This window comes from Mycobacterium sp. (assembly GCF_965230835.1).
Taxonomy (GTDB): Bacteria; Actinomycetota; Actinomycetes; order Mycobacteriales; family Mycobacteriaceae; genus Mycobacterium.
On record NZ_CBDDLW010000002.1, the window covers coordinates 2,537,002 to 2,766,845 of the forward strand.

205 protein-coding genes, 7 tRNA genes, 1 other RNA gene and 15 pseudogenes (2 of these 228 only partly in view) are annotated in these 229,844 nt (G+C 62.9%); 138 read left to right on the forward strand and 90 right to left on the reverse strand.

Going from position 1 to position 229,844, the window contains the following annotated elements:
- Positions 1–440 carry the 5' portion of a TetR/AcrR family transcriptional regulator gene (locus tag ACO07W_RS11990; protein WP_421843434.1) on the reverse strand. Its footprint begins 250 nt before the window's first position, so 440 of the gene's 690 nt are visible here — the first part of the coding sequence; it begins with the start codon at positions 438–440; the stop codon falls past the left edge of the window.
- 93 nt (positions 441–533) lie between these two features.
- Here ACO07W_RS11990 and ACO07W_RS11995 point away from each other — a divergent pair, with 93 nt between their 5' ends.
- Complete coding sequence (locus ACO07W_RS11995; protein WP_421843436.1) at positions 534–1,088, forward strand: pyridoxamine 5'-phosphate oxidase family protein; 555 nt, start codon at positions 534–536, stop codon at positions 1,086–1,088.
- Positions 1,089–1,244: 156 nt separating this feature from the next.
- Here the strand turns inward: ACO07W_RS11995 and ACO07W_RS12000 are convergent, their stop codons facing one another.
- The 6 genes from ACO07W_RS12000 to ACO07W_RS12025 are packed head-to-tail and all read right to left on the reverse strand — an operon-like array spanning position 1,245 to position 7,202.
- Entirely contained in the window at positions 1,245–1,982 is a 738-nt protein-coding gene (locus tag ACO07W_RS12000; RefSeq protein ID WP_421843438.1) for a hypothetical protein, read from the reverse strand.
- 48 nt (positions 1,983–2,030) lie between these two features.
- Positions 2,031–2,861, reverse strand: coding sequence for an ABC transporter permease (locus ACO07W_RS12005; RefSeq protein ID WP_421843440.1), 831 nt, complete (start codon positions 2,859–2,861; stop codon positions 2,031–2,033).
- Positions 2,858–3,778, reverse strand: coding sequence for a glycosyltransferase (locus ACO07W_RS12010; RefSeq protein WP_421843442.1), 921 nt, complete (start codon positions 3,776–3,778; stop codon positions 2,858–2,860). The genes ACO07W_RS12005 and ACO07W_RS12010 overlap by 4 nt, the downstream gene beginning before the upstream one ends.
- A 10-nt stretch (positions 3,779–3,788) precedes the next feature.
- Complete coding sequence (locus tag ACO07W_RS12015; protein WP_421843444.1) at positions 3,789–4,610, reverse strand: ABC transporter ATP-binding protein; 822 nt, start codon at positions 4,608–4,610, stop codon at positions 3,789–3,791.
- A 6-nt stretch (positions 4,611–4,616) separates the two neighbouring features.
- Positions 4,617–5,150 carry a bacterial proteasome activator family protein gene (locus tag ACO07W_RS12020; RefSeq protein WP_421843446.1) on the reverse strand — a complete coding sequence of 178 codons (534 nt, stop codon included), beginning with the start codon at positions 5,148–5,150 and terminating at the stop codon, positions 4,617–4,619.
- Positions 5,151–5,165: 15 nt separating this feature from the next.
- Positions 5,166–7,202 (reverse strand): DUF6541 family protein, encoded by a 2,037-nt coding sequence (locus tag ACO07W_RS12025; RefSeq protein ID WP_421843448.1) that lies wholly within the window; start codon positions 7,200–7,202, stop codon positions 5,166–5,168.
- A gap of 128 nt (positions 7,203–7,330) precedes the next feature.
- On the opposite strand from ACO07W_RS12025, the gene ACO07W_RS12030 reads away from it, so the two are divergent.
- Positions 7,331–8,527, forward strand: coding sequence for a cysteine desulfurase-like protein (locus tag ACO07W_RS12030; protein WP_421843450.1), 1,197 nt, complete (start codon positions 7,331–7,333; stop codon positions 8,525–8,527).
- 25 nt (positions 8,528–8,552) lie between these two features.
- Here ACO07W_RS12030 and ACO07W_RS12035 read toward each other — a convergent pair whose 3' ends face one another.
- Positions 8,553–9,539 carry an NAD(P)H-quinone oxidoreductase gene (locus ACO07W_RS12035; protein ID WP_421843452.1) on the reverse strand — a complete coding sequence of 329 codons (987 nt, stop codon included), beginning with the start codon at positions 9,537–9,539 and terminating at the stop codon, positions 8,553–8,555.
- Positions 9,540–9,609: 70 nt separating this feature from the next.
- Between ACO07W_RS12035 and ACO07W_RS12040 the strand changes: the two genes are divergently transcribed.
- Positions 9,610–9,696 (forward strand) — tRNA-Ser (locus ACO07W_RS12040).
- Between the two features lie 28 nt (positions 9,697–9,724).
- Here ACO07W_RS12040 and lipE read toward each other — a convergent pair.
- On the reverse strand, positions 9,725–10,960 hold the full coding sequence (gene lipE, locus ACO07W_RS12045) for a lipase LipE (RefSeq protein ID WP_421843454.1): 1,236 nt from the start codon (positions 10,958–10,960) through the stop codon (positions 9,725–9,727).
- Between the two features lie 235 nt (positions 10,961–11,195).
- Between lipE and ACO07W_RS12050 the strand changes: the two genes are divergently transcribed.
- Together ACO07W_RS12050 and ACO07W_RS12055 are read left to right on the forward strand one after the other, a co-directional pair.
- The gene (locus tag ACO07W_RS12050) at positions 11,196–11,912 is read left to right on the forward strand and encodes a DUF4389 domain-containing protein (protein WP_421843456.1); all 717 of its coding nucleotides are present in this window, start codon (positions 11,196–11,198) and stop codon (positions 11,910–11,912) included.
- A 46-nt stretch (positions 11,913–11,958) separates the two neighbouring features.
- The gene (locus ACO07W_RS12055) at positions 11,959–12,354 is read left to right on the forward strand and encodes a hypothetical protein (RefSeq protein ID WP_421843458.1); all 396 of its coding nucleotides are present in this window, start codon (positions 11,959–11,961) and stop codon (positions 12,352–12,354) included.
- A gap of 3 nt (positions 12,355–12,357) precedes the next feature.
- On the opposite strand, the gene ACO07W_RS12060 is transcribed toward ACO07W_RS12055, so the two are convergent.
- Both ACO07W_RS12060 and ACO07W_RS12065 read right to left on the reverse strand, forming a co-directional pair.
- Positions 12,358–13,182, reverse strand: coding sequence for a crotonase/enoyl-CoA hydratase family protein (locus tag ACO07W_RS12060; protein WP_421843460.1), 825 nt, complete (start codon positions 13,180–13,182; stop codon positions 12,358–12,360).
- 222 nt (positions 13,183–13,404) lie between these two features.
- Positions 13,405–14,490 carry a pyridoxal phosphate-dependent aminotransferase gene (locus ACO07W_RS12065; RefSeq protein WP_421843462.1) on the reverse strand — a complete coding sequence of 362 codons (1,086 nt, stop codon included), beginning with the start codon at positions 14,488–14,490 and terminating at the stop codon, positions 13,405–13,407.
- Positions 14,491–14,578: 88 nt separating this feature from the next.
- Here ACO07W_RS12065 and ACO07W_RS12070 point away from each other — a divergent pair.
- Positions 14,579–14,670: transfer RNA gene (locus ACO07W_RS12070), tRNA-Ser, on the forward strand.
- Positions 14,671–14,690: 20 nt separating this feature from the next.
- A tRNA-Arg gene (locus ACO07W_RS12075) sits at positions 14,691–14,763 on the forward strand.
- Positions 14,764–14,835: 72 nt separating this feature from the next.
- Here the strand turns inward: ACO07W_RS12075 and ACO07W_RS12080 are convergent.
- Positions 14,836–15,306: pseudogene (locus ACO07W_RS12080) on the reverse strand (tyrosine-type recombinase/integrase); the annotation flags it as partial.
- A gap of 52 nt (positions 15,307–15,358) precedes the next feature.
- Here ACO07W_RS12080 and ACO07W_RS12085 point away from each other — a divergent pair.
- A complete protein-coding gene (locus tag ACO07W_RS12085; RefSeq protein ID WP_421843464.1) occupies positions 15,359–15,661 on the forward strand; it encodes a hypothetical protein in 303 nt (100 codons plus the stop codon).
- A 936-nt stretch (positions 15,662–16,597) separates the two neighbouring features.
- Here ACO07W_RS12085 and ACO07W_RS12090 read toward each other — a convergent pair.
- The gene (locus ACO07W_RS12090; RefSeq protein ID WP_421845748.1) at positions 16,598–17,824 is read right to left on the reverse strand and encodes an IS110 family transposase; all 1,227 of its coding nucleotides are present in this window, start codon (positions 17,822–17,824) and stop codon (positions 16,598–16,600) included.
- Positions 17,825–18,567: 743 nt separating this feature from the next.
- Positions 18,568–18,813, reverse strand: coding sequence for a hypothetical protein (locus ACO07W_RS12095; protein WP_421843466.1), 246 nt, complete (start codon positions 18,811–18,813; stop codon positions 18,568–18,570).
- A gap of 310 nt (positions 18,814–19,123) precedes the next feature.
- Between ACO07W_RS12095 and ACO07W_RS12100 the strand changes: the two genes are divergently transcribed.
- Entirely contained in the window at positions 19,124–19,333 is a 210-nt protein-coding gene (locus tag ACO07W_RS12100; protein WP_421843467.1) for a hypothetical protein, read from the forward strand.
- Positions 19,334–19,360: 27 nt separating this feature from the next.
- Here the strand turns inward: ACO07W_RS12100 and ACO07W_RS12105 are convergent, their stop codons facing one another.
- Positions 19,361–19,738 carry a nuclear transport factor 2 family protein gene (locus tag ACO07W_RS12105; protein WP_421843468.1) on the reverse strand — a complete coding sequence of 126 codons (378 nt, stop codon included), beginning with the start codon at positions 19,736–19,738 and terminating at the stop codon, positions 19,361–19,363.
- A 107-nt stretch (positions 19,739–19,845) separates the two neighbouring features.
- Between ACO07W_RS12105 and ACO07W_RS12110 the strand changes: the two genes are divergently transcribed.
- Positions 19,846–20,688: an acetoacetate decarboxylase family protein gene (locus ACO07W_RS12110; protein WP_421843470.1), complete on the forward strand. Its 843-nt coding sequence runs from the start codon at positions 19,846–19,848 to the stop codon at positions 20,686–20,688.
- Between the two features lie 169 nt (positions 20,689–20,857).
- On the opposite strand, the gene ACO07W_RS12115 is transcribed toward ACO07W_RS12110, so the two are convergent.
- Both ACO07W_RS12115 and ACO07W_RS12120 read right to left on the reverse strand, forming a co-directional pair.
- Complete coding sequence (locus ACO07W_RS12115; protein WP_421843472.1) at positions 20,858–21,613, reverse strand: enoyl-CoA hydratase/isomerase family protein; 756 nt, start codon at positions 21,611–21,613, stop codon at positions 20,858–20,860.
- Between the two features lie 393 nt (positions 21,614–22,006).
- Positions 22,007–22,597, reverse strand: a pseudogene (locus ACO07W_RS12120) (TetR/AcrR family transcriptional regulator); the annotation flags it as partial.
- A gap of 517 nt (positions 22,598–23,114) precedes the next feature.
- Between ACO07W_RS12120 and ACO07W_RS12125 the strand changes: the two are divergent.
- Positions 23,115–24,371, forward strand: coding sequence for a cytochrome P450 (locus ACO07W_RS12125; RefSeq protein ID WP_421843474.1), 1,257 nt, complete (start codon positions 23,115–23,117; stop codon positions 24,369–24,371).
- Positions 24,372–24,542: 171 nt separating this feature from the next.
- Positions 24,543–24,788 (forward strand): annotated as a pseudogene (locus ACO07W_RS12130) (SDR family NAD(P)-dependent oxidoreductase); the annotation flags it as partial.
- Positions 24,789–24,986: 198 nt separating this feature from the next.
- On the opposite strand, the gene ACO07W_RS12135 reads toward ACO07W_RS12130, so the two are convergent.
- Positions 24,987–25,985 carry a phosphotransferase family protein gene (locus tag ACO07W_RS12135; protein ID WP_421845953.1) on the reverse strand — a complete coding sequence of 333 codons (999 nt, stop codon included), beginning with the start codon at positions 25,983–25,985 and terminating at the stop codon, positions 24,987–24,989.
- A 186-nt stretch (positions 25,986–26,171) separates the two neighbouring features.
- On the opposite strand from ACO07W_RS12135, the gene ACO07W_RS12140 reads away from it, so the two are divergent.
- From ACO07W_RS12140 to ACO07W_RS12170, 7 genes are all read left to right on the forward strand, one after another.
- Entirely contained in the window at positions 26,172–27,116 is a 945-nt protein-coding gene (locus tag ACO07W_RS12140; RefSeq protein WP_421843476.1) for a class I SAM-dependent methyltransferase, read from the forward strand.
- 60 nt (positions 27,117–27,176) lie between these two features.
- Positions 27,177–27,347, forward strand: a complete 171-nt coding sequence (locus ACO07W_RS12145) for a hypothetical protein (protein ID WP_421843478.1) — start codon at positions 27,177–27,179, stop codon at positions 27,345–27,347.
- A complete protein-coding gene (locus tag ACO07W_RS12150; protein ID WP_421843480.1) occupies positions 27,331–27,534 on the forward strand; it encodes a hypothetical protein in 204 nt (67 codons plus the stop codon). Before ACO07W_RS12145 ends, ACO07W_RS12150 begins: the two co-directional genes overlap by 17 nt.
- A 309-nt stretch (positions 27,535–27,843) precedes the next feature.
- Positions 27,844–28,479 (forward strand): hypothetical protein, encoded by a 636-nt coding sequence (locus ACO07W_RS12155; RefSeq protein WP_421843482.1) that lies wholly within the window; start codon positions 27,844–27,846, stop codon positions 28,477–28,479.
- Positions 28,480–28,493: 14 nt separating this feature from the next.
- Complete coding sequence (locus ACO07W_RS12160; protein WP_421843484.1) at positions 28,494–28,817, forward strand: hypothetical protein; 324 nt, start codon at positions 28,494–28,496, stop codon at positions 28,815–28,817.
- 317 nt (positions 28,818–29,134) lie between these two features.
- Positions 29,135–29,839, forward strand: a complete 705-nt coding sequence (locus tag ACO07W_RS12165) for a response regulator transcription factor (RefSeq protein ID WP_421845954.1) — start codon at positions 29,135–29,137, stop codon at positions 29,837–29,839.
- Entirely contained in the window at positions 29,817–31,334 is a 1,518-nt protein-coding gene (locus ACO07W_RS12170; protein WP_421843486.1) for a sensor histidine kinase, read from the forward strand. Before ACO07W_RS12165 ends, ACO07W_RS12170 begins: the two co-directional genes overlap by 23 nt.
- A gap of 88 nt (positions 31,335–31,422) precedes the next feature.
- Here the strand turns inward: ACO07W_RS12170 and ACO07W_RS12175 are convergent, their stop codons facing one another.
- The gene (locus tag ACO07W_RS12175) at positions 31,423–31,908 is read right to left on the reverse strand and encodes a lipoprotein LpqH (RefSeq protein ID WP_421843488.1); all 486 of its coding nucleotides are present in this window, start codon (positions 31,906–31,908) and stop codon (positions 31,423–31,425) included.
- Positions 31,909–32,085: 177 nt separating this feature from the next.
- On the opposite strand from ACO07W_RS12175, the gene ACO07W_RS12180 reads away from it, so the two are divergent.
- The gene (locus ACO07W_RS12180; protein WP_421845955.1) at positions 32,086–33,978 is read left to right on the forward strand and encodes an alkyl/aryl-sulfatase; all 1,893 of its coding nucleotides are present in this window, start codon (positions 32,086–32,088) and stop codon (positions 33,976–33,978) included.
- A 59-nt stretch (positions 33,979–34,037) separates the two neighbouring features.
- On the opposite strand, the gene ACO07W_RS12185 is transcribed toward ACO07W_RS12180, so the two are convergent.
- Both ACO07W_RS12185 and ACO07W_RS12190 read right to left on the reverse strand, forming a co-directional pair.
- Positions 34,038–35,339 (reverse strand): acyl-CoA dehydrogenase family protein, encoded by a 1,302-nt coding sequence (locus tag ACO07W_RS12185; RefSeq protein ID WP_421843490.1) that lies wholly within the window; start codon positions 35,337–35,339, stop codon positions 34,038–34,040.
- A 17-nt stretch (positions 35,340–35,356) separates the two neighbouring features.
- Positions 35,357–36,121 carry an SDR family NAD(P)-dependent oxidoreductase gene (locus ACO07W_RS12190; protein WP_421843492.1) on the reverse strand — a complete coding sequence of 255 codons (765 nt, stop codon included), beginning with the start codon at positions 36,119–36,121 and terminating at the stop codon, positions 35,357–35,359.
- Positions 36,122–36,216: 95 nt separating this feature from the next.
- Here ACO07W_RS12190 and ACO07W_RS12195 point away from each other — a divergent pair, with 95 nt between their 5' ends.
- The 3 genes from ACO07W_RS12195 to ACO07W_RS12205 all read left to right on the forward strand — a co-directional run bounded on the left by ACO07W_RS12195 (position 36,217) and on the right by ACO07W_RS12205 (position 38,239).
- Positions 36,217–36,348, forward strand: coding sequence for a hypothetical protein (locus tag ACO07W_RS12195; protein WP_421843494.1), 132 nt, complete (start codon positions 36,217–36,219; stop codon positions 36,346–36,348).
- Positions 36,349–36,507: 159 nt separating this feature from the next.
- Positions 36,508–37,116, forward strand: a complete 609-nt coding sequence (locus ACO07W_RS12200; RefSeq protein ID WP_421845956.1) for a histidine phosphatase family protein — start codon at positions 36,508–36,510, stop codon at positions 37,114–37,116.
- 67 nt (positions 37,117–37,183) lie between these two features.
- Positions 37,184–38,239: a phosphotransferase family protein gene (locus ACO07W_RS12205; RefSeq protein WP_421843496.1), complete on the forward strand. Its 1,056-nt coding sequence runs from the start codon at positions 37,184–37,186 to the stop codon at positions 38,237–38,239.
- Positions 38,240–38,267: 28 nt separating this feature from the next.
- Here ACO07W_RS12205 and ACO07W_RS12210 read toward each other — a convergent pair whose 3' ends face one another.
- On the reverse strand, positions 38,268–38,603 hold the full coding sequence (locus ACO07W_RS12210) for a LapA family protein (protein WP_421843498.1): 336 nt from the start codon (positions 38,601–38,603) through the stop codon (positions 38,268–38,270).
- 279 nt (positions 38,604–38,882) lie between these two features.
- On the opposite strand from ACO07W_RS12210, the gene ACO07W_RS12215 reads away from it, so the two are divergent.
- Complete coding sequence (locus tag ACO07W_RS12215) at positions 38,883–39,482, forward strand: putative glycolipid-binding domain-containing protein (protein ID WP_421843500.1); 600 nt, start codon at positions 38,883–38,885, stop codon at positions 39,480–39,482.
- On the opposite strand, the gene ACO07W_RS12220 is transcribed toward ACO07W_RS12215, so the two are convergent.
- Entirely contained in the window at positions 39,445–40,389 is a 945-nt protein-coding gene (locus tag ACO07W_RS12220; RefSeq protein WP_421845957.1) for a prephenate dehydrogenase, read from the reverse strand. The genes ACO07W_RS12215 and ACO07W_RS12220 overlap by 38 nt on opposite strands.
- A gap of 165 nt (positions 40,390–40,554) precedes the next feature.
- Between ACO07W_RS12220 and ACO07W_RS12225 the strand changes: the two genes are divergently transcribed.
- The 3 genes from ACO07W_RS12225 (at position 40,555) to ACO07W_RS12235 (ending at position 41,651) form a co-directional block, all read left to right on the forward strand.
- The gene (locus tag ACO07W_RS12225; protein ID WP_421843502.1) at positions 40,555–41,076 is read left to right on the forward strand and encodes a tRNA adenosine deaminase-associated protein; all 522 of its coding nucleotides are present in this window, start codon (positions 40,555–40,557) and stop codon (positions 41,074–41,076) included.
- Positions 41,073–41,531 (forward strand): nucleoside deaminase, encoded by a 459-nt coding sequence (locus ACO07W_RS12230; protein ID WP_421843504.1) that lies wholly within the window; start codon positions 41,073–41,075, stop codon positions 41,529–41,531. The genes ACO07W_RS12225 and ACO07W_RS12230 overlap by 4 nt, the downstream gene beginning before the upstream one ends.
- A 29-nt stretch (positions 41,532–41,560) precedes the next feature.
- Positions 41,561–41,651: transfer RNA gene (locus ACO07W_RS12235), tRNA-Ser, on the forward strand.
- A 508-nt stretch (positions 41,652–42,159) separates the two neighbouring features.
- Here the strand turns inward: ACO07W_RS12235 and ACO07W_RS12240 are convergent.
- Both ACO07W_RS12240 and ACO07W_RS12245 read right to left on the reverse strand, forming a co-directional pair.
- Positions 42,160–43,044: a hypothetical protein gene (locus ACO07W_RS12240; RefSeq protein WP_421843506.1), complete on the reverse strand. Its 885-nt coding sequence runs from the start codon at positions 43,042–43,044 to the stop codon at positions 42,160–42,162.
- Between the two features lie 902 nt (positions 43,045–43,946).
- Positions 43,947–44,330: a hypothetical protein gene (locus ACO07W_RS12245; RefSeq protein WP_421843508.1), complete on the reverse strand. Its 384-nt coding sequence runs from the start codon at positions 44,328–44,330 to the stop codon at positions 43,947–43,949.
- A gap of 471 nt (positions 44,331–44,801) precedes the next feature.
- Here ACO07W_RS12245 and ACO07W_RS12250 point away from each other — a divergent pair, with 471 nt between their 5' ends.
- Positions 44,802–45,200, forward strand: a complete 399-nt coding sequence (locus ACO07W_RS12250) for a DUF2237 family protein (RefSeq protein ID WP_421845958.1) — start codon at positions 44,802–44,804, stop codon at positions 45,198–45,200.
- Between the two features lie 10 nt (positions 45,201–45,210).
- Here ACO07W_RS12250 and ACO07W_RS12255 read toward each other — a convergent pair whose 3' ends face one another.
- Positions 45,211–46,542 (reverse strand): M1 family metallopeptidase, encoded by a 1,332-nt coding sequence (locus ACO07W_RS12255; protein WP_421843510.1) that lies wholly within the window; start codon positions 46,540–46,542, stop codon positions 45,211–45,213.
- A complete protein-coding gene (locus tag ACO07W_RS12260; protein ID WP_421843512.1) occupies positions 46,539–50,465 on the reverse strand; it encodes a Pls/PosA family non-ribosomal peptide synthetase in 3,927 nt (1,308 codons plus the stop codon). The genes ACO07W_RS12255 and ACO07W_RS12260 overlap by 4 nt, the downstream gene beginning before the upstream one ends.
- A 374-nt stretch (positions 50,466–50,839) precedes the next feature.
- Here ACO07W_RS12260 and ACO07W_RS12265 point away from each other — a divergent pair, with 374 nt between their 5' ends.
- From ACO07W_RS12265 to ACO07W_RS12280, 4 genes are all read left to right on the forward strand, one after another.
- Entirely contained in the window at positions 50,840–52,198 is a 1,359-nt protein-coding gene (locus ACO07W_RS12265) for a WS/DGAT/MGAT family O-acyltransferase (protein ID WP_421843514.1), read from the forward strand.
- Positions 52,199–52,214: 16 nt separating this feature from the next.
- A complete protein-coding gene (locus tag ACO07W_RS12270; protein WP_421843516.1) occupies positions 52,215–52,697 on the forward strand; it encodes an NUDIX domain-containing protein in 483 nt (160 codons plus the stop codon).
- Positions 52,698–52,717: 20 nt separating this feature from the next.
- Positions 52,718–53,623, forward strand: a complete 906-nt coding sequence (locus ACO07W_RS12275) for a haloalkane dehalogenase (protein ID WP_421843518.1) — start codon at positions 52,718–52,720, stop codon at positions 53,621–53,623.
- A gap of 61 nt (positions 53,624–53,684) precedes the next feature.
- A complete protein-coding gene (locus ACO07W_RS12280; RefSeq protein WP_421843520.1) occupies positions 53,685–54,926 on the forward strand; it encodes a cytochrome P450 in 1,242 nt (413 codons plus the stop codon).
- Between the two features lie 190 nt (positions 54,927–55,116).
- On the opposite strand, the gene ACO07W_RS12285 is transcribed toward ACO07W_RS12280, so the two are convergent.
- Positions 55,117–56,196: an ATP-dependent DNA ligase gene (locus tag ACO07W_RS12285; RefSeq protein ID WP_421845959.1), complete on the reverse strand. Its 1,080-nt coding sequence runs from the start codon at positions 56,194–56,196 to the stop codon at positions 55,117–55,119.
- Between the two features lie 35 nt (positions 56,197–56,231).
- Positions 56,232–57,419: an RNA-guided endonuclease InsQ/TnpB family protein gene (locus ACO07W_RS12290; protein WP_421841682.1), complete on the reverse strand. Its 1,188-nt coding sequence runs from the start codon at positions 57,417–57,419 to the stop codon at positions 56,232–56,234.
- 253 nt (positions 57,420–57,672) lie between these two features.
- Here ACO07W_RS12290 and ACO07W_RS12295 point away from each other — a divergent pair, with 253 nt between their 5' ends.
- From ACO07W_RS12295 to ACO07W_RS12315, 5 genes are all read left to right on the forward strand, one after another.
- The gene (locus tag ACO07W_RS12295) at positions 57,673–59,127 is read left to right on the forward strand and encodes an IS110 family transposase (RefSeq protein WP_421842726.1); all 1,455 of its coding nucleotides are present in this window, start codon (positions 57,673–57,675) and stop codon (positions 59,125–59,127) included.
- Between the two features lie 27 nt (positions 59,128–59,154).
- Entirely contained in the window at positions 59,155–61,164 is a 2,010-nt protein-coding gene (locus tag ACO07W_RS12300) for a hypothetical protein (RefSeq protein ID WP_421842728.1), read from the forward strand.
- Between the two features lie 395 nt (positions 61,165–61,559).
- Positions 61,560–62,600, forward strand: a complete 1,041-nt coding sequence (locus ACO07W_RS12305; RefSeq protein WP_421843522.1) for a DNA polymerase domain-containing protein — start codon at positions 61,560–61,562, stop codon at positions 62,598–62,600.
- Between the two features lie 444 nt (positions 62,601–63,044).
- A complete protein-coding gene (locus tag ACO07W_RS12310; protein ID WP_421843524.1) occupies positions 63,045–64,178 on the forward strand; it encodes a PPE family protein in 1,134 nt (377 codons plus the stop codon).
- A gap of 201 nt (positions 64,179–64,379) precedes the next feature.
- Entirely contained in the window at positions 64,380–66,278 is a 1,899-nt protein-coding gene (locus tag ACO07W_RS12315; protein WP_421843526.1) for a PE family protein, read from the forward strand.
- Between the two features lie 283 nt (positions 66,279–66,561).
- Here the strand turns inward: ACO07W_RS12315 and ACO07W_RS12320 are convergent, their stop codons facing one another.
- From ACO07W_RS12320 to ACO07W_RS12330, 3 genes are all read right to left on the reverse strand, one after another.
- Positions 66,562–67,722 carry a zinc-binding dehydrogenase gene (locus tag ACO07W_RS12320; RefSeq protein WP_421843528.1) on the reverse strand — a complete coding sequence of 387 codons (1,161 nt, stop codon included), beginning with the start codon at positions 67,720–67,722 and terminating at the stop codon, positions 66,562–66,564.
- A gap of 172 nt (positions 67,723–67,894) precedes the next feature.
- Complete coding sequence (locus tag ACO07W_RS12325; protein ID WP_421843530.1) at positions 67,895–68,356, reverse strand: hypothetical protein; 462 nt, start codon at positions 68,354–68,356, stop codon at positions 67,895–67,897.
- The gene (locus ACO07W_RS12330) at positions 68,353–68,664 is read right to left on the reverse strand and encodes a hypothetical protein (protein WP_421843532.1); all 312 of its coding nucleotides are present in this window, start codon (positions 68,662–68,664) and stop codon (positions 68,353–68,355) included. Before ACO07W_RS12330 ends, ACO07W_RS12325 begins: the two co-directional genes overlap by 4 nt.
- A gap of 266 nt (positions 68,665–68,930) precedes the next feature.
- Between ACO07W_RS12330 and ACO07W_RS12335 the strand changes: the two genes are divergently transcribed.
- Positions 68,931–69,317: a PPOX class F420-dependent oxidoreductase gene (locus tag ACO07W_RS12335; protein ID WP_421843534.1), complete on the forward strand. Its 387-nt coding sequence runs from the start codon at positions 68,931–68,933 to the stop codon at positions 69,315–69,317.
- A 259-nt stretch (positions 69,318–69,576) separates the two neighbouring features.
- Here the strand turns inward: ACO07W_RS12335 and ACO07W_RS12340 are convergent, their stop codons facing one another.
- From ACO07W_RS12340 to ACO07W_RS12350, 3 genes are all read right to left on the reverse strand, one after another.
- The gene (locus tag ACO07W_RS12340; protein ID WP_421843536.1) at positions 69,577–71,085 is read right to left on the reverse strand and encodes a SulP family inorganic anion transporter; all 1,509 of its coding nucleotides are present in this window, start codon (positions 71,083–71,085) and stop codon (positions 69,577–69,579) included.
- 886 nt (positions 71,086–71,971) lie between these two features.
- Positions 71,972–72,949 carry an SDR family NAD(P)-dependent oxidoreductase gene (locus tag ACO07W_RS12345; RefSeq protein WP_421843538.1) on the reverse strand — a complete coding sequence of 326 codons (978 nt, stop codon included), beginning with the start codon at positions 72,947–72,949 and terminating at the stop codon, positions 71,972–71,974.
- A gap of 59 nt (positions 72,950–73,008) precedes the next feature.
- Positions 73,009–73,707 (reverse strand): cutinase family protein, encoded by a 699-nt coding sequence (locus tag ACO07W_RS12350; protein WP_421843540.1) that lies wholly within the window; start codon positions 73,705–73,707, stop codon positions 73,009–73,011.
- A gap of 116 nt (positions 73,708–73,823) precedes the next feature.
- Here ACO07W_RS12350 and ACO07W_RS12355 point away from each other — a divergent pair, with 116 nt between their 5' ends.
- On the forward strand, positions 73,824–73,988 hold the full coding sequence (locus tag ACO07W_RS12355; protein WP_421843542.1) for a hypothetical protein: 165 nt from the start codon (positions 73,824–73,826) through the stop codon (positions 73,986–73,988).
- Between the two features lie 39 nt (positions 73,989–74,027).
- Here the strand turns inward: ACO07W_RS12355 and ACO07W_RS12360 are convergent, their stop codons facing one another.
- Positions 74,028–74,852: a hypothetical protein gene (locus ACO07W_RS12360; protein ID WP_421843544.1), complete on the reverse strand. Its 825-nt coding sequence runs from the start codon at positions 74,850–74,852 to the stop codon at positions 74,028–74,030.
- 93 nt (positions 74,853–74,945) lie between these two features.
- Positions 74,946–75,031 (reverse strand) — tRNA-Ser (locus ACO07W_RS12365).
- A gap of 78 nt (positions 75,032–75,109) precedes the next feature.
- Here ACO07W_RS12365 and ffs point away from each other — a divergent pair.
- The 3 genes from ffs to ACO07W_RS12380 all read left to right on the forward strand — a co-directional run bounded on the left by ffs (position 75,110) and on the right by ACO07W_RS12380 (position 78,503).
- An RNA gene (gene ffs, locus ACO07W_RS12370) (signal recognition particle sRNA small type) lies at positions 75,110–75,204 on the forward strand.
- 91 nt (positions 75,205–75,295) lie between these two features.
- Positions 75,296–76,573: an aminotransferase class I/II-fold pyridoxal phosphate-dependent enzyme gene (locus tag ACO07W_RS12375; RefSeq protein ID WP_421843546.1), complete on the forward strand. Its 1,278-nt coding sequence runs from the start codon at positions 75,296–75,298 to the stop codon at positions 76,571–76,573.
- Positions 76,574–76,709: 136 nt separating this feature from the next.
- Complete coding sequence (locus ACO07W_RS12380; protein WP_421843548.1) at positions 76,710–78,503, forward strand: DNA polymerase III subunits gamma/tau; 1,794 nt, start codon at positions 76,710–76,712, stop codon at positions 78,501–78,503.
- 6 nt (positions 78,504–78,509) lie between these two features.
- On the opposite strand, the gene ACO07W_RS12385 is transcribed toward ACO07W_RS12380, so the two are convergent.
- Positions 78,510–79,817: a class I SAM-dependent methyltransferase gene (locus tag ACO07W_RS12385; protein ID WP_421843550.1), complete on the reverse strand. Its 1,308-nt coding sequence runs from the start codon at positions 79,815–79,817 to the stop codon at positions 78,510–78,512.
- On the reverse strand, positions 79,814–81,250 hold the full coding sequence (locus ACO07W_RS12390) for an FAD-binding oxidoreductase (protein WP_421843552.1): 1,437 nt from the start codon (positions 81,248–81,250) through the stop codon (positions 79,814–79,816). The genes ACO07W_RS12385 and ACO07W_RS12390 overlap by 4 nt, the downstream gene beginning before the upstream one ends.
- Positions 81,251–81,318: 68 nt before the next feature.
- On the opposite strand from ACO07W_RS12390, the gene ACO07W_RS12395 reads away from it, so the two are divergent.
- Positions 81,319–81,756, forward strand: coding sequence for an SRPBCC family protein (locus ACO07W_RS12395; RefSeq protein ID WP_421843554.1), 438 nt, complete (start codon positions 81,319–81,321; stop codon positions 81,754–81,756).
- Here the strand turns inward: ACO07W_RS12395 and ACO07W_RS12400 are convergent.
- Positions 81,753–82,514, reverse strand: coding sequence for an Rv3717 family N-acetylmuramoyl-L-alanine amidase (locus ACO07W_RS12400; protein ID WP_421843556.1), 762 nt, complete (start codon positions 82,512–82,514; stop codon positions 81,753–81,755). The two genes, ACO07W_RS12395 and ACO07W_RS12400, sit on opposite strands and share 4 nt — an antisense overlap.
- A 98-nt stretch (positions 82,515–82,612) precedes the next feature.
- On the opposite strand from ACO07W_RS12400, the gene ACO07W_RS12405 reads away from it, so the two are divergent.
- The gene (locus tag ACO07W_RS12405) at positions 82,613–83,011 is read left to right on the forward strand and encodes a YbaB/EbfC family nucleoid-associated protein (RefSeq protein WP_421843558.1); all 399 of its coding nucleotides are present in this window, start codon (positions 82,613–82,615) and stop codon (positions 83,009–83,011) included.
- A 12-nt stretch (positions 83,012–83,023) separates the two neighbouring features.
- Complete coding sequence (gene recR, locus ACO07W_RS12410) at positions 83,024–83,635, forward strand: recombination mediator RecR (protein ID WP_421843560.1); 612 nt, start codon at positions 83,024–83,026, stop codon at positions 83,633–83,635.
- A gap of 69 nt (positions 83,636–83,704) precedes the next feature.
- Here recR and ACO07W_RS12415 read toward each other — a convergent pair whose 3' ends face one another.
- The gene (locus ACO07W_RS12415; RefSeq protein WP_421843562.1) at positions 83,705–84,412 is read right to left on the reverse strand and encodes a type 1 glutamine amidotransferase; all 708 of its coding nucleotides are present in this window, start codon (positions 84,410–84,412) and stop codon (positions 83,705–83,707) included.
- Complete coding sequence (locus tag ACO07W_RS12420) at positions 84,405–85,643, reverse strand: MurT ligase domain-containing protein (RefSeq protein ID WP_421843564.1); 1,239 nt, start codon at positions 85,641–85,643, stop codon at positions 84,405–84,407. Before ACO07W_RS12420 ends, ACO07W_RS12415 begins: the two co-directional genes overlap by 8 nt.
- Before the next feature lie 130 nt (positions 85,644–85,773).
- Here ACO07W_RS12420 and ACO07W_RS12425 point away from each other — a divergent pair, with 130 nt between their 5' ends.
- Positions 85,774–86,763 (forward strand): DEDDh family exonuclease, encoded by a 990-nt coding sequence (locus ACO07W_RS12425; protein ID WP_421843566.1) that lies wholly within the window; start codon positions 85,774–85,776, stop codon positions 86,761–86,763.
- Positions 86,764–86,776: 13 nt separating this feature from the next.
- Here ACO07W_RS12425 and leuA read toward each other — a convergent pair whose 3' ends face one another.
- Positions 86,777–88,645: a 2-isopropylmalate synthase gene (gene leuA, locus ACO07W_RS12430; RefSeq protein ID WP_421843568.1), complete on the reverse strand. Its 1,869-nt coding sequence runs from the start codon at positions 88,643–88,645 to the stop codon at positions 86,777–86,779.
- 318 nt (positions 88,646–88,963) lie between these two features.
- On the opposite strand from leuA, the gene ACO07W_RS12435 reads away from it, so the two are divergent.
- From ACO07W_RS12435 to egtE, 8 genes and pseudogenes are all read left to right on the forward strand, one after another.
- Positions 88,964–90,229, forward strand: coding sequence for an aspartate kinase (locus ACO07W_RS12435; protein WP_421843570.1), 1,266 nt, complete (start codon positions 88,964–88,966; stop codon positions 90,227–90,229).
- 1 nt (position 90,230) lies between these two features.
- The gene (locus tag ACO07W_RS12440) at positions 90,231–91,286 is read left to right on the forward strand and encodes an aspartate-semialdehyde dehydrogenase (RefSeq protein WP_421843572.1); all 1,056 of its coding nucleotides are present in this window, start codon (positions 90,231–90,233) and stop codon (positions 91,284–91,286) included.
- A 167-nt stretch (positions 91,287–91,453) separates the two neighbouring features.
- Positions 91,454–91,774: a hypothetical protein gene (locus tag ACO07W_RS12445; RefSeq protein ID WP_421845960.1), complete on the forward strand. Its 321-nt coding sequence runs from the start codon at positions 91,454–91,456 to the stop codon at positions 91,772–91,774.
- 878 nt (positions 91,775–92,652) lie between these two features.
- A complete protein-coding gene (egtA, locus tag ACO07W_RS12450; RefSeq protein WP_421843574.1) occupies positions 92,653–93,930 on the forward strand; it encodes an ergothioneine biosynthesis glutamate--cysteine ligase EgtA in 1,278 nt (425 codons plus the stop codon).
- Positions 93,927–95,234: an ergothioneine biosynthesis protein EgtB gene (gene egtB, locus ACO07W_RS12455; RefSeq protein WP_421843576.1), complete on the forward strand. Its 1,308-nt coding sequence runs from the start codon at positions 93,927–93,929 to the stop codon at positions 95,232–95,234. Before egtA ends, egtB begins: the two co-directional genes overlap by 4 nt.
- A pseudogene (egtC, locus tag ACO07W_RS12460) lies at positions 95,234–95,942 on the forward strand (ergothioneine biosynthesis protein EgtC). Before egtB ends, egtC begins: the two are co-directional and overlap by 1 nt.
- Positions 95,942–96,907, forward strand: coding sequence for an L-histidine N(alpha)-methyltransferase (gene egtD, locus ACO07W_RS12465; RefSeq protein ID WP_421843578.1), 966 nt, complete (start codon positions 95,942–95,944; stop codon positions 96,905–96,907). The pseudogene egtC and the gene egtD overlap by 1 nt, the downstream one beginning before the upstream one ends.
- Positions 96,904–98,049 (forward strand): ergothioneine biosynthesis PLP-dependent enzyme EgtE, encoded by a 1,146-nt coding sequence (egtE, locus tag ACO07W_RS12470; RefSeq protein ID WP_421843580.1) that lies wholly within the window; start codon positions 96,904–96,906, stop codon positions 98,047–98,049. Before egtD ends, egtE begins: the two co-directional genes overlap by 4 nt.
- Before the next feature lie 40 nt (positions 98,050–98,089).
- Here egtE and ACO07W_RS12475 read toward each other — a convergent pair whose 3' ends face one another.
- Both ACO07W_RS12475 and ACO07W_RS12480 read right to left on the reverse strand, forming a co-directional pair.
- Positions 98,090–98,773 carry a class I SAM-dependent methyltransferase gene (locus ACO07W_RS12475; RefSeq protein ID WP_421843582.1) on the reverse strand — a complete coding sequence of 228 codons (684 nt, stop codon included), beginning with the start codon at positions 98,771–98,773 and terminating at the stop codon, positions 98,090–98,092.
- Positions 98,774–98,854: 81 nt separating this feature from the next.
- Positions 98,855–99,691: an NAD(P)-dependent alcohol dehydrogenase gene (locus ACO07W_RS12480; RefSeq protein ID WP_421843584.1), complete on the reverse strand. Its 837-nt coding sequence runs from the start codon at positions 99,689–99,691 to the stop codon at positions 98,855–98,857.
- A gap of 135 nt (positions 99,692–99,826) precedes the next feature.
- Here ACO07W_RS12480 and ACO07W_RS12485 point away from each other — a divergent pair, with 135 nt between their 5' ends.
- Positions 99,827–101,101, forward strand: a complete 1,275-nt coding sequence (locus ACO07W_RS12485; protein WP_421840071.1) for an IS256 family transposase — start codon at positions 99,827–99,829, stop codon at positions 101,099–101,101.
- 42 nt (positions 101,102–101,143) lie between these two features.
- On the opposite strand, the gene ACO07W_RS12490 is transcribed toward ACO07W_RS12485, so the two are convergent.
- The 3 genes from ACO07W_RS12490 to ACO07W_RS12500 form a co-directional block, all read right to left on the reverse strand.
- Positions 101,144–101,290, reverse strand: a complete 147-nt coding sequence (locus tag ACO07W_RS12490; protein WP_421843586.1) for a hypothetical protein — start codon at positions 101,288–101,290, stop codon at positions 101,144–101,146.
- A gap of 125 nt (positions 101,291–101,415) precedes the next feature.
- Positions 101,416–102,906, reverse strand: a complete 1,491-nt coding sequence (locus ACO07W_RS12495; RefSeq protein ID WP_421843588.1) for a glutamate--cysteine ligase — start codon at positions 102,904–102,906, stop codon at positions 101,416–101,418.
- Positions 102,907–103,056: 150 nt separating this feature from the next.
- Positions 103,057–103,968 (reverse strand): class I SAM-dependent methyltransferase, encoded by a 912-nt coding sequence (locus ACO07W_RS12500; RefSeq protein ID WP_421845961.1) that lies wholly within the window; start codon positions 103,966–103,968, stop codon positions 103,057–103,059.
- 264 nt (positions 103,969–104,232) lie between these two features.
- Here ACO07W_RS12500 and glpK point away from each other — a divergent pair, with 264 nt between their 5' ends.
- The gene (gene glpK, locus ACO07W_RS12505) at positions 104,233–105,750 is read left to right on the forward strand and encodes a glycerol kinase GlpK (protein ID WP_421843590.1); all 1,518 of its coding nucleotides are present in this window, start codon (positions 104,233–104,235) and stop codon (positions 105,748–105,750) included.
- 136 nt (positions 105,751–105,886) lie between these two features.
- Here the strand turns inward: glpK and ACO07W_RS12510 are convergent, their stop codons facing one another.
- A complete protein-coding gene (locus ACO07W_RS12510) occupies positions 105,887–106,756 on the reverse strand; it encodes an RDD family protein (RefSeq protein WP_421843592.1) in 870 nt (289 codons plus the stop codon).
- A 192-nt stretch (positions 106,757–106,948) separates the two neighbouring features.
- Between ACO07W_RS12510 and ACO07W_RS12515 the strand changes: the two genes are divergently transcribed.
- Positions 106,949–107,941 (forward strand): stage II sporulation protein M, encoded by a 993-nt coding sequence (locus ACO07W_RS12515; protein WP_421845962.1) that lies wholly within the window; start codon positions 106,949–106,951, stop codon positions 107,939–107,941.
- Positions 107,942–108,026: 85 nt separating this feature from the next.
- Here ACO07W_RS12515 and ACO07W_RS12520 read toward each other — a convergent pair whose 3' ends face one another.
- The 5 genes from ACO07W_RS12520 to ACO07W_RS12540 are packed head-to-tail and all read right to left on the reverse strand — an operon-like array spanning position 108,027 to position 113,511.
- Positions 108,027–109,349 carry a DUF58 domain-containing protein gene (locus tag ACO07W_RS12520; protein ID WP_421843594.1) on the reverse strand — a complete coding sequence of 441 codons (1,323 nt, stop codon included), beginning with the start codon at positions 109,347–109,349 and terminating at the stop codon, positions 108,027–108,029.
- Positions 109,349–110,326, reverse strand: a complete 978-nt coding sequence (locus ACO07W_RS12525; RefSeq protein WP_421843596.1) for an AAA family ATPase — start codon at positions 110,324–110,326, stop codon at positions 109,349–109,351. The genes ACO07W_RS12520 and ACO07W_RS12525 overlap by 1 nt, the downstream gene beginning before the upstream one ends.
- Positions 110,323–111,447, reverse strand: coding sequence for a DUF4350 domain-containing protein (locus tag ACO07W_RS12530; RefSeq protein ID WP_421843598.1), 1,125 nt, complete (start codon positions 111,445–111,447; stop codon positions 110,323–110,325). Before ACO07W_RS12530 ends, ACO07W_RS12525 begins: the two co-directional genes overlap by 4 nt.
- Positions 111,444–112,097: a DUF4129 domain-containing protein gene (locus ACO07W_RS12535; RefSeq protein ID WP_421843600.1), complete on the reverse strand. Its 654-nt coding sequence runs from the start codon at positions 112,095–112,097 to the stop codon at positions 111,444–111,446. Before ACO07W_RS12535 ends, ACO07W_RS12530 begins: the two co-directional genes overlap by 4 nt.
- Before the next feature lie 13 nt (positions 112,098–112,110).
- Positions 112,111–113,511: a hypothetical protein gene (locus ACO07W_RS12540; RefSeq protein ID WP_421845963.1), complete on the reverse strand. Its 1,401-nt coding sequence runs from the start codon at positions 113,509–113,511 to the stop codon at positions 112,111–112,113.
- A gap of 33 nt (positions 113,512–113,544) precedes the next feature.
- Between ACO07W_RS12540 and ACO07W_RS12545 the strand changes: the two are divergent.
- Positions 113,545–113,643 (forward strand): annotated as a pseudogene (locus ACO07W_RS12545) (GatB/YqeY domain-containing protein); the annotation flags it as partial.
- Between the two features lie 34 nt (positions 113,644–113,677).
- Here the strand turns inward: ACO07W_RS12545 and ACO07W_RS12550 are convergent.
- Positions 113,678–114,952, reverse strand: a complete 1,275-nt coding sequence (locus tag ACO07W_RS12550; protein WP_421840071.1) for an IS256 family transposase — start codon at positions 114,950–114,952, stop codon at positions 113,678–113,680.
- Between the two features lie 123 nt (positions 114,953–115,075).
- Between ACO07W_RS12550 and ACO07W_RS12555 the strand changes: the two are divergent.
- Positions 115,076–115,471 (forward strand): annotated as a pseudogene (locus tag ACO07W_RS12555) (GatB/YqeY domain-containing protein); the annotation flags it as partial.
- 227 nt (positions 115,472–115,698) lie between these two features.
- Complete coding sequence (locus ACO07W_RS12560) at positions 115,699–115,902, forward strand: hypothetical protein (protein ID WP_421843602.1); 204 nt, start codon at positions 115,699–115,701, stop codon at positions 115,900–115,902.
- Positions 115,903–116,178: 276 nt separating this feature from the next.
- On the opposite strand, the gene ACO07W_RS12565 is transcribed toward ACO07W_RS12560, so the two are convergent.
- On the reverse strand, positions 116,179–118,065 hold the full coding sequence (locus ACO07W_RS12565) for a PPE family protein (RefSeq protein ID WP_421845964.1): 1,887 nt from the start codon (positions 118,063–118,065) through the stop codon (positions 116,179–116,181).
- Between the two features lie 165 nt (positions 118,066–118,230).
- Between ACO07W_RS12565 and ACO07W_RS12570 the strand changes: the two genes are divergently transcribed.
- Entirely contained in the window at positions 118,231–119,505 is a 1,275-nt protein-coding gene (locus tag ACO07W_RS12570; protein WP_421840071.1) for an IS256 family transposase, read from the forward strand.
- A 658-nt stretch (positions 119,506–120,163) separates the two neighbouring features.
- On the opposite strand, the gene ACO07W_RS12575 is transcribed toward ACO07W_RS12570, so the two are convergent.
- Entirely contained in the window at positions 120,164–120,754 is a 591-nt protein-coding gene (locus tag ACO07W_RS12575; RefSeq protein ID WP_421843604.1) for a DJ-1/PfpI family protein, read from the reverse strand.
- Positions 120,755–121,112: 358 nt separating this feature from the next.
- On the opposite strand from ACO07W_RS12575, the gene ACO07W_RS12580 reads away from it, so the two are divergent.
- Positions 121,113–121,643: a GNAT family N-acetyltransferase gene (locus ACO07W_RS12580; RefSeq protein ID WP_421843606.1), complete on the forward strand. Its 531-nt coding sequence runs from the start codon at positions 121,113–121,115 to the stop codon at positions 121,641–121,643.
- Positions 121,644–121,777: 134 nt separating this feature from the next.
- Here ACO07W_RS12580 and ACO07W_RS12585 read toward each other — a convergent pair.
- From ACO07W_RS12585 to ponA2, 4 genes are all read right to left on the reverse strand, one after another.
- Positions 121,778–121,851, reverse strand: a tRNA-Pro gene (locus tag ACO07W_RS12585).
- Between the two features lie 61 nt (positions 121,852–121,912).
- On the reverse strand, positions 121,913–123,019 hold the full coding sequence (locus ACO07W_RS12590) for a PLP-dependent cysteine synthase family protein (protein ID WP_421843608.1): 1,107 nt from the start codon (positions 123,017–123,019) through the stop codon (positions 121,913–121,915).
- Positions 123,016–123,975 carry a metallophosphoesterase gene (locus ACO07W_RS12595; RefSeq protein WP_421843610.1) on the reverse strand — a complete coding sequence of 320 codons (960 nt, stop codon included), beginning with the start codon at positions 123,973–123,975 and terminating at the stop codon, positions 123,016–123,018. The genes ACO07W_RS12590 and ACO07W_RS12595 overlap by 4 nt, the downstream gene beginning before the upstream one ends.
- A gap of 66 nt (positions 123,976–124,041) precedes the next feature.
- Positions 124,042–126,468, reverse strand: coding sequence for a transglycosylase/D,D-transpeptidase PonA2 (gene ponA2 / locus ACO07W_RS12600; RefSeq protein ID WP_421843612.1), 2,427 nt, complete (start codon positions 126,466–126,468; stop codon positions 124,042–124,044).
- A gap of 376 nt (positions 126,469–126,844) precedes the next feature.
- Here ponA2 and ACO07W_RS12605 point away from each other — a divergent pair, with 376 nt between their 5' ends.
- Positions 126,845–127,201 carry a WhiB family transcriptional regulator gene (locus ACO07W_RS12605; protein WP_421843614.1) on the forward strand — a complete coding sequence of 119 codons (357 nt, stop codon included), beginning with the start codon at positions 126,845–126,847 and terminating at the stop codon, positions 127,199–127,201.
- 146 nt (positions 127,202–127,347) lie between these two features.
- Here the strand turns inward: ACO07W_RS12605 and ACO07W_RS12610 are convergent, their stop codons facing one another.
- On the reverse strand, positions 127,348–128,508 hold the full coding sequence (locus tag ACO07W_RS12610; protein WP_421843616.1) for an ArsA family ATPase: 1,161 nt from the start codon (positions 128,506–128,508) through the stop codon (positions 127,348–127,350).
- Complete coding sequence (locus ACO07W_RS12615) at positions 128,505–129,527, reverse strand: ArsA-related P-loop ATPase (protein ID WP_421845965.1); 1,023 nt, start codon at positions 129,525–129,527, stop codon at positions 128,505–128,507. The genes ACO07W_RS12610 and ACO07W_RS12615 overlap by 4 nt, the downstream gene beginning before the upstream one ends.
- Positions 129,528–129,646: 119 nt before the next feature.
- Between ACO07W_RS12615 and ACO07W_RS12620 the strand changes: the two genes are divergently transcribed.
- From ACO07W_RS12620 to ACO07W_RS12640, 5 genes and pseudogenes are all read left to right on the forward strand, one after another.
- Positions 129,647–129,808: a hypothetical protein gene (locus tag ACO07W_RS12620; protein WP_421843618.1), complete on the forward strand. Its 162-nt coding sequence runs from the start codon at positions 129,647–129,649 to the stop codon at positions 129,806–129,808.
- Positions 129,809–129,821: 13 nt separating this feature from the next.
- Complete coding sequence (locus ACO07W_RS12625; protein ID WP_421843620.1) at positions 129,822–130,289, forward strand: RidA family protein; 468 nt, start codon at positions 129,822–129,824, stop codon at positions 130,287–130,289.
- 5 nt (positions 130,290–130,294) lie between these two features.
- A pseudogene (locus ACO07W_RS12630) lies at positions 130,295–130,642 on the forward strand (MBL fold metallo-hydrolase); the annotation flags it as partial.
- A gap of 122 nt (positions 130,643–130,764) precedes the next feature.
- A pseudogene (locus ACO07W_RS12635) lies at positions 130,765–132,039 on the forward strand (IS256 family transposase).
- A gap of 61 nt (positions 132,040–132,100) precedes the next feature.
- Positions 132,101–132,550: pseudogene (locus ACO07W_RS12640) on the forward strand (MBL fold metallo-hydrolase); the annotation flags it as partial.
- 21 nt (positions 132,551–132,571) lie between these two features.
- Here the strand turns inward: ACO07W_RS12640 and crp are convergent.
- On the reverse strand, positions 132,572–133,246 hold the full coding sequence (crp, locus tag ACO07W_RS12645; protein ID WP_421843622.1) for a cAMP-activated global transcriptional regulator CRP: 675 nt from the start codon (positions 133,244–133,246) through the stop codon (positions 132,572–132,574).
- 124 nt (positions 133,247–133,370) lie between these two features.
- Complete coding sequence (locus ACO07W_RS12650) at positions 133,371–133,766, reverse strand: hypothetical protein (RefSeq protein ID WP_421843624.1); 396 nt, start codon at positions 133,764–133,766, stop codon at positions 133,371–133,373.
- Positions 133,767–133,855: 89 nt separating this feature from the next.
- On the opposite strand from ACO07W_RS12650, the gene nth reads away from it, so the two are divergent.
- The 4 genes from nth (at position 133,856) to marP (ending at position 137,398) form a co-directional block, all read left to right on the forward strand.
- A complete protein-coding gene (gene nth, locus ACO07W_RS12655; RefSeq protein WP_421845966.1) occupies positions 133,856–134,608 on the forward strand; it encodes an endonuclease III in 753 nt (250 codons plus the stop codon).
- A 110-nt stretch (positions 134,609–134,718) separates the two neighbouring features.
- Positions 134,719–135,360 carry a TlpA family protein disulfide reductase gene (locus ACO07W_RS12660; protein WP_421843626.1) on the forward strand — a complete coding sequence of 214 codons (642 nt, stop codon included), beginning with the start codon at positions 134,719–134,721 and terminating at the stop codon, positions 135,358–135,360.
- A gap of 77 nt (positions 135,361–135,437) precedes the next feature.
- The gene (locus ACO07W_RS12665) at positions 135,438–136,199 is read left to right on the forward strand and encodes an NUDIX hydrolase (protein ID WP_421843628.1); all 762 of its coding nucleotides are present in this window, start codon (positions 135,438–135,440) and stop codon (positions 136,197–136,199) included.
- A 5-nt stretch (positions 136,200–136,204) separates the two neighbouring features.
- Positions 136,205–137,398, forward strand: a complete 1,194-nt coding sequence (gene marP / locus ACO07W_RS12670; protein ID WP_421845967.1) for an acid resistance serine protease MarP — start codon at positions 136,205–136,207, stop codon at positions 137,396–137,398.
- Here the strand turns inward: marP and ACO07W_RS12675 are convergent.
- Together ACO07W_RS12675 and ACO07W_RS12680 are read right to left on the reverse strand one after the other, a co-directional pair.
- Complete coding sequence (locus ACO07W_RS12675) at positions 137,391–138,380, reverse strand: alpha/beta fold hydrolase (protein ID WP_421843630.1); 990 nt, start codon at positions 138,378–138,380, stop codon at positions 137,391–137,393. The two genes, marP and ACO07W_RS12675, sit on opposite strands and share 8 nt — an antisense overlap.
- Positions 138,381–138,902 carry a phage holin family protein gene (locus tag ACO07W_RS12680; RefSeq protein WP_421843632.1) on the reverse strand — a complete coding sequence of 174 codons (522 nt, stop codon included), beginning with the start codon at positions 138,900–138,902 and terminating at the stop codon, positions 138,381–138,383. It abuts the gene before it with no gap.
- A gap of 224 nt (positions 138,903–139,126) precedes the next feature.
- Between ACO07W_RS12680 and ACO07W_RS12685 the strand changes: the two genes are divergently transcribed.
- Positions 139,127–139,822: a serine protease gene (locus ACO07W_RS12685; protein ID WP_421845968.1), complete on the forward strand. Its 696-nt coding sequence runs from the start codon at positions 139,127–139,129 to the stop codon at positions 139,820–139,822.
- A 52-nt stretch (positions 139,823–139,874) separates the two neighbouring features.
- Here the strand turns inward: ACO07W_RS12685 and acs are convergent, their stop codons facing one another.
- Positions 139,875–141,839 carry an acetate--CoA ligase gene (gene acs / locus ACO07W_RS12690; RefSeq protein ID WP_421843634.1) on the reverse strand — a complete coding sequence of 655 codons (1,965 nt, stop codon included), beginning with the start codon at positions 141,837–141,839 and terminating at the stop codon, positions 139,875–139,877.
- A gap of 164 nt (positions 141,840–142,003) precedes the next feature.
- Between acs and ACO07W_RS12695 the strand changes: the two genes are divergently transcribed.
- The 5 genes from ACO07W_RS12695 to ACO07W_RS12715 are packed head-to-tail and all read left to right on the forward strand — an operon-like array spanning position 142,004 to position 147,935.
- A complete protein-coding gene (locus ACO07W_RS12695; RefSeq protein WP_421843636.1) occupies positions 142,004–143,647 on the forward strand; it encodes a peptide ABC transporter substrate-binding protein in 1,644 nt (547 codons plus the stop codon).
- Position 143,648: 1 nt separating this feature from the next.
- Entirely contained in the window at positions 143,649–144,575 is a 927-nt protein-coding gene (locus tag ACO07W_RS12700; protein WP_421843638.1) for an ABC transporter permease, read from the forward strand.
- Positions 144,568–145,431, forward strand: a complete 864-nt coding sequence (locus tag ACO07W_RS12705) for an ABC transporter permease (RefSeq protein WP_421843640.1) — start codon at positions 144,568–144,570, stop codon at positions 145,429–145,431. Before ACO07W_RS12700 ends, ACO07W_RS12705 begins: the two co-directional genes overlap by 8 nt.
- A 48-nt stretch (positions 145,432–145,479) precedes the next feature.
- On the forward strand, positions 145,480–147,153 hold the full coding sequence (locus tag ACO07W_RS12710; protein WP_421843642.1) for a dipeptide ABC transporter ATP-binding protein: 1,674 nt from the start codon (positions 145,480–145,482) through the stop codon (positions 147,151–147,153).
- A gap of 11 nt (positions 147,154–147,164) precedes the next feature.
- Positions 147,165–147,935, forward strand: a complete 771-nt coding sequence (locus ACO07W_RS12715) for an oxidoreductase (RefSeq protein ID WP_421843644.1) — start codon at positions 147,165–147,167, stop codon at positions 147,933–147,935.
- 488 nt (positions 147,936–148,423) lie between these two features.
- On the opposite strand, the gene ACO07W_RS12720 is transcribed toward ACO07W_RS12715, so the two are convergent.
- Entirely contained in the window at positions 148,424–149,281 is an 858-nt protein-coding gene (locus ACO07W_RS12720; RefSeq protein ID WP_421843646.1) for an HAD-IB family hydrolase, read from the reverse strand.
- Positions 149,282–149,771: 490 nt separating this feature from the next.
- Here ACO07W_RS12720 and ssd point away from each other — a divergent pair, with 490 nt between their 5' ends.
- The 8 genes and pseudogenes from ssd to ACO07W_RS12760 all read left to right on the forward strand — a co-directional run bounded on the left by ssd (position 149,772) and on the right by ACO07W_RS12760 (position 156,810).
- The gene (gene ssd / locus ACO07W_RS12725; RefSeq protein WP_421845969.1) at positions 149,772–150,833 is read left to right on the forward strand and encodes a septum site-determining protein Ssd; all 1,062 of its coding nucleotides are present in this window, start codon (positions 149,772–149,774) and stop codon (positions 150,831–150,833) included.
- Positions 150,830–151,996, forward strand: coding sequence for a TadA family conjugal transfer-associated ATPase (locus ACO07W_RS12730; protein WP_421843648.1), 1,167 nt, complete (start codon positions 150,830–150,832; stop codon positions 151,994–151,996). Before ssd ends, ACO07W_RS12730 begins: the two co-directional genes overlap by 4 nt.
- Positions 151,993–152,796 carry a type II secretion system F family protein gene (locus tag ACO07W_RS12735; RefSeq protein ID WP_421843650.1) on the forward strand — a complete coding sequence of 268 codons (804 nt, stop codon included), beginning with the start codon at positions 151,993–151,995 and terminating at the stop codon, positions 152,794–152,796. Before ACO07W_RS12730 ends, ACO07W_RS12735 begins: the two co-directional genes overlap by 4 nt.
- Positions 152,797–152,868: 72 nt before the next feature.
- The gene (locus tag ACO07W_RS12740) at positions 152,869–153,471 is read left to right on the forward strand and encodes a type II secretion system F family protein (protein ID WP_421843652.1); all 603 of its coding nucleotides are present in this window, start codon (positions 152,869–152,871) and stop codon (positions 153,469–153,471) included.
- 139 nt (positions 153,472–153,610) lie between these two features.
- Positions 153,611–153,757, forward strand: a complete 147-nt coding sequence (locus tag ACO07W_RS12745; RefSeq protein ID WP_421843654.1) for a hypothetical protein — start codon at positions 153,611–153,613, stop codon at positions 153,755–153,757.
- On the forward strand, positions 153,754–154,938 hold the full coding sequence (locus tag ACO07W_RS12750) for a recombinase family protein (protein WP_421843656.1): 1,185 nt from the start codon (positions 153,754–153,756) through the stop codon (positions 154,936–154,938). The genes ACO07W_RS12745 and ACO07W_RS12750 overlap by 4 nt, the downstream gene beginning before the upstream one ends.
- Before the next feature lie 102 nt (positions 154,939–155,040).
- Positions 155,041–156,315 (forward strand): annotated as a pseudogene (locus tag ACO07W_RS12755) (IS256 family transposase).
- Positions 156,316–156,606: 291 nt separating this feature from the next.
- Positions 156,607–156,810, forward strand: coding sequence for a hypothetical protein (locus ACO07W_RS12760; RefSeq protein ID WP_421843658.1), 204 nt, complete (start codon positions 156,607–156,609; stop codon positions 156,808–156,810).
- A gap of 522 nt (positions 156,811–157,332) precedes the next feature.
- Here the strand turns inward: ACO07W_RS12760 and ACO07W_RS12765 are convergent.
- Both ACO07W_RS12765 and ACO07W_RS12770 read right to left on the reverse strand, forming a co-directional pair.
- On the reverse strand, positions 157,333–158,049 hold the full coding sequence (locus ACO07W_RS12765) for a hypothetical protein (protein WP_421843660.1): 717 nt from the start codon (positions 158,047–158,049) through the stop codon (positions 157,333–157,335).
- Between the two features lie 22 nt (positions 158,050–158,071).
- On the reverse strand, positions 158,072–158,572 hold the full coding sequence (locus ACO07W_RS12770; RefSeq protein ID WP_421843662.1) for a hypothetical protein: 501 nt from the start codon (positions 158,570–158,572) through the stop codon (positions 158,072–158,074).
- A 169-nt stretch (positions 158,573–158,741) separates the two neighbouring features.
- Here ACO07W_RS12770 and ACO07W_RS12775 point away from each other — a divergent pair, with 169 nt between their 5' ends.
- A complete protein-coding gene (locus ACO07W_RS12775; protein WP_421843664.1) occupies positions 158,742–159,026 on the forward strand; it encodes a hypothetical protein in 285 nt (94 codons plus the stop codon).
- 247 nt (positions 159,027–159,273) lie between these two features.
- On the opposite strand, the gene istB is transcribed toward ACO07W_RS12775, so the two are convergent.
- Complete coding sequence (gene istB / locus ACO07W_RS12780; protein WP_421839995.1) at positions 159,274–160,065, reverse strand: IS21-like element helper ATPase IstB; 792 nt, start codon at positions 160,063–160,065, stop codon at positions 159,274–159,276.
- Complete coding sequence (gene istA / locus ACO07W_RS12785) at positions 160,065–161,300, reverse strand: IS21 family transposase (protein WP_421839994.1); 1,236 nt, start codon at positions 161,298–161,300, stop codon at positions 160,065–160,067. Before istA ends, istB begins: the two co-directional genes overlap by 1 nt.
- A 281-nt stretch (positions 161,301–161,581) precedes the next feature.
- Here istA and ACO07W_RS12790 point away from each other — a divergent pair.
- Positions 161,582–162,079 (forward strand): annotated as a pseudogene (locus ACO07W_RS12790) (bifunctional DNA primase/polymerase); the annotation flags it as partial.
- A 216-nt stretch (positions 162,080–162,295) separates the two neighbouring features.
- Here ACO07W_RS12790 and ACO07W_RS12795 read toward each other — a convergent pair.
- The gene (locus ACO07W_RS12795) at positions 162,296–162,535 is read right to left on the reverse strand and encodes a hypothetical protein (protein ID WP_421846179.1); all 240 of its coding nucleotides are present in this window, start codon (positions 162,533–162,535) and stop codon (positions 162,296–162,298) included.
- A 36-nt stretch (positions 162,536–162,571) separates the two neighbouring features.
- Here ACO07W_RS12795 and ACO07W_RS12800 point away from each other — a divergent pair.
- Positions 162,572–162,829: pseudogene (locus tag ACO07W_RS12800) on the forward strand (AAA family ATPase); the annotation flags it as partial.
- 53 nt (positions 162,830–162,882) lie between these two features.
- Here the strand turns inward: ACO07W_RS12800 and ACO07W_RS12805 are convergent.
- A complete protein-coding gene (locus tag ACO07W_RS12805; RefSeq protein ID WP_421840071.1) occupies positions 162,883–164,157 on the reverse strand; it encodes an IS256 family transposase in 1,275 nt (424 codons plus the stop codon).
- Positions 164,158–164,251: 94 nt separating this feature from the next.
- Between ACO07W_RS12805 and ACO07W_RS12810 the strand changes: the two genes are divergently transcribed.
- From ACO07W_RS12810 to ACO07W_RS12820, 3 genes are all read left to right on the forward strand, one after another.
- Positions 164,252–165,061: an AAA family ATPase gene (locus ACO07W_RS12810; RefSeq protein ID WP_421843666.1), complete on the forward strand. Its 810-nt coding sequence runs from the start codon at positions 164,252–164,254 to the stop codon at positions 165,059–165,061.
- Positions 165,062–165,193: 132 nt separating this feature from the next.
- On the forward strand, positions 165,194–165,607 hold the full coding sequence (locus tag ACO07W_RS12815; protein WP_421843668.1) for a hypothetical protein: 414 nt from the start codon (positions 165,194–165,196) through the stop codon (positions 165,605–165,607).
- Between the two features lie 102 nt (positions 165,608–165,709).
- On the forward strand, positions 165,710–166,984 hold the full coding sequence (locus ACO07W_RS12820) for an IS256 family transposase (RefSeq protein ID WP_421840071.1): 1,275 nt from the start codon (positions 165,710–165,712) through the stop codon (positions 166,982–166,984).
- A gap of 850 nt (positions 166,985–167,834) precedes the next feature.
- Here the strand turns inward: ACO07W_RS12820 and ACO07W_RS12825 are convergent.
- Positions 167,835–169,063, reverse strand: a protein-coding gene (locus ACO07W_RS12825) for an IS3 family transposase (RefSeq protein WP_421840068.1) whose coding sequence is annotated in 2 segments (ribosomal slippage) — positions 167,835–168,748 and positions 168,748–169,063 — 1,230 coding nt in all. Because the reading frame shifts where the segments join, the coding sequence is not laid out codon by codon here.
- A gap of 130 nt (positions 169,064–169,193) precedes the next feature.
- On the opposite strand from ACO07W_RS12825, the gene ACO07W_RS12830 reads away from it, so the two are divergent.
- On the forward strand, positions 169,194–169,952 hold the full coding sequence (locus ACO07W_RS12830; RefSeq protein WP_421843670.1) for a hypothetical protein: 759 nt from the start codon (positions 169,194–169,196) through the stop codon (positions 169,950–169,952).
- Here ACO07W_RS12830 and ACO07W_RS12835 read toward each other — a convergent pair.
- On the reverse strand, positions 169,911–170,219 hold the full coding sequence (locus ACO07W_RS12835; RefSeq protein ID WP_421843672.1) for a hypothetical protein: 309 nt from the start codon (positions 170,217–170,219) through the stop codon (positions 169,911–169,913). The two genes, ACO07W_RS12830 and ACO07W_RS12835, sit on opposite strands and share 42 nt — an antisense overlap.
- 84 nt (positions 170,220–170,303) lie before the next feature.
- Between ACO07W_RS12835 and ACO07W_RS12840 the strand changes: the two genes are divergently transcribed.
- Positions 170,304–170,702 (forward strand): transposase, encoded by a 399-nt coding sequence (locus tag ACO07W_RS12840; protein ID WP_421843674.1) that lies wholly within the window; start codon positions 170,304–170,306, stop codon positions 170,700–170,702.
- Between the two features lie 996 nt (positions 170,703–171,698).
- Here ACO07W_RS12840 and ACO07W_RS12845 read toward each other — a convergent pair.
- The gene (locus tag ACO07W_RS12845) at positions 171,699–172,973 is read right to left on the reverse strand and encodes an IS256 family transposase (RefSeq protein WP_421840071.1); all 1,275 of its coding nucleotides are present in this window, start codon (positions 172,971–172,973) and stop codon (positions 171,699–171,701) included.
- A 257-nt stretch (positions 172,974–173,230) separates the two neighbouring features.
- Between ACO07W_RS12845 and ACO07W_RS12850 the strand changes: the two genes are divergently transcribed.
- From ACO07W_RS12850 to ACO07W_RS12905, 12 genes and pseudogenes are all read left to right on the forward strand, one after another.
- Positions 173,231–174,457: an IS110 family transposase gene (locus ACO07W_RS12850; protein ID WP_421845748.1), complete on the forward strand. Its 1,227-nt coding sequence runs from the start codon at positions 173,231–173,233 to the stop codon at positions 174,455–174,457.
- 348 nt (positions 174,458–174,805) lie between these two features.
- The gene (locus ACO07W_RS12855; RefSeq protein WP_421840071.1) at positions 174,806–176,080 is read left to right on the forward strand and encodes an IS256 family transposase; all 1,275 of its coding nucleotides are present in this window, start codon (positions 174,806–174,808) and stop codon (positions 176,078–176,080) included.
- A gap of 791 nt (positions 176,081–176,871) precedes the next feature.
- Positions 176,872–177,774: a pentapeptide repeat-containing protein gene (locus ACO07W_RS12860; protein ID WP_421843676.1), complete on the forward strand. Its 903-nt coding sequence runs from the start codon at positions 176,872–176,874 to the stop codon at positions 177,772–177,774.
- Positions 177,771–177,875 (forward strand): annotated as a pseudogene (locus ACO07W_RS12865) (hypothetical protein); the annotation flags it as partial. The gene ACO07W_RS12860 and the pseudogene ACO07W_RS12865, both read left to right, overlap by 4 nt.
- A 171-nt stretch (positions 177,876–178,046) precedes the next feature.
- Positions 178,047–178,451, forward strand: a complete 405-nt coding sequence (locus tag ACO07W_RS12870; RefSeq protein WP_421846180.1) for a hypothetical protein — start codon at positions 178,047–178,049, stop codon at positions 178,449–178,451.
- A gap of 379 nt (positions 178,452–178,830) precedes the next feature.
- Positions 178,831–178,956, forward strand: a pseudogene (locus ACO07W_RS12875) (DUF4244 domain-containing protein); the annotation flags it as partial.
- Positions 178,957–179,018: 62 nt separating this feature from the next.
- Complete coding sequence (locus ACO07W_RS12880; RefSeq protein ID WP_421843678.1) at positions 179,019–179,279, forward strand: TadE family type IV pilus minor pilin; 261 nt, start codon at positions 179,019–179,021, stop codon at positions 179,277–179,279.
- Positions 179,280–179,304: 25 nt separating this feature from the next.
- A complete protein-coding gene (locus ACO07W_RS12885; protein WP_421843680.1) occupies positions 179,305–179,607 on the forward strand; it encodes an Rv3654c family TadE-like protein in 303 nt (100 codons plus the stop codon).
- Positions 179,608–179,711: 104 nt separating this feature from the next.
- Complete coding sequence (locus ACO07W_RS12890; protein WP_421843682.1) at positions 179,712–180,497, forward strand: prolipoprotein diacylglyceryl transferase; 786 nt, start codon at positions 179,712–179,714, stop codon at positions 180,495–180,497.
- Positions 180,494–180,904 carry a hypothetical protein gene (locus ACO07W_RS12895; protein WP_421843684.1) on the forward strand — a complete coding sequence of 137 codons (411 nt, stop codon included), beginning with the start codon at positions 180,494–180,496 and terminating at the stop codon, positions 180,902–180,904. Before ACO07W_RS12890 ends, ACO07W_RS12895 begins: the two co-directional genes overlap by 4 nt.
- 5 nt (positions 180,905–180,909) lie before the next feature.
- Positions 180,910–182,448, forward strand: coding sequence for a radical SAM protein (locus ACO07W_RS12900; protein ID WP_421843686.1), 1,539 nt, complete (start codon positions 180,910–180,912; stop codon positions 182,446–182,448).
- Positions 182,449–182,655: 207 nt separating this feature from the next.
- Positions 182,656–183,102 (forward strand): DMT family transporter, encoded by a 447-nt coding sequence (locus ACO07W_RS12905; RefSeq protein ID WP_421843688.1) that lies wholly within the window; start codon positions 182,656–182,658, stop codon positions 183,100–183,102.
- 19 nt (positions 183,103–183,121) lie between these two features.
- Here ACO07W_RS12905 and ACO07W_RS12910 read toward each other — a convergent pair whose 3' ends face one another.
- Positions 183,122–184,159 (reverse strand): PAS domain-containing protein, encoded by a 1,038-nt coding sequence (locus ACO07W_RS12910; RefSeq protein ID WP_421843690.1) that lies wholly within the window; start codon positions 184,157–184,159, stop codon positions 183,122–183,124.
- A 163-nt stretch (positions 184,160–184,322) separates the two neighbouring features.
- Positions 184,323–186,637, reverse strand: a pseudogene (locus ACO07W_RS12915) (DEAD/DEAH box helicase).
- A 249-nt stretch (positions 186,638–186,886) separates the two neighbouring features.
- Between ACO07W_RS12915 and cspA the strand changes: the two are divergent.
- From cspA to topA, 3 genes are all read left to right on the forward strand, one after another.
- Entirely contained in the window at positions 186,887–187,090 is a 204-nt protein-coding gene (cspA, locus tag ACO07W_RS12920; RefSeq protein WP_007772268.1) for a cold shock protein CspA, read from the forward strand.
- Between the two features lie 201 nt (positions 187,091–187,291).
- A complete protein-coding gene (locus ACO07W_RS12925) occupies positions 187,292–187,870 on the forward strand; it encodes a hypothetical protein (protein ID WP_421843695.1) in 579 nt (192 codons plus the stop codon).
- 193 nt (positions 187,871–188,063) lie between these two features.
- Positions 188,064–190,874, forward strand: coding sequence for a type I DNA topoisomerase (gene topA / locus ACO07W_RS12930; protein WP_421843697.1), 2,811 nt, complete (start codon positions 188,064–188,066; stop codon positions 190,872–190,874).
- 37 nt (positions 190,875–190,911) lie between these two features.
- Here the strand turns inward: topA and ACO07W_RS12935 are convergent, their stop codons facing one another.
- Positions 190,912–192,495: an adenylate/guanylate cyclase domain-containing protein gene (locus ACO07W_RS12935; protein ID WP_421843699.1), complete on the reverse strand. Its 1,584-nt coding sequence runs from the start codon at positions 192,493–192,495 to the stop codon at positions 190,912–190,914.
- A 165-nt stretch (positions 192,496–192,660) separates the two neighbouring features.
- On the opposite strand from ACO07W_RS12935, the gene ACO07W_RS12940 reads away from it, so the two are divergent.
- Positions 192,661–193,869 (forward strand): DNA polymerase III subunit delta', encoded by a 1,209-nt coding sequence (locus ACO07W_RS12940; protein ID WP_421843701.1) that lies wholly within the window; start codon positions 192,661–192,663, stop codon positions 193,867–193,869.
- A 72-nt stretch (positions 193,870–193,941) separates the two neighbouring features.
- Positions 193,942–194,017: transfer RNA gene (locus ACO07W_RS12945), tRNA-Thr, on the forward strand.
- 90 nt (positions 194,018–194,107) lie between these two features.
- Here ACO07W_RS12945 and ACO07W_RS12950 read toward each other — a convergent pair.
- Positions 194,108–195,904, reverse strand: a complete 1,797-nt coding sequence (locus ACO07W_RS12950; protein ID WP_421843703.1) for a hypothetical protein — start codon at positions 195,902–195,904, stop codon at positions 194,108–194,110.
- Between the two features lie 32 nt (positions 195,905–195,936).
- Here ACO07W_RS12950 and ACO07W_RS12955 point away from each other — a divergent pair, with 32 nt between their 5' ends.
- Entirely contained in the window at positions 195,937–196,881 is a 945-nt protein-coding gene (locus ACO07W_RS12955) for an NAD-dependent epimerase/dehydratase family protein (RefSeq protein ID WP_421843705.1), read from the forward strand.
- A 63-nt stretch (positions 196,882–196,944) separates the two neighbouring features.
- On the opposite strand, the gene ACO07W_RS12960 is transcribed toward ACO07W_RS12955, so the two are convergent.
- The 3 genes from ACO07W_RS12960 to ACO07W_RS12970 are packed head-to-tail and all read right to left on the reverse strand — an operon-like array spanning position 196,945 to position 199,227.
- Positions 196,945–197,286, reverse strand: coding sequence for a DUF2304 domain-containing protein (locus ACO07W_RS12960; RefSeq protein WP_421843707.1), 342 nt, complete (start codon positions 197,284–197,286; stop codon positions 196,945–196,947).
- Complete coding sequence (locus ACO07W_RS12965; RefSeq protein ID WP_421843709.1) at positions 197,283–197,984, reverse strand: glycosyltransferase family 2 protein; 702 nt, start codon at positions 197,982–197,984, stop codon at positions 197,283–197,285. Before ACO07W_RS12965 ends, ACO07W_RS12960 begins: the two co-directional genes overlap by 4 nt.
- A gap of 13 nt (positions 197,985–197,997) precedes the next feature.
- On the reverse strand, positions 197,998–199,227 hold the full coding sequence (locus ACO07W_RS12970) for a lipopolysaccharide biosynthesis protein (protein ID WP_421845970.1): 1,230 nt from the start codon (positions 199,225–199,227) through the stop codon (positions 197,998–198,000).
- A gap of 394 nt (positions 199,228–199,621) precedes the next feature.
- Between ACO07W_RS12970 and ACO07W_RS12975 the strand changes: the two genes are divergently transcribed.
- Complete coding sequence (locus ACO07W_RS12975; protein WP_421843711.1) at positions 199,622–200,728, forward strand: DUF475 domain-containing protein; 1,107 nt, start codon at positions 199,622–199,624, stop codon at positions 200,726–200,728.
- Positions 200,729–200,781: 53 nt separating this feature from the next.
- On the opposite strand, the gene ACO07W_RS12980 is transcribed toward ACO07W_RS12975, so the two are convergent.
- Positions 200,782–201,270: an inorganic diphosphatase gene (locus ACO07W_RS12980; protein WP_421843713.1), complete on the reverse strand. Its 489-nt coding sequence runs from the start codon at positions 201,268–201,270 to the stop codon at positions 200,782–200,784.
- Between the two features lie 161 nt (positions 201,271–201,431).
- Between ACO07W_RS12980 and dacB the strand changes: the two genes are divergently transcribed.
- The 4 genes from dacB to hpt are packed head-to-tail and all read left to right on the forward strand — an operon-like array spanning position 201,432 to position 205,481.
- Positions 201,432–202,817, forward strand: coding sequence for a D-alanyl-D-alanine carboxypeptidase/D-alanyl-D-alanine endopeptidase (gene dacB, locus ACO07W_RS12985; protein WP_421843715.1), 1,386 nt, complete (start codon positions 201,432–201,434; stop codon positions 202,815–202,817).
- Entirely contained in the window at positions 202,814–203,875 is a 1,062-nt protein-coding gene (locus tag ACO07W_RS12990; RefSeq protein WP_421843717.1) for a zinc-dependent metalloprotease, read from the forward strand. The genes dacB and ACO07W_RS12990 overlap by 4 nt, the downstream gene beginning before the upstream one ends.
- Positions 203,854–204,840, forward strand: coding sequence for a tRNA lysidine(34) synthetase TilS (gene tilS, locus ACO07W_RS12995; RefSeq protein WP_421843719.1), 987 nt, complete (start codon positions 203,854–203,856; stop codon positions 204,838–204,840). Before ACO07W_RS12990 ends, tilS begins: the two co-directional genes overlap by 22 nt.
- Positions 204,837–205,481 carry a hypoxanthine phosphoribosyltransferase gene (hpt, locus tag ACO07W_RS13000; protein ID WP_421843721.1) on the forward strand — a complete coding sequence of 215 codons (645 nt, stop codon included), beginning with the start codon at positions 204,837–204,839 and terminating at the stop codon, positions 205,479–205,481. Before tilS ends, hpt begins: the two co-directional genes overlap by 4 nt.
- Positions 205,482–205,493: 12 nt before the next feature.
- Here the strand turns inward: hpt and ACO07W_RS13005 are convergent, their stop codons facing one another.
- Positions 205,494–206,237 carry an SIMPL domain-containing protein gene (locus tag ACO07W_RS13005; RefSeq protein WP_421843723.1) on the reverse strand — a complete coding sequence of 248 codons (744 nt, stop codon included), beginning with the start codon at positions 206,235–206,237 and terminating at the stop codon, positions 205,494–205,496.
- A 545-nt stretch (positions 206,238–206,782) separates the two neighbouring features.
- On the opposite strand from ACO07W_RS13005, the gene ACO07W_RS13010 reads away from it, so the two are divergent.
- From ACO07W_RS13010 to ACO07W_RS13025, 4 genes are all read left to right on the forward strand, one after another.
- Positions 206,783–207,082 carry a PE family protein gene (locus ACO07W_RS13010; RefSeq protein ID WP_421843725.1) on the forward strand — a complete coding sequence of 100 codons (300 nt, stop codon included), beginning with the start codon at positions 206,783–206,785 and terminating at the stop codon, positions 207,080–207,082.
- A gap of 9 nt (positions 207,083–207,091) precedes the next feature.
- Positions 207,092–208,357 carry a PPE family protein gene (locus tag ACO07W_RS13015; protein ID WP_421845971.1) on the forward strand — a complete coding sequence of 422 codons (1,266 nt, stop codon included), beginning with the start codon at positions 207,092–207,094 and terminating at the stop codon, positions 208,355–208,357.
- A 373-nt stretch (positions 208,358–208,730) separates the two neighbouring features.
- Positions 208,731–208,868: a hypothetical protein gene (locus ACO07W_RS13020; protein ID WP_421843727.1), complete on the forward strand. Its 138-nt coding sequence runs from the start codon at positions 208,731–208,733 to the stop codon at positions 208,866–208,868.
- A 38-nt stretch (positions 208,869–208,906) separates the two neighbouring features.
- Positions 208,907–209,215, forward strand: coding sequence for a helix-turn-helix domain-containing protein (locus tag ACO07W_RS13025; protein ID WP_421845972.1), 309 nt, complete (start codon positions 208,907–208,909; stop codon positions 209,213–209,215).
- 335 nt (positions 209,216–209,550) lie between these two features.
- On the opposite strand, the gene ACO07W_RS13030 is transcribed toward ACO07W_RS13025, so the two are convergent.
- Both ACO07W_RS13030 and ACO07W_RS13035 read right to left on the reverse strand, forming a co-directional pair.
- Positions 209,551–210,738 carry an LLM class flavin-dependent oxidoreductase gene (locus ACO07W_RS13030; protein WP_421843729.1) on the reverse strand — a complete coding sequence of 396 codons (1,188 nt, stop codon included), beginning with the start codon at positions 210,736–210,738 and terminating at the stop codon, positions 209,551–209,553.
- Positions 210,739–210,740: 2 nt separating this feature from the next.
- Positions 210,741–211,712 carry an alpha/beta fold hydrolase gene (locus tag ACO07W_RS13035; protein WP_421843731.1) on the reverse strand — a complete coding sequence of 324 codons (972 nt, stop codon included), beginning with the start codon at positions 211,710–211,712 and terminating at the stop codon, positions 210,741–210,743.
- Between the two features lie 321 nt (positions 211,713–212,033).
- Here ACO07W_RS13035 and ftsH point away from each other — a divergent pair, with 321 nt between their 5' ends.
- From ftsH to ACO07W_RS13120, 17 genes are all read left to right on the forward strand, one after another.
- Positions 212,034–214,316: an ATP-dependent zinc metalloprotease FtsH gene (ftsH, locus tag ACO07W_RS13040; RefSeq protein ID WP_421843733.1), complete on the forward strand. Its 2,283-nt coding sequence runs from the start codon at positions 212,034–212,036 to the stop codon at positions 214,314–214,316.
- 14 nt (positions 214,317–214,330) lie between these two features.
- Positions 214,331–214,951 (forward strand): GTP cyclohydrolase I FolE, encoded by a 621-nt coding sequence (gene folE, locus ACO07W_RS13045; RefSeq protein ID WP_421843735.1) that lies wholly within the window; start codon positions 214,331–214,333, stop codon positions 214,949–214,951.
- Entirely contained in the window at positions 214,948–215,790 is an 843-nt protein-coding gene (gene folP, locus ACO07W_RS13050) for a dihydropteroate synthase (protein WP_421843737.1), read from the forward strand. The genes folE and folP overlap by 4 nt, the downstream gene beginning before the upstream one ends.
- The gene (folB, locus tag ACO07W_RS13055; protein ID WP_421843739.1) at positions 215,783–216,184 is read left to right on the forward strand and encodes a dihydroneopterin aldolase; all 402 of its coding nucleotides are present in this window, start codon (positions 215,783–215,785) and stop codon (positions 216,182–216,184) included. Before folP ends, folB begins: the two co-directional genes overlap by 8 nt.
- On the forward strand, positions 216,181–216,792 hold the full coding sequence (gene folK / locus ACO07W_RS13060; protein ID WP_421843741.1) for a 2-amino-4-hydroxy-6-hydroxymethyldihydropteridine diphosphokinase: 612 nt from the start codon (positions 216,181–216,183) through the stop codon (positions 216,790–216,792). The genes folB and folK overlap by 4 nt, the downstream gene beginning before the upstream one ends.
- A complete protein-coding gene (locus ACO07W_RS13065; RefSeq protein ID WP_421843743.1) occupies positions 216,770–217,246 on the forward strand; it encodes a DUF3180 domain-containing protein in 477 nt (158 codons plus the stop codon). The genes folK and ACO07W_RS13065 overlap by 23 nt, the downstream gene beginning before the upstream one ends.
- Before the next feature lie 159 nt (positions 217,247–217,405).
- Entirely contained in the window at positions 217,406–218,902 is a 1,497-nt protein-coding gene (locus tag ACO07W_RS13070) for a DUF6779 domain-containing protein (RefSeq protein WP_421843745.1), read from the forward strand.
- A gap of 99 nt (positions 218,903–219,001) precedes the next feature.
- Positions 219,002–219,913: a Rossmann-like and DUF2520 domain-containing protein gene (locus ACO07W_RS13075; RefSeq protein WP_421843747.1), complete on the forward strand. Its 912-nt coding sequence runs from the start codon at positions 219,002–219,004 to the stop codon at positions 219,911–219,913.
- Positions 219,910–220,878 carry a pantoate--beta-alanine ligase gene (panC, locus tag ACO07W_RS13080; RefSeq protein ID WP_421843749.1) on the forward strand — a complete coding sequence of 323 codons (969 nt, stop codon included), beginning with the start codon at positions 219,910–219,912 and terminating at the stop codon, positions 220,876–220,878. Before ACO07W_RS13075 ends, panC begins: the two co-directional genes overlap by 4 nt.
- The gene (gene panD, locus ACO07W_RS13085) at positions 220,878–221,297 is read left to right on the forward strand and encodes an aspartate 1-decarboxylase (RefSeq protein WP_421843751.1); all 420 of its coding nucleotides are present in this window, start codon (positions 220,878–220,880) and stop codon (positions 221,295–221,297) included. Before panC ends, panD begins: the two co-directional genes overlap by 1 nt.
- Positions 221,298–221,299: 2 nt before the next feature.
- A complete protein-coding gene (locus ACO07W_RS13090; RefSeq protein WP_421843753.1) occupies positions 221,300–222,124 on the forward strand; it encodes a type III pantothenate kinase in 825 nt (274 codons plus the stop codon).
- A gap of 163 nt (positions 222,125–222,287) precedes the next feature.
- Positions 222,288–223,790: a lysine--tRNA ligase gene (gene lysS, locus ACO07W_RS13095; protein WP_421843755.1), complete on the forward strand. Its 1,503-nt coding sequence runs from the start codon at positions 222,288–222,290 to the stop codon at positions 223,788–223,790.
- A 103-nt stretch (positions 223,791–223,893) separates the two neighbouring features.
- The gene (gene lsr2, locus ACO07W_RS13100; protein ID WP_421843757.1) at positions 223,894–224,232 is read left to right on the forward strand and encodes a histone-like nucleoid-structuring protein Lsr2; all 339 of its coding nucleotides are present in this window, start codon (positions 223,894–223,896) and stop codon (positions 224,230–224,232) included.
- 300 nt (positions 224,233–224,532) lie between these two features.
- Positions 224,533–227,079, forward strand: a complete 2,547-nt coding sequence (gene clpC1, locus ACO07W_RS13105) for an ATP-dependent protease ATP-binding subunit ClpC (RefSeq protein ID WP_421843759.1) — start codon at positions 224,533–224,535, stop codon at positions 227,077–227,079.
- A gap of 182 nt (positions 227,080–227,261) precedes the next feature.
- Entirely contained in the window at positions 227,262–227,471 is a 210-nt protein-coding gene (locus ACO07W_RS13110; protein ID WP_421843761.1) for a CbtB domain-containing protein, read from the forward strand.
- A gap of 9 nt (positions 227,472–227,480) precedes the next feature.
- Complete coding sequence (locus ACO07W_RS13115) at positions 227,481–228,272, forward strand: CbtA family protein (protein ID WP_421843763.1); 792 nt, start codon at positions 227,481–227,483, stop codon at positions 228,270–228,272.
- A gap of 18 nt (positions 228,273–228,290) precedes the next feature.
- Positions 228,291–228,872 (forward strand): histidine phosphatase family protein, encoded by a 582-nt coding sequence (locus ACO07W_RS13120; protein ID WP_421843765.1) that lies wholly within the window; start codon positions 228,291–228,293, stop codon positions 228,870–228,872.
- 1 nt (position 228,873) lies between these two features.
- Here the strand turns inward: ACO07W_RS13120 and ACO07W_RS13125 are convergent, their stop codons facing one another.
- A protein-coding gene (locus tag ACO07W_RS13125; protein WP_421845973.1) for a Cpe/LpqF family protein crosses the window boundary here: on the reverse strand, positions 228,874–229,844 show its 3' portion. Its footprint extends 340 nt past the window's final position; the window shows 971 of its 1,311 coding nt (coding positions 341–1,311); its start codon lies off the right edge, out of view — the gene reads right to left on this strand; the stop codon is at positions 228,874–228,876.

The window sequence follows — 229,844 nt, forward strand, 5'->3', positions numbered from 1 at the left end:
GGCTGTAGTCCGCTGGCCAGTAGACGGGCGATGACGCGTTCACGGAGAGCCATTGCGTTGGGGCCGATTGGGACCTGTCCAACGAGTAGTGGTGCCGCGTTTTGGTGCCGGCTCAAGGCGTCAAACATCGCCTGGGCGGCTGTCTGGCATGCCTGCCGCCAATCGGTCGCGTTGAGTTCATTGGTGTCCAGGTCGATGACACCGAATATGTGATCGATGATGTGGCTGATCAATGCCGCTCGGTTAGGGAAGTGGCGATACAAGGTGGCGGTACCGGAATCTAGGCGTTGGGCAAGTCGTCGCATCGACAAGGCTGCGACGCCTTCCTCGTCCACGATCTGCAGCGCCGTCGCGACGATTCGATTCAACGGAATTGCCGGACGACCTGGCGTGCGCCGCGCATCGGGCTCATCGCCGCCACGAGAGCGTGCCGGAGTCATTGAGTAAGTATGGCCGTGGTTGACACCAACTATAGATAACGGCAACACTGTATCCAATATAAGTAGGGGTCGCCAGCCGTAAAGGAGACCACGATGTTGCTTCCGCTCGCCTCGGAGCCATTCACCGCTCCCACCGACCGCGACATGCTCCCCTCGGAGCGGCGCGAATTCGTGCGCACTCACCGCACATGCATCTACGGCTACCGCCGACCCCACGACGGACCCGCGATGTCGATCGTCTACTACATACCAACCGACAATGACGAGCTACTGGTGTCGACGATGGCTGGGCGCGGCAAGGCGCGTGTGGTTCAGCGTGACGGGAAAGTCAGCCTGTGCGTCCTCGATGAACGCTGGCCCTTCGCCTATCTGCAGGTGTACGCCGACGCAACTCTCGAAAACGATCGTGAGCTGGTAATCGACGTCATGATGGCCGTCGCCGGTCGCATGTCAGGACAACCGCTACCCGCGGCGGCACGTTCAACTGTCGCAGCCATGGCTGCTGCAGAGGACAGAGTCGTCGTTAGGTGTCGCCCCTACGCCACGTTCGCCCAACCGCCAAGGCACCTCCATCGCAACGATCAGCCACAGCAGATCACTCACTGGGTATCGGGCACAGTGTCGTGGGACGCCAGCGACGCGCCGTGACCTGCTGACGAAGAAGGGAGCGCTAGCCGTCGATTGCTCGGCGATCCGGCGATCCGGCGATCCGGCGAAACGTGTGGCGGTTGGTGTGCCGTCGACTTCGGGAGCAGAATCGGCTCGACTGGACTCCCGAACTGCGTGGTTGGGGCGCCGATCGTTCTACTCGGTCGTTACCTGCAGGTCGGTGAGTCGCAGCGAAACCAGTGTTGGGGCAGGCAATGGGTGGTTGCCGGGGCCCCGTGGCCGGACCTGCCGGCGAGTCGCGAACAGGAGCCCGCCAGCGTGAACGTGGTCGGTGCACAAGTGAGCGGCTCGCGCCCAACGACCGACTACCTCGGCGACGTAGTCGTGGCGGCGCAACCGGCCAACGGCATCGAAGTAGAAGCTCTGGCGGGGCGAGTGCGTGGGGATGCCCGGTGGGAAGCTCACGTCCAAGCGCCGCCATGTCTCGCCGGCATGTTGCCAGCTGGGGCCTTGGAAGATCTCGACGTTTTCGCGAGTCAACAGGTACGGAATCGTAAGGTAGTTCCACATCGCGTACCCGGCGAAGTAGACAGAATACAACGGATCCCAACGCAGGTTGCGGCGCAGGCCCGAGCGGCCGAAGAATGCGGGCCGTGGGTCGGCGCGCGAGCTAAGGACCTCGCCGTCGCGACCTTCGATCCTTGCTGCCCCTGCGTCGAAGACCCCTTGCTCACCGTCTCGCGGGAAAGGATCGAAGACTGCGCGGGCTTCGCGAACCTGCACGGTGAGGTTGTAGTCGGCGAAGCGATTTCCCGGAACCCGGGTTCGGAGTAACAGCCCGTCCGTGCGTACCCGCGCGTGGATGGTCTGCGCTGCCTGCCATCGTTGGAGCCCGCCGTGGGCCTCAAGCACCTCGTCGAGCAGTTCGTTCACAGGACTCACTTTGGTGCGGCCCAACGGGCAGGTCAAGCCTTCGGCGGGCTACACCCAATACGGCACCCGAGCGCGGTACTGGCGCATCGCGAAGGCGGCGAGCGCCCAACCCACGGCGGTCAATGCCAGCACGACCGCCCAGTGTCGGAGCTCCTGATGGGCGCCCAGCAGGGGCGCCCGCACGATATCAAGGTAGTGCAGCAACGGGTTTAGCTCGACGATCTTCGACCATTGGCCGGCGCCCTGCCGTCGCAGGGTGTCGTCGTTCCAGATGATGGGCGTCATGAAGAACAACAACTGAACCACCGCAACGAGCAGCGGACCAATATCGCGATAGCGCGTCGACAGGATGCCGAAACACAGTGACACCCAAACACAATTGAGGAAGATCAGTGTAAGGGCGGGAACAACCGACAGATCGGCCAATGACCACGACTTGGGAAAGATGATCGCGATGACGATATAGATCACGATGTTGTGGGCGAAGATGATGATCTGCCGCCATACCAGGCGGTAAACATGCACGCTCAATGGTGCTGGCAACTGTTTGATCAGGCCTTCATTTGAGACGAAGACCTCTGCTCCGTCCAAGATGGCGGCATTGATCAGATTCCAGACAATCAACCCCAATGTGACGTAGGGGAGATGTTGCGACAGTTCGAGGCGGAACAACTTGGAATACAACCCGCCCATCGCGACAGCGGAGGTTCCCGTCGCGATGGTGATCCAGAACGGCCCGAGCACCGAGCGCCGGTACCGCTGCTTGATGTCCTGCCAGCCCAGGTGCAGCCACAGTTCATGGCGAGCGAAGCCGTCGACTAGGTCGCGCCGGGCGCGGGCAAACGTGCGCGACTGTTCGGCCGCGTCGATAAACGTCATGAGGCCCTTTCCTCATCTGGCATGCCGAACTTCTCGCGACGCCCCATGCGGCGCAACCTGAACCACTCGAGCAAGCCCTTGGGGTCGCGGCGGGTAACCACGAAGAACCAGCCGAACCGCAGCCACTCTTGGACCAGCAGCCTGCGCAGGCCGGGCTGCGACAGCAGATAGCCGCGGTTGCGATAGGTGAAGAACCTTTTGGCGGGGTCTTCGGGATACTGAGTGTGCATGCGGCCGGACAGGATGGGCCGGAATTCGTCGGAGCCGCAGGGATGCAGATAGACCGCGTCGAGACAGGTTCCGAATGGTAGGCCCGACCGAACTAGCCGGCGATGCAACTCGACCTCGTCACCACGAATGAACAACCGTAGGTCGGGGACGCCGACGGCCTGCAACGTCGAAGCCCGGAAAAGCGCGCCGTTGAACAGCGATGCGATCCCGCGGAGCAGGTTCTGCCCTGCCTCGGTGCGCAACTCGCTCGTGTGCCTGCGCCATACCAGGCCGCGCCGCAACGGGAACGCCAATCTCTGCGGGTCGTCGGCGTTGCACACCATTGGTGACACCTCGGCCAGGGCGTACTGCTCAGCGCAGGCCAGTAGCGTTGCCAGCACATCGGCGTCCTGGGGCCGACCGTCGTCGTCGGCCAGCCAAACCCAATCGGCGCCGTGGGACAGAGCGTGCAACATACCGAGCGCGAAACCCCCTGCGCCGCCTAGGTTTCGGCGTGATGCGAGGTAGGTGGTGGGGATCGGTTGGCCGGTAACAAGCTCACCGACTCCGCCATCTGTCGCGCCGTCGTTGTCGACCACTATCAGGTGATCCGGTAGCCGAGTCTGGGTGGTCAGCATCCTTAGCGAAGTGGCCAGCTGGTCCGGGCGTCGGTGGGTGACCACGACAGCGTAGACGGATTCACTCATCCCCGGGAACTCATTGTGCCAGAGGCTTGTTGGCGTTGCGGGCCTCGGCCATTACGTCGCGCACGTGCCGGGCGGCATCCTCGCCTTCGTAGGCACGCACCACGTCTTCGATACCGCCGGTGAGCTTGATGACACCGTGATCGATCCACATCGCAGTCTTGCATAGGCGGGCCAGGAACTCGTTGGAGTGGCTTGCAAAGACCAGGATTCCGGACCGTTCTACCAGGCTCTGTAGCCGCGACTGGGCCTTTTTCATGAATTCGGCGTCCACGGCGCCGATTCCTTCATCGAGCAGGAGGATTTCGGGATCGATGCTGGTGACAACCCCCATCGCCAGCCGAACTCGCATCCCGGTGGAATAGGTGCGCAGCGGCATAGACAGGTAGTCGCCCAACTCGGTGAACTCGGCGATCTCGTCCACTTTGGCCGTCATTTGCTTACGCGTCTGCCCGAGGAACAGACCGCGGATGATGATGTTCTCGTAACCGGAGATTTCGGGATCCATGCCGATGCCCAGATCGAAGACCGGAGCCACCCTGCCGGCGACCTTCGCATAACCACGAGTCGGTTCGTAGATGCCCGAAAGTAGCCGCAGCAGAGTTGATTTGCCGGCGCCATTGTGACCGACGAGGCCGACTCGGTCGCCCAGGCTCAGCGACATGGTGATGTCCCGAAGCGCTTCAATGACGACAACATTTGAATCGTTGCGCCCGATCGTGCCGCCCGCTTTGCCCAGGAAAGCTTTCTTCAGGGAACGTGATTTGGCGTCGAAGATGGGGAACTCCACCCACGCGTCGCGGGTCTCGATATGGGGAGTGTGTGGACTGGTCATAGCCGGCTATAAGTATTGTCCGGTACCGGGACCGTGGTGGCTCGGTTTGCTGATCCCCGGCGGCAGCGCGCCCTGGCGCATCTGCTCCAATTGCGCGCGGGCGGCCATCTGCTGGGCGAACAACGCGGTTTGGATGCCGTGGAACAGCCCCTCCAGCCAGCCGACAAGCTGCGCTTGGGCGATTCGCAACTCGGCATCCGAGGGCGCGGCGTCTTCATTGAACGGCAGGGTCAGCCGGTCGAGCTCTTCGCGCAGTTCCGGTGCCAGACCGTCTTCAAGCTCGCGGATACTGGTCGCGTGGATATCGCGCAGCCGATTGCGGCTGGCTTCGTCGAGCGGTGCGGCGCGGACTTCCTCGAGCAGCTGCTTGATCATGGTGCCGATCCGCATCACCTTGGCCGGCTGTTCGACCAGGTCGGTCAGGGAGTGATCATCTGAGTCGTCCTCGGGTGGCGCCATGAGTCGCGGATCGACACCGCCGATGACCTCGACGCCTTCCATGTCTCGATCGTCGCTGCCGCTAGTCAATCCAGTCACCATCCTCGTCCGCGCGCTCTAGGAGCGTCTCGCTGCACCAGTGCCGCGCCATTCGTAGATCCGGGCCTCGCCATTGTCGTAGATCTTCGCCCATGACGGCGAATTCTCCAGTGAGACTAGCCCGTCGGGAACGGCAAACCCCTGCACCGTCGGGACGCTGGTCAGGATATAGCGGATATTGAGGAGCCGGACAGCCTCGACGACCTGCGGGTCGGCGTCACCTTTGCGGGCGTAGGCCCAAAAGATGAACCGGTGGTAGCCGGGCCCCTGCTGCATCGGGTAGTCGTAGTGGGTCCATAGCGGGCGTAAGCCCGCTATCGCGTACATCCACGCGGTGCCGTCGGTGTTGGCGTTGCCGATCAAGGTGTTGCGCGCGTCGGGCAGGGTCGCCAGATAAGCCATGGCGTCGAGGTCTTTCTGGTCGATCATTACCGAGTCGTATTTGTCGCCGAACAAGACCAGGTGCCGCCACAAGTAGTGCCGTGCAGTTAGCGCGGTGGCAACCACCAGCAACACGGCCGTGGCGGTGACCCAGACAGGCCTGGACAAAGGCTTCAAATGGTTTGTCAGGCGGGCGACCCACGCCACCAGCACCACGGCTGCGGCGAACAACCCGATGCCCGCCATTGGCGCCAGCAGCATCGTAGCCACGGCCGACAACCTGCGGGGATCGTTGTAGAAGAACTGGGTGAACTGTTCGATCGAACGGCCGACCGGCCCGGTAAATGGAGCTTCCGAGTAGACGATAGCCACGATGAGCCAGAGCCAGAGCGCCGGCAGCCACCAGACCTTCTTGTGCAGCAGAATCCCCATCCCGATGGTCGCAAGTGCGACGAGGGCGTACTGAGTCGGAAAGTCGTTGAGGTGGCGGGTGTGCTGAAAGATGGCATCGATGACGTCTTGTTTCGTGCTCTTTAAGCTGGGGAATGCGTGCCCGGCGATAATGTTGGCTTGTCGCAGCACGCCCATGAACTGAGGTGCGAGGATCAGTCCGGCCGGCACGACGACGGCGGCCAGGCTCACGGCGTCGGCTGCCCTGCTGCGCACCGGATGCCGCAGGGCTTCGAGCAGCCACCATGCCAGTAGGAACAAGATCACGACGAGTCCGCCGGTTAGATGCACTGAGAAGACGCCGACGAGCGCCAGCACAGCCAGTGGGATCTGGTAGCGATGACGCAATGTCGTGGTGATCAAGGCCATCGTCGGCACCGAGATCCCGTACGCCACCAGGTTGGGTACCGCTGCGGTGCCGAATTCGACGTACGGCACTGCGGTGAATGACGCGGACAATGCCGCTGCGGTGGCTGCGGCACCGGCTGCCAGCCATTCGCCTGAGGAAACCGACAGGGGGGTTGTAGCGGTCGACGATGCCGAGCCGGCTGGGGAGGCTGAGCTGGCGCGGGTGCGCAGCACCTGCCAAGTGAGAACGGCCGCGCTGGTGGGGAACAGCCAGACCGATGCCGCGACCGCACTGAGGGTGTAGCCGGTTGTGGGGGCCGCGCCGGTCAGTTGGCAGAACACCGCGACGAGGCTGTGGAACACCGACGGGTAGTACAGCGATGCGTGGGTTTCGACGTTGCGAAGCTCACCCATATGGGTCGACGAGGCCTGCCCGGTTTCGAGGATGAATCGCACCGTGTTGGCGTGCCAGACCGAGTCCCAGGTGCTAGGGATGGATTGCCACTGTTGGCCGATGCCCCGGTAGGCCGCCCAGCCGATCAGCAGGGCGCCCAGTACTCCTCCTGCCGCGACGACGGCCCCCGGCCAGCGACCGATCGTCCACGGAGGCTGTGTGGCGCGGCGATCGCGAGCGAGCGATACCTGGAGAACTATCGTCAGCGCACCCACACCGGCCAGGGCGGCAAGCGCCGTCCAGCCGTTCCACGGTATCCCGAGCGCGCCGTAGGGAATGACTGCCAGGGCTGCGACACCGTACGTCAAGGGCGGGCCGACCGCGACGGCGACCGGCCAGCTCGCCTGGGCGATCCGCGCGATAATCGCCCCTGGAGCGATCAGGAACACCAATGCGATCAGCGTTCCAAACAACAGCCCCACTCGGCTAGTATTGCTGGCCGGGTGGCCTGGCCCTCGACCCCCGGCGGGACCCGCGCGTCTGGAACAGTTCGGGGCAGCCGCTGACGTCACAAATTTGGGAATCCGGCGAAAGCTTTAAGGTGGCTGGCATGGTATATGACGTCGCCCGGGTGCGCGGCCTGCATCCGTCGCTGGGTGACGGGTGGGTGCACTTCGACGCGCCCGCCGGGATGCTGATTCCCGATTCCGTCGCGACGACGGTTTCGACGGCTTTCCGCAGGTCCGGCTCCAGCACGGTGGGTGCTCACCCGTCGGCGTTGCGCAGCGCGGCGGTGTTGGACGCGGCTCGTGACGCGGTTGCTGATCTGCTCAATGCCGATCCGCGCTGCGTGGTATTGGGTGCTGATCGTGCGGTCCTGCTGTCAGCGCTCGCCGAAGCATCGTCCTCGCGTGCCGGCCTGGGATACGAGGTCGTTGTCAGCCGCCTTGACGACGCGGCGAATATCTCCCCGTGGCTGCGAGCGGCGCGCCGCAACGGCGCCAGGGTCAAGTGGGCCGAGGTCGACATCGAGACTGGCGAGCTGCCGGCGTGGCAGTGGGAGAGTCTGATCGGGAAGTCAACCCGGTTGGTCGCGGTCACCTCCGCGTCCGGTGCCTTGGGCGCGGTTACCGACCTGCGGTCGATAGTCAAGCTGGTCCACGACGTGGGTGGCCTGGTGGTGGTCGACCATTCCGCAGCGGCGCCTTACCAGTTGTTCGACGTCAGAGAAACTGAGGCGGACGTGGTGGCGGTGAATGCTCACGCGTGGGGTGGTCCGCCGATCGGGGCGCTGGTTTTTCGCGACCCGGCGCTGTTGGACTCTTTCGGCTCGGTGTCGCCGGATCCCCGTGCTAGCGGCCCGACGCGACTGGAGGTTGGCCTGCACCAGTTCGGTCTGCTGGCCGGAGTTGTGGCCAGTATTGAGTACCTCGCAGCGCTCGACGAATCGGCCCGCGGAACCAGACGCGAGCGTTTGTCCTGGTCCATGCAATCTGTTTCTACCTACCTGAACCGAATCTTCGAATATCTGATGCGGTCGTTGCGGGCGCTGCCGTTGATGATGCTGATCGGCCGTCCAGAGGCGCGTATACCGGTGGTCAGCTTCGCGCTCCACACGGTGCCAGCCGAGCGGGTGGTCCAGCGGTTGGCTGACAACGGCATCCTTGCGATTGCCGACACCAATTCACATGTGCTCGATGTCATGGGTGTTAACGACGTCGGTGGCGCCGTTACCGTCGGGCTGGCGCACTACTCGACGATGGCCGAGGTTGACCAACTGTTGCGTGCCCTCGCATCGCTGGGTTGATGTCAGGGCAGATCCCTGAGCAGTATCACGCGTCAGGGAGCGTGAGCAGGATCTTTCCGAACGCCGTGCCTGACAGCATCAGCTGATGTGCTTTCGCCGCCTGCTGAATGGGCAGGCGTGCGCCGATGACCGGTCGGACCCGACCATCACTGATCATCGGCCATACCGATGTCGCCACCGCCTCGACGATGGCGCTCTTGCTGTTGGGGCCGCTCGTTGGGCGCGCGCGCAGCGTTGTGCCGATCACCCGTGCTCGTTTGGTGAGCAGTTTGCCCAGGTTGAGTTCGCCTTTGACCCCGCCCTGCATACCGATAACGATCAGCTGCCCGTCGATGGCCAGCGCGTCGATGTTGCGGTCCAAATAGGCGGCACCCATGATGTCGAGGATCACATCAGCGCCTGAGCCGCCGGTCTCCTTCTTCAGCCGTGCGACAAAATCCTCGTCCCGATAGGAGATAGCGAGCTGCGCGCCCAACGAGCGACACAGATCCAGCTTTTCCGGCGATCCGGCGGTGACTGCAACTCGTGCGCCCAGGGCGCGCGCTACCTGAATCGCGTGGCTTCCTACGCCGCTGGCCCCGCCATGCAGCAGGAGTTGTTGGCCCGCGCTCAAGTTGGCGGTCAGCGCCAGATTGGACCAAACCGTGCAGGCCACTTCGGGTATTCCGGCGGCGTCGACGAGATCGACCGTTGCTGGAATCCGCAGTACCTGGCCGGCCGGAACCGCGACATACTCGGCGTACCCGCCACCGGCTAGTAATGCGCAGACTTCCTGCCCGGCAGACCATCCGGTGACATCGGAGCCGACGTCGCAGATCACTCCGGCCACCTCCATGCCGATGATGTCGCTGGCTCCTGGCGGCGGCGGGTATTTGCCGGCGGCCTGCAGCACGTCTGCGCGGTTGACCCCGGCTGCAGTGACTTTGATGAGGACTTCGCCCGGCCCGGCGCAGACATCAGGCACTTCTTGCCAGGACAGTTGATCGGCTGATTCGGCGACGATGGCGTGCATAGCTGGCACGCTACTATCAGCCGCAAACCAGCGGCTGGGCGACAGCTGCGGCCCCGCTACTCTTATCAGCGGTGGCGTGGCAGAGCGGCCTAATGCACTCGCCTTGAAAGCGAGAGACGGCTAAAACCGTCCGGGGGTTCAAATCCCTCCGCCACCGCGGCGCGCTTAGCGGTGCCATGGCCGTTTCACCCAGCTGGGATTGCGGCGGTGATGGTGTCCATCAGCGCGCTGTGGCGCCGCGCGAAGGGATCTCTGCCGGGCTTGCCGCTGCTGACCAGACCCGCCGACAGGGCGCGCTGTGGATCGGCCCAGACTGCGATGTTGACCAGACCGAGATGGCCGAACGCCGCTGGTGCGTCGCGCCCGAACGGCCCGTACTTGGTGGACCCGAGCATGTAACCGGTGCCCCAGCGAAGCGGAACCAGCCCAGTCGCGAAATCCGGCCGGAGACGGCGGGATTCGCGCACGGCGCCGCTTAGCGTTTCTTGGCTCAGCACTTTTACTCCGTCGAGTTCGCCGCCGCGGCGCAGGAGTTCTGCGAAACGGGACAGCTCGTATGCGGTCGAGACGGTGTTCGACGATGGGACCACGGTGGTGAGGAATAGCGGCTTGTTCGTATAGGGAATGACCTCGTGCACGGTTCCGCTGATCGCCTTGCGGAAAATCGTCGCGACCACCGGCGGCAGCGGCCTTCCGGTGGCGTGACTAGGCGCGACCAAACTAACGTCTTGCTTGGCGACGCCGTAGTTGGTCCATCGGAAGCCCAGCGGGTCGAGGATCTCGGCGGCGAGAATGTCGCGAATGTCCTTGCCGGTGGCCGCGTAGACGATTTCGCGTATCAGCGGACCCCAGGTTAGTGCGTGATAAATGTGCACCAATCCCGGCCGGTAGAGCGGTCTAAGGCCGCCGAGCATTTGTTGCGCGTACGCGTGATCGTCCGCGCGCTTGACGTCCGGCCGGGGTCCGGTGGGAAATGGCACGCCTGCGCTGTGGGTGAGCACATGTCGGATTGTGGTGCGGTGTTTTCCATGGCTGGTATAGCTGGGTATGTACTGGCAGACACGGTCGTCGAGGGCGAAATGCCCTCGCTCGACAAGCATGTGCACGACGGTCGCGCTGATCGCTTTGGCTGCCGAATACACGCAGAAGGGCGTGTTTGTGGTAACCGGGATCTTCTCGGCGTCGGGGTCGTCCGTCGGGGCGTTGCCCCAGCTGTGGCCGATTGCGCGGTTGAGCACGACCCGCCCGCGATGCCGGATGCACAACTGGATCGCCGGGTGCATACCAGCCTGGTACCAGTACCGGGCGGCCCGCCAGATTCGGTCGACAGCCGCGCTATCGATTCCGGAGTGGTCTTCTTCGCCGATCGCGGTTACCGCGTCTAAGTCGGTCGGGACGCGGATTCTGCCGTCTGGTGTCACGTTGTGTCATTCTCCCCGCAGGTGGGTGGTCCCCCCACATCATTGCTCTGCCTATTGTCGCCGGCACGGCTCGTGGTCGCCACATCGGTGACGTTAGGGACCGGCGGGCAACGTCTGCGTCGACACGCTAGTGCTCGCGGTGTCGGAAACGCTGCGTTCGGCTGGCCGAATGCAGGACAATTGGGGGAGTGACGGCTCATCGATCGAGCCGTAACGCCCGAAAGGAGCGTGCATCATGCAACCGGCAGCAACCTCGTCCACGGTCCGGGTTCGTGGTGATCTTGACCCGGCACTGTCGCGCTGGCAGTGGTTGTTCAAGTGGTTCCTTGCGATACCTCACTACATCGTCCTGCTGTTCTTGCATATCGCCTATTTTGTGGTGACGGTGATTGCGTTCTTCGCGATTCTGTTCACCGGCAAGTACCCACGCGCGCTGTTCGACTTCAATGTCGGAGTTATGCGGTGGCGTTGGAGGGTGATGTTCTACGCCCTTTATGCATTGGGGACCGACAAGTATCCACCGTTCAGCTTGCAACCGAACCCTGAGTATCCAGCGGACTTGGAGGTCGACTACCCCGAACATCTGCATCGGGGTCTAGTGCTGGTCAAGTGGTGGCTGTTGGCCATCCCGCACTACCTGGTGCTCATCGTCTTCTATGGCGGGGTAGGACGTGTGGCTCGAAGTGTGCATGAGTCGAGTGCCGCCGACGAACACTGGATGGGAGGTTACGGACCGCCGCCGCTCATCTGTGTCCTGCTGTTGATCGCGGTGGTGGCCCTGCTGTTCACCGCGCACTATCCGAAGGGTTTGTACGACTTCGTGATCGGAATCAACCGCTGGGCTATCCGGGTACGCGTGTACGTCTCGCTGATGCGTGACGACTACCCGCCCTTCCGGCTCGACATGGGGTCGCGTGAAGTCGTCGCCCCGGCTGCTTCCGAATCGTCCTGAAGTGCAGAGCAAACCTCATTTCAACGACTAGCTCGTAGCGTGTGCCATGTCCAAACGTGCCCGCTATGTCGATACGGTCCTGATTGTCTTCGGTGTCTACTCCGTCGCCCTGGCGGTGTTCATGTTGGTGTCGCCGGGCGTCTTCTTTAACACCCTCGGCGAGTTCGGCCCCCGCAACAACCATTACATCTTCGACAACGCATCGTTCGAATTGCCACTTGGTCTGCTGCTGCTGGCCGCGCTGCGGTGGTCGTCGTGGCGAGTGCCGGCGCTGGCTTACGCGACCGCGCACTGGGCGCTCCACACACTTAGCCACATACTCGACACCCGACATGGCGCCGGAGTTGCGGTGGGGCTGCTCGAATTTGCTGGGTTGGCGGCAGCTACGGTGCTGCTCGCGGTCGCGTTGCGGTTCAGCGTCGAAGCGAGCCGCCTCGAGTAGCCGCTACTCGCCGGTGAACTGAGGCGGGCGCTTGGCGAACGTTGCCGAAATGCCTTCGGTCAGGTCTTTGGACGGAAGAAACGCCGCGTTCCAGGCGGCGACGTAGCGCAGGTTCTCTGAGATGGCGGAAGCGCGTTGCTGGTCAAGAACGTCTTTGACGCCGTAGACGGTCAGCGGCGGGTTGGCGGCAATCTCGGCTGCGGTCGCATGGGCGGCTGCCAGCGTTTGTTGAGCGTCGTCGTACGCCTCGTTGACCAGACCGATTTTCTCGGCGCGTGCCGCGTCGATGTCTCGGCCGGTCAACGCCAATTCCCGCAGGTGTCCATCGCTGAGAATCAGCGGAAGGCGGGCCAGGCTGCCCATGTCGGCGACAATCGCCAGTTTGACTTCGCGGATTGAGAACTTGGCGTCGGCGCTGGCGTAGCGAATGTCAACCGCGGAGATCAGGTCGACGCCACCGCCAATGCACCAACCGTGCACCGACGCGATGGTGGGGGTGCGGCAGTCGGCGACGGCGTTGATGGCCTTCTGCATCCTCAGCACTTCGGCATGGAAGTCAGTGCGGGGGCGGGCCAACGCACCGTCGGCCATCAGCGGTGCGAATGTTCCGCCCATCGCCGGCACGTCCAAGCCGTAGCTGAAGTTCTTGCCCGATCCGGTGATCACGATGGCTCTTACATCGCGATCGGCATCCAGCGTTGCGAACACCTCCGGCATCTCTGACCAGAAGGCCGGCCCCATAGCGTTGCCCTTGCCGGGGCCGATCAGCGTCACCTGCGCAACCTGGTCTTTGGTCTCGATGGCGACCGACTCGTATGGTGCGCTCATTCTCAAACCGTAGCGTGGCCGGCATGCTCACCGCGGTGCGCCCCAGACCTCATGCATCCGCCATGTTCGCCCACGCTCGACAAAGTTGGCCGCGCCGAAGATTCGCTCGGTTTGCCGAAGGTAGCCCTCAATACGGTGACCGGCGTTGACAAGCCGAGGCAGGCGCCGGTTAGCGAGAGCGCGGTCGCCTCGGGTGCCGTTTGTCGCTGTTGAGGTGCGGCCTCAGGCGTCCAGTTCGGTGCGGCTGATCCAGTCACGAGCGAACCGCAACAGGGCGTCGTTCTCTTCTGGCGCGCCGACGGTGACCCGGACACCGTCGCTGCCGTAGGGGCGGACAACGATGCGTGCATCGGCGGCTTGCTCCACGAATCTTGGGGTGCCGGCGGCAAGGGGTAGCCAGACGAAGTTGGCTTGCGACGTCGGCACAGCGAACCCGGCAGCGCGCAGCTCCGCACTAACCCGAGTGCGCTCGGCGACCACGGCATCGGTGCGGGCCAGCAGTTCGTCGGCGGCATGCAATGAAGCGACGGCGGCAGCTTGCGCGATGCTCGACACGGTGAACGGCACATAGACCTTGTCGAGGGCGGTGATTATCTCGGGAGGACCGACGGCATAGCCGACACGCAGGCCAGCGAGGCCGTAAGCCTTCGAAAAGGTGCGAAGTACAACGACGTTGCCGCGAGCGCGGACCAGTTCGAGGCTGTTCGGCAGCATGCCGTCGCGGATGTACTCGACGTAGGCCTCGTCGATGGCGATCAGGATATGCGGCGGAACCGCCGAAACGAATCGAGCCAGTGTCTCCGGCGGCACGACGGTGGACGTGGGATTGTTGGGGTTGCACACGAAGATCAGCCGGGTGCGGTCGGTGATCGCGGCGGCCATTGCGTCCAGGTCAAACGCGTGGTTGGTCAGCGGCACTTGGATGGCAGTTGCGCCGGCGATCTCGACCAGGGGCCGATAGAGTTCGAAGCTGCGCCAGCCGAAGATCACTTCGTCGCGTACCGATGCGGTGATCTGGATGAGCTGCTGACACAGGCTGACCGAACCGCAGCCGACCGCGACATGCTCGGCAGTGAATTCGGCTGAGCTGACTGAACTGACGTGCCGGGCCAGCACTGTTTTCAGCTGGACACAGCCGTTATCGGGATATCGGTTGACTGTGTTGGTGGCGTGTTCGATGGCGGCACGAACACTGGGTAGCGGGCCGAATACCGTCTCATTGCTGGCAAGCTTGATGGCTCCTGGCACTGTTTTGCCAGGTATGTAGACGGGGAGCCCGGCCAGCTGGGGCCGCAGGCGGGCGGTCATTTCGACAGCATATGTTGCGGCTGTGTACGCTATGCCTCCGGCGGTTCCGGGATGCCGAAGTGGGGTCGGGTACCCTCGGGAAGTCCATGGAGGCGTGCCAGAGCGGCCGAATGGGACTCACTGCTAATGAGTTGTCCCCCTTACCGGGGACCGGAGGTTCAAATCCTCTCGCCTCCGCCACGGAACACAACTGAACACCAGCGCCCGTAGCTCAACGGATAGAGCATCTGACTACGGATCAGAAGGTTAGGGGTTCGAATCCCTTCGGGCGCGCTTTATACCAGCGGAAACGGATGAGAGGCCGTTTTGCAGCACCCCGCACTTTCCCGTACTTTCAGCCCGGCACTATCGTTGACCTGCGTACCTGTCCAGCACTGCGCGGACGTCCGGGCCGACAGTCTGCGGGTGCAGATAGTGGGCTTCGGTCGTCGCCAGCCTGGCATGAGAGAGCTGCTGCTGCGTCTTCTCCGGGCCAAGCGCGTCGCGGACGATGGAAGCGACGGTTCGCCGGAACGAGTGTGGCGTCACCCACGAAAGTTCCTCGGGCAGCGCCGCCCGCAGTGCCCGCCGCATCGTCGCCAGACTTATCCAGCTGCCGTCACGGTTGGCGAACACTGGACCTTCCATTCCCGACTGGCCCACCAACCCCGTTAGTGCTTCGATTCCGAACCGCGGCAGCGCGATCGTGTGCGGTGGGGCGCCGCCCTTGCGTGTGTCCTGCCGGTGCAGCGGTTTGCCGGGTATGCGGCCGTGGTCGATCAGCGTGTCTGTGATCGTGACAGTCGGCGGGTCTGCCAGCAGGTCGACATCGGGCCACCACCGTACCCGGCCCAATGCGCAACGCCAGGTTGACGCCGAGGCTGACGCGATGCGCCGCCAAGAGGATGCCCTTGCGCGCGTGCTGGCCCGCGCTCAGGAACTGCTAGCCGCGTACGGACTCGACGCGGCAGAGCCGGAGTCGGAATTAGCCAAGCTGGTGCACGACTTCCAGCATGCCTCCAGCGTGGGAGTGGTCGTGTGTCTGCCGTTAGGACAGGCGATCAAAGCTGCCGACGAGGACGCTCGACGGCGCCGACGAGCGGCGGTCGCGGCCGAGTTGGACCGTCGGCGCGCCGCGATCCTTGATCCGCAACGCCCGAAGCGACCCCTTGCAGGATTCTTCGGAGATTAGCGCCCATTTGCAGACAGCGTCGAAAACAAACACGGTCTGGTAATCACCGGTTATCGTCTGTGCCTGTTCGAACAGTGACGCGACTGCAGCCTGAGTTGCAGCGGGATTGCCTCCGGTCGGAAGATCGAGCGGTGGTAGTGAGTTTTCGGCTCGGCGAAGTGCGCCGTAGAAAAGTAGCCTAGTCGCAAAAACGTACGTCGATACGTGCGAGACTCGGTTGACTTCGTCAAGTATTTTCGTCGCGTCGTGAACCCAGTTTTGCTCGTCCATCATCCATCGAATTAGTTCTTCACGAAACGACGTATCGGTAGCTTGGCGCTCGGCGATCGCATCACGCACTGCGGCAAGAGGACGTGCCAACGACCCTTTGAGGGCCTCGACGAAGAACTCATCAGGAGGAACCTGTCGGATGGCATGTTGTCCGGTGAGTACTGGGGCTATCGTCCGGATCAGTTCAACCCATGCAGATCGAATGAGAGCGAATTGGGCTGCAACTTCAAGGCTTTCGCGCGTTGCCGCGGTGGCCAGGGGAGGCACGGGCACAGCCTCGATCGAGGAGAGGGCGGTCGTGTCGAGCTTGGTCTAGCAGACGGAATTGGTCACCGTCAGATGTCGCTGACCAGCGGGCACCCAGCGCGGCCGCTTTGCCCATCGCATTCGTGATGTTGGAAATCGCTGAAGGGGCGGCATCGGGGTGGTCCGGCAAGCGGAGCTCAAGAACCAGCAACGGCTTGTTGGAAGTGTCGCACAATGTGATGTCTGCGCGTTTCCGCTCACCTTCCGCCTGTTTCTCGATGATCACTCGTCCAAGCCCCAGTGACGGGTCATTGTCAATTTCGTTATCCCAACAGGACTTGATTTCGCCTGCGAACCCCCACTCGTTCACACGGGACACCATAAGTTCTCGCGGAGAAAGACATCTCACGAAGTTAAAAGTCAAGCCACGAGCGAGGGAGGAGGTGGAAAGGCTAGATGTTCGGTGTAGTGCTGGCCGGTTTGCAGGCAGTGGTGGAGTTGGCCGAGGAATTTGTTGAACAGATGTCGTTGGGCTTGGTGGTTCCAGTCTCCTGCGGCGCGGCGGGTGTCGTAGTGGCGACGGGCGCCCGGCGAGGCGCGCAGCGATGCCAAAGCCCAGATGGGACCCACGGCGGCCAGGCGCCGGTTCTTGATATGGCGGTGCAACACGAGGGTTTTCTTGCCGCTGGCGCGGGTGATCGGCGCGGCTCCGGCGAATGCTTTCAGTCCGCGGGCGTCGGTGAAGCGGGCGCGGTCATCACCGATCTCGGCGAGTACCCGGGCACCGGCCAGGTTCCCCAGTCCGGGGAAGCTGGTGATGATCGTGGAGTCCGGGTGCTGCTCAAAATGGGCGGTTGCCGCCTCGGCGAGATCAGCAGCAGTGGTGCAGGCAGCCTCGAACTGACCCAGCAGCCCTGCCAATTGGATACCCATCGCGTTCTCCACGACCGGTGGTTGGTGCAGGTAGGTGTCGGTGAACACCTCCCGCAACCGTTCGATGTCACGGTCGAGATGGCGGCGGCGGCCGGCCTTGGCCAGCAGTCGGCGCAGTCGGGCCGGGGTCAGCTTGGTCGCCTGGGTGGGGGTTGGTGCAGCAGCCAAGATGGTGCGCGCATCTCGACGAGCCAGCCCGCCCTCGGGCAGGTCGGCGAACGCGGTGATGGCCGCCGGGTAGAAATCTTTGAGCACATCGCGAATCTGGTTGCCGATGTGTTGACGTGCCCATACCGCGTCTTGCTGAGCGCGGGCCAGCACCCGGATCGCCTGGGCCAACTCGGTGTCGGCGGGCAATGGGCGGTGCGCGCCGGGGTCGGTGCGCACAATATTGGCCAGCAGCACCGCGTCGGCACCATCGGATTTGGCCCCCGACACCGCATACCGTGCCCGATACCGCGAAGCCGCCAACGGGTTGATCGGATAAATCACCCGGCCAGTTTCTCGCAGCGCCGCCACCCACAGGCCACGATCAGTTTCCATCCCCACTGGTATCGGATCAGCGGCACTGTCACCGGCCTCAGCCAGCAACGTCAACAGCTGCGCGAACCCGGCCGCATCATTGCCCAGCCGTGCACGGGCTACCACCCTCCCGTCGTCATCAACCACAGCAACATCGTGATGCTCAGTAGCCCAGTCGATTCCACAAAACAAGCCCAAGACGTCCTCACTTTTTCGTCGGTGGATGGTTGCGCCGTTACCGGTGGACTCACGCGGCGCCCTAATCGCGGGACTCCAAGGTCCGTCATCTCACTAGCCGTCCGTGACTCCAGCACATCGCAGGACTTCGTTCTGTCGAAGAGCTCAAGGCTCGAGAACAACCATCAGGAAGTCACCCCTGCGACGGGCTCGGGCAACGGAATCTCACCACCAACCCGACAAGACCTGCCGCCAGACGCGCCGCTCTTTCTCAAGTCGTCGAACGACGGGAACACCAGACGTCACCTGACGGCAGATCCCGCAAGAAACAGGCCCCGGTCACCAACACCCGGACCGGTAACCAATCCCTACTAAACGATTAGGATCCCGCATATCGAGGTTGACGCTGCATCATGTCGTGCTTGCCGGCGTGGACGAACTCGTCATCGCCCCAACGATCGCGCACAACGCGGACCGCAACCCAAACCAGATCGGAGGTATTCGGCTAAGTTCGCCGCCGTACACAGAGCACCGTTGAACTAGGACGATTGTGAGCGTGTGTTGAACGGCACTCGGTATGGGGATCGCCGCGTCACTGTGGGTGAGGACGTGCAGTCGAGTCGTGTGCGGCGGCATGATGACCACGATCGGGATCGGCCGAGGAACCGGCGCGTTGCTGGTAGGGCGTTGGTGGTCATGGTGACGGTCGCAGTCAGAAGGGATCTGCTGGGGTAGAACCGATTCCGAAGGATCTGACATCAACACCAGTTGGCCTCTTCCTGGCCCAGTACGTGATAGCCATGCTGGTGGTTCATGTGCGCCGGAGCGTCCGATGATCGTCGTCCGTACGGCCCGCGATTGCGTCGAAGTCGGCGGTATGCCTGCAAGGTGCGCGCTGATGGCTTACGGGTGGCCCGATCTGCCAGAAATGAACGAAACCACTCCGGCCGCTGGTCATCCGAGAGCAGAGCGGCGGCCTCACCCTTGGAATCGGCGGCAACCATAGCACATACATAATAGCTGTTATCCATGAGCAATGACGCCATGTGCGGGTTCGCAGACGGCCGCCCCGACGTCGTCAACTTCTTGCTCAACGACCCCTCAGCACCGATGATGGCTTAGCGCTACCGATCGGGCCCGCAGGTCTGCAACGACGCTGAATGTGTGTTCCACCGACTCCAGGCTAAAGACGCGCTCACGGACCTGGCGCCGCGCGACGTGGTTCAGCGAATTGGCACCTACTGGGGCACAACCGATTCCGTGCATTGTCTCCCTGAGGGTAACACTCGCACCGAAGTAGCATTCTTTCATTCGTTGGCGAGAAACGCCGGCTACGATTTCGACGCCGGGCAGCTCCACGCCCGCCGCGCGGAGTTCCTCGCGGCCCGCTTCCATGGCCACGCCACGGGCGGATATCAGCGGCTGACGGCGCTACTGGCATCCAAGGTAGAAGAATGCCAGTCTCACAAGCTGACCAAGCAACATTGGGCGCTGAGCCGCTGGTTTGCCCAGCTTCGTTGGTGATGCGGGCGCGTGCCTTCGGCTTGGTGGTTACCCGTCGATCAACTTCATGTCGTCAACCGACCAAAACGCACGCATCGAAGTGATCTTTCCGTAGTCGTTAAACGCCATGGTGTCGATTGCCTCGATCTGGCTGCGGGTGTCGCCCGCGGTCATAGTGAACCGCCACAAAAATGCCGCTTCATTGCCAGCCACTTTCAGCGACAGCAATTCGGTTCCACGGCCGAGATTTTCGATCGCAGCATAGAACTCCCGGATCGCGGCTTGATCGCGACGCACGTCGGTACCCACCGGGTCCTCGACAGTGGCGTTCTCGGCGTACAACGCGGTCAACTCGTCGGCGTTACCCCTAGCTACCAGATCGAGGTAGCGATTTACGTTGGCTCTGATGGTCTCGGCACTTAGCATAATTGGTGACCATACACTAGACGCCGAGTGGACGCCCGAGTTAGCTGTGTTCTGGCTCGCCAACCAGCACGGGCGCGCGACGAATTATCTAGGAAGGGGTTCAAGTCATGCAGGAAACAGGGGTTGCCTTCAGCGAATCTCCCACAAACGTGGGCGGTGTTGAAAAGCAGACTGACGAGGTCTGCTCAAAAGTCGGGTATGGTCGGTACCTGATCGACGGGCGCGAGATCGCTCTTCCAGTCGTCGTACGCGACGCATCCCTGCTTGCAAGTACCTTCCTTGTTGATGCAGCTGCCGCCCAGGAGATGATTGCGCAGTCCGGCTACCGGGTGGTGAAATTCCTACCCGGCAAAGCCATCGTGATGCTCGTGTGCGTCGACTACAGGGACAACGACCTGGGAGACTACAACGAGGGTGCGATCAACTTCTTCGTGACGACGCCGGGGGAGAAGAGGCCACTGCCTTTTGTCGGGGCGATTGGTGGCCTGTTCAACGGGGCGCTCAAATGTTTCAGCTACCGCATGCCCGTTGACCAAGAGTTCACTACCCATGCCGGGCGCTACATCTGGGGATTCCCGAAGTGGATCACCCAGGTCGACATCGAGTTCGGCACGCGTACGGCCACCGGGACCCTCATCGATGAGGACCAGCTCGTCTACTCGATCACCACCAAGACCGGAGGAACGCGGGTCCAAAAGGACCAGGCAATCACGAGCCTGGCCGTCCGAAATGGCCGAGCCTGGAAGACCACCGGTACCAGCAGAGGCGCAGGGGTCATGTTCTCCCTTGGCGGGCAGGCACCCAAGATCGGTACTACCCACCCGCTGGCCAAAGAGCTGCGCACGCTCGGGCTTCCCAAAAAGCCGTTGATGACGATCTCTATCGCCAAGGCCCACATGCAATTCGGCGTCCCACAGAGCGTCGAAATTGGTTCTGCTTTCCCCTGCTAAGGCCTGCCGAACAATTCTGCGGAGTCTTGAGCATTGCCCTTTTTGGGTGTCGCGCACCGTCGGCGCGGTGTGAACGTGTGTTCCCGTCGGCGCGGCGCGGTACCCGCGCCCGCCAGTGAACCGGTATCCCAAACGTGGAAGCAACAGGAATCAGGTCTACAACGGAATGTCAACGTCGGCGATTGCTGAATTCGTCCAATGCCTGCGCATTCGCGGCAGTACCCACCAGCTCTTCGAAATATGCGATCTCCCTTGCGCTCGCGGCCGCGATGTCCGGGCGGGTCGGTTCGACGATGCTGTTTTTGACCGCCATCAGACTCAAAATCGGCCGGGAAGCAAGGAGTTCAGCGTGCCGCCTGGCATCGATGAGCAGATCGGCCGGCTCACACACTTTCCATACCAACCCCATCTGCAGGGCCTCTGCGGCGCTGACCCATTCCGACGACATCAACATCCATGCGGCGTTCTGCCTGCCGACCAACTGGGGCAGCAGATAGGATGAGGCAGCTTCGGGCGCGACCCCCAAGCTGGTGAAAGGGCACTTCAGCCGCGCTGTCGACGCCATGAACACGAGGTCGGCATAACCGAGGATGGTTGTGCCGAAACCAACGCCAACGCCGTTGACGGCACAGACAAGCGGTTTGGGAAACCGGCTCAGTGCGTCGATAAGACCCGGAAAGCCGTGCTTGCCTGATGTAAAGTGCGGGTCGGTGATGCGGACTTGCATCTCGGCCAGATCGGCGCCCGCGCTGAAAGCCCGGCCGGCGCCGGTGAGCAAGACCACGGCGACGTCTGGATCCTCTGCCGCGCCCAGCAACGCCTCAGCGATAGCGTCGAAGAGGGCCTCGTTAAAGGCATTGAGCGATGCGGGCCGGTCCAGGGTGAGTGTGCGTACTTTGTTTGTGTTATCGATTCGAAGCGTCACCGCTGCAGCGTAATGCGACGCCGATGCGCGTCGTATTCGGAGTGATAGGGAATGTTGATCACACCCGGCTGGGCTTGACTATTGCTGCACGCGCGGTTGGGCTGGACCGATCAGGTAGGGCTCCTTCAACGCACACGAGACCGTATCAGCGCAAGGGGTCCGGTTGCGCCGAAATCCTGAACATCAGACATCGACGTGCCGTCAGCGCGGGTTTGAGCTGTCGCGTCTGCGCTCGTCGCGCTCGTCGTGAAGTCGCATGCGCCGTTCTCGGTGCGGCCAACGGGTTCCGTCCCTGCCGATCTCATAGTCCTTTGTTGAATCGTCACCGCGCTCACATTGTTGTTGGCGAGTTGCCTTGTTTGCGGGCCCGGCATTCGCATCTGCAATCCCAGTACCCGGGATCGCGGGTGCCACCCATTTCCGGAGGTAGGTCCGCAGATCCTCACCCAGGCGCGGTGGCCGACCCGGGTCGACGATGAACGATTGAATAATCCGCAACATATGCTCGACCAATCCGCCCAAACCGGCATCATCGACACCGACATTGGGCCAATCGATGTCAAACCGCTCGAGGAGCAACCGGCCAAAAGACAGCGCCAGCTCGGAGGTCACCGTGGCCGGCGCCGCCGCCGACGGGCCCGGCGAAATCACCAAACTCAAATACGGATCAGCGGGTAGGCGCTCTAGCGCGTAGGCGATTCCCTCGATCACTGCCTCACCCGGATCATGCAGGCCGCTCACGTGGTTGCGCAGATCGTCAAGAAAGGGCCCTGCCGCGCCAATCGCTGTGGCAGTCAGCAACGCCTCGGTGGTCGGGAAGTACCGGTAGACGGTTTGGCGAGTCACTCCGAGATTACGGGCCACTTCGGCGACGCTGAAGTCACGCCCACAGCGGTCAATCACCCGCTTGGCCGCGGCGAGTATCCGCTCGACTGCCTCATCGTCCGAGGTCGGTGGCGACCCTGACCATCCATGGGTTCGCATCACTCACCGGGTTCATTGCTCGATGTGGTTACGGGACCCACCATGGTAACCTCAACCCGTAGATCATCCACTTGCGATCAGGTGTATTGTCGGTAGCGGGTTGGCTAAGGCTGACAGATCGATCTCCTATTGCATGACTCCAATCGCGTGAAGCCCGCCTGGGGCTAGGGAGGCAAGACAGTGCTCGACGAAACGATCACCGCCGCAAGGTTCTTTGTCGCCGATCGTGTTCCTCGCCATGGCCTGTGCGCAGGTCTATCTGCAGACAGCCAACTCGTCGGTCGGCAACGTCTGACTGTGGACTTTCGGATCTTTCGCCGTTCTCGTCAGCTGCAAATTCGCGGCCATTCTGTGCAGGCAACTGCTCGCGATCACCCCACACCGGTGACGACACCACGCGATGACCTCAATGCGCGACGACAAATGCCCAAGACGTCAACGGGCTTAAAGACTCTGGGCGTGAGAACACCGCATTCAAGTGGTACTACACCACCTCGTTAGCGAAAGGAGCTCCGGTATGGGTTGCCCGAACCTGCCCGAAGGCTTTGATCCGACCGACCCCGACATCTACGCGGAGCGCATACCTGTCGACGAATTAGCCGAGCTACGCAAACGCGCACCGATCTGGTGGTGCGATCAGCCGGTCGGAACGGGTGGCTGGAACGACGGCGGCTTCTGGGCGGTGACCAAGCACAAGGATGTCAAGGAGATATCGCGACGTAGCGACGTCTTCTCCAGCTGGCAAAACGGGGTTATCCCCCGGTTCCATGACGAGATCGCCCGCGAGGACATCGAAGTGCAGCGTCACGTCATGCTGAACAAGGACGACCCAGACCACACCCGGTTGCGCAACATCATCTCGCGCGGGTTCACCCCACGGGCGATAGAGCGGTTGCGGGAGGAACTTGATCGGCGGGCTCAGCAGATCGCGAAAGCCGCTGCGGAGAAAGGGTCGGGGGACTTCGTTAAGCAGGTGTCGTGCGAGTTGCCGTTGCAGGCGATCGCTGAGCTGCTCGGTGTTCCCCAGGGAGACCGGATGCAACTGTTCCGTTGGTCCAATGAGATGACCGGTACGGAAGATCCGGAGTTCGCGCATATCGACCCCAAGGCCTCGTCGGCGGAGCTGCTGCTCTATGCCATGAAGATGGCCGAGATCAAGGCTAAGGACCCTGGTCCCGACATCGTGACGAAGTTGATCGAGGCCGACATCGAGGGTGAGAAGCTCTCCGATGACGAGTTTGGGTTCACCGTAATCAACTTCGCTGTTGCTGGTAACGAGACCAGTCGCAACTCGATCACCCAGGGCATGATGGCGTTCATGGACTTTCCCGACCAATGGGAGTTGTTCAAGAGGCAACGCCCCGAAACTGCCGCTGATGAGATCGTGCGCTGGGCAACACCGGTCACCTCATTCCAGCGCACCGCACTGGAGGATGTCGAGCTCTCCGGGGTGCAGATCAAAAAGGGGCAGCGGGTGGCGATGTTCTATCGCTCGGCCAACTTCGACGACGACGTCTTCGGCGACCCCTACACGTTCAACATCATGCGAAACCCCAACCCACACCTCGGTTTCGGCGGAACCGGGGCACACTACTGCGTCGGGGCGAACCTGGCGCGCATGACAATTGACTTGATCTTCAATGCCATCGCCGACCATATGCCTGACCTCCGGTCGCTCGGGAAACCAGATCGTCTGCGCTCAGGCTGGCTCAATGGGATCAAGCACTGGCAGGTGAACTACACCGGCCAATGCCCGGCGGCGAACCACTATTGATCACGATTCTCGCTGGGTCGACAGGCTGTTGGGGGGTGTTGAGAGCCGCCGCCCACTTCGCGTACCGGTTTGGCTGAATCACGCCATGACGACGAAGACAACGAGATTCGCTCCATTTCTGCACCGACCCCCGCTACGACGACGCGTGACTGAGGAGAAGGGATTGCCGAGGTGCATCTGAGTTTGACCGATCGCACAGTCCTGGTGACTGGTGGTGGCAGCGGCATCGGCAAGGGCGTCGCAGCCACGCTGGTAGCCGCCGGGGCGCGGGTGATGATCGTGGGCCGCCACGCCGACAAATTGGCCGCCGCGGTTGACGAGATTACCGCTAACCCGGGCGGCCAGGGTGGGTCGATCCGCTATGAGCCGGCCGACGTGACTCACGAGGACGAGGTGTCCCTCGTGGTCGACGCAGCCGCTGGGCGGGAATCTGCAAACGCCCGCCGCTTCGCGTCTCCGCTGTGCGGGCACACGCGTGCGCCCCGATCAGGGGCGGGTCCCCGTTGCTGCGCTTGCGTTGTTGGCGATGTTTTCCGCCTCGCGGTCACAAGTCCACGTCTGGCATAAGCCCGGCCTAGTGTTGCGCGGGCGTGCGGCATTTGACGCAGAGGCCGGTCATGACCGCGTCTCGATCAGCTCTAGTGCTCGATCGAACAAGTGCAATGTGGCCGTGTGGAGTTGATCACCGACTCCCTTCTCGGCCTTGCCGGCGCAGGCCCTGGCCAGCGTGCCTTCGATCACGATGCCGAGCTTGAAGCAAGCCAGCACGGTGTACCAGGTGATGTGAGATAGGTCGCGAGTGGTGTTTTGGGCGTATCGCTGCACTAGGTCATCGGTGCTGGCGAGACCGTCTAGCCCGCTTAGCGTGTGGCTGAAGACGCTCGATCCGTCGGACTGGCGCCAGGTGGCCAGTAGCCAGCCCAGATCCAGCAGCGGGTCGCCGATCGTGCACATTTCCCAGTCGACGATGGCGACAACGTCTGGTCCAGTGCACGAGAACATGACGTTAGCGAGGTGGTAGTCGCCATGCATGATGCCCGGTGTCCACGTGGTCGGTCGATGGTGGTCTAGCCAACGCGCCACCGGCTCGACTCCGGGGATCTGCGGACCGGGATAGTTCTCGTACTCCCGGTAGGACTCCAGTTCTGCAAGCCAGCGTGGCACCTGACGTTCCAGGAAACCTGCTGGCTTGCCGAAATCGCCGAGACCAACGGCGCGGTGATCCACGGCGCCGAGTTCTGCTAGCGCCCCTGCCATCGATATGCCCATCTGGAATCGCACGTCGGAGTCGTTGGCATGCAGCGCGGGCAGGCCTTCGCCGGCGTTGAATCCGTCGATGGGCTCCATCAGGTAGAAGACGGCATCGCCGAGCACGCGGGTGTCATCACACGTGGCGATCAGCCGCGGATGCGGCACGTCGGTATTCGCCAGCGCCGCGAGTACCCGGGTTTCGCGCAGTATCACCGCGTTGCTGCGCGGACGAAGGTACCGAGGTCCGCGACGCAGCACATAGGAGCTACCGGATGTGTTGAACCGCATCATGATGTTCTGCGTTCCGCCGGTGACCTCGGCGACGCCGGTTAGCGGACCCGCGCCGAGCCCCTGTTTGGACATCCATTCCGCTACCGCTTCGAGGTCCACTGTTGGGCCCGCTTCGTCCACCCGCCTGAACCTACTACGCGGGCATGGGCAACCTGGCGACCGTCTGGGAAAGTCCGTAAGCGTTGCTTGGCCAGCGGCGCACCCCGGGCGGCTAGATATATAGTTTGTATAAGTGATTTTTCAGCGGGGGTGATGGTTATGCCACGTACCGACAACGACTCCTGGGGCATCACGCAGAGCGTGGGCGCCACCGCACTCGGTGTGGCAGCAGCCCGCGCCGCGGAAACGGAAAGCAACGCCCCGCTGATCACCGATCGGTTCGCGCGTGTGTTCCTGGATGCGGCGGGTGACGGCTTATGGAGCTTGTTCGCTGATCCTTCACTGCTGACCGGCGATGTGGACATCGAGCCCGAGGTGCGGGCGCGAATACAGCTGATGATCGATTTCATGGCCACCCGGACAGCCTTCTTTGATGAGTTTTTCCTCAACGCCGCCGCGTCTGGAGTGCGCCAGGTAGTGATTCTTGCGGCCGGGCTGGACTCGCGGGCATGGCGGCTGCCCTGGCCCGACGGCACGGTTGTGTACGAGCTAGACCAGCCTAAGGTGCTGGAATTCAAAGCCGCCACGCTGCGTCAGCACGGCGCGGACCCGACAGCGCAGCTGGTCAGTGTCCCGATCGATCTGCGGCAGGACTGGCCAACGGCGCTGCGACAAGCGGGATTTGATGCAACGCGGCCGTGTGCTTGGTCAGCCGAAGGGCTGGTTCGATACCTGCCAGCTTCGGCCCAAGATCTGTTGTTTGAGCGCATGCATGGGCTCAGTGCCAAGGGCAGTTGGCTGGCTTCAAACGTACCTCCCGGTGGTATCCCAGATCCCGAGCTGGTACGCCGAGAACGAGAGGAGATGCAGCGCGTGCGGGCCGAGGCTGCCCGGCTGGTTAACGCCGAAGTCCTAGACGTTGGGGACCTTTGGTATGCCGAGGAACGCACAGACGTCGCTGACTGGCTTCGGCAACGCGGCTGGGAGGTTTCGGCGGCAACGTTCGCCGAGTTGCTGGCTCGCTACGACCGCTGCACTCCCGAATATGGTGGCGGGACCGTGCCGGCAAACCTATTCGTATCCGCGCAGCTGCTGGCGGGTTGAATCGGCGACGCGCGTAAGCCGCGATGTCCTAATCGCGCTTTGCTGCAACGCTAGTCGCGGGTGCTACGGATTTGGTTCGAGTCGCTTACCGAGTCGTACCGACGTGGTGGGCCGATGTTGTCGTTGTCGGCGGATCCGGGCTTCGCGGCATGGCAGTGGGACTACCTCAAAGTGAGCGAACACGTTGCGCCACGGCAGGAATTACACCATCGCGATGAATCCCGATGGTAGCTACGTTTTGACGTACCGCAACGATCTCTACGATTGGTACAACTTCGCCACGACCACCCCTATGCCGTGGGATGTCGCTCGTAATATCTCCAATGCCGCACACGATCTCCACGCCGCCGGCTACGCCCAAGACTTCCTGATCACCGGATCGGGAAGCACCCAAACGGTTCACGGAACCGTCCCCTGACCGAAATGCCGCGGTAGAGAGAAAAGCCCGGCCGAGGCTCGTGGGAGAAAATCGGCCGGGCTCTGCCGCCCCACCGTTGTGGGAGCACGCTGAGGCCTTTTGACGCTACCGCACCACAGCAGGGTCGCAGTGCACAATTTCGTACAGCGCCGACGACGAAACAGCTTGGTCCGCAGATGAATAGCGTCGATCTTTTTGACCGCGCCCGCTAGTCAGGAGTATCAAACGCGCACTGCCCACGCTGTCAAAGAGGTGTGGTGATAACAATTCGTGGATGCTGTGGTGTATAGCGGCCTTTATCCTGGTCCTATGACAATTGGAGAGGGTGCCGCGAGCACTCCGTACGGGCCAGCCGCCGGTACGGTTCCTGGGGGGCCTCCTGGGCCCCCGGCTGGCCCTCCTGGCTACGGCTGGCAGTACGCTCTGCCGGCTCGGCGCGGAAATAGACTCGTGACAGCGGGCTTGGTGATCACCGCCGTGGTGGCCCTGGCGGCACTCGCAGTGGGGATCATCGCCCTGGTCACCCGGCCGGCGCAAGCCCCGGCCCCGGCTTCGCCCAGCGCGACATCTGCCGGTGATACCCGCGCTGCGGACCGCGCCCTATGCAACGCGATCGCCCCGCTCATGACCAAGGACGACCGAACATCAAATACCTGGCGAAATCGCGGTGACCCTGGCACCCCGGCGAGAGATGCTGCATTGCCAAAGTACCGCTCTGACACAGAGGATTGGGTTGGCCGGATACAGCCGATACTCGACCAGCACCCGGATGCCAACCCACTCTTTAGACGGACGCTGCAGCGGTTCATCGACGACCGGATCTTGTATGTGTGGAATGCGCGACCCGGCCCACCGGAGAAATACGACAAAGAGATATGGGCCGACAGCTTGTCGGCGTACGGTGGTTCTCTGCATATCTGTTATGGGCTCGGCGTCACGTGGTAGCGGTCAGTGCGCCGGTGTCGATGCCCAGCCGGCAATTCTCGGCAACAATTGTTGGCGGCGTGTGGCCCCATACAGATCCGCAGAATTTTCAGACCGCGGCTGAGGCGCAGCACGGTAAAGCTGTCGAGCTTTTGAGCTGCGCCGATACCATCCGTTCAAAAGCCTCCGAGGTCGCCGCCGAGCAGTCCGGCCGTGCGATCGACGGGTTTTGCGATGAATGCCACCGCGAGGCCTCAACATTCACCAGCCAGGCCGACCGCTATTTCGCCATCGCGCGTGTGTCTGAGGAGTGCGCGCGATTGATTTACCGCGTAGCTAGTTGTCGTCCGAACCGTTGAACCATTTCGGTGTCAATCCGGAGTTCGCGCAATGCCGCTTTGTGCAACCTCGTTTCATGTTGCCAACCAACCTTGGATACATCGCCCAAGGGAACTAGTCGCCGTTGATTTCTGCAGTCAGTTCTGTGGCCGGCATGGGTTGTGATGACGTGGGTTTTCGAGCCGCTCTAACTCCGGCTCAAAACGCAGTTGCTGAGCGGCGGGTCGCGCTGCGCGGATTTCACAGTTTGCGCATAGGTAAGGCATAGCGTCGGCCTATTCGGGCGCGGATACTGGAACCCGTGACAGCCCACCGAGCTCCGGTTGAGCGTGTCGTCATGTGTCGTGCTGACGGGGAACCAATCACCGTACTGGTCGTCGACGACGAAGCCGTTCTGGCTGAAATGGTGTCAATGGCGTTGCGGTACGAGGGCTGGAACATCATCACTGCCAGCGATGGATCGTCGGCTATCGCCGCGGCCCGCGCCCAGCGACCCGACGTCGTTGTGCTCGACGTAATGCTGCCCGATATGAGCGGTCTCGATGTGTTGCACACCTTGCGTGAAGACAATCCGCGGCTGCCGGTGCTGCTGTTGACGGCCAAGGACGCGGTGGAAGACCGCATCGCCGGGCTGACCGCTGGCGGCGACGACTACGTCACCAAACCGTTCAGCATCGAAGAGGTGGTGCTGAGGCTGCGGGCGCTGTTGCGCAGGACTGGTGTGACGACTATGGACAGCGGTGCGCAGCTCGTCGTTGGAGACTTGGTTCTCGACGAAGATAGTCACGAGGTAACTCGATCCGGTGCGCCAGTAGTGCTGACCTCCACCGAGTTCGAGCTGTTGCGTTTCATGATGCGCAACTCCAAGCGGGTGCTGAGTAAGGCACAGATTCTCGACCGGGTATGGAGCTACGACTTCGGCGGCCGGTCCAACATCGTCGAGCTGTACATCTCGTACCTGCGCAAGAAGATCGACAACGGTCGCGAACCTATGATCCACACATTGCGTGGGGCAGGGTATGTCCTCAAGCCCGTCCGCTAGCCCTCGGCGCATCTGGTCGCTTCGGCTACGGCTTCTGGTCGGGCAGGTTGTGGTGCTCGCTGTGGTGTGCATCGGGATTACCGCGGCTACTGAAGTAGCGCTCTACCGCCACTTGATGGCGCAGCTAGACGGACAGCTCAGCGGTACCTCCCATCGGTCGGCGTTGATGTACCCCGAACCGATCCGACCTCACCACCATCGCCACCGGATGTATCGGCTACTGAGCCCGGGTCCCGGCCCGCGGTTTCTCGATGTCCCTGGTCAGCCGGCTGGCATGGTGGCGGCGGTCGTCCGCGACGGCGCGACCGCTGATGCGGGCTACTTGACGAGCAGTGGTCTTCGGGCTGCGCTGACCGCCAGTGCTCAGGCTCAGCTGGCCAGGATTTCCGGCAGTCGCACGCCAGTGACCGTCGATCTTGACGGCCTGGGCCGGTACCGAGTTGTCGCCGCCCCTGCCCGGCGCGGTGACGACGTGATCGTGACCGGACTGTCGATGTCCAATGTCGACGCCACCATGATGCAAATGTTGGTCATTTTCGGGATCGTGACCGTGATTGCCCTGGTCGCCGCGACAACCGCAGGTGTTGTCATCATCAGGAGGGCGCTGGCCCCGCTGCGGCGCGTTGCGCAAACCGCGAGCGAGGTTGTCGAACTGCCGTTGGACCACGGTGAGGTCGAGCTGCCGGTACGGGTGGACGCGTCTGACGCAAACCCGCACACCGAGGTAGGACAACTGGGGTCGGCGCTGAACCGAATGCTTGATCACATCGCGACCGCTTTATCGACGCGGCAGGCCAGCGAGACGCGGGTGCGCCAGTTCGTTGCCGACGCCAGCCACGAACTACGTACCCCGCTGGCTGCGATCCGTGGCTACACAGAATTGACCCAACGGATTGGCGATGACCCCGAGGCGGTATCGCATGCGATGAGCCGCGTCGCATCCGAGACTGAGCGGATAACGCATCTGGTCGAGGACCTGCTGCTGCTGGCTCGCCTGGACTCCGGCCGGCCGCTGGAGAGTGAAGCGGTGGACCTGTCCCGGCTCGCGGTTGATGCGGTCAGCGACGCACACGTCGCCGGACCGGAACACCAGTGGGAGCTGGACCTGCCCGCCGAACCGGTGATGGTGCCTGGCGATGCGGCCCGGCTGCACCAAGTATTGGTCAACCTGCTCGCCAACGCACGCATCCACACCGGCGCTGGCACTGTCGTGACGACGCGCCTGACCAGCGAGCCGATGCACGCCGTGCTGCACGTCGTCGACAACGGGCCCGGTATTCCCGCAGCGCTGCAGTCGGAGGTTTTCGAGCGGTTCGCCCGTGGCGACACCTCGCGCTCCCGCAAAGGCGGCAGCACCGGGCTGGGTTTGGCGATCGTGTCCGCGGTGGTCAAGGCGCACAACGGGACGATCACGGTGAACAGTTCACCCGGCCGCACAGAGTTCACGGTTCGGTTGCCACGCCCCGCGGGGCAACCGGCCGCGTGTGGGTTGTAACGCTCTATCGCCCGCTGCGCTCCTGCACCGCTTCGTGGCTGCGGGTGTGCTGCAATAGCGGGTCGTTGAGGCCCGCATCGTCGCCTATTCAGGAACAGGTCACGCTGATTTCGAACGGCTTGGTCACCGGTTGCATCGGGTTTGCCATGTCGACCCCGGTAGCGGTTCCGGTGATCTTGTAGGTGTTGCCGTCTTTTGTCGCGGAAGCATCGCCTTGGTCGGTACCGGACGTGTATCCGAGAGTTACGCCGTTGACGTTGCCGAGCCCGACTGATTTCACCTCGGGAGGGTCGTCGTCAGTCAGAACGGCGGCGATACCGGTGGCTGCGCCACCGATCGCGATATTGACATTGCCGGCCGCGGTGGTGCACACGACCGAGCCGGTCACATTCTGGTCCTGCCCGTCGATGATGACTTTCGTCTCAGAGCCTGCGCCATCTCCGGAACTTTCCGATGTGGCAGCTGCGCTCGAGGTGTCGCTACTGCTTGTAGTCGAGTCGTTGCTAGAACAGCCGGCAAGACCCGCGGCGAGAATCGCCACTCCGGCTACTGCGACCGTCAGTCCACGCTTCACCTGTGCTCCTTTGCAGTCGTAGCGGTCCATCGGCATTGAGGACCGTCTCGCAGTATGCGGGTTTACTGGAACGAATATCTAGGATCCGTGAGAAATTGTTGTAGAGTTCGACGATTTCTCGGTGTGCAACTGATGCGTCGGGGACCTTCCGCGAGCCGTCGTATCAATGGCAAGGTAATGCTGGTGGAACATAAATCTCCCACCGCGATCATCGAGTCGGCCCATGGCAAACACTCGCTACCGTTTGATGAAACAACGGATTTCGAGAATGCCGATCGTGGATTCATTGCAGCCTTGTCTCCATGTGTCATAAAGGCGGCCGATGGTCGCGTGGTTTGGGATAACGACGCGTACTCGTTCCTGGGTGGCCCCGCGCCCACGTCGGTGCATCCCAGCCTGTGGCGGCAGTCGACTTTGACCGCCAAACAGGGTCTCTACGAGGTGGTGCGTGGTATTTACCAGGTACGTGGGTTCGACTTGTCCAACATCAGCTTCGTTGAGGGCGATACCGGAATCATCGTCATCGATCCCTTGGTTTCCACTGAAGTCGCTGCGGCGGCGCTGGATTTGTATCGCACCCACCGGGGCGGTGATCGACCCGTTGTCGCAGTGATCTACACCCACAGTCACGTCGACCATTTCGGCGGTGTTTTGGGTGTCATCAGCCAGGCCGATGTCGATGCCGGCACGGTAGCGGTGTTGGCGCCGGAAGGTTTCACCGAGCACGCTGTCCAGGAGAATGTTTATGCGGGTCCTGCGATGGCGCGGCGCGCGACGTTCATGTATGGCACCTTGCTTGCCCGCGGGCCGCGGGGCCAGGTGGGCTGTGGGCTCGGTCAGACACCCTCGACCGGTGAGGTTGCCATCGTTGACCCGACGGTTGAGATCCGGACGACCGGAGAAAAACACACCATCGACGGCGTGGAAATTGAGTTTCAGATGGCGCCCGGTACCGAAGCCCCGGCGGAGATGCACTTTTACTTCCCACAATTCCGCGCGTTGTGCATGGCCGAGAACGCGACCCACAACCTGCACAATTTGTTGACCTTGCGTGGCGCGCTGGTGCGCGACCCGCACGCCTGGTCGGGTTATCTCACCGAGGCGATCGACTCATTCGCCGACCGCGCCGAGGTGGTGTTCGCTTCGCATCACTGGCCCACCTGGGGACGTGGGCACATCGTCGAATTCCTCTCACTGCAGCGTGATCTTTACGCTTACCTGCACGACCAGACGCTGCGCCTGCTTAACCACGGTTACACAGGCGTCGAGATCGCCGAAATGTTCCAGATGCCGCCGGCGCTCGAGCGAGCTTGGCATACCCGCGGCTACTACGGGTCGGTCAGCCACAATGTGAAAGCGGTCTACCAGCGCTACATGGGTTGGTTCGACGGCAATCCTGCTCGACTGTGGCCGCATCCGCCAGAAGCCCTTGCTCAGCGGTACGTGGCCGCCATCGGTGGGATCGACCGCGTCGTCGAAGTCGCCCAGGCAGCCTTCGATTCCGGTGACTTTCGTTGGGCGGCTACGTTACTCGACCACGCAGTGTTCACTGACGCTAACCACGCTGCCGCCCGCGCTCTCTACGCCGACACGTTAGAGCAGCTAGCCTATGGTGCCGAAAACGCGACCTGGCGAAACTTCTTCATGTGCGGGGCCGCCGAATTGCGTGACGGCACAATGGGTACCGCGGTTCAAACCACCTCTCCAACGTTGCTTGCTCAACTGACGCCGGAGCAGATCTTCGACAGCCTCGCTATTCGCGTGAACGGTCCACGCAGCTGGAGTCTGGATATCGCCCTCGATGTGACTTTCGCTGGCCACGGTGGCGACCCGGATACGAACTACCGACTGGTTTTGCGCAACGGTGTGCTTGTTCATCGCAAAGTTCCTGCTGATCCGGCGACAGCGACGGCGACGGTGAAGTTGGACAGCAAGCTTCGTCTGCTGGTCGCAGCGTTGGGGGACTTCACCTCAGCCGGGCTGGAGGTGTCCGGCGACGAGACGTCGCTGCAGGCGCTGCTAGACGTGCTTGATCAACCGGAACCGAACTTCAACATCGTCACGCCGTAGCGTGTCGTTGTGACACCGCCGAGTTCGGTGTTGCCCCCGGGCTGCCCGGCTGCTCATAGCTAATCGGGTAGTGCCGGAACACGATCGACGAGGTCGCAGTATTTGGCGCGAGCCGCCTCTTGGCGGATAGCCAGCAACTCGCTGGGCCACTCCGGGTCTTCTGCGTCGTAGTTTTTGAGAAGCATCCGGGCCAGGTTGGCCTTGTGCGCCTCGGTGGGGCCGTCGGCGATTCCTAGCGCGACGCCCCCAAGCAGGACGCGAACCAGCGGTAGCTGGTCGGTTGTTCCTAATGCCCCGTGTACCTGGATCGCGCGAAGGCCAATTGATTTGAGCACCTGCGACGCCAGGATCTTGCACGCGCCGATCTCGGCGCGGGCAGCGTGTTCACCGGCCGTGTCGATCAGCCAGGCCGCGTGCAACACCGCCAGCCGAAAAGGCATCAGTTCGGTGTATGAATCCGCGATGAAGCCTTGCACCAGCTGTTTGTCGGCTAACACGCTGCCTTGCGTGAATCGGCTCTTCGCGCGAAGCGACATCATCTCGACTGCGCGCTGTGCCATCCCGATCGAACGCATCGCGTGGTGCAGTCGCCCGCCGGCCAGCCGAGCTTGCAAGATCAGGAACCCCTGACCCGGTTCGCCCAACAGCGCATCCGAAGGCACCCGGACCTGGTCGTAACGGACCAGCGCATGCCCTGGTTCGTGCGGAAGGGCGCCCACCACGTGGTGATTAGCCTCGACACTCAAGCCTTCGGCGCCCGCTTCCACCAGGAACGTGGAGGCGCCGCGGTGTACGGACACATCGGGATCTGTGATCGCCACGACAATAAAGAATGAGGCCACGGATGCATTGGATGAGAAGTACTTTCGCCCAGTAATTACCCAATCGTCGCCATCTCTGACAGTGCGTGTGGTGAAGACCCGCGGATCAGCGCCGCCTTGCGGCTCAGTCATCGAGAAGCAAGAGAAGATCTCTCCGGACAGCAACGCCGCGAGGTAGCGGTCTTTCTGCTGTTGGGAGCCGAAGCGGGCGAGGATTTCCGCGTTCCCGGTATCGGGTGCCTGAGTTCCGAACACGATGGGTGCCCAGGGGCTGCGCCCGAGGATCTCGTTGATCAGGGCGAGCTTGACCGCGCCGAATCCCTGCCCGCCAAGCTCGGGGCCTAAATGCGGTGCCCACAAAGCATTGTCGCGGACCTGTTGTTTAAGCGGATCGACGATCCGGCGCCGCTCTTCGTTCAGCGGGAGGAACTCGCAGCCGGGGAACAGCACTTCAAGCGGTTCCACCTCCTCGCGTACGAACTCGCGGATCCACTCGAGCTTCCTCTCGAACTCTGGTTCGGTGGAGAAGTCCCAAGGCATTCGAATACTCCTATCTTTCAGGGCATCCCGCCGTCAGCCCGCAGAATTGCACCGGTGGTAAAACTGGATGCGTCAGAGGCCAGAAACAATGCTGCGCCGACGATCTCTGTTGGGTCGCCGGCGCGCCGCAAGCAGAGATGCTGGAATGGGTTCGCTGCCGCCCGGTCGAGATTCCACGCCTTGCTGATGTCGGTCAAGAACGGTCCTGCCATCAGTGTGTTGACCCGTACCGTTGGCCCGAATGCCTGGGCCAATCCTTCCGTCATTGCGTTGAGCCCGGCCTTGGCCGCGGCGTAGGGAATGATGTCGGGGGTTGGCCGCCACGAGCCGATGGAACTCACATTGATGATGGAACCGCGGCCAGCGGCGACCATCCGTTCGCCCACTAGCGCAGACAGCCGGAACGGGCCCTTGAGATTGAGGTTGATTACCGCGTCGAACAGCTTTTCGGTCACGTTGGTCAGTTTGTCGTAGATCGGCGACATGCCTGCGTTGTTGACCAGCGCGTCGACCCGGCCGAACCGGTTGTAGGCAGCCTCAACCAAACCATCGATCTGATCCCAGCGCCCCATATGCACTTGATAGGCCATTGCAGAACGCCCGGTTTCCGTTTCGATCTCGTTGGCCGTGGATGCACAGTTGTCCATGTTGCGGCTGGCGATCACCAGGTCCGCACCACAGCGGGCCGCGGCGAACGCCATCTGCCGGCCCAGGCCCCGACTGCCACCGGTGATCAGCACCACGCGGTTGGAGAGGTCGAAAAGCGTTTCCGCATAACCCATCTCAGCGTCCTTTCCTAGTGCTTTGCTGGTCTCTTCCTATTCCTTTCCTATTCCTTTCCGAATCCTTTCCTAGGCGCCGGGGAAGGAAGCGGCAGGTGTACGACAGCGCTCACCGGCGGCTGCCTCCTGAGACTGCACCGTCGACCGTCCGCATCACGCAGTGCGGCGAACTCGCCGCGGCGGGGATCGCTTCGGGCCAGCGCTCGCAGATACCCGTCTTCCCGTAGGGCTTCGCCGGCAGTAGCCATCGCCTGTACGCTCCGATCTCCGCGCAGAAAGTAGCATTCCTGCCGCTCCGGGGAACGGCCCGGAGCCTCCGTGTGATCCTTGGCTGAGTGATTTAGCGACTGGGCACCCAGCAGACCTGCCACATGAAGGGAACGTACATGCAGCTGCTTCTGGTCCGGCATGCACTACCGCTGCGCAGTGAACACGGCCAAGGGGCCGATCCGGACTTGTCGGAAGCCGGCTTGGCTCAGGTCGCGCGCCTTCCTCAGGCGCTATCCAGATTTCCTATTTCGCGGGTGTTGAGCAGCCCGCAGCGCCGCGCTGTTCAGACTGCCGAATCTGTCGCCAGCGCTGGTGAGCTGGCTGTCGAGATCGACGAGAGGTTTGCCGAATACGATCGTGACCTTCCCCGGTATATCCCCATCGAGCATCTTCGCCAGGAAGACCCCCAGCAGTGGGCGCGCATGGCACAGGGCCAGCTGCCTAGCGCGATCGACGAAGACGCTTTTCGCGCGCGTGTTCGGGCGGCGGTGAACGACCTCGTTGCCGCCGCCGACCCCGTGGATACGGTTGCGGTGTTCAGCCACGGCGGGGTCATCAACGTGGTGCTACACGAGATCCTGGGAACCGCACGGCTGCTGTCTTTTCCGCTCGACTATGCGTCGGTGACCAGGCTGTTATTCTCCCGGTCTGGTCAGGCAACGGTCGCGGCTGTGAACTCGACCGAGCACGTATGGGATTTGCTACCTCGCAATCAGCGATGGTGACCGGGTGGCTTCTCGGTTCGGCGAGTCCGACACGGAGCAGGGTGGTCAGCGGTGGTAGACAAGTTCGGTGACATCGGACTACCGACTCGACGGCCTTGACCTAGCCGCGTTGGATGGGTATCTGCGTTCGCTCGGTGTCGGGCGAGACGGCGAGTTGGGCGGCGAGCTGATCTCCGGTGGCCGTTCCAATCTGACGTTCCGGGTCTACGACGACACGTCGAGTTGGTTGGTGCGGCGCCCACCACTGCATGGGCTCACGCCGTCTGCGCACGATATGGCCCGCGAGTACAAGGTTGTCGCCGCATTGCAGGATACGGCGGTTCCCGTGGCACGCGCGATAGCTCTTTGCGAGGACGAAGCGGTGCTGGGTGCGCCCTTCCAGATCATGGAATTCGTCGCGGGCCAGGTCGTGCGTCGTCGCGCCGAACTCGACTCTCTGGGCGGTCGGGCCGTCATCGAGGGTTGCGTTGACGCGCTGATTCGGGTTCTGGTCGATTTGCACCACGTCGACCCCAGCGCTGTGCGGCTGGGAGATTTCGGCAAGCCGGACGGCTACCTAGAGCGCCAGGTGCGACGGTGGGGTTCGCAGTGGGATCTGGTGCGCCTGCCCGACGACCGACGCGACAACGATGTTGCGCGACTTCATGCAGCACTGCAGCAAAGCGTTCCGCAGCAGAGTCGCACGTCGATCGTGCATGGTGACTACCGGATCGACAACACCATCCTGGATGTCGACGATCCGACGCGGGTTTGCGCGGTCGTTGACTGGGAGTTGTCCACGCTTGGGGACCCGCTGAGCGACGCGGCGCTGATGTGCGTGTACCGCGACCCGGCGCTAGACCTGATCGTAAACGAGCAGGCGGCTTGGACCTCTCCACTGCTACCAACGGCTGATGAGTTGGCAGACCGCTATTCGTTGGTTTCCGGGCTTTCGTTGGGGCATTGGGAGTTCTACATGGCGCTGGCCTATTTCAAGCTCGCCATCATTGCGGCCGGAATCGACTTCCGCAGACGTATGGCTGAGCAAGCCGACGGCAAAGACGACATGTCAGCGGGCTTGCCCGATGTTGTCGCGCCGTTGATCGCCCGGGGGCTGGCGGAGATCTCCAAGCCGACTTCGTAGCCTCGAGCGGGTTGTGTTTTGCGGCTCCTCAGCTTTTCTTGGCGGCACGGCGCAGCTGCAGTATTCGCGCCGTGGCTGCGAACACGGTGACCAACCCGCCGCCTACCGCGGCCAGCAAGATCGCCACCCCCAACGGAAGGCTCCAATGCCAGCCGAAGAACGTGAAAGGTGTCGACTCGGTGTTCTGGGCAATGAAAATCAGCAACACCATGAGGATCAGGAAGCCGATGATCACGGCTGACCACAGAGCGCCGGCGCGAGTGAACGTGACCGCCGGGGCTTTGGAGGTCGAACCGGGAACTCGGGCTGGTGGCGGGGTCGCGCCGGAAGGCTGGTGGGTTGAGCCAGTTGGTTTGCTGCTCATACCTTAATTTTTACCCTTTGCCGCTTGAGAAAGTAACTAAACCGTGGCGGAAATTTTGCTGCAGTTTTTGGGCCAGCCCGGCGCTCGGGGCCGGCGCCAGCGACGCTGGTGGGGTGGGGTTGAGCCGCAGCGTGGCTTCGGCGGTGACGGATCCTGGGGCGGGCGCGCGTATCGGATGTGGGCGCCGCAGCGAGCCCGCTGGGCGGCCTGATCCCAGGCCCGGCGCCGCAGTTACCTACAGCTCCGCCATGGTTGATCGAGACGCTTTACGGTAGAGCTGTGAACGAAGCTCCCTCTGGATCGACCCAACGCGAATGGCCGGCGATGTTTACCTGGCGTGCGCAGGATGTATCGCGTATGGAATCCGTGCGAATCCAGTTGTCCGGCAAACGAATAAGGGCTCATGGCCGTATTGTGGCCGCAGCCACCGCAACTAACCCAGCGTTCGGCGCACACTACGACTTGCAGACCGACGAGAGCGGCGCAACGAAGCGGTTAGGGCTGGCGGTTACGCTGGCGCGGCGGGAACGCCAGCTTGCCATTGCGCGGGACGAGGAGAACATGTGGCTGGTGACCGATCACCGGGGCGAGCGGCGTGCGGGATACAACGGCGCGCTCGACATCGACTTGGTGTTTAGCCCGTTCTTTAACGCACTGCCGATCCGGCGCGTTGGTCTCCACGAACGAGCGGACTCGATCACGTTGCCCGTGGTCTATGTGAACGTGCCCGAGATGGCGGTTGACGCGGCCACGGTGAGCTACCAGAGCGTTGGACGGCTGGACGGGATCAAGCTGCGTTCACCGGTTGCCGACACTACCGTGACCGTCGACGCGGACGGGTTCATCGTGGACTATCCAGGGTTGGCAGAGCGGATCTGATCACCCCGCCCGCCCGGCCAGCCGCGGCTAGTTGGTCGCGCCAGTTTTCCAAGCCGATCGTGACCCCGGCTATATCCGAGCGAGGGAAGCTCTCATAGCGTGTGCGCGCCGCGTGGCCCGCGTCGATGAGGTCGGCCAGCGAGTCGTTTGCTTTCAGCGACTCACGGGCACGGCCCAGCAGTTCGATGACTCTGTCAGCGGCGGGCAGCAGCGGGCCGGCGTTGCTTTCGCACATCGCGCGCACCAGGTCTGGGGCCGTTCCTGCTACCCGGGTGGCGTCCCGAAACGAACCTGCGGCCAGCGCGAAGGCCAGCGGGACCTCGGCGGCGGTGACTGCCAGCGCTTCGGCGAGCAGGTGTGGCAGATGCGAGATGGCAGCTGCAGCGGCATCGTGCTCGTCGGATTTGGCCGGAACCACCATCGCCCCGCAGTCCAGCGCCAACGTCATCACCATCGACCACACAGTCGGGTCCACGTGATCGTCCACGCTGACCACCCATGGCGCACGCGTGAACAACCCGCCGTGACCGGCTACCCAACCGGAGTGCGCGGTGCCGGTCATCGGGTGACCACCGACAAAGCGTGCCTGCAGGCCAGCTGAGACGACCTCATCAAGCACCGCGCTTTTGACGCTGGTGACGTCGGTCAGCGGACAGTCCGGGGCCGAATTTCGGATGTGGGCGAGCATGCTCGGCAGGGCCGGCATCGGAACGGCCAGCACGATCAGCGCGTCGGTGTCGGCTGCGCGGGTCAGGGTTTCGGTGAGTTGGGTGCTGGCGTCAAACCCTTCCGACTGGGCGCCTCTCGTTCCCTCGACCGATCGGTTGTAGCCAAACACGTTGTGGCCTGCGGTCGTGGCGGCACGCATTATCGAACCACCGATCAGGCCCAGTCCGAGCACACACACCGGTGTTGTCGAACCAGGACGAGTCGGGGGAGAAGAAGCAGCGGAAACCACAGTGCAAGGTTGGCACAGTTTGCCGGGATGTGGCGCACTCAGGTGTGTTGCTGGCCTCTCTTGTGTGGGCTCCATCTGGCCAGGGTGCCTGGTCAGCGACTAGCCTAGGCGCCCATGGGAGCACAGCGGGCCACCGCGAAAGGCCCGTCCGCAGACTTGCCGGAAGGCTTCGGCGTTGCGGTCGTGCGCGAAGAGGGCCGATGGCGCTGTTCTGCGATGGGCCGCGGAGCGCTGACCAGTCTGTCGGCCGCCGAGACAGAGCTGCGCGAATTGCGCAGCTCGGGTGCGGTCTTTGGCCTGCTCGATGTCGACGACGAGTTCTTTGTCATCGTGCGCCCGGCGCCCTCGGGGACCCGGTTGTTGCTGTCGGACGCGACCGCAGCGCTCGACTATGACATCGCCGCCGAAGCCCTGGACAGTTTGGATGCCGAGATCGATCCCGAAGATCTTGAGGATGCGGAACCGTTTGAGGAAGGTGACCTGGGGTTGTTGTCCGACATCGGACTGCCCGAAGCGGTCTTAGGCGTCATCGTCGATGAGACTGATCTCTACGCTGATGAGCAGCTGGGCCGCATAGCCCGCGAGATGGGCTTCGCCGAGGAATTGTCGGCGGTGATAGACCGCCTCGGGCGTTGACCACTGACGAGGATCTGATCCGCGTCGCACTGGCGGTGGCCGCGACGGCCGGACCCCGCGATGTACCGATCGGTGCCGTGGTTTTTGGCGCCGACGGAACCGAAATAGCGTGCGCGGCTAATGCCCGGGAGGCACGCGGCGACCCCACCGCGCATGCGGAGATCCTGGCGATGCGGGCCGCGGCCGATGTGCTGGGCGATGGGTGGCGGCTGGAGGGGACCACGCTGGCTGTTACCGTTGAGCCCTGCACCATGTGCGCGGGCGCCCTGGTGCTGGCCCGCATTGAGCGGCTTGTTTTCGGCGCCTGGGAACCGAAAACAGGAGCAGTTGGGTCGTTGTGGGATGTGGTCAGGGATCGGCGGCTCAATCATCGCCCGGCCGTACGCGGCGGTGTGCTCGCCGGGGAATGCGCCGCGCCGCTGGAGACGTTCTTCGCCCGACAACGATTGGGGTGAGCGTGCTGCGGTTGGGTAAGCTCCTCGGTGGTGGCGTGTCCGAGCGGCCTAAGGAGCACGCCTCGAAAGCGTGTGACGGCTAAACCCCGTCCGAGGGTTCAAATCCCTCCGCCACCGCCATAGTCCTGACCCTGCAATGCAGGCGAAGGACCATTTTTGTGTCTACCGGTCTGCGGACCGCCCCATCGAGATCGGCATCGAACAGGTCCGTATGCGTGGCCAGGGCCTTCTTCGCAGGCTGGTGCCTGAGCATCCGTTGCGGCGTCACAATGTTCGCCCCGGTAGACATCGCTAGTGACGCGCACGTATGCCAAAGATCGTGCGGGGTAGTGTTCTGTGTTCTGCGCGATCAACCAGCCGCGGAAATACCCACCTGACCGAGGTGTTCGCCGCCGACGACCACCCTGTCGGACAGGTGGGCTTCCGCAATCTCACCGACTACAGTCGGCGCTCACCGCTACACAGCCGAGCCGGCCATGAACTCGTCAATGCGCCGAATCGCCAATTGCCTCGACACCAGTCCTGTGCAGCCACAACCACTGATCACAAACTACAAGTGCAGCAGCAGGTAGGCGGTGCCAGTGGTTCATTCTGAATGTGAATCTTTCGGTCCTTTGTTGGGTCTGTCCTAAGAGGATGTCGGGTCGCCGTAGAAAGCCCGGCTATATCCGACTCTCGGGGTATCGGGGGTGCCGCTGCATGTTGCCGATATCTGTTCGTCGGAGCAGGGCGCGTCCCGATCCAACGCCCACCAGCGCAGACCAGCGAGACCGGCCGACTGTACATAAGAAGCGACTTCTTTGACGTCGTCGACTGTTGTTACCTCTCCGGCGCTTCCGGTTATTCCAATCTTCAATGTTAGCTCGGTTTGATTCGCCGGAATTCCGTAGCTATGCGTGAGGTTCTTCGCGGCCTGTATTGCGGATTTGCCCATGTCGCACTTGTCGCCGGCGAGTACGCATGCAGCGGTGGTGTGCTGGCCGTAGTTGTGGGCCAACAGATTGATAATATAGTCCTTCAGAGACGATGCTTTGAGTTGCGTTACGACTTCGCGGCCAAGGTCATTCAGGCCGCCAAAATTTCCGTCCGATCCGGCCCATGTAGCTAAACTGAACGCCGTACGAAGTCCAGGCCGATGTGAGGTAGCGTATTCGGCACTTTTTATGAGGTCTGCGACCAGTTCGCTGCTTGTTCCAGCTGAAATATTGTAATCGATACCAATGAACCCTGGTGTATCGTATCGCCGCAGGAATTTTTCCATTCCATCGTTTGTTGAGCAAGTAAACCTCGCCTGCTCTGATCCGACGGATATTTTGTACTTCACTCCGGCGTTAGAAAGGGCTTGTAGGTTGGCCTTGGCGAGCTTGTCTGCTGGAGTATCGGCCCATGTCTCTTCGCCGCATTCGCCGGTAGCGAATGCCAGCGTGATGGCGTTGAGCTGTGGTAAAGCAGTTTCTTTCAAGCTTCCCTTTCCGACCAGCGGAATGGGTTTTCCGGTGATGCCGACTCGCATTTGGCCGTTTGAGTCGATATCTATTGGTACGTTTTTGTAAGGACCGATGACCGGGGCCGTAGCTGCATATCCTATGCTATGGCTGGCGACTAAGATTGTCGATGAAAAGGCAAGTACGGCTGCAGCGGAAAGCAGGGATCTCCAAGATAGGGAAAGCATTATCCTCCGTAGGTGATCGCAAGTAATAGATGGGAATGTTCATTAATTAGAAATATGGGATGACACGGTTTCTAAACTATCCACCCCCTTCTTTAGTAGCCACGAGACGGGAGTTGACGGGTATCGGTAATGATCCTCAATCCGGCGAACTGAATAAGGCGCCTTCTTGGTGCCTCGCCTCACGAATTTTGCGCGAGGTCGAGGGCGGGGCGTCGATGTCAGGCGACGCCCGGAGACGGTAAAAATTGTCGTTTTAGCCGAGAATTCGATTGCGTGCGACAAAACACCGTTTGAAGATTCTCTAAAACCTTCGCGCCGGCGCTATTTACTAGGCGCTATTTATTAGATGAAGCCGCGGTCCTGGGGCGTTTGTCCGGCGCGTTTATCCTGTTGGTTGTATGGGTCCCTGATGCTCTCGTTAAATGGCGTCGAAATGGATCATCCTGTTATCAATGGCAAAATTATCGAATTGGGTATGAATAAAAGCCGTCTAATAATGCTGATTAAGCATAGCATCCAATATGCCGGCAGGCTAGAAATAACATATAGGGAATTTATCAGCATTATGAGAAATATTTATGTGCAGTAAATGCTCGATATTTCTCGCGGCGTGAACTCTCAACACTGCTCATTGCGCGCATGTCGTGTTCGCTGTATCTCAGCGTGAAAAACGCAGCGGGAGTGCCCCGGCTTGCCGGACATGCTCGACACCAGGGCTTGGATGGGCCGGGCGGTCTGGAGTGCTAGGTGTTTGTCGTTGGTGACATCTCGCTGACCAGTATCGGAAGCGAAATTGTCCCAGTGTCGGCGCTGACTACCAGCACCCATCGGCCATCGAAGGGCAGGCGTTGCTGGATCTCGAAGAACGCGAATCCAGGAAGTTCGGCAACGGAAGCTTCCGGTACCTCGAACTGCTGGCGAATCGGTGCGTCATCTGTCGGGGGCCGTATTTCGACCTCAACTTGCCGATCCGAACTGCCGGGCTCGGCCTGGGTGAGGACCACCAGAACAAACCGGGTCAAGCGGTCAGGCCCGACGGCGAATCTGGACAGGACGCCGCCCGACACGTTGAGTTTGTTATCCACCGCCGCAGCCGCTTCGGCCAGGAACGCACCATTGAGTATCACGGGCTGAACCTACCGCGCCATGGGCGGCCAGCCGCTCAAGGGGGCGTGGAGTCGGCACCTTGGGCGTGTAAGCCAACGGCTGTCGATGCGGGCCCTGCCGGGCGGGTGGTCTTGGCCAATTGTGTTCAACCAGACACCATTGCTAATGGCAAGTGTTATAGACGTAAATAGTTACGTATCGATACTATCGCCCTAGGCTGTAGTTCGGACCTCGTCTACTGCCCGCTCAGAATCCTTGTCGCCGATCACCACGCCTGCTCCGCGCACGAATGATTTTGTTGGCGTTGGTGCACGGCTCGCGAAAACACAGGAGACGCAACGCAGCCCATGATTCTTGGTTTGGCCGCTGCCTGTCGAAATATTCAACAACGCTTGTTGTGGTTTTCCGGCCGGCGCTCGCAGCTTATCTGGCGACGCTTGAGCCAACGTCGCGACCCGCGATTATTTGCTGAAGGGCGCGATACTGATCGTATGCCCGATCGCCAGCTCGATCGCAATGTTCAGGGCGGTCCGTTGGAACCGTGCGGCACCGACCCAATCACCGGGTTCTATCGCGATGGGTGTTGCTCGACCGGCCCAGAAGACCGGGGGCTGCACACCATATGTTCGGTCATGACGGCCGAATTTCTTGAGCACCAGCGCTCTATCGGCAATGACCTGTCGGCGCCGGTACCGGAATACCGGTTTCCCGGCTTGCTGCCAGGCGACCGTTGGTGCGTCACGGCTGTGAATTGGCTTCGGGCCCATTATGACGGCTGCGCGGCTCCCGTTGTGCTGGCGTCGACCCACGCGCGCACGCTTGAGGTCGTGCCCCTGGAAGTGCTGCAACAGCACGCCGTCGATGTGCCCGACGATCTGGGCGGTTTGTAGAGTTCGCCGGCTAGGGCACTTGCTTCGAGTACAGCCAGGCGTCCCACAATGGGCGCAGCGACTCATCGGAGTAACCGGCAGCCAGATTGATGAAGTCGTCGGTGTCGACGGTGCCATGGCGATAGCGAGTCGTCCATTCTTTAAGCAGGGCAAAGAACTTCTTGTCGCCCAACCCTCGGCGCAGGGTGTGCAGGGTCAACGCGCCGCGTTTGTACACTCGGTCGTCGAACATGTTCCGCGGTCCCGGATCGGTCAGTAGCAGATCTTGCGGTTTTTGACGTAGCTCCGTGTAGTGGTAGCTGGCCAATTCGTCGGTGGACGGCCCGCCGCAGTGTTGCGACCACAACCACTCCGCGTAGCACGCGAATCCCTCGTGTAGCCAGATGTCGGTCCAGCTCCGCGCGGTCACCGAGTTGCCGAACCACTGATGGGCCAGTTCGTGGGCGATCAGCCGTTCGCTGGCTCGGGTGCCGTCGCAGTGATTGGCTCCGAAGATCGAAATCCCCTGTGCTTCAAGTGGTATTTCCAATGGATCATCGGCGACCACCACTGTGTAGCCGTTCGCCAGCGGGTACGGTCCGAACAGCTCGATGAAGAGCTTCATCATCTCGGGCTGGTGGACGAAGTCGCGGTCGAAGTCACGCCGAAGTCGCCTGGGCACCGCCGCTCCCACGGGCACCGGAGTAGTCGCGAGTTGCGCCATCTGGTACCTGCCAATCTGCAGGGTGACAAGGTAGGTAGAGGTCGGCTCGGGTTGTTCGTAGGTCCACACCGTCTGCGCAGCCCGCACTCGCCGCGACACCAACTTGCCGTTGGCGACCACTCGATACAGGCTTTCGGTACTGACCTGGATGCGGTAGGCCGCCTTGGCGCTGGGATGGTCGTTGCAGGGAAACCACGTTGCCGCGCCGTTGGGTTGCCCGGCGACTAGCGCGCCGTCGGTCAGTTCCTCGAAACCGACATCACCCCATAGCGAGTGGATCGGCCGTGGTGAACCGCTGTAACGCACCACGATGGTCAGCGCGGCTCCGCTCGCTAGCTTTGACGAGAGTCGGATGCGCAATTTGCCGCGGCGGTGTGTGAACCGGGCGGCGGGTTTGCCGTTCACCGTCACTTTTCGCACAGTCATCGCGTCGGACAGATCGAGCGTGAATGCTTGCAACTCGGCAAGCGTCACCGCGGTGATCGCCACCGATCCGGAAAGTCGATTGATCGCAACCTTGTATTCCAGATCCAACTCGTAGCGCGATACTCGATAGCCGAAGTTGCCGTCTTGCGGCACGTACGGATCGATGACCGCCCCGGAGTGCGCGAACTGGCAGCTTCTTTCAGAAGATTTCACGCGGCAGTACCCTCGACGCCGCCTTGGGGGCGCTTCTTGCTGCCCGTCTTCTTGCGGCCGGGATTCCAGGGCCTGATCGGGTTGCCTTGCCATCGCGTGGACGGAGGCACCTCATCGCCGCGCACTACCAGCGACGCGGGACCGACCGATGCACCCGCGCCCAGCCGTGCGGCGGGAAGCGCAACGCAATGCGGACCAAGAGTCGAACCCGGTTCCAGAACGACGCTGTCCATTTGCATGATCCGGTCGTGGAACAGATGTGTTTGCACCACACAACCGCGGTTGACGGTGGCACCCACCCCGAGCGTCACCAGGTCGGCCTCTGGCAGCCAGTAGGTTTCGCACCACGTGCCGCGGCCGACTTTGGCGCCCAGACCACGTAGCCACAGGTTCATGATCGGTGTCCCACTGGCCGCGCGCGCAAACCACGGCGCCGCTACGGTTTCGACGAACGTATCGGCGACCTCGTTGCGCCACACGAACGGTGACCACAGCGGAAAATCGCTCGCCTTGATCCGGCCGACCAAGAGCCATTTTGCGGCGATAGTCACGCCGCCAGCGATCACACCGGCAGCCAGCAGCGTCGGTCCGCCGCACAATGCTGCCCACCAGATGCCGAAGCCGGTTGCCAGCGCTTGCATGGTGCCCAGGACGGCCAGTCCCACCGCGACCGTCACGAAGATGGGCAGCAGCCGGAATGTTTCGACGAACGCCCGCATGGCTTTCAACCGCAGTGGCGGGTCATAGGTGGTGTCTGCGGCCGCCTCGGCGGGGCGCCGCCGCAGCCGCATCGGTGGGCTGCCCAGCCAGGACGAGCCGCGTTTAGCCTTGGGCGGTGTCGCCGACAGTACCGCGACCAGTCCGTCGTCGGGGACGCGGCGCCCCGGCTGGGTGATGCCAGAGTTGCCAAGGAATGCGCGTCTGCCAATGGTTGTCTTCGCTGCATAGATCCACCCGCCGCCGAGTTCGTAGGATGCGACCATCGTGTCGTCGGCCAGGAACGCTCCATCTTCGATCACGGTGAATTTGGGGGTAAGCAAGACCGTTGAGATCTCGGTGCCGCGTCCGACCTTGGCGCCGAGCAGCCGCAGCCAGGTCGGTGTTAGCAGGCTGGCGTACAACGGGAAGAGGTAATTGCGCGCCGCGTCCATGAGTCGTTCGGTCGTCCATAGCCGCCAGCCGGCGAGGCTTCGGACGGGGTGGTAGCCCTCACGCAGCCGGATCGACAAGATGCGCACTGCGATCACGGTGAGGAGCGCGTACACCAGAAGCGCGGCCAGCGTTGCCGCCGGTGCCCACGCCAGCGCGGGTAACACCGCCTGGGCCAGGCTACGGGTGCGATGTACAGCCGCTCCGATTAGCGCGAGCCCAGCCGCGACGGCGATCAACGGCAAGCCGGCTAGCAGCACCGACGTTAATCCGTACACGGCGCTCCAGTGAGCTCGGCGCGGCGGCCGTTCGTCTGGCCAGAGGTGGCGGGCTTTGCCCGACTTCACCGCGGGCGAACCTTTCCAGTACTGGCCGTTCTTGATCTTGTCGAGCACGCCTGAACCCGGTGCTACGTCGGCGTTCTTGCCGACGGCCGCGCCGGGCAGCAGTGTGGTTCGGGCGCCGATCGTCGCGTCGTTGCCGATCGTGATCTTGCCGACGTGGAACGCGTCTCCGTCGATCCAGTGCCCGCACATGTCCACCTCGGGCTCGATCGCGCTGCGATGCCCGATCGTCAACAATCCAGTGACCGGCGGGACCGAATGCAGGTCGACGCTCTTGCCGATGTCGGCGCCGAGCGCACGGGCGTAATACACAAGCCACGGAGCACCGGCCAGGTTCTCTGCGCCGCTGGCCTCGGCCAGCCGCTCGGTGAACCAGACTCGCAGGTGTACGGAGCCGCCGCGGCGGTAGGTGCCGGGTTCAACGTTGCGCAGCAAGATACGGGCGAACAGCACCGCGAAGCCCATTCGGCCTACCGGCGTAACGAACAAGACGAACGCGACCGCGATAACCCACCAGTTCACGGTCACAGTCCACGAAACCAAGTCAACAGCACGCGCGACGTTGTTGCCGAGCGCCAACCATGTCACCCACTGCAGTGCCGCCAGCATCGACAGCGGCACCGCCAACAGTGTCTGCAGCGCTTGAGTCAGCCGGGGGGTTGGTTGCACCACACGCTCGGTGGCTTGCGGCGGCGGTTCAAGCTCGTCGAGGAACCCAGACAGCGAACCGAGCCGGGGATGGTCGTACAAGTCGGCAACGGTCACCTGGGGGTACTTGTGCCGTAGCACGGCGACCAGTTGCGCTGCAGCCAGCGAGCCGCCACCCAGCGCGAAGAAGTCGGCCGATGGACTGTCGACGGCGGCCCCGAGCAGGTCCTGCCATAACTCAGCTAGCCAGCTCGCCGTGCCGCTGAGGTTCTCGGTTTCCTCGGATTGTGCGCCGCCGGGTGGTGGCCACGGCAGTGCGTCGCGATCGACTTTGCCGGATGTGCGAGTGGGCAGCTCTTCGACTCGGATGAGGCGTGGCACCAACGCGGCCGGAAGCTGCTGGGCGAGCTGGTCGCGCGCAGCGGCGATGTCGAACGCCGGATCTGTGCTGACGACGTATCCGACCAGCAGCGGCGTACCGGTTGCGGTGTGGCGCACGGCGGCCGCGCCGCCACTGACCCCCGGCGCCTGGACGAGCGCGGAATCAACCTCGCCTAGCTCGATCCGACGGCCGCCGATCTTGACCTGGTCGTCACTACGGCCGCAAAAGATCAAACCGTCGTGTTCTAGGCGTACCAAATCACCGGTGCGGTAGGCGCGACCCCAGCCCAATGTGGGCATCGCGGCGTACTTGACGGCGTCTTTGTCGGTGTCCAGATAGCGGGCCAGCCCGACCCCGCCGATCACCAACTCGCCCACCTCTCCGTAGCCGACCGGCTGGCCGTCCGTATCGACGACAGCGAGGTCCCAACCCGGCAACGGCAGCCCGATGCTGATCGGCCCGACTCCGTCGAGCTGCGCTGCGCACGCGACTACGGTGGCTTCGGTCGGGCCGTAGGTATTCCACACCTCTCGCCCGTCGACGGCGAGCCGCTCGGCCAGCTCCGGGGGACAGGCTTCTCCACCGAAGATCAACAGCCGCACCGCTTCCAATGCCTCAGCCGGCCACAGCGCGGCCAGGGCCGGCACCGTGGAGACTACGGTGACGTCTCGCGCGACTAGCCATGGACCGAGGTCCATCCCGCTGCGCACCAGCGATCGCGGCGCCGGAACGAGGCAAGCGCCGTGTCGCCACGCCAACCACATCTCTTCGCACGAAGCATCGAAAGCAACCGACAGTCCAGCCAGCACTCGGTCGCTGGGCCCGATCGGATTGGCCTTAAGGAACATCTGCGCCTCGGCGTCGACGAACGCCGCCGCGCTGCGGTGAGTGACTGCCACGCCCTTTGGCTTGCCAGTCGATCCCGATGTGAAGATGATCCACGCGTCGTCGCGGGTCAGTGGGGCCCCAGCCTGCCAGCCGCGCGACGAGCCGGGGGCTCGTTGGATGCCCGCTTCTGTGATGACTGCAACCACGTTGGCCTCGCCGAACACCAATTCGGCACGTTCGTCGGGATCGTCGGCGTCGACCGGTACGTAGGCCGCCCCGGTGGCCAGCACTGACAGGACGGCCACGTAGAGGGCGTAGCTGCCGGACGGCATCCGGATGCCGATCCGGTCACCGCGGCCGATGCCTCGGGCCGACAGCCAGCCGACGCTTGCCTCGATGTCACCAATCAACTCGCTGTAGGTGAGCTGCACCGTGCCGTCGTCGATCGCCGCGGCATCCGGATAACGCGCGGCGGTTTCGTAGATGATGTCAATGAGCGTCCGCGGGTCGGGTGCATCGGGGGACAACAGGTAATGCGCGGGCACATGCCTTTGATCCGGAGCAGTCGCCACCCTACGAAAATACTCAAGCCCGCTTCGACTGGTTGCGAACTCCTGGTCGGTGGTGTCGGCGTGGCCGTTCGGCGCTGACGAGGCGCCGTTCGGACCTGGGACTGGAGCCGAACCGTCTTGTGCACGAACGAGTCGATTGTCGGCGGTGGGAAGGCGTCGATTAGCTCCGGTGTCGCGGATCTCAATCCCGAGTAGTTATCGCTCGGGCAGCCGACCAGACGGCCCGAATCACCCGGAAGAGTCGAATGGACGCTGCACAGTTGCCGTTCCCAACGGGCACGGTCCGCCGATGCTCTCACACCTACCAGCGCCTGCGGCGAACCGGTGATTGCCCGACTCGCAGCCTTTCGCCGCCGTCGCGGTCTAATAGTGAGATGGAATGGATGCTGCCCACCGACTCGATGTTCTTGTTCTCCGAATCACGTGAGCATCCCATGCACGTGGGCGGTTTGTCGCTGCTTGAACCGCCCGAGGATGCGGGCCCGGAGTTCGTTCGTGAGTTCTACGACGCGTTGGTTGCCAACGACAAATTCCAGCCCACCTTCCGTAAGCGCCCGGCCAAGATCGGTGGCGGTGTCACGCATGTGGCATGGGCCGACGACGACGACATCGACGTCGACTATCACGTTCGACGTTCGGCGCTGCCGTCGCCGGGACGGGTTCGCGACCTGCTCGAGTTGAGTTCTCGGCTGCATACCAGCCTGCTTGATCGCCACCGCCCGCTGTGGGAACTGCATGTGGTGGAGGGACTCAGAGACGGTCGGTTTGCCATGTACGTGAAAATGCACCATGCCCTGATCGACGGTGTTTCGGCGATGAAGCTGATGCAGCGCACGTTGTCGGCGGACCCCGACGACCAGACGGTGCGGGCTATGTGGAGCCTGCCTCGGCCACCGCGCAAGGAATCCGGTGGTCCGTCGACGTTGGAATCCTTGACCAAGATGGCGGGATTTGTTCTTGGGCTCGCGCCGTCGACGCTAAAACTGGCCCGCGCCGCCTTGCTCGAGCAGCAGCTGACGATGCCATTCGCGGCGCCACACAGTATGTTCAACGTCAAGATCGGGGGAGCTCGCCGGTGCGCAGCCCAGTCTTGGGCACTCGACCGAATCAAGAATGTCAAGCGGGTTGCGGGGGTGACCGTAAACGACGCCGTCTTGGCGATGTGTGCCGGTGCGTTGCGCTACTACCTGGTCGAGCAGAATGCCCTCCCGGATACGCCGCTGATCGCGATGGTTCCAGTGAGCCTGCGCTCAGCGGAGGAAGCAGACGCCGGTGGCAACATGGTCGGCAGCGTCTTGTGTAACCTCGCCACCCACCTCGAAGATCCCGCGAAACGGATCGAAGCGATCAGCGCATCGATGCGCGGCAACAAGAATGTGCTCGCCGACTTGCCGCGGTCGCAGGTGCTGGCGCTATCGGCATTGAACATGGCCCCGCTGATGTTGTCAGGCGTACCGGGTTTCCTTGCGACGGTGCCGCCGCCGTTCAACATCGTCATCTCCAATGTTCCCGGGCCCGCCGAGCCGATGTACTACGGCGGCGCCCGGATCGGAGGCAGTTATCCGTTGTCGAACGTCCCGGATGGACAAGCGTTGAACATCACCGTGGTAAACAACGCGGGACGCCTCGATTTCGGATTAGTGGGGTGCCGACGCAGTGTGCCGTCGCTGCAGCGGCTGCTTGCGCACCTGGAATCGGCGCTGGTGGATCTAGAGCAGGCTGTCGGCGTCTAGCCTGGAGACTGAGATTGTGCCGAAGCTCAGCGCGGGTGTGCTGTTGTACCGGGTGTGCACCGGCGTCGTGGATGTCCTTATCGCACATCCGGGCGGCCCGTTTTGGGCCCGTAAAGACAACGGGTCCTGGACCATCCCGAAAGGGGAGTACAGCGATGGCGAAGATCCCTGGGCGGCCGCCAAGCGCGAGTTCTCCGAGGAAATCGGCCTATCGGTGCCGGACGCGCCTCGCATCGAGCTTGGCCGGCTGAAGCAGCCCAGCGGCAAGGTGGTCACCGTGTTCGCCGTCTCGGGCGTCCTCGACGTTGCCGATGCGCGCAGCAACACTTTCGAACTGGAGTGGCCGAGGGGCTCGGGCACAATGCGGGAGTTCCCCGAGGTCGATCGCATCGGCTGGTTTCCGGTGGCGAAGGCACGCGTGAAGCTGCACCGGGGACAGCGTGGTTTTCTCGATCGGCTGATGTCAGATCCGGGGCTCGCGGGCTTAAGCGAAGGCTGATAAGACGGTAGGTTCGCCCCATGCAGACATTGCGAACGCCCGCCGACAGATTCGACGATCTGCCCGACTTCCCTTATGGTCCAAGGTATTGCGACTTGCCCGATACGGAGGGTGGGGTACTGCGGGTCGCCTGGGTGCAAGACGGCCCCGACAGCGCTGATCCCGTTCTCATGCTGCACGGTGAGCCGTCATGGTCATACCTGTACCGCAAGATGATTCCGCCGTTGGTTGCGGCCGGGCATCGTGTCATTTGCCCGGACTTGGTCGGATTTGGTCGATCGGACAAGCCGACCCGATGCGAAGACCACAGCTACGCGCGTCATGTGGAATGGATGCGCACTCTGGCTTTCGATGTGCTGGATCTGCGCAACGTGACCCTGGTCGGCCAGGATTGGGGCGGGCTGATCGGGTTACGGCTGGCCGCGGAGCATCCGGACCGCTTTGCCCGGCTGGTAGTGGCCAATACTGGCTTACCCGACGGAGATCAGCCGATGGCTGAGGTCTGGTGGCAGTTCCGCGAGGCGATGCAGACCGCACCAACATTGAACATCGGCTGGTTTGTGCAGAGTGGTTGTCGCCAGAAGATGAGCGACGCGGTGCGTGCCGGATACGACGCGCCCTTTCCCGGCGACGAGTACTGCGCTGGACCTCGCGCAATGCCCGGTCTGGTCCCGATCTCCCCGGACGATCCCGCCGCGGCGGCGAACAAGGCGGCCTGGGCGAACCTCAGCGCCAGCCCGACGCCCATGCTGGTGGCGTTTAGTGACAAAGACCCCATCACGGGGCCGATGGGTGAGATCTTCAAACGCGGGATGCGCGGTGCGCAAGGGATAGATCATCCGCTCGTGCGCGGCGCCGGGCACTTCTTGCAGGAGGACGCTGGCGAAGAACTGGCCGGCCATATCGTGGAGTTTCTGCGCCGCTAGTTGTCGTAGCAAAGGTGTGCTGCGAAGCCGTCCACGCCAGCGGCGCTGGCAGAATGTCGCCATGACGTCTGCGCCTACCGGACAGGTCGAATCCCAGGCGTTGTTGCGGCAGTTGTTGAGCCTTGAGAACCGCCATGACCCGTATCCGGTTTTCGCGCAGATTCGTGGCCGCGGGCCTCTCTACGTGCCTGCGGCCAATCTTGCCGTCTTCTCTACCTATCGGCTCTGCGATGAGGTTCTGCGGCATCGGTCGTCGAGTAGCGATCGACTCAAGTCGACAGCCGTTCAGCGGCAGATCGAGGCCGACCCGTCGTTGCGAAGGGAAGAGCCGCCGACATTCTTGTTCCTCGATCCGCCCGATCATATGCGGCTGCGCAAATTAGTTGGCAAGGCATTCGCGCCGAAAGTGGTGAGTGCGCTAGAACCTGAGATTGTCACTCTGGTAGCCGAATTGCTGGATCGGATCTCGGCGCAGGGGCGATTCGATGTGGTCGAGGACTTTGCCTATCCGCTGCCGGTTGCGGTGATATGCAGACTGCTGGGTGTACCGCTGGAGGACGAGCCGCAGTTCAGTCACGCATCGGCGTTGCTGGCGCGGTCGCTGGACCCCTTCCTCACCTTGACGGGCCAACCATCGGAGAGCGCGAACGAGTCGGCGCAGGCTCGAGAGTGGTTGCGTGAATACCTGCACACCTTGATCGAGCGGCGCCGGTCGCAGCTGGGCGATGATCTGATATCAGGTCTGATCGCAGTCGAAGAATCCGGCGACCAGTTAACCCAGGAAGAGATCGTATCCACTTGTGTGCTGCTGCTGGTCGCCGGACACGAGACAACCGTGAACTTGATCGGCAATGCCGCCTTGGCGTTGTTGCGTGACCGTCGGCAATGGGCCGCCTTGGGCGCTGATGCAGCCCGCGCGCCCGTGGTTGTCGAGGAAACTCTGCGCTACGATCCGCCTGCCCAACTGATGTTTCGAGTCGCAGCCGAGGCTATGACAATCGCGGACATCGAGGTATCCCAAGGTGACGTGATAATACTGCTGGTAGCCGCAGCCCATCGCGATCCTGGCGAGTTCAAGCGACCCGATGTTTTCGATCCAGATCGACAATCGCTGCGGCACTTAGGGTTTGGATTTGGAGCGCATTACTGCCTGGGCGCTCCGCTGGCGCGACTGGAGGCTAGAGTGGCACTGTCCGCGATAGCGGCGCGGTTCCCGCAGGCGCGGCTGGACGGTGCGCCGCAGTACAAGCCGAACGTTACGTTGCGCGGGTTGTCGTCGCTGGCGGTCACGGTCGGACGCTAGAGGGTTAGCGCGGGGTCGTTGTTTGCGCTTTGGGACGATCTGGGTCTTAGATGATCGACGATATTGCTTTGGCGCAAATGGGTTCCGGTGCTCGGGTTGGGCTGCGGGCCGCGTTGTTCGGCGATAGCTGTCGGAGGAGATCGGCGGTTCAGCAGCGGAATTCATCGGAGGCGCCGCGCGGCTTGGGTGTTTAGCTCCCGAGGCCGGGCACGATGTCGCTGAGGCTGAAGGTGCGGGGTCGTTCGAGCTGGGCGTAGGTGCAGGAGCGCGGGTCGCGGTCGGGGCGCCACCGATTGAACTGTGCGGTATGGCGGAACCGTGCGCCTTCCATGTGGTCGTAGCGCACCTCGACGACTCGTTCCGGGCGCAACGGGACAAAAGACAGGTCCTTGCCTGCGTTCCACCGCGAGGATTCGCTTCTGCGGGGGTCCTTTTCACCGGTTTGGTGCCCTGCCCAGCTCCACGGGTGCTCGTGGAATTGGGTGACCAGCGGCTGCAGCTCGGTGAAGAGTCGCCGGCGTTCGGCCATGGGGAAGGCGCCGATTACGCCGACTGACGCGAGTTGACCATCGTCTTGATACAGCCCCAGCAGCAGCGAGCCGATTGTGTCGCCGCCCGACTTGTGCACACGATAGCCGGCTACGACGCAGTCGGCGGTCCGTTCGTGTTTGATCTTGAACATGACGCGTTTGTCGGGCTGATAGCTGATGGTTAGGGGCTTGGCGATGATGCCATCAAGTCCGGCTCCCTCGAACTCGTCGAACCATCGCTGGGCAGTGGCTACATCGGTGGTCGCCGGTGTGACGTGGATCGACTGGCCCGCGCTGTCCAGCGCATCGATGAGGGCGGCGCGTCGCTCGCTGAACGGTCGACTGCGGTAGTCATCATCGCCAAGGGCCAACATGTCGAAGGCGACGAAAGCGGCCGGGGTGTGCTCGGCAAGCATTCGCACCCGCGAATCGGCCGGGTGAATGCGTTGTTGTAGCGCTTCGAAATCTAGGCCGTGGTTGGTGGCGATCACAATTTCGCCGTCAATCACACAACGTTGCGGCAACTCGGCTTTGGCTGCCGCGACCAGCTCGGGGAAGTAACGAGTTATCGGCCGCTCGTTGCGGCTTCCCAGCTCCGCCTGATCCCCCGCCCGGAAGCAAATGGACCGGAATCCGTCCCATTTGGGCTCATACGATGCATCTAATGGGATGGATCGAACGGGCTTGGCCAGCATCGGTGCGACCGGTGGCAGGACGGTTGACTGCTCCCCCGCATAAATGCGGGGGATTCCGCAGCTCGGGTTGCCTAGCGCAGCTACGCCGCGTCGGGTCTTACACCGTCTACGCCGCCGGGGTTCAGCCCTGCCCGGTTTAAAACCACCTGCGCCGCGTTTCGATCCCTGTCCGCGACTGTGCCGCACGTGGCACAGGTGTAGATGCGTTGCGACAGCGGCAGGCGGTGCGTGGCTCTTGCCCCGCACTGTCCGCAGTCGGTGCTGGTGTACTTCGGGTCCACCATCACAACACAACGGCCATGCTTGCCCGCCATGTTCACAAGTTCTGTTTTCGCGATACGGATACCCGCATCGGCGGCCTTACGCGCCATCGTCGACTTCGCCAAAAACTTTGGCTTGAAGTCCTCGACTGCTACCGCATCGAAATCATTGACCAGGTTTTTCGCCCACATTCGTGCGTCCTGCTGGCGTTGACGCGCAACCTTCTTGTGCGCCTTGGCCGCCAACCTTTTAGCCGCCCGGTAGCGCCGACTACCTGGCTTCCCTTTTCCGGGGCGCCGTCGCGCCATGGCCCGCTGATAGCGGGCCAGCTTGTCGGATCCGGTTTTACCGTGCTGCGGGTGCGCCAAATCATGCTCAGCGCTGGTGGTGGTAGCTATAGCCTTCACACCCCAGTCGATACCAACTACCCGGCCCGTGACTGGTAGCGGCTCGGCTTGGGCTTTCACCACAAACGAGGCATACCAGTGCCCCAGACTGTCGCGGTAGACGCGCACACTCGACGGCGCAGTAGGCAGCTCCCGCGACCACACCGGCCGCACCACAACACCTTTCGCCAAAAACAGCACCCGGTCTACGAGCCGGAAGGCGTTGCGGTTGTAGTTGAGGGTGGGCGCGGCGAGTTGCTTCTTCTTGAATGTGGGGAATCCAGCACGGGCTCGCATCGGCAGCCGGTTCCGGATGTCCTTGAGCGCTTTTGCCCGCGATTTCGCGAAGTCACGCACGGTTTGTTGATGCGGTACCGCCGATCCAGCGGCCAGCCAATCCTGCTGTTGGCGCCAGCCAGTTAGTTGCTTGTCGAGTTCCGCGTATCCGCAGGTCTGGCCTGCCTGATGCGCTTTTTTCGATTCTGCGACACACTGGTTCCACACCCAGCGGCAGCGATCCCACTCGACCAGGAGAGCCTTTTCGGCGACGCCCGACATGCGCAGCCGGTAGGTGTAGCGGGCTTTGCCGCTACCCGCATCCTCACCAGCCCCGGCACTCATACCAGTCACGATAGTGCCGGGCACCGACATTTAGGGTTTGTGTGTGCTCGTGGGCGGCCGAGGCCACCGACTGGAACGCCCTCGGGTGATTTCTGAGTGTTGAGTGGTCGTCTGCGGGCACGGTCTTAAGACCGGCTGGTGTCTCTGTTCGGGAACTTGAAGCCGCTCGATAGCGGACTTCTGCTTAAGGAATGTTTGGGCTATGCCGTCTGTCTTGGACCGGAGTCCCCTGGTATCAGCTGAAAGGACGTGTATGGAACTGGTTTTGGGTGTCGATTTGGCGTGTCGGGCTGCGCACCAGGCATCGCTGGCCCGTCCGGATGGGACGTTTGTGTGGACCGGCAAGAGGTTCTTTACCCGGCCCGGCGAACTCGACAAACTCTGGAAGGAGATCACCCTGGGCGAGCACGACATGGTGCGTGTGGTGATGGAGCCGACCCGTAACGCGTGGGCGCCGGTCGCGTCCTGGTTTCGCCACCATGGAGCCCGTGTCTCGATGGTTCCCACCACCCAGTCCGCGGATTTGCGCGCTTACTATGCCAAACACACCAAAAACGACCACCTAGACTCCAAACTGCTAGCCCGGCTGCCGCTGCTGCACCCCGAAGGGCTCCGCGACCACACCAGCGACGGCCCCGCCGAACCGCTGCGGCGAATCGTCAAGATCCGTTCCTCGATCGTTAAGCGCCGCACCGCGGTCTTTCAGCGCCTTGATGCCCTGCTCGAGTTGTTGGGCCCGGCCTGGTACGACGCTTTGGGTTCCACCTACGGCAAGGCCACACTGGCGCTGTTGGCCCGCTACGGCGACCCACATAGTTTGATCCGTCTCGGACACGGGCGGCTGACCCGGTTTTTGATCCGCCACTCCCGCGGCGCTTGGCGCGACCACCAGGCCAGCTTGCTGTTGACCGCAGCCCGCGAATCGTTGCAGTTGTGGGGATGCGGCGCCGAAGCCCGCATCGATTTCGCCGAGCTGGCCGCTGATATCGCGGTGGAGGCCGAACAAGCCCAAATCCTGACCGAGCAGATCGACGATCTCGACGAGCGCTGCGCCAATCTCTACGCCGAGGCCGACCCCACCGGACTTATCGCCTCGGCCCCCGGTGTCGGGCCGGTCACCAGTGCAGTGATCGCCGGGCGTATCGGGGACCCACACCGCTTCCACTCCCTGGCCGCGATCCGCGCCTACTCCGGGCTGGTCCCCAAGCTCAGCCAGTCCGGACAAACCCATCACCAACACGGGCTGACCAAAGCCGGCGACCCGCTGCTGCGTGAAGCCCTGTTCACCGCTGCTGACCAGGCCCGTAAAACCGACCCCCACCTCGCTGCGAAATACAAACGACTCATGGCCACCGAACGCCACCACGACTCCGCGATCTGCCACATCGCCACTACCTTGCTGACCCGCATCGCCACCTGCTGGCGCACCGGCCAGCACTACACGCTTTGCGACACCAACGGCCAACCCATCACCGCCGAACAAGGACGCCGCATCGTGCGCACCCACCACACCGTCGACAAACACACCCGCATCAAAGCCGCCAACACCCGCCAATCCCAACACCGAAAAAACACAACAGGCCGACAGCAAGAGTCGCCGAGCGCCCCAATCTCAACACCACAAGACCCGATCGGCCGAAAACCGCTAAAATCACAGGTCAAGACACAATCACGGAAGCCCCGCCCGAAAGCGATGGTAGGAGCCTAGGAAGCGTGTGCCGGTGAGGGGCAGAAGGTGACCGCGCCAGATGCTGGGCCTTCTGGGCTCTGGGGTGGCGGCGATGAACACTTCGATGACCCCCCACCGCCATACTCGCCGCCACCGCAAGGATTTTGGGATACTCAACCGTGGCGGCCTGCCGAACCTGGCCCACCGTCCGAACCGGGCCCCCCACCCTATGAACCACCACCGCACGGCCTCGGCCCCGAATATCACGATCTGCAAGCCCAACGCTACAACAACCAAGCCCGTGTTCATGAAGCCATGGCCTGGCAACAGCAGGCCCCAGCGCGCGATCCCCGAGAAGCCCTCGACTCCGCCCAAGAAACCTTCGCAGACAATCCCACCGACATCCCAATCGAACGGCTTTTAACCGATCCGGCCGATAAGGCCGGCATCGAGCGTGACCTCTTCGACCTGGATAGACCCTCACCATTTGATCCACCCGACCGCATCGATTTTGAGCCCCCAAGTCAACGGTTGGGCTCGATTCGCGGCCTAGAACACCAACAACAAACCGCCGATCACCTGCGCCAACAACACTGGGCGCAAGCTCAAGCCCAACAACACCATGACCGCGCCGAAGGGCTCCGGGGCTGGGCCCAAGAACAGCAATTCGAGCATGCCGACCAACTACCACCACCTGCTGAGCGTCCGGTGGCACAACTGTCGCACGATGACGCCGCCCGATCCGCACAAGCACTTCGTGACTACGCCGAATATCACCAGGAACGGGTAGTCCACCACCAATCGGTGGTGGAGAACTCGGAACGGCAGGCGTCCTCTCATCGACAAAGCGCACAAGACAACCAACAACGTGCTCAGCGATTTCGGCAGGCACAACAGCGCCAACATGATTTAGAACAAGAGCACCGGGACGATGCGCTACAGGACCAACAGAGCGTAGAACACTTTGAACGGGCAGTTCACGAGGATGAGGAGCAGGCACAGTACCACCGGCAGCAAACCGAGAGTCACAAAACGCAAGCCCAGGAATTGGAGCAGCAAGCTCAACACAACAGCCAAGAGGCAGAACACCACCGCCTGAAGGCGCAGCGTGCCCACGAACAAGCCCAGGAATTGGAGCAGCAAGCTCAACACAACAGCCAAGAGGCAGAACACCACCGCTTGAAGGCGCAGCGTGCCCACGAACAAGCCCAGGACTTCGAACGGCAAGCCCAGGATGCCGAAGAGGATGTGCAGTGGCGGCATCAGCAGCAAGCCGAGGATGCCGAAGAGGACGCGCAATGGCACCGGCAACAAGCCCAGGATGCCGAGTCGAGTGCGCAATGGCATCGGCAAGAAGCCGAGGATGCCGAAGAGGACGCGCAATGGCACCGGAAACAAGCCCAGGATTTAGAGCGGCAAGTTCACGAGGATGAAGGGCAGGCACAGTACCACCGGCAGCAAACCGAGAGTCACAAAACGCAAGCCCAGGAATTGGAGCAGCAAGCTCAACACAACAGCCAAGAGGCAGAACAACACCGCCTAGACGCGCAGGCGAACGAGGAGCAGGCACGAGAGCACCAACAGCGGGCCGAGACTTTTGCCGGGCATGCACGTAGGCAGGAGTTGTATGCGGCGACAAACCGGCAGGCCGCTGACGAACTCGAGAACCGATCTCGTGGATTTCGCCAGCAAGTGTCGGATTTGCGGGAGCGCGGCCAGCAGTATCGAAGTCTAGCCGATCAGTACGAGGCTGCTGCGCACCCACCCGAGGCGGCCGGTGTAGTGGTCTATGACCATGTTGGTATCGCCGATGGCGTGGGTAGTTTACGGCAGATCGTTTCAAAATCGGAGTCAGCGCTAGATCTCATTGGTCAGGAACAAGATCGGCTAGCGGCGAACGCGGCGGGGCAGACCGCGGCAGCTTCCCAGGAAACGCTGACCCAGCTGAGGAAGATTCATCGCCGCATGATCGACGCAGCCATACGAGCCCTGGACTATCTCGACCTCGCCGATACCCAAATAGGTCACCTCGATGACAACCTCGCACAACGATTCTTCAACACCACACACCCCTAAAAGTCTCCGCACACCCAAAAGTCGTCATCCCAGAACAGCCACGACCCGAATAGGACCGCTCGACGGCAATCCACTGCGCTGTTGGCTGGTCCACGATATCGGGTCCAGCAGGTCTAGACCACCAAACGGGCCCCTCTCACACCCGCCAACACCCCAAACCGGCCAACAACATGCCCAGCCCCCAAGCCTTGACTCCTGTTAGGAACTCAAGCGGCGGCCACGCCGCGACCCCAGGCAGTGGCCACCCCGGAAACAAAATTGATGCGCTCCATCCCCGCACTAAAGATGCGGGGCTTTCCCGCGCTACGAATTTTCGGGTAACTGCATTCGTTCGTTCATGAAGGAATTGTCGCGTCTGGGTGGGTATACATGCGGCGACATGTTGGAATCCAGGTATGGCTGCTGCAGGCGAAGAACTCGACGTCGACGGCATCGCAGTGCGGTTGACCAACCGGGACAAGGTGTATTTCCCCCGGCTCGGGTCGAACGGCACTAAAGGCCGACTCGTGGAGTACTACCTCGACATGGCGGGCGGTCCGATGCTGGCAGCACTCCGCGACCGGCCTACGCACCTTCAGCGATTTCCAGACGGCATCGACGGCGAGGAGATCTACCAAAAGCGAATTCCGCAGCATCACCCTGACTACCTCGAGACCTGCCGGGTGATGTTTCCGTCCGGGCGAACCGCCTACGCCTTGAAGGTCACGCGACCGGCGTCGATCGTGTGGGCGGCCCAGATGGGCACCGTGACGTTTCACCCGTGGCCGGTGCGCTGCCCCGACACCGAGCGCCCCGACGAGTTGCGCCTTGATCTGGACCCACAGCCAGGCACCGGCTTCGAAGAGGCGCGCGCCGTCGCCGTCGATGTGCTGCAGCCGCTGCTCGACGAGCTCGGTCTGGCTGGCTACCCGAAGACATCGGGAGGTCGTGGGATACATGTATTCCTACGGATCGCCACCGACTGGGACTTCGTCGAAGTCCGCCGAGCCGGCATTGCCTTGGCCCGTGAGATAGAGCGGCGGGTCCCGGATGCGGTGACCACCGCGTGGTGGAAGGAAGAACGGGGCGCGCGGATCTTTGTGGATTTCAACCAGAACGCGCGAGACCGCACTATGGCGGCGGCATATTCGGTGCGGCGCACCCAGATTGCGACTGTGTCGATGCCATTGAGCTGGAAAGAGTTAGCCGGCGCGGAGCCGGACGACTACACCATGGCCACGGTGCCCGACCTGGTCAGGGATAGGGACGATCCGTGGGCCGGCATAGACGAGGTAGCGCAGTCGATTGCCCCGTTGCTGGACATGGCCGAGGCTGACGAAGAATCGGGGCTTGGCGATCTGCCGTATCCCCCGAACTATCCCAAAATGCCCGGCGAACCTAAGCGAGTACAACCGAGCCGAGACGCAGACCTGAAGAACAGGAACAAGCGAGTTTGACCTGGTGAGATCCACCGGCTTCGGTTGCGGGCGGGCACTCCCGTTCTGGCTTAGCCAGTTGTCCGTGCGGCTGCTAGTCACCGCCGGTGTGTCCTCGCACCGTCTCGCCAGCTGAATGAACCGAACCACTAAACCAGTCTTGACGGCCGTGGTCTAGCGGGCCAAATACCGCAATAACGGTCATGCGTGGTCATGCCGAATGTCGCGCTATACGACTTGCTTGGCGGCCCGCGCCGAGTCACCGGGTTGTGTCGGGCAGCGCACGAATCATGCAGCCCCGCACCTATTCCCAGGCTCGGCCAGGCAACGATGCCAGCCGATCGCAACCACGCTTGCCCGCAAACAGCGGATGTAACAAAGCGGTTTCTCCCTGTGAGCCATATTGACGGTTCCTGGCATATAGCTCAATAATTGCTGTGAGTTTGCTTCTGGTTGCCTTGTTGGATGTGCCGGCAGCTATGTCTGGGTGATGGGTTTGGGGTGGTGATGGTGGAGTTTGCGTTTTTGCCGCCGGAGGTCAATTCGGTGCGGATGTTTTCTGGTGCGGGGGTTGCTCCGATGTTGGCTGCAGCGGCTGCATGGGAGGGGTTGGCTGCTGAGTTGGATGCGGCGGCAGCGTCGTTTTCGTCGGTGACCTCGGGTTTGGCCGGTTCGCGATGGGTAGGTCCGTCGGCGGCGGCGATGGGGGCGTCGGCGGCCCCTTATGTGCAGTGGCTTTCTGCAGCGTCGGCGCGCGCGGGGCAGGCGGCGGGACAGGCTGCGGCAGCAGCAGCGGTGTTTGAGACAGCCCAGTCGGCGACAGTGCCTCCGGAGGTGGTTGCGGCTAACCGGGTGCAGATGCAGGAGTTGGTGGCTACCAATGTGTTGGGCCAAAACACGCCGGGGATTGCTGCGACCGAGGCCGCCTATGAAGCGATGTGGGCCGAAGACGTGGAGGCGATGGCGGGTTATCAGGGTGGGTCTGCATCGGTGGCCGCGAGGTTAGTCCCCGCCGAAGCCGTGACTCCGTTGAGTGAGCCGATGGCCGGGCCCGCACCCGTAGTCCCAGCTGGTGGTGGGGCGGGGTCGCAGCTGGTGTCGAGCTTGACCTCGGTAGCGCCGCTTGCGTTGACTCCGGCTGGGTATGCGATTTCGCCGTTGATGTCACTGCTTTCTGGTGGAGCTGGTGGTGGGAGCAGCTCTGCCGGTGTTGCGGCGTTGCCAGCCGCAGCTGCGGCTCCGGTGGCAGGTGCTGGTGCGCGCTTGGGGCCGGTGGCTGCTGGTGTGGGTCAAGCACACGTGGTGCGCGCGTTGTCGGTGCCGCCGAATTGGGGGGTATCGGCGACGGGGAGTCTTACCGGTGGTTCGATTCTGGCTCCGTCCGGGGCTGCGGCTGTATCCGCTGCCGCTGGTGGGGCGGGTGCGCCGGTGGGTTCTGGTGTTGGCGGGGCGGCCCCGATGCCGATGGGGATGCCCCTTGGCGGTGCCGGTGCCGCCGCGACCGGTGCTGGTGGAGCTAGTGCAGCCGGTTCCGGCGGGACGGGTGGCGGGGTTCAGGTGACCTCGTCGCGGCCCAACGTGATGCCACAGATCGTATGAACGGACCGCGGAAAGCCGAGGCATAACGGGCGGGCAACAACGTGGCTTCCGCCGATTCATTGTTTGGAGCTAGCCGGGCCTAGGCCGAGTTGTTACCCAGCCGCACTCATGGGTAACAAATCGCAGGACATACCAAGGGCGAGTTGACAACCGAGTGTGCGTCAGATGTGTAGCGATGTGGTTTGAAAGGTATTGAGTGATATGTCGTTTGTGTCCGTAGTTCCTGATGAGTTGACGGCCGCGGCTGGCGATTTGGCCGGTATCGGAACTTCGATTACGGCAGCCAATGCCATGGCTGTGCCGCCAACCACGCAGATCGCCCCGGCCGCTGCTGATGAGGTATCGGCGGCGATCGCGCAAATATTCAATGCCCACGCCGAAGGTTTTCAGGGGCTCAGCGCGCAGGCGGCGATGGTGCATGAGCAATTTGTGACCAACATGGCCAACAACGCCCAAGCCTTTGCAGACACCGAGTCGCAGAACGTGCTGCAGCAGATACTCCGCGACATTCTCCACGCAATCAACGAACCCTTTTTGGCCCTGTTCGGACGCCCGTTGATCGGCAACGGTGCTGACGCGCTCGCCGGCAGTGGCGCAAACGGCGGAGCAGGCGGCATCTTGTTCGGCAACGGCGGCGCAGGCGGATCCGGTGCGGCCGGTGTTAACGGTGGCGCCGGCGGGGCTGCCGGGCTGTTCGGTAGCGGCGGTGCTGGCGGTGCTGGCGGAATCGGCGCTGCTGGCGGTGCTGGCGGTGCTGGCGGTGTGCTGTTCGGTAGCGGCGGTGCTGGTGGTGTGGGCGGCGCTGTGGGTAGTGGTGCCGCCGCTGGTATCGGTGGCACCGGCGGCAATGGTGCTTTTCTCTTCGGCAATGGTGGTGCTGGTGGTGCGGGCGGTGTCGGCGGCGGGACTGGGGGTAGCGGCGGTAATGCAGGTCTGTTGACCGGTGTCGGGGGCGTGGGCGGCAACGGCGGTGCCGGTGGCATCGGCACTGCGGGTGGTGCTGGCGGTAGCGGAGGCAATCCCGGGTGGTTGTTCGGCTCCAGCGGCGCTGGAGGCGACGGTGGAGCTGGAGGTGCCGGAGCTTCCGGAGGCGACGGCGGTGCTGGAGGCGTCGGGGGCGCCGGCGGGCGCGGCGGCCTGTTCTTTAGGGGCGGCGACGGCGGTATCGGTGGCGCTGGTGGTGCTGGGGCGGCTAACGCGACCGGTGTCGGTGGTTTTGGTGGTGCCGGCGGAGCTGGCGGGACCGGCGGGCAGCCCTCGCTGCTATTCGGCGCTGGTGGTGCGGGCGGCGCGGGCGGTGCTGGTGGTGCTGGTGGCGCGGGCGGCGCTGGTAGCGCTGGTATGGATGCGCCAGCATTCCTTGGTGGCGCCGGTGGTGCGGGTTTTGCTGGCGGTTCCGGTGGTGCTGGTGGAGCCGGTGGTGACGCCAGTCCCGGCGGCATCAACGGTGACGGTGGTGCTGGTGGTGCCGCGGGTAACGGTGGCGCTGGTGGTGCTGGCGGGTCTGGGGGAACCGCCACGTTAACCGGTATTGGTTTTGCCGGTGGTGCCGGTGGTGTCGGTGGTGATGCAGGCGCGGCCGGGGCTGGCGGCGCGGCGGGCACCGGTGGAACCGGCGGCACACCTGGCGTGGCCGGGGCTGGCGGCGCCGGCGGTGCTGGCGGTGCTGGCGGTAACGGAGGTCCTGGGTCGCCCGCGGGCACCGAGATTTCATTCGGTGGTGACGGTGGTGCTGGTGGTGCCGGTGGTAACGGCGGACCCACCGGCTTCGGCGGTAACGGCGGTAACGGCGGTAACAGCGGTAACGGAACTGGGTTTACCGGTCAGCAGGGCGGTGCTGGTGGTGACGGTGGTGACGGTGGTGTCCGCTCGGGTGCCGGTGGCAACGGTGGCAACGGTGGCAGCGCTACCATCAGGGCCGGCGGTGCGGGTGGCGCGGGTGGTGCTGGCGGCGCCACCGGACCCACCGGCATTGTCGGTAACGGGGGTAACGGGGGTAACGGGGGTAACGGGGGTAACGGCATTAGCGGCGGTGACGGTGGCGCAGCCGGTGGGCCTGGAGGTGTTCCGGGCCAGCCAGGAACAGCTATTGCCTCCTGAAGGAAGTGCCATGGTGCCGGCACCGTCGCGTTGGTTGAATGGTGTGCTAGGTGACGGTGCGGTGTCTTATTTGGACGCGCTATTCCCGCGGGTTGTGCTCATGTTGTTCGGTAGGTGTGGGGGCTTGACCCCCTGGGCTTGGACCCGGGGTTTGTGGATAGGCGAGTTTGGGCAGTGCAGTGGGGCGGTGCCGGCGCCGCAGGGGCACTGCTAGGCGCAAACGGGCAATACGGACCGCAGTAACCGAGAACGCTTTGGCCTTCGATCCGATGTCTGCCAACGGCTAGGGGCTTGCGGCGGTGCTCTTGGGGTCGATCAGGATTTTTGCGTGCTCCTCGGGGTTGCCGAGCGTATCGAACGCGTTCTCGACGCCGGGCAGCCCTACTCGTCCGGTAATTAGCGGCGCGGCGTTGATCTTGCCATCGGCGAGCATGTGCAGTGTGTCGCGAAACTCAAGCGGGGTGTAGCCGAGCACGAACCGCAGGTCGATCTCTTTGTTGATCGCCATTGTCGGCCGGATGTGGTCTGAGCCCATGCAGACGCCGACCACGACGACGCGCGAGAACAGCGGCGCGCTCGCGATGATGCCATCGATGATTCCCGGCACGCCAACGCATTCGAAGATGATGGGGCGCTTCGGATTTGCGGCACCGGCTTTCTCTGCGGCGCGCCACAGGTGCCACCAGGGCAGCCGCAGCCGCCGCAGCTTTTCGACTGTGCCCACCGCGAGGTCGAAGCCCTCGACAATGCTTTTCAGGTGACCTCCGCTAGCCGTTGTCGCATACGGCGAGTCGACCGCGGGGTCGACGACGGTGTCGGCGCCGCAGGCTGTCGCCAGCGTGCGGCGTCCAGGTGAAAAGTCGCTTGCGATGACTGTGCGCACTCCGCGCGACTTCAGCATGCAGATCACCGCAAGCCCGATTGGACCGCAGCCGATCACGATGGCGACGTCGCCCTTGCCCACGTCGCCGCGCCGGACGGCGTGCCACCCAACGGCCATCGGTTCGGTTAGGGCGGCCATCTCCGGCGCCAGTCCGTTCGGTACGGGAAACGCCAGCGATTGCTCGACGACGAGCTGCTCGGCGTAGGCGCCTGGTGCCTTCGTCGACAGGCCGATGGCGTGCACTTCTTTGCCGCGGCGCAGCAGTGGCATGGCAACCACGGGTGTGCCAGGTCGAGGTGTCCTGCGGGTGTGCGGGCCATGGTCAAGGACTTCACCGCAGAACTCGTGTCCGAGCACGACCTCCTGATGGGATCGCATGAAGTCGTGGTACCCGGATTCGACCATGACGTCAGCGAGTTCGTCACAGTGCAGGCGCGCGTGCAGGTCCGACCCGCAGATGCCGCACCGGAGGACGTCGATCAGCAGCTGGCCTTTGGCCGGCGTCGGGGTCGGCTGGTCGACTACCCCAAGCTTCGCGTTGACGCAGGTCACTGCCTTCATAGCGCAAGTCCTCTCGTGGAGCTTCGATGCGAAGAATCGTCTCGACCCGGATCGTTCAGCGATACCCGACCTTGAGTAGAACACGAGTGTTCAGAGCGCGACCGGCGGCCGTGGGCAGCTCGAAGCCGAGGCCGTCTGCCACCCGGTTGATTGTGTTGAACAACGCGCAGATTTATATGGCATCGCGGAGACCTGCCCGGCTCACGCCGGTGTCGAGCACCGAGCGAATGTCAGGCGGTCCTACGTCTTTCGGTGTGAGGGTTAATTTCTCCAGGAGGCCGAGGGTTGCACGCACTTGATCGGTGACGTCGGCGGTGCGCCAATTTTTGATGACGGAAGCAGCGATGGGGGGATCCAGGACCGCCGAAGCGACTGCTTCGTGTGTGGTGGCGCAGAATTGGCAGCGGTTTTTCGCCGACACGAATGCCCCGAAAAGTTCCCGCTCGCCAACGGTCCACGCCGACGGGCCTCGTAGCATTGCCTGGCCGAGTTTGAAGAAGGGCCTACCGAAGAACTGCGGACGGTAAAAGCGCACCTTGACGATGTCGGGTACTGCGCGGCGGGTGACCAGGTGCAGTAGCGCGAACACGAGACGGCCCCCGCGTCGGCCCCGGGCGATTTGTTCCAGTCTCATCGCGCAACCTTGTAGAGAGCCGACAACCCCGCGTTGAGTCGATCATTGCCCGCGCCGAGCGCTGCGGCGATGCAGACTTCGAAGATGTGGTCGTCGGAGTAACCGGCGGCACGCAGGTGTTCGATGTCGTCGTCCTGCACCCGGTAGGCGTGTTGGCGGAGCTTATGCACATATTCGCCCAGCGGGCCCGGCACGTCGTCACCGCAGTAGGCGGCCCGTCGCAGCGCTACATCCGTGGTGGCCGGGGTATCGAGAACCGCCTCGCGCAGCTTTTCCTCCAGCCGGGGGTAACGACCCGCTATCGACACCGCACACTCCTTCGATAGAGCTGCGTTGGCTATCGCTAAAGCTGTGCGGGCTGGTCGGTCGGCTCCCGCAGAACCTCGACGCCTTGATCACGACCATACCCATTCGAGGCCATATGCCAAGAAACTTGGCAACCTGGGTAATCAGCGATTCGGTCCCGGATGTGGTGCAATGACCACGGTGTGCGGGCGTGGGGTATGCCACGTCCAGGGCGTGTGACGAGTAGGGCATGTGGGTTGCATCCCTGCCCCCGAGACGAAGGAAAAACGTGGCTCTCAGCTTCCAGGACGTCATCGGGTCTCGGTACTTGCTGCTAACAACATTTACCAAGGACGGCCGGCCGAAGCCGACCGCGATCTGGGGAGTTCCCGACGGTGACCGGCTCTTGGTGATCACTGACGATGAGTCGTGGAAGGTCAAGCGAATCCGCAACACCCCCAGGGTGACGATCGCCAAGTGCGGGGTGTTGGGCAAACCCAAAAGCGAGCCGTTGGAGGCGGTTGCTCGCGTATTGCCCAAGTCAGAGACACGGAAGGTGTACAACGCCGTGCTCAGGCGGTATTGGAATCACGCCTGGTGGTTCTATGCGCATTCCATTGTGCGGGGCGGCATCGACAAGGTTCACGTCGGCCTTGAGATCGCACCGGCCTCCTAGGCGCCCGCTTGCAGGTGGTCAATGGTGTCTCAGCTCTGCCGGCGAGCCGCCCGGCAGTAGCGCGGTGGCGAAATCGCAAAGGTATGGACGCCGGGCGAGCGGGCTAGAAAGCGGAACGGCGGGCGCGAAGACGTGATTTCGTGGAGCGTTTGTCTGAGTCGCTTGGGTCGTTGCAGTTAGTCAAGAGCGAATGTGGAGCTCTTCTTTAGCCGTGAGTACCGACCCGGTGTCGACATCCGCGCCTAGCCGGTGTGGGAAATCAGTTTACATCGCTGAGCTGCCCGGAAAGTCGGTCGTGTCGGTCAGCCGAATCCTGGTTAAGGCCAACGATTGTGACGGTTTTGCCCTTCCGTTGATACTTCATCGTGATGGCGTCGAGAGCAGCTACGGTCGAGGCGTCCCAAATATGGGACTCCGACATGTCGATCACTACGTTTTTCGGGTCTTCGACGTAGTTGAACTGGTAAACCAGGTCGTTGCTGGATGCGAAGAAAAGTTCGCCTCGTACGCGGTAGACGACGGTGTCGGTAGTGTCAGCTTCGCTGATCTTTTCAAGGGTTACAAGATGGGCGACGCGACGCGCGAAAAGCATCATGGCCGTCAGGATGCCGCCGATGACCCCGTAGGCGAGGTTGTTGCTGGCAACGGTGACTACCACGGTGACGAGCATGACCAGTGTCTCGCTTCGTGGCATCCGGCGAAGCGTCGATGGCGCGATGCTGTGCCAATCCATCGTGCCCACCGAGACCATAATCATCACTGCAACGAGCGCGGCCATAGGGATGAGGCCGACGAGACCGCCCAGGCTAACTACGAGGACTAAGAGGAATAGCCCGGCAAGAAAGGTGGATAGCCGTGTTCGGGCGCCACAGACTTTGACATTGATCATGGTCTGGCCAATCATTGCGCAGCCCCCAATGCCGCCGAAGAATCCGGTGATGACATTGGCGACACCTTGTCCCCAGCTTTCGCGGGTCTTGTCGCTGTGCGTGTCGGTGATGTCGTCGACCAGCTTGGCCGTCAGCAGCGATTCAACCAATCCCACTAGTGCCACAGCGAGCGCGTATGGGGCGATGATGGACAACGTGCCGAAAGTGAACGGAATGTTGGGCAGGAAAAGCGTCGGCAGGCTCGTCGGGAGTTTCCCTTCATCGGCAACGTTGGGTATATGCACAGAGAAGATCACCGCCGCAGCCGTCAGCACCGCAATGGCGATCAGCGGCGCGGGAAGAGCGTTCGTCGCTTTCGGCAGGAACACCATGATCAGCAAGCCGACCAACACGAACGGGTACACCAAGGCCGGAACCCCCAGCAGGTGTGGCAATTGGGACATGAAGATCAGGATCGCTAGCGCATTGACGAATCCGACCATCACGCTGCGCGGAATGAAGCGCATCAGCCGGGCGAACCCCAACATACTCAACGCTATCTGGAGGGCACCTGCCAAAACGATGGTCGCAATCAGATAGTCGAGACCATGCTCTCGGGCCAGGGGAGCAATGACGAGGGCGACTGAACCGGTCGCCGCCGAGATCATGGCCGGGCGGCCGCCGACGACAGCGATCGTCACAGCCATGGTGAACGAAGCGAATAGTCCCGCCCTTGGATCCACTCCGGCGATGATGGAGAACGAGATCGCTTCGGGGATCAACGCAAGGGCGACAACCAGCCCCGCGAGCACTTCCGTCTTCAATCGAGGCAGGGATCTCAGGGCGGCTAGCGCCGACGTGCTGGGGTCGCCGGCCTGGCGGGCGTGCGGGGTCGACATAACCTGTTTGTTCGCCAAAGTTATCCATTCAGTCGGGGCGCAGCCGCATACGACAGATTCGCTCGAAACGGAGAAGGTACACGCGTCATTGCGAGGTGCGATCCTGCGAGACCGAATTGGCAAGAACAAGAATCGAAGCCGGCCACGGCCGAGTTTTTACGCTACCGTCGACGCAGACAAGAGTTTGCATTTCGTGACCGAAGTCACCAGCGGTGTCCTACGGGCACAGTTAGCCACGGATATGTGGTCACATTATTCGTATCGAAAAAGTCCGCGCCGATCACATATCGGGAACCGCAAGCCCCGCAAGAAAATCCGCGGGCTACCTCCCCTGCGACGGTTCGCGACAGTGCCGCGGCCGCCCGACTATTTCGCGGCGCCGGTCGACAATGTGTAGGAGCCGACGGTCCGCCGCTACATTGAACACGAGTGGGCGGTGTTGGCGTCACGCGCAGGGCGTATTTCTTAGGCTGGCGGCTAACCGTTCGCCGGCATGTTGCCTTGCGGCAGTGTGTTGTGCCCACCTTGTGGTCTGCACTGCCGCGTTGCGGGGGCGCCGAGGCGCGTGCACGCACGGACAAACCTGCATCTAGCGCGGGGATCAACCGGCACAGCCCACCGAAATGCGGCTGTTGTGACCCGAAGGACGGTAGTCCGATTCGGTATAGCACGAGTCGGAGATCCTCGTATCGAGGCCATGTGTGGCGTTGACGTGTCAGTCTGTCACCCTGGATGACGTGACCACCGTCATTGTGGTGACCCTGGTGCTTCTGGGGATCGGCATCGTGTTCAATGAGCTTCTTCGGCTAAAACGATGGTTGAAACGCCCGCCCCCGAGCGGGGAAGACGCAGAATCGTCGGAAAGCCCTACTTAAGCGGTCGCGGTCTACCCGCGTAGAGCCGCGACGGTGTCCGCCACTGTTTCGCGCGGATCCCGGTAAGTGATACCGAGTTCCTGCTCGCTGGGCGAATCGTCGGATTGCGGCATCTGCGTGTAGTACTGCATCCCCGCTGCGGTGAACGGATTGTTGAACGGCAGATAGGGGCCGATGGCGTCCAGCACAGTTCCGGCGACGCGAAGCATGCTGTCGGGAACCGGCAGTGCCACTATCGAGGTGTCGGCGAGCTGGGCGAGCATATCCGCGAGTTCGCCGACAGGAATCCGATGACCGCCCGCCATGTAGCGTCGTGGCCCACGCCCAGGCTCCAACAGTGCGGCGTGCAGTGCGGCCAAATCACGACCGTCAATGACCAACCATGCCGCGCTCCGCCCAGGCAGCCCGCGAATCTGTAGCGCGGCTTTGACGCCCTCCCCGGCCTCACCGAATTGGTCGCCGACGGGCGGGCCGAGCACCATGCCGGGATAGGTGATATTCACTGGTGCGCCGGCGTCTTGTAAACCGCGAGCATAGATTTCAACCTGGGCCTTGGATGTTCCGTATCCATCCGTTCCACCGACAACCGGTAGGTCCGCCGAAAGCGTGTCCAGGTTCGGGTGAAAAAGCGCGGTGAAACTCGACACGTGCACCACCGGATCGAGTCCGAGCTGGACGGCCTGGCCCAGGACATTGCGGGCGCCGTCCATGTTGGTGGCGAGCATTTGCTCGGTCTGGCGCGGGTCAGTTGCCACCAAGGCGGCACTGTGCACTACGGCGTCGCATCCGGTGAGCGCGTCCCGAACCGACTCGCGGTCCCTGATGTCGCCGACTGCGAAGTCGGACACGTCGACGCCTAGTTTGGCGACCGAGGTTTCCAGCCGGGCGGGATTTCGCACCAGGAAGCGCACCGCATGGCCCGCGTCGACGATAGCTTTGGCCGTCCAGCCGCCGACAAATCCAGTGCCGCCGGTCACGAGAACGCGCATCTTGGCATTCTGCATCGGATCGCCGCCGGCCCCGCCACTGGGGTGGTGCCGTGTTGCGGCTACAGGTGACGTGCAGCGAAATCCGCCCCCTGGCCCACCATGCCGTTCACCGGATAGAGAACGTGTGCGATGGGGTTGTTGCCGGCACCGCAAATGCCGTCGCCTGTCGCGCACAACTTGAGAGTCTTTGCTTGATACCGGGGGCCAATGGCGACCGGCGGCGCACCGTACTGGCCCAAGAATTGATCCGTAGGCGTTCCGAACAGGGTGACTGCGGCAACGTGGTCCGCAATCTGCGGCGCCAGCGGCTCCGGTACCGCCTCAGCAGGAACCCCTACCGGGACGGCAGCTGAGGTGACGTATCCGGCCACCGCCGCGCCTTGGGAGTATCCGGCGAGCACTTCTCGGGTAGCGGGACAGTTTGCCGCCATGGACTGGATATGGGCGCTTGCGTCACGAACCCCGTCGATGATCAGTCGGGGAAAATCAGGGCTGGCAAAGTCGGTGCTCGCGGGATAGTTGACCGCATACACTCCTAGTGACCTTGCGCCGATTTGCGACCGCAGTGCGCCCACAAATGGACCTCCGACACTGCCAAGCCCCGCCGGCTCGCCGCTGCCACGGGCGAACACCACATCGACATCGGGGCACGGCTCGGCAGTCGCGTTCGGGGCGGGCGCGGTCAACAGGGTCGAAGTGGCCAGCACTGTTGCCCCTGCCGCCACCGCGAGCTGGCGAGCCGATCTGACGATGCCCATGTCCGTACCTGAACGTGTCGGGATGTACCCATGCCCGTCTCGATGCTAGTCGGATATGGGGATAGACGGCGCTACGGCACACCCGATTCCCGTTCGCGGCGTGACCGATGCCCTCGATGTCGAACTGTTTCGACAAGCTAACCGAAACCTTCGACGCGTTGCGCCGGCTGGGCGCAGGTGCGTATCTGGCTACCGGTGCTGGACGAGTCTTCTGGGTCGATGCGGATCCGCATGGCGTGCGGCAAGGCGGTGTCGGCTCCATCAACCTTCGGCGCCGCTGACCGACTTTGTGCGGAGTAGATTCGCGTGACTGCGGCTCGCTACTCCTCGACGGTGACGCCGCGCCGAGTGCGTTTGCGCCGATGTGACGTCTTGCCGGTCGGCCGACGGTTGCGTAGTCCGCCGCGGGTTGCATCTTCGGCCTCGGTTTTCTGGGTTTCGGGGGTTTCCGGTGTGGTCTCTTCGGGCTTCGGCTCGGCCTGCGCCGCTTTGTGGCTTCCCTCCGCCGCAGCGCTCACCGTCGCGTCGGCCGCAGTTTCATTGCTTTCGCTGTCGTCGCCGTCTGTTACCACGGCCTCTTCAGCGTCCACGACAGCGTCTTGTGATTCGGTGGATTCGGCCTCGTCAACCCGAGGCTCAGCGTCATCGCCCGCGCTGGCCTTCTTGCCGCGAACACGTCGCTTCTTTGGCTTCTTTGGTTTGAGCGGCTTAGGCGGAGGCGGCGGCAGCTCGGCGATAAAGGACAGGTAGAAGGCGCAGAACGCGAGCACCGCGATCGCGGCGGCCGCCCCGTAGATGCCGAACAGCCACCGTCCGGCGGCATCTAAGCTGAGCCAGATCTCGCTGATCGAGGTGCCGACGATCAGTATTCCGGCCAGCACGTGGGCCACAATCGACCAGGTTCTCAGCGACAAGGCCAGCTGCGGGATGCCGAACTCCGGCTTGCGGGTGCGTAACAGGGTGAACACCACTGGCAGCGCGGCCAAGCCAATCAGCGCACCGGTCACAATCCGAAGCGCCGTTGCCCAAGTATGCGTGACGTCGCCCATCAGCTCAGGCGAGCGAGGCAGAACAAAATAGAAGTAGAGGACGCCGGCGCCAATCGAAAATGACGCGTGCCACGGCACGGCGACTTTGCGCCCCATACCCCTCCTCATGCTGGTGGGTTCGGGCCAGCCTCAAGAGAACCCCGAAGCTGGTCAGCCCACATTGTTTCTGCCCGCAGGGCGGACCTACTGCGGAGGATGCGGGATTTGAACCCGCGAGGGCTATTAACCCAACCCGCGTTCCAGGCGAGCGCCATAGGCCACTAGGCGAATCCTCCGTCGCAATGGTAGCCGTTCGGTCGTTTCATGTGCTTTGTGGCCGCTGCCGCTCGATGTAACCCAGGTATTAGACTCGCTACGGACCCCGCGCGGCGTCTACCCTGTGAACTCCCCCAGGGCCGGAAGGCAGCAAGGGTCAACGGGCTCTGTCGGGTGCGCGGGGTCCCCTCAAACGGTGCGGCGCAATGGTGGCGGAGACGAGGGTCTGATCTGCCTGCGTTGGCCTAACGACCTCACGTATTCAACGGCGAAAGGGCCGCAAGGTGTCGTTCGATTCCCTCAGCCCTGCGGAGCTGGCGACGCTGCACGCACGCCACCAGCAGAGTTATGTGGAACTGCAGGCGATGAAGCTAGCTTTGGATCTCACCCGCGGCAAACCGTCGCCCGAGCAGCTCGACCTGTCTCAGCAGCTGCTGAGCTTGCCCGGTGACGACTACCGGGACCCGGATGGCATCGACACCCGCAACTACGGCGGTCAGCACGGCCTGACCGGGTTGCGCGCCATATTCGGTGAGTTGCTTGGTATCGCGGTACCGAACTTGATCGCGGGGAACAATTCAAGTCTGGAGCTGATGCACGACCTTGTCGCGTTCTCGATGCTTTACGGGGGTGTCGACTCGCGGCGGCCCTGGAAAGACGAGCCGAGCGTCAAGTTCCTGTGCCCCGTACCCGGCTACGACCGGCACTTTGGCATCACCGAGACCATGGGCATCGAGATGATCCCGATCCCAATGCAGGAAGACGGGCCCGACGTCGACCTGATTGAAGAACTGGTCGCCGTGGACCCTGCTATCAAAGGGATGTGGGTGGTTCCGGTGTTTGGCAACCCCACCGGTGTCACCTATTCCTGGGAGACGGTTCGTCGGCTCGTCCAGATGCAGACAGCGGCAAGTGACTTCAGATTGTTCTGGGATAACGCCTACGCGGTGCACACTCTGACAAGGGATTTCATCCGCCAGGTCGACGTAATTGGGTTGGCGGCCAAAGCCGGCAACGCCAACCGTCCCTACGTCTTCGCATCCACATCGAAGATCACCTTCGCTGGTGCTGGAGTTAGCTTTCTGGGGGGATCGCTAGGCAACATCGCTTGGTACCTGCAGTACGCGGGCAAGAAGTCCATCGGTCCGGACAAAATCAACCAGTTGAGGCACCTGCGTTTCTTCGGTGATGCCGATGGCGTCCGACTGCACATGCTCCGCCACCAGCAATTGTTGGCGCCGAAGTTCGCGCTGGCGGCCGAGATTTTGGATCAGCGGCTTAGCGATTCCAAGATTGCCACCTGGTCCGAGCCCAAAGGTGGCTACTTCATCAGCCTGGACGTGTTACCGGGCACTGCGCGGCGCACCGTCGCCCTGGCCAAGGACGCCGGCATCGCGGTCACCGAGGCAGGCGCCTCCTTCCCCTATCGAAAGGACCCGGAAGACAAGAACATCCGGATTGCGCCCACATTCCCGTCGTTGCCCGACCTGCGCCATGCAGTAGACGGGTTGTCGACGTGTGCACTGCTAGCGGGCACCGAGGCGTTATTGGCTCGGCGTTAAGCCTGTTGGCACCAGGGGTGAACATTCGGCGAGAAATCCGGGGTCCGCATCGTCGCCAAGCGGTGTTGGACGGCTCGTCTCCTCAGCGGCCCCTCCGGGGTCCGCATCGTCGCCAAGCGTCGGTAGCCTGCTGACTGTGGCCCTCTACCGCAAGTATCGACCGGCAACCTTCGCCGAGGTGGTGGGGCAGGAGCACGTCACCGAGCCACTCTCGGTAGCGCTGGACGCCGGTCGGATCAACCACGCGTATCTATTTTCCGGGCCGCGTGGCTGCGGAAAGACGTCGTCGGCACGCATCCTGGCGCGGTCGTTGAATTGTGCGCAAGGCCCGACGGCCACGCCGTGCGGAGCCTGCGAGTCTTGTATGGCGTTGGCGCCCAACGCGCCTGGCAGCATTGATGTGGTCGAGCTCGATGCCGCGAGTCATGGCGGTGTAGACGACACACGTGAGTTGCGTGACCGCGCTTTCTACGCGCCGGCCCAGTCGCGGTACCGGGTGTTCATCGTCGATGAAGCGCACATGGTGACCACCGCGGGGTTCAACGCGCTGCTCAAGATCGTGGAGGAGCCGCCTGAGCATCTAATATTCATATTCGCCACCACCGAACCTGAGAAGGTGCTGCCCACAATTCGGTCGCGCACTCACCATTACCCATTCCGGTTGCTGCCGCCGCGAACCATGCGAGCGCTGCTCGGGCGGATCTGCGAGCAGGAGGGTGTTGTCGTCGACGATGCCGTGTACCCGTTGGTGATCCGTGCCGGCGGAGGCTCGCCACGCGATACCCTCTCGGTCCTCGACCAGTTGGTGGCCGGCTCAGACGACGGTCCGAACGGCGCTCGGGTGACGTATCAGCGGGCGTTGGGTCTGCTCGGCGCCACCGATGTCGCGCTGATCGATGATGCGGTCGACGCACTCGCCGCCTCGGACGCCGCAGCGTTGTTCGGTGCGGTCGAGTCAGTGATCGACGCGGGCCACGACCCGCGGCGCTTCGCCATTGATCTGCTGGAGCGATTCCGAGATCTCATCGTGCTGCAAGCAGTACCGGATGCTGTGACCCGCGGTGTGGTGGACGCGCCAGAGGATGTGTTGGACCGGATGCGGGAGCAAGCGGCTCGAATGGGGTCGGCGACTTTGACCCGATACGCCGAGGTGGTGCAGGCTGGTCTCGGTGAAATGCGTGGTGCGACGGCGCCACGGCTGCTGCTGGAAGTGGTGTGTGCGCGATTGCTGCTGCCGTCGGCCAGCGACGCCGAATCAGCATTGCTGCAACGCGTCGAACGGATCGAGACACGCCTGGACATGTCGATACCGATTGCCGGCGCCGCGTTGCCATCCGCACCAGAACGTGCGCCCGAGTCTCCGGCGCCCCAGCCGCAGCCGGCCGCTCAGCCCAGTGCGCCACCTCGAAAGACGGCGCCTCCAGCGGCGAAGCCCACACCAGTGCCCGAACCGGCGCCTACGTCGGCTCCAGGAGCACCCAACGCGGCAGCGCTACGCAACATGTGGCCTGCGGTGCGTGACAAAGTCCGACAGCGCAGCCGTACTACCGAGGTGATGCTGGCGGGCGCCACGGTGCGCGCGGTGGAGGACGGCACACTGGTGCTGACTCATGGATCAGCTCCGCTGGCCAAGCGGCTCTCCGAACAGCGCAACGCCAGCGTCATTGCCGAGGCGCTCAAGGATGCGCTGGGGGTGGACTGGCGGGTGCGCTGCGATACTGGTGAGCCCGAGGCAGCCGAGGCGGGCCCGGTCATTCCTCAGGTGAAGGCGCCCGTCCCTGAAGCCGAGCCCGGCCGAACGGATGAAGAAGAACGCATGCTTGCCGAAGCCGCCGACAGCAACCCGCCGGCGCCTTCCCGCGACCCCGAAGAGGTCGCCTTGGAGCTGCTGCAGAGCGAGTTGGGCGCCCGGCGCATTGACGGCAGCTAGCTGAGGCTAGGGCTGCCACCATGGCCGCAACGGCAGGCTGTCGGCCCCCCAAGTGTCGACGTTGGCGGCCAGCACGTGGTGCAACTGCAGATTATTCTGCTCAAATGCGATCCGGGACGCCGCCATGTACAGGCCCCACACCTTGGCAGTGGGCAGACCGACCTCGGTGACCGCCTCATCCCAGCGTTCGACGAGGTTGCGGCACCAGTCACGCAACGTCATCGCATAGTGATGGCGGAAGTTCTCTTCATGTAGAACCTCCAGGCCGATGTTTTGGATCTCGGTGATGATGCGTCCGGAGCCAGTCAACTCCCCGTCGGGGAAGACGTAGCGGTCAGTGAATCCGCCGGCGGAGAACGTCGAGTTGTTGTCGTGCCGGGTGATGCAGTGATTGAGCAGCAGGCCGCCGGTGCGCAATTTCGACTTGAGAAAGCCGAAGTAAAAAGGGTAGTTCTTGACGCCGATATGCTCAGTTAGCCCAATTGAAGAAACGGCGTCGAACGCCGTCTCTGGCACGTCACGGTAATCGGAGTGGCGCACCTCGGCCAGCTGCGCGAGGCCTTCGTCTTCGATCGCCTTCTGCGCCCACTTCGCCTGCTCGGCGGAGAGCGTGACGCCGATGACCCGGACACCACGGCGGGCGGCATAACGTGCCATGCCGCCCCAGCCGCAGCCGACGTCGAGCAGCCGGTCTCCCGGTTGTAGCCGTAGCTTCTCGAAAACCAGCCGGTATTTGTTCTGCTGGGCCTCTTCTAGCGTTGTGTCGGCGTCCTGATACACGGCGCAGGTGTATGTCATCGACTCGCCCAGCACCCACTCATAGAAGGTGTTGGAGACGTCGTAGTGGTGATGAATAGCCTCCGCCTCGCGGGGCTTGTGGTGCAGCAAGCTGTCCGCGGCGCGGCGCCATCGCGGCGGGGTCTCCTGCGGTGGGGGTGCTATAGGCCGTAGGTGCTCCAGGCCGAGCGAGCGGACGACGCTGGCTAGGACCCGCAACGAGGGCCGTTTGAATTCGACCCGGTCGGTGAGTGTCTTGAGCAGGTCATAGGGATCACCCGGATGTACGCCATGTAGATGCAGATCACCGGAAACATAGGCACGGGCGATACCAAGTTCGCCAGGTGCCGTGGCTAAATAGGTGGCGCCGCGAGGGTTGCGCAAGTCCAGCCCCAGGCTAGCCTCGCGGTGGCCCGCGGAGCTGCCGTCATAAGCGGTGAACTTGACGGGCTGTTCCCCGGTCGCGGTGAAGATTTCCAGGATTTCGGCCATGCTGAGCTTGCCCGCGGTGCGCTCAGGCGTGTTGGCTGCGGTCATTGTCGTTGCACCGCCTTTGCATACAGGTCAAGAAGACGTGAGTCAGGGTCGTAGGTCTTTTTTACAGTGTTGTAGGCCTCATTGCCGTAGAGTTCGCCGAACTCTTCGCGGGTGTAGAAGGATTCGGAGTACAGCGACTTGTGGCCATTGAGGGAACGCACCTTCGCTTCGATCGCCCGGTTTGCCGCACCCTTGGTGGCGCCCGCCGGCACCGAGGACCAGAAACCGATGTTGAGATAGGTGCGATCCGCCCGGATTGGATACAGCGGCCAGGCAGTCGGTTGGCCTGAGTGGTGGCGCAGCCGCAGCGGGCACAACCAGATGGGCGATATAGGCACGGTTTTTAGGAACCACTCCAGGAACTCGCTGCTGCGCTCGAGCGGCACCTCGACGTCCTGCACGACCCGCTCACGCGGTGGCCGACCGTTGTGTGCCTCGATCCGGTCGGCGATACCGAAACGCTGGTCCAGCGCCACCAGTTTCCAGTAGACGCTGCTGCGCCGGTATCGGCGTGGCCACCAGCGCCGCAGGCGCGGGTTTTGCGCACCAAATGCGCGTGAGCACCAGAACCAGTCGGTGTCCCAGCGCCAGAAATAGTCGTGGATGGTCAACCGGTCCGCTTTGACGCCTCCCTCACCAACACAGTTGTGTTGGATTGAGCGGTAGTAGATGTGCTGTCCGGTGTAGTCGCTGACTGGTCCGGGCGTTGTGGTCCGCATGCCAACGCACAGATAACTTTCGTCAACACCGAATACCACCCCGTCGAGGTAGTCCACGGCGAAGCCGTCCAGACCACCGGTGTCGATAATGCGTTCCATCTTCGCCATCATCGCGCTCAAAGAGTGAAACCGGAGGTGCCGCAGCGTCACAAAGGGCGCTACCGGCTCTAGTTGGATCCGAAGCCGGGTGGAATATCCCAACGTCCCGTACGAATTGGGGAAAGCGCGGTACAGGTCAGCATGGTGGTCAGGGGAAACAGTGAGTAATTCGCCCGCACCGGTGAGAATGTCCATCTCCAGCACCGACTCGTGTGGCAGGCCGTTGCGAAACGACGCCGATTCGATGCCCAACCCTGCGACCGCACCGCCCACGGTGATGGTCTTCAACTGGGGAACCACCAGAGGCGACAGGTTGTAGCGCAGTGTCGTTGCGATTAGGTCCTCATAGGTGCACATTCCCCCCACGTCAGCGGTGCGGCGTTCGGGATCGATACTGATGACACCGGTAAGGCCGGATGTATCCAGGCCAGGCGTATCGCGCCTGACACGAGCGCGGAACAAGTTCGAGGTGGTCTTGGCGAGCCGGACAGGCGCCGACGCAGGAATGGATTGGTAACTTCTCAGCAATCGCTCGACGCCCGAGGCGTGGGCTGCCAGCGCGGCTCCTGGAACAGGCACCAGATATACCCTAGTCCTCGACAACAGACCGTGCATTCACGTCGAATCTGATCCCCACCCACGGGTGGGGATCGCGGCTATCACAAGCAGAGGAGTTACGCCCGATGGGACAGGTGAGCGCAGCCAGCACAATCCTGATTGAGGCTGAGCCCGAGGCCGCACTTGCGGCAGTGGCCGATTTTCAGAACGTTCGCCCAAAGATCCTGTCCCCGCATTACAGCGATTACCAGGTGCTTCAGGGGGGTCAGGGGCAGGGCACAGTTGCCAAGTGGCGCTTGCAGGCAACGAAGTCGCGCAGTCGCGATGTGCAGGTCAACGTCGATGTCGCTGGCCACACCGTTATCGAGAAAGACGTGAACTCTTCGATGGTCACGAACTGGACAGTGGCCCCTGCTGGCCCCGGCTCCAGCGTCACCGTCAAGACTGCCTGGACTGGAGCCCAGGGTGTTAAAGGTTTCTTCGAGAAGACCTTTGCCCCCCTCGGGCTGAAGAAGATCCAGTCTGCGGTGTTGGACAACCTGAAGAAGGAACTGGAAGGCTAGCGCGCCTGGGCCTGGGCGGCGAGGAAGCCGGCAACGCCGCGGACCACTGCGTTGGCATATTTCTGTCGGCCCTGTGGGGTCTCCATCAACGCTGAGTCTGCGGGATTTTTCATGTTGCCCAACTCCACCAGGATGGATGGATACTGTGCCAGGTTGAGGCCGGCCAGGTCCGAACGCCCGTACAAGCCGTCTTTCCCGATGTAGTTGGCCGGTGGAATACCTGATGCCTTCAACTGGTCGCGCATGACTCGCGCGAACTGCACTGACGGTCCGGCCTGTGCTGCATTCAGTGGCGGTGCTGAATAGTTGACGTGAAATCCTCGGCCGGATGCTGGGCCGCCGTCGGCGTGCAGGCTGACTATCGCGTTGGGGTGCAACGCATTGGCCATGGCGGCGCGCTGATCAATACACGGCCCCAGCGCGTTGTCGTTGCCGCGTGACAGTGCGGTCCGCACCCGCAGCGCATTGAGCGCAGCGCGCACGCGAAGCGCGGTCTCCCAGTTCAACGTGTGTTCGGGATAGCCACTGTTCGACGACGTTCCGCTGGCCTGGCAGTTCTTCGTGCCGCCGCGGCCGGTCGGGACTTGACGGTTGATGGATGAATCGTTGGTCCCGTTGTGGCCAGGGTCGATGAACACGATCATCCCGGCGATATTGGAGGGGGCTGCGGTCGCGGTCGGTATGGCTGGCGTCGAAGCCGCCACAAGTATCGCCGCGACCACGGCGATCCCGACACGCAGGCTGACTCTGTGGTCCACCGCGCCAAAGTAACGCGCCGCCGTCTACGCTGAGTATTTCGAATCGCCCGACAACCGCAGGCGAAACCAAGTCGAGACCAAGATGCGAGGGGACTGTCATGCAACCCGGAGGCGACATGTCCGCACTGCTTGTCCAGGCGCAGCAGATGCAGCAGAAGTTACTGGAAGCTCAACAACAACTGGCGAACTCTGAGGTGCATGGTCAAGCGGGCGGAGGCTTGGTCAAAGTCGTCGTCAAAGGCAGTGGTGAGTTGGTCGGAGTGGTTATCGATCCCAAGGTTATGGACCCAAACGACATCGAAACCTTGCAGGACTTGATCGTGGGTGCCATGGCTGACGCGTCCAAGCAGGTCACCAAGATGGCGCAGGAGCGGCTGGGGGCGCTGGCCGGGGGTATGCGGCCGCCGGGCGCACCACCTGGTGGGCCTGCCGCACCGCCTGTACCACCTGGTGGGCCTGCGGCGCCGCCGGGCGGGCCGGGTATGCCAGGGATCTAGACCCGAGCCGGCATGTTTGAAGGACCCGTCCAGGATCTGATCGATGAACTTGGCAAGTTGCCGGGCATCGGGCCTAAGAGTGCGCAACGTATCGCTTTTCATTTGTTGTCGGTCGAACCGCCGGACATCGATCGGCTGACCGCCGTGTTGGCAAAGGTCCGCGACGGCGTGCGGTTCTGCGCGGTCTGCGGCAACGTGTCTGGCGACGAGCGGTGCCTAATCTGTGCCGATCCGCGCCGGAATGTCGCGCAGGTGTGCGTCGTCGAGGAGCCCAAGGACGTTCAGGCCGTCGAACGTACCCGCGAATTCCGCGGCCGATACCACGTCTTGGGTGGGGCACTCGATCCGCTGTCCGGGGTAGGCCCTGATCAGCTGCGGATCCGCGAACTGCTCAGCCGTATCGGTGAGCGGGTCGACGACGTCGACATCACCGAGGTGATCATCGCGACCGACCCCAATACCGAAGGCGAGGCGACCGCCACCTACCTGATGCGGATGCTGCGCGATATCCCCGGCTTGACCGTCACGCGGATCGCGTCCGGCCTGCCGATGGGCGGCGACTTGGAGTTCGCCGACGAGTTGACCCTCGGCCGCGCGTTCACCGGTCGCCGGGCGATGGCCTAACGTGCCCGCCTGCGCGAAGCGCAGTGCAATCGGGTATGAGTCATACAGCTGTGGATCACGTGGGTCGCTCTAGCGGGTGGCCAGCCGCTCGCGCCGCAATAGGTCAACTTCAGGCAGTTCGAGCGGCGCTAGTTGACCCACCGCGGTGCTGAGGAGTAGGTCGGCCAGTTCGGGATTACGGGCCAGGCACGGCCCGTGCATGTATGTCGCGATGACGCTACCGTGAACAACCCCATCAAAGCCGTCGCCGGCGCGGTTGCCGGCACCCTTGACTACCGTGCCCAGCGGTGTGGCCGCTGGGCCCAGCACGGTACCGCCGCGGTGGTTTTCGAAACCGGTCAAGGGTTGTGTCAGGCCGGCCGCTAGCGGCTTGCTGACCAGCTCGCCGATGGTGCGCTGATCTTGGGGCGTGGTGGTTGCATCGATCAGGCCCACCCCGTCGACTCGTTCTCCCGACGCCGTCTCGTACCACAGCCCCAGCACCTGTACGGCCGCGCAGATCGCTAACACGGGTGCGCCCCGGTCCGCCGCCCGTTGCAGCCCGGGATGCTTGACGAGATGTCTGGTGGCCAAGCGTTGCGCGTAGTCTTCGGCGCCACCAAGGGTGTAAATGTCCAGCGACTCCGGCACTGGGTCGGCGAGCGTGATCTCGACAATCTCGGCGGCAATGCCCCGCAGCACCAGCCGTTGGCGTAGCACCACGGCGTTGCCGCCGTCGCCGTAGGTCCCCATCACGTCGGGTAACACCAGCCCGATCCGCACCGTCGAATCAGCCACGGCGTGCCAGCGCTCGCTGTAGCTGAAGGAAGGCGGTGTAATTTGCGACGACTTCAATGTGCCCGGGTGGACAGGACGCGATGGCCGCCATGGTGTCGTGTATCAAGGTGTGCTCGACTCCCGCATACCCCAGGCGCACCGCTAAATCTGTGCCGCGTTCGCCGGCGGCTACCACGGGTGTTTCCTCGAAGTGCTCGAACCGCACATCCCACAGCCACGACAAGTCCTCCCCGTCGGGGACCTGGCCGTTGACCGAGATGACCACGCCGGCGGCGTGCTTATCCACCATTGATAGTGCTTCTTGCCAGCCGGCCGGGTTCTTAGCGAGTAGCAGCCGGACGGTGTGCTCGCCGAACTGGATGCTCCGGTAGCGGCCGGCCACTTCGTCTACCTTTGCGACAGCTGCGACGGCCAACAGGGGATCGGCGCCCAGGGCAGCAGCAGCGGCCACGGCTTGGGCGGCGTTGCCGCGGTTCACCGTACCTGGCAGCGCCAAGCGCATGGGCAGGTTCAGCCCACCGGGCCCGTACAGGTTGTCGGCGTCGAACCACCAATCCGGGCTGGGCCGGGCGAAGTCGGCGCCGGTGCTCGCCCATCGGCCGTGCTCGCGCATGATGACCTCGCCGCTGCGTGGGCAGCTGACCGAATCGCCGGACCACGAGCCCCCAGCAGCCACCCACACCACGTTTGGGCTGTCGTAGGCGGCTGATGTCATCAATACGTCGTCACAGTTGGCGATGACGACCGCTGTTGGGTGCCGGGCCAGCCCGGCGCGCAGCGTGCGTTCGATCACGTTGATCTCGCCAACTCGGTCCAGCTGGTCGCGGGACAAGTTGAGTAGAACGAAAGCACTCGGTGCCAGGGCGTCTGCTACGTGCGGCACGTGCATCTCGTCGACTTCCAGTGCGGCAAGCCTGGCGTTGCGGTTTGCGGCCAGGGCGGCAACGAGGCCCGCGTCCATGTTGGCGCCCTCGGTGTTGGTTGCGATTGTGTGATCGCGGTCCAGCGTCGCCAGCGCGGCCGCTGTCATCCGGGTAGTGGTCGATTTACCGTTGGTGCCGGTAATGATGACCGTGTTTCGGTTAGCCCCGAGCTGCCGCAAGATCGAAGGGTCCAGCGTCATTGCGACCAGGCCGCCGATCATCGCCCCAGCGCCGCGGCCGGTGAAGCGTGACGCCCAACGCGCGCTCGCTCCGGCGGCGAGAGCCAGGCGTGCGCGGGTCGTAGTCATCCGGGCAGTTTAAGGCGATCGCAGTCGCGGTGCTCTCGGCCGGGAGTATCGAGTTGCTCTTGTGCAGTTTCAGGGCCGACACGGTGCGCAACGGCCTGGTGCTGGCAGCCGGCCATGTCATCCTTCAGGTGTGGCACAAACCTGGGGTCGGCCCGCCGGTAACCCGGACGGGGGTTGGGCCGTGATCGACGTGGAGACCTCGGGATTCCGGCCGGGTCTGGCCCGGATTATCAGCCTTGCGGTGCTTGGCCTCGACTCCGGAGGTCAGATAGAGCAATCCGTGGTGAGTCTGCTCAATCCTGGGGTGGACCCGGGTCCTACCCACGTACATGGCCTGACGGCCTCCATGCTCGACGATCAGCCGCAATTCGCGGACATCGCCAACGATGTTGTCGAGGTTCTGCGCGGACGCACACTGGTGGCGCATAACGTGGCGTTCGACTATGGGTTTCTTGCCGCGGAGGCCGAGAACGTCAATGTCGAGCTTCCGGTCGACTCCGTCATGTGCACGGTCGAACTGGCTCGGCGGCTGGAGCTTGGCATCGTCAACTTGCGGCTGGAGACGCTGGCCGCGCACTGGGGCGTGACCCAGGAACGGCCGCACGACGCATTCGACGACGCGCTGGTGTTGACACATGTGTTGGCTGCCGCCCTCACCCGGGCCCGTGAACTAGGCGTCTGGTTGCCGTTGCGTCCGGTTACTCGGCGTCGGTGGCCGAACGGTCGGGTGACCCACGATGAGCTGCGGCCATTGAAGACATTGGCATCGCGGATGCCTTGTCCCTATCTCAACCCAGGCCGGTATGTCCGGGGCAGGCCGCTGGTCCAGGGGATGCGGGTAGCGCTGGCGGCCGAGGTGGGTCGGACCCATGAGGAGTTGGTGGAGAGGATCCTGCATGCCGGGTTGGCCTACACCGACACCGTCGACGAAGACACCTCGCTGGTGGTCTGCAATAAGGCCGCTCCGGAGCATGGGAAGGGCTACCACGCCCGGCAGCTGGGGGTGCCGGTGGTTTCCGACGCGCAGTTCCTAGCTTGTGTCGAGACCGTGGTCGGCGGCACCGGCATGGAGGAATTCGCCGACACCGCCTCGGGAGACGCGCAGCTGGCGCTCTTCTGACCGTCGGCGACTTTCAATCGCGTAGTGCCCGATTGACCGCCGACACCACCGCTCGCAACGACGCGACAGTGATCGACGGTGCAATACCCACGCCCCAAACCGTGCGGGCCGAGTTTTCTCCCGGCCCCGTTGCTTCCCCGGATTGCGCCACGTTTGCAACCGAAGCCTCCACGTAAGCCACGGCCTGGGCGTCGTCGCCAGCGCTCATTGCGTGTTCTGAGTAGTCCAGCACGGATGCTTCGAAGCCGACATGCCCCAGCGCGTCGACGAACGCGGCCACCGGCCCATTCCCGGCGCCGTCGATCTCGGTCTCTATCCCGTTGATCTTGACGGTCGCGGTGATCCGCGTCGTGCCACTGTCTTCTTCCGGAGCGTCGACGCGCTGCTTCATGCGCTCGAGCGGCCACACCGGGGCGAGGTACTCCTCGGAGAATGCATCCCACATCTCCTTGGGCGAGACTTCGCCGCCCTCACCGTCGGTGATCTTCTGAACCACTTGAGAAAACTCGATCTGTAACCGCCGAGGTAGCGCCAGGCCGTAGTCGGCTTTCATGATGTAGGCCACTCCGCCCTTGCCGGACTGCGAGTTGACCCGGATCACTGCCTCGTAGGTACGCCCGACGTCCTTGGGGTCGATCGGCAGATAGGGCACTTGCCACAGCATGTCGTCGACGTCGGTATCCGCGGCGTCCGCGTCGAATTTCATCGCGTCCAGGCCCTTGTTGATGGCGTCCTGGTGACTGCCGGAGAAGGCGGTGTAGACGAGGTCTCCGCCGTAGGGGTGACGCTCGTGGACCGGCAGCTGGTTGCAGTACTCCACCGTGCGCCGGATCTCGTCGATGTTTGAGAAGTCGATCTGTGCGTCCACACCGCGGGAAAACAGGTTTAGTCCGAGCGTCACCAGACAGACGTTGCCGGTGCGTTCGCCGTTGCCGAACAGGCACCCCTCGATCCGGTCGGCGCCTGCCTGGTAGCCCAATTCGGCTGCGGCAACAGCGGTTCCCCGGTCGTTGTGCGGATGCAGGCTCAGGATGACGGAGTCGCGGTTGGCGAGGTTGCGGCTCATCCATTCGATTGAGTCGGCGTAGACATTGGGGGTGGCCATCTCCACGGTGGCCGGAAGGTTGAAGATGATCGGGTTGTCCGGCGTCGGTTTAATGACTTCGCCCACGGCGTCGCACACTTGTCTGGCGTAGTCCAGTTCGGTCCCGGTGTAGGACTCCGGAGAGTACTCGAACCGCCACTGCGTGCCGGGGTACTTGGCGGCCTGCTCGACGCACTTGCGGGCGCCCTCGGTAGCGATAGCTTGCACGGCTTCCTGGTCGGCGCGAAAGACCACCTGGCGTTGCAGTATCGACGTCGAGTTATAGAAGTGCACGATGACCCGCGACGCGCCTTCGCACGCCTCGAACGTGCGCTCAATTAGTTCGGGCCGGCATTGAGTCAGCACTTGGATGGTGACGTCGTCGGGAACGGCGCCGTCGGTAATGATCGCCCGGACGAAATCGAAGTCGGTTTGGCTGGCCGACGGGAAGCCGACTTCGATCTCCTTGTAACCCATGCGAACCAGAAGTTCGAACATGCGTCGCTTGCGGGCCGGGCTCATCGGGTCAATCAGCGCCTGGTTGCCGTCACGCAGATCCACCGCGCACCATAGTGGCGCGCGACTGATGACGCGGTCGGGCCAGGTGCGGTCGGCTAACCGGATGGGCTCGACTTCCTCGGCGAACGGCCGGTAGCGGTTGACCGGCATCGACGAACCGCGTTGGGGATTCCATGAAGGTTGGCCAGGGCCTGGTGGGCCCGCTGGTTTGACGATGGATCGGCTCGACCGAAACGCGTCGCGGGAATCGGGGCTAGAAGAGGGAGAAAAGTTGGTCACGATGGCTGCTCCGGGTGATAAGCGGGGTAGTGAGAAGGAAACCTCAGACCGGCACGTCGCCAAGCACCCGCGACGGGTAGCCGGTCTGGATCAGACCCCGTCGCGGCGTCCGAGGAGGAGCACCCGCTGCACAACCCGAACTCTACCGCTATCGGCCCAATGAAGAAAATATCGCCAGCACCGTCTATGGCTGGCGGGTAGCTGGCGGCAGCGCGGCGAACGCGCAATGCGGCGGCACGTATCCTGTTGTGGACTTAAGCCGCAGCAATTGCAGACCGCGACCAAGTGCGGCCACTCCGAGACGGGGAAAGAAATACAGTGGCGCTCGTCGTGCAGAAGTACGGCGGATCCTCGGTGGCTGACGCCGAGCGGATTCGTCTCGTCGCCGAACGGATCGTCGAGACCAAAAAGCAGGGCAATGACGTTGTTGTCGTGGTCTCGGCTATGGGTGACACCACCGACGACTTGCTGGACCTCGCTCAGCAGGTATGCCCGGTCCCACCGCCCCGGGAACTCGACATGCTGCTGACCGCCGGTGAACGCATCTCCAACGCGCTGGTAGCCATGGCCATCGAGTCGCTGGGCGCTCATGCCCGGTCGTTTACTGGGTCGCAGGCCGGGGTGATAACCACCGGAACCCACGGCAACGCGAAGATCATCGACGTCACGCCGGGCCGTCTGCAAGCCGCCCTCGAGGAAGGTCGGATCGTGTTGGTCGCCGGCTTCCAGGGGGTGAGTCAGGACAGCAAGGACGTCACCACGCTGGGGCGGGGCGGCTCGGACACCACGGCGGTCGCCTTAGCCGCCGCGCTGGGCGCCGACGTCTGCGAGATTTACACCGACGTCGATGGCATTTTCAGTGCTGACCCACGAATTGTGCCCAACACCCGCAGGCTGGACACGGTGACCTTCGAAGAGATGCTTGAGATGGCGGCCTGCGGCGCCAAGGTGCTGATTTTGCGTTGCGTGGAATATGCACGTCGGCACAACATTCCCGTACACGTCCGCTCGTCCTATTCGGACAAACCGGGCACCGTCGTCGTCGGATCGATCAAGGACATACCCATGGAAGACCCCATTCTGACCGGTGTCGCACACGACCGCAGCGAGGCCAAGGTGACGGTTGTCGGGCTGCCCGATATCCCGGGGTACGCAGCCAAGGTGTTCCGGGCGATCGCCGACGCCGAAGTCAACATCGACATGGTGCTGCAGAACGTCTCCAAGGTCGAGGACGGCAAGACCGACATCACTTTCACCTGCTCGCGAGACTCTGGGCCCATCGCGGTGGCCAAGCTGGACTCGCTCAAGGAGGACATTGGATTCACCGAGTTGCTCTACGACGACCACATCGGCAAGGTGTCGCTGATCGGGGCCGGCATGCGCAACCATCCTGGGGTCACGGCGACCTTCTGCGAGGCGCTGGCCGCCGTCGGGGTCAATATCGACCTAATCTCCACCTCCGAGATCCGGATCTCGGTGCTGTGTCGGGATGCTGAGCTCGACAAGGCAGTGGTTGCGTTGCATGAGGCATTCGGGCTCGGGGGCGAGGAGGAGGCGACTGTCTACGCGGGGACGGGACGCTAAATTGAGGCGTCCGGGTGTTTCGGTAGGGATCGTCGGTGCCACCGGCCAGGTCGGCCAGGTGATGCGCGCACTGCTAGAGGAGCGTGACTTCCCGGCGACAACGGTGCGTTTCTTCGCTTCGGCTCGCTCGCAGGGCCGCAAGCTTGCTTTCGGCGGCCAAGAGATCGAGGTCGAAGACGCCGAGACCGCTGATCCGCGCGGCTTGGATATCGCCTTGTTCTCCGCCGGTTCGGCGACGTCGAAGGCGCAGGCGCCTCGGTTCGCGGCGGCCGGCGTGACAGTGATCGACAACTCATCGGCGTGGCGCAAGGATCCGGACGTGCCGTTGGTGGTGTCCGAAGTGAACTTCTACCGGGATGTGGGCGACGCTCCCGCTTTGGGCAAGGGCATCATCGCCAATCCGAACTGCACCACCATGGCAGCGATGCCTGTGCTTGCGGTGCTGCACAAGGAAGCTCGGCTGGTGCGGATCGTGGTCTCGACCTATCAGGCAGTTTCGGGCAGCGGTCTAGCCGGGGTGGGTGAACTTTCCGCGCAGCTGCGCGCTGCCGCCGGTGACGCCGAACAGCTGGTGCACGACGGTGCGGCTATCGAGTTCCCGGCGCCCCAGAAATATGTTGCGCCGATCGCGTTCAATATCGTGCCGCTGGCCGGTTCCCCGGTGGAGGACGGCTCCGGCGAGACCGACGAGGACCAGAAACTGCGTCACGAGAGCCGCAAGATCCTCGGCATCCCCGATCTGCTAGTCAGCGGTACGTGTGTCCGGGTTCCTGTGTTCACCGGCCACTCGCTGTCGATTAACGCCGAGTTCGAGCGGCCTCTTGGTCCGGAGCGCGCCCGCGAGCTGCTCGCCGGCGCACCCGGTGTGAAGCTGGTCGACGTGCCGACGCCGCTGGCTGCGGCTGGCATAGACGAATCCCTGGTCGGCCGTGTCCGTCGCGATTCCGGAGTGCCCGATGGGCGTGGTTTGGCCTTGTTCGTTTCCGGCGACAACCTTCGTAAAGGGGCGGCATTGAATACGATCCAGATCGCGGAGCTGTTGGTCGCCAGTAGGTGACCTGTGTTTCGCGGCCCGCGTCGGGTGGTGTTGGTTCGAAGCGGTTGCGGCCGCAGTGAGCTCCGTCAAAAACTCCGAACCGCCGGTGGTTCCGGAAGAGGACATGGCCCGGCTCACAGCTGCTTCATAACCAGCGCATAGCCGCGACCATTGTTTGTGCGGGCATTATTCGATGTATGAGTGAAACATCAGACACACCAGCTGTGCCAACTGCCCCAGCCGCGGCACCGCACCAGACCCCCAAGGTGTTCAAGGCGGCGGCATGGGTCGTTGTCGCTGCGGGCACCGTGTTCATCGTCGCGGTCATCTTCTTCAGTGGCTACACCATTGGCAAGCACGATGGCTATCGAGGCTTTCATCATCTGCGGTACCCCAAGGAGCACGCGATGCTCAACTTGCGTCCGGCGACCCCGCACGGTGGACCCGCGTCTGGGCATCACGGTGGGCCAGGCCACGTTCCGCGATCGGCGGCTCCTACTGCCCCGTAGGCCTGCCTAGAGCGGTCATCTAGCAGAGCTATGACTTGAGCGAGCAGCCCGGTGCTCATACGAGCACCGGGCTGCATCAATCGCGGCAACTTTGTCGGTGTAACTTGCCCCGGCGAACGCAGCCCGGCCCGATGCTCATCTTGGGCGCAGTACTTTCTGCGCACCACCAATGTCTCCACTACGGCCACCAGCGCGGCGGCATCGTCAATCCCGCTTGCGCGGAAGTTGGTTTGGTGTTGTCGCTATGGGCGTCGACCGCTGCTGGGTCCCAGCGGTTCGCTGAAACTATCGCGGCATGCCGCAGGCAGTGCGGCATGCCATTGCGACGCGGGGCCGGAATTTCGCCACCTGCGGCTGGATGACTCGGCTTTTGCGGTGTGAACTGTGCGGACTGGTTTGCTACCTGACAATCTGCGGTAGAGAACGTAGCCTCCGATGTCGAGTGGTTTACCCGGCTGATACGAGGTGGGTCGAGCGATGTGCGACCGTTGCCGGATCTTGTGTGCCGGCTGATCGGCCCATCACACAACGGAAGGGAGCAATGCCCATGTTGTTCATGTCGGGGGCTGCACTGGCGTGACGTGGTGCGAGCCTTTCGCGGTCGCGCTGGTTGGTGCAGCGGGCACCAGCACGGCGCAGATACCGCTCCCCGGTTCATCGTCGGCGAGCCAATGCTTGGCGAAGTGTTATTCCACGTCACCGCGGTGGATGGCGTCGTGGCGGCCGTTTGCTATCCAGCGCCGCGCGGACGCTGTTTCAGTCTGTCGGGAATATATCGGTACGGTCGGGGGATGGAATGTGCGCGGCTATCGTTTCGATAGCCGAACGCAACGAGATATCCGTGACGCGCACCGTTTGGACCGGGAGGGATCGGTGATATGGCGATAGCCGCCGCGTCGCAGCTCGATCAGACGGGCTTGGCTGAGGAGGAACTCGCGGATTCATCGGCGACAGCCCAGTACATAGCAGACGCCTGCCTGTCGGACACACCGATCGGGCGAATCGGTCTTGAGGTGGAGGTGCACTGCTTCGACCCGGGCGATCCGCACCGTAGGCCCGCCTGGAGTGAAATCAGTGGCGTTATTCAGGCACTACCGGCCATGCCCGGTGGCAGCGCGGTCACCGTCGAGCCTGGTGGCGCCGTGGAGCTGTCAGGTCCGCCCGAAGACGGTATCATGCCCGCCATCGACGCGATGACCCGTGACCAGGCGGTACTGCAGTCGGCCTTCACTGACGCCGGACTTGGATTGGTTTCGCTGGGCGCCGACCCCCTGCGCCCGCCGATGCGGATAAACCCAGGGGCACGCTATAAGGCGATGGAGCAGTTCTTCACCGCCAGCGATACCGCGGTAGCCGGCGCAGCGATGATGACATCGACTGCCTCGATCCAAGTCAATCTGGATGCTGGTCCGCAGGCCGGATGGGCGGAGCGGGTTCGGCTAGCGCACGCTTTGGGGCCGACGATGATCGCAATCGCAGCCAATTCTCCGATGCTGAGTGGAGAATTCTCCGGTTGGGTGTCTACTCGGCAACGGGTCTGGGGCCAGATGGATTCCGCGCGCTGTGGGCCCGTCTTGGGAGCCAACGGCGACGATCCCGGCACCGACTGGGCGCATTACGCGTTGAAAGCTCCGGTGATGCTGGTGCATAGTCCGGAAGCCGAGCCGGTCACGCAGTACGTGCCATTCGCCGAATGGGTGGACGGGCGGGTTCTGCTTGGTAATCGCCGGCCGACTATCGCCGACCTGGAATACCACTTGACAACACTGTTTCCGCCGGTGCGGCCCCGGGGGTGGCTGGAAATTCGTTACCTCGACAGCATGCCCGATACTGTCTGGCCGGCCGTGGTGTTCACACTGGTGACGTTGTTGGACGATCCGGCTGCGGCCTGCTTGGCGGCTGAAGCCGTCGAACCGGTGGCGACAGCGTGGGACACGGCAGCTCGGCTGGGTCTCGGCGACCGTCGGCTTTGGGAGGCGGCCAACCGGTGTGTGGCCGTCGCCGCCGAGAAAGCGCCGGTGGGGCTCGTGGAGTCGATGCAGCAGTTGGTTCGCAATGTGGAACGGGGCAGCTGCCCTGGCAGCGAATTTTCCGACCAGGTGACCGAGGGCGGCATCGCGCCGACCGTCGCGCGGCTGGTGCAAGGGGGTCTGTGATTTCCCGGGAGAAGCTTGCCGACGACATGGCGCGGGCGCGGGCGCGGACGTTGCAGCTGGTCGATTTCGACGATGCCGAGCTCTGCCGCCAATACGACTCGTTGATGAGCCCGCTGGTGTGGGACCTGGCGCACATTGGACAACAGGAAGAGTTGTGGTTGCTGCGGGGCGGCGACCCGGAGCGGCCCGGGATTTTGCCGCGTTCCGTTGAGGGCCTTTACGACGCATTCGAGCACTCGCGCGCCAGTCGTGTCGATCTGCCGCTGCTGTCTCCGCAGCGGGCTCGCTCGTACTGCCGGGCAGTGCGGTCAGCGGCCCTGGATGCTCTCGATGACCTGGCCGAAGGTTACGACGGTTTCGTGTTCGGGTTGGTGGTCAGCCACGAAAACCAACACAACGAAACCATGCTGCAGGCATTGAACCTGCGCTCGGGCCCGCCGCTGTTGCGCACGAACTCCGCGCTGCCTGCCGGCTTGCCGGCAGCGGCCGGAACCTCGGTTCTGGTGCCTGGCGGACCGTTCGTCTTGGGGGTGGATGCGGCCGACGAACCGTATTCATTGGACAACGAACGCCCGGCGCACATCATCGATTTGCCGGCTTTTCGGATTGGCCGGGTTCCCGTCACCAACGGTGAATGGCAGCATTTCATCGACGACGGTGGCTACGAGGTATCACAGTGGTGGTCCCAGCGTGGCTGGGAGCATCGGCAGGTGGCGGGCCTGACCGGGCCGCAATTCTGGAGTCCCGACGGTCGAACGCGGACTCGGTTCGGTGTCGTTGAAGATATCCCCGCTGACGAGCCGGTGCAGCATGTCACTTACTTCGAGGCGCAGGCGTACGCAGCGTGGGCTGGCGGCCGGTTGCCCACGGAGGCCGAATGGGAGAAGGCATGTGTCTGGGATCCGCGGACTGAGTCTCGGCTTCGCTATCCGTGGGGCGACATGGAACCCGCTGACAACCTCGCCGCCAAAGCGAACTTGGGTGGCACAGCACTGCGCCCAGCGCCGGTCGGTGCGTATCCGTCCGGCGCGTCGCCTTGCGGCGCCGAGCAGATGTTAGGTGACGTCTGGGAGTGGACCAGCTCGCCGCTGCGCCCTTGGCCCGGGTTTGTCCCGATGATCTACCAGCGTTACTCGCAGCCGTTCTTCGGCGGTGATTACCGCGTGCTGCGCGGCGGGTCATGGGCGGTCGAGTCCGCAATCCTGCGACCCAGTTTCCGCAATTGGGATCACCCGTACCGCCGGCAGATTTTCTCCGGCGTCCGGTTGGCGTGGGACGTTCCCGGCGCGGCGGAGCCCGCCTGATGTGCCGTCACCTCGGCTGGCTCGGCGCCAGCCTGCCGGTATCCTCGTTGGTGCTGGACCCGCCGCAGGGTTTGCGGGTGCAATCGTATGCGCCGCGCCGGCAAAAGAACTGTCTGATGAACGCCGACGGTTGGGGCGTAGGTTTTTTCGACGACACCGTTCCTCGGCGCTGGCGCAGTTCGGCGCCGCTGTGGGGAGACGCGTCGTTCGCCTCGATTGCGCCAGCCCTACGCAGCCACTGCGTGGTGGCTGCGGTGCGCTCGGCGACAGTGGGGATGCCGATCGAAGCCAGCTCGACCGCCCCCCTTCACTGATGGCCACTGGTTGTTGTCGCACAACGGAGTTGTTAATCGGGAGATACTGCCACCGGATTCCTCTGCCGAGTCATCTTGTGACAGTGCGGTTCTCGCGGCTACGCTCTTTGCGCGCGGATTGGACTGCCTGGGCGACACCATCGCCAAGATTGGGGAGGCCGACCCAGGTGCTCGTCTTAATGTGCTGGCTGCCAATGGGTCTCGACTTCTCGCTACCACCTGGAATGAGACGCTATCCATTCTGCGGCGCGCCGATGGGGTAGTGCTGGCCAGCGAACCCTACGACGATGACCCAGCCTGGGACGACGTGCCGGACCGCCATTTGGTGGAAGTCACCAGCGATCGGGTCACATTCACCTCTCTACAACCCTCTGGACCTCCGAAAGGACCTTGATGACACTGTCGTTGTCGAATCATCTGGCCGAAGACTCGGCGTATCAGGCATTGTGCCGTGACGTGCTCGCCGGACTGCAGAAGACACCGAAATCGTTGCCGCCCAAATGGTTTTATGATGCGGTGGGTGGCGAATTGTTCGACGAGATCACCCGGTTGCCCGAGTACTACCCAACTCGAGCGGAAACTGAAATCCTGCGGACCCGATCGGCTGATGTCGCATCGGCCAGCAAGGCTGACACCTTAGTTGAGCTGGGTAGTGGCACGTCGGAAAAAACCAGGTTGTTGCTCGACGCGCTGCGTGATCGAGGATCGTTGCGTAGATTCGTCCCGTTCGATGTTGATGCCAGTATGCTGTCGGCTACGGCGGGCGCTATCCAGCGTGAATACCCAGGCGTCGAGATTCACGCGGTCTGTGGTGATTTCGAGGAACATCTGGGTGAGATTCCGAGTAGCGGACGGCGTTTGTTCGTATTCCTTGGGTCGACTATTGGCAACCTCGCGCCTGGTCCCAGGACAGAGTTCTTGGCGACGTTGGCGGCGGTCATGCGGCCCGGCGACAGCTTGCTGTTGGGCACCGACCTGATCAAGGACACGGCCCGCCTGGTACGCGCCTATGACGACGCCGCCGGCGTGACGGCACGGTTCAATCGCAATGTGCTCGCGGTGATCAACCGGGAACTTGACGGTGACTTCGATATTGAGGCTTACGAACATGTCGCCCGCTGGAACATCGAAGAAGATCGGATCGAAATGTTGCTACGGTCTGACCGTTGTCAGCGAGTCAGTGTCGGCGCGCTCGACTTGACTGTAGATTTCGCCGCTGGCGAGGAGATGCTCACCGAAGTTTCATGCAAGTTCAGGCCGGAGGCGGTCAGTGCTGAACTGGTCGGCGCGGGTCTGCGCCGTATTCGGTGGTGGACCGATGACGCCGGCGACTTCGGGTTGTCGCTCGCGATCAAGTGACCCAGAGCGACACTCTGGCCGACCGATGGCGGACGGCTCGGCCTGCGGCCGCCGGGCTGCACCTGGACAGCGCGGCGTGCTCGCGTCAGAGTTTCGCTGCACTTGAGGCAGCTGCCCAACACGCGCTACGCGAGGCTGAGGTCGGTGGATATGTCGCGGCTGATGCTGCTATACCTGTGCTCGACGAGGGACGGGCCGCGGTTGCCGCCTTAAGTGGCATTCCTGACGCTGAGGTGATTTACACCACCGGCTCGTTGCAGGCGCTGGATCTTCTGCTCGGTAGTTGGCGGGCGGAGAAAAGGACTTTGGCTTGTTTACCCGGAGAATATGGCCCCAACCTGGCAGTGATGGCCGGCCGCGACTTCATGGTGCGGCCACTGCCGACCCTCAGTGATGGGCGAGTAGCCCTCGACGATGCGGCGTTCGTGCTCGCCGCAGATCCGCCAGACCTGATGCACCTGACCGTGGTGGCGAGCCACCGCGGCGTCGTGCAACCGCTTGCGATGATTGCGGAGCTTTGCCGCGAGCTTGGATTGCCGCTGGTTGTGGACGCTGCGCAGGGGCTCGGTCAGGTGGATTGCGCGGTGGGCGCCGATGTCGTCTATTCGTCGTCGCGCAAATGGATCGCCGGGCCACGCGGTGTCGGTGCGTTGGCCGTATGCCCAGCATTGATGCAGCGGCTGTGTCCACGACCGCCAGCGCCGGAGTGGGCGCCACCGCTGTCTGTGGCTCAAAGACTCGGTTTCGGTGAAGCCAATATTGCTGCGCGAGTGGGTTTTTCGACGGCTTTAGGTGAGTATCTGGCGTCCGGACCGGAGGCTTTGCGAGCGCATTTGGCTGAGCTGGGGGCGACCGCTCGAACCGTGCTGGCCGATGTGCGGGGTTGGCAGGTGGTCGAAGAGGTGGAAGAGCCGAGCGCGATTACAACGCTGGCTCCGGTCGACGGGGCCGATCCGGCGGAGGTCCGAGCATGGTTGCTCGCAGAGCGGCAGATCCTGACTACGTGCGCGGGAGTGGAGCGGGCGCCGTTGGAGCTGACGGCTCCGGTGCTGCGGATTTCGCCCCACGCCGACACGACAGCTGATGACCTGGCAACTTTCGCTGAAGCCCTGGCCGCAGCTACCGCAGCGACCGCAGCGTAAGCCGCCTCGCGGTGCTTAGCGTTGACACCGCGGTCGGTTCTCAGCCTGCCTTATGAGCTGTAAGCAGGTAGGCGGGGAACTTCACCCGGTCCTTGTCGTCTCGGCCATGCGGGGGTTCTGGCATATCGGGAGCCGCAGGAACATTGGCGTGGATATGGGCGGGTCGAACCTCGTCAATCTCCCAATACCTGCTCACCGCGGCGCGCAACTCCGCCTCGTCCACTTCGTTTGGCTTGACTTCCAGCTCGGCGGGGAAGGCGCCTTTGGCGAAAACCAGGACGTAATAGCTGGCGCCCGGTGCGGCCGCCCGGTGAACAGCGCTCAAGTAGTTGTCGCGGCGTTCGACCGGCAGCGAATGAAACAGCGTGCTGTCGATCACCGTGGCGAACCGGTTTTCGGATCCAGGTGGGTAGGCTTCGAATGAGGTGATGTCGGCTTGGGCAAAGCTGACAGTAGTCAACCCGCGTTCCTGGGCGGCTTTCGTGGCAGCGGTAATAGCGGTGGGCGTGATATCGATGCCGAGTACCGTGAACCCGTCCGCACCCAACGCCAGGGAAAGCTCAGCGAAGCCGCATCCAGCGTCTAGTACATCGCTTCGGATCATGCCGGCTCGGATCAGCGCTGCTAGTTCCGGCTGCGGCTCACCGATGTTCCACGGCGGGGGACCTTCAAAGACGCCCTGTCCTTGGTAGGCATCATCCCAGTCCATCACTTCTGGTGCCATGTGCCCAAGCTACTCGCGCCCGGTAACGGTGTCATGGGCTGCCATCGTTACCGATGCGGCACTTTCGACTGACACCCAGTCTCAGGGCTCTAGGATCAGTTTGCCGGTCATTCGGCTGGTTTGGCTCAGTCGATGGGCCTTTTCCGCACTCGTGAGCGGTAGCTTCTGAGCGATGGCCACACGCAGCTTGCCCGCGGCGATGGCGGCCACCAATGGTTCCAGCCGCTTGCCCGTGGGCCGGCCCAAAATAGCTTTGGATTTGAACGGGGGCATGAGGGCCTGAATCGCGGCACTGGGCTTGTCACCGGCCACCATGATGTGGCGCCCGCGCGACGATAGCAGAGATCGGCAGCGAGCACCGGAATAGCTGCCCACGCAGTCGATAACGAGGTGAAAAGGCAGATAAGGTTTGGCTTGTGCGAGTGCGTCGCCCTGGTTGTAATCGAGGACAAGGTCGGCTCCTAAGCCCTTAACCAGCTCTACGTTCCTCGTCGAGCAAACGCCGGCCACGAAGGCGCCTTCCAACTTGCCGATCTGGACTGCCAGCTGGCCCACGCCGCCGGAAGCGCCGAGCACCAACACCCGCCGGTCGGCTGGATCCACCTGGCGGATGCGCCCAAGATCCACCAGCGCCATCCAGGCGGTGACACCGCCCACGGGCAAGGCGGCGGCGATGTCGATGTCCACGGCGTCCGGGACGCGGCAGAGCTGGTCCTCACGCACCACGACGGTGTCTGCGTAGGAACCGCGCTGGCCCCGGGCGAAGTTGGTGCCGCCAACCACCCGGTCGCCGGGGGCGACACGTGTCACGCCCGGGCCGACTGACTCGACCACACCGGCGAAGTCCACCCCGACCACCACCGGCGGCTTCGGTCCTAGCAACCGAGCGGCGAGCCTGAGCGGCCCGGAGCTGCGCATCTTCCAGTCGGTCGCGTCTCATCGCTGGTGTAAATGGTCACGGGCGTAGGTTCCGTCGCAACCGACGAAAGCTATGAAGGAGGGGCTACGCCCGTGACCAAGCGAGTATCGCCGATTGAGCGTGTGCGTGTTGAGATGGATCAGTTGTTCGCCGCGACCGAGCGGCCGTTGACCGAGATTTTGGAGGAGGTCGGGCGGTTATCGGTGCGTCTGGTGTTTCAGGTCGCCGTGGAGGCCGAGGTAGAAGCAGTGTTGGGCCGAGCCCGTCACCAGCGTCGGGTTCAGGACGGCCCGGGCGGGTACCGCAATGGGTATCAACCGCCGGCGACGGTGAAGACCACGATGGGCTCGGTCGAATTATGCCGCCCGAAACTACGCGACACCGACGAGCGGTTCTGTTCGCGGCTATTCGGTGCCGGGGTGACGCGCACCCACGCTCTGGAGGCGTTGGTGATTTCGGGATGGGTGCGCGGTTTGTCGGATCGCGACATCGAGGCCGCGTTGGCCGAGGTGCTGGGCTCGCAGGCGGCGTTGTCGCGCTCGACGGTGAGCCGGATTTGTGCGGCCATCAAAGACGAGTTCGCTGCGTGGTCGTCTCGACGCCTTGATGAGCTGGTGTTGGACTACCTGTTCTTGGATGCCTCGAACTTTCGGATGCATCCCAACGCCCCGGCCGAGCCGGTGCTGGCCGCCTGGGGCATCTGCACCGACGGCAAGCCCCTGTTTATTGGGCTGGCCCCAGCCGCAGCGGAGTCGGCTGATGCGTGGGCCGACTTCTTGGCTGACCTGAGGAACCGGGGACTACGCCCGCCGCTACTGGGCATCTCCGACGGGGCGCCGGGCCTGATCGCCGCATGGGAGACCACGTTTCCGGCAAGCCTGCGTCAGCGGTGTCTGATCCATCGCTGCCGTAACGTCATCGCCAAGACACCTGTCGCGGTCCAGGACGAGATCAAAGCCGCGTTCTGGTCGATCTTCGATGACATTGACCAGCCACCCGGCCAGCAGGCCGTGGATGAAGCCACCCGCCGCGCCGAGGAGTTCACCACCACATACCGCGGGCTCTACCCAGCCGCGGTCGCTTGCCTGGCCAACGACTTCGCCTCGCTGAGCGTGCATTTGCGCTTCCCCCGCCAACACTGGACACGCATCCGCCATTCCAACCTCATCGAACGCACCTTCGGAGAATCCCGTCGCCGGGTCAAGGTCATCGGCCGCCTACCCGGCGAAACCAGCTGTCTGTCGCTGGTATGGGCCGTCCTCGACCGCGCCAGCCGCGGCTGGCGCGGAGTCACCCAAACATCAGCGACCAGCCGCCACCTCCAAGAACTACGCCACCAACTGCTCGAGCCACCCCGCCCACTGCATCCCCCCACCACAACAACCACGACCGACACCACCGCCGCGTAACATGACCACCAGGAACATGCGCCCAGCGTTTTTACACCAGTCCTAAGACGCCACCTTCCAGTCAACCGGGTTGACTCCGCTCGCCTGGACATGCACTCGGATTTCTCCTGTGCCAGGTTCGGGGGTGGGTAGCTCTAAGAGCTCAAGCGGCTCTTCGCGACCCCAGGTCCGCTGTGCCATGGCTTTCATGGTCCTGAGGCTAGTGCGCAACGGGCTGGGTAGGGCACGGATCAGATTAGTGTGTGCTCTAGGCCTGAGGCCGATCGCGGGAAGCGGCTCAGGACGGTGGCCGCGGCTCTGCTGGCGGGCTGGGATCAAGACGACCGGGTCACGTCGGCGCTCCAGGTATGTACCGGTGCGTTGGTGTGCATGTTCTCGCAGTACTGTCGCAGCATCTCAGCCAGTGCTGCGGGCCTGGTCAGCCCACTTTTTTCGAGGGTCCGTACGGTGGAGACTTGCCAGCTTGACCCGTTGCAGCCGGTCTTGGCTCGTCCCTCAATGACGCCCAGAAATCGGTCGCGTACCTCGGCGTTGACGCCCCAACGCTGCAGTCCCGTGTGGGCCAGCGGCAACAATGTGTCCAACACCAATTCCTGTGCGGCCACTTCACCTAAACCCGGCCACCGTAGCCGGGCGTTCATGCCATACTGGGCCGCTTCCAAGAAATTTTCCTGTGCCCCAGCGAAACTCATCCGTGCCCACAGCGGTTCGTCCGCTTCGGCCAAGACGCGCAACATGCCGTAGTAGAAGGCCGAATTCGCAAGCATGTCAACGACGGTCGGTCCTGCCGGCAACACCCGGTTTTCCAGCCGCAGATGTGCGCGCCCGTCCACGACGTCGTAAACGGGTCGATTCCACCGGTAAACCGTGCCGTTGTGCAGCCGCAGCTCGGAGAGCTGTGGGCTGCGGCCGGCCGCCAGCGCGGCGGCCGGGTCCTCGTCGGACACCTCGGGCAGCAGCGACGGAAAGTAGTCGATGTTTTCTTTGAACAGGTCGAGGATCGAGGCGATCCACTGTTCGCCGAACCACACCCGGGGGCGAACGCCTTGGGTCTTCAGCTCCTCGGAACGGGAGTCTGTGGATTGTGTGAACAGCTCGATGCGGGTTTCCGACCAGAGTTGGTGGCCGAAGAAGAATGGCGAGTTCGCGCCCAGTGCCAGCTGCGGACCGGCTAGCAGCTGAGCCGCATTCCAGTTGCTCGCGAAGTCCGTTGGTGCTACCTGCAAATGCAATTGCATGCTAGTGCAAGCGGATTCGGGACCGATGGACGCGGCATGCCAGCTCAGCGGCTCAGGCCCGCTGATATTGATCGGGATGTCCTCGTCGCGGTCGGCGCAGATTGACGCGTTGAGGGCCGCGTACCGAGGCGATTTGCTCATCCAGCCGCCGCTGAAATGGCGTGGCATCACAGTGGGAAGAATGCCGATCATCACGATGTGGGCCCCGCCGGAGTTGGCCTTGGTTTCTGCTTCGTTGAGGCTGGCCCGCACTTCCTTTTCCAGCTCAAGGCCAGCGTCTCCGCGCAATGGCCGGGGCGGCACATTGAACTCGATGTTGTAGGCGCCCAGTTCGGCCTGGTAAGCCGGATCCGCAATGGCGGCCAGCACATTCTGGTTGGACATAACGGGCTGGTAGTTGGCATCGACAAGGTCGCACTCGATCTCCATGCCGGTCAGGGGCTGTTCGCAATCGAAACGAGATTGCGCCAACATTGTCTCGAGGGCGTCTAAGCACCCTCGCATCTTGCGCCGGTATTCCCGCCGGTCCTTGGAGTCATACGTGGCGCGTTCGACCTCGTCGCCCATATCGCCGATGGAACAGGTTTACCTACGTGCGCGCAACCTGTCGCTATCGGGAATCCCGGTTAAACCTCGCGAACGCACGAGGGCCCGGCGGTAGCCGTGCGGCAGGGCGACCTCAGATCAAGTCAGCGAGTGCACGCAGGTCAACGCGGGTTAGGAACCGGCGACCGCGACGCAGTAATAGTGGTCGGTGATGCTGGCCTGGCCGTCGGCGCGGCGTAGCACGGGCAAACTGTTGTTGGCCAGCAACTGATCGAGAGACGTGCGTGTCGAACTCCAGCCACAACCTTCAAGGTAGGCGGCAACGTCGTTGCGTTGGCCGGTGTAGGCCAAGTCATCAATGCTGACATCGAGACCGTGTTGATACCACTTTTGGTGTGCTGGTGCCAAAGCCTGCTTGGTTTCGGCCGAACTCCAAAAGCTCTCCGCGATAAGCCGACTGCCGGTGGCACTGAGGGCAGTGATGGTGTCCAGCAGGCGATCCTGGGCATCCGGGGGCAAGTATGCGAGGAGGCCCTCGGCCACCCAAGCAACGGGCTGTTTGGTGTCGAACCCGGCACGACGCAGTGCCGAAGGCCAGTCGTGCCGCAGATCGATAGCGACTGAGCGCAGCTCGGATGTCGGTTCGGCGCCGAGGCCGGCAAGTGTCGTGGTCTTGAATTCGATGACTTGCGGCTGATCAATCTCGAATACTGTCACTGCAGGCGGCCAAGGTAGGCGATATCCGCGTGTGTCAAGGCCGGAGGCCAAAAGGACAACCTGGCAGATACCCGCGCTTGTCGCGTCGGCGAGGAAAGAATCGATGTAGCGAGTACGCGCTACCTGGACGTCAGTCATCTGCCGCATGCCCCAGACGGCATCGGGTATATCGACATCAGCGGATGTGAGCTCGCCGGCCGCCCAAAGAGAGAAAAACTCAATACCGACCGCCCGCACCAGTGGCTCGGCGAAACGGTCTTCGATCAGCCCGTCCTTAGTGGCGCGGGCCCGTCCGGCGGCCACCATGGTCGCGGTGGCCCCTACGCTGGCCGCTAGGTCCCAGCTGTCATCGTCGGTGCGCTCCATCAGTTGGTCCTCCCGGCCGTATCCTCGTCGGTTAGTCACTGTAGTGAGCCAAGAAGACCCGGTAGCAGGTGGGATTGAGCCCGCGAATGCGAAGTCGAGAACACGGCGTCACCGGCGCGAACGTCAGCCGAATTGATCGAAACGTCGCACCCCTGAGATGGATGGCCGCCGCGTGGCAACCTGGCAAAGTCGAGGATGCCGATGGCCACCTAGACCATCATGGATGATATAAGGCAGCGTCCTACGTCCTAGCAAGGAGCGCAGTTGGCCGAGTTTGTCGCCGCTATCGATCAAGGCACTACGAGCACCCGCTGCATGATTTTCGACCACGACGGTGCCGAAGTAGCGCGCCACCAGCTTGAACACGAGCAGATCCTGCCCCGAGCTGGTTGGGTCGAGCACAACCCGGTCGAAATTTGGGAGCGTACCGTCGCTGCGCTCGCATCGGTGCTAAACAGCGCCAAGATGTCAGCAAAAGATATTGCGGCGCTGGGTATTACGAACCAGCGTGAGACGACGTTGGTATGGAATAGACGAACCGGCAGGCCCTACTGCAACGCGATTGTCTGGCAGGACACCCGGACCGACCGCATCGCGTCAGCGCTAGACCGAGATACCCGCGGAGCGGTGATCCGCCATAAGGCCGGTCTGCCGCCGGCGACCTATTTTTCGGGTGGAAAGTTGCAATGGATCCTGGAGAACGTAGACGGGGTGCGGGCTGCGGCGCAGCGTGGCGAAGCCCTATTCGGTACCGCCGACACCTGGGTGCTGTGGAATCTCACCGGAGGTCCACGCGGCGGTGTGCACGTCACCGATGTGACCAACGCCAGCAGGACCATGCTCATGGATCTGGAGACACTGGACTGGGACGACGAGCTGCTGTCCTATTTTTCGGTACCTCGGTCGATGCTGCCCTCGATTGAGCCGTCGTCGCCGCTGCAGCCTTATGGCGTCACGTTAGATGGCGGTCCGATGGGTGGCGAGGTGCCCATTGCTGGGGTTCTCGGCGATCAGCACGCGGCGATGGTCGGCCAGGTGTGTCTTGATCAGGGGGAAGCGAAGAACACCTACGGTACCGGCAACTTCTTGCTGCTAAATACTGGTGAAAGCATCGTGCGGTCCAGCAATGGGCTCCTGACCACTGTGTGCTACCAGTTTGGGAACGCGAAACCCGTTTATGCGCTTGAGGGTTCGATCGCGGTAACTGGTTCGGCAGTGCAGTGGCTACGTGACCAGTTGGGCATCATCAGCGGTGCCGCGCAGAGTGAGTCGTTGGCGCGGCAGGTCGCCGACAACGGCGGAGTGTATTTCGTGCCAGCTTTTTCGGGTTTGTTCGCGCCGTATTGGCGATCCGATGCGCGCGGCGCGATCGTGGGACTCTCGCGTTTCAACACCAACGCGCACGTTGCGCGCGCCACGTTGGAGGCGATCTGCTACCAGAGCCGGGATGTGGTGGATGCCATGGAAGCAGATTCCGGTGTGCGACTTGAGGTGTTGAAGGTTGATGGCGGGATAACTGCCAACGACCTGTGTATGCAGATTCAAGCTGATGTCCTAGGGGTCGATGTGGTGCGGCCGGTAGTCGCCGAGACCACTGCGTTAGGTGCTGCCTACGCTGCCGGATTGGCAGTCGGCTTTTGGGCCAACCCGTCTGAATTGCGGGCTAATTGGCGAGAAGACAAGCGGTGGACGTCGGGATGGACCGATGAGAAGCGCGCGGCGGGATACGCGGGTTGGCGCAAGGCGGTACAGCGCACCCTGGAATGGGTCGACGTTTCTTAACGTGTCCACGTGTGGGTAATCATCGGCGGTACGGTCGACCACCCAATATCGCGATATGACGCAAAACCAGCCAACGGTAACCGCGCGCTGACTTGGGTTTACGTGGATGCCATGCAAATGAGCGCGGCTCGACCAACTAGTCCGGTGGCGAGAATCCGCTGGCGCTGGGGTCGCCTTGTGGCCAGTGACCGGTCTGTGGTGTCGGCGGCTGTGGCCAGGGCGCCGGATCGGTTGGGGACCACGGCGCAGGACTCGCCGTCGGAGTTGCGGGGCGCAGCCGCGCCAATTCGCGCCGATGCCGCTCGGCGAGGACAGCGGCTAAGACTAGCTGCGGTGGCGCACCGGGAGGTGGCGGCGGCGCGATTCGGGCCAACACATCGCCAGCGATTCGGTAGGCCATCTGTTCACGCAGCCCGGCATCGAGCTGCGCTGCCCGCGAGAGGAATTGACGTGCGACCTCGGCGTGGCCGGCGGGCAGGCCGGATAGCTGCAGCGACGACGCCCACCAAGCCAACGACGGGGGCATCGCCGGCGGCGGCTCCAGTCGGGGTCCGCGTTCGCTGACCACAACCGTGCCAGCGAAGATGTCGCCGATACGTTTCGCCTTCGGCGACAACATGCTGCAGATCACGGCGGGGCTTCCGAACAACATCCAGATCTCCACTGTCGATGCCAGCGCGCGAAATAGCGCCTGCCGAAAGCGTTCCGGGCCACCGTCGTCGGAGACCACTCGCAAACCCATGGCGATCTTGCCCAGCGAGCGGCCGCGGGTAGCCGTTTCTAGCGCCAGTGGATAGCCGACAATCACCAGCACCGTGAAGATGATCAGGAACGCGGTGGTCAACGCGTCGTCGAATTCGGCCAGGGTGGCCGCCCACAGGGTCAGCCCAAGGATGTAGCAGACGAACATGACGGTGATGTCGATCAACGCACCCACCGCGCGCACCGGCAACTGCGCGATCTGCACGTCGAGGACCACCGCGTCCCCGGTCACCACCTCTGACATATCTCGGAACGCTACAGGTCCCGGGGGCTGGCAATCCGCTGTGCCCGGCCCGCCGAGCTTGCGATCGCGCTGGGTTTGGTTGTGGTGATCCGCTGTGCCCGGCCCGCCGAGCTTGCGATCGCGCTGGGTTTGGTTGTGGCGATCCGCTGTGCCCGGCCCGCCGAGCTTGCGATCGCCACTAAGCTGCGCAGAGTGGACGTCGACGCATTCTTGCTGACTCACCGTCGTACGTGGGACCGGCTTGATGTGCTGATCAAGAAACGGCGTTCGCTGACTGGCGCCGAAGTCGATGAACTCGTCGAGCTGTACCAACGAGTATCCACGCATTTATCGATGCTGCGGTCGGTGTCTTCGGATTCGGTGGTGACCGGTCGGCTCTCTAGCCTGGTGGCACGCGCGCGCTCAGCGGTCACCGGCGCCCACGCGCCCCTGACCAGCACGTTTGCCCGGTTTTGGACAGTGTCGTTTCCGGTGGTCGCCTACCGTTCTTGGCGATGGTGGCTGGCAACGGCTGCGGCGTTCTTCGCCGTCGTTGTGGTCATCGCAGCTTGGGTGGCCGGGAGTGCCGAGGTGCAATCGGTCATCGGAACGCCGACCGAGATAGACCAGTTAGTGAACCACGATGTCGAGTCCTACTACAGCGAGCACCCGGCCGCGTCGTTCGCCCTGCACGTTTGGGTGAACAACTCTTGGGTAGCTGCCAGGTGCATCGCGTTGGCTGTTCTGCTGGGATTGCCGATACCCTTGCTGCTGTTCGAAAACGCCGCGAATGCGGGTGTGATCGCTGGGTTGATGTTCCACGCGGGTAAGGGGGACCTGCTGCTTGGCCTGCTCATTCCGCACGGGCTACTTGAGCTGACTGCGGTGTTCCTCGCCGGTGCCGTTGGGATGCGGCTGGGATGGTCGGTCATATCGCCGGGTGATCGACCACGCGGACAGGTTCTTGCCGAGCAAGGCCGAGGTGTTGTGTCGATCGCGGTAGGTCTGGTAGCCGTGTTGTTGATTTCCGGCTTAATCGAAGCCATGGTGACGCCATCGCCTTTGCCGACGTTCGCGCGGATCGGTATCGGAGTGCTTGCCGAGGCGGCTTTCCTCACGTATGTCGTTTACTTTGGTCGCCGCGCTGCAAAATCGGGGGAGACCGGGGATATCGATGACGCACCTGACATAGTCCCCACCGGGTAAGAAGCGTTCATGCGGTGGCAATTAGGTTGAGCAACGATGCGCGCTGCGACAGCGTCGCACGGTGTTCGTACTCGTGATATGAGCGTTAAAGCCGCCCGGTCGCTTTCATCGCGAGATACCGGTCGGCAAGCTCGGGTGCGATTTCGGTAGGTGGAGCGTCGACGACTTCCACTCCGTTCCGGCGGAGTCGTGACGCCATGGCCCGTCGTTCGTTGCGGGCACGTTCGGCGGCCGCCGCGTCATACACCGCGGCCGCATCCGAACGCCCACCTGCCAGTTGGTCCACGCGCGGATCGGCGACCGCAGCGAGTAATACCTGATGTTTGGTCGACAGCCGTGGCAGCACCGGTAGCAGGCCCGCGTCAAGAGCCGGTGCATTGAGGTCAGTCAACAGCACGACCAGCGAACGCCGACGGGTTCGTCGTGAGATATTGGCAACTATTGCGCGCCAGTCAGATTCGACGAGTGCCGGTTGCAGCGGGGCCATCGCGTCAACTATTTGTGCAAGCAGTTCGGTGCGCGAGGCGCCAAATACGCCGGCCCGGCTCACCCTGTCGTGGGCAAGGAAGTCGACGTGGTCGCCGGCCCGCGACGCCAGCGCCGCCAGCAGCAGCGCAGCATCCATCGACCAGTCCAGCCGGGGCCACCCGGCGGGATCAGCTGCGGTCGGGTCAACCCCGACTCGTCCTGCGGCCATCCGCCCGGTGTCGAGCACGATCACCACCCGGCGGTCGCGTTCGGGGCGCCAGGTGCGGACCATGACGTCGGCGCGACGAGCTGACGCCCTCCAGTCGATCGAGCGGACGTCATCGCCGACGACATACTCACGCAGTGAATCGAATTCGGTGCCTTGCCCGCGGATTAGTGTGGGCAATAACCCATCGATCTCCTGCAGCCGGGCCAGGCGTGACGGCAGGTGTTTGCGAGACAGGAACGGCGGCAACACCCTGATCTGGCCAGGCACCGATTGCGAGCTCTGCCGTCCCGCCAATCCCAGCGGGCCGATTGATCGGGCCGTGACCATGGCGGCGCGCTGGTCGCCACGCCGGACTGGCCGCAATCCGGTTTCAATGTGCTGACGCTGGCCGGCTCCAACGTCGACGACGTGCACGCGCGGCTCGGCACGTGCGCTCGGCGGCCAGGCGTCGCGAACCCTGCCACGGAACCGGCGGCGACCGTAATTATGGATCAACAAAACCGCAGTCGCTGGTTGACCGAGCCGGACCGAAGTGTCTGGCGAACGGGAAAAACGCAACCTGCGGGTACTCGCTGCCAACGCGACATCGATGGCTAACGAAAGCATCAGCATTAGCAGAAAGATCGCAAAAGCTTTCGCTGGCCAGGGGGACAGTGCGATGGGCGCGACGCAAATCAACGCCACTAACCCAGGGCGCGCAGTGAGGACCACTATCGGGGTACCGGAACCGAGGCCAATATTCCGTCAAGAACACCGTCTGGTGTGGCGCCCTCGAGCTCGGCTTCCGGGCGCAGCAGCACACGGTGCCGCAGCGTTGGGCGGGCCATGGCTTTTACGTCGTCCGGAGTGACGTAATTACGCCCCGAGAGCCAGGCCCACGACCGCGCGGTTCCCAGTAGGGCCGTGGCCCCACGTGGCGACACGCCGAGTTGGAGCGCGGGGGAGGACCTGGTAGCTCCTGCGATATCGACGATGTAGCCCAGCACCTCATCGGCGACTAGCACCTGGCGCACCGCGTCCCGACCGGCCGCCAACTCGGACGGACCGGCTACCGGTTTGATAGAGGACAGGTTGCCGGGATCGAAGCCGTGCGCGTGTCGACCGAGGATGGTGATCTCGGAGTCACGAGACGGCAGAGTCACATTCAACTTCAGCAGAAACCGGTCGAGTTGGGCTTCTGGCAATTGATAGGTGCCCTCGTATTCGATCGGGTTCTGTGTCGCGGCGACGATGAAGGGTTCAGGCAGCGTCTTGGGTTCACCGTCCACGCTGACCTGACGTTCCTCCATAGCCTCAAGCAGGGCCGCCTGGGTTTTGGGTGGGGTCCGGTTGATCTCGTCGGCCAGCAGAAGATTCGTGAACACCGGGCCCGGCCGAAACGCGAACGCGGCGGTGCGCGCGTCGTAGACCAACGATCCGGTGACATCGCCGGGCATTAAGTCGGGGGTGAACTGTACCCGCTTAAACTCCAACTGCAATGCGGCAGCGAGGGCACGAACCATCAGCGTTTTCGCCACTCCGGGAACACCTTCTAGAAGCACATGACCTCGACACAGCAGCGCAATCACCAGGCCGCTGACCACTCCGTCTTGTCCGACGACGGCCTTGGCGATCTCTGAGCGCAACGCCAGCAATGCGTCACGCGCCGATTCTGCGATCGGTGTCTGAGTAGGGGCCGATTGAGTCACGAGTGTGTGACCTGCCTTTCGATGTCGTCGAGTGCGCGGGCAACGTTTAGAAGGTCGGCGTCAGTAGCCGGTGGGGGGCCGAACAGGTGGTAGAGAACGAAGTTTGAGCTGATCCCACTGCGCTCCGCGATGGTGGCCACTATTGTCGATGCCGGCGCGCCTGCACCTAGGCCCAGTCGGGGAAGCAGCCGCTGTAGTGCGGCGGTGCGCAGTGCCTCCGCCGCGCGATCGCGGGCCCGGCGGGATCGGTACAGTCGGCCGCGGCCCTCGACAGTTTCCGATGCCCTGACCACAACGGGTAATTCCTCGGCCACCAGCGGACCGACTCGCCGGCCTTTCCACAGCGCCACCAGTAGCACCACCAGCCACAGCTGCCAGACCGTCCAGGCCACGCTGGTCGGAATCAGATCGGAAAGAGATGCCGCAGAGGGTGATTTGCCCTCGACGAACTTGGGTGCGTACCAGACGACACGTGGGCGGTTGCCCGCGAGGTTCATAGCCAGGGCGGCGTTGCCCGCACGCAGCAGGCCGCCATTTGTCATGAAGTCGGTACTGCCAACCACGGTGACGGTTCGGCCTGCTTCGCGAAGGCGAATCAACGCTCCGTCATAGCAGCGGGTTGCCGGTGGGTCGCCTTTGGCGTGGTAGGAGTCAGTCGGCCCGAATCGCACCGATCCAGCTCTATTCGCTTCCCGCAGAGCGCAATTCGGCTCGCTATAAAATGGGCTGGCAGTCCCGATTCGTAGTCTCGGCGCGAGCGCTTCGCGGACTCGTGCCGTGGGTTCTACGAGTAGGAGGTCGCCGGGGGTTTTCGCCAGCCGTTTCAGCAGTGCGGCGTCGCGCAGGTACTGGGTATTCGCCACCAGCAGAAGTGTCTTCGCGCGTGCCGCATGCTCAACATCGGCAATCGTGTCGGCCACAACAACCTCCACACCGCGGTCACGCAGTAGTGTCACCAGTGCGTGAGCCCCCGAGCGGCCAGTGGAGTCGGGGTCCATCGCGCCGCCAGGTCGTGGTGACGTCAGATAGGCGCTGATTACGGCAACGATGGCGATTGCGCCCAAGGCAACCAGCGCTCCGCGCCAGGACCGGCGCCCAGATGTGGCGCGAGTGGAAGTCATCGGACCGGTACCCAGGTGTCGGACGCGGCCGGCTGCGAAACCGTTGATGCTCCCGCAGGGGAACGGGATCGCAGATGGTCGTCGAGATCGGCGATCAACTGATAGGCGCTTTCGGTTCCGGGTCGCTCTCCGTAAGTGACGTCATTGAAAGCCGTCGCTGCCTGCGTCAGTTTGTCGGCCAGGTGCGGCAATGCTGCGCCTGCGTCAACCGCCAGCTCGCTGGCAGTGCGCCCCGGGGCTGGGTTGAGGACGCCGGCCTCCTCCAGCGCACGGGCGACAGCGCGCAGCCGGTGGCGGATCGCGGCAGCCCAGTTCCCCTCGGCAGCATAGTTTTTCGCGGTCGCGCGATGCTGAGCTGCGGTCAGTTGGCCGGCATCGAACAATCGGTGATCGCCGCCGCGATTGGTACGTATGGTGCGGCGCGCGATGCGGATGGCGACGATCACCGCGAGCCCGAGCAATATGAGCAACACGCTGATGGTGAACCACCCACCCGAGACGGACGAGCCCTTCTCCAGCAGCCGGTAAATGAGTTCGTCGATCCAGTCAGTGAACTGCTGTGACGGGGAGTCTTTGGGATAGACCGCTTTCTCCAGCTCGCGCTGCGCAGCCTCATGTGCGGCATCGCGGCCGATGTCGATGGAGGGCACTGTCAGTCAGTCCTCACGCTGGCTGGGGCAGCCAGAGGGCGTCGGTGGATTCCACAGCGGCGGGGCCTTGGGCGGCGCCGGTCTGCAGGACTAGATCGAAGGCTTCGGCGCGCATTCGACGGTCCGTGTAGAGCAGCACGACGACCCCGGCGCTGAACGGCGCGGTGATGATCTGGCCGATTGCTGCGCCGATTGCCGATAATGCGCTAGCGATCAACAGCATGCTGATAGAGCCTTCGGGCTCGGTGACAACCAACAACACTCGGGAAGCGATGCTGAACGGTGCAGCAATCGCATTTCCGACGAGGGCCACGACGAGGACGGTCAGCAATCGGATGCCGAATACGCGCCAGAAGCTACTACGCACCAGCGCGAAGGATCTGGTAATCGCTTCGACGACCGGCAGCCTCTCAAGGACGATCAGCACGGGTGCGAACACCAGCACGGTGTACAGGTAGGCCACCGACATCAGCACCAGGAGGACCAGCGGAAAACCGATGAGAACCGCAGCCGCTCCGTTGGCAGCAGCGGCGACGGCGGCCAGGATCATCACCACCAGCCCGATCAATGCCACCAACCCTACGGCTTCCAGTAGGGCCAGTCCGATCAGTGCTAGCAAGCGGCCGCGCACCTTGGCCCAGGCTTCTCCGACGGTAATTGGGGATCCGAACACCGCTCGACCGACGATGACGGTGAGCATTCCGCTGAGCAACATGCCGCCCAGCCAGCTGACCAGGGCACCGGCAAACATCGACGCTGCCCACGCGCCTGCGACGCTCCATGTCAGCTCGTCCGGCTGTTCTGTCGTCATCTCGCCGTACGCGGCTAACGGGCCGAGAGCGGTGACTAACGCGATGACTTGCATGGTGATCACGACTGCGGCGGTCAACCCCAGTGTCGCTTTCGGGTTGGCGCGGATGTAGCCAACCGCGCCATTGAAGATGTCACTCAGAGTTAAGGGCCGTAGTGGGATTATCCCGGGATTGACCGATCCAGGCCGCAGTGGTGGGCCAAGGTTGGGTGAGCTGCCGTAGCCGGGTGGGGCGGTGTAGTTCGGTGGGGGGCCGTAGCCGGGTGGGGCGGTGTAGTTCGGTGGGGGGCCGTAGCCGGGTGGGGCGGTGTAGCTGGGTGGGGGGCCGTAGCCGGGCGGGGCGGTGTAGCTGGGTGGGGGACCGTAGCCGGGTGGGGGACCGTAGCCAGGGGGTGGGGCCTCATATCTCAACGGCGGAAGCCCGGCCGGAGCATATTTTGGGGGCCCTGGTGGTGGATCAACCGGATGACCAGGCGGCAGCGTGCTCACCGGACACAACGGCTGTCGTGGCTTTTCATAGCCTCCATCCTGTCGACGGTCGGTCCATTTCTCAATCTTGGGTCCCGTGTTGTGCCGTCGGCGTGCCCGCAGGCGCGTCGCAATAGCCGCTCTGGCGCGACGCGTAGCGTCAGTGACATGGCGGAACTCAAATCACGGCTCCGATCGGACCTGACCCAGGCGATGAAGGCGCAGGACCTGCGAACCGCAACCCTAGGTGGCGTCTTAGGACTGGTGTAAAAACGCTGGGCGCATGTTCCTGGTGGTCATGTTACGCGGCGGTGGTGTCGGTCGTGGTTGTTGTGGTGGGGGGATGCAGTGGGCGGGGTGGCTCGAGCAGTTGGTGGCGTAGTTCTTGGAGGTGGCGGCTGGTCGCTGATGTTTGGGTGACTCCGCGCCAGCCGCGGCTGGCGCGGTCGAGGACGGCCCATACCAGCGACAGACAGCTGGTTTCGCCGGGTAGGCGGCCGATGACCTTGACCCGGCGACGGGATTCTCCGAAGGTGCGTTCGATGAGGTTGGAATGGCGGATGCGTGTCCAGTGTTGGCGGGGGAAGCGCAAATGCACGCTCAGCGAGGCGAAGTCGTTGGCCAGGCAAGCGACCGCGGCTGGGTAGAGCCCGCGGTATGTGGTGGTGAACTCCTCGGCGCGGCGGGTGGCTTCATCCACGGCCTGCTGGCCGGGTGGCTGGTCAATGTCATCGAAGATCGACCAGAACGCGGCTTTGATCTCGTCCTGGACCGCGACAGGTGTCTTGGCGATGACGTTACGGCAGCGATGGATCAGACACCGCTGACGCAGGCTTGCCGGAAACGTGGTCTCCCATGCGGCGATCAGGCCCGGCGCCCCGTCGGAGATGCCCAGTAGCGGCGGGCGTAGTCCCCGGTTCCTCAGGTCAGCCAAGAAGTCGGCCCACGCATCAGCCGACTCCGCTGCGGCTGGGGCCAGCCCAATAAACAGGGGCTTGCCGTCGGTGCAGATGCCCCAGGCGGCCAGCACCGGCTCGGCCGGGGCGTTGGGATGCATCCGAAAGTTCGAGGCATCCAAGAACAGGTAGTCCAACACCAGCTCATCAAGGCGTCGAGACGACCACGCAGCGAACTCGTCTTTGATGGCCGCACAAATCCGGCTCACCGTCGAGCGCGACAACGCCGCCTGCGAGCCCAGCACCTCGGCCAACGCGGCCTCGATGTCGCGATCCGACAAACCGCGCACCCATCCCGAAATCACCAACGCCTCCAGAGCGTGGGTGCGCGTCACCCCGGCACCGAATAGCCGCGAACAGAACCGCTCGTCGGTGTCGCGTAGTTTCGGGCGGCATAATTCGACCGAGCCCATCGTGGTCTTCACCGTCGCCGGCGGTTGATACCCATTGCGGTACCCGCCCGGGCCGTCCTGAACCCGACGCTGGTGACGGGCTCGGCCCAACACTGCTTCTACCTCGGCCTCCACGGCGACCTGAAACACCAGACGCACCGATAACCGCCCGACCTCCTCCAAAATCTCGGTCAACGGCCGCTCGGTCGCGGCGAACAACTGATCCATCTCAACACGCACACGCTCAATCGGCGATACTCGCTTGGTCACGGGCGTAGCCCCTCCTTCATAGCTTTCGTCGGTTGCGACGGAACCTACGCCCGTGACCATTTACACCAGCGATGAGACGCGACCGCAACCCTACGTATGGTGTTGGCGGCGATCCAGGCAGAGGAGGTCTCGGGCAAGCGGGCAAAGGAGCTCTCCGACGACGAAGTCATCAAAGTACTGGCAAGCGAATCTCGGAGACGTGGCGAGTCCGCGGAGATCTACACCCAGAACGGTCGAGGTGAGCTCGCCGCCACCGAGCACGCCGAGGCTCGGATCATCGACGAGTATTTGCCGACGCCACTTACCGAGGCTGAGGTGGCCGACGTTGCCGATACCGCCATCGCCGAAGTGGCCGAGCAGATCGGGCACCGACCCGGAATGAGACAGATGGGGCTAGTAATGAAGCTGGCCAATGATATTGCGGCGGGCAAGGCGGACGGCGCGCGTTTGTCTGCAGCAGTGAAAGAGCGCCTCTAAAACCCAGGCCGGTGCAGATGTCGCAGCGGTGTTTCCTGTTTATCGGGGCGGCGCCTTGACGTTGCCGTGCCCTTCCGTATCGGCGGCTATCCGCGCGGAGCCGTTGGGAAAGCCCTGAGTAAACGTCGGAAAATCACTGCACACGATTCCGGCGTGTCGCGCCTTCGCGGCTTACCCACACCACCATCATCTGAAGGATGAATGGGACATCAAACGAGGCAAGATCTGTGTCAGTTGATATGCACGTACTTGTGTACCCAGGCAGCGCTGAGGAGACTCACGGCATTGTGATCGAGGATTTCGGGGATTTGCCCTTCCAGGCGATCGAAGTCAGCGATACGCAGATCGCACCGGCCGCACGGAGATGGGCCGTCACACTCGACAGTGGCGAGCTGATCTTCGTCAACAGCGATCAACTGGCGGTCGCGTAGAAAGTGCCGCTGCTTTTTGGCGGCTGCTGCACCAGTTCTTGACCGCTGGGGCCGAAGCTACGGGCCGTTTCTGCTCGATGGTTTGGACATGCGGCGGGGTCAGTCCGCAGCACAGGTTCCGCAACGCCCGCGCTGAGCCTGTCATCGGCTGGCCGAATGGGGAAACAGGTCGGCTGCAGATTTGGTCGCCGATGGCATTCGGCGCGCCGTACGATTTCACGGTTCGGGCGAATCAGCAGCCGTAATTGTTCCCTGGCTAGCCGATCAGGCGCGAATTCATGTTGACTGCAAAACTCCCGAACTTCCGGAGCCGGAGTTCAGCGCACCCGAAGCGTCGCGGCCCTGGTTGAGGATCCCCGAAACATAGCTGGCGCTACTTCCCAGGCCCGAGTTAAAGTCGCCCACGTTTCCATACCCCGAGTTCGTATCGCCGAAGTTGTTGACACCTGAGTTCGCGCTGCCGGAGTTTCTGAATCCTGAGTTACCGGTGCCCGTGTTTTCGAAGCCTGAGTTTGGTCCGGGGCCGATGATCGAGCTACCGATGGCGGTGTTGAGCCGGCCGGAATTGTAGGCGCCGGTGTTCGCGCTGCCCGCGTTATACGCTCCTGTGTTGGTGTTGCCCGCGTTGTAGGCGCCGGTGTTGGTGTCGCCGGCGTTCCAGAGGCCGGTGTTGTAGTCGCCCGCGTTGTAGGCGCCGGTGTTGGTGTTGCCGGCGTTCCAGAGGCCGGTGTTGTAGTCGCCCGCGTTGTAGGCGCCGGTGTTGGTGTTGCCGGCGTTCCAGAGGCCGGTGTTGTAGTCGCCCGCGTTGTAGGCGCCGATGTTTGAGATGCCTGAATTTCCGAGTCCCAGGTCTCCGACACCTGAGTTGACGACGCCAATATTTCCGGTGCCCGTGTTTCCCAAGCCGATGTTGCCGCTGCCCGAGTTGAAGAAGCCAATGTTGTTGCTGCCGGAATTTCCAAAACCAATGTTGTTGCTGCCTGAGTTAAGTCCGCCGAATCCCACCTGGTTGTTGCCGGTAAGGCCGATCCCAATGTTGTTGCTGCCGGTGTTTCCGAAGCCTATGTTGTTGCTGCCGGTGTTTCCAAACCCAATGTTGTTGTGTCCGGACGTCGCTCCGGGGCCTGAATTCCCGAATCCGTAATTGCCGTTGCCGATGTTGCCGCTGCCAAAGTTGCCGTTGCCGATATTGCCGTCGCCGAGGTTGAGGTTCCCGGTGTTGCCGCTGCCGGTGTTGCCGCTGCCGATGTTGCCGCTGCCGAAGTTCTGGTCGCCGATGTTCCCACCGCCGATGTTGTAGCTGCCGATGTTGCCGTTGCCCGAGTTGAAACTTCCGATGTTCCCGCTGCCCAGGTTGCTCGCACCCGCGTTAGCGCTGCCGGTGTTGGCGCTGCCAATGTTGCCGCCGCCCAGGTTGAAGTCGCCGATGTTTCCGCTGCCCAGATTTCCCGTGCCGATGTTGCCGCCGCCTATGCCAATGTTGATGGGGAGGCCGCCTAAAGCGGGGTTGGGGACGCCGGTCAGCGTGATGCTCAAGTTGAGGTTTCCAGTGTTGCCGAGACCGAGGTTGAGGAAGCCGTTGTTGCCGGCGCCCACGTTGCCGGCGCCCACGTTGCCGATGCCCACATTGAAAATACCGGTGTTTCCGACCCCCAAGTTTCCGTTCGCTAGCTGGCCCGGCAGGCTTTGTAGCACCTGCTGCCATGGTTGCAGGCTTGCCGCCGCCGCCGACGCTCCGCCGTGATACCCCGTCATTGCGGTGACATCTTGAGCCCACATCATCTCGTACTGACCTTCGACCGCCGCAATTGCCGGTGCGTTGAACCCCAGCAGGTTTGACCGCACCAGCGATACCAGCTCAGTTCGATTGGCGGCCACCAACCCCGGGTGCACAATCGCCGCTCTGGCCGCCTCGTAGACAGCGGCCACCGCTTTGGCCTGGACTGCCGCGCCCACGGCCTGCGCCGCTGCCGCGCTCAGCCACGCCTGATAGGGGGCAGCCGCAGCCGTCATCGCCGCTGCTGCCGGACCCTGCCATGACTGGCCAGTCAACTGCGAAGTCACCGAAGAGAATGACGACGCCGTTGTGCTCAATTCATCGGCCAGCCCCTGCCACGCTTGGGCTGCGGTCAACATCGGCCCGGAGCCAGCGCCGGAAAACATCTGCAGCGAAATGGTCTCCGGCGGCAACGTCACGAAATTGGTCGCGTCTCATCGCTGGTGTAAATGGTCACGGGCGTAGGTTCCGTCGCAACCGACGAAAGCTATGAAGGAGGGGCTACGCCCGTGACCAAGCGAGTATCGCCGATTGAGCGTGTGCGTGTTGAGATGGATCAGTTGTTCGCCGCGACCGAGCGGCCGTTGACCGAGATTTTGGAGGAGGTCGGGCGGTTATCGGTGCGTCTGGTGTTTCAGGTCGCCGTGGAGGCCGAGGTAGAAGCAGTGTTGGGCCGAGCCCGTCACCAGCGTCGGGTTCAGGACGGCCCGGGCGGGTACCGCAATGGGTATCAACCGCCGGCGACGGTGAAGACCACGATGGGCTCGGTCGAATTATGCCGCCCGAAACTACGCGACACCGACGAGCGGTTCTGTTCGCGGCTATTCGGTGCCGGGGTGACGCGCACCCACGCTCTGGAGGCGTTGGTGATTTCGGGATGGGTGCGCGGTTTGTCGGATCGCGACATCGAGGCCGCGTTGGCCGAGGTGCTGGGCTCGCAGGCGGCGTTGTCGCGCTCGACGGTGAGCCGGATTTGTGCGGCCATCAAAGACGAGTTCGCTGCGTGGTCGTCTCGACGCCTTGATGAGCTGGTGTTGGACTACCTGTTCTTGGATGCCTCGAACTTTCGGATGCATCCCAACGCCCCGGCCGAGCCGGTGCTGGCCGCCTGGGGCATCTGCACCGACGGCAAGCCCCTGTTTATTGGGCTGGCCCCAGCCGCAGCGGAGTCGGCTGATGCGTGGGCCGACTTCTTGGCTGACCTGAGGAACCGGGGACTACGCCCGCCGCTACTGGGCATCTCCGACGGGGCGCCGGGCCTGATCGCCGCATGGGAGACCACGTTTCCGGCAAGCCTGCGTCAGCGGTGTCTGATCCATCGCTGCCGTAACGTCATCGCCAAGACACCTGTCGCGGTCCAGGACGAGATCAAAGCCGCGTTCTGGTCGATCTTCGATGACATTGACCAGCCACCCGGCCAGCAGGCCGTGGATGAAGCCACCCGCCGCGCCGAGGAGTTCACCACCACATACCGCGGGCTCTACCCAGCCGCGGTCGCTTGCCTGGCCAACGACTTCGCCTCGCTGAGCGTGCATTTGCGCTTCCCCCGCCAACACTGGACACGCATCCGCCATTCCAACCTCATCGAACGCACCTTCGGAGAATCCCGTCGCCGGGTCAAGGTCATCGGCCGCCTACCCGGCGAAACCAGCTGTCTGTCGCTGGTATGGGCCGTCCTCGACCGCGCCAGCCGCGGCTGGCGCGGAGTCACCCAAACATCAGCGACCAGCCGCCACCTCCAAGAACTACGCCACCAACTGCTCGAGCCACCCCGCCCACTGCATCCCCCCACCACAACAACCACGACCGACACCACCGCCGCGTAACATGACCACCAGGAACATGCGCCCAGCGTTTTTACACCAGTCCTAAGACGCCACCACGAAATTCACCACGAACGTCCTCTCGTTGCTCGGCTTGTCTGCGTCTGGCCGACAGAGCCACGTGCGTCACCTTTGCGGCCAAACCGATTCTGGGCACAGCCGCGAATCGTCCTGCTCTCCGCGCCAACGGCATACTGCATCGGCTATGAGAACGTTGACTTCAGGACAACCTTGTACGCTACGACAATCCTGGTGAGTGCGAAGTGTTTTCGTGAAACCCCATGGTCGTTACCGGCGTCGGCGCATTCTGCGCTCTCTGGTTGCATACCCGCGGCCTCGTAGGAATGGGTGAAGCTCGTGCCTGCAGCGGTGTAGTTCATGGTGGTGGACTCGGCAACGGCAGGTCTTGTGGAAGTCGGCGGCCTGATCACATCGAGTGTGTCGGCAAACCTGTGGCATCGAATGGCCAACTGACAGTTGGCCGTCCAAACCCAATGTCGGTTGCTCCGTTCTCCCTGTCACCTGGCGTCGGATACCGTGCAGTCCAAGAGTGGCTTAGCCATTTTCGTACACCGATCTGTAGTGCGAGCTCAAACAACATGTACGCCTGTCGCTCAGCCGAGCGATGTGGCGTGTGCACCGGCTCGGCGCTGGACCGTGTTTACACCGGGGGCGACGGGTCATATTGGATGTATCGCCGGATTTCGCGCGCGCGGTTGGTGCCAGCGAGTCGGGCGATTAGATGCAACGCCATATCGATGCCCGCTGACACCCCTGCGGCGGTAATGATGTCGCCATCATCGACAAACCGCTCACCGCGGCGCACGTCTATCGTCGGATCGATGTCGCCGAGTCGGTCCAACGCGGCCCAGTGGGTTGTCGCTGAGCGGTTAAAGAGCAGGCCAGCGGCTGCATAGACCAGCGAGCCGGTGCACACGCTGGTCATCAGGGGAACGACGGCGCGTTGTTGGCGAACCCATTCCAAATGGGTGTCGTCATTTAACTGGGGGCGGGTGCCCTGCCCGCCGGGATATAGCAGCACCTCAAATGGCGGCGCGTCGGCGAAGGAGCATTGGGACTGGATTACCAGTCCCTTGGCGCACTGCACTAAGCCACCCGAGTGGGACAAGCATGAGACGGTATAGCCATCTTCGGGAAACTGGCGAGCCCACGTTGATAGCACCTCCCAGGGGCCGATCGCGTCGAGTTCTTCCACTTCGGAGAACAACACGATTCCAATGTGCTTAGCCATCTGGGTAGTCCTTATGTTCGGCAACGCGGTCGGTCCATGTTCTCGACGGGCCATGCCGTCGAAGAATCTGAGGACTTCGTTGACTAGGGGCTCGTCTTGGCTGTGCTAGGTGATGATGATGGTGTCTCGTTCGTTAGACGCCTTCGACGACGAACCGAAGCCCAGGAATTCGCCGTAACGCTTAGGTCGTCGACCGCGCGCTGCCGCTCATTCACGCTCCCATTTTAGGGGCCGTTACATCTTTGCCGAGCTGACCGATTTCGCGTGGACCGGGGTTAATCAGACGGTGTCACGCGTTGGCGTCGAAAAGCGGTGGCGATAATCGTGTGCTACTGCCGATACTGCTGTGGTGGTCTGTGTGCGCGAAGCGGTGGTCGATGACGCGATGGCTGTTGCGCAGGTCCATGTCCGATCCTGGCAGCAGAGCTATCGCGGACTTATCGATCAGGACTATCTGGATGCCCTGCGTCCTGAAGACAGCGCAAGCCGATACGGGTTTGGTGATCCGCACGGCCCGCGCACCATGGTTGCCGTCGATAGCGAAACCGTATGCGGACATGTGACCATTGGCCAGGCGCGGGATGCAGACGTCGCGGATACTGGCGAGGTCTGGTCGTTGTACGTGGATCCGTCGCGTTGGGGGGCGGGGATCGGCCGGATACTGATCGACGCTGGCTGTGGGCATTTGCGTCAAGCTGGTTACCGTCACGCTTCTTTGTGGGTGCTCTCGGAGAACATGCGGGCTCGCCGCTTTTATGAACTGGCCGGATGGTGGCCCGACGGACACGATCGCATCGACATCATCGGTGGCGGTTCCGTCCGTCAAGTCAGATATCGGACCGATTTGTATAGGCAGAGAAGAGACACCCAAACCGAGGCATCCAATTGAGAGGAACGGCTTGCTGCTGAAGTGTTGGCTGGGGTAAGGCCGGGAGCGGTCCTTGCGTAGGGAGGACTGAGTGCGTGGCGATGAACCGCTACGGTCCGCTTCGCCCCGAACCTATGGGTCGCTTGAAGTGTGAGTCGGGGTGGCGGGATTCGAACCCACGGCCTCTTCGTCCCGAACGAAGCGCGCTACCAAGCTGCGCCACACCCCGCTTCAAGCCACGACAGCCTATCGCACCGGCCCGTTGAGTAGCCAAACCGCGGCGTCACCCATCAGGTCCACCGGCAGGAACGTTCGAATTCACCCAGGGCATGGGTGGGGCCGGTCGGATCGAGCCCTTGGGCACTGACCCATTCGTCGCTGAAATACGTGTCGGCATAGCGGTCGCCGCTGTCGGCGAGCAAGGTGACCACCGAACCGCTGCGGCCTGCCGCGACCATCTCTGCGAGCAGACCAAACGCTCCCCACAGGTTGGTGCCTGTCGAAGGCCCTACGCGCCGTCCTAGGACGGCACTCACATGGCGCGCGGCTGCGATCGACGCCGCATCGGGGACAGCAACCATGCGGTCGACCACCCCCGGCAAAAACGACGGCTCAACGCGCGGTCGACCGATGCCCTCGATGCGCGACGACGTCGGCATGACAATGTCGTACCGGCCTTCGGCGTATGCGGGATAAAACGCGGAATTCTCAGGGTCGACCACGCACAATCGCGTCGCGTGCCGCCGGTAGCGGATGTAGCGACCGATGGTCGCGCTGGTTCCGCCGGTACCGGCGCCCACCACGATCCATTCCGGGACCGGGTGCGTCTCGTCACGCATTTGTTCAAAGATCGACTGGGCGATGTTGTTATTGCCGCGCCAGTCGGTTGCGCGCTCCGCGTTGGTGAATTGGTCGAGGTAGTGTCCGGAGGTCTGCTCCGCGATACGCTCGGCCTCGGCGTATACCTGGCTCGACTTGTCCACGAAATGGCAGCTACCGCCTTGTGCTTCAATCAACGCCACTTTCGAGGCGCTGGTAGCCGCTGGCATAACCGCGATGAACGGGAGGCCCAGAAGGGCCGCGAAGTAGGCTTCGGACACCGCAGTTGAGCCGGACGACGCCTCGATTACCGTGGTGCCCTCGCCGATCCATCCGTTGCACAGTGCATAGAGGAACAACGAGCGTGCTAGCCGGTGTTTGAGGCTGCCGGTGATGTGGGTCGTCTCGTCTTTGAGGTACAGCTCTACATTGACTTCTGTGCACCAAGCGGACGGCAGCGGATAGCGAAGTAGGTGGGTATCGGCGCTGCGATGGGAATCTGCCTCGATCAGCCGAATTGCGTTGTCCACCCAGTCTCGGGCTTGGCTGCGGACTGTGATGTGGGTCTGATCGTTCAATGAACCGAAGCCGTTGGCTGTGAACGGCCGAGGTCGCTGCTGGAATCCCGGTCGCCCATCGGGCTGGCGACCAGTGTCAGCAAGGTTGCTTCGGGACGACAGCAGAATCGGACCGGTGCAAACGGTGAGGTACCGATCCCGGCGGAGACGTGTAGCCCCATGTCCGAACCCCACCGCGACGCCCCCTTCGCTCGGGAGCGATCGAGGCCGCAGTTGGTCACCAGGGCTCCGTAGAACGGCAGGCACAGCTGCCCGCCGTGGGTGTGGCCGGCTAGCACTAGTTGATAGCCATCGGCGGCGAAGCGATCCAACACCCGTGGCTCCGGGGAATGGGTCAGGCCCAGCCGCAGGTTCGCGGCGGGGCTGGCCGGACCGGCAACCGTCTCGTACCGGTCCCGATCGATGTGTGGGTCGTCGACGCCCGCGGCCGCGATGTGCAACCCGGCGACCTCAAATTCGCGGCGGGTGTGGGTAAGGTCGAGCCATCCGCGCTCGGTGAACGCCGCCCGCAGATCCTGCCACGGCAAAGGTTCGCCGCGGACACGGTGGCTCGGGTTGGTCAGATAGTTCATCGGGTTCTTCAGACGTGGTCCGAAGTAGTCGTTGCTGCCGAAGACGAACACCCCGGGCCGGGAAAGTAGCTCGCCGAGGCTTTGGACAACCGCGGGCACCGCCTTGGGATGCGCCAGATTGTCGCCGGTGTTGACCACCAAGTCGGGCTCCCAGCTGGCCAGCTCGCGCAGCCACGCCTGCTTGCGGCGCTGGTTGGGCAGCATGTGCACATCACTGAGATGCAGTACTCGCAACGGTGTCGATCCTGGCGTCAAGACGGGCATAGTCACCTCGCGCAGGACGAAGGCGTTGCGCTCGACGAGCGATGCGTAACCGATCCCGGCGAGGGCCGAACCCATGGCGACAGCGCCGGTGCGTAGCAAGACGGGCAAGACATCAGCCATATACGCAGCCTACTGTGGGGGGTCGGCCGGGCGCGCGTCTCGTTCGTCACAGCGCCGTTGCCGGTGCTACGGAGGCGGCGGCGGTAGTGGCGGTGGGGGCAGCAACGGGATAGTGATCGGCGGCAGACCCGGAATCTCGACGACCTGCGATCCGACCGGCGCTGGTGGCGCCCCCTCGGGCGGAGGCGGCGGAGGCGGCGGGATTCCGTTGCTGATTTTGATCGTCACGATCGAACCCGGAATGGTTTGTCCGCTCGGTGACGTGCCGACCACTTGGCCGTACTTTGATGTGCTGTTGACCAGGTTGGGTTTGTTGGCCACCTGGAAACCCGCGTCTTTTAGGCGCTTTCGCGCCGCGTCTACGTCCAGACCGGCCACACTCGGTACCCGGGAACCGGGTGCACCCTCGACATAGCGGGGATTGGTCGGTGGCAACTTCACCGCGCCGAACTTGTCGGCGATCGGTTTCAACGCGGTAAACCAGGTGCGGGCCGGCTCGTTGCCGCCGTACAAGTTGCCGTCGCTGCAATGGCGCAGTGGGGTAGAGCACAGATCAGTAGGAGAGCTGGAGTCGTCGTAGATGTAGCTGGCAGCCGCATAGTGGTTGGTGAAGCCGACGAAGCCGGAGGAGCGGTGGGCCTCGGTGGTGCCGGTTTTTCCGGATACCGGCAGTTTCCAGCCCGCAGCGCTGGCCGAACCCGATGCTGTGCCACCAGCCACGGCATCCTTGCTCATTGCGTTGGCCAAGGTGTTTGCCAGGCCTTTCGGGACCACTTGATCGCAGGTCTCGGTTGTTACGGCGACCTCGTTGCCGTTCCGGTCGATCAGCTTGTCGATAGGGTTCGGCGGGCACCAGACCCCCCCGGACGCGAGGGTCGCCGCGACATTGGACAGTTCCAGAGCGTTCACTTCAATGGGGCCCAGGGTGAACGAACCGATGTTCTGTCGTTTGACGAAGTCGGCGAGGCTCTCGTTGCTGTCGGGGTTGTAGTCGCGGGCGGTACCCGGATTGGCGTACGACCTCAACCCGAGTTTGATGGCCATGTCTACCGTAGGTCCGACGCCGACTTGTGAGATCAGCTTGGCGAAAGCCGTGTTTGGCGAGGTAGCCAGCGCTTTCGTCACGCTCATTGAATCGCCGTACTTACCGGCATTGATCACACACCAGGTCGCTTTGGGGCACCCCTTGGCCCCGCCGCTGCCGAGGCCCTTGGCCTCGAAACGGGGCGGCACATCGAGTTGGGCGTTGATGCCCATCCCCATCTGGAGTGCGGCAGCTGTCGTGAAAATCTTGAAGATCGACCCGGCGCCATCGCCGACCAGGGAAAACGGCTGGGGTCGCATTGTTTCGCCGGCTTCGAGGTCTAGCCCGTAGCGGCGGTTGCTGGCCATTGCTAGCACTTGGTGCGACTTCTTGCCCGGTTTGATCACGCTCATCACGCTGGAGATGCCGTCGAGGTCCGGGCTGGCGAATTCATCGATTCCCGCTTTCACCGGAACCTGCACGTCTGGGTCCAGCGTGGTGCGGATGAGAAAACCGCCCTTGGCGACTTGGTCCTTACTTATTCCAGCGTGAGACAAATACGCCTGAACGTAGTCGCAGAAAAATGCGCGATCTCCCGCAGCGATGCAGCCGCGAGGCAACTCGTTGGGCTGCGGCAGTATCCCCAGTGGTTGGGCCTTGGCGGCGCGCAGCTCGTCGGCATCTTGCGGAAGGTTTTCGATCATGGTGTCCAGTACCACGTTGCGTCGCGCCAACGCGCCGTCTGGATTGGTGTACGGGTTGAGTGAGCTGGTCGACTGAACCATCCCGGCTAGCAGCGCGGCCTGCTGCCAATTCAGGTCGATCGCATTCACGCCGAAGTAAGTCTGCGCCGCGTCCTGTACGCCGAAAGAGTTGTTGCCGAAGGACACCAGGTTTAGGTATCGGGTCAGGATCTCAGGTTTGGTGAAGGTCTTGTCCAAGGTGAGTGCCATACGGATCTCGCGCAGCTTGCGCGCCGGTGTGGTCTCGACGGCGGCGCGCTTCTCCGCATCGGTTTGAGCGGTCACCAGCAGCTGGTAGTTCTTCACATACTGCTGTTCGATGGTCGAACCGCCGCGGGTGTCAAGGTCGCCGGACGCGTAACCGGCCAGCCCGGTCAGGGTGCCTTTCCAGTCCACGCCGTTGTGTTCGGCAAACCGTTTGTCCTCGATGGAAACGATTGCCAGCTTCATGGTGTTGGCGATCTTGTCGCTGGGCACTTCGAATCGGCGTTGCGAATACAGCCAGGCGATTGTGTTGCCCTTTGCATCGACCATGGTCGACACTGCCGGCACGTCCCCTTCGAGAAGCTGAGCCGAACCGTTGGCGACCACCTCGGACGCGCGATTGGACATCAGTCCCAGCCCGCCGGCCAACGGAAACATCAGTGCGGCGGCCACGACGCTGGCGAGAAAGCAGCACCCGGCAAGCTTCAAGAGGGTAAGAACTGCCGGGGGGCGCTCGGACATGCGTACAACAGTAGCGATCGATGATCTGGCTGCCGCGCCCTTCGGCCCAAAAAAACTTCAATCGGCGGTCATTTCTCTCGCGACCGACGGGCGAAGCGATATTTTCGGTCGCGTCACAGGTCAGGGCCCATAAACGGGATCAAGTCGATACGCCGCAAACGGCTCGTGAAGGCGAGACGGCACGCGCGTCCCAAAAATATCGTTATCGGAGTGTTGCGCAATTGGCACCTGACGACCTACCTTATATCTCACAGTGAGATTCAGGTAACACCGATGTGCACAATGTGGCGTAGTTCGCAGCGTAGCGCAGTCCGCAGCATCGGCTGTACCCGAGGAGGGCGGTCGCCGATTGCGACCGAGAGGAAGGGATCAGCTCGTGTCAGGAACACGTCCGTCGGCTAGGCGGACCAACCTAACGATCGCAAACAACGTAGTCAGCAGTGCCGACGCCGAGGAGCGCATCGCCTGGGTATCCAAGGCGCTGTGCCGAACCACTGATCCAGACGAATTATTTGTCCGAGGGGCCGCGCAGCGCAAGGCCGCGGTCATCTGCCGACACTGCCCGGTGATGCAGGAGTGCGGTGCAGATGCCCTGGACAACAAAGTCGAGTTTGGTGTGTGGGGTGGAATGACCGAACGCCAGCGCAGGGCGCTGCTGAAAGAGCATCCCGAGGTAGTCTCCTGGTCGGAGTACTTCGAGAAGCGTAAACGCCGCACCGGCACCGCCGGCTAGTTTGGTCGCTACTGTTTGCATACCGCCTGTGGCCTAGTGCCCAGGTCGGGTATCTCCTGCCGTTTCTTACTGACTGCAGTCACAATCGTGCAGCCCTGAATCTCCTCCCAGCACGTGCCTTCCGGAACCCGAATTTGGCTGGCTCCTCAGCGGGCCGCAACTGGCTCCGCATCGTCGCCCGCCGATGTGATCTGATCCGCCAACGCGCGTAGTGCCTCCAGATCGGAGACATCGAATGGCAGCGACGGTACTCCGATGACTGGTACATGGTGGTTGGCCCCGGTGAACCGGGATAACAGCCGGATCTCGCGCTTGGCGGTCTGTGCCCGCTCAGCATGGATCCGCAATACAGCTTTCGCCAGTGGCGCGGTCGCCGAGTCGGCGGTACTGGCTTCCAACGTTTCGACTGCGTCTATCGCCCGTTCCGCGGGCAACGCACACAGCATCGGGTGGGTGCGGTTCAAGACGAGTCCCGCTAGCGGCATGCTTTCCTGCGAAAGCCGGTCCACAAAGAAGGACGCCTCGCGCAATGCGTCGGGTTCGGCCGCTGACACCACCACAAACTGCGTTCCTCGCCGTTTCAGTAGCGCGTAGGTGCGATCTGCTTTCTCGCGGAAACCGCCGAATGTCGCGTCTAGGGATTGTACGAACGCGGCCGCATCTCCCAGCATCTGCGAACCCAACACCGTTGACAGCGCTTTCATTGCTAATCCCAGTGCGCCGGTTACTAGTCGGCCGATACCCCGGCTGGGTGCGAGTAGCAGCCGCCAAAGTCGGCTGTCCATAAAGCTGCCTAACCGTTTTGGCGCGTCCAAGAAGTCCAACGCATTGCGCGACGGAGGGGTGTCTACCACGATTAGGTCCCAACGGTCTTGCGCCAGCAGCTGTCCGAGCTTCTCCATGGCCATGTATTCTTGTGTACCGGCAAGCGAGGTAGCGACCGTTTGATAGAAATGGTTGTCTAAAATCGATTGTGCTCGTTCGTTTCCCGAATATTGGACCACCATTTCGTCAAATGTCCGGCGCATGTCAAGCATCATGGCGTGGAGCTCGCCGGGGACTTCGGGGGCTAGCGGTACACGCTGTGGTGAGTTGCCTAGATCGTTCACACCTAACGCCTGTGCCAGGCGTTTGGCTGGGTCAATCGTCAAAACGACCACCGTGCGGCCATATTCGGCCGCCCGCAACGCGATCGCGGCCGCCGTCGTGGTTTTCCCCACGCCGCCAGCGCCGCAGCACACCACCACGCGGTTAGAGGTGTCGGCGAGGATTGCCGCCATATCTAGGGTTTTCGGTGCGATACTCATCGAACTCCCTGCTGGGCAAGCGATTCCGACAGCTCGTACAGGCTGCCCAGATCGACTCCGTCGGAGATGGTTGGTAGCTCCAGTCGTGACACGTGCAACGCGTCAAGCTGCTGGGCGATCTCGGCGCGCGCGCTGATTCGAGCGGCATGGTGAATGGTCTCGGTCAGTAGGCCAGCAAAGTCGGCGTCGTCGAGCTCGATCCCAGCTAGAGCCAGTCCAGCTCGAACTGAATCCGCATCGACATCGCCCTCGGCCGCCTTTGTCAGATCGTGAGGTTCCAGATAGGCCGGAATATTGCGGTTTACTATCACACTGCCGATCGGCAGCTCCATGTCGGCGAGTTCCTCGATGGCTTCCAACGTTTCCTGCACCGGAAGCGCTTCCAACAGGGTCACCAGATGGATAGCGGTCTGGTCGGAATGGAGGAGCTTCACCACGCCTTCGCTCTGCGAGTGCACCGGTCCGCCCCGGGCTAGATCGGACACCGCCTTAGTGACGTCGAGAAAACGCGCTATGCGGCCAGTTGGCGGTGCATCGACAACGATCGCGTCGTATACCGGCAGCCGGTTCTTGTCGAGGCGTACCACCGATTCTTTGATTTTGCCGGTGAGTAACACATCGCGCAGGCCCGGCGCGATCGTTGTTGCAAACTCGATGGCGCCGATTCGACGCATCGCCCGCCCCGCGATACCGAGGTTGTAGAACATGTCCAGGTATTCCAGGAACGCGGCCTCGATGTCGATTGCCAGCGCGTTGACTTGGCCGCCGCGCTCGGCGGTCGCGATTTTGAGCTCCTCGTAGGGAAGGGGCGGCACGTCGAAGAGCTGCGCAATACCTTGACGCCCCTCGACCTCAACGAGTAGGACTTTTCGGCCCCCTGCTGCCAGGGACAGCGCCAGAGCCGCCGCAATCGTTGATTTTCCTGTACCGCCTTTTCCCGTTACAAAATGCAAGCGCGCCTTCGATAAGCGCGCGGGCCAGCCGACGGAACTACCGCCGCTAGATGTGTTTGCCACAATCGCATGCTAGCCCGACTGCCACGCGACTTGTGCCAACGGTAGGTCTGATTGCCGCGCGACTATCTGGCGGCGCAACGGGCTGGCGGGAGCCCGCCAAGTCCGACGGATAGGCTCGCGTCATGACCCAACCCACCCTCTGGGAGTATGCAACGGTTCCGCTGCTCACACATGCCACGAAACAGATTCTCGACCAATGGGGTGACGATGGCTGGGAACTGGTATCTGTGCTGCCCGGGCCCACTGGTGAGCAGCACGTCGCCTACCTAAAACGTCCGAAGTAGAAGGTGTGTGTCAATGAATGCTTCATCCTCCTGGAATTCACGGCTCGCGGAACTCGGTATCACGCTGCCGCCGGTGGCGGCGCCGCTAGCGGCCTACGTTCCGGCGGTCCGCACCGGCAACCTGGTTTATACGGCAGGTCAGTTGCCGCTTGACGCGGGGAAATTGGCCGGTACCGGCAAGGTCGGCGCCGAGGTCAGCCCGGAGCGGGGCAAGGCGATGGCTCGGTTGTGCGCGCTTAACGCGCTCGCAGCGGTGGACTCGCTGGTGGGCCTCGATGCAGTGATCCGCGTGGTTAAGGTTGTCGGGTTCGTCGCATCCGCACCGGGTTTCAATGGTCAGCCGGGCGTCATAAACGGAGCCTCCGATCTACTGTATGAGGTGTTTGGCGAAAGCGGAGCCCATGCCCGTTCAGCGGTCGGCGTCTCCGAGCTGCCGCTGGACGCTCCGGTGGAAGTGGAGCTGATCGTGGAGGTCGGCTAACGGCCATGTCCGAGATCGCCGAGCCGCTGAAGCATCCCGCATACGGCCAGCTGCGTGCGGTCACTGACACTGCGTCGGTCATGTTGGCCGACAATCCGGGGCTGTTGACGTTAGAGGGCACCAACACTTGGGTGCTGCGTGGCCCTCGGAGCGACGAGCTGGTCGTTGTCGACCCCGGGCCAGACGACGACGAGCACATTGCCCGGGTTGCTGCACTGGGCCGCGTTGAGCTGGTGTTGATCAGTCATCGGCATGGCGACCACACCGATGGCATCGACAAGCTGGTTGGGCTGACCGGTGCGCCGGTACGCGCCGTGGATCCGAAATTCCTGCGCGGCGATAGCGTGACGGTCGCGTCTCATCGCTGGTGTAAATGGTCACGGGCGTAGGTTCCGTCGCAACCGACGAAAGCTATGAAGGAGGGGCTACGCCCGTGACCAAGCGAGTATCGCCGATTGAGCGTGTGCGTGTTGAGATGGATCAGTTGTTCGCCGCGACCGAGCGGCCGTTGACCGAGATTTTGGAGGAGGTCGGGCGGTTATCGGTGCGTCTGGTGTTTCAGGTCGCCGTGGAGGCCGAGGTAGAAGCAGTGTTGGGCCGAGCCCGTCACCAGCGTCGGGTTCAGGACGGCCCGGGCGGGTACCGCAATGGGTATCAACCGCCGGCGACGGTGAAGACCACGATGGGCTCGGTCGAATTATGCCGCCCGAAACTACGCGACACCGACGAGCGGTTCTGTTCGCGGCTATTCGGTGCCGGGGTGACGCGCACCCACGCTCTGGAGGCGTTGGTGATTTCGGGATGGGTGCGCGGTTTGTCGGATCGCGACATCGAGGCCGCGTTGGCCGAGGTGCTGGGCTCGTAGGCGGCGTTGTCGCGCTCGACGGTGAGCCGGATTTGTGCGGCCATCAAAGACGAGTTCGCTGCGTGGTCGTCTCGACGCCTTGATGAGCTGGTGTTGGACTACCTGTTCTTGGATGCCTCGAACTTTCGGATGCATCCCAACGCCCCGGCCGAGCCGGTGCTGGCCGCCTGGGGCATCTGCACCGACGGCAAGCCCCTGTTTATTGGGCTGGCCCCAGCCGCAGCGGAGTCGGCTGATGCGTGGGCCGACTTCTTGGCTGACCTGAGGAACCGGGGACTACGCCCGCCGCTACTGGGCATCTCCGACGGGGCGCCGGGCCTGATCGCCGCATGGGAGACCACGTTTCCGGCAAGCCTGCGTCAGCGGTGTCTGATCCATCGCTGCCGTAACGTCATCGCCAAGACACCTGTCGCGGTCCAGGACGAGATCAAAGCCGCGTTCTGGTCGATCTTCGATGACATTGACCAGCCACCCGGCCAGCAGGCCGTGGATGAAGCCACCCGCCGCGCCGAGGAGTTCACCACCACATACCGCGGGCTCTACCCAGCCGCGGTCGCTTGCCTGGCCAACGACTTCGCCTCGCTGAGCGTGCATTTGCGCTTCCCCCGCCAACACTGGACACGCATCCGCCATTCCAACCTCATCGAACGCACCTTCGGAGAATCCCGTCGCCGGGTCAAGGTCATCGGCCGCCTACCCGGCGAAACCAGCTGTCTGTCGCTGGTATGGGCCGTCCTCGACCGCGCCAGCCGCGGCTGGCGCGGAGTCACCCAAACATCAGCGACCAGCCGCCACCTCCAAGAACTACGCCACCAACTGCTCGAGCCACCCCGCCCACTGCATCCCCCCACCACAACAACCACGACCGACACCACCGCCGCGTAACATGACCACCAGGAACATGCGCCCAGCGTTTTTACACCAGTCCTAAGACGCCACCAGCGTGACGCTGACCGATGGCGAAGTGATTGACGCGGCCGGATTGAAGATCACGGTGCTGGCGAGTCGTGGGCACACCGCCGACTCGGTGTCGTTCGTCCTCGATGACGCAGTGCTGACCGCGGACACCGTGCTGGGTCGTGGCACCACGGTCCTCGACAAAGACGATGGCAACCTCGCGGAATACTTGGACTCCCTGCATCGACTGCGCGGTCTGGGGCCGCGGATGGTGCTACCTGCGCACGGGCCCGAGTTAGCCGACCTCGAAGCCGTGGCGTCGAGATACCTGGCGCATCGGCACGAGCGATTGGAGCAGGTGCGTTCCGCGCTGCGGGATCTGGGCGACGACGCCACAATCCGCCAAATCGTTGAGCACGTCTACATTGATGTCGACGAGAAGCTTTGGGATGCGGCGGAATGGTCAGTACAGGCGCAGGTGGCTTACCTGCGGGGTTAAGTAGCGCTCGGTACGGAAGTGCTACCTTGCCCGGCGGGCGAGTCGTTCGGAGTCAGAGATCAGAACGCTCTTACCCTCAAGGCGAATCCAGCCGCGATGAGCGAAATCGGCCAGGGCTTTGTTGACGGTTTCCCGCGAAGCGCCCACGAGCTGGGCGATCTCCTCTTGAGTTAGGTCGTGGGTGACCCGCATCGCGCCACCTTCTTGAGTGCCGAACCGCTGGGCGAGCTGCAGCAGCTGTTTGGCCACGCGGCCGGGGACATCGGTGAAGATGAGGTCGGCCAGGTTGTTGTTGGTGCGGCGCAGTCGCCGGGCCAACACCCGCAGTAGCTGCTCGGCGATTTCGGGGCGATCGGCGATCCAAGCCCGCAGCGCATCGCGGTCCATCGACACCGCTCGAACCTCGGTGATCGTGGTCGCGCTGGAGGTTCGTGGCCCTGGGTCGAAGATCGACAATTCGCCGAACATGTCCGACGGGCCCATGATCGTCAGTAGGTTCTCCCGGCCGTCTGGTGAGCGGCGCCCGATCTTGACTTTGCCCGCGACTATGATGTATAGCCGATCACCCGGCTCGCCTTCAGCGAAAACCGTGTGTCCACGGGGAAAATCGACGGGTTGTAGCTGCCTGGTAAGCGCCGTGATAGCGCTGGGCTCAACCCCTTGGAAGATTCCTGCTCTTGCCAGGATCTCGTCCACGTTGCTTCTTCAGCTTTCCAACGAAGTGATATGGGCAGACCAAACCTCTGGCCAGCGTAGAGTCTACAGATAGGCCAATCGGCCCCACGATTCGTGCCCACGCTACGCACGATTCGTGCCCAAACTACACACGATTGGCCCGCCGGGCTGTCGTCAACTGGCGATTTGCCCACGCGGGGTCATATGCCCGGGTTGGCAACTCGGCCGTGTAGTGGTTGGTGAGGTGTGTGGCAAAGAACGGCTCGGTATGAGCCGCGTCTGTGTAGGAAGTGGGCGGCGGTGAATCGACGCGCTGCCGGCCGTGGCGTCGATGTAGGTAGTCCACCGCGTCCGGCATTCCCCCGCGAGCCAGCGTACGCACATCCACTGGCTCGGCCTGTTCGCAATCGTGGGCCGTCTCGGTCGCCGCGACTGTGTCGCCGGTAAGCGCCCTTTCCAACCGTCCTAGCCCAAGGGTCGTCAGCATCAACAACCCCGGAATGCAGCCCACCAGCAACCACGACACAGAAAGAGTAAACATGGCCAAGGTCTCAGCGGGATCACGAAATCAGTACTCTGTCGTAGGTGACTGCAGCGAGGTCGTCGGGGCGTTCTAGGTCAAAGTCAGCGATGCCCGCCGCCGGCCTTGCGAGGCGGTGGTCGGCCGAAACCCGAACGGGCTTGGTGCGACGGGCAAGGCGGATGAATCGCACATTGGCGCGGGCATTCCCACACGTCTACTGCGAGCTGGACTTCAGGTCGCCCCTTGAGCTAGCGGTGGCCACCATTCTTTCGGCGCAAAGCACCGACAAGCGGGTGAATTTGACGACACCGGCCTTGTTCGCGCGGTACCCCACGGCGCGCGACTATGCCCAGGCGGACCGCGTTGAGCTTGAGGAGATGATTCGCTCGACCGGCTTCTACCGCAACAAGGCGACTTCGCTCATCGGTCTGGGCCAGGCGTTGGTTGAGCGGTTCGACGGTGAGGTGCCGGCCACCATGGACGAGCTGGTAACTCTGCCCGGAGTGGGGCGCAAGACTGCCAATGTCATCCTGGGAAACGCATTCGATATTCCCGGAATCACCGTCGACACCCACTTCGGGAGATTGGCGCGGCGGTGGCGTTGGACGGTCGAGGAAGACCCCGTCAAGGTGGAGCACGCGGTTGGTGACCTGATTGAACGCAAGGAGTGGACGCTGCTGAGCCACCGAGTGATCTTCCACGGTCGCAGGGTGTGCCATGCCCGCAAACCGGCGTGTGGTGTGTGCGTGCTGGCCAAAGACTGTCCCTCCTTCGGGTTGGGGCCGACTGAACCGCTGTTGGCCGCGCCGCTGGTTCAGGGCCCGGAGACCGAGCACCTGCTGGCCCTGGCTGGGCTTTAGCACCGGAGTCACACAAACGTGAAGCTGGCCTCACGCGTGAGCCTGGGTGTAAAGCTAACTTTGGGCTCGTTTCACCTCAGGAAACCCGCGTTGGGTCCGCCATGAAGACCATGACCAGAAGCGCCCGCTGGACCATCACGATCCTGGCCTTGGTCGCGGTTTTGGTGGCGGCGTTGGTCGCCGAACTGGGCGCAAACTCGGAGCCGAACGCCACGACCCAGACACCGGCTCAGCGTGAACATCGCGACGCGGACACCCCGGCTGCCCTAGCTGAGCCCCGCGAGCGTGCGGATTTACCGCCGTGTCCCGTCTCGGCTGGCGGTGGTTCCAGCTCGGCGGCCCTACATGGCGTGGTGGTGGAATGCGCGGCCGACGGATCGGCTGTCGATGTGGCCCGCGCCCTGTTTGGGCGTCGGGTGATCATCAATTTATGGGCGTACTGGTGCGAGCCGTGCATCGCCGAATTGCCCGCCATGGCCGAATATCAGCGGCGGGTCGGGCCCAAGGTGATGGTCGTGACGGTACATCAAGACGAAAACGAGACGGCTGCGTTGCTGCGGTTGGCCGATCTTGGCGTTCGGCTGCCGACGCTGCAGGATGGTCGTCGACGGGTGGCGGCGGCGCTGCGGGTTGCGAATGTGATGCCCGCGACGGTGGTGCTACGGCCGGACGGTAGCGTTGCCCAAACCCTGCTGCGGGTTTTCGACTCAGCCGACCAGATCGGGGCTGCGGTGGGAAACGAGGCCGGATGAGAGCCCGCTCGGCGACGATGCGGGCAGCGGGGGCGGCCCCATGAGGAGACGCGCAATATCGAGGCAGGGAGTCGCCGGTGAATGCAGCATTGGCCCTGACGCCTGACGTCGGTCCGTCCTGGCTGCGTCCGCTGGTCGACAATGTTGGTGCGATACCTGATGCGTACCGGCGTCGGCTGCCGGTGGATGTGCTGGCGATGGTCACGGCGGCCACGGCGAAGGCATCGATACGGGGCGACGGCCGCGAGGCGGCCGTATTGGTGCTGTTTTCCGGTCCGGACTCGGCGTCTTCGGAACGCGTCCCGCATGATGCTGACCTGCTGTTGACCGTGCGGGCATCGACATTGCGGCACCATGCCGGTCAGGCGGCGTTCCCTGGGGGCACATCCGATCCCGGCGATGACAGCCCGGTCGCCACTGCGTTACGAGAGGCGCGCGAGGAAACGGGAATCGATGTCGGGAGGTTGCATCCACTGGCCACTCTGGAGCGGACGTTCATTGCCCCGTCCCGGTTCCACGTTGTCCCGGTGTTGGCCTACTCGCCGGACCCGGGCCCGGTAGGCGTCGTCGACGAGGCCGAGACGGCGCTGGTGGCGCGGGTGCCGGTGCGCGCTTTCATCAATCCGGCGAATCGGCTCATGGTGTACCGGCGCACTTTCAGCCGGCGCCTCGCCGGCCCGGCGTTTCTGTTGAACGAGATGCTGGTGTGGGGATTCACTGGCCAGGTGATTTCTGCCGTGCTTGACGTCGCGGGCTGGGCGGAACCCTGGGACACCACCGATGTCCGCGAACTGGACGAGGCGATGGTGCTGGTTGGCGACCAGGGTGGGTCACGATGAATTCGATGACCCCGTCGCAGTGGTTGGACATCGCGGTTTTGGCGGTGGCCTTTATCGCAGCCATTTCCGGCTGGCGGTCAGGGGCTTTGGGCTCGATGCTGTCGTTTGTCGGTGTGCTGTTGGGTGCCGTTGCCGGCGTGCTGCTTGCGCCGCACATTGTCAGCTATATCAATGTTCCGCGAGCCAAACTATTCGCCGCGTTGTTCTTGATCCTGGCGTTGGTCGTCGTCGGTGAGGTTGCCGGGGTGGTGCTTGGGCGGGCAGTTCGTGGTGCAATCCGCAGCCAGCCGATCCGGTTTGTCGACTCGGTCATCGGGGTGGGCGTGCAGCTTCTGGTTGTACTCACCGCAGCCTGGCTATTGGCGACGCCACTGACACAATCGAAAGAGCAGCCAGAGTTGGCTGCTGCGGTGCGCGGTTCACGGGTGCTCGCTCAGGTCAACGAGGTGGCGCCAACATGGCTGAAGACGGTGCCGAAGCGGCTGTCAGCGTTGCTGAACACTTCGGGCTTGCCCACGGTTTTGGAACCGTTCAGTCGCACGCCGGTGATTCCGGTTGCTTCGCCTGACCCAGCTTTGGTCAATAACCCGGTGGTGGTGGCGGCGCAGCCGAGCGTCGTCAAGATCCGCAGCCTGGCGCCTAGCTGCCGGAAAGTGTTGGAGGGCAGCGGGTTCGTCGTTTCGCCTAATCGCGTAATGACAAACGCTCATGTGGTGGCTGGATCCAGCAGCGTCGCGGTTTACGCCAGCGGCAAGCCCCTTGATGCCACCGTGGTGTCCTACGACCCCTTGGTCGACATCGCGATCCTGGCTGTGCCGAACTTGCAGCCAGAGCCTCTCTTGTTCGCCGAAAGCCAGGCGAAGACCGGTGCCAGTGTTGTGGCACTGGGTTATCCCGGTGGCGGCAACTTCACGGCGACACCCGCCAGGATTCGAGAGGCCATCAGACTTAGTGGTCCGGACATCTATCGGGACCCGCAGCCGGTTACCCGCGACGTGTACACCATCAGAGCCAATGTGGAGCAAGGTGATTCGGGCGGGCCGTTGATCGATCTCAACGGTCGTGTGCTCGGCGTGGTGTTCGGTGCAGCCGTCGACGACGTCGACACCGGTTTCGCCCTGACGGCCGCCGAGGTGGCCGGCCAGCTCTCCAAGATTGGCGCCAACACCCCGGTGCCCACTGGATCTTGCGTCAGCTGAGTGGGGAACCGTGTACTTGCTCGAAGAACCGCGTTAAGTGGCGATTGACTTCGTCGGGGGCTTCTTCGTGGCTGAAATGACCTGCGCCGGAAACAGATACGTACCGGCCGTGGGGTGCGTAGCGCTGAGTGCGTTCGACGGGGTCGGCCAGTACGTAGGGGTCGGCGTCTCCGCGTAGGTGCAAGATGGGGATGCCGGGGCGCTGGTTCATCGACTTCATAAAGCGTCGGCCTTCGTCCCGCAGTTGGCTACGAACTGCCCAGCGTTGGTACTCAAGCGCGGAGTGCGCGGCTGCCGGGATCTGGATCGCCTGCCGCAAATAGCTGACAGTTTGCGAGAAGTCTTCGGAAGCAACCCATTTTGCGCAGCCGCGGCTGCGCAGCAGGCGTTCGATCTCAGCCCCGCTATGCCGGGTGAGGAGTCGCTCTGGCCAGATTGGCACCTGGTACCGAAGCAACGTCGGCAGCAGCGCTCGGCCCTGATCGCGCCGCATCAGCGTGGATCGGCGTAACGCGGCCGGGTGGGGCGAGCTGATAAGCGCAATGGCGCGGACCAGACGTGAATGCAGCAGTGCGGTGGTCCAGCAGGCCAGGCCGCCCTCGGCGTGACCGACCAGCGTCGCAGACGAATGGCCGAGCGCGCGGATGAGCCCGGCGGTGTCGCCGGCCAGCGTCCAGCCGTCGTACCCGCGGGGTGGTTTGTCGCTGCCGCCGTAGCCGCGCAGATCAACCGCGACTACCCGTGCCCCGGTAAGGTCGCGTAGTTGATGGCGCCAGGACCACCAGAATGACCCGAAACCGTGCAGCAGGATGATTAGCGGTCGCGCTGTGGCCGGCTCGGCGGAGGGTTTGTTCGGCGCCGCGACAACAGGCTGGTCGGACCGCATCGCCTCGACGACATGAAAACGGATGCCGTTAGCGTGCACGTCCAGATGGCGCCATGGCCCGGCGATACGGGTCACGGACGGATCTGGTGCTGCCATCTACCAACCCGAGGGATCGGTCGGCGTCTTGCAGTCGGACACGATGGTCTGATGTTTGGTGGCGGTGGCCTTGTCGTGGCCCGGCGTAAAGGCGGTGCGTGTCTCCTTGACAGATTCAATAGTCTGGCGCGGTCCTCGGATCCGGCGGACTTTCAGAAATCCCAACAGGGCCAGCAACCCGGTGACCACGACCATGATGGCGAACACGATCAGGAACGCCACCCACCGCCATAGCCAACTGTCCAGCAGTTCGGCGAGGAAGAAGAAGAAAAAGAAGGTGGAGTAGAACAGCACCACAAGCGCGGAGATGAAGAAAATGCTCCCGGTCAGACCCTTCTTGACATCTCGGGTGATCTCGGCTCGGGCTAGTTCGACCTCGGCGCGGACCAGCGTCGAAATCTGCGTTGTCGCGTCTTTGATCAGGTCACCGACCGAGGGTTCGGCCGGTCCGGCGTGCGGATCAGTCAACGGAATCGTCGTCAGCGTGCTGGGCACACCGTTTTTGCGATCAGCAGTGCTCACAGAGGGTCCTCTCGATTCTCCGTCGTCGCGGTTTATGTTGCCATGCGGTGCGGCACCATAGGAGATCAGTCGAACACTATGGGCCAGCAAGCTGAATTTGTCGGGGAAATTGGCATGAGTTATTCGTGTTCGACGCGATTTCGGTAGCAATCGACCCGCTGGGCGATCATCTAGACTGGCGCATCTGTGCCCCGATGTCCGACCACGTGACGGGAGGATCTGCCGTGCAGATGGCGACTCGGTGTTTCGCCGTGGGCGTCGCCGCGCTTCTAGCATTTGTGTTGCTACCCGCAGCGGCCTCGACTGCTGCCGACGCAGTCCCCATGGGTGGCGGTGCGGGCATCGTGGTCAACGAGGACGCACTGTGCACCCTGACCGCTATTGGCCACGACAAGACCGGTGCTTTGATCGGCTTTACCTCAGCGCATTGCGGGGGTCCGGGTGCTCGGGTTGCGGCGGAGGGCGCGGAGGATAAGGGCCCAGTGGGCACCATGGTGGCCGGCAATGAGGGCCTCGATTACGCGGTGATCGAGTTTGATCCGGCCAAGGTAACGCCGGTTGCCAATTTCAACGGCTTCGCGATCAATGGCATTGGCCCGGAACCGGCTTTCGGGCAAATAGCCTGCAAGCAGGGTCGCTCGACAGGCAACTCGTGCGGCGTCACCTGGGGGCGCGGCCAGAATCCGGGCACCATCGTCATGCAGGTCTGTGGGGGTCCTGGTGATTCGGGGGGACCGGTCACCGTGAACAATCTGCTGGTCGGGATGATCCACGGCGCTTTCAGCGACAACCTGCCCAGCTGTGTCATCAAATACATACCGCTGCACACCCCGGCAGTTGTGATGTCGATGGGTGCGATCCTTGCCGATATCGACAGTAAGAACCGCCCGGGAGCCGGATTCGTCCCGCTACCCGCCTGATCGGCGCACCCGGCAGCAGGCGAGCGCGGTGCCAGCGGTTGGCTGCCACTGCCTACCTTGCACCCCGGATGGCGTCGAAAACGGAGGGATCGAGCAGGGTCGAGGTGTCGCCTAATTCCCGGTTCTCGGCGATATCGCGAAGCAGTCTCCGCATGATCTTGCCGCTTCGGGTCTTGGGCAGCTCCGGCACCACATGGACATCCCGAGGTTTTGCGATGGGCGAGATGGTTCGGGCCACTTCGGCGCGCAACTCCTCGCTGGTTCGGTCGTGTGGGACGTAGTTGGCGAGCATGACGACGAACGCGCAGACGGCTTGACTGGTGGTGTCGTCGGCAACCCCGACCACCGCGGCCTCGGCAACCCCGGCGTGGGCGACCAGCGCCGATTCCACCTCGGCAGTGGAGATCCGGTGCCCCGACACATTCATTACGTCGTCGATGCGACCCAGCACCCAGACTGCGCCGTCGGAGTCGATTCGAGCCCCGTCTCCAGCGAAGTAATACCCTTTGTCGGCGAACTTCGACCAGTAGGCGTGGTAGTAGCGGGCCGGGTCGCCCCAGATGCCGCGCAGCATGGACGGCCACGGCTGGTCCAAGACTAGGTACCCGGTGACGTGTTCGACTCCCTTGCTGTCCGACTGCAGAGGATCGCCATGGTCATCGACGATCTTGGCTGAGATTCCCGGCAGCGGCGCCATCGCTGAGCCGGGTTTGGCCGCGGTGACTCCGGGCAGCGGCGAGATCATCGCCGAGCCGGTTTCGGTCTGCCACCAGGTGTCCACTATCGGGGAACGTCCGGCACCGATCACATCGTGGTACCAACGCCAGGCTTCGGGGTTGATGGGCTCGCCGACTGACCCCAGCAGCCGAAGGCTGGACAGATCATGGGTGTCGGGGACCTCACGGCCCCACTTCATAAATGTCCGAATCAGAGTGGGCGCGGTGTAGTAAATCGTAACGCCGTACTTATCGATGATCTGGAAATGTCGGTGCTGATCTGGTGTATCGGGCGTGCCCTCATAGAGAACTTCGGTGATCCCGCTCGATAGCGGCCCGTAGACGCCGTACGTGTGCCCGGTGACCCAGCCGATATCGGCAGTGCACCAAAATATGTCGCTGTCCGGTTTGACGTCGAAAATAGTGTGCATCGTGTACGAGCTCTGGCATAGATACCCGCCGCTGGTATGGACGATGCCCTTGGGCTTGCCGGTAGTGCCCGATGTGTACAACAAGAACAGCGGATGTTCGGCGTCAAACGATTGGGCGGCGTGTTCGGGCGCCGCGGAATCGACCACATCGTGCCACCACAGGTCGCGGTCAGCTCGCCAAGACACATCAATTCCGGTCCGCCGCACCACCAGAACATGCTCGATGGAGCTAGCCGAGCCATCCGCGTTCGGTGCCACCGCCTCGTCAGCGGCGTCTTTGAGTGGTACGGGCTTGCCTCGCCGAAACTGCCCGTCGCTGGTTATCAGCAGTTTGGCCTGCGCGTCTGCGATCCTGGCGCGCAATGCGGTCGCGGTGAAACCGCCGAACACCACGCTGTGCATGATTCCGAGTCGCGCGCAGGCCAGCATTGCGATGACGGCCTCAGGGATGAGCGGCAAGTAGATCGCGACGCGGTCCCCGGCGACCAGACCGAGCTCGGTCAGCGCGTTCGCGGCCTTGCAGACCTGGGTCTGCAGATCCGAATAGGTCAGGGTGCGGTGGTCGTGCGAAGGCTCGCCCTCCCAGTGGATGGCGACTCGATCCCCGTGGCCCGCTTCGACGTGGCGATCCACGCAGTTGTAGGCGACGTTGAGCTTGCCGCCCACGAACCACCGGGCGAAGGGAGCGTCGGACCAGTCCAGCACCTGGGTGAACGGGGTCGCCCAAGACAGCCGCCTGGCTTGCTTGGCCCAAAAGGCCAGCCGGTCCTGCTCTGCTTCGCGGTACAGCTCTATGTTGGCGTTGGCCTGCTCAGCGAACTGCGCCGACGGCGGATACGACGCCGGGCTTTCGGGGTTGGTGGCAGTCACCGTTGTGTCTCCTATGTCAGGGTGTTCGGCGAGACTGGTCGTGCTCGCTGCCTCGTCAACAGCAGAGAGCCTAGTCACCGACCCGGCGCGGCCGTCACCATCTTGGACGCCGACACCAAGCCGGGGAAGCCGGACCCTGTCTGACTGGCGCGGCGGAAGGCCCTATGGTCGCTCTCATGCATCGCATGCGGGCCGTGCTGCCTGCCATAGCAGCGGGATTGTTGGTTCTCGCGTCGGTGTCCGGCTGCGGAGGCGGGGTGCTCAGTCCCGACCTGGTGGTGGTCAACGGTGGCGAGCCACCCAACCCGCTGGTTCCGACCGGCACCAATGACAGTAACGGTGGCCGGATCTTGGATCGGCTGTTCGCTGGTCTGGTGTCCTACGATGCCACTGGTAAACCATCACCAGAGGTCGCCCAGTCGATCGAGACCACTGACCACGTCAACTACCGGATCACTCTCAAACCCGACTGGAAGTTCACCGACGGCTCGCCAGTGACGGCCCATTCGTTTGTCGACGCGTGGAATTACGGAGCGTTGGGTGCCAATGCCCAACTGCAGCAGAGCTTCTTCAGCCCGATCGAGGGCTTCGATGACGTAGCTGGCCCGACCAGCGGACGAGGCGTCACCACGATGTCTGGATTGCACGTGGTCAATGATCTTGAATTCACTGTGCGTCTTAAGGCTCCGACCATCGATTTCACGCTGCGACTGGGCCACAGCTCGTTCTACCCGCTGCCGGTAGTGGCATTCCGGGACATGGCCGCCTTCGGCGACCACCCGATTGGTAACGGCCCCTACAAACTTGACGACGATGAGCGACGTCTCGACGGACCGGCTTGGGAGCACAATGTCAAAATCGATCTGGTGCGCAATCCCGAATATCATGGCAATCGGAAACCCCGCAACAAAGGCCTGCGGTTCGAGTTTTACGCCAATCTGGATACAGCCTATTCGGACCTGCTGTCCGGCAATCTCGATGTCCTAGACACGATTCCGCCGAGCGCATTGCCGGTCTACCAGCGTGACCTAGGCGACGATTCCACCAGCGGGCCCGTGGCAATAAACCAGAGTCTCGACACTCCGCTGCGGTTGCCGCATTTCGGTGGCGAGGAAGGTCGGCTGCGCCGGCTGGCATTGTCGGCTGCGATCAATCGTTCGCAGATCTGCGAACACATCTTTGTCGACACCCGGACTCCCGCTCGCGATTTCACTGCCCGAGCGCTACCGGGATTCGACCCCCACTTGCCAGGCAACGACACATTGGACTTCGACCCCGACCGGGCTCGGCGGCTCTGGGCGCAAGCCAATGGGATCTCAAAGTGGAGTGGGCAATACGCAATCGCCTACAACGCCGACAGCGGTCATCGGGAGTGGGTGGACGCGGTCGCGAATAGTATTAAGAATGTTCTGGGTATCGACGCGGTCGGCGCACCGCAACCTACCTTTGCCGGGTTTCGGACTCAGATTACGAACCGCACTATCGACAGTGCTTTTCGCTCCGGATGGCAGGGTGACTATCCGTCGATGATCGAATTCCTGGCCCCGCTGTACGCGACCGGGGCGGGGTCCAACGATGTCGGATACTCCAGCCCGGAGTTTGATGCGGCGATGTCGGCGGCCGAGGCTGCGCCCAGTTTGTCGGAGGCGAATGTGCTGGCCAACGCCGCCCAGCGAATTTTGTTTCACGACATGCCCGCTATTCCGCTATGGGACAACGTAGCCGTCGTCGGGTGGTCGTCTGAAGTCAGCAACGTCACGGTCACGTGGAATGGGCTGCCCGACTACGAGAATATTGTCAAGGAGTGAGGTGGGCTGGTACGTCGTGCGTCGGGTCGCTGTCATGGTGCCGGTTTTTCTCGGCGCCACGCTGCTGATCTACGGCATGGTATTCCTGCTGCCCGGTGACCCGCTGGCCGCGCTGGCCGGCGACCGGCCGCTGACTCCCGCGGTGGCCGCCCAACTGCGTTCCCGCTACCACCTCGACGACCCGTTCATGGTCCAATATTTGCGCTATCTGGGGGGCATCGTGCGCGGCGATCTGGGCCGCGCCTATTCGGGGCTTCCGGTCAAGGCGGTTCTGGCGCACGCATTCCCGGTAACCCTGCGGCTGGCACTAATCGCGCTGGTAGTGGAAGCGGTGTTGGGAATCGGGTTCGGCGTGATCGCCGGATTGCGGCAGGGAGGGATTTTTGACGCCACGGTGTTGGTCACCGGGCTGATCATTATCGCGATCCCCATCTTCGTGCTCGGTTTCCTGGCGCAGTTCTTGTTCGGGGTTCGGCTGGGAATTGTGCCGGTCACCGTCGGCGGACGGGCGACGTTCGATCGCTTGCTGTTACCTGGGATCGTCCTGGGCGCTGTGTCCTTCGCCTACGTGGTGCGGCTGACTCGTTCTGCGGTGGCCGCAAATGCGCATGCCGACTACGTGCGGACCGCTACGGCCAAAGGGCTGTCACGGCCCAGGGTGGTCACGGTGCATATTCTGCGGAACTCGCTGATCCCAGTGGTGACTTTTTTGGGAGCAGATCTGGGTGCGTTGATGGGCGGCGCCATTGTGACCGAAGGAATTTTCAACATCCACGGCGTCGGCGGGGTTTTGTATCAGGCGGTCACCCGCCAGGAAGCACCGACGGTGGTGTCGATCGTGACGGTGCTGGTGTTGGTCTATTTGATTGCGAATCTCTTGGTGGACCTGCTGTACGCAGCGTTGGATCCGAGGATCCGGTATGGCTGAGTCGAGCGGGTTCTGGCACGTTACCTGGCGCGGGCTGCGGCGCCGTCCAAAGTTTGTTATTGCGGCCTCGTTGATCGCGCTGATTCTTGTCGTCGTGGCGTTTCCGGCGTTGTTCACCGGAGTCGATCCGAAGTACGCCGACCCCAGCCAGAGTCTGCTGAGTCCGTCGGCCGCACATTGGTTCGGCACTGATCTGCAGGGCCACGACATCTATGCGCGCACGGTCTACGGGGCGCGTGCTTCGGTCACTGTCGGGTTGGGAGCCACACTGGCGGTGTTCGTTATCGGTGGGACTTTGGGCGCGCTGGCTGGTTTCTACGGCGGATGGGTCGATGCTGTGATTTCGCGCATCAGCGATGTGTTCTTCGGATTGCCGTTGCTGTTGGCCGCTATCGTGCTTATGCAAGTTATGCACCATCGCACGGTATGGACGGTAATCGCGATTCTATCGCTTTTCGGCTGGCCGCAAGTCACTCGGATCGCTCGCGGTGCGGTGCTGGAGGTTCGCCAAAGCGATTACGTTCTTGCTGCTAAAGCTCTGGGGCTAAGTAGGTTTCAAATTCTGATCCGACATGCGGTGCCTAACGCCGTGGGGCCGGTGATCGCGGTGGCAACGATTGCCCTCGGTGCCTTTGTCGTCGCTGAGGCGACGCTTTCCTACCTGGGGGTCGGGCTTCCGGCATCGGTGGTGTCCTGGGGCGGCGACATTAGCGTTGCGCAGACGCGACTGCGTTCGGGCTCGCCCATATTGTTCTATCCCGCTGGTGCGTTAGCGATTACAGTGCTGGCCTTCATGATGATGGGCGACGCATTGCGCGATGCCCTGGATCCGGCTTCACGGGCACTGCGCGCATGAGTCGTACCGGCGAGATGCAGAGCGAACCGATGAGGGCAGGCTGCGTCTGTGAGTGGTGATGCGGCGCCGCTGCTGTCGGTTGAGGGGCTAAAAGTCTGCTTCGGCGAAGATGTTCACGCGGTTCGCGGGGTAGACCTGACGGTTCGTCGCGGGCAAACCGTTGCGGTTGTCGGCGAATCGGGATCGGGGAAATCTACGGTCGCGGCCGCGGTTCTGGGGCTACTTCCACGCGGTGGACGAATTACCGCTGGGCGCATCATGTTTGATGGACTCAACATTGCATCTGCGGACCGGCGGCTGCTCCGGTCGATCCGAGGTCGTGACATCGGCTACGTGCCCCAAGATCCAATGACAAACCTGAACCCGGTTTGGAAGATTGGCTTTCAAATCCGGGAAGCGCTGCGTGCTAACACTGATGGTCGCGAAGCGCGGCGGCGAGCCGTGGAGTTGCTCGCCGAGGTCGGCATGCCCGATCCGGGTAAGCAGGCGGGGCGGTATCCGCACCAGTTGTCGGGTGGCATGTGTCAGCGCGCGCTTATCGCCATCGGACTGGCGGGTCGGCCGCGTCTGCTGATCGCCGACGAGCCGACGTCTGCGTTGGATGTCACGGTGCAGCGGCAGGTGCTGGACCATTTGCAGCGCCTTACCAAGGAATTGGGCACCGCGTTGCTGCTGATCACCCACGATTTGGCGCTGGCGGCCGAGCGGGCCGAGTCGGTGGCCGTTATCTATCGCGGCATGGTGGTGGAGTCCGGTGCGGCGCAATCGATTCTGAGCAACCCGCAACACGACTACACGCGCGAGCTGGTGGCTGCTGCTCCATCGTCGGCCGCGCGCGACAACAGTTCGGGCCGAATTCGGTTGCAGGTGGCTAGTGGAGCAGCGGAACAGGCGGGCAGGCGCGCACCTGGGCGGGACGACATTCTGGTGGCGTCGGAGCTGACCAAGAGCTACCGGGAGTCGCGCGGCGCACCCTGGCGGCGCGCGGAGTTTCGGGCCGTCGAGGAGGTATCTTTTCGGCTCCGACGTGCCAGCACCCTAGCCATCGTCGGCGAATCGGGTTCTGGGAAGTCGACGGTCGCGAAGATGGTGTTGGGTTTGTTGCAGCCGACCTCGGGCACGGTGGTCTTCGGCGGAGAGAAGGTCCAAGCCGGTACTGCCAAACTAGACCGGGATGCAGCGCTGGCTTTTCGTCGTCGGGTGCAGCCGGTATTCCAGAATCCTTACAGCAGTCTGGATCCCATGTACTCGGTGTTTCGGGCCATTGAGGAACCATTGCGTATCCACCGGGTTGGTGACCGGGGGCAGCGCCGCCGAGCGGTGCATGAGCTCGTCGAGCAGGTAGCGCTGCCGTCGTCGGTGCTGGGCCGGCTGCCTCGGGAGCTATCCGGTGGTCAACGGCAGCGGGTCGCCATCGCTCGGGCCCTGGCGCTGCGGCCGGAGTTGCTGGTGTGCGACGAGGCCGTCTCTGCGCTCGACGTCTTGGTTCAGGCACAGATTCTGGCTCTGTTGGCCGATCTGCAGGCCCAGCTGGGCTTGACCTACTTGTTCATCAGCCATGATTTGGCGGTGATCCGACAGATCGCCGACGACGTGTTGGTGATGAGTGCCGGCCGAGTGGTGGAGTATGCGCCCACCGAGGAGGTGTTCACCAGGCCCAGTCACCCGTACACGCGCGAGTTACTCGAGGCCATTCCTGGGGCGCCGGGTGCTCCCCGATAGGTTGGCAACCTGTGACGATCGACCCGCTGGCACCGCTGATGGACCTTCCTGGTGTCGCCGCCGCTAGCGAACAGGCACGTGACGCGCTGGGCCGGGCGCACCGTCATCGGGCGAACCTGCGGGGCTGGCCCCTGACGGCGGCCGAGGCGGCGCTGCGGGGGGCGCGGGCTTCGTCAGTGCTCGACGGCGGTCCCGTCCGACTGGATGACTTGGCCGAAAGCGTATCGGGAAACCAAGGGGTCAGCGATCCCGTGTTCGGCGGAGCGTTGCGGGTGGCGCAAGCGTTGGAAGGTGGCGCAGGCCCTTTGGTTGGGGTATGGCAGCGAGCGCCGTTGCAGGCGCTGGCTCGGTTGCATATGTTGGCGGCAGCCGAGCAGGTCGATGAAGATCGGCTTGGCAGGCCGCGGCGAGACAGCGAAGTTGGGCCGCGACTGGAGTTGCTCGCCGATGTGGTCGCCTCGCCCACCCAGGCATCAGCTCCGGTGGTTGCCGCGGTCGCCCACGGAGAGCTGCTGACGTTGAAGCCGTTTGGTAGTGCAGACGGTGTGGTGGCTCGCGCAGTGTCGCGATTGGTCAGTATCGCCACCGGGCTCGATCCGCACGGCCTTGGTGTGCCTGAGGTGAGGTGGATGCGTCAGCCCGGGAATTACCGCGACGCGGCGTGCGGCTTCGCCGAGGGCACCCCAGACGGTGTGGCCGGCTGGCTGGTGTTGTGCTGCCGGGCGATGCAGGCCGGAGCGCAAGAGGCGTTGTCAATTGCGGATTCCCTGTCGGGCCGGTAGCTAGCTGCTCAAAACACAACCCGGAAAAGGTGGAGAAATAAACATAAAGCGGGCGGTGATCCGATGTCATCGAATCGCCGCCCGCCAGCACGGTTCACGGTTACCAAGCGTGCATTTATTGGGGTTGCGTGGGTGGCCTCGGCGACTTTGCGACACTTCGGGCTGCGGACCCCACCCAAAGGGCCGCTAACGCCTTCTGAAATTCGCAACTACGCAGGCCCGCAACACTTCTGCCATTATCGCGGCTATGACTCCGCGTGGGTGCCGGGAACCGTGCTGGTTGCTCGGGTCGGGAGATCGAGCCTTCTCTTCCGAATCGATCTAGGCCTCGCCGAGCTTCCGTGATTCCTTTGTACTACTAGACCCTCGGCGCAGCAAGGCCTAATTGTGCGAAAGTTGGCAAGGGTTTGGCAAGAGTATGGCATCACGCCCGTTGCGGGTTTGCTGCGTGGGGCGCTGGCGTCGCTAGGCCCGGCGTGGGCCGAAGGCTAGAACGCGAAACGGCGCAGCAAGGAGTAGGTGACAGCCCCAGCGGCCGCCGCAGTAACTCCCACGGCGGCGGTGGTGGCGATCGCCGCACCCGACGGTGCTGGGATTCGATCGCGCAGGGACACTGGTTTTGAGAACGACAGCACCGGCCAACCGCGTTCGATGGCTTCTCTGCGTAATCCGCGATCAGGGTTGACCACCGAGGGGTGGCCAACCGTCTCGAGCATTGGCAGATCGGTGATCGAGTCGGAATAGGCGTAGCAGTGTTCCAGCGGGTAGCCCTCGCGGGCGGCAAGCTCATGTATCGCTTGCACCTTGCCTTCGCCGTAACAGTAAAACGCGACGTCGCCCGTGTACTTGCCGTCCTTGGTGACCATTCGGGTTGCCATCGCGTGTGTGGCGCCGAGCGCACGCGCGATAGGGCCGACGATCTCCTCGCCCGATGCCGAGACAACCACGACGTCACGGCCGCACAGTTTGTGGCCGGCGATCAGGTCGGCCGCTTCTGCGAACACCAGGGGGGTCACGATATCGTGCAGTGTTTCGTTGACGATTGACCGCACCTGCGCCACATCCCAACCGGTGCACATGTTCGTCACGTGGGTGCGCATCCGGTCCACTTGATCGTGGTCGGCGCCGGAGAGCAAAAAGATGAACTGGGCGTAGCTGGATTTCAGGACGGCACGGCGATTCAGTAGTCCCTGAGCGAAGAAGGGTTTGCTGAAGGCCAGAGTGCTCGACTTGGCGATGATGGTCTTGTCGAGGTCAAAGAAAGCGGCGGTTCGGGCCCGGGAGCCGGCGGCTGCCGTCGTGTCCGGTGACATTTGCTGCTGGGCGGCCGAGTCGAAGACGGTCACCGGCTCAGCATAGGCCGGCGGCGAGACGAGGCCGCGACCCCGCTCCGACAATTGCGTCGATGCTGTCGACTAGTTGAGGTCATTTACGGGGCTCAAGCTGTACTTTCCGTTGTAGGCAGCACTTGCGTGAATCAGCACTGTCATGTGTATAGTATGCATACTCGGCCGTGAGCTGAGGGTGTATCAGCCCGACCCCCCGGGGCTGATACACGACGACCCTCGCCTCCTCCCCCCCTGGCGGGGGTCGTCCCTTTTGTTGGGCAGTTTTTTCTCTCCCGCCGGACGCATTTTTTCGCTTTCCCGGCATTGCCCGATCGTGTTGCCCACGCTCGACTATGCGGGCAGCCAACGCGGTTGTACACAGTTGTCGTCTCATTCACAAATCTGTCTTTTGGCCTGGTGCGACGCAGCCGCGGTCCAGCACGGTAAGCGAGTGACGAACCTCGGTGGCTCTTCCCACACCGGCCCGGCAGGCGCGGGGGTGTTGGCAATACTGGCGGATCCTGAGTTGCGCGACGAGGTGGACCGTGTCGCCGCTGCCGCCGGGGTGCCGGTGTTTCACCACCGCCGCAAACCGGTGTCCAGGAAGACGTGGTCAGCGGCTGCGGCTGTCATGCTTGACGAGGAAAGTGCAGATCGGTGCGGTCAGGCTGGGCTGCCGCGGCGCGCGCATGTGAGCGTGCTGACCGGTACCGAGGCTGAGACAGCCACCTGGGTCGCCGCCATTGCGGTCGGCGCCCAGCGGGTGTTGAGGATTCCCGAGCAAGAGCGCGAACTCATCCGCGAACTCGCCGAAGCCGCGGAGTCGGCACGAGATGACAGGCTGTGCGGCAGGGTGGTTGCGGTCATCGGGGGTCGCGGCGGGGCCGGGGCTTCGTTGTTCGCGGTGGCGTTGGCGCAGGCCGCCACCCACGCGTTGCTTGTCGACCTCGATCCATGGGGTGGTGGCCTCGACTTGCTGGCAGGTAGCGAGACCTCACCCGGCTTGCGCTGGCCCGACCTGGCTATCCGGGGTGGGAGGCTGACTTGGTCCGCGGTGCGCGAAGCCTTGCCAAGACGCGGAGGCGTCAGCTTGCTTTCTGGTACCAGGCGGGCCCACGAGCTAGACGCCGCCGCTGTGGACGCCGTCGTCGATGCCGGCCGCCGAGGGGGTGTGACCGTCGTGTGCGACCTTCCTCGTTCTCTAACGGATGCCTCCCAGGCTGCCTTGGCTTGCGCTGATCTTGTTGTCGTGGTCAGCCCTTGCGACGTGCGCGCATGTGCGGCGACGGCCACGATGGTGCCGTTGCTGGCGGCGAATAATCCCAACCTAGGGTTGGTCGTACGTGGACCATCACCCGGCGGGCTGCGGGCATCCGACATCGCCGATATCGCCGGCGTAGCGCTACTGGCGGCGGTGAAAGCCCAACCGCGGCTTGCTGAGCAGCTAGAGCGCGGCGGCCTGCGATTGCGACGCCGATCCGCATTGATAGTGGCAGCGCACCGGGTTCTTGGCGTACTGCCGGGTGCGGGTACGGCGTCGCATTCAGCGCAGCGTGGTGAGGCCGCGTGAGTAACTCACTCATCGAGCGTGTCCGCGAGCGGCTCGCCACCGAAAACGCGCCACTGCGTCCCAACGTCGTGGCCGCAGCGATCCGCGCTGAGTCTGGTGGGATCCTCGGTGATACTGAGGTTCTCGCCAAACTCAGAGTCTTGCAAACCGAACTGACGGGTGCGGGCATCCTCGAACCGTTGCTGTGCTCCGAAGGCACCACCGACGTTCTTGTCACCGCACCCGATGCGGTCTGGGTCGACGACGGAAACGGCTTGCAACGCAGTGAGATTCGGTTTGCCGATGAGGCGGCGGTGCGACGATTGGCGCAACGGCTGGCATTGGCCGCCGGTCGCCGTCTTGACGATGCCCAGCCATGGGTGGACGGACAGCTGGCCGGGATCGGCGCCGCGGGGTTTGGGGTGCGACTGCACGCCGTCCTACCGCCAGTTGCGGCCGAAGGCACATGCTTGTCGTTGCGGGTATTGCGACCGGCGACCCAGGATCTTGCCGCTCTGGCGGTCGCTGGCGCGATCGCGCCTCAGGCCGCAGAACTCGTCGATTACATCATCGCGGCGCGACAGGCGTTCCTAGTGTGTGGCGGCACGGGCGCTGGGAAGACCACTCTGTTGGCGGCGATGTTGGGCGCGGTTTCGCAGGCTGAGCGAATTGTGTGTGTTGAGGATGCGGCTGAACTGGCACCTCGGCATCCGCACCTGGTCAAGCTGGTTGCACGCTGCGCGAATGTCGAAGGTGCCGGTGAGGTGACGGTGCGCCAACTCGTACGGCAGGCGCTGCGGATGCGGCCCGACCGGATCGTCATCGGCGAGGTGAGGGGCCCTGAAGTGGTGGATCTACTAGCGGCGCTGAATACCGGACATGACGGTGGTGCGGGCACAGTGCACGCCAACAATCCGGCTGAGGTTCCCGCCCGGCTGGAGGCATTGGGCGCGCTCGGCGGCCTGGATCGCGCGGCGCTGCACAGTCAGCTTGCCGCTGCGGTCCAGGTGTTGCTGCATGTTGGGAGGGATCGAGAGGGTCGGCGCCGGCTCGGCGAGATTGCGGTACTACGCCAAACCGATAGCGGGCGAGTTCATGCCGTCACGGCGTGGCACGCAGACCACGGGATGACCAGCCATGGCGGCGAACTGCGCCGTGTGCTGCGTAGCCGGCTAGCAGCATGAACGGCGTTGCGCCCACCGCGATGCTGCTATCGCTTGCAGTCGCGGTATCGCCAGCTTCACCGCGCAGTCGGCTCACTCAACTCCGACGAACCCGCGGACGAATATCCGTGAACGGGGGCAGGTGGGTTGGTTGCGCGTGTGTGTTAGGTGCCGCCAGCGCCGTTGTGCTCTTGCCGTCAACAACTCTGATCGCTGTCGCGATCGTGGGCTTGACGGCAAGCGTCCGCTATCGGCGCAGCCGCCGCAGACGGCGCGGCGCGGACGAGAGCCACGCATTGGAGACCGCTTTGGACGTATTGGTCGGTGAACTGCGCGTAGGCGCTCATCCGGTGCGTGCGTTCAGCGTCGCGGCCGACGAGACCCAGGGCCCGGTCGCTGCATCCCTGCGGGCCGTCGCGGCACGCGCACGATTGGGCGCTGACGTCACGGCTGGTCTGTATGCGGCGGCCCGATCGTCTGCGCGGCCTGGACACTGGGATCGACTTGCCGTGAGCTGGCAGCTCGCCGCCGACCACGGACTGGCCATAGCCACCTTGATGAGTGCGGCTCACAGCGATATTGCGGAGCGGCAAAGGTTCTCGGCGCGGGTGGCATCGGGCATGGCCGGGGCGCGCGCCACGGCGATGGTCCTGGCCGTACTACCGCTACTTGGGGTGCTCATGGGACAACTGATCGGAGCTCGACCGCTGTTTTTCCTGTTCAAGGCGAATGCCGGCGGATGGCTACTAGTGCTCGGGGTGACATTGATCTGCGCCGGCCTGCTGTGGGCGGACCGGATTACCGATGGGTTGGCCGCATGAGCCTCGAAGGCGACCGCTGATGTGCATGGCAGATGTCAACCAGCGAGCTCAGTTGCAGGCCGGTATCTGGTCATGAGCGCAGCAGCGGTGTTGCTGGCAGTGGCATTGTGGGTGAGCGGCGGCCCGTCGGTCGTGCGGGCTCGTGCCGGGAGGCCTGCCCGTCCCTGCTGGCGGTCGCAGACGCTGCCGATAGGCCAGCCGCACGGGAGGGATCCGCTGCGGGTTGCGTCTAGCTTGGACGTGCTGGCGGTGTGCCTTTCGTCGGGCATGGCAGTGTCGACCGCCGCAGCCGCAGCCGCTCCGTCTGCGCCGCCGCAGTTGGCGCGGGTGCTGCGTAGGGGAGCGGATCTGCTCGCATTGGGCGCCGACCCCAACGCCGCTTGGTCGGCCCCACCGGATTTGCCGGCGGGCTTGGTCGATGCGCAGGTCGACGCATTGCTGCGGCTGGCACGGCGTTCGGCGTCCTCGGGTGCGGCGCTCGCTGATGGTGTCGTCGAACTGGCCGTTCAATCTCGCCGGGACGCTGCGCACGCGGCCGCCGCAGCCGCCGAGCGCGCTGGCGTGCTGATCGCTGGTCCGCTCGGACTGTGTTTTCTGCCCGCGTTCATCTCTCTGGGCATTGTTCCGGTGGTGGCCGGGTTGGCCGGCGATGTGCTGCGTTCGGGCCTGCTGTGACCGAAGACCAAAGACCAACACAGAAAGGACGAATCAGTGATCTCAATATTCCGTGTGTTCGTAGCTCGCATGACGTTGCTGTCGGTCGACGAGGCGGGTATGTCCACCGTCGAGTACTCAACTGTGTAACTTTACACCCATGGTCCCGTTAGTCATTTCCGAAAAGCTCAGCACCGCATTCGCGCGTTGGGATGGTCGCGGACCGACCGATGGCGACATGCTAATGCCGGGCGGCGAGATGGGCTTAGCCGTCATGGCCACCCTGACTTGGGACGCGCAGCCGTGACTTCCCCGCAGCGGGCCCTGATCGTAATCCGACTCTCCCGAGTGACCGACGCGACGACCTCGCCCGAGCGTCAGCTACAGACTTGCCGCGAGCTATGCGTTCAGCGCGACTACGAGGTCGTCGGCGTGGCCAAGGATCTGGACGTGTCAGGAGCAGTCAACCCGTTCGACCGCAAAAGCCGACCGGACCTCGCTCGCTGGCTGTCAGGAGAAGAGGAACACTTCGATGCCGTCGTCACCTATCGCGTAGACCGGCTCACTCGGTCCATCCGTTACCTCCAGACGCTGGTTAGTTGGGCAGAGAGCCACGGCAAGCTAGTTATTTCCGCGACAGAGCAGCACTTCGATATGACTTCGCCGTGGTCAGCTGTGCTGATTGCTCTACTCGGCACCGTGGCCGAAATGGAGCTTGAGGCCATTCGGGATCGAAACTCTTCAGCGTTCCGGCATAATTACAAAGCCGGAAAGTATCGAGGAGGGGTGCCGCCGTGGGGGTATCTTCCCGACAACTCGACAGGCGAGTGGCGACTTGTCCAGGACCCGGAACAGGTTCAGATAGTCAACGAAGTAGCGGCCCGTGTGCTGGACGGCGAGCCGCTTAGGGCTATCGCTCATGACCTGACCAGCCGAAGCGTTCCCACGCCGCGGGACCGATTCGCGATGCAACAGGGGCGAGAGGTCAAGGGCTATAAGTGGCACTCAGCGGGGCTGAAACGGTCTCTGACGAGTCAAACCGTTCTCGGGCACGCAGTGACCAGGGAGCCGTTGACAGACGATCAGGGGCGCATACAGCGAGATGCCAAGGGCAAGAAAGTATTCGGTTCCGAGACCGTGGTCCGCAACGATGACGGATCTCCGGTGGTTCGGGCCGACCCGATCCTGACTCGTGAGGTATTCGACAGGGTTGTAGTCGAACTAGCAGACCGGGAAAACCGCAAAGAACCGACGAAACGGTCATGCGGCCTACTTCTCCGGGTGATCTATTGCGAGGTGTGCGGAAAGCCTGCATACAGGCTTAAGGGTGGACCCGGCCGGTCGCCCCGGTACCGATGCGCTTCGGCTCAATACAAAGAGCCTTGCGGCAACGGCTCAGTTCAACTTGCCGATGCCGAGGAGTTCCTGACCGAGAATCTGCTAGACCTGCTCGGAGACTCAGAAGGTCGCGTCTCATCGCTGGTGTAAATGGTCACGGGCGTAGGTTCCGTCGCAACCGACGAAAGCTATGAAGGAGGGGCTACGCCCGTGACCAAGCGAGTATCGCCGATTGAGCGTGTGCGTGTTGAGATGGATCAGTTGTTCGCCGCGACCGAGCGGCCGTTGACCGAGATTTTGGAGGAGGTCGGGCGGTTATCGGTGCGTCTGGTGTTTCAGGTCGCCGTGGAGGCCGAGGTAGAAGCAGTGTTGGGCCGAGCCCGTCACCAGCGTCGGGTTCAGGACGGCCCGGGCGGGTACCGCAATGGGTATCAACCGCCGGCGACGGTGAAGACCACGATGGGCTCGGTCGAATTATGCCGCCCGAAACTACGCGACACCGACGAGCGGTTCTGTTCGCGGCTATTCGGTGCCGGGGTGACGCGCACCCACGCTCTGGAGGCGTTGGTGATTTCGGGATGGGTGCGCGGTTTGTCGGATCGCGACATCGAGGCCGCGTTGGCCGAGGTGCTGGGCTCGTAGGCGGCGTTGTCGCGCTCGACGGTGAGCCGGATTTGTGCGGCCATCAAAGACGAGTTCGCTGCGTGGTCGTCTCGACGCCTTGATGAGCTGGTGTTGGACTACCTGTTCTTGGATGCCTCGAACTTTCGGATGCATCCCAACGCCCCGGCCGAGCCGGTGCTGGCCGCCTGGGGCATCTGCACCGACGGCAAGCCCCTGTTTATTGGGCTGGCCCCAGCCGCAGCGGAGTCGGCTGATGCGTGGGCCGGCTTCTTGGCTGACCTGAGGAACCGGGGACTACGCCCGCCGCTACTGGGCATCTCCGACGGGGCGCCGGGCCTGATCGCCGCATGGGAGACCACGTTTCCGGCAAGCCTGCGTCAGCGGTGTCTGATCCATCGCTGCCGTAACGTCATCGCCAAGACACCTGTCGCGGTCCAGGACGAGATCAAAGCCGCGTTCTGGTCGATCTTCGATGACATTGACCAGCCACCCGGCCAGCAGGCCGTGGATGAAGCCACCCGCCGCGCCGAGGAGTTCACCACCACATACCGCGGGCTCTACCCAGCCGCGGTCGCTTGCCTGGCCAACGACTTCGCCTCGCTGAGCGTGCATTTGCGCTTCCCCCGCCAACACTGGACACGCATCCGCCATTCCAACCTCATCGAACGCACCTTCGGAGAATCCCGTCGCCGGGTCAAGGTCATCGGCCGCCTACCCGGCGAAACCAGCTGTCTGTCGCTGGTATGGGCCGTCCTCGACCGCGCCAGCCGCGGCTGGCGCGGAGTCACCCAAACATCAGCGACCAGCCGCCACCTCCAAGAACTACGCCACCAACTGCTCGAGCCACCCCGCCCACTGCATCCCCCCACCACAACAACCACGACCGACACCACCGCCGCGTAACATGACCACCAGGAACATGCGCCCAGCGTTTTTACACCAGTCCTAAGACGCCACCACTCAGAACGCCTTGCGCGCGTCTGGGATTCGGGCTCGGATCATTCAACCGAACTGGCTGAGGTCAACGCGAGGTTAGTCGACCTCACAAGTCAACTCGGCAGTGGCCCCTACCGTGCCGGCACACCTCAGCGCGCGGCGCTAAACCAACTGATCTCCAATCTTGCTGCTCGACAGTCTGAGCTGTCGGCAGAGACCGTGAAGCCGGCCGGTTGGACTTGGCGACCGACTGGCGAGATGTTCGCCGACTGGTGGAACAGCCAGGGCACCGAGGCGCGCAATATCTGGCTTCGGTCTATGGGTATCCGGCTGACGTTCGAGAACACGCATGGCGCTGTGGCTTGGCATGTGCAATACGGCTACATGGAACTGTTCGAAGAAAACCTGAAGTTGGGTAGATCCGCCGCCGAGGCGGTACGCCAACTCACGGCCGACAAGTAGAGCCTGCTCCTGGCGCGCGAAATTGCGCTTGCCCGTATGCATTGGGCTGAAGACCGAAACAGTCCGAGGCGCTTGACTATATGGCGGATAGTTATGGCGGCGATACCATCGAAGGCTTGTCCAAGAGGATCTGAGGGAGTCATTGGACTAACCTGGAAGTGGATCAAACAGGAATGCAGTGCAATAGTCCGGAGGCGAGGTGGCCATGAGGCTAGCTAGACCGACGACCACCCCGCCTAACCAGGTCGTTGTTCTGAGCGCACTTGGCAGGTGTGCCAGCGCAACTTCCTGACCCGAGAAGCCAGGGTAACCCGCGTGGATCGCGGAGCCCTGGCTCCTCGCCGTGGGTAGTACTTTACCGGCGGTTGTAGCTTCTCCCGTGCAGTAATTCGGCCGGTGGCCAGGACCGGGTTCGCTCGCGAGAACTAGACAACCGTTCAGTGACATAAGCGAAGCCCAAGGCTGTGGGGGCCACGAGCTTTCCGCATATCTGATCAGCAGTTGGGGCAGCCCCGCTTGATCTCAAGTTTCCCCCAGGGAGTCCAGCCACTTGATAACCAGATTGCTGATGTAACTGCGGCCCTGCTCGATTGTCATCGTTTGTTTCGGGGATGCACCACGTGTCCGTGCGTGTCTGGCGGCAGATCCGCTGACGTCAGGACGGTTGGCAGACGCCCGAAACGCCGAATCGGTCTCCCTGTTCGCCCAACGGCGGCTAACGATGTCCTGCGGACGGATTGCGTGACTAACGATCTCGCGAATCTTGTAGAGATCGTGCCAGTCGAGCGGTTCGGGACGCCCCGTGATACGCAATACTTCTGCGACGTCAGGGTTCCATGCGGCAAGTGCCAGGCGCCTCGGCCAGGGTGGTGGCGGATCTGGAGCGACGGCGCCATCCGGTTTTGTGACGGTTAACTCGACCGTAGCGTTTACGCGTATGTTTGCTGGTTTTGGCGTGATCACGATGTATTGCGATTCACCATCCGTGTATTCTCCGCTCAACATCACCGGCCGATAGCTTGCGTTCGACGTCCGGGCAAGTCCGTTGAGCAGCAAGACGAGATTTCCAGCGGTCTCGTGGAACGTCTTACCTGGCGGCGGATTGTCTAGCTCTGCGGCCCTGAGGCAATACTTGCCTTCGCCAGCTCCATGGATCACGCGCACGTCGCCCTCGGTAAACAATTCGGCTAGGTGTCGCAGGTCGTGCTCATCACCGTCTAGCCATGCTTGGATCGTCATCGCAGCTGATTCCCGTTCAATGTCAAGTTCCAGCTCGGTCAAGGTGATCGAGCAGGCCGATTGCCTTCAGCGTCACGGAGCCACCGGCTCGGCCGGGGGATCGCTCCAACAGGCCTTTGCGCGTCGCTTGCCAAAGATGGTTCTTGATCGCGGCAGGCGACTTGCCAGAGAGTTCTCCGAGGAACTCAAGAGGCTTTGGCCTCTTGGATGATGCGCTGTAGGCCACCGACAGCATCGCCAGATACTCATCGCTGATGCCGCTTGCTGACATATCGGCCAACTCGATTCCGATTGTCTCCCAGTTGATTTTCGGAATGCTCTCGGCCACCACCTGGGTCCCTCTAATTGCATCGACGACCTTAGTGAAGTCGATTTCACGCAGCACGGTCTGCGACACACCACCTGCCGGACGCTTGTCGGGATCGGTCGCGCGGACCACTAGCTCGCCTGGGCCATTCCTGTCCCCTTCGTACCAAGTCATATCGGCCGTCCACTCGTCGTGCGGCCCGAAGATCAGCTTCATCGTCGCCCTAGGTTCCATAGCGTCATAATACAACGATCTGACCACCCATTGGGTAAGACACTTGGCAACCAGTTAGGTATCAAGTTATATTAGTCGCACGGGACCAAAGGTTGAACCCTCGGAGGGTTTGATCGAACCCGCCAACACAAACCCGCCAGGAGGCGCGACTATGACCAAAACCGAGCTGCACGTCGATTCGGATGCAAACGAGATTGATTGGGATGAGTCGGACTACGAACTCTTCATCCCGGCGAAGCTTTGCGTCGCACGCCTGCGCGACGGCGCCCAGCTATCCGTTTATCGGAGTGTCACCGTCAGCGAGACCGATGAGATATTCGCCCCCGTGTGGGCGCTGATCGAGGGCTGCGAGCTGATCGGCAAGTACTGGGTGAAGGACAAGCGAATGGCGGGAGGTGCGGGACAGCTGAGGATCTACCAACTTCCAACAGCTTGATCAGGTACTTCGATGCCGGGCTGAGGGAAGCAGCCCTCTGCGGGTTCCCGAGTTGATCCAACGGGCAGAAGCCGCCCTCATCCGAGGGTGAGTCACTAAAAAGAGGAAAAGAAAGAAAGGTTTACATGTATACACCGGCGCAATCCATGCTCTATTCAGGGCGGATCGAGAAAGATCGCCGTGAGGCCTGTCAACGGCAAGTGAAAACTGATCAGGTTTCGGCAATCGAAAATTGACCAGCTTGGTTTCATTGGTCCTCGGCTGTGGTGGTGTGGCCGAGGTCTCGGTCTTTGATGCGGTAGCTGTCTCCTTTGAGGGCGATGACTTCGGCGTGATGGACGAGTCGGTCGATCATGGCGGCGGCGACTACGTCGTCGCCGAACACTTCGCCCCACCGCCCGAAGGGCTTATTCGAGGTGACGATGAGACTGGCCCGTTCGTAACGCGACGACACGAGTTGGAAGAACAGATTGGCGGCTTCGGGTTCAAACGGGATGTAGCCGACTTCATCGACAACCAGCAGGGGGTAGCGGGCCAGCCGCGCCAATTCGGCTTGCAGGGTGCTGTTGTGATGGGCGCGAGCAAGACGATCAACCCATTGCGAAGCGGTCGCGAACGCAACGCGGTGACCTGCTTGACAAGCGCGCATCGCAATCCCGATCGCCAGGTGGGTCTTGCCGGTCCCTGGTGGGCCGAGGAACACCACGTTGTCTTTAGCGGTGACGAAGTCCAGGGTGCCCAGATGGGCGATGATGTCGCGTTTGAGACCGCGGGCATGATCGAAGTCGAACTCTTCCAACGATTTACGTGATGGGAAGCGGGCAGCGCGGATGCGCCCTTCGCCACCGTGAGATTCCCGAGCCGACACCTCACGCTGCAGACACGCCGCGAGGAATTCTTCATAGCTCCACGCTTCGGTTCGGGCGCGCTCAGCGAGACGTTCGATGGCCTCACGCAGCGTCGGGGCTTTCAACACCCGGGTCAGATACGCCAGCTCGGCGGTGACATCACGGCTGCTGGTCGCGGTCTTGGCAGCCATCACGCCACCGGCCCGTCAAGGCCCAACAAGGCGTCGTAATCAGCGAGACGGCGTTGTTCGACCTCCACGTGATGCGGTGGACCAACAACCTCGAGCCGTTTGCGCCGCAGCAGTTTCGCGGCCTGGACATGTTCGGGATCGCTGATCGTTTGATGTTTGGCCCAGATCCGGTCGTGGTCGGCGACCAGCGTGCCGTCACACCAGACCCGCACCCGGTTTAGATCTGCGATGATCTCGATACGGCGGCCGATCGCGGCCGGATGCACCGAGTAATCGTTGCTGTCGAGGCGCACGTAATGATCGCGAGGCAACCGCGTTGAGCGTCGCCATCCGATGCTGGGCCCAACCGGCGGCAATGCCAGCATCGCTGCGGTATCGGCGGCGATGCGATCTGCTGGCCGGCATCCCAGCACCCGATGCTGGCGGTGGTTGGCCCCCACCAGCCAGGCCTGCAACTGGATGTTGAAATCGGCTGGGGAGCCAAACACCCGCCCCGGCAAAAACGCCCGCTCCAAATAGTCATGGAACCGTTCAACCAGACCCTTGGCCTCAGGATCAGCGGGTTTACAGATCCCTACCGTGGTGGCCAAGGTCCCGCGGAAAGCCTGACATGCCGGGGTCAACTCTGGTCGGCGTGCCCGCCACCGCCCGACCGCGCCCTCACCATCCCACACCAACACCCGTGGAACCGCACCCAACGTCGAAAGATGCTGCCACCAACCGGCATACAAGTCTTCGGCAGCGCGTGTCGGAATCAACAGCGCCGAAGCCCACCGTGAATACCCACACACCATGGTCAACACCGGTAACGTCGCCGCCCTACGAACCTGGCCATACCCCACCGGCACCACAACATCGGGAAACCAGAAGTCACACTGCCCGACCTCACCGGCCACATACGTCGTCCGTGACACCGGATCCGGCGCCAAATACAGTGGCCGTAACTCACGCACCCGCCCACTCAGTGTGCGGATCGAATACGACCAACCGATCCGCTCAGCAATCACCGTCGCCGGCATCCGCGGATAGGCCGCCAACAACTCCCGAATCCGCGGCTCGGCCTCATCAGCAACAGAACCCCTCACCGCACGCCGATACTTCGGCGGCCCATCAGAAGCCAACGCCGACTTCACCGTATTCCGCGAAATACCCATCACCCGCGCAATCTCGGCAATCGGCAACTGCTCCGACCGGCGCAACCGGCGAATCTCAGCCCAATCCTCCACGTTCAACACCTGCCTCCTCCTTGACACATAGCCAAGGCACTCTAGGAAGCTGGTCAATTTTCAATTGCCGCCCACTGGTCAGTATTCAGTTGCCGCCGACAAGGCCGCGCCAACCCCGGTCTGGCATCTGGCTAGGTCAGCTGGTGTCGCGGAAAAGACCCTGCTGTACCACCTAGGGAAGTTGGGCATTCCAGTTTTCTGTTGGGGGGCTGACATGGGGCGGCATATCTCCAAGACCGATGCGCGCAAAATCATGGGCTTGGATGACTTGACGGCCGAAAGCAACTGACGTGCAGCCCGCGATTGACCGGACCAAGGTCATAACCGATTACGTCGACCGCGGTTGGGTTCCGTTCGCTTACAAAGCGCCGACCCTGCCTCCGTTCGACTGGCAACACTCGAAAGTCACCGATACAACGGTGCGAGAGTGCGCCAGCACCAATGACCCGATTGGCATTGTGCTAGGCCGGGTCTCGGGGATTGTCGTTGTGGATATCGACGTTCAGTCGGGCGGATCGCTGGATTCGTTCATCGACCGGTACGGGTGTGAGGACACCCGCACGTACATCGTCGCTACGCCTTCGGGCGGGTACCACTTGTACTACGAGCACCCCGCAGATGTGAGTAACCTGCCCAAGCGGATAAACGCCGGTCGATGGATCGATGGGTTGCGCGGCGTAGATCTACTCGCAGACGGCCACCATGTACAAGCGCCGCCAACTGTGCGGCTAGGTCACCCGACCAAGCCAGACGGAGAATATCGCGTGCTAGGCGACTATCCCGTGGCTCCGGTGCCAGCGAAGTTGTTAGCCGATTGGCTTGAGTCGTTGGTGGTTCCCGGAGAAGTCCGCGGTGATCCGGTAATGGCGATCCCCGACCGAGACCACTCATGGGTTTTGGGGTTGCACCGTCGCAAGGTGCGCGAAGCCGCTGAATCGGTTGTCGGTACACGCGACGACACGGTTTATCGGTGTTTGTGCCTGTCGGTGAGAATCGCCTACTACCTACCCGATTCGGTGCTCACCGTCGATGAAGTCGAGGCCGACTACATCGAAGCGTACGAGGCTGCCCAAGGTGAGTCGATTCTCGACATCGACGGGAAGGTCAAGCGTGCCCTCGCGTTGGCCGAGGAGAACCCGTGGGTGGTGTCGGACGATAACAAGGTCGAATTGCCCGCCGGGGTCTCCGAGGACAAGCGAGACGACTTCGTTAAACGGGTTGATGAGATGCTGTTGGCAAAACATGCCCGGGTACGTGCTGACCAGTTGTTCGCCGATGCGATGGTCGCAGATATCGAACTCCCGGGCACGCTAACCGGAGCGCAGCTCGAAACCGACGACGGCGAGACGCAATGGGTCATTGAGGGTCTGCTGGCTCCGGCTCAGTCGGTGTTGTTGTCAGCGCAGAAGAAATCTGGGAAGACGACGCTTTCGCTGAACCTGATTCGATCGCTGACCACCGGCGAGCCGTTTCTAGGCCAGTACAAGCCTGCACGGCCGATGAGGGTTGCCTACTTCGATTTGGAGCTGGGCAAGGGGTGGCGTCTTAGGACTGGTGTAAAAACGCTGGGCGCATGTTCCTGGTGGTCATGTTACGCGGCGGTGGTGTCGGTCGTGGTTGTTGTGGTGGGGGGATGCAGTGGGCGGGGTGGCTCGAGCAGTTGGTGGCGTAGTTCTTGGAGGTGGCGGCTGGTCGCTGATGTTTGGGTGACTCCGCGCCAGCCGCGGCTGGCGCGGTCGAGGACGGCCCATACCAGCGACAGACAGCTGGTTTCGCCGGGTAGGCGGCCGATGACCTTGACCCGGCGACGGGATTCTCCGAAGGTGCGTTCGATGAGGTTGGAATGGCGGATGCGTGTCCAGTGTTGGCGGGGGAAGCGCAAATGCACGCTCAGCGAGGCGAAGTCGTTGGCCAGGCAAGCGACCGCGGCTGGGTAGAGCCCGCGGTATGTGGTGGTGAACTCCTCGGCGCGGCGGGTGGCTTCATCCACGGCCTGCTGGCCGGGTGGCTGGTCAATGTCATCGAAGATCGACCAGAACGCGGCTTTGATCTCGTCCTGGACCGCGACAGGTGTCTTGGCGATGACGTTACGGCAGCGATGGATCAGACACCGCTGACGCAGGCTTGCCGGAAACGTGGTCTCCCATGCGGCGATCAGGCCCGGCGCCCCGTCGGAGATGCCCAGTAGCGGCGGGCGTAGTCCCCGGTTCCTCAGGTCAGCCAAGAAGTCGGCCCACGCATCAGCCGACTCCGCTGCGGCTGGGGCCAGCCCAATAAACAGGGGCTTGCCGTCGGTGCAGATGCCCCAGGCGGCCAGCACCGGCTCGGCCGGGGCGTTGGGATGCATCCGAAAGTTCGAGGCATCCAAGAACAGGTAGTCCAACACCAGCTCATCAAGGCGTCGAGACGACCACGCAGCGAACTCGTCTTTGATGGCCGCACAAATCCGGCTCACCGTCGAGCGCGACAACGCCGCCTGCGAGCCCAGCACCTCGGCCAACGCGGCCTCGATGTCGCGATCCGACAAACCGCGCACCCATCCCGAAATCACCAACGCCTCCAGAGCGTGGGTGCGCGTCACCCCGGCACCGAATAGCCGCGAACAGAACCGCTCGTCGGTGTCGCGTAGTTTCGGGCGGCATAATTCGACCGAGCCCATCGTGGTCTTCACCGTCGCCGGCGGTTGATACCCATTGCGGTACCCGCCCGGGCCGTCCTGAACCCGACGCTGGTGACGGGCTCGGCCCAACACTGCTTCTACCTCGGCCTCCACGGCGACCTGAAACACCAGACGCACCGATAACCGCCCGACCTCCTCCAAAATCTCGGTCAACGGCCGCTCGGTCGCGGCGAACAACTGATCCATCTCAACACGCACACGCTCAATCGGCGATACTCGCTTGGTCACGGGCGTAGCCCCTCCTTCATAGCTTTCGTCGGTTGCGACGGAACCTACGCCCGTGACCATTTACACCAGCGATGAGACGCGACCGGGCAAGGCTATGGCTAAGGCGTACATCCGACAACTCGGGATACCTACCACGCAGTTGCTTTACGTCGACTTGAAGGGTCAGGGGCGACTAGCGGACATGCGAAGCGAAGCGATGCGCCGCAAGTGGGCGTTGAAGCTCCGCGAGCATGCTATCGACGTACTGGTGATCGACCCTGTATCGCCTATCACATCAGCCGCTGGTCTTGACGAGAACGCCGTGATGGGTGTTCGTCAGCTGTTGGATTCGTTTGACGCATTGGCGCTGAGCGCGGGATGCACAGCTGGCCCGATCGTCGTGCATCACTCGGGTTGGATCGAAACGGGCCGTGCTCGTGGAGCGTCGGCGTTCGGCGACTGGCCGGGTCTAGAGTTGAACTTGAAACGGGAGGAACCGACAGAGCCGTTTTCCACTCGGTTGTTCTCGATCCAGTCGAACCGCGCAACCGGCGGTGCTGTGCACGGTCCACGCCAGCTCGGCTACGACCCTGCTACCCGCAAGACGTGGTACGAAGACCGGCCGAAGCCGGTTGATCCGAAGCGAGCCGCGTACGACGAGTTCATCGGATCTGCCCACAGCGATGTCACATCGGCGTCGGTCGTTGAAGCCGTAGGCATCGCTAAGAGCACAGCGATCCAATGGCTCGATAACGATCACCGGCTTCACGTCGTGTCCGAGGCATCGGGACGGCAGCCCAAAGTATGGCGTCGACGCTCGACCCTTTTGACTGACTGCGATAGCCGTACGACTGCGTTTGTGTACGGCCCCGTGCCCCTATAGGGGCACAGGGGGATCGTACGCACCTGACCAGCGGTTTTAGAGATCGTTGTGTTCGAGTCGAATACAAACTACATAACCGCAGGTCAAGCCTGGTCTAGCACTCGCTGAACTGCGCTTTTCCTACCATCAAAGATGAGACAGCCGAAATTGAAAAACCAAGGAACCGTACCGACTCATGGCGACTGTGCGGCACTGCCATATCCGAGGGTCAGCGCCGACGACGCCGCATCCGCAGTTGTGGGCTACACCCCCAAAGAGGCGCGCGAGCTTAACATCGCGCGTCAGACCAAAAAGGTCGCCAGGTGGCGAACAGAGAACCCGTTCGCGTGCACCCGCTGGCTGACAGCGCACGGCGCGGTTACCGGAGTTTTCGGGTGGAAGTTCTACCGAGGCGAATGCGTGGCCTGCGGTGGTTTGATCACGGCATGCCGGAAGTATCCGAGCACCCGCGACCTTCAAACAGGTAAGTGGCCGCAGATGTGTAGCAACGAATGCTCCAACCGCAAGCGCGACGAACACAACGGTCGCGTCTCATCGCTGGTGTAAATGGTCACGGGCGTAGGTTCCGTCGCAACCGACGAAAGCTATGAAGGAGGGGCTACGCCCGTGACCAAGCGAGTATCGCCGATTGAGCGTGTGCGTGTTGAGATGGATCAGTTGTTCGCCGCGACCGAGCGGCCGTTGACCGAGATTTTGGAGGAGGTCGGGCGGTTATCGGTGCGTCTGGTGTTTCAGGTCGCCGTGGAGGCCGAGGTAGAAGCAGTGTTGGGCCGAGCCCGTCACCAGCGTCGGGTTCAGGACGGCCCGGGCGGGTACCGCAATGGGTATCAACCGCCGGCGACGGTGAAGACCACGATGGGCTCGGTCGAATTATGCCGCCCGAAACTACGCGACACCGACGAGCGGTTCTGTTCGCGGCTATTCGGTGCCGGGGTGACGCGCACCCACGCTCTGGAGGCGTTGGTGATTTCGGGATGGGTGCGCGGTTTGTCGGATCGCGACATCGAGGCCGCGTTGGCCGAGGTGCTGGGCTCGCAGGCGGCGTTGTCGCGCTCGACGGTGAGCCGGATTTGTGCGGCCATCAAAGACGAGTTCGCTGCGTGGTCGTCTCGACGCCTTGATGAGCTGGTGTTGGACTACCTGTTCTTGGATGCCTCGAACTTTCGGATGCATCCCAACGCCCCGGCCGAGCCGGTGCTGGCCGCCTGGGGCATCTGCACCGACGGCAAGCCCCTGTTTATTGGGCTGGCCCCAGCCGCAGCGGAGTCGGCTGATGCGTGGGCCGACTTCTTGGCTGACCTGAGGAACCGGGGACTACGCCCGCCGCTACTGGGCATCTCCGACGGGGCGCCGGGCCTGATCGCCGCATGGGAGACCACGTTTCCGGCAAGCCTGCGTCAGCGGTGTCTGATCCATCGCTGCCGTAACGTCATCGCCAAGACACCTGTCGCGGTCCAGGACGAGATCAAAGCCGCGTTCTGGTCGATCTTCGATGACATTGACCAGCCACCCGGCCAGCAGGCCGTGGATGAAGCCACCCGCCGCGCCGAGGAGTTCACCACCACATACCGCGGGCTCTACCCAGCCGCGGTCGCTTGCCTGGCCAACGACTTCGCCTCGCTGAGCGTGCATTTGCGCTTCCCCCGCCAACACTGGACACGCATCCGCCATTCCAACCTCATCGAACGCACCTTCGGAGAATCCCGTCGCCGGGTCAAGGTCATCGGCCGCCTACCCGGCGAAACCAGCTGTCTGTCGCTGGTATGGGCCGTCCTCGACCGCGCCAGCCGCGGCTGGCGCGGAGTCACCCAAACATCAGCGACCAGCCGCCACCTCCAAGAACTACGCCACCAACTGCTCGAGCCACCCCGCCCACTGCATCCCCCCACCACAACAACCACGACCGACACCACCGCCGCGTAACATGACCACCAGGAACATGCGCCCAGCGTTTTTACACCAGTCCTAAGACGCCACCAACACAACGACAATGCCCGGTACCGGATGCAACGGCTACGCCGGAAACGGAACGAAGCGCGCAACGCTTGGCTAGACAGCATCGGCATCGAACCGCCTCGGCAGGGTGTCAAGGCGAAGGCTCGTGTAGCCGGCGGCCATACCTGTTGAAGGCCCACAGATCATCTTGGGCCTTTGTTCCGCAGAGTTTCTAGATAGGTAGAGGGACCGGTTTTTTTGGCGGACTTTCTCGGTTGGCTCAGCCGACAACGCTCGGCACACCCCTATTGGAGCCTAGCTATCTCAATTCGAATTGGTTCTGGTTGGACGGCGCTAAGGTGCTCGGCTAATAAGGTGGCTTCCGACCCGTGCGCTACCCGGTAATGATGTCGCACCTCTGGCAACACGCGGCGCCCAGCACTTAGCTTTCCGGGCAGCGTATTTCTGGTTGCGACTGTGGGCCGGCCAGCAGGACTCGGTGCCGGTTTCACTGATGATCCCGCCCAGCCGAGTGGTCGACGATGGCTGCGGGCAGCTGGGAGTCGGTGAATGTCTTGGTCCACCCAGAGAAGGCTCCCACTCAGCCCAAACCTGAAATAGTAGTTCGGGTGCCGCGTCTGCCAAGTTCCATGCAACCCAGCTCGTCCAACAACAGCATATCGACTTGTCCGTAGGTCGATGGTTTTGTCGTCATCGTCGGCCTCCGAGGTTAGCGGCTATCAATCCTTAAGACGCTGAGCGCCAATCAATACCGGCCACCCTCATCGGGTGGCCTTCGACGGGGCTTGACCCCTTGGGTTGGACACGGGATTTGTGGTTAGGCGGCTTGGGGCAGCGTAGCGGATAGGTGGGTCCTCTCGTAGGTGGCGGGGCTGAGCTGGTTGCAGTAGGAGTGGCGTCGTGTGGTGTTGTAGCGGGCCAGCCAGCGAAAGACCTCGCGTCGGCAGGTGGGGGCGTCGTCCCAGCTGTGTCGGTCTTGGAGGACCTCGCGTTTGAGGGCGGCGTTGACCGATTCAGCCAGGGCGTTGTCGGCGCTCGATCCGATAGCGCCCATGGACTGGGTGACCCCCAACCGGGTACACAGTTTCGCGAAATCCTGTGACGTGTACTGGCGTCCGTGGTCACTGTGGAATACCGCACCACCCAGACTGCCCCGTAGCGCCTCGGCGGCCTTGAGGGCATCTTCGACCAGTTCGGTGCGCATATGCTCTGCGATCGCCCACCCAGTGATCCGCCGAGACCAGCAGTCGATGACGGTGGCCAGATACAGGTTAGCGCCGCTAGCCAGCGGCAAGTACGTGATGTCCCCAACGTATCTCTTGTTGGATTCAGAAGCGGTGAAATCTCGTTTAAGCAGGTCAGGATATTTCTGTGTGGTTTTATCTGGTCTGGTTGTGCGGACACGGCGGCGGCACCGATACCCAGCGATCCCCGCTACGCGCATGACTCGGGCTACTCGCTTGTGGTTGACCCGCTCAGTATCAGCAACACCGTCGTTGAGTTCAGCGGTGATCCGCGGGCACCCATAGGTGTTGTCCTGATCATGTATTGCGCGAATACGCTCGGCCAACACCGCATCAGCAGCGGTTTGAGCTGCCCGCGTGGCTGCTGCCTGACACCAGGTGTAAAACGATGATCGAGCGATCTCGACGACCTGGCATAGCCGCTTCACCTCGAAGGCGTGTCGGTGATCGGCAACGAACTGAAAGCGACTCACCAGTTCGTCTCCCCAGCGAAATACTTGGCCGCCGACCGCAAAATGTCCCGCTCGGTGGCCAGCCGGGTCTTCTCGGCACGCAACGCCTGGTTCTCAGCATGGAGCCGTGCCACCGCTTGTTCGGGGGTCTCGCCACCCGGGGCCCCTACGGCAACCGAACCGGGTTTACGGTGCCGAATCGGCACACCGTGGGCCTTGCACCACGCCGATAACGTTGGGTCGCTCAAGCCAAGCTCAGCAGCGATCATGCTGATCGTCGCACCAGCGGTATCCCGATACAACGCAACCGCATCCCGCTTGAACTCATCAGGGTAACTTTTCCTTGCCATAGGGGTGGATCATCTCGCTTCCCCCAGGAACATCCTGGGATTCAGCGTGTCCAACCCAAGGGGTCAAGCCCCGACGTATAGCGGGCAATACGCGCCCCGAAATTAATACCAGCAAAGGAAACAAACCCATATGTCCGATCTGATCGCGACAGCTCGCACTGTCGCCAACACCTGGCCCGCTCTAATCGGCGCCTTGCCAGAGGAACTCTCAGCGTTGATAGGCGTTTTCGACGAAGCCGGCTACGCCCAAGGCCCCAACGTCGCTATCGACGCCGCCAAGATTACCGCGAAGACCGTCGAACAGACCATCACCGATCTTGCGGCAGCCATCGCCTTGGAGGAGAAGTTCGCAGAGGCACAACGGCGGGTTCGCTCACAGCTTGCGAGAAAGATTATCCATGTCGCCGGCACCGCGGCACCAGAAGTCATCGAGACTCTGAGGCCGAAATTTCATGGGGCCGTTTCGGAGTTCGCAGACGCGATCAACGCGCTACCGAATGACATCAGTTCAGCTGCCTTGGTCGACGCTGGCCCGAGCGCGTTAGGCGCATACCAGAACGCCGTCGCTGCCGCCCAGGTGATCAGCGATATCGATAGCTGGCTGGCCAGCCTACGCGACCTCCCGGCCTTCGCCGGCCATAAGCCAGAGCCTTTGTTGCGGGTGCTGAATCCGACCGACCACGCCGAAATCGAAGTGCTGGCTAAAGCGCACAACGCGTCTAACGTTGACCCGCAACTTAGACGGCTGAACCCTCTGTACATCGCTGCGGTTCGTAGAGGCATCGAATTCGAGATGCACACGCCGACAGAAACAGCGAAAACCCTGCAGCGAATCGAGTCGACGCCGTTAGAACGCAATCCTTTTGGCGGCTTCGCGATGAGCGGCTGACCCAGCTACATGGCGAAACAAATAGCCGAAGCCGACCGGGAGGAGCGGTATCAGGCGTACTTGGAGAGTTCCGTGCCGTACTTCGAAACGGTCCGCGCCAGCGGTGATAAACCCTGGTGGACCGACGAGCAGGAACGTCGTGCGCTCTGGTTCCGCCGTTACCAGCGGCCTGCGCGGTCGCGTCTCATCGCTGGTGTAAATGGTCACGGGCGTAGCCCCTCCTTCATAGCTTTCGTCGGTTGCGACGGAACCTACGCCCGTGACCATTTACACCAGCGATGAGACGCGACCATCAAAGCCGCGTTCTGGTCGATCTTCGATGACATTGACCAGCCACCCGGCCAGCAGGCCGTGGATGAAGCCACCCGCCGCGCCGAGGAGTTCACCACCACATACCGCGGGCTCTACCCAGCCGCGGTCGCTTGCCTGGCCAACGACTTCGCCTCGCTGAGCGTGCATTTGCGCTTCCCCCGCCAACACTGGACACGCATCCGCCATTCCAACCTCATCGAACGCACCTTCGGAGAATCCCGTCGCCGGGTCAAGGTCATCGGCCGCCTACCCGGCGAAACCAGCTGTCTGTCGCTGGTATGGGCCGTCCTCGACCGCGCCAGCCGCGGCTGGCGCGGAGTCACCCAAACATCAGCGACCAGCCGCCACCTCCAAGAACTACGCCACCAACTGCTCGAGCCACCCCGCCCACTGCATCCCCCCACCACAACAACCACGACCGACACCACCGCCGCGTAACATGACCACCAGGAACATGCGCCCAGCGTTTTTACACCAGTCCTAAGACGCCACCGCCTGCGCCGCCTGCGAACATGCCGCGACTGACCCTAAACCAGATCAGGAGAACCAATGAGCAACGCAGCCAGCAAAATCACGAAGTTGCTGAACTCCACTCGGCCGCCTAAGCCTCAGCTACTTGACGGAGCTTTCATGCAAGCCGTAGCCCGGAGGATAGAAGCGCGAGGTATCGCCCGCGTGCCGGGGCTCCCTGCAGATGAGCCGGAACCAACCTGGTTTGATCTTGCTATCGAGCACGACCGAAGGTGCAAGGAACTGTTAGACAGCTACACAGTGCCGCACGAGACCGAGCAAGAAGGCCACCGGACTCCGGCCGCAATCGTTAACGCTTCTATCGCTAGCAGCAGCTCAACAACTATGCCGCTGAACGGTGCAGCTGTGCTTCACGCTGCCTTGTCGGGCGGAGGCGGAACGATCAACGCAGACAGCGTTTCTAGCCGGATGGACTTGCTGCGTTGACGATCGCGGCAAACCCCCTTCTCAGTCGATCAGGGGAATATCTTTCACGGCTTTCTCGATTACACGCAGCACACTTGACCAAGTCGCCTGACTTGGGTCGGTCTCAGATTTGATCTCATAGCTGGGGTCGTACTGTCGCAACCGCGCCGTCAGGGTTCTATTGAACGCAATCTCTTTCTCTTCGTTTAGTAGGGATTGGTTACCGGTCCGGGTGTTGGTGACCGGGGCCTGTTTCTTGCGGGATCTGCCGTCAGGTGACGTCTGGTGTTCCCGTCGTTCGACGACTTGAGAAAGAGCGGCGCGTCTGGCGGCAGGTCTTGTCGGGTTGGTGGTGAGATTCCGTTGCCCGAGCCCGTCGCAGGGGTGACTTCCTGATGGTTGTTCTCGAGCCTTGAGCTCTTCGACAGAACGAAGTCCTGCGAGGTGGCGTCTTAGGACTGGTGTAAAAACGCTGGGCGCATGTTCCTGGTGGTCATGTTACGCGGCGGTGGTGTCGGTCGTGGTTGTTGTGGTGGGGGGATGCAGTGGGCGGGGTGGCTCGAGCAGTTGGTGGCGTAGTTCTTGGAGGTGGCGGCTGGTCGCTGATGTTTGGGTGACTCCGCGCCAGCCGCGGCTGGCGCGGTCGAGGACGGCCCATACCAGCGACAGACAGCTGGTTTCGCCGGGTAGGCGGCCGATGACCTTGACCCGGCGACGGGATTCTCCGAAGGTGCGTTCGATGAGGTTGGAATGGCGGATGCGTGTCCAGTGTTGGCGGGGGAAGCGCAAATGCACGCTCAGCGAGGCGAAGTCGTTGGCCAGGCAAGCGACCGCGGCTGGGTAGAGCCCGCGGTATGTGGTGGTGAACTCCTCGGCGCGGCGGGTGGCTTCATCCACGGCCTGCTGGCCGGGTGGCTGGTCAATGTCATCGAAGATCGACCAGAACGCGGCTTTGATCTCGTCCTGGACCGCGACAGGTGTCTTGGCGATGACGTTACGGCAGCGATGGATCAGACACCGCTGACGCAGGCTTGCCGGAAACGTGGTCTCCCATGCGGCGATCAGGCCCGGCGCCCCGTCGGAGATGCCCAGTAGCGGCGGGCGTAGTCCCCGGTTCCTCAGGTCAGCCAAGAAGTCGGCCCACGCATCAGCCGACTCCGCTGCGGCTGGGGCCAGCCCAATAAACAGGGGCTTGCCGTCGGTGCAGATGCCCCAGGCGGCCAGCACCGGCTCGGCCGGGGCGTTGGGATGCATCCGAAAGTTCGAGGCATCCAAGAACAGGTAGTCCAACACCAGCTCATCAAGGCGTCGAGACGACCACGCAGCGAACTCGTCTTTGATGGCCGCACAAATCCGGCTCACCGTCGAGCGCGACAACGCCGCCTGCGAGCCCAGCACCTCGGCCAACGCGGCCTCGATGTCGCGATCCGACAAACCGCGCACCCATCCCGAAATCACCAACGCCTCCAGAGCGTGGGTGCGCGTCACCCCGGCACCGAATAGCCGCGAACAGAACCGCTCGTCGGTGTCGCGTAGTTTCGGGCGGCATAATTCGACCGAGCCCATCGTGGTCTTCACCGTCGCCGGCGGTTGATACCCATTGCGGTACCCGCCCGGGCCGTCCTGAACCCGACGCTGGTGACGGGCTCGGCCCAACACTGCTTCTACCTCGGCCTCCACGGCGACCTGAAACACCAGACGCACCGATAACCGCCCGACCTCCTCCAAAATCTCGGTCAACGGCCGCTCGGTCGCGGCGAACAACTGATCCATCTCAACACGCACACGCTCAATCGGCGATACTCGCTTGGTCACGGGCGTAGCCCCTCCTTCATAGCTTTCGTCGGTTGCGACGGAACCTACGCCCGTGACCATTTACACCAGCGATGAGACGCGACCTCCTGCGATGTGCTGGAGTCACGGACGGCTAGTGAGATGACGGACCTTGGAGTCCCGCGATTAGGGCGCCGCGTGAGTCCACCGGTAACGGCGCAACCATCCACCGACGAAAAAGTGAGGACGTCTTGGGCTTGTTTTGTGGAATCGACTGGGCTACTGAGCATCACGATGTTGCTGTGGTTGATGACGACGGGAGGGTGGTAGCCCGTGCACGGCTGGGCAATGATGCGGCCGGGTTCGCGCAGCTGTTGACGTTGCTGGCTGAGGCCGGTGACAGTGCCGCTGATCCGATACCAGTGGGGATGGAAACTGATCGTGGCCTGTGGGTGGCGGCGCTGCGAGAAACTGGCCGGGTGATTTATCCGATCAACCCGTTGGCGGCTTCGCGGTATCGGGCACGGTATGCGGTGTCGGGGGCCAAATCCGATGGTGCCGACGCGGTGCTGCTGGCCAATATTGTGCGCACCGACCCCGGCGCGCACCGCCCATTGCCCGCCGACACCGAGTTGGCCCAGGCGATCCGGGTGCTGGCCCGCGCTCAGCAAGACGCGGTATGGGCACGTCAACACATCGGCAACCAGATTCGCGATGTGCTCAAAGATTTCTACCCGGCGGCCATCACCGCGTTCGCCGACCTGCCCGAGGGCGGGCTGGCTCGTCGAGATGCGCGCACCATCTTGGCTGCTGCACCAACCCCCACCCAGGCGACCAAGCTGACCCCGGCCCGACTGCGCCGACTGCTGGCCAAGGCCGGCCGCCGCCGCCATCTCGACCGTGACATCGAACGGTTGCGGGAGGTGTTCACCGACACCTACCTGCACCAACCACCGGTCGTGGAGAACGCGATGGGTATCCAATTGGCAGGGCTGCTGGGTCAGTTCGAGGCTGCCTGCACCACTGCTGCTGATCTCGCCGAGGCGGCAACCGCCCATTTTGAGCAGCACCCGGACTCCACGATCATCACCAGCTTCCCCGGACTGGGGAACCTGGCCGGTGCCCGGGTACTCGCCGAGATCGGTGATGACCGCGCCCGCTTCACCGACGCCCGCGGACTGAAAGCATTCGCCGGAGCCGCGCCGATCACCCGCGCCAGCGGCAAGAAAACCCTCGTGTTGCACCGCCATATCAAGAACCGGCGCCTGGCCGCCGTGGGTCCCATCTGGGCTTTGGCATCGCTGCGCGCCTCGCCGGGCGCCCGTCGCCACTACGACACCCGCCGCGCCGCAGGAGACTGGAACCACCAAGCCCAACGACATCTGTTCAACAAATTCCTCGGCCAACTCCACCACTGCCTGCAAACCGGCCAGCACTACACCGAACATCTAGCCTTTCCACCTCCTCCCTCGCTCGTGGCTTGACTTTTAACTTCGTGAGATGTCTTTCTCTATCGAATCCAGCAGAAGCGCAGCCACATTCGATAGGCCAGCTACGAGGCGGGCCAGGCCGTCCGCATCGGTGGGGCCGCCGAGCCGTTCCACGAGCGCTTGAACCTCTTGGGTTGCATCGGATGCCGCGAACTGCGCGCCGCCTCCCATATGTTCTCGGACGACTGAGATCCCTGCGAGGGTGGTTGTTTGCTGGGTCGCGTCTCATCGCTGGTGTAAATGGTCACGGGCGTAGGTTCCGTCGCAACCGACGAAAGCTATGAAGGAGGGGCTACGCCCGTGACCAAGCGAGTATCGCCGATTGAGCGTGTGCGTGTTGAGATGGATCAGTTGTTCGCCGCGACCGAGCGGCCGTTGACCGAGATTTTGGAGGAGGTCGGGCGGTTATCGGTGCGTCTGGTGTTTCAGGTCGCCGTGGAGGCCGAGGTAGAAGCAGTGTTGGGCCGAGCCCGTCACCAGCGTCGGGTTCAGGACGGCCCGGGCGGGTACCGCAATGGGTATCAACCGCCGGCGACGGTGAAGACCACGATGGGCTCGGTCGAATTATGCCGCCCGAAACTACGCGACACCGACGAGCGGTTCTGTTCGCGGCTATTCGGTGCCGGGGTGACGCGCACCCACGCTCTGGAGGCGTTGGTGATTTCGGGATGGGTGCGCGGTTTGTCGGATCGCGACATCGAGGCCGCGTTGGCCGAGGTGCTGGGCTCGCAGGCGGCGTTGTCGCGCTCGACGGTGAGCCGGATTTGTGCGGCCATCAAAGACGAGTTCGCTGCGTGGTCGTCTCGACGCCTTGATGAGCTGGTGTTGGACTACCTGTTCTTGGATGCCTCGAACTTTCGGATGCATCCCAACGCCCCGGCCGAGCCGGTGCTGGCCGCCTGGGGCATCTGCACCGACGGCAAGCCCCTGTTTATTGGGCTGGCCCCAGCCGCAGCGGAGTCGGCTGATGCGTGGGCCGACTTCTTGGCTGACCTGAGGAACCGGGGACTACGCCCGCCGCTACTGGGCATCTCCGACGGGGCGCCGGGCCTGATCGCCGCATGGGAGACCACGTTTCCGGCAAGCCTGCGTCAGCGGTGTCTGATCCATCGCTGCCGTAACGTCATCGCCAAGACACCTGTCGCGGTCCAGGACGAGATCAAAGCCGCGTTCTGGTCGATCTTCGATGACATTGACCAGCCACCCGGCCAGCAGGCCGTGGATGAAGCCACCCGCCGCGCCGAGGAGTTCACCACCACATACCGCGGGCTCTACCCAGCCGCGGTCGCTTGCCTGGCCAACGACTTCGCCTCGCTGAGCGTGCATTTGCGCTTCCCCCGCCAACACTGGACACGCATCCGCCATTCCAACCTCATCGAACGCACCTTCGGAGAATCCCGTCGCCGGGTCAAGGTCATCGGCCGCCTACCCGGCGAAACCAGCTGTCTGTCGCTGGTATGGGCCGTCCTCGACCGCGCCAGCCGCGGCTGGCGCGGAGTCACCCAAACATCAGCGACCAGCCGCCACCTCCAAGAACTACGCCACCAACTGCTCGAGCCACCCCGCCCACTGCATCCCCCCACCACAACAACCACGACCGACACCACCGCCGCGTAACATGACCACCAGGAACATGCGCCCAGCGTTTTTACACCAGTCCTAAGACGCCACCGTTTGCTGCTCTCTGGTCCACCAGACTTCCTCAGCCATGTTTCCCACCCGTATCTATGAGCGCTGATATCAGCGGCAACGAATCCAAACGCACCTAATCGAGCTTGGACGAGCGAGATAGGAGTACATCAACCTGCCCTACCGCGTCATCGTCGATGTCCACGGCACCTACGAGCAAAGTTACTGTTACGGTATTCAGCGTCGCCCTTCCGGTTCGCTCGTAGCCCATGCGCTGGACGCTGACACCGTCTATAGCGATCGGACCGGGAATGGGAGTGCCGTCGATCATCACAGCATCCTTTGTAACTTGGCACTCATGCGGTTGGTTCTACCCAACCATCTGGATCTGGGTCCGGAATCCGCATGCGCCTGAGGCTATCGGAAGACCCCGACAATGTGGGTCGTTATCTGCTAATGGCCTGCTACCTCTTGAGTAGGACTGCTAAGGGGAAGGTAGGTTGCTGCGCGTAGCGGGAGTCGCAACACGCTCACCGGGGGTAGGGGTAGGTAGGGGGTGCCTGCGCGGGTACACACCCCGCTAGGTAGGGCGTGGGTGTGGGGTGCGTGCTGGGTATGCGTGTTGGTCGTCGGGGTGTGGGTGAGCGTGGGTACCCAGGGGGTATACCTGCGGGGGTACCTGCGGGATCGCCGGGTAATGCGTCTGCCCGATCCTGTACGGGTTTCGGGGTTTTGGGAACCGAACGCATTGTATGCGTCGACGTGATATACCGATTGCTGTGACTTCGGATGGCGCCTATCTTGTCGGCCGCGAGATTGCTACCGAACTTCCTCCTGGCCAATGCGGCACAGACCGACTCTACGCAGCGATACGTGCGGATGAATCAACCTTCAAAAACGTTAAATTCAAGCATTGCACTTTCGCTAATGTAAGCTTCAAGAACTGCGTTTTTAAACAAGCGGAGTTTTCCGATTGCGCGTTCATCGATTGTTATTTTCGTGCTACAAGGCTTGAAAAATGCACCTTCGCGGGATGCAAATTTCTCGGCAGCGACTTGTCGAAGATCGACATACGGTCGTGTGATTTTAGATACTACAATTCATTTGTCAGCTGTTTTATCAAACATGCCCAATTGAAGGAGTCGCTTCCCAGTGAAGGGAACCTTAAGGCTCATCTCTGTGAAAATCTGGCAAAGGAAGCAAAAAAAGCTGGCTTTCGATACGATGAAGAACTATACCGACAAGATGGCGCTAAGGCTCTGGAAGGGCATTTACGCGATGCTGTACGAGGTGCGGCGCCGTGGTTCAAAGAACATTACAAAGGAATTGAACGCGTCGTTGCCGCCCGCAAATGGGGGGCAAGTCGACTGCGAGGTTACGCCTGGGGTTACCGCCGTAGTTGGCTTGTCGTCCTGAGGAACTGGGCAGTTCTAACCCTGCTCGTCTTTCCTGTGCTGTTCCTTTGCGGTCCTGGTTTGAAAAGGGGCGGTAAACCAGCTTCGGCTGGCGACGCTTGGCTTGCGAGTCTTGGGAACATGCTTCCAGGGTCGGGTATATCTGATGTCGAGTTTGTCTCAAGCTACAGTTTTACACTCGCATTCGTGGAAGCGCTTGCAGGGCTACTCTTTGCTGCTCTAGTCGCCGCGCTATTGTTTGCGTCAGTATTTGAGCGTGACAGATGATAAGAGAAGGCGAATCTACATCGCCTTTCGTAGAGGTCCTCTACGGATCGGCTGCACGGGGTGATGATGACGCATTCAGTGATCTTGATCTATTGATCATCGGCGACTGCCCGGGTAGGCCTCCTTCATTGCCCTGCGAAATGACTGTGCGGTATACGTGGGGCGAGTTTATCGAGATGTCGGGTTATGGTTCTCTGTTCCTACGGCACCTACGTATAGAAGGGCGAATTCTCAGCGCAGACCACGAGGGCCGGCGTCTGTATAGTCTATATTTGACAAACCTTCCCCATTATCGCCGCGTGTTATTCGATCTAAAGTCATTTGAGTTGGCCATTGCCGATAGCGAAATTGCGCTAACCCAAGGAGATACTTCAGTAGAATTCGAGTTGGCAAGTTTGGCCACGGTAATGAGGCATTGCTCTATACTTGGTTCATACTTGATGGGCTCTGAAAACTTCAGCCGTACCGGAGCCCTGGATCTGTGTTGTGATCGACTTGGATTGGGCGCAGATGCTAAAGAGGAATTTCGCAGGCTTTACACCTACCGTATTGCCATTGCCCGTGGCATGCCTTTCGGCGACTCGCCAACTGTCGCGGACGGCTTGCGGTCCGTATACATTGCCCGAACTATTTTGAATGGTGTAAGGAACTATGCATCGCGTACAGCAATGCCTTGACCGTATAAGCCAGGTTCGAGAAGCCGCCCACGACTTGAAATCCGCCTACTTGCTCCGTACCCGAACACATCGCATGCTTCTTTCAGTACAGCGTCTAGTCGCCGCTGAGTATGGCATGGAAATTCTGAGGCCCGTTGTGATGGAGTCAAGCAGGAGCGCCGACCCGGCGCTGCGAGATGTTGCTGAGCTAACCAACCAACTGCTGCAGAGTTCTCAGCACTTGTCCCAGCGAAGTGCGGCATTTGACCGTCGGTGGCAACAGGAGTGGCAGGACGTCGAATCCGCGTTGATCGGGTTAGAGGCCTGCCTACGTAGCCTCTTGGCGCGGCCAGGCGGCTGACGAAAACCAGCGCCTCATTGGATGTAAAACTAAAAAACCGAGTACGCGATCGGAACGATAGCGGCGGCGGCGTTCGGCGCGATCCTCTACACGGTCGTCACCGGCGATTCTGTGGTGGCGGCGCTGACCCACCTCATCGGTCGTGCGCTGCGCACCAAGGTTTAGCTTCGAGTTCGGGCGCTGGCACTGTTGAGGCGGCTCTGGCGATCGTCGCTCTGGTGCTGGTCATGGCGTTGTGCTTGTCGGGCATCACTGCGGTGTCCATGCAGGTGCGCTGTGTCGACGCGGCCCGCGAGGCGGCTCGGTTGGCTGCCCGTGGTGACGAGCAGCTGGCTTTGGAGGTTGCTCGCCGCATCGCGCCTCCCGCGGCACTGGTCCGAGTTCGGCGGGATGGTGAGTTCTTTGTTGCCACGGTTGTCGCGCATTCGAACCTGTTGCCGTCGCTGGACATTGGAGCGAGATCGGTCTCTGCCGTCGAGCCGCGGTGACGCCGGCTCGGTCACTGTGGTGGCCGTGGCGGCGGTCGCAGCCCTGCTGTGTTTGACCGGAGTCGGTGCGTATTTGGGCTCAGCCGTGGTGACGCGCCACCGTGCGCAGGCAGCGGCTGATCTTGCTGCGTTGGCTGCTGCTGCGCGCCTGCCATCGGGGGCTTCAGCGGCCTGTGCCAGCGCGGCGGCCGTCGCGCGCGGCATGACGGTCCGCGTCACCGAGTGCCGAGTCTGGGATCTCGACGTCGTAGTCGCCGTCGAATTGGTAGGCGCGTTTGCCGGTACGGCTCGAGCGGTCGCGCGGGCGGGACCGGTCAATACGACGTAGTCGTCGTGTGTTGTCGGTTGGTGCTTTCTGCCGGTCGTTTCGTTGCGGCGGCGAACTGCCTGAATACGGGGTTGCTTCGTGGCTTGGGCGTATAGGCTGTCGGAGTGGTTCGGCAGTGGCGGATGGGTCCGTTGGTGCTGTCGGTACACGGTGTGTTCGTGGCGCTGGGAGTGCTGGCTGCAGCGTTGGTATTTGTTGCCGAAGCACGTCGGCGTGGAGCGATCAACGACCAATCCCTAGTGGCCGTGACGGGGGCTTTGGTGGGTGGGGCAATTGGCATGCGGCTATCCGGTTGGGCCACCCATGTCAATGTGCGGTTGAACCCGACGTTGCTGCAGGCCTGGGAATTCGGGTCTCGCAGCATTCTGGGTGGGTTGGTGGGCGCATATTGTGGCGTGCTGATCGCGAAGCGGGTTGGCGGCTACACCGGTAAAACCGGCGACATGTTCGCCCCGGCGGTCGCGCTCGGAATGGCGGTCGGGCGCATCGGCTGCCATCTCACCGAAGCACCCGGACGCCCAACGAGCCTGCCGTGGGGCATCCATGCGGCCAGCACCACACCGGAATGTCCCGGTTGCCTCAGCGGCGCGGCGATGCATCCGTCGTTTCTCTACGAGATCGGATTTCAGTTGACCGCGTTCGTGGTTCTGCTGTGGTTGCGCAATCGGGTGACACATCCCGGTGAGCTGTTTGTTCTCTACGTGGCGGGTTATGCGTTGTTCCGGTTCTTTGTCGAGTTTGTTCGGGAAAACGAAACGGTATGGCTGGATTTGACCAGGCCGCAGTGGTTTTTGCTGCCTTCCCTCGTTCTCCTTGTTGCCCGGCTAGGCTACGGATTCCGCCGCGGCTACTATCACGCAATCGTGCGACGGCAGCCGGTGCCGACATGACCAACCCACCGCCCGATCTTCCTCCAGGAGGTTGGCCTCCCCCGGGAGGGCCATACGGTGTGAACCAGCCCTACCCTGGTTGGTCTCCGCCGCGGCGTACATCCGGTGGCGAGATTGCCGCAGCGGCTGCCATCGGCGTATTCGTCTACTTCGCAATCAATCTGGTTGCCGCGGTCATGGTGGTATTGGGGCTTGGCTTGGCTGGTTCGTCCAACGTGGTTCTGCTCGCCGGGGCGATCTTGCTGGGGCTGATCGCGTTTGGAGGCGGCGGTGCGCTAGTGGCCCAGCGCAATCCCTGGGCGAGGGGAATAGGTATGGGGCTGATGATTGGTTGGGCTCTGTCATCGATCGTCACTGCTGGCCTCTGTACGGGGGTAAACCCGGTGATGTACGGGTCATTGACATGACAGGAATGGATTTACGGAAAGACCGCATTCACCGCTATGTCAATGCTTTCTGTCCGCACTGTCACAACGAGGAACCTGATAGGCCGTTGAGTCGCGTTGCGCGGCTCAGCGGTTGGCTCGCAGTGCGGGATGGATCTGTCTGGCTGGAGCGCGGTTGTCCTTCGCATGGCCTGGTTCGGACGCTTTACGACGAAGATGCGGAAATCCTTACTTACCTTGAGGAATGGACGGCGCCGACGAAAGCGCACGTCCCGGATATGTCAGCCAACTTCGATCCAATCCCATCGGCATATTTGCGTGGTCTGCCGCAGATGCAGACGCAACATACTTGTATCCTGCTCGAGGACATCGCCGCGACTTGCAATCTGCGTTGCCCGACGTGTTTCGCTGACTCCTCGCCGGACCTGCGCAATGTAGTGGCGCTAAATGACGTGCTCGCCAACGTTGATCAGCGCCTTGAACGCGAGAACGGCCACCTCGATGTGTTGATGCTCAGTGGCGGCGAGCCCACTTTGCATCCACGGCTACCCGAGCTGCTAGCGGAACTAAGTGCTCGGCCGATAACGCGAATATTGTTGAATACTAACGGCTTACGGATTGCGCAAGATGACGATCTGCTCGACTTGCTGGCCGAGAACCGCGGGCGTGCCGAGGTGTATCTGCAGTACGACGGGCTATCGCTAAAAGCCCACCGATATCACCGTGGTGGCGACCTTCGGCGCATCAAACGGGACGCGTTGAGGCGACTTTCCGAGCGAGAAATCTTCACCACTCTGGTGATGACGGCGGCGATAGGCATCAACGACGACGAAATTGGCGCCGTTATTCGCCTTGCGTTGCAGACGCCCTACGTCGGCGGCGTGTGTATTCAGCCCCAGTTCGGTTCAGGACGTTCGGGATTCATCGACCCGAACGAACGGCTCACCCACACCGGTGTGCTCAAACGATTGGCGCCACAGACAAGTGATCTGGTTACGTGGCGGGACCTGACTGCGTTGCCGTGTTCTCATCCGCACTGCTGTTCTGTCGGCTACATGCTGCGCGACGACAGTGGACGGTGGCGATCGTTGGTCTCGTTGGTCGGTCACGATGATCTGAAAGCCAAGTTAGGCCTGGTCGCAAACCGTATTGCCGACAGTGATATTCCCCGCGATCTGCGGTTGGCGGTGCGCGAATCGCTGCTGGGTGTGTTGTCTGAACAATCATCTTTGTCGCACCCGCAGATGTCCGATCTGTGGCGTTTGATCTGCGAGAACTGCGATCTGGGCATGGGCACGCTGCTGACCTTGGCTTCTGCGGCCGCACCTGGCCGACGTCGTCGGATGAGACGACTACTCGGCGAGCGGATCGTCCGCATCACGGTCAAACCGTTCATGGACATCTCGACGATGATCGAAGAGCGCCTCGTGCAATGTTGCGTTCATGTAGGCACCCGCTCGTCGCAGGACCAGTGCGCCCCGTTCTGCGCGGTGCAGGCCTGGCCCGAACTCGGCCGGCAGCGGCTTTCGGTGGCTGCCGAGCGGTTGTTGCCGGTGGTGAACTGAAAGTGACGCGAATATTCGCGTTGTGGCCATAGTCGGGCCTAATTTTCGCGACTAACAACTTCTGCTTCCGATTTGCCCTCAACTATCGAGGTCACCAAAATCGCGGCTACTGCAAATGCTCGGTAGCGTCACCACCACTACGCCGCCTAACGGCCACGAGACCCTCGACCGCGGATATACCGCATCGGGCAAGCAAAAAGGAGTGCCATGAACGCAGTCTGGATTGTCCCTTTCATCATCCTCGGTGGCGCGCTTCAGACCTGTGGAGCTGCCATGAACGGGCAACTCTTCAAACACATGATCAACCCGTGGCTGGCGTCGGCAGTGTCATTTGCGCTGATCACCTTTTTCTTTGTGGCGTTGTTTCTCATCATGCCGCACCCGCTGCCGACCACGAAGGACCTTGCGACCATGCCCTGGTGGGCTGCCGTGGGTGGGCTTGTCGGTGCCGTCCAGGTCTACGCTGGCCTGACTTTGGTCAATAGGGTGGGTGCTGGGTCGTTCATCGGCTTGACGGTCACTGCAGCGTTACTGATGTCTCTGGCAGTCGATCACTTCGGCTGGCTGCGCGTAGACGCCCATCCGATCACCGCGTGGCGAGCGCTCGGCGGTGCGCTGCTGATCGGTGGAGTAGTTCTGATCACCAAGTTTTGATCCGCGGCGCCACGCACAATCACGTCACGGCGTCGTTGGCAGTTGGTAGGCCCGCCTCGGTAAGTTCTTCCTCGGTGGGTAGGCGCAAAGAGGCCAGGCCGACGAATGTGTCAGGTTGGAGTTCGACTCGTTCGAGTGTCACATGAACTGGCACCCAATCGCCGTCATGCGCGGGAAACCGCAAGACTCGACTGGTCGTCCCGCGCTCGAATTCGGTTGCCATGGATACCATTACGCGTTGGTCGTCGGGATGAGCCGTGGACTTGTCGTCATTGATGCTGCGCCAGTCGTAGAACGTGCAGGGTTCGTCGAGCCATTTCAGCAGGTTCCAGGTGTTCAGGTCGACGAGTGCCCGGTGGACTCCCGCCTGGGCCAGCCCGTTCAGGATTCGCTGCGCCAGATCGTCGGCAGGTAGGGCTGTGCCTTTCAACTCGGCGCGCCAGTTCAACGCTCGAACGACCAGATGTTCGCGGCCGTCTGGTTCCGGCTCCATTGCGCTGCGAGCTGCGAAGCCTATACGGATGGGGTTCCCCTCCCAGTCGGTGAGATCCCACGTACTGCACAATTTTCTGTTTGTCTTGGCCTTGACCACCATCGCCAGGACTTTGGTTTCGTTCTGGTTCAGTTTGCGCGGCGGCAGGTCATCGGCGAAGGCCCTGCCGTAGGTGACCTCGATTTCGGGGTTCTTGCCGCTGTTGGCCAGCGATTCAGGGGTATCGGTGGCTGTGCCGCGGGTCAGGTCCCACTTCAGTGGGCCCGGTATCGGCCGCGTGGGCGGTTCGGCGTCGATGGGACCGGTCCACACATGCACGCCGTGTACGCGTCCGTCCGACATCGTCACCGGCTCGGTGCGGATGACGCGATCGTTTTTGGGGGTGATGCTGCTCAAGCTTTGACCGGTGCGCAGCGTTTCTGCGATTGCGGTTCGCACCGCGGACAGGTGTGGACTGCGCCGCAGGAAAGTAGTAATTGGGACGAGGTTCTTTGGCTGTCGCCCTTGAGCTATCACGGCGGGCTCCTCGCCCAGTGTCTCCACGAGGAGCCAGTCCTGGGCCATGCGGGAATAATACTTCCAGCGGAGCGCATATCGCACCTCCGGAAGCGGGCATTCTGACACGTGTCTGACTGCCATCGAACATCTGTCAGCGACATTGACGCAGCTAACAACCAACGCGGGCCCGTTGGCGCCGCCCTTGCCGCTAGAGCGCGGCGTCGCCAGCTCAGCGGGATCCGGCGGCTAGCTCCGCAAGCACCAGCTGTAAAACACCCACCGCGCCCGCTTTGTCCAGTGGATCGTTGCCACTGCCGCACTTGGGCGACTGCACACACGACGGACATCCGTTAGGGCATTCGCATGCCGCAATGGCTGCAGCTGTGGCATCTAACCACGTGTGTGCCGCGCGAAAGCCCCGCTCGGCGAATCCCGCCCCACCAGGATGGCCATCGTAGACAAACACACTGGGCAGCCCCTCGGGGCCACTTGCTGTGGATATGCCACCAATGTCACCGCGGTCGCAGCTGGCCACCAGGGGAAGCAGCCCAATAGCGGCATGCTCAGCCGCGTGTAGCGACCCGGCAATGCGCGGGGCGTCAATACCGCTGCGCAGCAGCGCATCCGTGGCGATGGTGTACATGACCGCATGAGTGCTCAACGCATACTCCGGCATGTCCAGTTCAATAAAGTCGAGTATCTCTCCGCCAATCCGGCGGCGCAGGTAACCCACCACTCGATGGGTGACGCCTACGGGCACCAGCCCCAGCGTGACGGGCCCGAACTGAGCTCGCTCGCCGGTTCCCGTGACCGTGATGTCGGTGACCTCGCGCGCGTAGGTGGCATAACCAGGATCTTCGGCGTGGACAAATGCCAGCCCTTCCTCGAGATCCAGCGAGTCGACGACGTAGCTTTCGCCCTGGTGAAGGTAGACCGCTCCGGGGTGGACGGAGGCCGGAGCCTGACCGGCGCCGACGGAGCCAAGCAGCCGGCCGGTATCAGCCTCCACGATGACGATTTGGTTGCCTACCGAACCCCGGATGTCCACCTCGACGTGCGGCTCGACGCCGGGGGCCGGGTAGTACTTTTCGGAGCGTCGGCGCAGCAGCCCGTCGTCGACCAGGTCTTTGGTCACCTGTTCGGCGCCGAACTTTCGGATCTCGGCGTCGTCCAGCGGTTGCTCGGCGGCCGCGCACAGAAGTTGCGGCCCGAGAATGTAGGGATTGGCAGGGTCGATCACGACGCGCTCGGTCGGCTTGTCCAGCAGCGCGCCCGGGTGGTGGACCAGATAGGTGTCCAAAGGATCGTCGCGGGCGATCAGCACCACGAGAGCGCCTTGGCCGCGTCGGCCTGACCGGCCTGCCTGCTGCCAGAACGATGCGATTGTGCCGGGGAAGCCAGCCAGCACCACGGCGTCTAACCCGGCGATGTCGACGCCCAGCTCCAACGCGTTGGTGGTCGCCAGCCCGCGCAGGTTGCCCTGGACAAGGGCGTGCTCCAAAGTTTTTCGGTCTTCAGCGAGGTAGCCGGCTCGATACGACGCCACCGCCTGGGATAGCTCCGGGGCGGTGTCAGCTAGCCGAGCTCGAGCGCCCAGCGCGGTCAGCTCGGCGGCGCGCCGCGACCGAACGAACGTCAAGGTCTGCGCTCCCTCCACAATCAAATCGGCCATCACGCGCGCCGCCTCCGCGCCCGCTGACCGCCGCACCGGCGCACCGTTCTCGCCGGTCAAGTCGGTGCGCAGGGTGGGCTCCCACAATGCCACCGTGCGCGCTCCATGGGTGAGCCGTCCTCGGTGACCTCAGCGACCGGGCGGCCGATCAGTTCGGTAGCCGTCGCGCCGGGCGACGCGGTTGTCGCGCTGGCGAAGATCACCGTTGGAGCCGCCGAGTAGCGGGCGCAAATTCGCAGCAGACGCCGCAGCACCATCGCTACATTAGAACCGAAAACGCCACGGTAATAATGGCATTCGTCGACGACAAGGTAACGAAGGTTTCGCAACAAGACGGCCCAGCGAGAGTGATTTCGCAATATGGACAGATGAGTCATGTCGGGATTGGAGAACAGCCACCGGGAGCGTTCGCGCGCAAAGCGACGCACTTCGGCGGGACTGTCGCCGTCGTAGGCGGTGGGGGCAACGTCAGTCAGTCGTTGAACGGATGCGGCCAGTGCGTGCGCTGCGCGCAGTTGATCGTGGCCGAGCGCCTTGGTGGGCGACAGGTACAGCACTCGGCTCCGGGGCTCGGTTGCTAGCGCGCTGAGGATGGGGAGTTGATAGGCGAGCGATTTTCCAGACGCCGTGCCGGTGCCCACGACCACGTGACAGCCGGCGTAGGCCAACTCCGCCGCGTCGAGCTGGTGTGACCACGGCGCAGTGATGCCCTGGACGGCGAACGCGTCGATCACGTCTGGCTCTACCCACTGCGGCCAACTGCGCGGTTGGCCATTGCGGGGCGGAAGTTCAGCGACATGGCACATCGGATGCTCTCCAGGACCGGCGCCGGCGAGTGCTGCGGCAAGTAAGTCGCTGCCGAAACTCGCCATGAAAAAAACCCCTCGGAAATCCGTTCTCGCCAACAGGCTGTCGCCGAAGCGATGAACATGATTGACTAATTGCGGTCGCAGCTTCTGTGTTCGTGTCAAACTTTCGCAGGATCGACGTTGCGACCGCGGTTCCTGCGAGGTTATCTGTCGGGTGAAGTTCCGGCGACTCGGCGAGGTATGGCGGTCGCAGCGGGCCCGGGGCGCCGAAAGGCGGTGCCCCGCACCCAGAAGAAAAGGAAAGATCGAGAAATGCCACAGGGAACTGTGAAGTGGTTCAACGCGGAGAAGGGGTTCGGTTTCATCGCCCCCGAGGATGGCTCCGCAGATGTGTTTGTCCACTACACGGAGATCCAGGGTTCGGGCTTCCGCACCCTTGAAGAAAATCAGAAGGTCGAGTTCGAGATCGGACACAGCCCTAAGGGCCCCCAGGCCACCGGAGTCCGCTCCCTTTAATCCGAGCGGATTCTCTACGAATCCCCCCGCGCGGTCCTGCTGAGCAGGACTAGCCGGGGGGATTTCGTTGCCCGTCTGCGGCTGGCGGCTGCTGCGATCCAGCCGTGACGGCGCCGGTCTGCTGCGGCGGCAACGATGTCAGTGGCCGACGTGCGGCTCGCTTCCTGCCGCGGAGCGGCTGCCTGGCTTACTGTCGGTGGCGTGAGCCAGCTTTCCTTTTTCGCCGCGGATTCGATGCCGCCGGCGGCGGCGGACCTTTCCGGGGTGCTGGCGGCCTCTGGCCAGATTGTGCTGGTGGGTGCTGGTGCTCGGCTTTCGGTGGTTGTGGATCAGCTCTGGCGCGCCTCGGCCCTAGCCGAGATGATCCGGGAAGCCGGATTGGAACCCGAGATCGCACGGACGGACGAAGACACCCCTCTGGTGCGGACAGCCGCGGACCCGCTGCTGCGCGAAATCGCCGGCGAGTGGACGAGGGGTGCCGTTAAGACGGTGCCTCCGCGGTGGTTGCCGGGTCCGCGTGAGTTGCGGGCGTGGACTTTGGCTGCGGGAAGCCGCGAAGCCGACCGCTATCTGTTGGGTTTGGATCCGCACGCTCCCGATACCCATTCCACTCTGGCGTCCGCTCTGATGCGGGTTGGGATTGCGCCGACCTTAATTGGCACGCGTGGGGCTCGGCCGGCACTTCGGATCAGTGGCCGACGCAGGCTATCGCGCCTGGTAGAGAACGTAGGAGAAGCTCCGGATAGCGCCGAGGCAATGGCACAATGGCCCACGGTTTAGCAGCCCGGTTGAGCCCTTATTCTTGGTGGCCAGTTTGCGCAGGGCCACCCTAGGGTGCGAAATTGTCAGTTGCCCATTGGCGGAGTGGCGCCGGCGCGGCTGAATGCTACCCGGAATTCAGCAGTCGGGGTCGATATTCTCTGCGATGGCGGTCCTGCTTGGGGCCGGGATGAGAGATGGAGCGTAGGCGCAGGTGGCTGACCCGAAAAAGAGGAGCCGCAGCAGCGGCGGCAATGCGAGCGGTCGGCGACTGGTCATCGTCGAGTCGCCCACCAAAGCGCGCAAACTGGCCGACTACCTAGGCTCCGGCTACATTGTGGAATCTTCACGAGGTCATATCCGAGACCTGCCACGGGCCGCCGCCGATGTACCAGCGAAGTTCAAGTCCGAATCCTGGGCACGGCTTGGAGTCAACGTCGATTCCGACTTCGAGCCCTTGTACATCATTAGCCCCGAGAAGAAAAGCACTGTCAGTGAGCTGAAAGACTTGCTCAAAAGCGTTGACGAGCTTTATCTGGCTACGGATGGTGACCGGGAGGGCGAAGCTATCGCCTGGCACCTGCTGGAGACTCTGAGACCGCGCATACCGGTCAAACGGATGGTTTTCCACGAAATCACCGAGCAGGCGATCCGCGCAGCCGCCGAGCACCCGCGCGACCTCGACACAGATCTAGTCGACGCGCAGGAGACCCGCCGTATCCTGGATCGGCTGTACGGCTACGAGGTCAGCCCGGTGCTCTGGAAGAAGGTCGCGCCAAAGCTGTCGGCTGGGCGGGTGCAGTCGGTGGCCACCAGGATCATCGTCCAGCGTGAACGCGACCGAATGGCGTTCCGTAGCGCGGCCTACTGGGACATCCTTGCCAAGCTGGACGCCAGTGCGTCGGCCCCCGATGCGCAGCCGCCTACCTTCGCCGCGCGGCTGACGAGCGTCGATGGCCTGCGGGTGGCGACTGGCCGCGATTTTGACTCGCTGGGCGCGCTGCGCAAGGCCCAAGAAGTCGTAGTGCTGGACGAAGCGAGCGCGACCGCATTGGCTGCGGGCCTGCGAGGTGCGCAGCTGAGCGTGGCGTCGGCCGAGGAAAAGCCCTATACCCGGCGTCCATATCCGCCGTTCATGACGTCGACGCTGCAGCAAGAGGCCGGGCGCAAGTTGCGTTTCTCCGCGGAGCGGACGATGAGCATCGCTCAGCGGCTGTATGAGAACGGCTACATCACCTATATGCGTACCGACTCGACAACGCTGTCGGAGTCGGCGATCAGCGCCGCCCGTACCCAAGCGCGTCAGCTCTACGGTGAGGAGTATGTCTCGGCGTCGCCGCGCCAATACACCCGCAAGGTGAAAAACGCGCAGGAAGCGCACGAGGCCATCCGGCCGGCCGGCGAGACTTTCGCCACCCCCGACGCGGTGCGCCGCGAACTCGACGGCGACGAATTCCGCATCTACGAGCTCGTATGGCAGCGCACGGTGGCCTCGCAGATGGCCGACGCTCGCGGCACCACGCTGAGCCTGCGGATCGCCGGTGTTGTGCATAACCAGGGGACGGATCAGCAGGTGGTGCTGTCCGCGAGTGGACGTACCCTTACCTTCCCAGGCTTCCTCAAGGCCTACGTCGAGACCGTGGACGAGCTGGTCGGCGGCGAGGCCGACGATGCAGAGCGCCGACTGCCGCACCTGGCCGAGGGGCAACGGCTAGACGCCATTGAGCTGACTCCGGACGGCCACACGACCAACCCACCGGCTCGCTACACCGAGGCGTCATTGGTCAAAGCGCTCGAAGAGCTCGGTATTGGCCGTCCGTCGACCTACTCGTCGATCATCAAGACGATTCAGGACCGTGGCTACGTACACAAGAAGGGCAGCGCGCTGGTCCCTTCCTGGGTAGCGTTTGCCGTCACGGGTCTGTTGGAGCAGCACTTCGGCCGGCTCGTCGACTACGGCTTCACCGCGGCGATGGAGGACGAGCTTGACGCTATCGCCGCTGGCAACGAGCAACGCACCAATTGGCTGCACAACTTCTACTTCGGCGGCGATCACGGTGTGGCCGATTCGGTGGCGCGCTGCGGGGGCCTGAAGAAGCTGGTCGGCGTCAATCTTGAAGGTATCGATGCGCGAGAAGTTAACTCCATCAAGCTGTTTGACGATGCCGAGGGCCGGCCGGTCTATGTTCGTGTGGGTAAGAACGGGCCTTACTTGGAACGATCGGTAACTGGTGATGCCGGAGAGCCCACGCCGCAACGCGCCAACCTGAAAGACTCGCTCACGCCTGACGAGTTGACGCTGGACGTGGCCGAGGAGCTATTTGCCACGCCTCAAGAGGGACGCGTGCTGGGTGTCGATCCTGAGACCGGTCACGAGATCGTGGCCAAGGACGGTCGGTACGGACCGTACGTGACCGAGATCTTGCCTGAGCCGGCAGGTGAAGCCGGCGGCGATGCGGGCCAAGGGGCCAAGAAGGGCAAGAAGTCGGCCGGGCCGAAACCCCGGACCGGCTCGCTGCTACGGACTATGGACTTGCAGACGGTTACTCTGCAGGACGCGCTGAAGCTGTTGTCGCTGCCCCGTGTCGTCGGTGTGGACCCCGCTCTGGGCGAGGAGATCACCGCCCAGAACGGACGCTATGGCCCATATCTGAAGCGTGGCACCGACTCCCGATCGCTGACAACCGAAGACCAGATGTTTACCATTACGCTCGACGAAGCGCTGAAGATTTACGCCGAACCGAAGCGGTCCAGCCGGCAGAGTGCTTCGGCGCCGCCGCTGCGCGAGCTGGGGGCCGATCCGGCGACGGGCAAGCCGATGGTTGTCAAGGACGGCAGATTTGGGCCTTACGTGACCGACGGTGAGACCAATGCCAGTCTGCGTAAGGGTGACGACGTGGCGTCGATCACCGACGAGCGCGCCGCCGAGCTTCTGGCTGACCGGCGAGCCCGGGGGCCGGCGAAGCGGCCCGCTAAGCGGGCCGCCCGTAAGGCCCCGGCGAAGAAGGCCGCCAAGCGCGGCTAACCTGGGTGCGACCAGCCGCGCTCAGCCGTAAGACTCGCTACCCCCGGTTGGAAACCTCTTCGTAGGAGGCCAGGTTTAGCGGGCGGGCCAGCTGGGTAGGCGATGTGCGCCCCCGCAGCTCGACGACTTCGCCAACGTCCCAGCACAGCGCTTCGGCGTCGAGTGCGGAGCTAACCGCTATCGCTGACGCCAGTACGTGGCCCTCTTCTAGCTTGGCCAATTCGGTGAGCCGGGCAGCTTCGTTGACCGGGTCGCCGATGACGGTGTACTCGAAACGTGCCTGGGCGCCGATGTGTCCGGCGATCGCGCGTCCTGCCGATACCCCGATCCCGAACTCCGCAGAGCCCAGCACGGGCAGGAGTTCGTCGTGCAACTCGCGCGCGGCCGACAGCGCTGCACCGGCTCCGTCAGGGTGTTCGATTGGTGCGCCGAAGACTGCGAGCGCGGCATCGCCCTGGAACTTGTTGACGAACCCGCCGTATCGGTTGACGGTTTGCACGACGACCTGGAAGAACTCGTTGAGCAGCTGCACGACCTCGGCGGGTCCTTGTGTCGCAGTCAGCCAGGTCGAGCCGATCAAGTCCACGAACAGTACCGCGACGTCGCGTTCTTGACCGCCCAACTCGGTGCCGCGCTCGATGGCCCGGCGAGCTACGTCTTCACCTACGTAGCGACCGAACAGGTCGCGCAGCCGCTGCCGTTCGGAGAGGTCGCGCACCATGTCGTTGAAGCCGGACTGCAATAAGCCCAGTTCGCTTGCATCGTAGATCTGCATGTGCGCGTTGTAGTTGCCGCGCTGCACCTCACTGAGCGCCCAGCGGAGCTGGCGTACCGGGTCAGCGATGGACATGGCTACCAACAGGGTGCTGACCGATCCGATTCCCAACGCCATGAATGCCAGCAACAGAATGGGATTGACGAACCTCTCCGGTGGGGCGTGCAACAGGGCAAGCTTGTCGGAGACCGCGGCCAGAACGATTGCCAGCACCGGCACTGCTGTGGATAGCACCCAGGCCAGCATTTGCCGCAAGATGACGCCTGGTGCCTTGAGATTCTCCGGTACGCCGCTGCGCAGCGCGGCAACTGCTACCGGTCGTAGAACCCGTTCAGACTGCAGGTAGCCGATGATCGCGGCCGCAGTCGCACCCAGAGCGGTAGCAACCACGACGACAGGCGCTGTGAACCTGGCCACCGACCAGCTGGCAAGGGTGAATATCACGCAACCGATCGCCCAGGACACCGCGCTGATCATGGTGCGGTAGAACGGCATGCGCAGTGCGCGGCTTCGGGCCAGTTCGGTGGCGGCCGGATCGTCATCGAAAAGTAGGTTGTCGCGACGCTGCCATCGGAAAACCGGCATCAGCAGTTTGAGGTTCCACACGAACCCGGCGAGGAACAGGACGACAACCGCCGACACAAAGATCGCCATATTCAGTGGCGGCAGGTCCTGTAGCTGGATGCGGTCGCGAGGCGGCAAGGCATACCGCAGGAACCCGAGCACAAAAAGACCCCCGATAATGTCAGCCTGCAGCATGCTCAGGGAGAACAGCGGCCACGGGGTGCGCAACACCCACCGGACGAATGCCTTGATTCGCCCAGGCAGTGTTGCCGTGGTCGCCATGACGCCACCGTATCGGGCTACGGGGGCTAGCCGGAAACCTACAAGTGCCGGGCAAGTCGCCCGAACGCGGGCAACCGTGTCGAAAAAGCGCCAAAAGATCACGGAATCGTCGCGAAATGGATGCTGATCGGTAGCCGCCAGCGGCGGTTACTACTGTTGCTGACGATGTCCGGAGTGTTTTCGCGGCTGGTAGGTCAAGAAGCGGTGGAGGCTGAGCTGCTCGCCGCAGCCGAGTCTGCTCGTTGTGAACGGGATCACAGTGAGTCGGGCGACGGGATCATGACACACGCATGGCTGATTACCGGTCCGCCAGGTTCGGGAAGGTCGGTTGCTGCGCTATGCTTCGCGGCCGCGCTGCAGTGCACGGGGGATGGGGAGCCCGGGTGCGGGCACTGCCGAGCATGTGCGACGACGATGGCGGGCACTCATGCTGACGTGCGCAGAGTGGTCCCGGAAGGACTCTCCATCGGTGTAAGCGAGATGCGCGGCATCGTTCAGATTGCGTCGCGCCGGCCGACTACCGGGCAATGGCAGATCGTCGTGATTGAGGACGCCGACCGGTTGACCGAGGGGGCGGCGAACGCTCTGCTCAAGGTCGTCGAAGAACCGCCGCCTTCAACGGTGTTTCTGTTGTGCGCGCCGTCGGTGGATCCTGAAGACATCGCGATCACCCTACGATCCCGGTGCCGGCACATCGCGCTGGTGACGCCGTCGACACTGGCCATCGCGCAGGTGCTGGTCGACAACGACGGTCTGGCGGCCGAAACAGCGAATTGGGCGGCCTCGGTCAGCGGCGGCCACGTAGGCCGGGCGCGCCGGCTAGCTACCGACCCAGAGGCCCGGCAACGACGGGAACGGGCGCTCGGCCTCGTCCGCGACGCGGCGACGCCATCGCGAGCATATGCCGCCGCCGAGGAGCTGGTCGCCGCTGCCGAGGCCGAGGCGGTAGCGCTGACGACAGGCCGCGCCGACGCCGAGACAGAGGAGTTGCGCACGGCGCTAGGGGCAGGGGGCACCGGTCGCGGTACCGGCACCGCGTTGCGCGGCGTCACCGGTGCGATCAAGGATCTTGAGCGCCGGCAGAAATCCCGTCAGACCCGGGCGGCCCGCGACGCGCTGGACCGGGTGCTAATCGACTTAGCCACATATTTTCGGGATGCTTTGGTGATCTCGGCGAATGCCGGGGGTGTGCAGCCCAACCACCCGGATATGTCGGATCGTGTCGCGGCCCTAGCGGCTCATGCCACGCCTGAACGCCTGCTGTGCTGTATCGAGGCGGTACTTGACTGTCGCGAAGCTCTGGCAATCAACGTGAAGCCTAAGTTCGCGATCGATGCCATGGTTGCCACTGTCGGCCAGCAGCTGCGCCGCTGACGCCAGCTGGGAGTCCGGAGTTGGGCGGGTCAGTCCGCCTGCCGTAGACTCGTGCCGCCCGGCGCGGGGTATGCCGCCTTAGCTCAGTCGGTAGAGCGATTCACTCGTAATGAATAGGTCAGGAGTTCGATTCTCCTAGGCGGCTCCAATCTTGTTGGCGCCGATTGGTGAAGCCGGTTGTCGCGTTGCGGTTCGGCGCGACGATGCGGCGTCACACTCGGCGCAGCCTGTTGCAGCCTCACAGCGGTGCCAGAAAACCCACTGGCCCAGATGCTATGCACAACGCGAGAGCGGTGGTGTTGGCCCGCACCGTGATCGCGTCTCCGGCCCCCGGCAGCCGTGCGTACACGCGATTGAGCCCAGGATGCACGGGAACCTTTGTCTCGGGGCCGTCGGACAACGACAGGGTCATGGAACCGTCGCTGTTGGCCAGGTAGTTGATTTCGGCAGTCCAGTCTGCCGGCAGCAGCGGTCCGTCGAGGACCAGTCGCGCAGGTCGGTCGGGCTGGGCGAAATAGCCGCATCGTGGCGTGGGGCCAGGGACGACGGTCCGCACCCACGTCACTTTTGCGTCAATGAGCCGTCCCGAGCTGTCTAGCATTCGCAAGCGCGTTGTAGACGTGGCAAATTCTGGCCGGTCGCGGAGCAGCGCGAACATATGACTTGCCAGGTTCTCCGGCCACGCCACACGCTGTAGTACCAGCGGATCGACCTCCTGATCCAGCAGAGGCGCAGCAGAGGCCTCGTGCGCCGCCGCCAAATTGGCACGGGCATTCTGCAGGTAGGGCTGTGCTGGGTTGTCGCGCCACGACGTCAGGAACGTCGCCGTCGAGTACAAGCTGCTAGCGACAAACAAAGCTGCCGCACCGGCTGTCACCATGGTGCGCATCGGCGAGGTGTCGAGCCGCTGGGACAACCGACTAGCTCGGTTGGGTGCTCGAAGCGCGATGGCGGTAAGCAACGCCAGCACAAAAACCAGGTCGGGGAAATATCGGAGGGTCTGGGCGAGTTCAAGTGCGGTAAATCGAGACGATCGCATGAGATAGATCGGCACCTGGCAAGCAATCACGTAGCCGACGGCGACCAGCCACACGAGGCCGATTCGTTTTTTGCGGACCAGCGAGACCGCCAGTACCCCGGCTACTACCAGCCAGCCCAACAACATCACCAGTGGTGAAGGACTCGCCCAGGGAGAAGCCGGGGCCCAGCGTGCCCAGTCCCATGGGCCGCCGGCTAAACCTGGCACGATGCCGTGGGTGATCGAACGGCGCAGCAGACTCCACGTCATCGAGACATCAGAGCTCCAGCGCCGCTGATCCACCAGGATCAGGTAGAGCGCTATCCAGCTGGCGGTTAGGAGCAGCGACGCTGACCACAACCGGGCACCGGCTCGCCAGACCGTTCGCAGTGGGCTCGGGTCGCCGGTTACGTGGGCCAGCAGTGCAGTCAGAGTGAAGGCGACGAACGGGATCACCGCGGCCTTCTCGAAGAACAGCAGGCCGACGAAATACGCCAGCATGCCGGTGGCCGCGTAGCGCTGGTTACCGGTGCGCACCAGCAGGATGGCGTCAGCGCATACCCACGCGAGCGCCACCAGCATCGGCAGCGAGTTCAGCGCGGCCGCCCACCATGCGTATCCCGGCAGGGTGAGTGGCGTGAACAGTGCGAAAGTCAGCGGCACAAGCAGGACCCGACGCCAGCCAAGAATCACGTAGAGCGCGCGCAACAACGCCAGCGTGGCGGCCAGCTGCAGCACGATGAGGCTGATTGCCGGCGCGGCCCAGTTCAGCGGTGCGAGCCGGATGATCGCGCCGGCGATAAGAAACGCGGCCGGCATGACATGGCCGTCGTGGTCATCGAATAGATAGGACGGCGACAATAGGCCCTCAGTGCCGGCCTGTCCCACCAGAATCAGGTCGTCCCAGTAGAAGTAGCCACCGAAGGCCAGCGCCGCGCGAATTGCCAATTGGACCGTGATCAGTGCCGCAGCCGCCAGAGCGACTCGGGGAATGCGGGTAGTGGCAGCGGCGAGCATGCCTATTTCTTACCGGTCGGTATGGTGAGCCGGTGCGCGCACTGGTTACCGGCGCAGCCGGGTTCATTGGATCGACCCTGGTCGACCGGCTGTTGGCAGATGGTCACACAGTGGTCGGACTGGATAACTTTGCGACGGGTCGAGCGACCAACCTTGAGCATTTGGATGGTAATTCGGCGTACAGCTTCGTCGAGGCGGACATCGTGACGGCGGATTTGGACGGCATCCTCAGCGAGCACCGGCCCGAGGTGGTGTTTCACCTGGCCGCTCAGATCGACGTGCGGCATTCGGTAGCGGACCCGCAATTCGACGCCTCGGTCAACGTCATCGGCACGATCCGGCTGGCTGAAGCAGCGCGGCACACCGGTGTCCGCAAGGTCGTTCATACCTCCTCGGGGGGTTCCATTTACGGCACCCCGCCGGGGTACCCGACCAGCGAGTCGGCGCCCACAGCTCCGGCCTCGCCGTATGCGGCAGGCAAAGTTGCCGGCGAGATCTACCTCAATGCCTTTCGACATTTGTACGGCCTGGATTGTTCGCACATTTCGCCAGCCAATGTCTACGGCCCGCGGCAGGACCCGCACGGTGAGGCAGGCGTAGTGGCGATCTTCGCTCAGGCGCTGCTGTCGGGCAAAACCACCAAGGTGTTTGGCGACGGCTCCAACACCCGCGACTACGTGTTCGTCGACGACGTGGTGGATGCGTTCGTTAGGGCTTCCGGCGAAGCTGGTGGCGGGCAGCGATTCAACATTGGCACCGGTCTGGAGACCTCTGATCGGCAACTGCATTCAGCGTTGGCAGCTGCGGTCGGAAGTCCCGACGAACCGGAGTTTCACTCGCCCCGTCTGGGTGACCTGAAGCGTTCTTGTCTCGACATCTCGCTAGCCGAGGCGGTGTTGGGCTGGACTCCGCGAGTCCCGCTGTCTGACGGTGTGCGCAGGACCGTGGAGTATTTCCGGCGCACCGGGACAACCTGAACATTCCGCGTGGTCTCAGCGGGCGGAACGCGCTTTTGCGGCGCCGGTCTGTTCGGTGCGAACCTAGCCGTGTTCAGGTGCTTGCGCGGTCTCAAGGGCTACAGCGCGGGTGAGCCGGGCGTAGCGCACCTCCAGGTCCTTGAAGCGTAGATAGGTGCTCAATGTGGTGAAACTGAACGCCATCACCAGCGCGTACAACATGAGGTCGGTGCCGCGGCGCACACCGAACCATCGCGCGATCACGGTGGTGTCTTCCGGTCGAAGTACGGCGTAGACGCCGGCCAGCACGAACGCGACATAGCCCACCTTGACCCAGGCCCGAGACCTTGCGCTGCGGCGCGATCGCAGCAGATAGACCAGCAGTGCGGCGATCGACGCGATCAATAGCACTTGAATCCAGTTCATCGTGACATCCTTCTCCGCAGGAACCCGTCGAAAATGATGTTGACGCCGTTGAGCAGCGGCTGGCCCTTCGACTTCGAATAGTCGGTGTACAGCACCTCGACTGGTTCTTCGGCTACCCGCCAGTGTTTTTCAGCAATCAACATGATGAATTCGTTGGCGTGGCTCATTCCGCTCATAGTGATGTCCAACCCATCGGCCACCGTTTTGTTGAACACACGCAAGCCATTATTGGTATCGGTCAGACCCAGCCGACGACCGCGCCGGCTCAGCCTGGTAGCGGTTCTCAGCACGACTCGCTTAAGAAAGGGCGGCCGGCTGCCTGCTATTCCGGCGAACCTTGTCCCGATCAGAATGTCGACCTCACCGGTGCTGAGTCGGTCAATCATGGCGGCCACGTCTTTGACCCGATGCTGGCCGTCGCCGTCGAATGTGGCGAAAGCTCGAGCGCCAGGCTGCCTGCGCGCGTATTCGACACCGGTCTGAATGGCGGCGCCCTGGCCCACGTTGACCGGATGGCGCAGCAGGTGAGCACCTGCCCGCAGGGCGATTTCGCCGGTGCCGTCGGTGCTGCCGTCATCCACGCAGACGACATGATCGAAAACCGTCCGGACATCGGCTACGACTTCGGCGATCACCGTAGCTTCGTTGAAGGCGGGAATGACGATCCAGACACCCGGATATCGCATTTCAGTGGCCATTTACGCCCACAAATTACACCTCGTTCGGCGATGAGCCGGTTGCGCGTCCAGCGTGCGCCAGCGCTGCCAGATGCACGCCAATTCCCACCAGCGGGCCACACAACAGCCCCACCACGGTGCGGGTCTCCAGCGCAAGTGGTAGCAGTAGCAGAAATCCCGAAGCCAGCGTCGCGATGACCCAGCCGAGCGCATACGCTCGATGTAATGCGGCAGCAACGGCGGCGGCCCCCGTGAGTGTCAGGATCGCGATCGCTACCGCGGCTGCCGTGAGCCAGGACAGCAACGCGCTGCTGGCTCGGTACTGCGGCCCGAACGCGACGTGCAGCAGCCACGGGCCGATGAGGGCGGCGGCCAGCACTCCGGCGACGCCAATGCCGCTGATGATTGCCGCCGGCGCTACCAGCGCGCGTAGTCGCTTCGTCCGTTCATCGACGAAGTGCGCGATCAGATTGCCCTGCATGGCCGTCAGCGGCACCAGCAGTGGCGCTCGGGTCAGAGTTACCGCCAAGATGATGACTCCCCCCTGAGCCCCCAGCTCATCGGAGGTCAGTTTCAGTAGCACCGGAAATCCCATCACCAGAATCGCGCTGGCGCCCGCCGCAGTGATCGAGTGGGCTGCACCCCTCAGGAACGTCGTGGTGTTCCCGCGCGTCACCAGGCGGGCCGCTGCTCGTGCCGTGGGCGACGTCATCAGCATCAGCAGCCACGCCGCGGCGCCTGCCACCGTTGCCCATAGGAAGCCGGTCAGGCCCCATCCGAACACGAACGCGGCTCCGGCTACGGCCACCCGGATGACCGCGTCGGTCACCATCAGCGCTCCGTAATGAGTCCAGCGGTTGGTGCCGGCCAGCATGCCCAGCAGGGTGGCGTGTAGGCAGAACCCGGCCAGTCCCACGCTCAGGAGCCCCACCGACAACCATCCGGCCTCGACGAACACTCTGCCGCTCCACACGACGGAGCTGCCGGCGATCGTGACTGCTGTGGCAAGTCCGACGATTCCGGCGATCCGCATCGGCTGGGCGCGCTGGTCGTCGTACGGCACTGCTTCGGGGTAGCCCATCGACCGCACCTCGCGAGTGGTTTCTTGCAACAGGCCATTGGCGGCGCCAGTGACCAGCCCGAATGCCCCCCAAAACACCCCGAAAATCGAGAAGCCACCGGGAGCGAGATCGCGGGCGGCCAGGTAGATCACCGCGTAGCCGCACAGGGCGGTCAGCGCTGTCGCGGTGCCGACTCGGGCCATACTGCCGCGGGCTATGGGTCCCCGGGCGCGTGCCGCACCGGCTTCAATCGGGGACGCAGACCCGCCGATTTCGGTCACCGCGACAACGCTTCCAGCCGTCCGACCTGATGAATGGCCACAGATTGAAAATACTGGGTGGGTATTGCCAGCCGGCCCGCGATAGCGGGTACCTGCTGCGGATTCGGAGGGGGCTGTCCGCTTCGCGTCAGTTTTGGCCTGCTGGCAAGTCATAGACATCAAACCGACATTCGGCGGCGACGAGGCAAACCAGGAATCATCGCACTCGTTTTCTCGGGTTGTGCGGCTGCCAATAAGGTGTGACTGCGACGGTTGGTTCCGGCCAGGAAGTCATTGGCCATTGATGAGACTCCCTGGTCAAAGCCGGAAAGGATCCATGGCAACGCTCCGAGTATTCGGTTTTTCGCTGGCAGCGACCGTGTTGGCTTTGGTCCTCGGGTACTTGTACGGCGGGTTCGGCGCCTTGTTCTTGCTGGCGGTGCTGGCGCTACTGGAGGTGTCGTTGTCCTTCGACAACGCCATCATCAACGCAGCGATTCTGCGGAGGATGAGCTGGTTCTGGCAGCGGATGTTCCTCACGATCGGGATTCTCGTCGCGGTCTTCGGGATGCGGCTGGTTTTCCCGTTGGTCATTGTCTGGGCCACCGCTGGGCTCGATCCCGTTCGTGCGCTGGATCTGGCGCTCCGTCCACCGCCGCACGGTGCGTCGCAATTCCCGGACGGTTCGCCCAGTTACGAAAAGCTGATCGCCGTCGCGCACCCACAGATCGCGGCGTTCGGCGGCTTGTTTCTGTTGATGCTGTTCCTGGACTTCATTTTTCACGATCGGGATATCAAGTGGCTGAAGTGGATTGAGGTCCCATTTGCCCGCATTGGCCGGCTCGGGCAGCTGCCGTCGGTGGTTGCCATCGTGGTGTTGCTTCTGGTCGGCACCCAGTTGACAGACGCCGGTGACGAACGTGCGACGGTAATGACGGCTGGGCTGCTGGGCATGCTGACCTACCTCGTGGTCAACGGCCTGAGCCGGGCATTCCGCCCGCCTGGGATGGGCGAGTCGCCGTCGGACGCCGCGGTCGCGCCGGGTCCCGCGGCGGTGGGTAGGACCGCCTTCGTGCTCTTCCTCTACCTGGAGGTGCTCGACGCTGCATTCTCCCTAGACGGTGTCACCGGAGCTTTTGCGATCACCAAGGACCCGATCATCATTGCGCTTGGCCTGGGGTTGGTGGGGGCGATGTTCGTCCGATCGATCACCATCTATCTGGTGCGCCAAGACACATTGGATCGCTACGTGTATCTCGAGCACGGCGCACATTGGGCGATCGGAGCTTTAGCCGCGATCATGCTGTTTTCCGTCGAACCCCGATACCAGGTTCCGGAGTGGGTCACCGCCTCGGTGGGTGCGGTCTTCATCTCGGCGGCGTTGATCTGGAGTGTGCTGCGCAATAAAAGAGCTGCCGAGGCGACTGTCGACTCAGGCCATTGACCGCGTCGTCGCGAGCGGCGATCTCTGCAGTCAACAGCGGCTGTACCGTGAAGTCAGTGCGCGCCGGCCTTGAGGCGCTCCACCGAGCGAAGCACCTCGGCTTCGGCTTCAGCGCGGCCAACCCAATCGGCCGCGTTGACGAACTTGCCTGGCTCCAGGTCTTTGTAGTGCACAAAGAAGTGTTTGATTGCCTCTAGCTCGAAGGCCGGAACATCGCCAATGTCTTGAATGTGGTCCCATCGGTGGTCTCCGGCGGGGACACACAGCACCTTGTCATCGCCGCCGTGCTCGTCGACCATGCGAAACATTCCGACCGGCCGTGCTTCCACGACCACCCCGGGGAACAGCGGTTCTGGTAATAACACCATCGCGTCCAGCGGGTCGCCGTCTTCGCCGAGGGTGTCCTCGATGAAGCCGTAGTCGGTCGGGTAGGCCATCGGTGTGTATAGATAGCGGTCCAGACGCACGCGTCCGGTTTTGTGGTCGACTTCGTACTTGGTTCGCTGGCCCTTCGGGATTTCGATGGTCACGTCGAATTGCACCGCGTCGGCTCCTTACACATGGGCATGGGTTGGCTCGGCTAGCTGCGTAGCGTCGGGGGTCCACCATAGTCGAGCTGTACGGTTGCCCTGAACGGTTGCCGATCGCATGGGTCGGCCGACTAGCTGGTTCGGCAGAATGGGACCGGACAGACAGGAGGATCATGGGTCCCACCCGCTGGCAAAGGTCCACCCACGTTTACGTCGGGGCGGGCGTGCTGGCGCTTGTCGTCGCCATTGTGGCCGCGGCGGCGTTTTTCACCACGGGGCGTCGCACCGTCGGGGCGCGCCCACCGGTACCGCCGCCACGGCCGCCCACGGTAGAACCCGGGGTGATCCCGGTGGCCGACACTGCCGCGACACCCAGCCCCAGCGGCGTGGCGGCAGTGTTGAAGTCGGTCGCAGCCGATCCAAATCTGGGCAGTTTGGGAGCCAGGGTCACCGACGCTTTGACCGGAGAAGAACTATGGCGTCAGCTTGATGACGTGCCGTTGGTGCCAGCGTCGACAAACAAAATCCTGACGGCCGCGGCGGCGTTGTTGACCCTGGACCGCCAGGCCCGGATCAGTACGAGGGTGGTGGCTGCCGGCCGGAACGCTCAGGGCCCGGTAGTGCTGGTGGGTGCCGGAGATCCGACGTTGTCGGCCGCGCCACCGGAGCAGGAAACCTGGTATCGGGGCGCGGCACGCATCAGTGACCTTGTTGAACAGATTCGGCGCAGTGGCGTGACGCCGACGGCGGTTCAGGTCGATATTTCGGCGTTCAGTGGTCCGACGATGGCACCGGGATGGGATCCGGCTGATGTCGACAATGGCGACATTGCGCCGATCCAGGCGGCAATGATCGATGCTGGGCGTATCCAGCCGACGACTGTCAACTCACGAAGGTCGCGCACCCCGGCCCTTGATGCCGGACAGCAGCTGGCCTTGGGCCTTGGCCTCGATCCCAAGAAGGTGACGATAGGCACCGCGCCGGTTGGCGCGCGGCAGTTGGCGGTGGTGCAGTCCGCGCCTTTGATCCAACGGCTGTCCCAGATGATGAACGCGTCAGACAATGTGCTGGCTGAATGCGTCGGAAGGGAGGTGGCGGCCGCCATAAACCGGCCGCAGAGTTTTTCCGGCGCCGTTGACGCTGTGACAAATAGGTTGAGCACCCTGCATATCGATATCGCTGGTGCTGCCTTGGTGGATTCCAGCGGGCTGTCGATGAACGATCGTCTGACGGCCAAGACGCTGAATGACGCGGTGCAGGCCGCGGCAGGACCGGACCAGCCCGCGTTGCGCTCGCTGCTGGATTTGCTACCGATCGCTGGCGGTAGCGGCACACTTGGCGAACGTTTTCTCGACCGGGCCACCTACGAGGGCCCGGCCGGATGGTTGCGGGCTAAGACCGGCTCGCTGAGCCGTATCAACGCATTGGTCGGTGTGGTCACTGACCGTAGCGGTCGGGTGCTCAGCTTCGCGTTCATCTCAAACGACGCCGGGCTGAACGGCCGCAAGGCGCTGGACGCCTTGGCGACCAAGCTGTGGTCTTGCGGGTGTACCACGTGACCGGACCGACGGAGATCACCCTGGGGAATGCGGTGGACTGGCGGTTTGCAGCCAGCATCGGAGCATGGCTGGCTCGCCCGGCTCCGCCGTCCACCGAATACACCCGCAGTCAGGTGATCGACGAGTTGATGGGCGCTGCGGAGAAGGCAGAACCACCGGTGCGCGACGTCACTGGCCTGGTCACTGGCGGACGGGTGCCGCCCGCTCGCGTCGTGGACCGGCCGGCTTGGATTCGGGCGGCAGCCGAATCAATGCGGACGATGACGAACGGCGGTGACAAGCCACGCGGATTTCTCACCGGTCGAATCACGGGCGCGCAGGCGGGTGCTGTGCTCGCGTATGTGGCATCCGGGATTCTGGGTCAGTATGACCCGTTCGGTGAGGCTGAAAATGGTTGCTTGCTGCTGGTGTATCCCAACGTCATCGCTGTTGAGCGCCAGCTTAAGGTCAAGCCGTCCGATTTCCGTTTGTGGGTGTGCCTACACGAGGTGACTCACCGGGTCCAGTTCAGGGCTAATCCATGGTTGGCCGAATACATGTCGCGCGCGTTGGGCCTGCTGGTCCAGGAACCCGGCGACGATCTAGGCCAAGTGATGAGTCGACTCGCGGACTTCGCTCGCTCCAGAGGCAATCGGGCGGCGGCCGCAGACGATTCCAGCATCCATCCAGCTGGGATCCTCGGTCTGGTTCGTGCGGTGCAATCCGAACCGCAACGCATCGCTCTGGATCAGCTCTTGGTGCTCGGCACTTTGCTAGAGGGGCACGCAGAGCACGTGATGGATGCTGTCGGACCGGTAGTGGTGCCGTCGGTGGCCACCATCCGCAGCCGATTCGACGACCGCCGTAACCGCAGGCAACCCCCATTTCAGCGGCTGATGCGCGCGTTGTTGGGTTTTGACGCCAAGCTCAGCCAGTACACCCGCGGAAAAGCGTTCGTCGACGACGTGGTGGACCGGGTCGGTATGCGGCGATTCAACGCGATTTGGTCGGGTCCCGAAACGTTGCCTTTGCCGGCCGAGATCGAAGACCCGCGGCGATGGATCGACAGAGTGCTGTAGCGCAGCTGCGCACGGCTGTCAGCGGGTTCGCCAAGGCGTATCTCGACACCGCCGACCGATGGTGTGTGGGGTGCTCGGGCGGTTCGGACTCATTGGCGCTTACCGCCGTCGCGGCGCACGTGCTGCCCACCACGGCGTTGATCGTGGACCACGGTCTGCAGTCCGGTTCGGCTGCGGTCGCCGAAACAGCGCGAGTGCAAGCTATGTCGTTGGGATGCGTTGATGCACGAGTGCTTTGCGTTCAGGTGGATAGCCGGTCCGGTGGCAAAGCAGGTGGCTTGGAGGCTGCGGCGCGCAAGGCTCGGTACGCGGCATTGGATGCCAGCCGCGAAGGTCCGGTGCTCTTGGCCCACACGCTTGACGATCAAGCCGAGACGGTGTTGCTGGGGCTCAGCCGTGGTTCTGGGGCACGCTCGATCGCCGGAATGCGGCCGAATGATCCGCCCTGGTGTCGACCGTTGTTGGGTGTGCGGCGCAGCGTGACTCACGCTGCCTGCAGAGAGCTGGGGCTGACGGCCTGGCAAGACCCACACAACGCCGATCGCCGTTTCACCCGGACTCGGTTGCGTTTGGAAGTGCTGCCAATGCTGGAGGACGTGCTCGGCGGCGGCGTGGCGGAGGCTTTGGCGCGAACCGCGACGGCGTTGCGTGCGGACAACGAGTTGATTGACACGATCGCCACTCAGGCGCTGCCGGAGGCGCTTGTTCCTGGGGCTGATGGCTACGGGTTGAACACCAAGGTGTTGGCCGCGCTGCCAGACCCGGTGCGTCGCCGTGTGATTCGGGCCTGGCTGCTGGCCGGCGGCGCGACCGGACTCACTGATAAGCAGATTCGCGGCGTGGACATTCTGGTTGTCGGGTGGCGCGGTCAGGGCGGGTTGGCGGTCGGGTCGTCGTTGCGCGGTCAGCGTTTGGTCGCAATGCGGCAGGACGGCGTACTGAGGCTGCGGCCCGAGCCCATTTGACGCCCGCGTTGGTTGTTCGCCCTGTCGCGTGGCACGCTGTGGGCGTGACCCAGCGCTCCTCGGCGATCACCCCCGGGCAGACAACCGAGCTCTATCCTGGGGATATTAAGTCGGTGCTGCTCAGCGCTGAGCAGATTCAGGCCCGAATCGCTGAGCTCGGCGAGCAAATCGGCGGCGACTATCGGGACATTTCTGCCGGCGAGGATCTGCTGTTGATCACGGTGCTGAAAGGTGCGGTGCTGTTCGTCACTGATCTAGCGCGGGCAATTCCATTGCCGACGCAGTTCGAGTTCATGGCCGTGAGTTCCTACGGGTCGTCGACTTCGTCGTCGGGGGTGGTGCGGATCCTCAAGGATCTCGATCGTGACATTCATGATCGAGACGTGTTGATCGTCGAGGACGTGGTTGACTCGGGGTTGACCCTGTCGTGGCTGTTGAGGAACCTCACGACACGGCGTCCGCGATCGCTTCGGGTGTGCACACTGTTGCGCAAACCTGATGCCGTAGGCGCCAACGTCGATATCGCCTACGTAGGCTTCGATATCCCCAACGAGTTCGTCGTGGGCTACGGGCTGGATTACGACGAGCGCTACCGTGACCTTCCCTACATTGGGATGCTTGATCCAAAGGTCTACCAGTAGGTGGCGAAGCCTTCAGTTCAGTTCCCATACTGCGGTCACCGAGAAACTCACCGTCTGTTGGCCAGGTTCGAGGGGCACCGACGACGTGTCGCGCTGTACCGGTGCCGGCCGGGCGCCCGGCGTGGGGCCGGAGACCTCCGAGATGGACAACAATGTTCCTAGACGCAGGCCGGACAGCTGTGCGTATTGTTCGGCACGGTTCTTGGCGTCTTCGAAGGCGCGGGCGCGGGCGTCCTTTACCAGCTGTGAGTCGTCGGCGATTGAGTAGCTGACTGAAGTGATTCGGGTGCCATCCCCGCCGATGTTGACGATCAGCGCGAGTGTTTGCGATGCGGTATCGGCAGGGTGGATTTTGATCTCGAGGGCGTTGTCGGCGCGATATCCGGTGATGGTGTCGCTTCCGGCGGACTCTGAGGTGCTGTACTGCGGTGCGACCGTGACAGCGGTGGTGCGGATGCTCTTGCGGTCTAGTCCGGCGCCGACCAGCGCGTCGATGATCGCTTGTTGGCGGTCATTGGTCTGGTTCATCGCGCTGGTGACATCGGGCTCGGTGAACTCGATACCGATGTCGGCGGTCAAAGTGTCGGGTACACCCTGGACTTGTCCTGATCCGAAGACCGTAACCTGGCGTGGGTCGCGGCCTGCTGTCGCCGAATTGTCCGAATCGCACCCCGACAAGGATGCGATGGCCAGGGCGGCGGTGATCAATGCGACTGACGTGCGGACAAATCTGGGTGCGCTCCATGCGATCGGCATGGTTGGCACCTTAGTGGCCGGAAGGCGCGATCAGCCGTCAGTTGGTGCGCCTGTGCTGGCCTCCACCGGATGCCTCTCGAAACATGTCGCGGAGGTTACGCCGAGTATGCGTAAGTATTGCCTCGTTGCCACTCAACGTTCACTCGCTGGTTAGGTTTTCGCTGGTGGCCGGCCTGGCGGGTCGGTTAGATGGCTACGGCGCATCGGGCTTCCCGGGGAGGGGAAACGGTCTGCATTGTTGTGGCTTCGACGGTGCCGCGACCGGGTGACGCAAGTGCATGACTGTTGCAGCAGATGCATGAAACATGCGTTCGATACCTATTAGAGCTGTTTAACGCACCAATACCACGAAAGATGCATCATCTAAGCAACAAATGAATAAATGATGCGTTAAGAAAACAGTTGCTAACTCTGTTGTGAACAGTTGGAAAGACTGCTGTGCGGCCCGGCGGCGACGCCTACCGTGGCTCCCGGTCGGTTTTCGGTGGAGCGAATGGACCGCTGAAAGCTGTTGCCAACAAACGCTATTGGAGGAGGCAAGCAATATGTCGATCGTGATTGCGCAGCCAGAGATACTGGCCGCAGCCACCGGGGATTTGCACGGCATCACGGCCACGATGAGGGCCGGATCTGCGGCCGCTGCAGGCCCGACGACGGGAGTGGTTCCTGCGGCTGCCGATGTGGTGTCGATGTTGACCGCCACGCAGTTCGCCGCGCACGCACAGCTGTTTCAGTCGGTCAGCGCTCAGGCGGCAGCAGTGCAAGACATGTTGGCGACCACGCTGGGCGTCAGCGCAGGTTCATACGCGGCTACCGAGGCCGCCAACGCGACTGCGTGCGGTTAGGCCGGGGGGATCATGGATTTCGGGATATTGCCGCCGGAGGTCAATTCCGGGTTGATGTACTCGGGGCCTGGCGCGGGGCCGATGATGGCCGCTGCGGCGGGCTGGGAGAATTTGGCCAGTGAGTTGAGTTCCATATCGGCCTCCTACAGCTCGGTCGTGACGGGCCTGACCAGCGGACCATGGCTGGGACCGGCCTCGGCGCACCTGGCGGCAGCGGCCGCGCCGCACCTTGCGTGGCTGAGCAACGCGGCCCTGCAGGCGGAAGAAGCCGGCGCCCAGGCCGCTGCGGCGGCGGGCGCTTATGAGGCGGCGTTTGCCACGACGGTGCCACCGGCGGTGGTGGCGGCGAACCGGGCGTTGTTGATGGAGCTGCTGGCGACAAACGTTTTTGGTCAGAACACCCCGGCGATCGCGGCAACCGAAGCGCAGTATGCCGAGATGTGGGCTCAAGACGCCGCGGCGATGTACGGCTATGCCGGTGCATCGGCGGCGGCGTCAACGTTGACACCGTTTACCGAGCCCGCACCGGCAACCAGCTCAAGCGGGTTGGTCAGCCAGGCGGCCGCGGTCTCTCAAGCGGCCGGTAGCGCCGCTGCTACCAACGTGCAGGGTTTGTCACAGCTGACCACGGGGATGCCAGCCACGCTCAACAGCCTGGCAGCGGCGACGCCGTGGGGATCGCTGCAGGCAATCACTGACGCACTTGGTCTTACCGGGCACACCTTGAACGAAGGCGGCACCGGAATTGTCGTAGGTGGAGTGCTTGGCGACTTAGTGGAGGCTTTCACCGGGTCGTCAACTTTGGATGCCGGCACGCTCAATGATTTGTTTTTGAGATACATCTCGCCCAGCCGACTTTTGATCACTGAGTTCAAGGACATCGTGGGCCTCGCCCATGAGCCGGAGAAGCTGATATCCGCTGCCGCGAAGGCGGCTGAGGGGGCCGCCAAGGCTGTGCCGGCGGCAGCTGTCGAGGCCGTCGAGGGTGCCGGCTTGGCGGGCGGCGGCGGAATTGCAAGCGCTGTGGGTAGGGCCGCCTCGCTCGGAGGGCTCTCGGTTCCGGCGAGCTGGGTGAGTGCGGCCCCGGCGGCAAGCCCGGCCGCAGCGTCTCTGGTCAGCAGCGTGACCCCGGCGGCTGCGGCTGCTGAAGCCGGCACGCATACGATGGGTGGAGTGCCGTTCATGGGTGGGGCCGGGCGCGGGATGAGCTCCTTCGCCGCACCCCGATACGGTGTCAAGCTGACGGTTATGCCGCAGCTGCCTGTGGGTGGCTGACGTAACCGGTGTTGTTGCGCCGCTTTTCGGAGTCGGCGACCAATAGTGCTTGCGATGGCCGGTAAGCCGGCCATCGCAAGCACCGCCGCCAGTGCTCCATTCCTGGCGGCTCCTCCCGTCTGGTTGGCTCAGCATGCGACAGACCAGCCGGATTTCTCACGTTCTGCCGCCTATCGGCCCGAGGGCGTAGTAAACGATTCAATGTGTCGTCTGAAGAAAGCTCTGCGCCACAGCAGTGGTGGCGTTTGCTGTGGTCGGCGCCTAGCGGACAGATTTGTGGGAATATCCTGTGAGTTTGTTTCATGTCCAACGTTTTTAGAAAAATTTGGTGTCTGATTGAGACATCAATTTCGGCCCAGGGAGGTGGATGGCGATGCCCCAGCAAGCACGGCTTAGCGGCGTGGTTGGGCGGGTGTCGCGGCCGTCGTGTGTGCTCGCGAGTCAGCCGAGATTCGATGCGCTTTCGACGATTGTCGGGCGCGGGCGTGCGGACGGATGGGAGTTGCGGTGACAAAAGTTGTTGGCTACCAGTGGCATCTGCGGCTGCGTATGGCCGAGCAGGGCATGTTTGCCACCACAGATCTCGGTCCGCTGCTGGCCGCGCGGGGAGTGGAGCTATCGCGGGAGCAGGTCTATCGGTTGGCAGCGGGAACGCCGCAGCGTTTGTCGCTGCAGACGCTTGCCGCGTTGTGTGACATCTTGAACTGCACTCCATCGGATTTGGTCGAGGCAGTGGTCGAGCCCGAATCGCGTAGCAAGCGCACCGTCAGTTCGAAATCACGCTCAAGGCGGAATATTTCGCGCAACCTGCGGCCTGGAAATGTCCCCGTCGTTGCCGATGTGCGGAAGTCGGGGTGAAACCCCGCCGCTGTCGGGGTTTATCCGGTCGATGAATTTGCAAGCGTCTGGCTAATCATCGGTGGATGTCACGGTTTCTTTGGTGCCGATAGTTGTGACATTCACCTTTTGGATACCACCCGCTGTGTGAATTTGGCTGCCGCCGCTGCGCATTTGGTCGCCTGTTGAGTGCTCAGCGGCATTCGCCTACAGGTTCTTCGGGGTCACGGTGGGAGGCGGAGAGCTGCCAGGATCTCCGGGTAGCTCGAATGTGGCGCGCTGGCCCCGTTCGGGATTCGGGTGGGGACCTCCTCGCGAACCGGCTCTGCGCACATTCGGCAGTTCCGCGGCGCGCATCAGTTGCCGCGGCCCGTGTCATCGTCGACATGTTCGGTGATGGCTTTCACAACCGCCTCGCCGGCGCGGCCGATCAATTTCTCGCGGTTGTCCTTGGCCCAGCTGTGCGACAAGCGTGGTGCGTTAAGTTGTCCTTTGAAATGTGGAATCACCTTGCGCGCGAACAAATCGTAGGAGTGAAACGTCGCTTGCGGGGAGGCCCAGTCATGGCCGAGCAACAGGAGCGTCCCGAATCCGCCTGACCGGGCCAGAAGGTCTTCGATGTGTGTGATCGCGTCGTTGGGTGTGCCGATACAGCAGTTTCCTTTGGCGGCGTATTCTTCGACGAAATCTCGAGGTGCCTTGGTGTCATTCACCGTGTTGGCCAGCGGAACAAATCCGGCCGCACCAAAGTAGTTGGCGAAGTCGTTAAGCCCGTAGGTGCAGTCGTCGACGGCCTGGTCGCGACTATCCGACAGATGCATGATGCTCAGCACGCGCCAGTGAGCGCGGTCGGGCGCTTCCCGGCCGGCTTTGTCGGCTTGTTCGCAGACGATCCCCCAGGCGTTCTCCAGCGCCGCGTAGCCCCCGGGCACTGACATCGACAGTGACAGCAGAGATGTGCCCAGCGCCCCGGCTAGCCGCGGCCCAGCCGGCGAAATCATCGCAGCAGTAGAAATCTCTGGATATGGCCAGGTGTAGGGGCGGATATGCAATTGTGCGTCGCGCAACGTGAACCAGTCGGAGTGACGGTCTGTACGTTCTTCGGGGGTGGCCCGGAAGAGAGCAAGGATCGCCTCGAGTGACTCTTGCATCATTCGCCGCTGCTCGACCGGGTCGATCCCCATCATGTAGGCATCCGAAGGCAGTGCGCCGGGACCGACGCCGAACATGGTTCGGCCGCGGGTCAGATGATCCAGTAACACCCAGCGGTCTGCCACCATCAGCGGGTGATGGTAGGGCAGCGATACCACGCCGGTCCCGAGCCAGATGTGCTTGGTTCGCTCTGCGGCGGCCGCTATGAACACTTCTGGGCAGGCGATCAGCTCATAGCCGCCGGAGTGGTGTTCGCCGAACCACGCTTCGTCGAAACCGAGACGGTCGAGGGCAACCACACGCTCCATGTCGTATTCCAGCGCCACCGTCGGGGATTGACCGGTGGGATGAAACGGTGTGATGAATACGCCGAAACGCATCGGCGCTGCCATGACTATGTCAACCCACCGAGGAACTCCAACAGGGCTGTGTTCACCTCGTCGGGACGTTCCTGCTGTAGCCAGTGTCCGGCGCCGTCGATCATCACGGTGCGATACGGCCCGACGAGGACCTCCGAAGCGCGATCGGCCCGGGTGAATGACAACCCGGGATCGGCTGTCCCGGCAATGAATAGCGACGGTGCAGAGGTCGTGGCGCCAGCGAGTTCAGCCGTGGTCTCCCAGTTGCGGTCAAAATTGCGATACCAGTTCAGGCCGCCGGTGAATCCTGTCCGGGTGAATTCGCGAATGTAGTGGTCGAGTTCGTCCTGGCTGATCCAAGGTGGCAGCTCGGCCGGCTCCGGGAGCCTATCGATCAGGCCTTCAGAGCTGGGGGCCAGCATCCGCAACGCTTCGCTCTCGTTGGCCGGTGGTTTAAGACCGCCGATCATCCGGCGCATTGTGCGAGCCGGGTCACTGTCGAGTTCGGCGTCGGCGACACCCGGCTCCTGGAAGTAAAGGATGTAGAAGAAGTTCTCGCCGAACTTTGCACGGAACGCCCGCGTCGGCGGCACTTGCGCGCGGGGCAGCACCGGAACGCTCAAGGTGGCGATCGCGGCGACCCGTTCGGGGTGGAGCAACGGCGCATTACCCACCACGACGGCGCCCCAGTCGTGCCCAATCCAGACTGCTCGCTCGACGCCGACATCGTCGAGCAGACCGACTAGGTCGGCAGTCAAGTGGTGAATGTCATAGGCCTCGATCGCTTCTGGGCGAGACGAGCCGCCATAGCCGCGCTGATCTGGAGCCAGAACGTGATAGCCGGCCTCGGCCAGCGCCGGGATCTGGTGCCGCCAGGAGAAGGCTAGTTCGGGGAATCCGTGGGCCAGGATCACCACGGGTGCGCCGCGGTCCCCCGCTTCGATCACCCGTAGCTGCACACCATTGGTATCGACTAGCCGTTCGGTCCCGTAAATACGTGAAGGCATCATCTCACCAAATCACAACCGCAACTCACTGAGAAGGGGTTGGCGCACATGGCGATTACGTTGGGCCCGGGCTAGGCGGGGGACGGGCCAACGCGGCTGCGGTTGTTCAGCGTCGTGCCTGTGCGCGTTGGCATTGGGAGCGTGTTCGCCGTCGTTTGCAGGCTCGTCGGGAACTGCCACTCGTTGGTCTAGACAAGTATCAGGTATGGCGGGCGACCCGCTGCGCCCGCCTCGGCCGAGCTGACGATGGCCACTGGCGGTAGCCTGGACTTTTCCAGCTGCGTGTATCGGGAAGGACCTGGCCGGCACGGCCGATGATTGATGAACCAGAAAAACGTGATCCGCACCATTACGGCGATCGCCGTGGTGGTGCTGCTCGGCTGGTCGTTCTTCTACTTCAGCGACGACACCCGTGGCTACAAACCAGTCGACACCTCCGTAGCGCTGGCGCAGATCAACGATGACAACGTCAAGAGCGCGCAGATCGACGATCGCGAGCAGCGGCTGCGGTTGACCTTGAAGAAGAGCAGCGACGCCACGGGCGGATCCGACAAGGTCATTACCAAATACCCCACCGGATACGCCGTCGATCTGTTCAACGCGCTCAGCGCGAAGAAGGCCAAGGTCAGCACCGTCGTCAACCAAGGCAGCATCTTTGGCGAACTGCTGATATACCTGCTACCGCTGCTGCTCCTGGTGGGCTTGTTTGTCATGTTCTCCCGGATGCAGGGCGGCGCCCGGATGGGCTTTGGGTTCGGAAAGTCGCGCGCCAAGCAGCTATCGAAGGACATGCCCAAGACCACTTTCGCCGACGTTGCGGGCGTCGACGAAGCGGTCGAGGAACTCTACGAGATCAAGGACTTCCTGCAGAATCCGTCGCGCTACCAGGCGCTCGGTGCCAAGATCCCCAAAGGGGTGCTGCTCTACGGCCCGCCGGGCACGGGTAAGACGCTGCTGGCCCGCGCAGTAGCGGGGGAGGCCGGCGTTCCCTTCTTCACTATCTCTGGCTCAGATTTCGTCGAGATGTTCGTCGGCGTCGGTGCCTCACGCGTCCGCGACCTGTTTGAGCAGGCCAAGCAGAACAGCCCGTGCATCATCTTCGTCGACGAGATCGACGCCGTTGGGCGTCAGCGCGGCGCGGGCTTGGGCGGTGGTCACGATGAGCGGGAGCAGACCCTCAATCAGCTGCTTGTCGAGATGGACGGTTTCGGCGATCGAGCTGGCGTCATTTTGATCGCCGCGACAAACAGGCCTGACATCTTGGACCCGGCATTGCTGCGGCCGGGCCGCTTTGACCGGCAGATACCGGTTTCCACCCCGGACCTGGCAGGCCGTCGCGCCGTGCTCAAGGTGCATTCGAAGGGCAAGCCGATCGCCCCAGACGCAGATCTTGACGGGCTCGCCAAGCGCACTGTCGGTATGAGCGGCGCAGATTTGGCCAACGTCATTAACGAGTCGGCGCTGTTGACTGCCCGAGAAAACAGCACGGTGATCACCGGTCCTGCCCTGGAGGAGGCGGTGGACCGAGTGATTGGCGGGCCGCGGCGGAAGGGCCGGATAATCAGCGAGCAGGAGAAGAAGATCACCGCCTACCACGAAGGTGGGCACACGCTGGCGGCTTGGGCGATGCCCGACATAGACCCGGTTTACAAGGTGACGATCCTGGCCCGCGGGCGAACTGGTGGGCACGCGGTGGCGGTGCCAGAGGAAGACAAGAGCCTGCGCACCCGCTCGGAGATGATCGCGCAACTGGTGTTTGCGATGGGCGGCCGCGCCGCCGAGGAACTGGTGTTCCGTGAGCCGACTACCGGCGCTGTCTCAGACATCGAGCAAGCCACCAAGGTCGCCCGCTCGATGGTCACCGAATTTGGAATGAGTTCCAAACTCGGCGCGGTCAAGTACGGCACCGAACACGGCGATCCGTTCCTCGGGCGCACCATGGGCACGCAACCGGACTATTCGCACGAGGTTGCCCGCGAAATCGACGAGGAGGTCCGCAAGCTTATCGAGGCGGCGCACACCGAGGCGTGGGAGATCCTCACCGAATACCGCGAGGTGCTCGACGCTCTCGCCGGCGAGCTGCTGGAAAAAGAGACCTTGCACCGGCCGGAACTCGAGGGCATCTTCGCCGGCGTCGAAAAGCGGCCTCGCCTCACTATGTTCGATGACTTCGGTGGCCGGATTCCGTCAGATAAGCCGCCTATCAAGACACCTGGCGAACTGGCGATTGAGCGTGGCGAGCCCTGGCCTCAGCCGACTCCGGAGCCGGCGTTCAAGGCAGCGATCGCAGAGGCCACCCAAGCAGCTCAGGCGGCACAATCGGGGGCGGATCTAGCCGGACAGGGCGGGAACGGTTCCCGCGGGACTGCCGGGGGCCACGAGCCCAGCAATCATCGGTATGGTGCCACTCAGCCCGATTACGGAGCCCCGATCGGTTGGCATGCGCCCGGATGGCCGCCGCCGACGCCCGAGCGTCCGCCCACTCGACCAGAGCCTGCACCAAGCTATCCAAGTCGGGCCGAGCCTTCCGCTCCGGATGCCGAAGAGCCATCGGGCCATGAGGACAAGGACGTGAGCCGTTCCAAACCGCCGGCCCACGGCTGACGAACGGAGGTTCGATGTCGCAGTTGGATTCGCGCCTAGATTCCGGCGGCGTAGCCATCGGACAGCGGGTATTCGATCAACCGCGTGCCGAGGCCGCCATCCGCGAGCTGCTGTACGCGATTGGCGAGGATCCGGACCGGGGTGGATTGGTGGACACTCCGGCCCGCGTCGCCCGTGCTTACCGCGAGATATTCGCCGGGCTCTACACCGATCCCGACGCGGTGCTGGACACCATGTTCGACGAGCAGCACGACGAGATGGTTATCGTCAAAGCGATCCCGCTGTACTCGACCTGTGAACATCATCTGGTGTCGTTCCACGGGGTGGCTCACATCGGCTACATTCCCGGCGACGAGGGCAAGGTAACCGGCCTGTCGAAGATCGCCCGGTTGGTAGATCTCTACGCCAAGCGGCCACAGCTGCAGGAACGGCTTACCAGCCAGATCGCGGACGCTTTGATGGTGAAACTTGATCCGCGCGGGGTGATTGTTGTCGTCGAGGCCGAGCACTTGTGCATGGCAATGCGCGGTGTACGCAAGCCAGGTGCGATCACCACGACGTCGGCAGTACGTGGCCAGTTCAAGACCGACTCTGCTTCTCGTGCCGAAGCGCTCGACCTCATCTTGCGGAAGTGAGTCCAGCGCCCGTGCGGGTTATGGGGATTCTCAATGTCACCGACGACTCGTTCTCGGACGGTGGTAGGTATGTCGATGCGGACGGAGCCGTACAGCACGGACTAACGCTGGCTGCAGAAGGCGCGGGAATTGTCGACGTCGGCGGAGAGTCGACTCGGCCAGGTGCTAGCCGGATCGACTCGAAGGTTGAGAATTTCCGTATCCAGCCTGTCGTTAAAGAGCTTGCAGCGCAAGGTATTACCGTTAGCGTCGACACCATGCATGCGGACGTGGCGCGAGCGGCTCTGCAGAACGGTGCGCAGATCATCAACGACGTGTCTGGTGGCAGGGCTGACCGAGCCATGGCACCGTTGGTGGCCGAAGCCGGGGTGCCGTGGGTATTGATGCACTGGCGCTCAGTATCGGCCGATGCGCCGCATGAGGCCCCGCATTATCGGGATGTGGTGGCCGAGGTGCGCGCAGATTTGCTTGCCAGCATCGACGACGCTGTGGCCGCGGGCGTCGACCCGGAACAGCTGATAATCGATCCAGGGCTTGGATTCGCCAAGACAGCACAAGACAATTGGGCGCTGCTGCACGCCTTGCCGGAGTTAGTGGGCCTGGGTGTCCCGGTACTCTTAGGAGCTTCTCGGAAACGTTTCCTCGGTGCGCTACTTGCCGGTCCGGATGGCGCTGTGCGCCCGCCGGAGGGACGTGAAACGGCAACTGCGGTGATCTCCGCACTGGCTGCGTCGCAAGGGGTTTGGGGCGTGCGAGTGCACGACGTGCGCGCTTCGGTGGATGCCCTCAAGGTGGTCGGGGCGTGGATGCACACTGAACTGGATGGATGTGATGGCTGACCGAATAGAGTTGCGCGGTCTAACGGTCCGTGGCCGGCACGGGGTTTACGACCACGAGCGAGTCAACGGGCAGGATTTTGTTGTCGACATCACCGTGTGGATCGATTTGGCGGCTGCTGCCGCCAGCGATGATCTGGTTGATACCTATGACTACGACACTCTTGCCAACCGGGCGGCCGCCACAATTGCCGGAGTCCCGCGGAACCTGATTGAGACCGTCGGGACCGAGATCGCCGAACAGGTGATGGGCGACGAGCGGGTGCACGCCGTTGAGGTGACTGTGCATAAACCGCAGGCCCAGATTCCGCAGACAGTCAGCGATGTAGCGGTGGTGATCCGGCGTTCGAGGCGCGGCGGTCGCGGGTCAGTAGTCCCAGCGGGCGGTCCGGCATGACGAGGGTAGTGCTATCGATCGGTTCCAACCTGGGGGACCGCTTGGCGCGTCTGCAGTCGGTCGTAGACGGCCTCGGGGATGCGCTGGTGGCCGTGTCTCCGGTGTATGAGACTGCCCCTTGGGGGGGTGTGGAGCAGGGGCCGTTCCTCAACGCCGTGCTGATTGCCGAAGACTCGGCGCGTGACGGGCACTCCTGGCTGCGCCGCGCGCAGGAGTTCGAACAGGCATCCGGCCGGGTCCGCGATGAGCGTTGGGGCCCGCGCACTTTGGATGTTGATCTGATCGCCTGTCACCAGATTTCACCCGAAGGCACGAATGGCCCGGCCGGGCGAATCGAGTTGATCGAGCGTGATAGCAAACTGACACTCCCACACCCGATGGCGCACCTACGGGCGTTCGTGCTGGTCCCGTGGTTGGCTGTGGACCCGGCGGCCGAGCTGACCGTTGCCGGGGTTCCACGACAGGTCGCCGAGCTGCTGGCCGAGTTGGAACAGGCCGACCGGGACAGTGTGCGATTGTTTCGCGCTGCGCTCAATCTGAATGGAATCCGCGACATTGCGCCGCCCGTGCCGAACCGGAAAGCTGATGGGACCGACCCGGAAGCGTGACCTGACCGCCGCGGTACTTGCCGCCGCCGTGGCAGGCCATTTGCTGGTGGTCGTGTTGTACCGGTGGTTTCCGCCCATCACCGTGTGGACCGGGTTGTCGCTGGCCGTGGTCGGTGTCGCTGAGGCGCTGTGGGCTCGCCATGTGCGCGCCAAGATCGGTGCGGGTGAGATCGGAGACGGACCTGGTTGGCTACATCCGCTGGTGGTGGCACGTAGTTTGATCGTGGCCAAAGCCTCGGCTTGGGTGGGTGCGTTGGCGCTGGGGTGGTGGACCGGAACTCTGGTGTACTTTCTGCCGCGGCGGTCATGGCTGCGGGCCGCGGCTGAGGACACCTCCGGCGCGGTGGTGGCCGTCTTCAGCGCCCTGGCATTGGTGGTTGCCGCGTTGTGGCTGCAACATTGCTGTAGGTCTCCGCGGGACCCGGCCGAGCCCGCGGAGCGTCCGGAAGCCTAGCGCGGGTCGCCGGCTGAGGTTGCTCATCGGGAGGCGACCCGGCGATGAGACTGGCGTGGGGCGCTGCCAGAGTAGGTAGCTGGGTGTAATAGGCTCGGCCTGAGAATCGCCGGACTAGCGCGGTACGTGGATTGACCTCGGCCCGGGTACAGTCAGGCCATGACCGTTCTGTCCCGCGGCGCCCGGGTCCGGCGCGGCGGCCGCAGGCCGGGTTGGTGGCTGTCCACGGCGTTGCTGGCCCTGGCGATTGGGGCCAGTTCCGCACTGGTCTTTACCAGTCGCGTCGAGCTTCTGAAGCTCGCCGTGATTCTGGCGCTGTGGGCGGCTATCGCTGGCGCGTTCGTATCGCTGCTGTATCGCCGGCAAAGCGATACAGATCAGGCGCGCGCGCGTGATTTGAAACTTGTTTATGACCTCCAGCTGGATCGCGAAATCTCGGCCCGACGTGAGTATGAGCTGACCGTGGAGTCGCGGCTGCGTCGTGAGTTGGCCTCTGAGCTGCGCACAATCGCCGCGGACGAGGTAGTGGCGCTGCGCGAGGAACTGACCGCGTTGCGAGCCAGCCTGGAAATCTTGTTCGACACCGATCTGGAGCAGCGGCCCGCATTGGCGGCGGATGCGGGCACTGCACGCGCTTTGACTGATCGGACCAAAAACGGTGAGAGTCCACCTGTCGATTGGGTAGCTAGCGATCGGATTACGACGGTACGTCGTAGCGAGGGTCCTAGCCGCGCTGACGAGGCCTCGATCATCGATGTGCCGGAGGAACCGCTGCTGCCACCGACGCGTTCGCCGCAGGTAGGAAGGCGCTCGCGGGAACCCGTCCGGATGCACCATGAGGCCCCGCAACCGAGAGTTGATCCACTCGCGGGGCAGCCTGACTATCATCAGCCAACGGCATCGCCTCCACCACCCGTTTCGCCTCCACCACCTGTGGCGCCTCCACCACCGATGACGTCTGCGCCACCTGTGGCGCCTCCACCACCGATGACGTCTGCGCCACCTGTGGCGCCCCCACCACCCGTGACGCCACCGCCACCTGTGGCGCCCCCACCACCCGTGACGCCACCGCCATCGCCGCCACCGCGGCAGCCACCACTAACGCCGCAGCCGACGCCATCGCACTGGCAGCCAGTTGCCTCAGAAGCCCAGTGGTTGCCCACCCGAGAGCCCAGCGGAAGTTGGGTAGCCGCCGAGCCGGTGAGTATGCCGGCGGCAGAGTCATCAGGCCGGCGCAGGCGCGCCCGGCATTCCAGCTCGGAGGACCAAGCGGAGAGCGTTCCGCGTCACTCCGAGTTTGCGCGACAATACAGCGAGCCCGCCCGCCCGGCGCCATCCCGGCATTCGGCGGAGTACCGCGACTACACCCAAGGCGATTCGGGAAGTGCCGAGGTCGGTGGAATGGGCGGGCCCCCCTATCTGGCGCAGTCCGGCTCACCGCCTTCTCATGCAGCTCCACCGCGACGGGCCGCGGCCGTGACGCCGGAGCCAGCCGCGCGGCATCGCAGCCCGGATTCGGAGCAGGATGACGCCGAAGGTCCCACGAGCTCCGATAGATCGGGCTCGCGGACCGGCGGTCAGTCGGTCGCCGACTTGATGGCGCGTCTGCAGGCGGAGCCGACCGGGGGAGGTCGTCGCCGTCGCCGCGACAGCTGAGCTGGGACCTGCCGGATATATCGACTACAGTCAGGGTGACCGTCCGGTACTCGCCACATGGGACTGGAACGAACCAAGAAATTTGTGAGGTCGTCTGCGATGGTGCAGTTCGACGGTTTGCGCCCGGCCAGGCTTAAAGTGGGAGTCATTTCGGCCGGCCGGGTAGGCACCGCACTAGGGGTTGCGTTGGAGCGCGCCGACCACGTGGTGGTGGCGTGTAGCGCGATTTCCCGTGCGTCGATGCAGCGGGCGCAACGCCGACTGCCCGATACCCCGGTGCTAGCTCCAACGGAGGTCGCTGCAGCGGCTGAACTGCTGCTATTGGCTGTTCCAGACGGTCAACTTGCTGGCCTGGTGTCTGGTTTGGCCGCTACCTCGGCGGTGCGGCCACAAACCATTGTGGCGCATACCTCCGGGGTCAACGGGATAGGTGTCCTCGCGCCTCTGACCCAGCAGGGCTGCATACCGCTGGCGATTCATCCGGCGATGACATTCACTGGGTCCGACGATGACATCGGTCGGCTTCCCGATACGTGTTTCGGGATCACCGCATCCGACGATGTCGGGTACGCGATTGCGCAGTCGTTGGTGCTTGAGATGGGTGGCGAGCCGTTCTGCGTGGTCGAGGATGCGCGTGTTCTCTATCACGCTGCGTTGGCCCATGCGGGCAACCACATTGTGGCCATACTGGCCGATGCTCTTGAAGCCTTGCGCGCGGCTCTGCGCTCCGGCCAGCTGCTTGGCCAGGAGTGTGTCGACGATCAGCCGGGCGGTATCGCCGAACGTGTTGTGGGACCGCTGGCGCGCGCGGCGCTAGAGAACACGCTGCAGCGTGGGCAAGCGGCGCTTACCGGGCCAGTCGCCCGTGGTGACGCAGCCACAGTCGAAGGCCATATGGCAGCGTTGGCCGCGGTAGATCCGCAACTGGCCGAGGCGTACCGGGTGACTGCGCTGCGGACCGCGCAGCGGGCGCATGCTGCTGATGAGGTCGTCGAGGTGCTGGTGCGATGAAGGCGAACCGGCCGGGTGCATTTCAGCGAAGCGAACTCAATGTCTACTCGACGCCGAGCGAGGTCTTTGACGTTGCCCGCGCGCTAAGGCACACCGGTCGTCGGGTGATGCTGGTACCGACGATGGGTGCGCTCCACGAAGGGCACCTTGCCCTGGTACGCGCGGCAAAACGCGTACCCGGCTCGGTGGTCGTGGTGTCGATCTTCGTTAATCCGCTGCAATTCGGTGCCGGAGAAGATCTTGACGCCTACCCTCGCACCGTTGAAGACGACCTGGCGCAGCTGCGCGCAGAAGGCGTTGAAATAGTGTTCACACCGACCCCCGGGGCGATGTACCCCAATGGTTTACGTACTGCTGTGCAACCCGGTCCGATGGCGGCCGAACTTGAGGGTGGCCCTCGGCCAACCCATTTCGCAGGCGTGCTCACCGTGGTGTTGAAGCTGCTGCAGATCGTGCGGCCCGACCGAGTGTTCTTCGGCGAGAAGGACTACCAACAGTTGGTGCTTGTGCGCCAGATGGTCACGGATTTGAATCTCGATGTTGTTGTCGTCGGCGTGCCGACCGTGCGGGAAGACGATGGGCTGGCGATGTCGTCGCGAAACCGATACCTAGACCCGCGGCAGCGTGAGCTGGCTAGGTCGCTCTCGGTGGCCCTGGCGGCGGGAATTCGCGCTGCGGCTGCGGGTGCGCAGGCCGTGCTCGATGAGGCTTGCGCTGTGCTCGATGCCACGCCTGATGTCGAAGTCGACTACCTGCAGCTGCGTGACGTCGAGCTGGGCCCGGCTCCAGATTTCGGGCCGGGTCGGCTGTTGGTAGCAGCAAGATTCGGCGCCACGAGGCTGCTCGATAACGTTGCGATTGAGCTTGGAGCGGCGAATGGCACCGACGGGTTCGCTGTTTTGAGTCCTGCCGAAGTCGCGCCGGATGCCGGCGCGTTTCTTGGTGAATCACATGGGAGGAAATGATGTTGCGGACGATGCTGAAGTCGAAGATCCACCGCGCTACGGTCACCCAGGCTGACTTGCACTACGTCGGTTCGGTGACTATCGACGCCGATTTGATGGACGCTGCGGACCTGCTCGAGGGCGAACAGGTGACCATCGTCGACATCGACAACGGCGCCCGCCTCATCACCTATGCGATTACCGGAGAACGCGGCAGCGGAGTGATCGGAATCAACGGTGCCGCCGCGCATCTTGTTCATCCTGGTGATCTGGTCATTCTGATCGCCTACGGAACGATGGAGGACACCGAGGCCCGGGCTTACCAGCCGCGGATTGTGTTTGTCGATGCGGACAACAAGCAGGTTGACCTGGGCCACGACCCGGCATTCGTACCCGCTGACGCGGGTGAACTGCTCGACCCCCGGATCGGTGTGCGGTAACGGTGCTGTTGGCGATCGATGTCCGCAACACCCACACTGTCGTCGGATTGTTGTCGGGGGCCAAAGAGCACGCGAAGGTCGTGCAGCAGTGGCGGATACGTACCGAGTCCGAAGCGACGGCCGACGAACTGGCGCTGACAATCGACGGGCTGATCGGTGAGGATTCCGAGCGGCTTAGTGGCGCTGCCGCCTTGTCTACGGTCCCGTCGGTACTGCACGAGGTGCGGGTCATGCTCGAGCAGTACTGGCCGGCGGTGCCGCACGTGCTGATCGAGCCCGGAGTCCGCACCGGTATTCCGCTGCTCGTGGACAATCCGAAAGAGGTAGGTGCGGACCGGATAGTGAACTGTCTGGCAGCATTTAACAAGTTCGGTAAGGCCGCTATCGTCATCGACTTCGGTTCGTCGATTTGTGTGGACGTGGTGTCGGCTAAGGGAGAATTTCTCGGCGGTGCTATCGCTCCGGGGGTGCAAGTGTCTTCAGACGCCGCGGCTGCGCGTTCCGCGGCGTTGCGTCGGGTCGAGCTGACCAGGCCCCGTTCGGTCGTTGGCAAGAACACCGTGGAATGCATGCAGGCGGGTGCGGTATTCGGTTTTGCCGGGCTGGTTGACGGCCTGGTCGGCCGTATCCGCGACAATGTGGATGGTTTCTCGGGCGAGCTAGGCGATCAGGTGGCCGTTGTCGCTACCGGCCATACTGCACCGTTGCTGCTAGCCGAGTTGCACACCGTCGACCACTACGACCAGCATCTGACTCTGCATGGCCTGCGGCTCGTCTTCGAACGCAATCGTGACGCCCAACGGAATCGGCTCAAGACGGCCCGCTGATCAGACCGCGTCACCCATGCCACGGTGGCGCGCCGAACGCGTGCAGGTTCGGCGGGCGCGTGGATTTTGGCGTCGAGCACCGGTGATGTCCTTCAGCTGAGAGCTGAAGGACGGGTGCCGCCGCTGCAGGGTGTCCGCGGGAGTTCATTTAAGCTGGCACGTCGTGAACGCCACCGACGCAGCAGACATTCCCGAGCAGTTCCGGATCCGTCGGGACAAGCGTTCTCGCCTGTTGGCACAAGGAGATGAGCCTTACCCGGTTGCCATCGAACGAACCCACAGCCTCGCTGAGATTCGCCAGGCATATCCCGATCTGCCGATCGACTTCGCGACCGACGACGTCGTCGGGGTCGCTGGTCGAGTGGTATTCGCGCGCAACACCGGGAAACTATGTTTTGCGACACTTCAAGACGGCGATGGCACCCAATTGCAGGCGATGATCAGCTTGGACAAGGTCGGTCAGGTCGCTTTGGACGGATGGAAAGCCGACGTCGATATTGGTGACATCGTCTACGTTCGCGGGACTGTGATCAATTCACGCCGTGGTGAGCTGTCCGTCCTTGCTGATTGCTGGCAGATGGCTGCCAAATCGTTGCGTCCGCTACCGGTAGCGCACAAAGAAATGAATGAAGAGTCGCGGGTTCGGCAGCGTTACGTAGACCTGATCGTTCGACCGCAAGCGCGCGCGGTGGCTCGGCAGCGAATCGGTGTCATGAGAGCCTTGCGGGCCGCTCTGGAGCGGCGCGGATTTTTGGAAGTCGAGACACCTATACTGCAGACTTTGGCCGGCGGCGCAGCAGCCCGGCCGTTCATCACACATTCGAATGCCCTCGACATCGATCTTTACCTGCGTATCGCCCCAGAACTGTTCCTCAAACGTTGTATCGTTGGTGGTTTCGACAAGGTCTTCGAAGTTAATCGAGTGTTTCGAAACGAAGGGGTCGATTCTACGCATTCGCCCGAATTCTCAATGCTGGAGACCTACCAGACGTACGCGACCTATGATGATTCGGCAGTAGTCACCCGCGAGCTTATTCAAGAGGTAGCTGACGAGGCGATCGGGACTCGACAACTACCGATGCCCGATGGCAGTTTCTACGACATCGATGGAGAATGGGCGACTATAGATATGTATTCCTCACTGTCTGATGCACTTGGTGAGGAGGTCACGCCACAGACAACGGTCGATCGCTTACGTAACATCGCTGAACAACTTGATGTGGAGATTGTCGATATCCGCGGCATTGGGCATGGCAAACTCGTCGAAGAACTCTGGGAACACACTGTGGGTAGGGCTCTGAACGAGCCCACATTCGTCAGGGATTTCCCTTTGGAGACAACGCCTTTGACACGCCAGCACCGCAGTATCCCGGGAGTGACTGAGAAGTGGGATCTCTATCTGCGCGGAATCGAACTGGCTACTGGCTACTCCGAACTCAACGACCCGGTAGTGCAGCGTGAAAGATTCGCCGACCAGGCCCGTGCCGCAGCCGCGGGAGATGATGAGGCGATGGTGCTCGATGAGGATTTTCTGACTGCGCTGGAGTATGGCATGCCGCCATGTACCGGAACTGGAATGGGTATCGATCGGTTGTTGATGTCTTTGACCGGGCTGTCAATTAAGGAGACCGTTTTGTTCCCCATTGTTCGACCCCACTCCAACTGAACTGTCTTGTTGTGTCTCGGATTGAGGATTCTGCGTTTTTATGGCAGATTGGTGAGTGGGGAATCTGTCCGAACTGAATGGAAAGAAACGCGAGGGTACGCCGATGGCGAAGAAAGTAACCGTCACCTTGGTCGATGATTTTGACGGTGCAGGCGCCGCTGATGAAACGGTCGAATTCGGGCTTGACGGGATGACGTATGAGATTGATCTCTCAACTAAGAATGCCTCAAAACTCCGTGGCGACCTGAAGGAGTGGGTGTCAGCGGGCCGTCGTGTCGGGGGTCGGCGGCGCGGGCGTTCCGGGGCTGGACGGGGTCGCGGCGCTATCGACCGTGAGCAGAGTGCCGCTATCAGGGAATGGGCTCGTCGGAACGGTCACAATGTGTCGACCCGCGGTCGTATTCCGGCCGAGGTTATCGACGCTTTCCACGCAGCGACCTGAGAGGTTTTCACTGACGCCCGGGCTTGATCCCGGGCGTCAGTGCTTTGTGTCGCTTTCGCTAGCGGCGAACTGATTGTCGCTCGGTACTGGAACGCTTCAGGGGCTTTTGTCGTTAATCTGTTGCAACAGGGGGATAAGCCCGGATGTGTCTAGCGGCATCGAACGCCATGGCGCCGTCGGGCACGGCGAGGTTAGGAACCCGAGTGGGCCGACTATTAGAGTGGACGGCAGGTACGCGGTGTCGGTCCCTGTGCCGGCAATGACGAAGTACCGATGGTGAGGGAGAGTAGGTAAACGCCGATGTTCGAGAGATTTACCGACCGTGCCCGCAGGGTCGTCGTCTTGGCGCAAGAAGAAGCCAGGATGCTCAACCACAATTACATCGGTACCGAGCACATCTTGTTAGGGCTCATCCACGAAGGCGAGGGCGTCGCTGCCAAGTCTCTGGAGTCGCTTGGAATCTCCCTGGAAGGTGTGCGAAGCCAGGTTGAGGAGATCATCGGGCAGGGCCAGCAGGCGCCGTCGGGGCACATCCCGTTCACGCCGCGAGCCAAGAAGGTTCTGGAGCTGAGTTTGCGTGAGGCGCTGCAGCTCGGCCACAACTACATCGGTACCGAGCACATCTTGTTGGGTCTTATCCGCGAGGGCGAGGGGGTCGCCGCCCAGGTTCTGGTCAAGCTCGGCGCCGAGCTGACCCGGGTGCGTCAGCAAGTGATCCAGCTGCTGTCCGGCTACCAGGGTAAAGAGGCCGCCGAAGCGGGGACCGGCGGTCGCGGCGGGGAATCGGGTAGCCCCTCTACTTCGCTGGTGCTGGACCAGTTCGGGCGCAACCTCACCGCGGCCGCGATGGAAGGCAAGCTCGACCCGGTCATCGGCCGCGAGAAGGAAATCGAGCGGGTAATGCAGGTGCTTTCTCGACGCACCAAGAACAATCCAGTGCTCATCGGTGAGCCAGGCGTGGGCAAGACGGCCGTCGTTGAAGGCCTGGCGCAAGCCATCGTGCACGGCGAGGTTCCCGAGACGCTGAAGGACAAGCAGCTCTACACACTGGACCTGGGTTCGCTGGTCGCGGGTAGTCGATACCGCGGCGACTTTGAGGAGCGGCTGAAGAAGGTTCTCAAGGAGATCAATACCCGCGGCGACATCATTTTATTCATCGACGAGCTGCATACGTTGGTGGGCGCCGGAGCTGCCGAAGGCGCTATCGACGCCGCATCAATCCTCAAGCCCAAGCTGGCACGCGGTGAGCTGCAGACGATCGGCGCCACCACGCTCGACGAATACCGCAAGTACATCGAGAAGGACGCTGCGCTGGAGCGCCGTTTCCAACCTGTGCAAGTCGGCGAACCGACCGTTGAGCACACCATCGAGATCCTCAAGGGGCTGCGGGACCGCTACGAAGCCCACCACCGAGTGTCGATCAACGACGCGGCAATTGTGGCTGCGGCGACCCTCGCTGACCGCTATATCAATGACCGGTTCCTGCCGGACAAGGCGATCGACTTGATCGACGAGGCGGGCGCCCGCATGCGGATCCGCCGGATGACCGCGCCACCGGACCTGCGTGAGTTCGACGAGAAGATCGCCGATGCTCGTCGCGAAAAGGAGTCCGCGATCGATGCGCAGGACTTCGAAAAGGCCGCGAGCCTCCGCGACCGCGAGAAGCAACTCGTGGCTCAGCGAGCGGAACGCGAAAAGCAATGGCGTTCAGGTGATCTTGACGTTGTCGCGGAAGTCGATGACAACGAGATTGCCGAGGTGCTCGGCAATTGGACCGGTATCCCGGTGTTCAAGCTTACTGAGGCCGAAACGACCCGGCTGCTGCGTATGGAGGAGGAGCTTCATAAGCGGATCATCGGGCAAGAGGACGCTGTCAAGGCCGTTTCCAAAGCGATTCGTCGGACCCGTGCCGGGTTGAAGGACCCCAAGCGCCCCTCTGGGTCATTTATCTTTGCCGGTCCGTCCGGCGTAGGGAAAACCGAGCTTTCCAAGGCGTTGGCCAACTTCTTGTTCGGCGACGACGATGCGCTGATCCAGATCGACATGGGTGAGTTCCACGACCGGTTTACTGCGTCACGGCTGTTTGGAGCCCCGCCGGGATATGTCGGTTACGAGGAGGGCGGCCAGCTCACCGAGAAGGTACGCCGCAAGCCGTTCTCAGTGGTGCTGTTCGACGAGATAGAGAAAGCGCATCAGGAGATCTACAACAGCCTGCTGCAGGTGCTTGAGGACGGTCGCCTCACCGACGGGCAAGGCCGCACAGTGGATTTCAAGAACACCGTGTTGATCTTCACTTCGAACCTTGGAACATCCGATATCTCGAAGCCGGTCGGCCTGGGCTTTACCCAGGGCGGCGGAGACAACGATTACGAGCGGATGAAGCAAAAGGTCAACGATGAGTTGAAGAAGCACTTCCGGCCGGAGTTCCTCAACCGCATTGACGAAGTTATCGTCTTCCACCAGCTGACCCGCAACGAGATCATCAAGATGGTCGACCTGATGATCAGCCGGGTATCCATCCAGCTCAAGAGCAAAGACATGGCACTGGAGTTGACTGACGATGCCAAGTCGTTGCTGGCCAAGCGGGGCTTCGATCCGGTACTGGGCGCGCGTCCGCTGCGGCGCACGATCCAACGTGAGATCGAGGACCAGTTGTCCGAAAAGATCCTCTTCGACGAGGTTGGGCCCGGGCAGGTTGTCACCGTTGGTGTGGATAATTGGGATGGCGAAGGTCCCGGTGAAGACGCGGTGTTCACCTTCACTGGTGCGCGCAAACCGCCGGCTGAGCCGGATTTAGCGAAAGCCGGAGCGCACAGCGCGAGCGGTCAGGGCCCAGCCGAGCAGTAGCTTCGCGGCAATTGGGGCCATAGACCGCTGGCCGTAATGCGGGCGTTTACACTGAGGCGTTGCTGTCGATGGTGTCGACATTGTGGTGTGACTCCATGGCAGCCGCGCCAATGCATTGAGTCAGCCGCGGCTCCCGTTGTCAGCACCCACGCGGTACGTGAGATTTCCTGAAGGAGTGAACTGTGGCGAATTCCGAGACCACCCACACCGGATCGGTTGATCTGGCGGCAGCGAACGCGGCGCTCTGGTTAGCGGCCACCGTCTTCCTGGCGCTGATAGCGCTCTATTTCGTCGGCATCGACCAGGGGGCAGTGTCCTTGTTCGGCAGCGACTCGCACGTGCACGAGTTCTTGCATGATGGGCGGCATCTACTCGGGTTCCCCTGCCACTAATCCGCCAGCGTGGAAAAACGACTGATAGCACGTGGGCTTCTGGCGGGCGTTGTGGGTGCCGTCTTGGCATTTTTCTTCGCTCGCCTGTTCGCCGAACCCGTGATAGCTCGTGCGGTTGCCTACGAAGACGGCCGCACCGAAGCTGCGCACTCCCATGGTGTGCACGAGCATGGTGTCGAGTTGTTCTCCCGAGGCGTGCAGAGCAACGCTGGATTGGGTTTCGGTGTATTGATTTTCGGCATTGCCATGGGGGCATTGTTCGCAGTTCTGTTCTGCGTCACCTATGGGCGGGTGAAGCATCTTGGGCCACGGGCTCTCTCGCTGGTGCTGGCAGCGGGCGCTTTTGCTGCCGTCTATCTGGTGCCGTTCGTCAAATATCCGCCCAACCCGCCGGCTGTCGGCCAAGCGGACACTATCGGAGCGCGAACCTTTTGGTATCTGGTTATGGTGCTGACTTCGGTGGTGCTCGCGATCGGCGCGGTGTGGCTGGCCCGCAGGCTTGCGGCCCGACTCGGCGATTGGAATGCCGCAATGTCTGCGGCAGGTCTCTATGTCGTGGCGGTCGCCGTCGTCCTGTTTGTCCTGCCGACTGTGGACGAGACACCCCAGCCGGTGCGCGACGCTTCGGGTGCGATCCTCTATCCAGGTTTCCCTGCCGACGTTCTCTACGACTTCAGGTTGTTTTCGCTGGTGACGCAGTTGGTGTTGTGGACGGCGATCGGGTTGGTCTTCTCGGTACTCGCAGGTCGGCTGTTGGGGGAGCGGACTGGCACCGGGCGGGCGGCGAGCACGGCGGCGTGACCGCATGATGATCGGTCCGTGACAGACGTCGTCCGGCTGACTCTGGTGTCGCACGCGATGACCCACGCAATGGTCGCTGGTTGTTTCCCCGCGGACGAGCCGCTCAATGACACCGGCCGTCGTCAGATCAAAGCTGCTTGCGAGCGAGAGGCGCTTGCCCTCCGGGGGGCTGATTCTGGCATTCGTCAGCTTGCCGGGCCTGAGCAGCGTGTCCAGCAAACCGCGCAATTGCTGGGTCTGCAGTCCGCAACGGAGCCCCTGCTAGCCGACCTCGACTGCGTGGGTTGGCGCGGGAAAACGCTTACCGACGTCGATCCAGCAGAGTTGCACGTGTGGTTGACCGATCCTGCTCAGTCGCCACACGGTGGTGAGTCGCTCGTCGACCTGATGGGTCGAGTAGGTGAATGGATGAAGACACTTGAGTCGCCGACTGACAGCGTGTCACGCACAGTGGCGGTCACGCATCCAGCAGTCATCCGCGCCGCGATCTTGATTGCTCTTGGCGCGGCCCCGAAGTCGTTCTGGCGCATCGACATCGCACCAGTCAGCTGCACCACCATGAATTTCCGTCGGGGTCTCTGGACGCTTCGATTGTTGTGATTTATCGCGGGGTAATCAGCGCGAAGACCTGCTTGGCTACCTTCAGCATCCAGCCGGTCACATTCGGGCCGTGGTCGCGGGGCCAGTTCAGTTGGAAGCTCACCACCCAGGGCTGATGTGTCTTGTCGACGGCGTACCAGCTAAATGTGAGATCACCAGGCAGGCCGCCGGCCTTCGCGGCGACGTACGGCCATTCGTCACGATGCAGATGTATCCCGGCGACAGCGGACATGATCTGTCTGACGGGTGCCGCCTTGCCAACAGCGTCGGCTTGCAGCGCCGCGTGCACTCGGCAAATGTCGGAAGCGCTTGCGTACCACTCCGCGCCGTAACTAGAGGCTGGTTCATGAGCGCGGGTTGGATCGGGTTGGTAGGGATTGGAATTCGCTTGCGAAAGCAGCTTGGCGCGGACCTGTTGAGACGCCTGCTTCCATTCATCTCGCAGATCTGGCTGACCCCAGCCGATGGCGAACAACTCGTACATCGTTGGGAAGGGCGTCATACTTTCCGGATCATGGTGGCCAGCGGTGGCGAGTGCCTCTTCGATGGCGTGTGTCCCGAGTCTTCCGATCAGCAAGTCGGTGGCCATGTTGTCGCTTTTGGCGATCATCTTCTCGGCGGCTGTGCGCACCGAAAGTGCTGCGCCTATGGCTAACTCGCGTCCAGACGCGCCGACAGCCTTGCCCTTGGCGGTGACGGTGAGCTTGTCGTCCCACGACACCGTTCCGCTATTGATCGCGCGGGCTACCGCGTGCAGCACGTACAACTTGAAAATCGATGCCAACGGCAGGGGTTCGCCGGTGTTGGTGCCTTTCACCGGATCACAATGGCCGTTGTCGACCTTGGCGACCTGATATGAGTAGCGGGCGCCGGTTTTACTTAGCACCGCGTCGACGTCTTGCCACGAGGTGATTGGTGGGGCAAGCGTTTCGACGCCAAACCGGTCGACACGGCCGTCGTCGTCGGTGTGGA

What these genes read in the sequence shown, in the direction of transcription:
- ACO07W_RS11995 (WP_421843436.1), top strand. Translation starts at nt 534, where the DNA reads ATGTTGCTTCCGCTCGCCTCGGAGCCATTCACCGCTCCCACCGACCGC.
- ACO07W_RS12005 (WP_421843440.1), bottom strand. Translation starts at nt 2,861, where the DNA reads ATGACGTTTATCGACGCGGCCGAACAGTCGCGCACGTTTGCCCGCGCC.
- ACO07W_RS12010 (WP_421843442.1), bottom strand. Translation starts at nt 3,778, where the DNA reads ATGAGTGAATCCGTCTACGCTGTCGTGGTCACCCACCGACGCCCGGAC.
- ACO07W_RS12015 (WP_421843444.1), bottom strand. Translation starts at nt 4,610, where the DNA reads ATGACCAGTCCACACACTCCCCATATCGAGACCCGCGACGCGTGGGTG.
- ACO07W_RS12020 (WP_421843446.1), bottom strand. Translation starts at nt 5,150, where the DNA reads ATGGTGACTGGATTGACTAGCGGCAGCGACGATCGAGACATGGAAGGC.
- ACO07W_RS12030 (WP_421843450.1), top strand. Translation starts at nt 7,331, where the DNA reads ATGGTATATGACGTCGCCCGGGTGCGCGGCCTGCATCCGTCGCTGGGT.
- ACO07W_RS12035 (WP_421843452.1), bottom strand. Translation starts at nt 9,539, where the DNA reads ATGCACGCCATCGTCGCCGAATCAGCCGATCAACTGTCCTGGCAAGAA.
- ACO07W_RS12050 (WP_421843456.1), top strand. Translation starts at nt 11,196, where the DNA reads ATGCAACCGGCAGCAACCTCGTCCACGGTCCGGGTTCGTGGTGATCTT.
- ACO07W_RS12055 (WP_421843458.1), top strand. Translation starts at nt 11,959, where the DNA reads ATGTCCAAACGTGCCCGCTATGTCGATACGGTCCTGATTGTCTTCGGT.
- ACO07W_RS12060 (WP_421843460.1), bottom strand. Translation starts at nt 13,182, where the DNA reads ATGAGCGCACCATACGAGTCGGTCGCCATCGAGACCAAAGACCAGGTT.
- ACO07W_RS12065 (WP_421843462.1), bottom strand. Translation starts at nt 14,490, where the DNA reads ATGACCGCCCGCCTGCGGCCCCAGCTGGCCGGGCTCCCCGTCTACATA.
- ACO07W_RS12085 (WP_421843464.1), top strand. Translation starts at nt 15,359, where the DNA reads ATGCGCCGCCAAGAGGATGCCCTTGCGCGCGTGCTGGCCCGCGCTCAG.
- ACO07W_RS12095 (WP_421843466.1), bottom strand. Translation starts at nt 18,813, where the DNA reads ATGGTTGCCGCCGATTCCAAGGGTGAGGCCGCCGCTCTGCTCTCGGAT.
- ACO07W_RS12105 (WP_421843468.1), bottom strand. Translation starts at nt 19,738, where the DNA reads ATGCTAAGTGCCGAGACCATCAGAGCCAACGTAAATCGCTACCTCGAT.
- ACO07W_RS12110 (WP_421843470.1), top strand. Translation starts at nt 19,846, where the DNA reads ATGCAGGAAACAGGGGTTGCCTTCAGCGAATCTCCCACAAACGTGGGC.
- ACO07W_RS12125 (WP_421843474.1), top strand. Translation starts at nt 23,115, where the DNA reads ATGGGTTGCCCGAACCTGCCCGAAGGCTTTGATCCGACCGACCCCGAC.
- ACO07W_RS12135 (WP_421845953.1), bottom strand. Translation starts at nt 25,985, where the DNA reads ATGTCCAAACAGGGGCTCGGCGCGGGTCCGCTAACCGGCGTCGCCGAG.
- ACO07W_RS12140 (WP_421843476.1), top strand. Translation starts at nt 26,172, where the DNA reads ATGCCACGTACCGACAACGACTCCTGGGGCATCACGCAGAGCGTGGGC.
- ACO07W_RS12150 (WP_421843480.1), top strand. Translation starts at nt 27,331, where the DNA reads ATGAATCCCGATGGTAGCTACGTTTTGACGTACCGCAACGATCTCTAC.
- ACO07W_RS12155 (WP_421843482.1), top strand. Translation starts at nt 27,844, where the DNA reads ATGACAATTGGAGAGGGTGCCGCGAGCACTCCGTACGGGCCAGCCGCC.
- ACO07W_RS12165 (WP_421845954.1), top strand. Translation starts at nt 29,135, where the DNA reads ATGTGTCGTGCTGACGGGGAACCAATCACCGTACTGGTCGTCGACGAC.
- ACO07W_RS12170 (WP_421843486.1), top strand. Translation starts at nt 29,817, where the DNA reads ATGTCCTCAAGCCCGTCCGCTAGCCCTCGGCGCATCTGGTCGCTTCGG.
- ACO07W_RS12180 (WP_421845955.1), top strand. Translation starts at nt 32,086, where the DNA reads ATGCTGGTGGAACATAAATCTCCCACCGCGATCATCGAGTCGGCCCAT.
- ACO07W_RS12185 (WP_421843490.1), bottom strand. Translation starts at nt 35,339, where the DNA reads ATGCCTTGGGACTTCTCCACCGAACCAGAGTTCGAGAGGAAGCTCGAG.
- ACO07W_RS12190 (WP_421843492.1), bottom strand. Translation starts at nt 36,121, where the DNA reads ATGGGTTATGCGGAAACGCTTTTCGACCTCTCCAACCGCGTGGTGCTG.
- ACO07W_RS12200 (WP_421845956.1), top strand. Translation starts at nt 36,508, where the DNA reads ATGCAGCTGCTTCTGGTCCGGCATGCACTACCGCTGCGCAGTGAACAC.
- ACO07W_RS12210 (WP_421843498.1), bottom strand. Translation starts at nt 38,603, where the DNA reads ATGAGCAGCAAACCAACTGGCTCAACCCACCAGCCTTCCGGCGCGACC.
- ACO07W_RS12225 (WP_421843502.1), top strand. Translation starts at nt 40,555, where the DNA reads ATGGGAGCACAGCGGGCCACCGCGAAAGGCCCGTCCGCAGACTTGCCG.
- ACO07W_RS12240 (WP_421843506.1), bottom strand. Translation starts at nt 43,044, where the DNA reads ATGCGAGTCGGCATCACCGGAAAACCCATTCCGCTGGTCGGAAAGGGA.
- ACO07W_RS12250 (WP_421845958.1), top strand. Translation starts at nt 44,802, where the DNA reads ATGCCCGATCGCCAGCTCGATCGCAATGTTCAGGGCGGTCCGTTGGAA.
- ACO07W_RS12265 (WP_421843514.1), top strand. Translation starts at nt 50,840, where the DNA reads ATGGAATGGATGCTGCCCACCGACTCGATGTTCTTGTTCTCCGAATCA.
- ACO07W_RS12275 (WP_421843518.1), top strand. Translation starts at nt 52,718, where the DNA reads ATGCAGACATTGCGAACGCCCGCCGACAGATTCGACGATCTGCCCGAC.
- ACO07W_RS12280 (WP_421843520.1), top strand. Translation starts at nt 53,685, where the DNA reads ATGACGTCTGCGCCTACCGGACAGGTCGAATCCCAGGCGTTGTTGCGG.
- ACO07W_RS12290 (WP_421841682.1), bottom strand. Translation starts at nt 57,419, where the DNA reads ATGAGTGCCGGGGCTGGTGAGGATGCGGGTAGCGGCAAAGCCCGCTAC.
- ACO07W_RS12295 (WP_421842726.1), top strand. Translation starts at nt 57,673, where the DNA reads ATGGAACTGGTTTTGGGTGTCGATTTGGCGTGTCGGGCTGCGCACCAG.
- ACO07W_RS12305 (WP_421843522.1), top strand. Translation starts at nt 61,560, where the DNA reads ATGGCTGCTGCAGGCGAAGAACTCGACGTCGACGGCATCGCAGTGCGG.
- ACO07W_RS12310 (WP_421843524.1), top strand. Translation starts at nt 63,045, where the DNA reads ATGTGCCGGCAGCTATGTCTGGGTGATGGGTTTGGGGTGGTGATGGTG.
- ACO07W_RS12315 (WP_421843526.1), top strand. Translation starts at nt 64,380, where the DNA reads ATGTCGTTTGTGTCCGTAGTTCCTGATGAGTTGACGGCCGCGGCTGGC.
- ACO07W_RS12320 (WP_421843528.1), bottom strand. Translation starts at nt 67,722, where the DNA reads ATGAAGGCAGTGACCTGCGTCAACGCGAAGCTTGGGGTAGTCGACCAG.
- ACO07W_RS12325 (WP_421843530.1), bottom strand. Translation starts at nt 68,356, where the DNA reads ATGAGACTGGAACAAATCGCCCGGGGCCGACGCGGGGGCCGTCTCGTG.
- ACO07W_RS12340 (WP_421843536.1), bottom strand. Translation starts at nt 71,085, where the DNA reads ATGTCGACCCCGCACGCCCGCCAGGCCGGCGACCCCAGCACGTCGGCG.
- ACO07W_RS12345 (WP_421843538.1), bottom strand. Translation starts at nt 72,949, where the DNA reads ATGCGCGTTCTCGTGACCGGCGGCACTGGATTTGTCGGCGGCTGGACG.
- ACO07W_RS12350 (WP_421843540.1), bottom strand. Translation starts at nt 73,707, where the DNA reads ATGGGCATCGTCAGATCGGCTCGCCAGCTCGCGGTGGCGGCAGGGGCA.
- ACO07W_RS12355 (WP_421843542.1), top strand. Translation starts at nt 73,824, where the DNA reads ATGTCGAACTGTTTCGACAAGCTAACCGAAACCTTCGACGCGTTGCGC.
- ACO07W_RS12360 (WP_421843544.1), bottom strand. Translation starts at nt 74,852, where the DNA reads ATGGGGCGCAAAGTCGCCGTGCCGTGGCACGCGTCATTTTCGATTGGC.
- ACO07W_RS12385 (WP_421843550.1), bottom strand. Translation starts at nt 79,817, where the DNA reads ATGACCGCAGCCAACACGCCTGAGCGCACCGCGGGCAAGCTCAGCATG.
- ACO07W_RS12390 (WP_421843552.1), bottom strand. Translation starts at nt 81,250, where the DNA reads ATGCACGGTCTGTTGTCGAGGACTAGGGTATATCTGGTGCCTGTTCCA.
- ACO07W_RS12395 (WP_421843554.1), top strand. Translation starts at nt 81,319, where the DNA reads ATGGGACAGGTGAGCGCAGCCAGCACAATCCTGATTGAGGCTGAGCCC.
- ACO07W_RS12405 (WP_421843558.1), top strand. Translation starts at nt 82,613, where the DNA reads ATGCAACCCGGAGGCGACATGTCCGCACTGCTTGTCCAGGCGCAGCAG.
- recR (WP_421843560.1), top strand. Translation starts at nt 83,024, where the DNA reads ATGTTTGAAGGACCCGTCCAGGATCTGATCGATGAACTTGGCAAGTTG.
- ACO07W_RS12420 (WP_421843564.1), bottom strand. Translation starts at nt 85,643, where the DNA reads ATGACTACGACCCGCGCACGCCTGGCTCTCGCCGCCGGAGCGAGCGCG.
- egtA (WP_421843574.1), top strand. Translation starts at nt 92,653, where the DNA reads ATGGCGATAGCCGCCGCGTCGCAGCTCGATCAGACGGGCTTGGCTGAG.
- egtD (WP_421843578.1), top strand. Translation starts at nt 95,942, where the DNA reads ATGACACTGTCGTTGTCGAATCATCTGGCCGAAGACTCGGCGTATCAG.
- ACO07W_RS12475 (WP_421843582.1), bottom strand. Translation starts at nt 98,773, where the DNA reads ATGGCACCAGAAGTGATGGACTGGGATGATGCCTACCAAGGACAGGGC.
- ACO07W_RS12480 (WP_421843584.1), bottom strand. Translation starts at nt 99,691, where the DNA reads ATGCGCAGCTCCGGGCCGCTCAGGCTCGCCGCTCGGTTGCTAGGACCG.
- ACO07W_RS12485 (WP_421840071.1), top strand. Translation starts at nt 99,827, where the DNA reads ATGGATCAGTTGTTCGCCGCGACCGAGCGGCCGTTGACCGAGATTTTG.
- ACO07W_RS12490 (WP_421843586.1), bottom strand. Translation starts at nt 101,290, where the DNA reads ATGAAAGCCATGGCACAGCGGACCTGGGGTCGCGAAGAGCCGCTTGAG.
- ACO07W_RS12495 (WP_421843588.1), bottom strand. Translation starts at nt 102,906, where the DNA reads ATGGGCGACGAGGTCGAACGCGCCACGTATGACTCCAAGGACCGGCGG.
- ACO07W_RS12500 (WP_421845961.1), bottom strand. Translation starts at nt 103,968, where the DNA reads ATGGAGCGCACCGACGATGACAGCTGGGACCTAGCGGCCAGCGTAGGG.
- ACO07W_RS12510 (WP_421843592.1), bottom strand. Translation starts at nt 106,756, where the DNA reads ATGTCAGAGGTGGTGACCGGGGACGCGGTGGTCCTCGACGTGCAGATC.
- ACO07W_RS12530 (WP_421843598.1), bottom strand. Translation starts at nt 111,447, where the DNA reads ATGACTTCCACTCGCGCCACATCTGGGCGCCGGTCCTGGCGCGGAGCG.
- ACO07W_RS12550 (WP_421840071.1), bottom strand. Translation starts at nt 114,952, where the DNA reads ATGGATCAGTTGTTCGCCGCGACCGAGCGGCCGTTGACCGAGATTTTG.
- ACO07W_RS12565 (WP_421845964.1), bottom strand. Translation starts at nt 118,065, where the DNA reads ATGTTTTCCGGCGCTGGCTCCGGGCCGATGTTGACCGCAGCCCAAGCG.
- ACO07W_RS12570 (WP_421840071.1), top strand. Translation starts at nt 118,231, where the DNA reads ATGGATCAGTTGTTCGCCGCGACCGAGCGGCCGTTGACCGAGATTTTG.
- ACO07W_RS12575 (WP_421843604.1), bottom strand. Translation starts at nt 120,754, where the DNA reads ATGGCTAAGCACATTGGAATCGTGTTGTTCTCCGAAGTGGAAGAACTC.
- ACO07W_RS12595 (WP_421843610.1), bottom strand. Translation starts at nt 123,975, where the DNA reads ATGGCTGATGTCTTGCCCGTCTTGCTACGCACCGGCGCTGTCGCCATG.
- ponA2 (WP_421843612.1), bottom strand. Translation starts at nt 126,468, where the DNA reads ATGTCCGAGCGCCCCCCGGCAGTTCTTACCCTCTTGAAGCTTGCCGGG.
- ACO07W_RS12610 (WP_421843616.1), bottom strand. Translation starts at nt 128,508, where the DNA reads ATGAGTATCGCACCGAAAACCCTAGATATGGCGGCAATCCTCGCCGAC.
- ACO07W_RS12620 (WP_421843618.1), top strand. Translation starts at nt 129,647, where the DNA reads ATGACCCAACCCACCCTCTGGGAGTATGCAACGGTTCCGCTGCTCACA.
- ACO07W_RS12625 (WP_421843620.1), top strand. Translation starts at nt 129,822, where the DNA reads ATGAATGCTTCATCCTCCTGGAATTCACGGCTCGCGGAACTCGGTATC.
- ACO07W_RS12650 (WP_421843624.1), bottom strand. Translation starts at nt 133,766, where the DNA reads ATGTTTACTCTTTCTGTGTCGTGGTTGCTGGTGGGCTGCATTCCGGGG.
- nth (WP_421845966.1), top strand. Translation starts at nt 133,856, where the DNA reads ATGCCCGCCGCCGGCCTTGCGAGGCGGTGGTCGGCCGAAACCCGAACG.
- ACO07W_RS12660 (WP_421843626.1), top strand. Translation starts at nt 134,719, where the DNA reads ATGACCAGAAGCGCCCGCTGGACCATCACGATCCTGGCCTTGGTCGCG.
- marP (WP_421845967.1), top strand. Translation starts at nt 136,205, where the DNA reads ATGACCCCGTCGCAGTGGTTGGACATCGCGGTTTTGGCGGTGGCCTTT.
- ACO07W_RS12675 (WP_421843630.1), bottom strand. Translation starts at nt 138,380, where the DNA reads ATGGCAGCACCAGATCCGTCCGTGACCCGTATCGCCGGGCCATGGCGC.
- ACO07W_RS12695 (WP_421843636.1), top strand. Translation starts at nt 142,004, where the DNA reads ATGGTCGCTCTCATGCATCGCATGCGGGCCGTGCTGCCTGCCATAGCA.
- ACO07W_RS12705 (WP_421843640.1), top strand. Translation starts at nt 144,568, where the DNA reads ATGGCTGAGTCGAGCGGGTTCTGGCACGTTACCTGGCGCGGGCTGCGG.
- ACO07W_RS12735 (WP_421843650.1), top strand. Translation starts at nt 151,993, where the DNA reads ATGAACGGCGTTGCGCCCACCGCGATGCTGCTATCGCTTGCAGTCGCG.
- ACO07W_RS12740 (WP_421843652.1), top strand. Translation starts at nt 152,869, where the DNA reads ATGAGCGCAGCAGCGGTGTTGCTGGCAGTGGCATTGTGGGTGAGCGGC.
- ACO07W_RS12745 (WP_421843654.1), top strand. Translation starts at nt 153,611, where the DNA reads ATGGTCCCGTTAGTCATTTCCGAAAAGCTCAGCACCGCATTCGCGCGT.
- ACO07W_RS12760 (WP_421843658.1), top strand. Translation starts at nt 156,607, where the DNA reads ATGTTCGCCGACTGGTGGAACAGCCAGGGCACCGAGGCGCGCAATATC.
- ACO07W_RS12765 (WP_421843660.1), bottom strand. Translation starts at nt 158,049, where the DNA reads ATGACGATCCAAGCATGGCTAGACGGTGATGAGCACGACCTGCGACAC.
- ACO07W_RS12770 (WP_421843662.1), bottom strand. Translation starts at nt 158,572, where the DNA reads ATGAAGCTGATCTTCGGGCCGCACGACGAGTGGACGGCCGATATGACT.
- ACO07W_RS12775 (WP_421843664.1), top strand. Translation starts at nt 158,742, where the DNA reads ATGACCAAAACCGAGCTGCACGTCGATTCGGATGCAAACGAGATTGAT.
- istB (WP_421839995.1), bottom strand. Translation starts at nt 160,065, where the DNA reads ATGGCTGCCAAGACCGCGACCAGCAGCCGTGATGTCACCGCCGAGCTG.
- ACO07W_RS12795 (WP_421846179.1), bottom strand. Translation starts at nt 162,535, where the DNA reads ATGTTTTGCCAACAGCATCTCATCAACCCGTTTAACGAAGTCGTCTCG.
- ACO07W_RS12805 (WP_421840071.1), bottom strand. Translation starts at nt 164,157, where the DNA reads ATGGATCAGTTGTTCGCCGCGACCGAGCGGCCGTTGACCGAGATTTTG.
- ACO07W_RS12815 (WP_421843668.1), top strand. Translation starts at nt 165,194, where the DNA reads ATGAGACAGCCGAAATTGAAAAACCAAGGAACCGTACCGACTCATGGC.
- ACO07W_RS12820 (WP_421840071.1), top strand. Translation starts at nt 165,710, where the DNA reads ATGGATCAGTTGTTCGCCGCGACCGAGCGGCCGTTGACCGAGATTTTG.
- ACO07W_RS12830 (WP_421843670.1), top strand. Translation starts at nt 169,194, where the DNA reads ATGTCCGATCTGATCGCGACAGCTCGCACTGTCGCCAACACCTGGCCC.
- ACO07W_RS12835 (WP_421843672.1), bottom strand. Translation starts at nt 170,219, where the DNA reads ATGGTCACGGGCGTAGGTTCCGTCGCAACCGACGAAAGCTATGAAGGA.
- ACO07W_RS12845 (WP_421840071.1), bottom strand. Translation starts at nt 172,973, where the DNA reads ATGGATCAGTTGTTCGCCGCGACCGAGCGGCCGTTGACCGAGATTTTG.
- ACO07W_RS12855 (WP_421840071.1), top strand. Translation starts at nt 174,806, where the DNA reads ATGGATCAGTTGTTCGCCGCGACCGAGCGGCCGTTGACCGAGATTTTG.
- ACO07W_RS12880 (WP_421843678.1), top strand. Translation starts at nt 179,019, where the DNA reads ATGGCGTTGTGCTTGTCGGGCATCACTGCGGTGTCCATGCAGGTGCGC.
- ACO07W_RS12895 (WP_421843684.1), top strand. Translation starts at nt 180,494, where the DNA reads ATGACCAACCCACCGCCCGATCTTCCTCCAGGAGGTTGGCCTCCCCCG.
- ACO07W_RS12900 (WP_421843686.1), top strand. Translation starts at nt 180,910, where the DNA reads ATGGATTTACGGAAAGACCGCATTCACCGCTATGTCAATGCTTTCTGT.
- ACO07W_RS12905 (WP_421843688.1), top strand. Translation starts at nt 182,656, where the DNA reads ATGAACGCAGTCTGGATTGTCCCTTTCATCATCCTCGGTGGCGCGCTT.
- ACO07W_RS12910 (WP_421843690.1), bottom strand. Translation starts at nt 184,159, where the DNA reads ATGGCCCAGGACTGGCTCCTCGTGGAGACACTGGGCGAGGAGCCCGCC.
- cspA (WP_007772268.1), top strand. Translation starts at nt 186,887, where the DNA reads ATGCCACAGGGAACTGTGAAGTGGTTCAACGCGGAGAAGGGGTTCGGT.
- ACO07W_RS12935 (WP_421843699.1), bottom strand. Translation starts at nt 192,495, where the DNA reads ATGGCGACCACGGCAACACTGCCTGGGCGAATCAAGGCATTCGTCCGG.
- ACO07W_RS12940 (WP_421843701.1), top strand. Translation starts at nt 192,661, where the DNA reads ATGTCCGGAGTGTTTTCGCGGCTGGTAGGTCAAGAAGCGGTGGAGGCT.
- ACO07W_RS12950 (WP_421843703.1), bottom strand. Translation starts at nt 195,904, where the DNA reads ATGCTCGCCGCTGCCACTACCCGCATTCCCCGAGTCGCTCTGGCGGCT.
- ACO07W_RS12960 (WP_421843707.1), bottom strand. Translation starts at nt 197,286, where the DNA reads ATGAACTGGATTCAAGTGCTATTGATCGCGTCGATCGCCGCACTGCTG.
- ACO07W_RS12965 (WP_421843709.1), bottom strand. Translation starts at nt 197,984, where the DNA reads ATGGCCACTGAAATGCGATATCCGGGTGTCTGGATCGTCATTCCCGCC.
- ACO07W_RS12970 (WP_421845970.1), bottom strand. Translation starts at nt 199,227, where the DNA reads ATGGCCCGAGTCGGCACCGCGACAGCGCTGACCGCCCTGTGCGGCTAC.
- ACO07W_RS12975 (WP_421843711.1), top strand. Translation starts at nt 199,622, where the DNA reads ATGGCAACGCTCCGAGTATTCGGTTTTTCGCTGGCAGCGACCGTGTTG.
- dacB (WP_421843715.1), top strand. Translation starts at nt 201,432, where the DNA reads ATGGGTCCCACCCGCTGGCAAAGGTCCACCCACGTTTACGTCGGGGCG.
- tilS (WP_421843719.1), top strand. Translation starts at nt 203,854, where the DNA reads ATGGATCGACAGAGTGCTGTAGCGCAGCTGCGCACGGCTGTCAGCGGG.
- ACO07W_RS13005 (WP_421843723.1), bottom strand. Translation starts at nt 206,237, where the DNA reads ATGCCGATCGCATGGAGCGCACCCAGATTTGTCCGCACGTCAGTCGCA.
- ACO07W_RS13010 (WP_421843725.1), top strand. Translation starts at nt 206,783, where the DNA reads ATGTCGATCGTGATTGCGCAGCCAGAGATACTGGCCGCAGCCACCGGG.
- ACO07W_RS13020 (WP_421843727.1), top strand. Translation starts at nt 208,731, where the DNA reads ATGCCCCAGCAAGCACGGCTTAGCGGCGTGGTTGGGCGGGTGTCGCGG.
- ACO07W_RS13025 (WP_421845972.1), top strand. Translation starts at nt 208,907, where the DNA reads ATGGCCGAGCAGGGCATGTTTGCCACCACAGATCTCGGTCCGCTGCTG.
- ACO07W_RS13030 (WP_421843729.1), bottom strand. Translation starts at nt 210,738, where the DNA reads ATGGCAGCGCCGATGCGTTTCGGCGTATTCATCACACCGTTTCATCCC.
- ACO07W_RS13035 (WP_421843731.1), bottom strand. Translation starts at nt 211,712, where the DNA reads ATGCCTTCACGTATTTACGGGACCGAACGGCTAGTCGATACCAATGGT.
- ftsH (WP_421843733.1), top strand. Translation starts at nt 212,034, where the DNA reads ATGAACCAGAAAAACGTGATCCGCACCATTACGGCGATCGCCGTGGTG.
- folE (WP_421843735.1), top strand. Translation starts at nt 214,331, where the DNA reads ATGTCGCAGTTGGATTCGCGCCTAGATTCCGGCGGCGTAGCCATCGGA.
- folB (WP_421843739.1), top strand. Translation starts at nt 215,783, where the DNA reads ATGGCTGACCGAATAGAGTTGCGCGGTCTAACGGTCCGTGGCCGGCAC.
- folK (WP_421843741.1), top strand. Translation starts at nt 216,181, where the DNA reads ATGACGAGGGTAGTGCTATCGATCGGTTCCAACCTGGGGGACCGCTTG.
- ACO07W_RS13065 (WP_421843743.1), top strand. Translation starts at nt 216,770, where the DNA reads ATGGGACCGACCCGGAAGCGTGACCTGACCGCCGCGGTACTTGCCGCC.
- ACO07W_RS13070 (WP_421843745.1), top strand. Translation starts at nt 217,406, where the DNA reads ATGACCGTTCTGTCCCGCGGCGCCCGGGTCCGGCGCGGCGGCCGCAGG.
- ACO07W_RS13075 (WP_421843747.1), top strand. Translation starts at nt 219,002, where the DNA reads ATGGTGCAGTTCGACGGTTTGCGCCCGGCCAGGCTTAAAGTGGGAGTC.
- panC (WP_421843749.1), top strand. Translation starts at nt 219,910, where the DNA reads ATGAAGGCGAACCGGCCGGGTGCATTTCAGCGAAGCGAACTCAATGTC.
- panD (WP_421843751.1), top strand. Translation starts at nt 220,878, where the DNA reads ATGTTGCGGACGATGCTGAAGTCGAAGATCCACCGCGCTACGGTCACC.
- lsr2 (WP_421843757.1), top strand. Translation starts at nt 223,894, where the DNA reads ATGGCGAAGAAAGTAACCGTCACCTTGGTCGATGATTTTGACGGTGCA.
- clpC1 (WP_421843759.1), top strand. Translation starts at nt 224,533, where the DNA reads ATGTTCGAGAGATTTACCGACCGTGCCCGCAGGGTCGTCGTCTTGGCG.